The following is a 230,686-nucleotide window of genomic DNA, read 5'->3' as shown; positions in this document are numbered from 1 at the left end:
AAACGTATGGTTAATACTCTTTTTGCCACCACCAAATCCCAGTGCGTGGGGCGCTATGTGTTTGAGGTTCCGGCCTCATTCGAAAACACCTTGACTGACCGGGCACAGATTAATGAGATCCGCATCAGCAGCAAGCGACTCTACCGCCCGGCATTTGAGCAGCGTATCCGGTTGCGGGAACAGAAACTGAAAAACAGCGCTACCGTGGACCCTGTTGATCAGCCATTTCTTAAGCAGATATACAAGCTGAGTGATAATGCGGTCATTTTTGACCGTAATGAAAATGAGAGTGTGGCGGGATTTGGGCGCATTCTGGAAGGTCATCTCTACGTTGACGGAGTAGCGTTTATCCTCATGCAGGGGATTACCGATTATTCTGATCCGCGCTTCGCTAAAGAGCGAGCGTTTTATCTGCGCAAGGAAGCGGGAAGACCTGACTGGATGGCGAATGATAAACCTCAGAAACTGGCGGAATTACAGGACCTCATGTCCCGACTGAGCGGACGGCATAATGAGGATATTCCTTCCGTGCCCGGCACCTGTCTTCCGCAAGGGTTTATCCGCGACGGAAGCGGGAAGCCTAAGGAAGATATTACCTTTGTTTACCCCTATAGTTCGGTGTTTTCTTTTTCAGTCTGGAGCAATAACGCCCTTAAGGAAAGCACAACCATGCTGGAGCGCAGCGGGGAAATTCAGTCTTACATCAACAGCATAGACGGTAGTACGCTGAGAAAAGGAGAAGCACGCATTGCCGGTTTTAATGCCAGTGAATGGCTAATCACCGCCCCGCCAGATAAATCATCCGAAAATCCGTCAAAACAACTAATGTTTACCGCCGTAGCCAATGAAACCAACGCTGATTTTGCACACCCCAGCCTTGATCTGACATTAAGCAATGAAATCTTACCTGAAGGAAGTGATGTCTCATCCCCACCTGATTACAGCGACTCTGAACTAGTGGAAATCTGGGATCGCATCATTCTTTCTTTCCGCGTCAGGGATAATGCGTTCTGAACAGATTGCCCCTGAGTAGTGGCAAAAAAAGTGCGCCCGCGAAGGCGCACCAAACGACTAACAAAATCAGCACTGTGGGGAGACGGTTACCCCTTGCCTTTTACACTGCTGATAAAGGTGGAACGGGCAGTGGTTGAACCTAAACGCTCGGCTTCATCAAGCAGTTTCAGCGCTTTATCGACATCGCCGTTTTTAACTGCCTGCTTGATGGCGTTGTTAAAGTAAGTTTCAGTATCGTTAAGCACCGGCTCGGCTTTTTTCGCCGGGGCCGGGGCTGCGGCTGGTGCTGCGGCTGGCGCGGCATACACAGGCGCGGCAGTATTACCCACCGTTACCGGACCCGGGCCAGATGAGCCAAACAGTGGGCCTACGAGTACGCTGGAGCTGCTGTTGGTTTTCACCTTCAGCTTAAGCAGGCCGTCGGTGGTATGGCGCGCAATCGGATCGGGAATATCGGGAATGGCGTTACCAACCCCTTTGGCATAGGCTTTTGCCGGATCGAGCAGAGTGGTGGTTTGCTGCAAATCTTTTTCAGTGGTGAAGACCAGTACGTAGAGCTTTTGCTGCCCGAGCGCCGGGGTCAGACGCATTACCCCTTCCAGGCGGTCCGCGCTCATTACACCCGGCTCTTGATAGGTAAAATAGCTGCTGGGGAAATAGGCGGAAGGCGTCATGTTCTGATCGAGGATCAGAACGTTCGGCGCAAAAACGCTGGTCTGTTTGTTAACTTCACTGGATAAAGTCAACGTTAGCTCACCGATATTAGCCGGTACGCTATAGGCGGCTACCGGCCCGGTAATGCCAGCCACATTGAGCTGTTGGCCACCCGTCGCAAGCTGTGTGCTCTGCGTTTTGGACTGATCCACCGGCGTCCAGGTTAATTGCTGTAGAGCGGCTGTCGGAATGGCAGGCGCTGCGCTGGTATTCTGCGGTACATAATTGACGTCAGCGAGCGTGACGCCAGGCACACAGGCCAGCAGACCCGCTGACAGGCACAGCGCGACGAGATTTTTCTTCATTTTCATTGTTATCACCTCAGAAAGCGTAAGCACTGCGGTGGCCAGGCAATAGCGCGCAGTACCTCAGGAATTGAGGGGCTCTCGCCCCCCAGATTACATCGTCAAATCAGGATGCGGTTACCACCAGATTTCCATCTGGGCGCCGAAGGAGAACTCATCGTCATCGCCGCGGCTGGTAGAGAATCGACCGTTACCGGTGGAGTCAGAGATCGCGTAACGGGTGGCATCGCCGTTACCGTTCTTCGCGTAGCCCCATTTCTCATCCCACTTCGCGTAGGTTGCGAAGACACGGATGGCCGGACGAGACCAGATGCTGTCGCCAGCCTGCCACTGTTGCGCCAGGGTGATTTTGTACTGGCTGTTGCGATCGCCGGTTTCCTGGGATTTGACGTTGTCGTAGCCCACTTCCAGCAGGGTGCTCATGATTGGCGTCCATTTGTACATCGGACGTACACCCACGGTCCACCAGTCACTCCCCTGGTTATCATCCATGTCGAGTTTCTGGTACATACCGACATACATCAGGTCCCACTTGTCGGCCAGGGTGATTGCACCGTGGTCCAGGATGCGCCAGAGGCTGCCGTTGTTGTTAATCACATCGTTGGCGTAATTGGTCGTCGTGCCATCAGGATTCGTGATGGTAAAGCTGGAAGAACCATAGGAACCCTGGCTCAGACCTTTACCCTGCGTGGTCATTGAGTCCATCGCATACTGCAGCACAAACTTGTTATAGCCTTTCAGCATGCTCTGGGTATGTTCAGCGGTGAACATCCAGCCATCTTTCGACGCGCCGTCGGCAAGATCATAGCCGTCGGTCGTGTTCGCGCGGCCATAATCCACACCCAGTTCCAGCACGCCGTCCGGGTTAGTTTCCAGGCCCGCTAAACGCACGTCAAATACGTCGTTCGCGGTATCTTTGGTACGGTCATAGATGTTCTGGCTGCTGAAGGCATAAGAACCGCCAGCTTCCTGGGAACGCGTCGCTGCCAGAGACAGTTTACCGAAGCCCAGATCGATGTTTTCAATACCGGCACCAGGACCAGAGATATCCCAGTAGTAGAAGTCGATCATGTGTACGTCATGACGCTGATAGAAGCGCTTACCGGCCCAGATGGTAGAGCCAGGCAGCCATTCAATCAGGTTTTTACCCTGCACGTTAGCTTCACGGAACGCCGGATCGGTACCTTCCCAGTCATTCTGCTGTGCCACGGAGTACGCTACGTTGGTGTCGAAATAGAAGCTCTTGTCGCCTTCTTTCCACACTTCCTGGCCCAGTTTCAGTTCGGCGTAGGTTTCACATTCGTTACCGAGACGGTATTTACTTTGTGCGCCTGTTGCCTGGAAACATTGTTGTTCACCGCCACTACCCGTCCAGCCGATACCAGAACGAGCATAACCATGGAAATCCACTGCCAGTGCCTGAGCAGACATTACGCCCGCTGCGACGGCAACTGCCAAAGGAAGTTTGCGCAGAGTAATCATTATTCTATCTCCTGAGATCATTGCTTTTCTTTGTAATTGGAATGCTTAAACGCCTGGCTCTTTGTGCAACCGACGACATGCAGTGCCATCCTCACGGAACAGATGGCAACGCTCTGGCGGCAAACCGATAGCGAATGTGGCACCCTCTTCTACCAACACCACGTCATTCTGGCGGTAGACCAGGTTCTGACGGATGGCGGGGATCTGGATATGAATCTGTGTTTCGTGACCAAGCTGTTCGACGACCTGAACTTCACCTTCAAGCGTCACATCAGCGATGTGGCTCGGCAGTAAATGCTCAGGGCGGATACCGAGGGACATATTGGCCCCCACCTGTACGTTGGCGCTGTCGACCGGCAGCCAGACTTGCTGACGGTTTGGCAGCTCCACCTGTACCTGTTCGATTGCCGTCGCGGTCACTTTTACGGGCAGGAAGTTCATCTTTGGCGAGCCAATAAAGCCCGCAACAAAGCGGTCTGCCGGGTAGTGATACAGCTCCAGCGGTTTGCCCACCTGCGCCACGCGACCGGCGTCCAGTACCACGATTTTGTCGGCCAGCGTCATCGCTTCGACCTGATCGTGGGTGACGTAAATCATCGTGCGTCCAAGACGCTTGTGCAGACGGGAGATTTCGATACGCATCTGGACGCGCAGGGCGGCATCCAGGTTAGAGAGAGGTTCATCGAGCAGGAACACGCGCGGCTCGGCCACCAGCGTACGGCCGATCGCCACACGCTGACGCTGACCACCGGAGAGCGCCTTCGGTTTACGCTCCAGCAGATGTGCCAGCTGGAGCACTTCCGCCACCTGGGTGACGCGCTGGTTAATGGTCTCTTTTTTCGCGCCGGCCAGCTTCAGGCCAAAGGACATGTTCTCGGCAACGGAAAGATGCGGATAAAGCGCATAAGACTGGAACACCATGCCCACGCCGCGTTCAGCTGGCGGGATGTCGTTCATTCGGGTATCACCAATAAATAAATCGCCACTGGTGATGGTTTCAAGACCGGCAATCATACGCAGCAGAGTAGATTTACCACAGCCTGATGGACCAACGAACACCACAAACTCACCTTCGTGGATGTCCAGATTGATGTCTTTTGACACCACAACGTCGCCCCAGGCTTTCGTTACATTACGCAGCTGTACGCTCGCCATGCCCTTCTCCCTTCGTTACAACCTGTCACCGACAGAAACATTCAAGATAAGTTCACTATGCGTGTTCCATTACTTTCGTGAATCCTCCACCCCCCGGCTTTTTTATGGGGGAGGAGGCGGGAGGATGAGAGAGCAGGCTCTGCGACCGCAGCGGAGGGGCTAAGGCGAAAATCGTGAAGCGGCCTGCAAAATTCAGTGGGTTTTTATGTGCGCCAGCACTCATAACTTAAATTTATGTTACAGGGATCACACAAACAGGGGGTGGGGCGTAGGGACTGGGAGGATGGAAAGAGGATGTCAAATAAGGAGACTGAGTCACGTTGAACCACCTTATGTATCCACGAGCACATCACCAATAAAGGATGGCAGATATGAAGATCAAGACTGGCGCACGCGTTTTCGCATTGTCCGCCCTCGCAGCAATGATGATTTCCGCACCGGCTCTCGCCAAAATTGAAGAAGGTAAGCTGGTTATCTGGATTAACGGCGACAAGGGCTATAACGGTCTGGCCGAAGTGGGCAAAAAATTCGAGAAAGACACTGGTATCAAAGTCACCGTAGAACACCCGGACAAACTGGAAGAGAAGTTCCCGCAGGTTGCGGCAACCGGCGATGGTCCGGACATTATCTTCTGGGCGCATGACCGTTTCGGGGGCTACGCGCAGTCTGGCCTGCTGGCAGAAGTTACGCCAGACAAAGCCTTCCAGGACAAACTGTTCCCGTTCACCTGGGACGCCGTTCGCTATAACGGCAAGCTGATCGCTTACCCAATCGCGGTTGAAGCCCTGTCACTGATTTACAACAAAGACCTGGTGCCAAATCCACCGAAAACCTGGGAAGAGATCCCTGCTCTGGATAAAGAGCTGAAGGCGAAAGGTAAATCCGCTCTGATGTTCAACCTGCAAGAGCCGTACTTCACCTGGCCGCTGATTGCTGCCGACGGCGGCTACGCGTTCAAGTTTGAAAACGGCAAATATGACGTGAAAGACGTGGGCGTGGACAACGCGGGCGCGAAAAAAGGCCTGACCTTCCTGGTTGACCTGATTAAGAACAAACACATGAACGCGGATACCGACTACTCCATCGCGGAAGCGGCGTTCAACAAAGGCGAAACCGCGATGACCATCAACGGTCCGTGGGCCTGGACCAACATCGACAAGAGCAAAGTCAACTACGGCGTGACCCTGCTGCCAACCTTCAACGGCAAGCCGTCTAAACCGTTTGTTGGCGTGCTGAGCGCGGGTATCAACGCCGCCAGCCCGAACAAAGAGCTGGCGAAAGAGTTCCTGGAAAACTACCTGCTGACCGATCAGGGTCTGGATGAAGTGAACAAGGACAAACCGCTGGGCGCCGTTGCGCTGAAATCCTTCCAGGATCAGTTAGCGAAAGATCCACGCATTGCGGCCACCATGGATAACGCCCAAAAAGGCGAAATCATGCCGAACATCCCACAGATGGCTGCGTTCTGGTACGCCACCCGTACCGCCGTCATCAACGCTGCAAGCGGTCGCCAGACTGTTGATGCCGCGCTGAAAGATGCTCAGGGTCGTATTACTAAGTAAGTCTGAAAAACGGCGGGTGGCGCGTGCGCTTACCCGCCCTACGACTACGGCACGATCCGTAGGTCAGGTAAGCGCAGCGCCACCTGACGATAAGTTTCCACCGTTGTAGAGGAAGAACCCCATGGATGTCATTAAAAAGAAACGCTGGTGGCAAAGCGACGCACTGAAGTGGTCAGTGATAGGTCTGCTGTGTCTGCTGGTGGGTTACCTTGTTGTTTTAATGTACGTGCAAGGGGAATACCTTTTTGCCATCATGACGCTGATTTTAAGCTCGGTTGGCCTGTATATTTTCGCCAACCGTAAAGCGTATGCCTGGCGCTATGTCTACCCCGGTGTTGCCGGGATGGGGCTGTTTGTCCTCTTTCCGCTGATCTGCACCATCGCGATTGCCTTTACCAACTACAGCAGCACCAACCAGCTCGCGCAGGAGCGTGCCACCCAGGTGCTTCTGGATCGTTCTTATCAGGCGGGTAAAACCTTTAACTTCGGCCTGTATCCTGCGGGAGATGAATGGAAGTTAGCGCTCACTGACGGTGAGAGCGGCAAAAACTATCTTTCCGACGCGTTCAAATTTGGCGGCGAGCAGAAGCTGGTCTTAAAAGAGGCCGCGGCCTTGCCAGAAGGTGAACGTGCCAACCTGCGTATCATCACTCAAAATCGCCAGGCGCTGACCCAGCTCACCGCTGTGCTGCCCGATGACAGCAAAGTAACCATGAGCTCGCTGCGCCAGTTTTCCGGCACGCAGCCGCTTTATACTCTGGCGGATGACGGCACGCTGACCAACAACCAGAGCGGCGTGAAGTACCGTCCGAATAACGACATTGGTTTCTATCAGTCGGTGAATGCCGACGGCAGCTGGGGCGACGACAAGCTCAGCCCGGGCTATACCGTTACCATCGGCTGGGATAACTTTACCCGCGTGTTTACCGACGAAGGCATCCAGAAACCGTTCTTCGCCATCTTCGTCTGGACGGTAGTCTTCTCCATCCTGACCGTGATCCTGACCGTGGCCGTGGGCATGGTGCTGGCCTGTCTGGTCCAGTGGGAATCCCTGAAGGGCAAAGCGATTTACCGCGTGCTGCTGATTCTGCCGTACGCCGTGCCGTCGTTCATCTCGATTCTGATTTTCAAAGGGTTGTTTAACCAGAGCTTCGGTGAAATCAACATGATGCTGAGCGCGCTGTTCGGCATCAAACCGGCCTGGTTCAGCGACCCGACCACCGCTCGCACGATGATTATCATCGTGAACACCTGGCTCGGTTATCCGTACATGATGATCCTGTGCATGGGGCTGCTGAAGGCCATCCCGGATGACCTGTACGAAGCCTCGGCGATGGACGGCGCGGGTCCGTTCCAGAACTTCTTCAAAATTACCCTGCCGCTGCTCATTAAGCCGCTGACGCCGCTGATGATTGCCAGCTTCGCCTTTAACTTTAACAACTTCGTGCTGATTCAGCTGTTGACCAACGGTGGACCGGACCGTCTCGGCACCACCACACCGGCAGGCTATACCGACCTGCTCGTGAGCTACACCTACCGTATCGCCTTCGAAGGCGGCGGCGGTCAGGACTTCGGTCTGGCGGCGGCGATTGCCACCCTGATCTTCCTGCTGGTGGGCGCCCTGGCGATCGTGAACCTGAAAGCTACACGTATGAAATTTGACTAAGGAGGGCACTGAACATGGCAATGGTACAACCCAAATCTCAGAAACTGCGCCTCCTCGCGACGCACTTAGGCCTGCTGATTTTCATCGCGGCGATCATGTTCCCGCTGCTGATGGTTATCGCCATCTCCCTGCGTTCGGGGAACTTCGCCACCGGGAGCCTGATCCCGGATGAAATCTCCTGGGAGCACTGGAAACTCGCGCTGGGCTTCAGTGTGGAACACGCGGATGGCCGCGTCACTCCCCCGCCGTTCCCGGTGCTGCTGTGGCTGTGGAACTCGGTAAAAGTGGCGACCATCACTGCCATCGGCATCGTGACGCTCTCCACCACCTGTGCTTACGCCTTCGCCCGTATGCGTTTCCCTGGCAAAGCGACCCTGCTGAAAGGGATGCTGATTTTCCAGATGTTCCCGGCGGTGCTGTCACTGGTGGCGTTGTATGCCCTGTTTGATCGTCTGGGCCAGTACGTGCCGTTTATCGGCCTGAACACCCACGGCGGCGTGATCTTCGCCTATCTTGGCGGCATCGCCCTGCATGTGTGGACCATCAAGGGCTATTTCGAAACCATCGATGGTTCACTGGAAGAAGCCGCCGCGCTGGATGGCGCCACCCCGTGGCAGGCGTTCCGTCTGGTGCTGCTGCCGCTGTCGGTGCCGATTCTGGCGGTGGTGTTCATCCTGTCGTTTATCGCGGCGATCACCGAAGTACCGGTCGCCTCTCTGTTACTGCGCGATGTGAACAGCTACACCCTGGCCGTCGGTATGCAGCAATACCTCAACCCGCAAAACTACCTGTGGGGCGACTTTGCCGCGGCGGCCGTCCTCTCTGCCATCCCGATTACCGTGGTGTTCCTGCTGGCCCAGCGCTGGCTGGTCAACGGCCTGACGGCGGGCGGTGTGAAAGGTTAAGTTTCATCTGTTATGCCACTGCAACCCTCAACTTTAGACGTATTGTATTGAACCAACTTGTGACTGTTGTTAGGCGCTCTTCGGAGCGCCCTTTTTTTATTCGCGTTTCAGCCGCTTTGAGTTGCACAGCCAGAGGGTGATCACCAGCAGCAGGATCGCCGCCGAGTAGATCAGCACGTCGAGCGGGGATTTATGATCGACGATGATCAGCCGCACAATGGCGGTGATGCCAATATAGACAAAATAGCGCAGCGGGAAGTGAAAGCCGGACTGAAAGTACTTCACAATCAAGGCGATAAATTCAAAGTAGAGAAAGTAGACCACCAGGCCTTCCACCAGCGCGTATTTGCTGGTTTGCTCAGGTGCGAACAGCACATCCGCCAGATGCACCGTCTCTTTACCCAGAAACACGACCAGGATCAGGCCAAGGCTCAGCAGACCGAGGTTCAGCACGGTCTGGAGTATCGTTGAGATAAACTCAACACGCGGACGAGTCAGGGATGTCATACAGCACCTCATTCTCCAGGGCGAGGTTCCTGTATAACGCAAAAATGTGACGGGGATCTATATTTTTTGTTTATGTTTTGTCCACATGAACATTCTTGCCGGGCGGCACTGCGTTTGCCCGGCCTACAAAAATACTCTCGTAGGCCCGGTAAGCGCAGCGCCACCGGGCAAACAAGCATCAGCGGAAGTTAATGTTCTTATCGCTGGTCATATCATACAGCTGGAACTTACGTCCAAGCTGCTGACCGCCGTCGCGCGTCAGCGGCGTCCAGCCCACTGCCGCACGGCTGCGGGTTGGGCCTGACGAGAACAGATCCAGCGGAATCGACACGTACACCCCTTTGGTGAAGTCCCCTTCCCCGTACTCGTCTGGCGAAACGTTGGTGATGGTGGCATAACCGCCTACCACAACGCCGCTGTCGAAGTGTTTGGAGATATCCAGCGTGCCGCCCTTATCGCCCGCCAGGTACTGCCCGACGCTGGCTTTCACCAGCACATCCTGTGCGAACGACGGCGTCCAGTAGGCGGTCAGGTGGCCGGTTTTGACGCTGTAGTCGGTGAACTTCATCATGTCCTGCGCGCTGCGCCAGTCACGCTGTTTCACGTAGTTGGCATCAATCCCAAACGCCCAGTTGCTGTCGACGGGACGATAAAGCACCTCCGCCCCCGCGCCGCCGAACATGGTTTCCAGATAGCCACCGTAAACCTGGCCGTAGAAGCCGTTACCGAAGTACTGGAAGTAGTTGGCCTGCAGGTTATTCACGTAGATATCGTTCTGCACATATTCGCGAACGCGGGTACGCACGCGCGGCAGTTTTGAATCGTTCGGCGGGTTGGTGTAGTTAAATTTGTCGTAGTTGTTGGCAAGGTTGCCGAACAGACTACCGGTGGTCAACAGGTGGTCGGTCACCCACAGATCCGCCGTCGCCATCGCGCCCAGCTGATACATGTAGAAGTTTTCCGGCCCACCCACGGACTGGTTCAGCACCGGATCGATATGGAAATCGAAGCGGGATTTATCGATATACCAGCCCTGCTCGGTGCTCTCTGGCACCACCGGCTCAACGCGTTTTTGCACCAGCTCGGTTTCATGTCCCAGCGGTTCGCCTTCAAGATGACGCTTAAGGCTGGCAACATCGGTTTCAGTGGTGACCTGCGGCAGGTTGAGACGGTTCTCCGTCACGCGGATCGTGCGGATCCCCTCCGGCAGATCGTTCATGACGATCCGGTTGGCGCGCTCGATCCCTTCGCGGGAGTCGCGGTATTTTACCTGCTCGCCGGTGACGTACAGCGTATCGCCTTTGGTCTGGATCTTCGGATCCGCCAGGCCTGCGTTATATTTCAGCAGCGTCAGCTGGTTCGCTACCACGGAGTGCTGAATGATCGCATCCTGCGGCTCCGGCTGGTATTTGGGCCGCGGGTTGTCATTGTAGCGCGGCCGCATGTCGTTAAAGTTGGTGCGCAGCGTAAAGCCAAACATCAGGGTATTACCGCGCTCATAGCTGAGGTTAACGTCGGCCCAGTCGGTGACGCGGTAAATGGCGCCGACGTTAAACTTGCTCTTCTGCTCAATCTTGCCGGCAAAATCTTCGCTGTAGTTATTGCCTTCGTACTCCAGCTTCAGGCGCAGCGGCTGCCATGGTGTTTGATACTCTACGCCTCCAAACAGCGAGGCCGGGCCGTGGAACATCTGGTCGCCGTTGATGGAACCCGCTTTTTTATAGCTGTTATCGCGGTAGCAGTATTTGTCGCTGTAGGTACAGAACGGGTTGGTTACGTTGCCGCTGGTGCCGAGGTAGCCCCAGCCAAGACCCAGCGAGAAATCAAACGGTCCCCAGGCTTTGCTGGCAACGATGTATTCCGCATCAAACAGGCCGGTCCCGCCAATGTCTTTCGCCCCGACGGAGACCTGCGGCATCCAGTAGCTCTCTTCCCACAGGCGCAGCTTCACGTCGAAGGCTTTGTCTTTATAGGTCTGATCGCCGGAGAAGGCGTCCACGCTGCTGTACTGTTTTGTACGCACGTCGGTGTAGCGCAGCGTAGTCTCCAGCCAGGGGAATAGCTGCACGGACGCAGAGTAGTAACGGTACTGATCGTTATCGCGATAGTTAAGGCTGATTTCCCCCTCGCGGGCCATACGCGCGGTCGGGGTTTGCAGTAAGCCCACGCCGCCAAAATCGGACTGCGACGGGCCGATGGGTGCCGGATACGTTTCTGCATGACAGGCGGCACTCACGCACAGTGCAAGCATGCTGTAGAGATAGGTTTTTTTCATTATTCCGGTATCCGCTGTATCAGGGAGCGAAGGATATCGGCATTAAGCCCGTCATACGCTTTCGTCCAGAAATGGTCGGCAAAACCGACAAAAATGATGCTGCCTGGCATAGGTTCGATATGGCGTTTATTCCAGTAAGCCACCGGCGCTTTTTGCGTATGCCCGTCCGGATAGACCACCCAGGCATAGCTGTTATCCGCACCGCTGAGCAAGCTTTGCTCGTCGAGATAGCTCACGACGTCCCGGCCCGGCGTAAACGACTTTTTGCCAGGGCTGCTGATAAGCCCCATCACGGTGACGGTGGAAGGCTGAGCCGGCAGCCACAGGGTATAGTCCCCTTCCAGCGACGGATTGCCGTTTTCGGCGACGCGCACCTCATCCGGATCGAGATTCACCTTCTGGCGACCCGTCACCTTAACCGCCTGAAGCTGCTGACGCAGGCTAGTAATGGCCGCGGCATCGTCAGCATCTTCCTGTTGTGCCAGCCCGCTCAGTCGGGCGAGCAGCGCCTGATGTTTTTGTTCCGCTACAATCGTCGCCTGACGCTCGCTGATAACCGCCCCGGTCCACCAGCTTTTCGCCAGCCTCGGCTGCCCCACCAGATCGAGCAGATGCCCGGCATTGGTTAAGGTTTTTGGTTTTTCGCTGTCCGGGGTGTAGACCTGTACCGTTCCCGCAGACCACGCCAGCGGCGAGGCCAGGCTGGCGAGAAGCGCAACGTGAATGAACATTTTCATGATTTCGCCGCCTTGATCAGGGTGGTCTTCACCGGGAAGAAACCGGCACCGAGATACTGTAAGGACTGGCGGATTTGCCCCTCTTCGTCCACCCAGAAGCGGTTATGCCAGGTGGCCTGATCGGTTGTCACCTCTTCATCCAGCACGCGCACCTGCGTTTCGTCGCTGCCCACTTTGACGCTGTCCGTACCATCCCAGCGGAAGGTGGAGCGGGCCGTGGCGTAGCGCACCTGTTTGTGCTCGGTCCAGCCCATTGTGCGCGTCCAGCTTGCGCCATCGACGATCTGATTCGGCTTGATGAGCGGATCTTCAGCCAGGTTGTTTACCTCAAGCAGGTTGTCGCCGCCGAGCAACGTTTTCACGATTCGGGAATGCTGAGTCACGATGGTGGCCTGATCCTGCGTCACCCATTTCTGCTGCCCGTTTTCATCGAAAGCGAGCACCACAAACAGTTGCGGACCATCGTTTAGCTGCATGTACTGGCTGGCATACGGCATGTTCTGAAGTTCGTCATCGGTCAGATGCACGCCCGGCGTGCCGAACATGCTGTCCCACAGTGAGTGGCCCAGCCCTTTGGTGGTAGCTGAGCACGCCTGCAACAGCAGGCAAATCAGGATGATTGCAGGTCGCTTCACGACTCTTCTCCGAAGGGGCGAAATAACCACACCGAAGTGTGGTTATGATTAAAACACCCGGTATTACTGGGTGCTGGTCGTCGTAGTGGTCGTGGTTCCGGTATTGGAGCCATCACCGCCACCGGTTGCCGCCAGCGCGACACCCACGGCTGAACTTACGGCGCTGGTGCTGGCTGCGGTAGAACTCCCCGCAGACGCAGACGTCGCTGCCGACCCTGCTGCTTCCCCGATCTGGACCGGAGCTGCATAGACAGACGTCGCCGCAAGCGCAGATATGGCAAAAATGCCATACAGTACTTTCTTCATAACAATTTCCCTTCAATGAATGAATGGAGATTTGCCCGAAAAGAAATTCAGGCGGATTCGAGTATACACAACTAAAGCAGTGGGTTTACCGTGGGGGTAAATAGGGATGAGGTTTTCAGACTAATGGTTAAAAATGAAAAGAAAAAATAATTATTGAAATAGATAACCATTCATTATCAAACAGTTATAATATAAACCCATTAAAGTATCACTCCGTATTTTCTTAAAATAACCCTCAGCAATTAACGGGGTAACCGTGTTTTTCGGATTAAACTCAGATTCAGAATTTGAGATAACTAACAGACATCAGGAATTATCCGATAAAAAAATGCCGGCATATCGCCGGCATTGTTCATGACATATTTATTACGCACGCCATGCTTTATAACGGTTAATCAGACCATTGGTGGAGCTGTCGTGGCTGTCGATTGCTTTATCGTCACCCAGCTCTGGCAGAATGCGGTTTGCCAGCTGTTTGCCCAGCTCAACGCCCCACTGGTCAAAGGTGAAGATGTTCAGAATAGCGCCCTGAGTGAAGATCTTGTGCTCGTAGAGGGCAATCAGCGCGCCCAGGCTGAACGGCGTAATTTCACGCAGCAGAATGGAGTTAGTTGGACGGTTGCCTTCGAACACTTTGAACGGCACAACGTGTTCCAGGGTTGCCGGATCTTTACCCTGGTCACGGTACTCCTGCTCAACCACCTCGCGGGATTTACCGAACGCCAGCGCTTCGGTCTGGGCGAAGAAGTTAGACAGCAGCTTCGGATGGTGGTCGGAAAGCGGGTTGTGCGTAATCGCCGGGGCGATGAAATCGCACGGTACCATTTTGGTGCCCTGATGGATCAGCTGGTAGAACGCGTGCTGACCGTTGGTGCCCGGCTCGCCCCAGATGATTGGGCCAGTCTGATAATCCACCGCGTTACCGTTACGGTCAACGTACTTGCCGTTGGATTCCATGTTGCCCTGCTGGAAGTAGGCCGCAAAGCGGTGCATATACTGGTCGTACGGCAGAATCGCTTCGGTTTCAGCGCCGAAGAAGTTGTTGTACCAGATCCCGATCAGCGCCAGCAGCACCGGCAGGTTTTTCTCAGGCGCGGTGGTGGAGAAGTGTTTGTCCATCGCGTGCGCGCCGGAGAGCAGCTCAACGAAGTTGTCGAAGCCGACGGACAGGATGATGGACAGACCGATCGCAGACCACAGTGAGTAGCGGCCACCCACCCAGTCCCAGAATTCAAACATGTTCGCAGTATCAATACCGAACTCACCTACCGCTTTACCGTTGGTGGACAGCGCCGCGAAGTGTTTCGCCACGTGCTTTTCGTCGCCCGCGGTTTTCAGGAACCAGTCGCGCGCGCTGTGGGCGTTGGTCATGGTTTCCTGAGTGGTGAAGGTTTTAGACGCCACCAGGAACAGCGTGGTTTCCGGGTTCACCTTTTTCAGCACTTCAGCGATGTGAGTCCCATCGACGTTGGACACGAAGTGCATGTTGAGATGGTTTTTGTACGGGCGCAGCGCCTCGGTCACCATAAACGGGCCGAGGTCAGAGCCGCCGATACCGATGTTTACGACGTCGGTGATCGCTTTGCCGGTGTAGCCTTTCCACTGACCTGAGATGATCGCTTCAGAGAAGGTTTTCATCTTTTCCAGCACCGCGTTCACTTCCGGCATCACATCTTTGCCGTCAACGATAATTGGAGTATTGCTACGGTTGCGCAGCGCCACGTGCAGCACGGCACGGTCTTCGGTGCGGTTGATCTTCTCACCGGAGAACATGGATTTGATGGCATCTGCCAGCTCAGTCTCTTTCGCCAGATCTTGCAGCTTCGCCAGCGTCTCTTCGGTGATACGGTTCTTAGAGAAATCCACCAGCATCAGGTCATCGAAGGTGGCGGAAAACTTGCTGAAACGATCGGCATCTTTCGCGAACAGATCCGCGATAGTGACGTCTTTCATTTCATCAAAATGTTTCTGTAGTGCCTGCCATGCAGCGGTCTGCGTTGGGTTGATGTTTTTCATAGCAATACTCTTCTGATTTGAGAATTGTGACTGCGGTCGATTGTAGCGCCTGCAAATAAAAATTGTGATGGTTTTTATGCCATTGCCCTGGTCTGCATCAAACGCAGGTGAAAAGACCCGAAAAGTATAGCTGCTGTCGCGCCCTTCCGGCGTGGCGAAATGTTGGTCAAAAAGGGGTAAAAAGGAGCATAAAATATGGGCCTGTTATAAGTCCTGTTTCTGAGGGGTACCCCCCCATGAAAAATCCGCATAATCCCAGCATTGACAGGACCTCCCCCGCATTTTATTTATAGGGCCGTATTTTGCGCCTGCACCTGTTCTCGCTTCATTCTTGTGCCAAGGTCGCTCTATTCATTCCCTGACACGAGGTTGTTATGACGAGTTTTGTGGTCGCCAAGTTTGGCGGCACCAGTGTGGCAGACTACGCTGCCATGAACCGCAGCGCCGATGTGGTGCTGGCCGATCCGAATACCCGCCTGGTGGTGCTCTCCGCCTCAGCCGGCGTGACGAACCTGCTGGTTTCTTTGTCTGAAGGACTGGAAGCGACCGAGCGTTTCGTGAAGCTGGATGCACTGCGCAAAATTCAGTTCGACATCCTTGAGCGTCTGCAAAACCCGAACGTCATTCGTGAGGAAGTGGAACGCCTGCTGGAAAATATCACTACCCTGGCAGAAGCCGCTTCACTGGCAACCTCTACCGCTCTAACCGACGAACTGGTCAGCCACGGCGAACTGATGTCCACCCTGCTGTTCGTTGAGATCATGCGCGAGCGCAATATTCAGGCGCAGTGGTTCGACGTGCGTAAAGTAATGCGCACCAGCGACCGCTTTGGCCGCGCCGAGCCGGACGTTGAAGCTTTGGCAGAGCTCACTAACCAGCAGCTTGCCCCGCGTCTGGATGAAGGCATAGTGATCACCCAGGGCTTTATCGGCAGCGAAGCCAAAGGGCGCACAACCACGCTGGGCCGTGGCGGCAGCGACTATACCGCCGCCCTGCTGGGTGAAGCCCTGCATGCCACCCGCGTGGATATCTGGACGGACGTGCCGGGCATTTACACCACCGACCCGCGCGTGGTCTCTGCGGCAAAACGCATTGACGTGATCGCCTTTGAAGAAGCGGCTGAAATGGCCACCTTCGGCGCGAAAGTGCTGCATCCAGCCACGCTGCTGCCTGCCGTGCGCAGCGACATTCCGGTCTTCGTTGGCTCCAGTAAAGATCCAAAGGCGGGCGGGACGCTGGTCTGCAAGAAAACCGAGAACCCGCCGCTTTTCCGCGCGCTGGCCCTGCGTCGTAAGCAGACGCTGGTTACCCTGCACAGCCATAATATGCTGCACTCCCGCGGATTCCTGGCGGAAGTGTTTGGCATCCTGGCGCGCCACAATATCTCCGTGGACCTGATCACCACGTCAGAAGTCAGCATTGCGCTGACGCTCGACACCACCGGTTCAACCTCAACGGGTGATACCCTGCTGACGCAGTCGCTGCTGATTGAGCTTTCCGAGCTGTGCCGCGTGGAGGTGGAAGAAGATCTGGCGCTGGTTGCCATCATCGGTAATAAGCTGTCGCGCGCGTGCGGCGTGGGCAAAGAGGTGTTCGGCGTGCTCGACCCGTTCAGCATCCGCATGATTTGCTACGGCGCGTCCAGCTACAACCTCTGCTTCCTGGTCCCTGCCGATCAGGCCGAGCAGGTTGTGCAGAAACTTCATCAGAATTTATTTGAATAAAATTCGTTAGCACGATAAACATTATCCATAAGCCGGGCACAGACCCGGCTTTTTTATAACAAAACAACACGACAATACTGCAAGGAATTCACTATGCTCTCCGCTATCACCCGGCTGTTCCCGTTATGGGCGCTGCTGCTCTCCGTACTCGCGTATTACACTCCCACCACGTTCACAGGCATTGGTCCGTGGGTCACCACGCTACTGATGCTGATTATGTTCGGCATGGGCGTGCATCTAAAAATTGACGATTTCAAACGCGTGCTGTCTCGCCCGGCACCGGTTGCCGCAGGGATTTTCCTGCACTACCTGGTGATGCCGCTCGCGGCCTGGCTGCTGGCGATGGCCTTTAAGATGCCGCCCGACCTTTCCGCCGGGATGGTGCTGGTGGGGAGCGTCGCCAGCGGCACGGCATCTAACGTCATGATCTATCTGGCGAAAGGCGACGTGGCGCTCTCCGTCACTATCTCTTCCGTTTCCACGCTGGTGGGCGTGATTGCCACGCCGCTGTTAACCCGCCTGTACGTGGACGCGCATATCCAGGTGGACGTGATGGGCATGCTGCTCAGCATTCTGCAAATCGTGGTGATCCCGATTGCGCTGGGACTGGTGATCCACCATCTCTTCCCGCGGGTGGTGAAAGCGGTTGAGCCGTATCTGCCCGCGTTTTCGATGGTCTGCATACTTGCCATTATCAGCGCCGTGGTAGCCGGTTCCGCATCGCACATTGCTTCGGTGGGCTTTGTAGTGATCGTCGCGGTTGTGCTGCATAACACCATTGGTCTGCTGGGCGGATACTGGGGTGGAAAGCTGTTTGGTTTCGACGAATCCACCTGCCGCACGCTGGCGATCGAAGTGGGGATGCAGAACTCTGGCCTGGCGGCGGCGCTGGGTAAAATTTACTTCTCACCGCTGGCGGCGCTACCGGGAGCGCTGTTCTCCGTCTGGCACAACCTGTCCGGTTCGCTGTTAGCAGGGTACTGGTCCGGTAAGCCGATTGATGACCAACCGAAAAAAGATGCGGTGAAACAGGGTTAATTGAGCCGGCTTGCTTTACACTGAAGCCTCCCCATCAGGAGGCTTCAGCAATGGCTACACCACGTTTGACCCAGAAAGACATGACCGAAGCCGAGCAGCGCGAACTTAAAACGCTTCTCGACCGCGCCCGCATCGCGCATGGCCGCACGCTGACGAACGCCGAAACCAATCAGGTTAAAAAAGAGTACATCGATAAGCTGATGGCGCAACGTGATGCCGCGGCGAAAAAAGCCCGCAAGCTGAAAAAAGAGCAGGCGTATAAACCCGACGCAGAGGCGACTTTTTCCTGGTCCGCCAGCACATCAACCCGTGGAAGGCGCTAATCAGCGCCCTTTCTTTTTGCGCCCCGGCTGGGTAAAGCGTTTTCCGTTGCCCGGCTTGCCTCGCCCTTTCTCTTCCGCCTGCGGTGCCTTCACCACCGGACGCTTAATCGCCTGCGTTTTCGGTTTGGCTTTAGCTTTCGGCTTCGCTTCGGACGAGGAGTTCTCGATAAGTTTGAACAGCTCGATCAGCTCGTCATCCGTTAAGTCACGCCACTCGCCCAGCGGGATGCCAGACAGGCTGACGTTCATGATGCGCGTGCGTTCCAGCTTCGTCACTTCATAACCGAAGTACTCGCACATGCGGCGGATCTGGCGGTTCAGGCCCTGAACCAGCGTGATGCGGAACGCGAACGGTGCTTCTTTTTTGACCTTACACTTCTTCGTCACGGTGCCCAGAATCGGCACGCCAGCGCCCATCCCGCGGATGAACTCGTCCGTGACCGGCTTGTTCACCGTCACGATGTACTCTTTCTCATGGTCATTACCGGCACGCAGAATTTTGTTCACCAGATCGCCGTGATTAGTCAGGAAAATTAACCCCTGAGAGTCTTTATCCAGACGGCCAATCGGGAAAATGCGGCTGCTGTGGTTCACGAAATCAACAATGTTGTCCCGCTCGCCATCTTCCGTGGTGCTGACAATCCCAACCGGTTTGTTCAACGCGATAAACACCAGGTCTTCGGCATCACGCGGTTCGATGACCTGACCATTCACTTTCACCACATCGCCAGGTACCACCTGATCGCCAATGGTGGCGCGTTTGCCGTTAAGAAACACGTTACCCTGTTCAATGTAACGGTCAGCCTCGCGACGTGAGCAGATCCCGCTCTCGCTAATGTATTTGTTTAATCGGGTTGATTGAGTTGGCAGCATAGTTTCTCCTGTGAAGGGCGAAATATACCTTACCTTGCGCCTGACAAAAAAGTCCTAGTAACCGCTGATCAGAAAATCGAGTGCATCCCGCAATGAAGCACTGCTGTTAGTAAGATCGGCAACGCGTTCACCTAACTCTTTTAGCGATATGCCTGCCATCATGTGCATCATCACCACGCAGGGTTTTCCCGCGATCTCAACGGCGGGAGCGACCAGTACATGCTTCATCAGAACGACCTCTGAAAGTCACTAAAGGAGCCGTTTTCATCAACCCACTGGTTAATGGCGTCAATAGAAGCTTTATTTTCTTCAAGCCACTCTGCGCGCCGATGTTCACGAAATTGCTCCTGCAAAGCCGCCGTTAGCACGGCAGAAAGGTTAAGTTTAAGCCTTCGCGCCTCTTCAAGGATGTCCGGCGACAGGGAAACATTCACTGATTTTTTAATGCTATTAGCACCGCGCATGAGAACCCCCATTGGAATGCGCATGAACTGGCGAAGTGTAGCGTAATAAATGAGCACTTCCTATTCCCTTAAAAATGTAAGGGTTGAAGAATAAATTGCTCTTTATGGGGAGTCACGCCTCACAAAACCGTTTTGCGAGGCGCTTTCAGAGATTAATACTCATCCCGCTCATCGTCTTCATCCGGCTGCTCCATCACGCTGTATGCCACCGCACAGAACAACGAGTTAAGACGCTTCATATCTCCCAGCAGCCCCAGGTGGAGCGAGCTGGTTTCGATACTCTGCACGTTCTGCTGGTGCAGACGCTCAACGTGGGCGTGCGAGTAGCGCCGGTTGAGGATGCGGAAACGGTGCTTGTTGCGGCGCAGGCGGCGCGCGCTCGGCACGTCGCTGGAGAAGAAGACCGACATCGCCAGCTTCAGGTTGCTGACCAGCTGTTCGTGCAGCGCTTCCAGCTCCTTCAGCCCTTCGACAGAAAACGCCCGACGTGCGGCCAGGGATTTGTCTGCGATTTCACTGCCCATACGCTCGACAATATCCGAAGCCTGCTCCAGGTTAAGCGACATCTCAATGATTTCCGCCCAGCGGCGCGACTCCTCTTCCGCCAGCTCGTCCTGTGGGATCCGCGCCAGATAGAGCTTGATGGCGGTATACAGCACGTTGATATCGTCCGCCAGCCTGCGCAGCTCTTTTTCTTCGCGCGGCTCGCCGTGCATCACCTTTTGCAACCCTTCCAGCATGGTTTCCATCGCGTCACCCATGCGCAGCGTTTCGCGGGCGGCATTCGCGATGGCCAGCGCGGGCGTGTCCAGCACCGAGGTGTCCAGATGCTTCGGTTTAAGGCGCGCGTCCAGCTCCGGTTCATCACGAATTAGCCGCTCGCAGAAGCGGGCCATCGGCGCGGCAAACGGCACCATCGCCAGACAGCGTACCAGGTTGTAGAAGACGTGGAAGTAGATCACCAGCTCCGCTTTCGGCAGAGAGAGGTTGTCCATCAGGTTCGCCAGCGGGTGCACAAACGGTAGAATGATCAGGCTACCCACCAGCTTGAAGAGCAAACTCCCCAGTGCCACCCGGCGGGCGGCAGCATTGGCTGCGCTGTTGTTGAGCATCGCCAGCAGGCCAGAGCCAAGATTCGCACCGATGACCAGGCATAGCGCCACCGGGAAAGAGATCGCGCCCGCAGCGGTTAGCGTGGCCGTCAGCAACACGGCCGCCAGGCTGGAGTAGCTGACAATGGCAAACACCGCGCCGATCAGCGCATCCAGCATAATATCGCCGGTTAACGAGGCGAAAATGACCTGCACACCGTTGGCCTGGGTAATCGGCGTAACTGCCTGCACAATCAGCTCCAGCGCCAGCAGGATCAGCCCGAGGCCAATACCGACGCGGCCAAGCTGCCCGGCACGGCTTTGCTTACGACCGAGGAAGAAAATGACGCCAATAAAAATCAGCAGCGGCGACAGCCAGGAGAGATCGAAGGTCAGGATACGTGCCATCAGCGCGGTACCGACGTCGGCGCCCAGGACAATCACCAGCGCCGGGGCGAGCGCCACCAGATCCTGCGCCACGAACGAGGTGACGAGCATGGTGGTGGCGTTGCTGCTTTGCACCAGCGCCGTGACGCCAATACCCGCACAGAAGGCGAGCGGCTTCTTCTCAACGCTGCCGCTGAGAACGGTACGTAAACGTGCGCCAAACACGCGCATCACGCCGGTACGAACGATATGGGTGCCCCATACCAGCAGTGCGACTGCGGAGAGCAGGTGTAACAACGTCAACACAGTGGGTTTTCCTCCTTATCGTTATTCATTTTCCTTAGGTTCAGTATAAGGGTTTAAACGTAAGAAAGAGACAAGGCACCATAGCGGTGCCCTGTTTGTTGTAAGGAAAAGTGACGTTAGTCTGCGTCGTAGCCTAAATTCGGCGCCAGCCAGCGTTCCACCTCTGACACGCTCATGCCTTTTCGCAGGGCGTAGTCTTCAATCTGATCCCGCTGAAGCTGTGCCACGGCGAAGTACTTGCTGTCCGGGTGGCTGAAATACCAGCCGGAAACGGACGCGCCCGGCCACATGGCGAACGACTCGGTAAGTTTCATGCCGGTATGCGCTTCCACGTCGAGCAGTTTCCAGATAGTGCCCTTCTCGGTGTGTTCCGGGCAGGCCGGATACCCCGGCGCCGGACGAATGCCCTGGTAGTTTTCGCGGATCAGCTCCTCGTTGCTGAGATTCTCATTCGCCGCGTAGCCCCAGTGCACCTTACGTACGCGCTCGTGCAGATACTCGGCAAAGGCTTCCGCCAGGCGATCGGCGATCGCTTTCACCATGATTTTGTTGTAATCATCGTGCTGCGCGTCGTACGCATCCGCCAGCGCGTCTTCTTCCAGACCGCCGGTTACGGCAAAGGCGCCGATATAGTCGGCTTTACCGGAGAGTTTCGGTGCGACGAAATCCGCCAGGCAGTAGTTGGCAAAGCCCACTTTCTCGGTTTGCTGGCGCAGATGATGGCTCACGGCCAGCACATGGGTGCGGGTTTCATCGCGGTAGATTTCTATGTCGTCGCCCACGCGGTTCGCCGGGAACAGCCCCACCACGCCGCGCGGATTAAGGGCTTTCTCTGCGCTCAGTCTGTCGAGCATGTCGTTAGCATCTTTAAACAGGCGCTTCGCCTCTTCGCCCACCACCTCATCTTCAAGAATGCGCGGATATTTGCCCGCCAGCGACCAGGTCATGAAGAACGGCGTCCAGTCGATGTAGTTACGCAGCGTTTCGATGCTGGCCGTCACGTCCTGCACGCCCAGACGGTGCGCGACCGGCGGCGTATAGCTGGACCAGTCGAACGCCAGATCGTTATCGCGCGCCGCCTGAAGCGAAACCGGCGGCGTGCGCGGTTTCTTACGTCCATGCTGAATGCGGACGGTTTCATACTCTTTGCGGGTGCGGGCGACAAAGTCATCGCGCTGGGTGTCAGACAGCAGCGCGGAGACCACGCCCACGGTGCGCGAGGCGTTTTGGACATACACCGTCGGCCCACTGTAGTTCTGCTCGATTTTCACTGCGGTGTGGGCTTTCGAGGTGGTTGCCCCGCCAATCAGCAGTGGAATGGTGAAGCCCTGGCGCTCCATCTCTTTTGCCACGTTGACCATTTCGTCCAGCGACGGCGTAATCAGCCCGGAAAGACCAATCAGATCCGCATTCACTTCGCGTGCGGTCCTGAGGATTTTGTCCGCTGGGACCATCACGCCAAGGTCGATAATTTCGTAGTTATTACACTGCAACACCACGCCGACGATATTCTTGCCGATGTCGTGCACGTCGCCCTTTACGGTGGCGATAACCATCTTGCCGTTACTGGAGCCCTTCTCTTTGCTGGCCTCGATAAACGGCTCAAGATAAGCCACGGCCTGCTTCATGACGCGGGCGGATTTCACCACCTGCGGCAGGAACATTTTGCCCTCGCCGAACAGATCGCCGACCACGTTCATGCCGTCCATCAGCGGCCCTTCGATCACTTCAATCGGACGGGCTGCCTGCTGACGCGCTTCCTCGGTATCCTGCTCAATGAACTCAGTAATGCCTTTTACCAGCGAGTATTCCAGACGCTTTCTCACATCCCAGGAACGCCATTCGGCCTGCTGAACGTTGGCTGATTCGTCAGCTTTACTGCCGCGGTATTTTTCCGCCAGATCCAGCATGCGTTCGGTGGCGTCGTCGCGACGGTTGAGGATCACATCTTCTACTGCGTCGCGTAGTTCTGCGGGCAGGTCGTCGTAAATCGCCAGCTGTCCGGCGTTAACGATCCCCATGTCCATCCCGTTGCGGATGGCATAGTAGAGGAACACGGCGTGGATGGCCTCACGCACCGGGTCGTTGCCGCGGAACGAGAACGAGACGTTCGACACGCCGCCGGAAATTAGCGCATGCGGTAGCTCGCGTTTGATGTCTTCACACGCGCCGATAAAGTCCTGGGCGTAGTTGTTGTGCTCTTCAATGCCGGTTGCGACAGCAAAGATGTTCGGGTCGAAAATAATGTCTTCCGGCGGGAAGCCCACCTCTTCGGTCAAAATTTTGTACGCCCGGCGGCAAATCTCAATTTTGCGCTCGCGGGTATCGGCCTGGCCCACTTCATCGAAGGCCATCACCACCACGGCGGCCCCGTAGCGACGCACCAGCTTCGCGTGGTGGATAAAGGTATCGACGCCCTCTTTCATTGAGATGGAGTTAACGATGCCTTTGCCCTGAATGCACTTCAGCCCCTTTTCGATGACGTCCCATTTGGAGGAGTCAATCATGATCGGCACGCGGGCGATATCCGGCTCACCGGCAATCAGGTTGAGGAAACGCACCATCGCCGCTTCGGCGTCGAGCATCCCCTCGTCCATGTTGATATCGATGATCTGCGCCCCGCTCTCCACCTGCTGGCGGGCAACGTCCAGCGCTTCGCTGTACTTCTCTTCTTTGATCAGGCGCTTGAACTTCGCAGAACCGGTCACGTTGGTACGTTCACCCACGTTCACAAACAGGCTGTCGTCGCCGATGGTCAACGGCTCAAGGCCGGACAGACGGCAGGCTACCGGAAGCTCGGGTAACTTGCGCGGTGCAAGCCCGGCGACGGCGCGGCTCATGGCGGCGATGTGCTCCGGCGTGGTGCCGCAGCAGCCGCCGACGATGTTGAGGAAGCCAGATTCGGCCCACTCGCGGATTTGCGCCGCCATGGTGTCGGCATCCAGATCGTACTCACCGAACGCGTTCGGCAGACCGGCGTTCGGGTGGGCGGTGACGTAGCACTCTGCGATGCGCGAAAGCTCCTGCACGTACTGGCGCAGCTCGTCCGGCCCCAGCGCGCAGTTCAGGCCGAAGGAGAGCGCTTCGGCATGGCGCAGAGAGTTATAAAACGCTTCGGTTGTCTGGCCGGAAAGCGTGCGCCCCGAGGCATCGGTGATGGTGCCGGAAATCATGATCGGCAGGTCAACGCCCAGCGCCTCAAATTCCTCTTTCACCGCGTAAATTGCAGCTTTGGCGTTGAGAGTGTCGAATACGGTTTCAATCAGGATCAGGTCGGAACCGCCTTCCACCAGCGCTTTAGTGGACTCACGATACGCGGCCACCAGTTGGTCAAAGGTGATATTGCGGAAGGCTGGATCGTTCACGTCCGGAGAAATCGACGCGGTGCGGTTGGTCGGGCCTAGCACCCCGGCAACATAGCGCGGCTTGTCCGGCGTGCGGGCCGTCCACTCGTCGGCGCAGGCGCGGGCGAGTTTCGCCGCTTCAAAGTTGATCTCCGCCGACAGGGATTCCATCTGGTAATCCGCCATGGCGATGGTTGTCGAGTTGAAGGTGTTGGTTTCTACAATATCCGCACCCGCTTCGAAGTAGGCGTTGTGGATATCCCTGATGACAGAGGGTTTGCTCAACACCAGCAGGTCATTGTTTCCTTTCAGGTCACAAGGCCAGTCGGCAAAGCGCTCGCCACGGAAATCGTCTTCACTCAGACGATAGCCCTGGATCATGGTGCCCATGCCGCCGTCCAGCACCAGAATTCGTTCATTTAACTGCGCACGCAGTTGCTCTACTTTGCTGCTCACACTTGCTCCCGACAACGTTCAACATGGCCAAAAGGCTGCGTTCCATACTGGCATAATCTCTAAGGGTCGAAAAGTCACACAGCGGTAACATGAGACATGTTCACTATCACTCCTCCGATCAGTCAGGAAAGCGGTTGCAAAACCACCAAATAAAACGAAAATGATTTCCACGATACAGAAAAAGGAGTTCGTCATGGTTACGACCGTTCCCGCTAAACGCGGCAGAAAACCTGCTGCAACCACCGCTGCACAACCTGGCGGACAGGTTCAATCCCTGACGCGCGGCCTGAAGCTGCTGGAATGGATAGCCGAATCGCATGGTAGCGTGGCCCTGACGGAGCTGGCGCAGCAGGCGGGACTGCCGAACTCCACCACTCACCGCCTGTTAACCACCATGCAGCAGCTGGGCTTCGTACGTCAGGTGGGCGAGCTGGGTCACTGGGCGGTTGGCGCGCATGCCTTTATCGTCGGCAGCAGCTTCCTGCAAAGCCGCAACCTGCTGGCGATTGTCCACCCGATTCTGCGCAAGCTGATGGAGGAGTCCGGCGAGACGGTAAACCTGGCCGTGCTGGATCAGAGCGATCATCAGGCGATTATCATCGACCAGGTGCAGTGTACGCAGCTGATGCGCATGTCCGCACCGATTGGCGGCAAGCTGCCGATGCATGCCTCTGGCGCAGGGAAAGCGTTTCTCTCGCAGCTTAGCGAAGAGCAGGTGACGGGTCTGCTGCACCGTAAAGGTCTGCACGCCTACACCCACGCCACCCTGGTGTCGCCGGTGCATCTGAAAGAAGATCTGGCTCTGACCCGCAAGCGCGGCTATTCGTTTGATGACGAAGAACATGCCCTCGGGCTGCGCTGCCTCGCGTCCTGTATTTTCGACGAACACCGCGAGCCGTTTGCCGCCATCTCCATCTCCGGGCCGATTTCACGTATGACCGACGACCGCGTCACCGAGCTGGGTGCGCTGGTGATTAAGGCCGCAAAAGAGGTGACGCTGGCGTATGGTGGGATTCGCTAGGATTGAGGGCGGTCTGGTGCCCTCACCCCGGCCCTCTCCCACAGGGAGAGGGAGAAAACATGATGCCCTTACCCTGCGGGAGAGGGAGAAAAGCGGATGCAAAACCGCTGCTTGCGGCGGTAAGCGTAGACATCTTCCACGTGCCCGTTTTTGATCCGCGCTTGCAGCCCGCGCCAGTAGCTGGCGCGGAACAGATCGGCATGCATCTCTTCAAATAACGGCCCGATGCGTGGGTCCGCACACAGCCAGTGGCGAAACTCCTCCGGAAACACATCGCCCGGCGAGACGCTGTACCACGGCTCGCTGGACAGTTCATCTTCCGGATAGCGCGGCGGCGGGATATCGCGGAAGTTCACCTCGGTCATGTAGCAAATTTCATCGTAATCGTAGAACACCACCCGCCCGTGACGGGTGACGCCGAAGTTTTTAAACAGCATATCCCCGGGGAAAATATTGGCAGCGGCGAGCTGGCGGATGGCGTTGCCGTACTCTTCGATGGCATCACGTAAAGCCTGGCCCTCTGACTGTTCCAGCCAGATATTTAGCGGCACCATACGGCGCTCAATGTAGAGATGGCTGATCGCAATCTTATCGCCAAGATCGGTAATTTTCGTCGGCGCTTCCTGCATGAGTAGCGTCATTAGCGCCGGATCGATCTGCTGCTTATCCAGCACAAAGTTTTCAAACTCCTGGGTATCGGCCATTCGCCCGACGCGATCGTGCTCTTTTACCAGCTGATAGCAGGCACGGACGTGGGCTGCGGTCATCTCTTTCTGCGGGGCGAATTTATCCTTAATCACCTTAAACACCCGGTCGAATCCCGGCAGTGTGAAAACCAGCATCACCATGCCGCGGATACCCGGCGCTTCGATAAACTGCTCATCAGCCGTGGTGACATAACGCAGGTATTCCCGATAACTCTCCGTTTTGGCATGCTTCTGACAGCCAATCGCCATATACAGCTCGGCGGTGGTTTTGCCCGGCAGGATCTCGCGCAGCCACTCCACCAGGGCGGCAGGCAGCGGGGCGTAGACCATGAAATAGGAGCGGGCGAAGCCAAATACGATACTCGCCTCAGCGCTGGTAGTCAGGCAGGTATCGACAAACAGTTCGCCGTCGTCGGTACGGTGAATGGGCAGCAGAAACGGCACGATGGCTGTCGGCGTAACCAGTTTGCCCACCAGCCAGGCGGCCTTATTGCGGTAGAAAAGCTCGTTGGCAACCTGCAAATGGCTGCGGCTGAGCACCGCCTCACCGAAGGTTTCACTGAGATACGCGTGGATATAGCCGATATCCCGGGGTTTATTCTGCCACGGCAGGCGCAGCGGCAAATCTGTTAAGACGCGGTGCAGGAGCTTTTCCCAGCCGCGATCGGGAAAGAAATCTTTCGCCAGCGGACGCGGAATGGTACGGAAGCGTCGCTCGGGCTGGGAGCTGAAGATAAATAACCGCTCAGGAGATAATGAGCGGTGGTCAAATAACCGGCAATAGACGGAGTTGAAAAAGCTCTCCGCAATCTCGAAGCGCGGGTAGTCGGGTAACAGATGGGTGTAATGCTCTTTCACGCGCAGTAAAAATTCCGCATCCGGGCTTTTACCGTCGGTGATACAGCGCAGTTGTTCTACCACCAGACCTACGTGGTGATCATAGAGATGGATACGCTGCTTCATGGCCTGCTGAACCGCGTGCCAGTCGGCGTGCTCAAAACGCTGTTGCGCGCCGGATGTGACTTCCAGAAAGCGGCCATACTGGGCATCGAAGCCCTGCAAAATAGTTTGGGCTATCAGTAATTCCAGACCACGCGACATATATTCCCCTCACCCCAACCCTCTCCCCGAGGGGGGAGAGGGGGAAAGATCAGAACTGTGCTTCTTCCGTTGAACCCGTTAATGCCGTGACGGAGGAAGTCCCGCCCTGAATAATTGTGGTCACATTATCGAAGTAGCCGGTTCCCACCTCCTGCTGGTGCGAAACGAAGGTATATCCCTCTTTACCCGCCGCAAATTCTGGCTGCTGTACCTTCTCAACATAGTGCTTCATGCCTTCGCCCTGTGCGTAGGCATGCGCCAGGTCGAACATGTTGAACCACATGCTGTGGATACCCGCCAGGGTGATGAACTGGTACTTGTAGCCCATATCCGACAGCTGCTGCTGGAAGCTGGCGATGGTCGTGTCGTCCAGATTTTTTTGCCAGTTGAAGGACGGTGAACAGTTATAGGCCAGCAGCTTGCCCGGATATTTCGCATGAATCGCATCGGCAAAGCGCTTCGCCAGCGCCAGATCCGGCGTGGAGGTTTCACACCAGACCAGGTCGGCGTAAGGGGCATACGCCAGGCCGCGGCTGATCGCCTGTTCAATACCGGCATGCGTGCGATAGAACCCTTCGCTGGTGCGTTCGCCGGTGATGAATTCGCTGTCGTACGGGTCGCAGTCAGAGGTGATCAGGTCCGCTGCGTCCGCATCGGTACGAGCAATGACCAGCGTCGGCACGCCGAGCACGTCAGCAGCCAGACGCGCGGCAACCAGCTTCTGGATCGCTTCCTGGGTTGGCACCAGCACTTTCCCGCCCATATGCCCGCACTTCTTCACCGACGCCAGCTGATCTTCAAAGTGTACGGCCGCTGCACCGGCCTCAATCATCGATTTCATCAGCTCAAAGGCGTTCAGCACGCCGCCGAAACCGGCTTCCGCATCGGCGACGATCGGCAGGAAATAATCAGTAAAGCGCGGATCGTGGGGCTCAATGCCCGCCGCCCACTGGATCTGATCCGCACGGCGGAAGGTATTGTTGATCCGATCTACCACTGACGGCACCGAGTTCGCCGGATAAAGAGATTGATCCGGATACATGCTGGAGGCCAGGTTAGCATCCGCCGCGACCTGCCAGCCGGAAAGATAGATAGCTTCAATGCCGGCCTTCGCCTGCTGCAATGCCTGACCGCCAGTCAGTGCGCCGAGGCTGTTGATATAACCTTTTTTAGACCCCCCGTGCAGCAGATCCCACATTTTCGCCGCGCCGTTCTGCGCCAGCGTACACTCCGGGTTAACCGAGCCGCGTAACTTCACCACTTCCTCTGCGCTGTACGGACGGCGAATGCCTTCCCAGCGCGGTTGGGTCCACTCTTTTTGTAACTCTTCGATCTGTTGGGTACGGGTTTTCATGTGCAGATGCTCCATATTGTTATGTGGTGAATTACGCCAGGAAGCGGTAGCCCGGCAGGGTCAGGAAGTCGATTAAGTCATCAGAGGTGGTGATTTGCTCCATCAGGCGCGCAGCGTCATTAAAACGCCCGCTGCTGAAGCGGTGCTCGCCCAGTTCGTCCTGGATGACCCGCATCTCTTCGGCCAGCATCTGACGGAACAGGGCTTTGGTGACCGGTTTGCCGTTGCTGAGCGTTTTTTGATGATGGATCCACTGCCAGATGGAGGTACGTGAAATTTCCGCCGTGGCGGCATCTTCCATCAGACCGTAGATCGGCACGCAGCCGTTGCCGGAGATCCATGCCTCGATGTACTGCACGGCGACGCGAATATTGGCGCGCATGCCCTCTTCCGTACGCTCGCCCGCACACGGCGCAAGCAACTGTTCTTCTGCGATTGGCGCATCGTCTTCACGGGTGACAAACAGCTGGTTTTTGTTGTCGCCGAGTACGCGGTTGAAGACCTCCATCGCCGTGTCGGCCAGACCGGGGTGGGCAATCCACGTCCCGTCGTGGCCGTTACGGGCTTCCAGCTCTTTATCGGCTTTCACCTTGTTGAGCACCTGGTTGTTACGCTCTGCGTCTTTGCTCGGGATAAACGCCGCCATGCCGCCCATCGCAAAGGCGCCGCGTTTGTGGCAGGTCTTAATCAGCAGGCGCGAGTAGGCGCTGAGGAACGGTTTATCCATGGTCACAACCTGACGATCCGGCAATACCCGGTCGGCATGGTTTTTCAGGGTTTTGATGTAGCTGAAGATGTAATCCCAGCGGCCGCAGTTCAGGCCCACAATATGGTCACGCAGCGCATGGAGGATCTCATGCATCTGGAATACGGCTGGCAGGGTTTCAATCAGCAGCGTGGCCTTAATGGTGCCGCGCGGCAGGCTGAAGCGGTCTTCTGCGTAGCTGAAGACTTCACTCCACCACGCCGCTTCCTGCCAGGACTGGGTTTTCGGCAGATAGAAATAGGGGCCGCTGCCTTTCGCCAGCAGGTTCTTATGGTTGTGGAAGAAGTACAGCGCAAAGTCGAACAGGCTGCCCGGAATGGCTTCTCCGCGCCAGGTGACGTGTTTTTCAGGCAAATGCAGACCGCGTACGCGGCAGATCAGCACCGCCGGATTCGGTTTGAGCTGGTAAATTTTACCGGCTTCGTTGGTATAGCTGATGGTGCCGTTGACGGCGTCGCGCAGGTTGATCTGCCCGTCGATAACTTTCTGCCAGTCCGGCGCGAGGGAATCTTCGAAGTCCGCCATAAATACTTTGACGTTGGCATTCATGGCGTTAATCACCATTTTGCGCTCTACCGGGCCGGTGATCTCTACGCGACGATCCTGTAAATCTTCAGGGATTCCGCGAATTTTCCATTCACCATGACGAATGGAAGCGGTTTCCGAAATAAACCCTGGCAACTTGCCGTTATCGATCTCTTGCTGTTGATGAATGCGTGCCGCCAGCAGTTTATTACGCTGTGGCGTAAAGCGAGTCACCAGTTCAGTCAGAAACTCTACCGCTTCTGCCGTCAAAACTTGCTGTTCTTGCTCACCATTCGGCTGGGTAAAGGTCAGTTCATCGACCGTTGTTGCCTGTTGAGTCATCGTTCTGCTCCTCATCAAAGATCCAAAATCACGCCCCCGATGCGAGCGAAAGATCGTTGTGTAGTTTTCGCTCAGCAGAATTAAGACTATCTATAATTTTTCCAAAATCAAAAACAATTTCCATTTTAATTCATATCCAATCACAACTATATGATTAATATGGGATTAAAGTTTTTCACGATGTTGAGTTGGTTTTCGGAAATAAAAAAGGCACCCGAAGGTGCCTGATGTGAATAGCTGAAACGCTTTAGGATCGTTTAATGCAGACGATTACTCCAGCGTCGGATTCATGTGGCGCAGATCGTACGGCGTAATCTGGTAGACGTAATAGTTGAGCCAGTTAGTGAACAGCAGATTTCCGTGACTACGCCAGGTTGCCCGAGGCGTGTTTTGCGGATCGTTTTTCGGGAAATAGTTGTACGGGACATCCGGATTCAGACCCGCTTCAACGTCACGAAAATACTCTGACGCGAGGGTATGCGGATCGTACTCAGGATGGCCGGTAACGAACGCGATGCGTTTGTCTTTACTGGCGAACAGGTAGGCATCGCCGTCTTCCGTTTCGGCCAGGATTTCCAGGTCGGTATAATCGCGGATCAGCTGTGCCGGAAAATCGGCGTAGCGAGAATGCGGAGCCAGGAAAGTGTCATCGAAACCACGCGTCAGCAGCGCATGCGGGTGAAGAATGTGGTGTTCGTATACGCCAGAAAGTTTGTCGCTGCGGGTTTGCTTGGGAATGCCATAGAGGATATTCAGCGCGGCCTGTACCGCCCAACAGACAAATAAGGTGGACGTGACGTGATCTTTTGCCCACTCCAGCACCTGCCTGATTTGTGGCCAGTAGGCAACGTCATTAAATTCCACCAGACCCAGCGGTGCGCCGGTGACGATCAGTCCATCGAAATTCTCATCGCGAATATCTTCAAAATTACAGTAGAAGTTATTCAGATGCTCAGCAGGCGTGTTGCGTGACTCACGGGCGTCAATGCGCAGCAGCTGGATATCAACCTGAAGCGGAGAGTTGGAGAGCAAACGCAGGAACTGGTTCTCCGTTTCGATCTTTTTTGGCATCAGATTGAGAATAAGCACCTTCAGCGGGCGAATTTCCTGACCTGTCGCACGCGAAGCCGTCATGACGAAGACATTCTCTTCACGCAAGAAATTGACGGCTGGTAGCTCGTCCTGCACCCGAATCGGCATAACCTTAAATCCTCACAGCATACGTATAAACGTTTAGACATCCAGACAGCTAACGATACCCAGAAACGGGCTTAATGTCGAGTCTGCAAGCGAAAGGTGAGAAAGTTTCAAGGAGGGAAAGCATGTAGGGCGGGTAAGGTGGGGCCACCACCCGACTTTTCAGAACGCATAAAGCAAAAAACCCCGCACCTTCCGGTACGGGGTTCTTTCTGATTGATGCCTGGCAGTTCCCTACTCTCACATGGGGAGACCCCACACTACCATCGGCGCTACGGCGTTTCACTTCTGAGTTCGGCATGGGGTCAGGTGGGACCACCGCGCTAAAGCCGCCAGGCAAATTCTGTTAATCTGTATCAGGCTGAAAATCGTGTCTGTCTCTTCGCCGAAACAGCTTCGGCGTTGTAAGGTTAAGCCTCACGGTTCATTAGTATCGGTTAGCTCAACGCATCGCTGCGCTTACACACCCGACCTATCAACGTCGTAGTCTTCAACGTTCCTTCAGGAGACTTAAAGTCTCAGGGAGAACTCATCTCGGGGCAAGTTTCGTGCTTAGATGCTTTCAGCACTTATCTTTTCCGCATTTAGCTACCGGGCAGTGCCATTGGCATGACAACCCGAACACCAGTGATGCGTCCACTCCGGTCCTCTCGTACTAGGAGCAGCCCCCCTCAATTCTCCAGCGCCCACGGCAGATAGGGACCGAACTGTCTCACGACGTTCTAAACCCAGCTCGCGTACCACTTTAAATGGCGAACAGCCATACCCTTGGGACCTACTTCAGCCCCAGGATGTGATGAGCCGACATCGAGGTGCCAAACACCGCCGTCGATATGAACTCTTGGGCGGTATCAGCCTGTTATCCCCGGAGTACCTTTTATCCGTTGAGCGATGGCCCTTCCATTCAGAACCACCGGATCACTATGACCTGCTTTCGCACCTGCTCGCGCCGTCACGCTCGCAGTCAAGCTGGCTTATGCCATTGCACTAACCTCCTGATGTCCGACCAGGATTAGCCAACCTTCGTGCTCCTCCGTTACTCTTTGGGAGGAGACCGCCCCAGTCAAACTACCCACCAGACACTGTCCGCAACCCGGATTACGGGTCTACGTTAGAACACCAGCCATTAAAGGGTGGTATTTCAAGGTTGGCTCCACGCAGACTGGCGTCCACGCTTCAAAGCCTCCCACCTATCCTACACATCAAGGACCAGTGTTCAGTGTCAAGCTATAGTAAAGGTTCACGGGGTCTTTCCGTCTTGCCGCGGGTACACTGCATCTTCACAGCGAGTTCAATTTCACTGAGTCTCGGGTGGAGACAGCCTGGCCATCATTACGCCATTCGTGCAGGTCGGAACTTACCCGACAAGGAATTTCGCTACCTTAGGACCGTTATAGTTACGGCCGCCGTTTACCGGGGCTTCGATCAAGAGCTTCGCGTTGCCGCTAACCCCATCAATTAACCTTCCGGCACCGGGCAGGCGTCACACCGTATACGTCCACTTTCGTGTTTGCACAGTGCTGTGTTTTTAATAAACAGTTGCAGCCAGCTGGTATCTTCGACTGATTTCAGCTCCGCCCGCAGGGGCTTCACCTACATATCAGCGTGCCTTCTCCCGAAGTTACGGCACCATTTTGCCTAGTTCCTTCACCCGAGTTCTCTCAAGCGCCTTGGTATTCTCTACCTGACCACCTGTGTCGGTTTGGGGTACGATTTCGTGTTACCTGATGCTTAGAGGCTTTTCCTGGAAGCAGGGCATTTATCACTTCAGCACCGTAGTGCCTCGTCATCACACCTCAGCGTTAACAAGGTACCGGATTTACCTGGAACCTCCGCCTACATGCTTAAACCGGGACAACCGTCGCCCGGCTGACATAGCCTTCTCCGTCCCCCCTTCGCAGTAACACCAAGTACAGGAATATTAACCTGTTTCCCATCGACTACGCCTTTCGGCCTCGCCTTAGGGGTCGACTCACCCTGCCCCGATTAACGTTGGACAGGAACCCTTGGTCTTCCGGCGAGCGGGCTTTTCACCCGCTTTATCGTTACTTATGTCAGCATTCGCACTTCTGATACCTCCAGCACCCCTCACAGGACACCTTCAACGGCTTACAGAACGCTCCCCTACCCAACAACGCCTAAGCGTCGCTGCCGCAGCTTCGGTGCATGGTTTAGCCCCGTTACATCTTCCGCGCAGGCCGACTCGACCAGTGAGCTATTACGCTTTCTTTAAATGATGGCTGCTTCTAAGCCAACATCCTGGCTGTCTGTGCCTTCCCACATCGTTTCCCACTTAACCATGACTTTGGGACCTTAGCTGGCGGTCTGGGTTGTTTCCCTCTTCACGACGGACGTTAGCACCCGCCGTGTGTCTCCCGTGATAACATTCTTCGGTATTCGTAGTTTGCATCGGGTTGGTAAGCCGGGATGGCCCCCTAGCCGAAACAGTGCTCTACCCCCGAAGATGAGTTCACGAGGCGCTACCTAAATAGCTTTCGGGGAGAACCAGCTATCTCCCGGTTTGATTGGCCTTTCACCCCCAGCCACAGGTCATCCGCTAATTTTTCAACATTAGTCGGTTCGGTCCTCCAGTTAGTGTTACCCAACCTTCAACCTGCCCATGGCTAGATCACCGGGTTTCGGGTCTATACCCTGCAACTTAACGCCCAGTTAAGACTCGGTTTCCCTTCGGCTCCCCTATACGGTTAACCTTGCTACAGAATATAAGTCGCTGACCCATTATACAAAAGGTACGCAGTCACCCCATAAAGAGGCTCCCACTGCTTGTACGTACACGGTTTCAGGTTCTTTTTCACTCCCCTCGCCGGGGTTCTTTTCGCCTTTCCCTCACGGTACTGGTTCACTATCGGTCAGTCAGGAGTATTTAGCCTTGGAGGATGGTCCCCCCATATTCAGACAGGATACCACGTGTCCCGCCCTACTCTTCGAGTTCACAGCAAGTGTGCTTTCGTGTACGGGACTATCACCCTGTACCGTCGGACTTTCCAGACCGTTCCACTAACACACAAGCTGATTCAGACTCCGGGCTGCTCCCCGTTCGCTCGCCGCTACTGGGGGAATCTCGGTTGATTTCTTTTCCTCGGGGTACTTAGATGTTTCAGTTCCCCCGGTTCGCCTCGTTAACCTATGTATTCAGTTAACGATAGTGCAACGGATTGCACTGGGTTTCCCCATTCGGACATCGCCGGGTCAAAGGTTCATATCACCTCGCCGGCGCTTTTCGCAGATTAGCACGTCCTTCATCGCCTCTGACTGCCAGGGCATCCACCGTGTACGCTTAGTCGCTTAACCTCACAACCCGAAGATGTTTCTTTCGATTCACCATCGACTTGCGAAAATTTGAGAGACTCGAACACACATGAGCTGTGTGTCGTTTCAATTTTCAGCTTGATCCAGATTTTTAAAGAGCAAAACTTCTTAATGCACTCAAAAGTACATTCAGAAGTTCATCATTCATCAGACAATCTGTGTGGACACTACAAAGGCAGGTTCTTTAAGGTAAGGAGGTGATCCAACCGCAGGTTCCCCTACGGTTACCTTGTTACGACTTCACCCCAGTCATGAATCACAAAGTGGTAAGCGCCCTCCCGAAGGTTAAGCTACCTACTTCTTTTGCAACCCACTCCCATGGTGTGACGGGCGGTGTGTACAAGGCCCGGGAACGTATTCACCGTGGCATTCTGATCCACGATTACTAGCGATTCCGACTTCATGGAGTCGAGTTGCAGACTCCAATCCGGACTACGACGCACTTTATGAGGTCCGCTTGCTCTCGCGAGGTCGCTTCTCTTTGTATGCGCCATTGTAGCACGTGTGTAGCCCTACTCGTAAGGGCCATGATGACTTGACGTCATCCCCACCTTCCTCCAGTTTATCACTGGCAGTCTCCTTTGAGTTCCCGGCCTAACCGCTGGCAACAAAGGATAAGGGTTGCGCTCGTTGCGGGACTTAACCCAACATTTCACAACACGAGCTGACGACAGCCATGCAGCACCTGTCTCAGAGTTCCCGAAGGCACCAAAGCATCTCTGCTAAGTTCTCTGGATGTCAAGAGTAGGTAAGGTTCTTCGCGTTGCATCGAATTAAACCACATGCTCCACCGCTTGTGCGGGCCCCCGTCAATTCATTTGAGTTTTAACCTTGCGGCCGTACTCCCCAGGCGGTCGACTTAACGCGTTAGCTCCGGAAGCCACGCCTCAAGGGCACAACCTCCAAGTCGACATCGTTTACGGCGTGGACTACCAGGGTATCTAATCCTGTTTGCTCCCCACGCTTTCGCACCTGAGCGTCAGTCTTTGTCCAGGGGGCCGCCTTCGCCACCGGTATTCCTCCAGATCTCTACGCATTTCACCGCTACACCTGGAATTCTACCCCCCTCTACAAGACTCTAGCCTGCCAGTTTCGAATGCAGTTCCCAGGTTGAGCCCGGGGATTTCACATCCGACTTGACAGACCGCCTGCGTGCGCTTTACGCCCAGTAATTCCGATTAACGCTTGCACCCTCCGTATTACCGCGGCTGCTGGCACGGAGTTAGCCGGTGCTTCTTCTGCGGGTAACGTCAATCGACAGGGTTATTAACCCTGTCGCCTTCCTCCCCGCTGAAAGTACTTTACAACCCGAAGGCCTTCTTCATACACGCGGCATGGCTGCATCAGGCTTGCGCCCATTGTGCAATATTCCCCACTGCTGCCTCCCGTAGGAGTCTGGACCGTGTCTCAGTTCCAGTGTGGCTGGTCATCCTCTCAGACCAGCTAGGGATCGTCGCCTAGGTGAGCCGTTACCCCACCTACTAGCTAATCCCATCTGGGCACATCCGATGGCAAGAGGCCCGAAGGTCCCCCTCTTTGGTCTTGCGACGTTATGCGGTATTAGCTACCGTTTCCAGTAGTTATCCCCCTCCATCAGGCAGTTTCCCAGACATTACTCACCCGTCCGCCACTCGTCAGCGAAGCAGCAAGCTGCTTCCTGTTACCGTTCGACTTGCATGTGTTAGGCCTGCCGCCAGCGTTCAATCTGAGCCATGATCAAACTCTTCAATTTAAGTTTGATGCTCGTGAATTAAACTTCGTAATGAATTACGTATGTTCACTCAGAGACTTGGTATTCATTTTTCGTCCGAGGACGTTAAGAATCCATGTCACTTTGAGTGCCCACACAGATTGTCTGATAAATTGTTAAAGAGCAGTTGCGACGCGCTTCAGCGCTCTGTCGCGAGGTGGCGTATATTACGCTTTCCTCTTTCAGAGTCAACCCGTTATTTCAGGGTTTTTTCTCTTCAACCGACCGGGTAGTCTGTGAAGTGATTCACATCCGCCGTGTCGATGGAGGCGCATTATAGGGAGTTCTCCGCAGGCCGCAACCGCTAAATGACAGAAAAATGACTGACTGCTGCATTCCCCAGCAAAACCCCGCCTTATACCCTTTTACGCACAGAGTTATCCACAGCGCTTCGAAAAAGTGAAAATATGCGAGCGTTGCGCAAACGTTTTCGTTAAAATGCTCGCGCTTAACAAGGAGGCCTCGTCAGGTGTGTTAGATGAGTTTTTCGCTGGAAAATTCATCTAACGCTCTCTGTAATCGTGAAATCCAGGGGATTTACCATGCAACAACGTCGTCCAGTCCGCCGCGCTCTGCTCAGTGTTTCTGATAAAGCCGGTATCATCGAATTCGCTCAGGCACTTTCCGCACGCGGTGTGGAGCTGCTTTCTACAGGCGGTACCGCTCGCCTGTTAGCAGAGAAAGGTCTGCCGGTAACCGAAGTGTCCGACTACACCGGTTTCCCGGAAATGATGGATGGACGCGTCAAAACCCTGCACCCGAAAGTGCACGGCGGCATTCTGGGTCGTCGCGGTCAGGACGACGGCATTATGGAGCAGCACAATATTGCCCCCATCGACATGGTTGTCGTAAACCTCTATCCCTTCGCCCAGACCGTCGCCCGCGAAGGCTGTTCTCTGGAAGATGCCGTAGAGAACATTGATATCGGCGGCCCGACCATGGTGCGCTCCGCAGCCAAGAACCATAAAGATGTGGCCATCGTAGTGAAGAGCAGCGACTACAGCGCCATTATTAATGAGATGGACGCCAACGAAGGGTCCCTGACGCTTGATACGCGTTTCGACCTCGCCATCAAAGCCTTCGAACACACCGCCGCGTACGACAGCATGATCGCCAACTACTTCGGTAGCCTGGTTCCTGCCTACCACGGTGAAAGCAAAGATCCATCTGGTCGCTTCCCGCGCACCCTGAACCTGAACTTCATTAAGAAGCAGGATATGCGCTACGGCGAGAACAGCCACCAGCAGGCAGCCTTCTATATAGAAGAAGAGGTGAAAGAAGCCTCTGTTGCGACTGCTCAGCAGGTACAGGGCAAAGCCCTCTCTTATAACAACATTGCTGATACCGACGCCGCGCTGGAATGCGTGAAAGAGTTCAGCGAGCCGGCCTGCGTTATCGTCAAGCACGCCAACCCATGCGGCGTCGCAGTAAGCACCTCCATTATGGATGCCTACGATCGCGCCTACAAAACCGACCCGACCTCCGCGTTCGGCGGCATTATCGCCTTCAACCGCGAGCTGGATGCGGAAACCGCGCAGGCCATCATCTCCCGTCAGTTTGTCGAAGTGATCATCGCGCCATCCGCATCCGAAGAAGCGCTGAAAATCACCGCGGCGAAACAGAACGTGCGCGTGCTGGTTTGCGGTCAGTGGGCGGAACGCGTGCCGGGCCTGGACTTCAAGCGCGTGAACGGCGGTCTGCTGGTTCAGGATCGCGATTTGGGTATGGTGACAGAAGCCGACCTGCGCGTGGTGACCAAACGTCATCCGACCGAACAGGAGCTGCGCGACGCGCTGTTCTGCTGGAAAGTGGCGAAGTTCGTGAAGTCTAACGCCATTGTTTACGCCAAAGAGAACATGACCATCGGGATAGGCGCAGGCCAGATGAGCCGCGTTTACTCTGCGAAAATCGCGGGTATTAAAGCTGGTGACGAAGGTCTGGAAGTCAAAGGTTCCGCCATGGCCTCTGACGCCTTCTTCCCTTTCCGCGATGGTATCGATGCGGCCGCTGCTGTGGGCATCACCTGTGTGATCCAGCCTGGCGGTTCAATCCGTGATGACGAAGTGATTGCCGCTGCCGACGAACATGGCATCGCAATGATCTTTACCGACATGCGCCACTTCCGCCATTAATTTCCGGAGCAGAAAATGAAAGTATTAGTGATTGGTAATGGCGGGCGCGAGCACGCCCTGGCGTGGAAAGCAGCGCAGTCTCCGCAGGTTGAAACCGTCTTTGTGGCACCGGGTAACGCCGGTACCGCACTGGAGCCCGCGCTACAGAACGTCGCCATCGGCGTAACCGATATCCCGGCGCTGCTGAGCTTTGCCCGGAACGAGAATATCGATCTGACGATTGTGGGCCCGGAAGCGCCGCTGGTGATCGGCGTTGTAGATGCCTTCCGCGCCGCGGGCCTGAAAATTTTCGGCCCAACGGAAGGTGCCGCACAGCTGGAAGGTTCAAAAGCCTTCACCAAAGATTTCCTCGCGCGTCATAACATCCCGACGGCGGAATATCAGAACTTCACCGAGGTAGAGCCTGCTCTGGCTTACCTGCGCGAAAAAGGCGCACCGATTGTCATTAAGGCCGACGGCCTGGCCGCCGGGAAAGGCGTGATCGTGGCGATGACCCTTGAAGAAGCCGAAGCCGCCGTTCACGATATGCTGGCCGGCAACGCCTTTGGCGATGCGGGTCATCGCATCGTGATTGAAGAGTTCCTCGACGGCGAAGAGGCGAGCTTTATCGTGATGGTCGACGGCGAGCACGTTTTGCCGATGGCCACCAGCCAGGATCACAAGCGCGTAGGCAATGCCGACACGGGTCCAAACACCGGCGGGATGGGTGCTTACTCCCCTGCTCCGGTGGTCACTGACGAAGTACACCAGCGCACCATGGACCGCATCATCTGGCCAACCGTAAAAGGGATGGCGGCGGAAGGCAATACCTACACCGGTTTCCTCTACGCAGGCCTGATGATCGACAAGCAGGGTAACCCGAAGGTGATTGAATTCAACTGCCGCTTCGGCGATCCGGAAACTCAGCCGATCATGCTGCGCATGAAGTCCGATCTGGTTGATCTGTGTCTGGCGGCGTGCGAAGGCAAGCTGAATGAGAAAACTTCCGAGTGGGACGAGCGTGCCTCTTTAGGTGTGGTGATTGCTGCGGGTGGCTATCCGGGTAGCTACAACACCGGGGATGAGATCCACGGTCTGCCGCTGGAAGAGATTGACGGTGCGAAGGTGTTCCACGCCGGTACAAATCTCTCTGACGATGACCGCGTGCTCACTAATGGTGGACGCGTGCTGTGTGCGACCGCACTGGGTCATACCGTGGCAGAGGCGCAGAAGCGCGCCTATGCGTTGATGGCGGATATTCACTGGAACGGCAGCTTCAGCCGCCAGGATATCGGCTATCGTGCCATTGCGCGGGAGCAGGGGGAGTAATTTCCCCCTCACCCTAACCCTCTCCCTCAAGGGAGAGGGGACTTAAATCAAAAACTCTTTTCTGTCGGCTGCCAGGTGCAGAAATCTTCGTTCGCCACCAGCAACAGCTGAGAGCCTTCCGGCGCTTCCAGCCATGCCACACTCACCTCCACAGATGAATGCCGCTGACGACGCTGAATGTGTTCGGTTGCCCAGGATTCAAGCTCAGGCTTCACTGTCTGCCCTTCGCAGGTGGTCACCGTGCCGTCGGCATGCCAGCGCCCCTGGCGCAGCACCACGCGGCCCTGACGCAGCGCATCGCTGGTCTGGCGAAGTTGTTCAGCACGGTAGCGGTAGAGCGCGACCTGATCGCTGGAAAGCTGCTGTTTCAGTCCACTGACCTCATGCTGCATAAAGCTCAGCTCGCCGTGGTCGTCAAAACGCACCTTCACGTGTTCGGGAGTCTTACTGTAGATATTCAGTTCAATGAGCGACAGCGCATCGCCCTGCCAGCGGTATTCTGCGGTCGAGGTATTGCCGTTATGCCACGGACTGAACGCGGTAAGCATATGCACTTCATCGCTGGAATCTTTGCGCCAGATCCTGACCGCACCCTGGTTGTCAGCGTAGCCGCTGGCGGTAAACGGGGGGAGTGAGGAATCATGACTACAGGCAGACAGCAACAGTACGCCTGCCAGCGCGAGCGGTCCACGCCAGAATGACAAAAGGGGCGTTGCCGCCCCTTCGTTAAAACTGTTCACTGCCACGCGTCTTACTTAACTGCGTCTTTCAGTGCTTTACCAGAAACAAATGCCGGCACGTTAGCTGCGGCGATTTTGATTTCTTTACCGGTCTGCGGGTTGCGGCCAGTACGCTCAGCGCGGTGGTTCACTTTGAAGGTACCGAAACCAACCAGTTGTACAGCATCGCCTTCTTTCAGAGACTCAGTAATAGCAGCCAGGGTAGATTCCAGAGCAGCTTTAGCCTGCACTTTAGACAGATCAGCCTTGTCCGCAATTACATCAATCAGTTGAGTCTTGTTCATAAGTTATCCTTTCAATGTGTTTATCGCTTGCTAAGCATCGAGTGCGACGAAAATGCCAAAAAAGCACTCTCCTGCATACACGCACCGATAGCCACTTTTTTTCGCCCCCCAAATGTAGACCAGACGGGGGGCGAAAGGGAAGAGTCGAGGAGTGACAAAACAGGCGTTAAATCACGTTTTGTTGTCTCATTGGTTAAAAATTATACCAATATTGCTCTCGCCGGCCTCGCGCAGGTCCGCGCGCAGCCCTTTGATCAGCTCAATATCACGTTCTTCACACTCCGCCAGCAGACGGAAAATTTCCCACTGAATATCCCATTCCTGTTCAACCGCCGGGTTAGCACGCAGCTCTTCGTCGGTCATTTCACGGCCTTCCTGGGTCATTTCCAGCATCGCGACGGTGGTGATGGATGCCTTACTGACTTCAATGGCGTGCTCCAGGGTTTCACCGCTCAGACGGGAGTGGATCAGCTCGCTCAACGCCACACAGGCATCGATAGCCGGGTAGACGCCATACAGGTCGTAATCGTCCGCCGCAGGAATTGCCTCTTCCAGCTTTTCAAGCTGAGAGTCGAAGTTTACCTTTGCGTCTTTGACCGTCAGCGTCTCCCAGATCAAATCCAGAATACGTCGATAAATCTGGCCTTCGCCAAACTCCGTTTGCTTACAGAACGCGGCATAGTTGGGGTACATGCGCTCGCACAGGCAAGCCATAAACGTCACGTGCTGCCAGCTTTCCAGCTTCTCAAGGCGCAGATGAATCGGGTTTTGTAACATGATGATGTCTCGAATCGAAAATTAGCCGCAGTTTACCTGAATCACGGCTGAATTTCCTGCCAACGAATGAATGCCGGACGTGAAGAGGCAACGGCGTCAGCCCAGCGGGTAGGCTCAGGTAAGCGGTAGCCCTTCATACAGCGTTGCACCCACGCCAGGGCGCTGTCCATGCTGACCCGATGCCCGGTTGCGATAAACAGCGGATTGCAGCGCGCTTTACTGCGCCAGACCCACGCCAGCTGCTCGCCTTTATGGATAAGCGGCGCCAGCGCGCCCGGTTCGGCAGAGAGCGGCTCAAACGCGCCGCACAGGCGTTTTTTCGCCACGCCGATGGTCGGCACGTCTACCAGCAGACCAAAGTGGCTGGCAACGCCCAGGCGACGCGGATGGGAGATGCCGTGCCCATCCACAAACAGCAGATCGGGTTTTTGCGAGAGTTGCTCCCACGCGGCCAGCAGCGCGGGATATTCGCGGAAGGAGAGAAAGCCGGGGATATAGGGCATGGTGGTGGCGATACGCGCCACCTTGTACTCCACCAGCTCCAGCGACGGGTATTTCAGCACCACCATCGCCGCTCGCGTCACTTCACCGCCTTGCTCAAACCCGACATCCGCCCCGCCAATGTATCGCGGAGGGTCCGTATCCAGACGATCCTCGCGGATCACCGATGAAGCCAGTTCGATTTGCTGAGCGCGTAGCGACGCGAGATCCATAACCACTCCTTACTTGTGATACTGGGCAGAAAGCCGATGCACCGCCTCCACAAATACGCCAGCGTGTTCTGGCGGTACATCCTGATGAATACCGTGACCAAGGTTGAAGACGTGGCCTTCGCCCTGGCCGAAACCAGACAGTATAGTCGACACTTCTTCTTCGATACGGGCAGGCTGTGCATAGAGCATGGACGGGTCCATGTTGCCCTGGAGCGCCACTTTATCCCCCACGCGACGACGCGCATCGGCAATATCAGTGGTCCAGTCGAGGCCCAGCGCATCACAGCCGGTGGCCGCCATCGCTTCCAGCCACTGACCGCCGCCTTTCGTAAACAGCGTTACCGGCACGCGGCGGCCTTCGTTTTCACGCAGCAGACCATCGACAATTTTGTGCATGTAGTACAAGGAGAACTGCTGATAATCACGCCCGGTCAGCACGCCGCCCCAGGTGTCGAAAATCATCACCGACTGCGCGCCCGCTTTAATCTGCGCGTTGAGATAGAGCGAGACGCTCTTCGCCAGCTTGTCGAGCAGGGCATGCAGGGCCTGCGGCTCTGCGTACATCATCTTTTTGATGACGGTAAAGGCTTTGCTGCTGCCACCTTCCACCATGTAGGTTGCCAGCGTCCACGGACTACCGGAGAAGCCAATCAGCGGCACGTCGCCTTTGAGCTCGCGGCGGATGGTGCGCACGGCGTTCATCACATAGCCCAGCTCGCCTTCCGGATCGGGGATCGGCAGCTTATCAACGTCGGCTTTGCTTTTGATCGGTGAGGTAAAACGCGGCCCCTCGCCGGTTTCGAAATAGAGCCCAAGGCCCATCGCGTCCGGAATGGTAAGAATGTCCGAAAAAAGAATGGCGGCATCGAGCGGGAAGCGGCGCAGCGGCTGGAGCGTCACCTCACAGGCCAGTTCGGCGTTTTTGCACAGCGACATAAAATCGCCCGCCTGCGCACGCGTGGCTTTGTACTCAGGCAGATAGCGTCCCGCCTGGCGCATCATCCACACCGGGGTGACATCAACGGGCTGGCGCAGCAGCGCACGCAGATAACGATCGTTCTTCAGTTCGGTCATTTTGCAGTTCCTTATTGCGTCAGTCCGTCAGTGTAACACTACTCATACTCGGCCCGACACATTGCCACGGTATCTTCTATCAGGCGACGCGCCACCGTTCCCGGCGGGGGCAGCAGCGGTAAATCGTCGTAGCGATACCAGTTCGCCTCCAGCAGCTCTTTCTGATCGATAACAATCTCGCCGCTGTCGTATTCCGCCATAAACGCGGTCATCAGGGACATCGGGAACGGCCACGGCTGCGACGTCACATAGCGCAGGTTTTTCACCTTAATGCCGCTCTCCTCCATCACCTCGCGCGCCACCGCCTGTTCCAGCGTTTCGCCGACTTCCACGAACCCGGCGAGGACGGTGTGAATGCCGTTGCGATGGCGGGTATGCTGCGCCAGCAGGATGGAATCATCACGGCGGATGGCGACAATGATGCACGGTGCGATTTGCGGGTAGTAACGTTCACGGCAGTGACCGCAGAGCAGCGCCCATTCGGTTTTGCTCGGGTGCATGGTGTGGCCGCAGTAACCGCAGTATTTGTGCGAGCGGTAAAACTCCGCCAGCTGTACGCCGCGCCCCGCCAGCTGGAACAGGCCGACGTCCAGATCCAGCACCTGACGTACGGATCCCATATCCTGACGGCGCGCCTGTTGGATCAACCACACGGGATCGCCCTGCCACTCGCCGATCTTCAGCGCGGACTGGCCCACCAGATCGAACGTTTCCGCGGCACCGTAGGGCAACTCTCCTGAGGGCAGCCATAATTTTTGTTCGTGGCTGACGATCCACCAACCCAGATCTGATTTTTCAATAATACGATCCATATCTATTGCACTACCTTCGCTTCACTGACATGTTGTTAGCATTGTGGTTACATTTTGGATAAGCAGATCCCATTTTAAACCTTATGGAGTCGACCATGTTAAACCAGCTGGAAAGCCTGACTGAGCGCGTTGGAGGAAGTAACACCCTGGTGGATCGCTGGCTACATGTGCGCAAGCATCTCCTTGTGGCGTATTACAATCTGGTTGGTCTTAAGCCTGGCAAAGAATCCTTTATGCGACTCAATGAAAAAGCGCTGGACGACTTTTGTCAGAGCCTGGTCGACTACCTCTCCGACGGCCATTTCAACCTTTATGAACGCATTATCCGCGAAATGGAAGGGACAACGCCGTATTTAGCGGCCAGTAAACTCTGTCCGTTGCTTGAAGCCAACACCCAGCAGATCATGGACTACTACGATTCCACGCTGGAGAACGCTATCGATCACGATAACTATCTTGAGTTTCAGCAGGCGCTTTCCGACCTTGGCGAAGCACTGGAAGAGCGATTCACGCTGGAAGACAAGCTCATCGCCCTCGTGCTGGACAACAACCTGACTATCAGCTCCAGCGATAACGTTGCGCGCCCTGCTTGAGTTCTTAATCGTTAACGAGTAATTTACAACCATTCGCCCCTCTGCGGAGGGGGATTTTTCTTGTCGGAGTGCCCAGTGTGAAAGCACGGGCTGAGACCGTTAATTCGGGATCCGCGGAACCTGATCAGGTTAATACCTGCGAAGGGAACAAGAGTCACACTGCTGTTGTATCGCCTTCGGGCGATCTTCTCTTGCTTCATCCGTCGTCTGACAAGCCATGTCCTTCACATCTGGAATGAGCTATGTCTACAACAAAACTGACCCGCCGCGAACAGCGCGAACACGCACAACGCTTCATCGACACCCTGGAAGGCACCGCTTTCCCGAACTCAACGCGCATCTACATCACCGGTTCACAGGCCGATATCCGCGTGCCGATGCGCGAAATCCAGCTCAGCCCGACGCTTATCGGCGGCAGCAAAGAGAGCCCGCAGTTTGAAGACAACGAAGCCGTGCCGGTATACGACACCTCCGGCCCGTACGGCGATCCTTCTGTTGCTATCAACGTACAGCAGGGTCTGGCAAAACTGCGCCAGCCGTGGATTGACGCCCGTAACGACTGCGAAGAGCTGAGCGTGCGCAGCTCGGCGTATACCAACGCGCGCCTGGCCGACGACGGTCTGGACGCGCTGCGCTTTACCGGCCTGCTGACGCCGAAACGCGCTAAAGCGGGCAAATGCGTAACCCAGCTGCACTACGCGCGCCAGGGTATCGTCACGCCGGAGATGGAGTTCATCGCCATCCGCGAAAACATGGGCCGCGAGCGCATCCGCAGCGAAGTGCTGCGCCACCAGCATCCGGGTGAAGGGTTTGGCGCTCGCCTGCCGGAGAACATCACGCCGGAATTCGTGCGTGATGAAGTAGCCGCCGGGCGCGCGATTATTCCCGCCAACATCAACCACCCGGAATCCGAGCCGATGATTATCGGCCGCAACTTCCTGGTGAAGGTCAACGCCAACATCGGCAACTCTGCCGTCACCTCTTCCATCGAAGAAGAGGTGGAAAAGCTGGTCTGGTCGACGCGCTGGGGCGCGGACACGGTGATGGACCTCTCCACCGGCCGTTACATTCACGAAACCCGCGAATGGATCCTGCGTAACAGCCCGGTTCCGATTGGCACCGTCCCGATTTATCAGGCGCTGGAGAAAGTAAACGGTATCGCCGAAAACCTCACCTGGGAAGCGTTCCGCGACACGCTGCTGGAGCAGGCAGAACAGGGCGTAGACTACTTCACCATTCACGCGGGCGTGCTGCTGCGCTACGTGCCGATGACCGCGAAGCGTCTGACCGGTATCGTCTCACGCGGCGGTTCGATTATGGCGAAATGGTGCCTTTCCCATCATCAGGAAAACTTCCTCTACGAGCACTTCCGCGAAATCTGCGAGATCTGCGCCGCTTATGACGTTTCTCTGTCGCTGGGCGACGGCCTGCGTCCTGGCTCCATCCGTGACGCGAACGACGAGGCGCAGTTTGCCGAGCTGCACACGCTGGGCGAGCTGACCAAAATCGCCTGGGAGTACGATGTGCAGGTGATGATTGAAGGCCCGGGCCATGTGCCGATGCAGATGATCCGCCGCAACATGACCGAGGAGCTGGAGCACTGCCACGAAGCACCGTTCTACACCCTGGGGCCGTTGACCACCGATATTGCGCCGGGCTATGACCACTTCACTTCCGGGATCGGCGCGGCGATGATCGGCTGGTTCGGCTGCGCCATGCTCTGCTACGTGACGCCGAAAGAGCACCTCGGGCTGCCAAACAAAGAGGACGTGAAGCAGGGGCTGATCACCTACAAAATTGCCGCCCACGCGGCGGATCTGGCGAAAGGCCATCCGGGCGCGCAAATTCGCGACAACGCCATGTCCAAAGCGCGCTTTGAATTCCGCTGGGAAGACCAGTTCAACCTGGCGCTGGATCCGTTCACCGCCCGCGCCTACCACGACGAAACCCTGCCGCAGGAATCGGGCAAAGTCGCGCACTTCTGCTCCATGTGTGGGCCGAAGTTCTGCTCGATGAAAATCAGCCAGGAGGTACGCGATTACGCCGCCGCGCAGACCATTGAAGTCGGCATGGCAGACATGTCCGAAACCTTCCGCGCCAAAGGCGGCGAAATCTACCTCAAAAAGGAGGAGGCGTAATGTACCAGCCCGATTTCCCACCCGTCCCCTTCCGCTTAGGGCTTTACCCGGTGGTGGACAGCGTGGAGTGGATAGAGCGCTTGCTGGAGGCAGGCGTTCGCACCCTCCAGCTGCGCATCAAGGATAAACGCGACGAAGAGGTGGAGGCCGATGTGGCCGCCGCTATCGCGCTGGGACGTCGCTACCACGCCCGCCTGTTTATCAACGACTACTGGCGGCTGGCGGTTAAACACCAGGCGTATGGCGTGCATCTGGGACAGGAAGATCTGGAAACGACCGATCTCAACGCAATCCGTAACGCCGGTCTGCGGCTGGGCGTTTCCACCCACGATGATATGGAGATCGACGTGGCGCTGGCGGCCCGCCCCTCCTACATCGCCCTCGGCCACGTTTTCCCGACGCAAACCAAACAGATGCCGTCTGCCCCACAGGGTTTGGCTCAGCTGGCAGCCCACGTTAAGCGCCTTGCCGATTACCCCACCGTCGCCATCGGCGGGATCAGCCTTGAACGAGCGCCCGCCGTGCTGGAAACCGGCGTCGGCAGTATCGCCGTCGTCAGCGCTATCACCCAGGCCGCAGACTGGCAGGCCGCCACCGCACGGCTTTTACAACTGGCAGGAGCAGGCGATGAAAGATCGTGATTTTATGCGCTACAGCCGCCAGATCCTGCTGGAGGATATCGCCATTGACGGGCAGCAAAAGCTGCTCGCCAGCCGGGTACTGATTGTCGGTTTGGGTGGCTTGGGCGCGCCCGCCGCGCTGTATCTGGCCGGGGCGGGCGTGGGAACGCTGGTACTGGCCGATGACGATGAGGTACACCTCAGCAACCTGCAACGGCAAATCCTCTTCACGACAGAAGATGTTAACCAGCCTAAAGCACAGGTTACGCGCAAGCGGCTGAACCAGCTTAACCCCGATATTGAACTGGTGGCGCTCCAGACGCGGCTGAGCGGAGAAGATCTGCAACGCGAAGTTGCCCTTGCCGACGTGGTGCTGGACTGCACGGACAATATGGCGACGCGTCAGGCCATTAATGCGGCCTGTGTTGCACAGAACACGCCGCTGATCACCGCCAGCGCGGTCGGTTTCGGCGGGCAGATAATGGTGCTTACGCCGCCGTGGGCGCAGGGCTGCTACCGCTGCCTGTGGCCGGACGAGGCTGAACCGGAGCGTAACTGCCGCACGGCTGGCATTCTTGGGCCGGTGGTGGGCGTGATGGGTACCCTTCAGGCGCTGGAAGCCATCAAGTTGCTCAGCGGCATGGAAACAGAGCGCAACACGCTCCGGCTGTTCGACGCCCGTTCCAGCGGCTGGCGCCATCTGGCGTTAAACCGCGCCAATCGCTGCCCGGTATGCGGAGGCCGCGATGCGCATTCTGTTTAACGATGAGCCGATGACGTGCGACGACGATCTCACCGTTGCCGCCCTGCTCGACACGCTGCGCCAGCTGAAGCCGGGAACGGCGCTGGCGCTCAATCAACAGATCCTGCCGCGCGAGCGGTGGGAACATCAGCAGGTCATTGAAGGCGACCAGATCCTGCTGTTTCAGGTTATCGCAGGGGGCTGAGATGTTACGTATTGCCGACAAAGTCTTTGATTCACATCTGTTTACCGGAACCGGAAAATTCGCCTCCCCGCAGCTAATGGTGGATGCTATTCGTGAAAGCGGCAGCCAGCTGGTGACGCTGGCGATGAAGCGCGTGGATCTGCGTCAGCACAACGATGCCATACTTGCGCCGTTACTGGAGGCAGGCGTGACGCTCTTACCCAATACCTCCGGTGCGAAAACGGCCGAGGAAGCAATTTTCGCTGCGCATCTGGCCCGGGAAGCGCTCGGCACCTGCTGGCTGAAGCTGGAAATTCATCCGGACGCCCGCTGGCTGTTGCCCGATCCGATCGAAACCCTGAAAGCGGCAGAGACGCTGGTGCAGCAGGGATTCACCGTTCTGCCCTACTGTGGTGCCGATCCCGTGCTGTGTAAGCGTCTGGAAGAGGCCGGCTGCGCGGCCGTGATGCCGTTAGGGGCGCCCATTGGCTCCAACCAGGGACTGGAGACCCGCGCGATGCTGGAGATCATCATCGAGCAGGCGACCGTGCCCGTGGTGGTGGATGCGGGCATCGGCGTACCCAGTCATGCCGCGCAGGCGCTGGAGATGGGGGCCGATGCGGTGCTGGTCAATACCGCGATTGCGGTGGCCGACGACCCGGTGATGATGGCGCGTGCGTTCCGCCTTGCCGTGGAGTCCGGTCTGCTGGCACGACAGTCCGGCCCCGGCTCGCGCAGCTTTCAGGCGCAGGCCACCAGCCCGCTGACCGGTTTTCTGGAGGCACTCTGATGGCTACCTTTACCGATCGCTGGCGTCAGCTTAACTGGGACGATATTGCCTTACGCATCAACAGTAAAACCTCTGCGGACGTAGAGCGGGCATTAACAGCCCGGCATGTGACCCGCGAGGATTTGATGGCCCTGCTTTCTCCGGCAGCCAGCGCATACCTTGAACCGATGGCGCAGCGCGCGCAACGCCTTACCCGCCAGCGCTTTGGCAACACGGTGAGCTTTTACGTGCCGCTTTATCTCTCTAATCTGTGCGCCAACGACTGCACCTACTGTGGCTTCTCAATGAGCAACCGCATTAAGCGTAAAACGCTGGATGAGCATGAGATCGCCCGCGAGTGTGCGGCTATTCGTGAGATGGGTTTTGAACATCTCTTACTGGTGACGGGTGAACATCAGGGCAAAGTGGGGATGGACTATTTTCGCCAGCATCTTCCGGCCATCCGCCGCGAATTTGCCTCATTGCAAATGGAAGTGCAGCCTCTGTCGCAAGAGGAATATGCGGAACTGAAAACCCTTGGGCTGGACGGCGTCATGGTCTATCAGGAAACCTACCACGAGGCGACCTATGCCCGGCATCACCTGAAAGGGAAGAAGCAGGATTTCATCTTCCGGCTGGAAACGCCGGACAGGCTGGGGCGCGCCGGTATCGATAAAATTGGGCTGGGCGCGCTTATCGGTCTGTCCGACAGCTGGCGGGTTGACTGCTATATGGTGGCAGAGCATCTGCTGTGGCTACAGCAGTACTACTGGCAAAGCCGCTATTCCATCTCATTCCCACGGCTGCGTCCGTGTACGGGAGGCATTGAACCCGCCTCGCTGATGGATGAGCGCCAGCTGGTGCAAACCCTGTGCGCATTTCGCCTGTTCGCGCCGGAAGTGGAATTGTCGCTCTCCACGCGTGAATCCCCCGCGTTTCGCGACCGCGCGATCCCTCTGGCGATCAACAACGTCAGCGCCTTTTCCAAAACGCAGCCGGGCGGTTACGCAGACGATCGCCCGGAACTGGAACAGTTTGCACCGCACGACGGACGACGGCCCGACGCGGTGGCGGAAGCCCTGACTGCACAGGGGCTACAGCCCGTGTGGAAAGACTGGGACAGCTGGCTGGGAAGAGCTTCGCATTTGCGCTGAAACCGCCTGCAACAATGCGGAAAGGTTACGAGACGGCTCGTAAGATCAACGCCGGGCGATTGAGGAGATCTGCCCGGTTTTATTAGGATTAACCACGTCAGCAACGGACGCTGACCAGGGTGAAAATGCTTCTTCCTCGTTTCGCCCTGCCCTCCGCCCCTTAAACAAAATTTCAATTGATAAAATAAATACGTCGTTTCTTATCTACTCTTAAGATAAATCAACCCGTCGGAAATCGCTTTCTGTATAATTTACTACCAGCAATCTGACAGCGACTATGCTGAGGATATCGACAGACGCAACGCGTCTACCATCTGGATTGATGCACAACTCATGGCACTCCACAGTAAAAAGCTCTCTTTTACCCGACCAATTATGGTCAGCTTCGCGGGGATTCTGTTCAGTTTCGCGATAATCGCGATTCTGGTCATCCTTTCACAACGGAAGGATTTTATTGAGGATTATCATAAAATTAATGGTAACTTCACCCATAATCTGGCGGTGAACTATACCGAATCCATTCTGCGAGAAAACGACTATATTCTTGGTCGCGCTGCGATGTACTACGCCCGTGACGACAGAGTGAATCAGACGATAAATATCGATCCAGCACAGGGTTTGCAGATGTTAATGCATTTGCAGAATCTGATGCCGACGGTGTCGTCTATCTCTCTGGCGGACACCGAAGGGCACCATCTGCGCGCGCCGGAAGTACTGCCAACGGAGAAGAGTAGGTCGTTCGACGCACGAACACGCCCATGGTTTATCGGGCAAGCGGAAGCCAGCAACTTTCCTCACTATACCCGCCCCTATCTGGACTATTTCACCCAACATCCTACGGTCACCCTCTATAAACCGGTCATTTCACCGGAAGGCCGTCTGAAGGGCACGCTCGCTTTCCATCTTGATTTACCCTCCATGGGGTATACCCTGCGCCAGATGGTGGCACCGGTTCAGGGTGAGTTTTTTGTCGTGGAACGTGACGGCGCCGTTGTGCTGCATCCGGACACGGGTGCGCTCTTTAAGCAGTACGTAAGCGAAGCGCTGATGGACAAAATGACCAGCGGCGAAGGGCATCTTTTCGACCCCAAAAGTAAAACCTGGTATTACTACTACTCTTTCACCAATCCGGACTGGTTTGTGATTTATCGGGTCTCCGATGCCACGCTTTCCGTCATCACCCGGCATGAAACCACCGTCGTCGGCTGGGGATTTGCGCTGGCGGCAATCATCATCATTCTGTTCGGGCTCTACCTGCGCCATGCCTCGCGTTCTGTGCTGATGAACATTATCAACGCCATCAAAACCGGAGACGTCAATCAGGCGCCACGTCTTGAGGCGATGCTCAGCCATACCATTCGAACCAATAAGGAACGTGAGATGGCCTATGTCCGTCAGGCCACCCATGATGCGCTGACAGGCTGCAAGAACCGCCGTGCTTTCGACAACGATGTGGATGAGCTGCTGACCGCTCATCAACCCTTCGTTCTGGCGCTGGTCGATATCGATAACTTCAAATCTATTAACGACACCTGGGGCCACCTGAGCGGGGATATTGTTCTGCGCAGCGTGGCGCGCGAAGGTATTCAGATCATGCAGCCTCACCACGTTTCCGTTTACCGCTACGGTGGGGAAGAGTTCGGGGTGATTTTCCCGGCCGAGCTGATGAACTCCGCGCACGCGCTACTGGAAGCCTGGCGCACCGCCGTGGAAAAACGGACCTGGCGGGAAGAGAACCTGCGAGTAACCTTCAGCGCGGGGGTGGGAGAGTGGCACTTCGAACCGCTGGAACAATTTATTGGTAGCGTAGATGAAGCGCTGTATACCGCTAAACAACAGGGTAAAAACCGCATCGTAAGCACGGCCAGCCGATAATACCCTTCCTGAGATTCCGCCCGTTAAGACGGGCAGAATGCTTTCATGTATAAAATTGTAACCGGTTTCAGAAAAATGCCGATTTCTTTGTGATGCCTGACACACAATCGCGGTAAAGCGGTTGTTGAAGCGGTCTGCGCGGGATAATTATCAATAAACACATGTAGATCGAGGCTGACTATGAAGAACATCGTTTTATGCTGTGCAGCGGGAATGTCAACCAGCATGCTGGTTCAACGTATGAAAGATGCCGCGCAGAAAAAAGGAGTCGAAGTAACCATTAAAGCCGTTCCGGTCGCGGAGTTCAAAGATAACATCGCGACGGCTGATATCGTATTACTGGGGCCACAGGTTAAATACGAACAGGCAAAACTCCAGGCACAGGCCGATCCGCTCGGAAAAAAGGTCGCGGTTATCGACATGATGGATTACGGCATGATGAAAGGTGATGCCGTACTGGAAAAAGCGCTCAAACTTCTGGAGTCATAATGGAAGACTTAGAAACTACAATCATGGAGCTACTGGTCAATGCAGGTGCGGCGCGCAGTGCGGCCCTGACAGCGTTGCAGATGGCGCGAAAAGGTGACTTTGACGAAGCCGAGAAAGCGATGGAAGAGTCGCGTGAATATGTGAAACATGCGCATACTATCCAGACGCAGCTCATCGGTCTTGATGAAGGGACAGGTAAACTTCCGGTTAACCTGATCACCGTTCACTCTCAGGATCACCTGATGAACGCGATGGTCATTCAGGATCTGGCGGGCGATATGATTGAGCTTTATCGACGCATCCCGTTAGTGAATTGAAGACATACAGACGTAAAAAAACCCGCCGAGGCGGGTTTTTTATTGTCGGGTGACGCTGCGCTTACCCGACCTGTGATTCATATGCCCGGTAATTTTACCTACCGGGCATCAACGATTACTCGTTGTCGGAACCGCCCAGACCTGCGTTCAGCAGTTCTGCAAGGCTCGCGGATGCATCTTCGGCAGTCACCTGCGGTGCAGCTGGCAGTTCACCCGCTGCACGACGACGCATACGATCCTGGTGGTACGCATAACCGGTACCGGCCGGGATCAGACGACCCACGATAACGTTCTCTTTCAGACCGCGCAGTTCATCACGTTTACCTGCAACAGCCGCTTCGGTCAGGACACGAGTGGTTTCCTGGAACGATGCAGCAGAGATGAAGGACTCGGTTGCCAGAGACGCTTTGGTGATACCCAGCAGATCGCGTGCAAAGGTCGCACCGATTTTGCCGTTCGCTTCCAGATCGCGGTTAGCGATCTTAACGCGTGAGTATTCAACCTGCTCGCCTTCCAGGAAGTCGGAGCTGCCCGCGTTTTCGATGGTTGCTTTACGCAGCATCTGACGAACGATAACTTCGATGTGCTTATCGTTAATCTTAACGCCCTGCAGACGGTATACGTCCTGTACTTCGTTAACAATGTAACGAGTAACAGCATGCACACCACGCAGACGCAGGATGTCGTGCGGCGCTTCTGGACCATCGGAGACCACGTCACCACGTTCCACGCGTTCACCTTCGAACACGTTGAGCTGACGCCACTTAGGAATCATCTCTTCGTACGGCTCGCTGCCATCTACTGGCGTGATAACCAGACGGCGCTTACCTTTGGTCTCTTTACCGAAGGAGATGATACCGCTGATTTCAGCCAGGATAGCAGGCTCTTTCGGACGACGTGCTTCGAACAGGTCCGCAACGCGTGGCAGACCACCGGTGATGTCCTTGGTACCGCCGGATTCCTGAGGAATACGCGCCAGGGTGTCACCAGAGCTGATCTGTACGCCATCTTCCAGCTGTACAATCGCTTTACCCGGCAGGAAGTACTGCGCAGGCATATCGGTGCCAGGGATCAGAACGTCGTTACCCTGAGCATCAACGATTTTCAGTGCAGGACGCAGATCTTTACCACCGGTAGTACGTTCAGCAGAATCCAGAACCACCAGAGAAGACAGACCGGTCAGCTCGTCGGTCTGACGAGTAATGGTCTGGCCGTCGATCATGTCAGTGAAGCGGATGAAACCACTTACTTCGGTGATAACCGGCATGGTGTGTGGATCCCAGTTTGCTACGGTTTCGCCGCCGGCAACCTGCTCGCCATCACCTTTCGCCATAACCGCACCGTAAGGCACTTTATAGCTCTCTTTGGTACGACCGAATTCGTCGATCAGCTTCAGCTCGGTGTTACGAGAAGTCACAACCAGCTTGCCTGCGGAGTTAACAACAGACTTCGCGTTGCTGAGCTTGATGCTACCTTTGTTTTTCACCTGGATGCTGGATTCAGCAGCCGCACGAGATGCCGCACCACCGATGTGGAACGTACGCATCGTCAGCTGTGTACCCGGCTCACCGATGGACTGTGCTGCGATAACGCCGATAGCCTCACCTTTGTTGATGATGTGGCCACGCGCCAGGTCACGACCGTAGCAGTGCGCACACACACCAAAGTCGGTGTCACAGGATACAACGGAACGCACTTTCACAGAGTCAACAGAGTTCGCTTCCAGCAGGTCACACCACTGTTCGTGCAGCAGAGTGTTGCGTGGAACCAGAATGTCTGCGGTGCCCGGCTTCAGGATGTCTTCCGCGGTCACACGACCCAGTACGCGATCGCGCAGCGGCTCTTTAACATCACCACCCTCGATAACCGGGGTCATGGTGATACCTTCGAGGGTGCCACAATCGTCTTCGGTGACGACCAGATCCTGCGCAACGTCAACCAGACGACGCGTCAGATAACCGGAGTTCGCCGTTTTCAGTGCGGTATCCGCCAGACCTTTACGCGCACCGTGCGTGGAGATGAAGTACTGGAGTACGTTCAGACCTTCACGGAAGTTCGCGGTGATTGGCGTTTCGATGATGGAGCCATCTGGCTTCGCCATCAGACCACGCATACCTGCCAGCTGACGAATCTGTGCCGCAGAACCACGCGCACCGGAGTCGGCCATCATGTAGATGCTGTTGAAGGAGACCTGCTGCTCTTCTACGCCGTCACGGTTAATCACGGTTTCGGTTTGCAGGTTATCCATCATCGCTTTGGATACACGATCGTTCGCCGCAGCCCAGATATCGATAACTTTGTTGTAACGTTCGCCTGCGGTTACCAGACCAGACTGGAACTGCTCCTGGATCTCAGCAACTTCAGCTTCCGCTTCAGAGATGATCTCGTGTTTCTTCTCTGGGATGACCATGTCATCGATACCAACAGATGCACCTGAACGCGCTGCATAAGCAAAGCCGGTATACATTGTCTGGTCAGCGAAGATAACGGTCGGCTTCAGGCCCAGAATGCGGTAACAGGTGTTCAGCATTTTGGAGATCGCTTTCTTGCCCAGCGCCTGGTTGACGATGGAGAAAGGCAGACCTTTCGGTACGATCATCCACAGAATCGCACGGCCAACGGTCGTGTCTTTCAGGCTGGTAATCGCCACGAATTCGCCGTTTTCATCTTTTTCGTATTCGGTGATACGCACTTTAACGCGCGCATGCAGAGAGGCCAGGCCAGCGCGATAAATACGCTCAGCTTCTTTCGGGCCAGTCAGCACCATGCCTTCGCCTTTGGCGTTAACACAGTCACGGGTCATATAGTACAGACCCAATACAACGTCCTGAGAAGGAACGATGATAGGTTCACCGTTCGCTGGAGACAGGATGTTGTTGGTAGACATCATCAGCGCACGCGCTTCGAGCTGGGCTTCCAGCGTCAGCGGTACGTGAACAGCCATCTGGTCACCATCGAAGTCGGCGTTATAGGCCGCACAAACCAGCGGGTGCAGCTGGATCGCTTTACCTTCGATCAGGACTGGCTCAAATGCCTGGATACCCAAACGGTGCAGAGTTGGTGCACGGTTCAGCAGTACCGGGTGTTCGCGGATCACTTCGTCCAGGATATCCCAAACGACAGCTTCTTCACGCTCAACCATTTTCTTAGCGGCTTTGATGGTGGTGGCCAGGCCACGCAGTTCCAGCTTGCCGTAGATGAACGGTTTGAACAGCTCCAGAGCCATTTTCTTAGGCAGACCGCACTGATGCAGACGCAGGTATGGACCTACGGTGATTACAGAACGACCGGAGTAGTCAACACGCTTACCGAGCAGGTTCTGACGGAAACGACCCTGCTTACCTTTGATCATGTCGGCCAAAGATTTCAGAGGACGTTTGTTAGAACCGGTGATCGCACGACCGCGACGACCGTTATCCAGCAGGGCATCTACCGCTTCCTGCAGCATACGTTTTTCGTTGCGTACGATGATGTCCGGCGCAGCCAGATCCAGCAGACGTTTCAGACGGTTGTTACGGTTGATCACGCGACGGTACAGATCGTTCAGATCCGACGTTGCGAAACGACCACCATCCAGCGGAACCAGCGGACGCAGATCTGGCGGCAGAACCGGCAGAACGGTCAGGATCATCCACTCTGGTTTGTTACCAGACTGTACGAACGCTTCCAGCAGTTTGATACGCTTGGTCAGCTTTTTACGCTTGGTTTCGGAGTTGGTTTCGTTCAGCTCTTCGCGCAGAGTTTCACACTCTTGCTCCAGATCCATGCTCTTCAGCAGGGCCTGGATAGCTTCCGCACCCATCTTCGCGTCGAATTCGTCACCGAACTCTTCCAGCGCGTCCAGATACTGTTCTTCGGTCAGGATCTGGTTACGTTCCAGATTCGTCATCCCGCCTTCGATCACAACATAAGATTCGAAGTACAGAACACGTTCGATATCGCGCAGCGGCATATCCAGCAGCAGGCCGATACGGGACGGCAGAGATTTCAGGAACCAGATGTGAGCAGTTGGAGACGCCAGCTCAATGTGGCCCATACGCTCACGGCGTACTTTGGTCTGGGTCACTTCAACGCCGCACTTCTCACAGATCACACCACGGTGTTTCAGGCGCTTGTACTTACCGCACAGGCACTCGTAGTCTTTTACTGGCCCGAAAATACGCGCACAGAAAAGGCCGTCACGCTCAGGTTTGAACGTACGGTAGTTGATGGTTTCCGGCTTTTTAACTTCACCAAAAGACCATGAACGGATCATGTCTGGCGAAGCCAGAGCAATTTTGATCGCATCAAACTCTTCGGTTTTAGTCTGCGCTTTCAGAAACTTTAATAAATCTTTCACGGATTTGCTCCCGTCGGAGTTAGCACAATCTGGTGTCGGGGGTTAACCCGACACCAGTGACCTGTTTGAGCGAGAATTACTCGTCTTCCAGTTCGATGTTGATACCCAGCGAACGAATCTCTTTCAACAGTACGTTGAAGGATTCTGGCATGCCCGGTTCCATCTGATGGTTGCCGTCTACGATGTTCTTATACATCTTAGTACGACCGTTCACGTCATCAGACTTAACGGTGAGCATTTCCTGCAGGGTGTATGCTGCGCCGTATGCTTCCAGCGCCCACACTTCCATCTCCCCGAAGCGCTGACCACCGAACTGAGCCTTACCACCCAGCGGCTGCTGAGTAACCAGGCTGTAAGAACCGGTAGAACGAGCGTGCATCTTGTCGTCGACCAGGTGGTTCAGTTTCAGCATGTACATGTAACCTACGGTTACCGGACGCTCGAACTGTTCACCGGTACGGCCGTCAAACAGCGTAATCTGACCAGACGTTGGCAGACCACCCAGTTGCAGCAGCTCTTTAATTTCAGCTTCTTTTGCACCGTCGAATACCGGCGTTGCAATTGGCATACCCTTACGCAGGTTTTCCGCCAGACGCAGAACTTCATCATCGCTGAAGGTGTTCAGGTCGACTTTCTGACGCACGTCGGTACCCAGATCGTAGGCACGCTGGATGAACTCGCGCAGTTTCGCGACTTCTTCCTGCTGCTTCAGCATGGCGTTAATCTTGTCGCCGATACCTTTCGCAGCCATACCCAGGTGGGTTTCCAGGATCTGACCGATGTTCATACGAGACGGTACACCCAGTGGGTTCAGTACGATATCTACCGGCGTACCGTTAGCATCGTGCGGCATATCTTCGATCGGGTTGATCTTAGAGATAACACCCTTGTTACCGTGACGACCTGCCATCTTGTCACCAGGCTGGATCTGACGTTTAACAGCCAGATACACCTTAACAATCTTCAGCACGCCTGGTGCCAGATCGTCGCCCTGAGTGATTTTGCGGCGTTTCGCTTCGAGTTTTTTCTCGAACTCGTGTTTCAGTTCGTCATACTGCTCAGCCAGCTGTTCCAGCTGATTCTGTTTCTCTTCGTCGGTCAGGCCCAGCTCCAGCCAGCGATCGCGTGGCAGTTTGTCGAGCTTCTCAGCTTCAACGCCACCGGCAACCAGCACCGCATAGATACGGCTGAACAGACCCGCTTCGAGGATTTGCAGTTCTTCAGACAGGTCTTTCTTAGCCTGTTTGAGCTGCATCTCTTCGATTTCCAGCGCACGCTTATCTTTCTCAACGCCGTCACGAGTGAAGACCTGAACGTCGATAACCGTACCGGAAACACCGTTTGGTACGCGCAGAGAAGAGTCTTTAACGTCAGACGCTTTCTCACCGAAGATAGCACGCAGCAGTTTCTCTTCTGGCGTCAGCTGGGTTTCGCCTTTCGGCGTGACCTTACCAACCAGAATGTCGCCGCCGGTCACTTCCGCACCGATGTAAACAATACCGGATTCATCCAGTTTGGAGAGCGCAGCTTCACCCACGTTAGGGATGTCGGCAGTGATCTCTTCTGGCCCCAGCTTGGTGTCACGGGACACACAGGCCAGTTCCTGAATGTGGATGGTGGTGAAACGATCTTCCTGAACCACACGCTCGGAGACGAGGATGGAGTCTTCGAAGTTGTAACCGTTCCACGGCATGAACGCTACGCGCATGTTCTGACCGAGCGCCAGTTCACCGAGGTCGGTGGACGGACCGTCTGCCAGCACGTCGCCGCGCTCAACTGGCTCACCCAGAGATACGCAAGGCATCTGGTTGATACAGGTGTTCTGGTTAGAACGGGTGTATTTGGTCAGGTTGTAGATGTCGATACCCGCTTCGCCCGGATACATCTCGTCTTCGTTAACTTTGATAACGATACGGGATGCGTCAACGTACTGAACGGTACCGCCACGCTTAGCAACTGCTGTAACACCGGAATCAACGGCAACAGCACGTTCCATACCGGTACCAACCAGCGGCTTATCAGCACGCAGAGTTGGAACGGCCTGACGTTGCATGTTCGCACCCATCAATGCACGGTTGGCGTCATCGTGTTCCAGGAACGGGATCAGGGACGCACCGACGGATACCACCTGTTGGGTGGATACGTCCATGTAGTCAACCTGGTCGCGGCTGAACAGGCTGGATTCGCCTTTGCTACGGCAGGTAACCAGATCTTCTACAAAGTGGCCTTCGTCATCCAGGTTGGAGTTCGCCTGAGCGATAACGTAGTTGCCTTCTTCGATAGCAGACAGGTAATGAATTTCGTCGGTAACCACACCGTCGGTCACTTTACGATACGGGGTCTCAAGGAAACCGTATTCGTTTGTCTGTGCGTACACGGACAGGGAGTTGATCAGACCGATGTTTGGACCTTCAGGCGTTTCGATTGGACATACGCGACCGTAGTGAGTCGGGTGTACGTCTCGAACTTCAAAGCCTGCACGTTCACGGGTCAGACCGCCTGGGCCGAGTGCAGAGATACGACGTTTGTGCGTGATCTCAGACAGCGGGTTGTTCTGGTCCATGAACTGAGACAGCTGGCTGGAACCGAAGAACTCTTTCACTGCCGCAGAAATCGGCTTGGCGTTGATCATATCCTGAGGCATCAGGGTATCCAGATCGCCCAGAGACAGACGCTCTTTCACCGCACGCTCTACACGAACCAGGCCAACGCGGAACTGGTTTTCCGCCATTTCGCCTACGGAACGGATACGACGGTTGCCGAGGTGGTCGATATCGTCCACTTCGCCTTTACCGTTACGGATATCGATGAGCTTCTTCATCACTTCAATGATGTCGTCTTTGCTCAGGATACCGGAACCTTCGATTTCGTCGCGCAGCAGAGAACGGTTGAACTTCATACGACCTACCGCGGACAGATCGTAGCGGTCTTCGGAGAAGAACAGGTTCTCGAACAGGCTTTCCGCCGCTTCGCGAGTTGGTGGCTCACCAGGACGCATCATGCGGTAGATTTCAACCAGCGCACTCAGACGATCGTTGGTTGGGTCGACGCGTACAGTCTCAGAGATGTACGGACCGTGGTCCAGATCGTTGGTGAACAGCGTTTCGATACGTTTGTGGCCAGACTGGCTCAGCTTAGCCAGCAGATCCAGGCTCAGCTCCATGTTCGCCGGGCAGATCAGCTCGCCAGTTGATTCATCAACGTAATCTTTCGCGGCTACTTTTCCTGCAATGTATTCAACCGGAACTTCGATGTGTTTGATATCATCTTTTTCCAGCTGGCGGATGTGGCGCGCGGTGATACGGCGACCTTTTTCCACATACACTTTGCCGTCGGCTTCGATGTCGAACGACGCGGTCTCACCACGCAGACGTTCCGGCACCAACTCCATCTGCAACTTGTTGTCGCGGATTTCAAAGATCACTTTCTCAAAGAACAGGTCCAGGATCTGCTCAGTGGTATAGTTCAGTGCACGCAGAATGATGGTTGCAGGCAGCTTACGACGACGGTCGATACGGACAAACAGGTTGTCTTTTGGATCGAATTCGAAGTCCAGCCATGAACCACGGTAAGGAATGATGCGTGCGTTATACAGTACTTTACCGGAAGAGTGCGTTTTACCTTTATCGCTGTCGAAGAAGACGCCCGGGCTACGGTGCAGCTGGGAAACGATAACACGCTCAGTACCGTTGATAACGAAAGTACCGTTGTCCGTCATGAGTGGAATTTCACCCATGTAGACTTCTTGTTCTTTAATGTCTTTTACGGTGCCTTCCGGCGCTTCGCGCTCGTAGATCACCAGACGCAGTTTTACGCGCAGCGGTGCGGAATAGGTCACGCCACGGATCTGACATTCCTGAACGTCAAACACCGGTTCGCCAAGGCGGTAGCTGACGTACTGCAGCTCGGAATTACCGCTGTAGCTCTGAATCGGGAACACGGAACGGAAGGCTGCTTCCAGGCCGTACTGCCCTTCAGGATCTTGCTCGATAAACTTCTGAAACGAGTCAAGCTGGATAGAAAGGAGATATGGAATGTCCAGAACTTGTGGACGTTTACCAAAATCCTTACGAATACGTTTTTTCTCGGTATAGGAGTAAACCATAGGGTTCCTCAGCTCGCTGACAAGTCGACCCATCTGTCCGACGAAGGGACAGTTTGTGCAACACCATTTTGTGGACCGGAAAATTGAATACTTTCCGCAATACCTGTTGCTATCACGCTTAAACCATTTCATTGCGATTTACACAGAGCGAGCACCCTGTCGCAGTATATTAAGTCGTCGATAGAAACAAGCATTGTCAGGACAACCAGCAGTCAAACAGTGTGAAATGCTGCTGATGCCTTACAGCGCAAAAAGGCTGGTGACTAAAAAGTCACCAGCCATCAGCCTAATTACTTAGGCTGCAACCAGAAAAGTTGGCTTATTTAACTTCAACTTCAGCGCCAGCTTCTTCCAGAGATTTTTTCAGTGCTTCTGCGTCGTCTTTGCTCACGCCTTCTTTCAGCGCAGCTGGAGCAGATTCTACCAGGTCTTTAGCTTCTTTCAGACCCAGGCCAGTTGCGCCACGTACTGCTTTGATTACAGCAACTTTGTTCGCGCCAGCAGCTTTCAGAATTACGTCGAATTCAGTTTTTTCTTCAGCAGCTTCAGCCGGGCCCGCAGCTACAGCTACAGCAGCAGCAGCAGAAACACCGAATTTTTCTTCCATTGCAGAAACCAGCTCTACAACGTCCATTACGGACATAGCTGCTACTGCTTCAATGATTTGATCTTTAGTGATAGACATTTAAATTGTTCCTGAAAATCAGAATAAGTTTATACGTAAGCAAATGCTTTATAAAGATAACTGCGATTAAGCAGCTTCTTTCGCATCGCGTACAGCAGCCAGAGTGCGAACCAGTTTGCCAGCCGCAGCTTCTTTCATGGTTGCCATCAGGCGTGCAATTGCTTCTTCGTAGGTCGGCAGGGTGGCCAGGCGATCGATTTGCGATGCCGGGATCAACTCACCTTCAAAGGCTGCAGCTTTGACCTCAAATTTTGCATTCGCTTTCGCGAACTCTTTGAACAGACGAGCAGCAGCGCCCGGGTGTTCCATAGAGTATGCAATCAGGGTCGGACCAACAAACGTGTCTTTCAGGCACTCGAACTGAGTACCTTCAACTACGCGACGCAGCAGGGTGTTACGAACAACACGCATGTATACGCCAGCTTCACGACCTGCTTTACGCAGTTCAGTCATTTTGTCTACAGTAACGCCACGGGAATCCGCAACTACTGCAGACAGCGCGCCTTTGGCTACTTCGCTGACTTCAGCAACAATCGCTTGTTTGTCTTGAAGATTTAAAGCCATTAGCTTTGCTCCTGGATGTTTGCCGGAACTCATGTTCCGGAACTCACTTCACTCGACCCAACGGGAAGAGCGTCTTAATACGGTGAGCAGAAACAAGCCAGAGTATTTAAAATAATCTTAGCGTTCTGTCACCGTCTACGCAGGGGATTAAGTTTCTTGCGAAACACCTGCGGTCTTCGACGGAGGCCTGGATAGGCCAGGCTCCAACGAACAATTCTTTTAGCCGCTAACTTTTGTTAGCAAACGTGGGGGTAAGATTGTAGACAAAATCACCGCCCACGTAAAGGCATTAGTTTGCAGCAGCGCTCAGGCCAGCCTGGTCAACTGCAACACCTGCACCCATGGTGGTGGAGATGCTAACTTTCTTGATGTACACGCCTTTCGCCTGAGTTGGTTTAGCTTTTTTCAGCGCAACCAGCAGAGCTTCCAGGTTTTCTTTCAGTTTGTCAGCGTCAAAGTCCACTTTACCGATGGTGGTGTGGATGATGCCGTTTTTGTCGTTACGGTAACGAACCTGACCTGCTTTAGCGTTCTTAACCGCTTCAGCAACGTTAGGAGTTACAGTACCCACTTTCGGGTTTGGCATCAGGCCGCGTGGACCCAGAACCTGGCCCAGCTGGCCAACAACGCGCATTGCATCTGGAGAAGCAATAACAACGTCAAAGTTCATTTCGCCTTTCTTGATCTGATCAGCCAGATCTTCCATACCTACCAGTTCAGCGCCGGCAGCTTTAGCCGCTTCAGCGTTTGCACCCTGAGCAAATACAGCTACGCGTACGGAACGGCCAGTACCGTGTGGCAGTACAGTTGCGCCACGAACGTTCTGATCGGATTTACGAGCGTCGATGCCCAGGTTAACGGCAACGTCAACGCTTTCAACGAACTTAGCAGTTGCCAGTTCTTTCAGCAGAGCGATAGCTTCGTTGATGTCGTACTGTTTGGTCGCATCAACTTTGTCACGGATCACGGACATGCGCTTGGTCAGTTTAGCCATTTCTTAGTCCTCCACTACCAGGCCCATGGAACGTGCAGTACCTTCAATGGAGCGAGTCATCGCTTCAATGTCGGAACCAGTCATGTCGGCAGCTTTGGTCTGCGCGATTTCCTGCAGCTGAGCGCGGGAAATTTTACCCACTTTGTCTTTGTTCGGCTTACCGGAACCAGACTTGATGCCCGCTGCTTTCTTCAGCAGAACTGCTGCTGGAGGGGTTTTGGTAACGAAAGTGAAAGAACGGTCAGCGTAAACAGTGATTACAACTGGGATTGGCAGACCTTTTTCCATGGATTCAGTTTTGGCGTTGAACGCTTTACAGAATTCCATGATGTTCACACCCTGCTGACCCAGAGCTGGACCAACTGGTGGACTTGGGTTCGCCATACCTGCTGCAACCTGCAGCTTGACGTAGGCTTGTACTTTCTTAGCCATTCTAAAATCCTCTGATTGGGTAATAACGCCTCGGAGAGGCTCCCCGTGAATAAAATTCGTTTTACGGGTCGGAACCCATAAAAACAAAAGGCGCGAAATTGTATTCCAATCTCGCGCCCTGTGCAACGATTAAATCGTCGCTTTTTTGATCGCTGCTTAGGCTTTTTCTACCTGAGCAAAGTCCAGCTCTACCGGGGTCGCACGACCAAAGATAGAAACGGAAACTTTCAGGCGGGACTTCTCGTAGTCCACTTCTTCGACGACGCCATTAAAGTCAGCAAACGGACCGTCGTTAACACGAACCATCTCACCCGGTTCAAACAGCGTTTTCGGACGCGGTTTATCACCCACCTGCTGGAGGCGGTTCATAATCGCATCAACTTCTTTGTCGCTGATTGGCGCCGGACGGTCAGATGTGCCGCCGATAAAGCCCATCACGCGTGGTACGCTGCGCACCAGGTGCCAGCTCGCGTCGTTCATCACCATCTGAACCAGCACGTAACCCGGGAAGAATTTACGCTCGCTTTTGCGACGTTGGCCGCCACGGATCTCAACCACTTCTTCGGTCGGAACCATAACTTCGCCAAATAACTCTTCCATATTGTGTAATTTGATATGCTCACGCAGCGACGTAGCTACGCGGCCTTCAAAACCGGAAAACGCCTGAACGACGTACCAGCGCTTTTTAGGGGCTTCAGACATCTCAGAACCTCAGGCCAGTGATAAAGGATACCAGGCGAACCAGAATACCATCCAGTCCCCACAGGATCAGTGACATTACAGCGGTTACCGCCGCTACAATCAGCGTGGTGTGCAATGTTTCCTGGCGAGTCGGCCAAATGACCTTGCGGACTTCGGTACGCGCTTCGCGGGCAAACGCAACGGTCGCTTTGCCTTTCGTCGTCAACAGCGCGACACCACCCGCCGCAGCAATCAGAATTACCACTGCAAGCGCGCGTAGCGGCAGCATCATGTCACGATAAAGATAGTTGCCGACAATCGCCACAATCAGCAGCACGGCTACAACTACCCATTTCATCGCTTCCAGGCCGCGCCCGCTCCCTTGAGCTTCGGTATTCGCACTCATAAACCAACCTGTCAGAAGTATTCTACAAACATTTTCACCCCGCGAGTGCGAGGCAAACCAATCGAAATGCTATTCGCTTTTCGTATTATACGCTCTCCGCAGAGCCTGTCTCAGCAATGATTATGACAAAATTAATCACTGATGAGCCAGGTTCTGATGTGAAAGCGTGCAAAAAGGGCATCAAATGATGCCCTTTTATTGCGCATTGCGTCAAATGTTATCAGCGATTAGCCGAGAACTTTAGCAACAACGCCCGCGCCAACGGTACGGCCGCCTTCACGGATTGCGAAACGCAGACCGTCGTCCATCGCGATTGGGTGGATCAGAGTCACAACCATCTTGATGTTGTCGCCTGGCATTACCATCTCTACGCCTTCTGGCAGTTCGATGGTACCGGTCACGTCAGTTGTACGGAAGTAGAACTGTGGACGGTAGCCTTTGAAGAACGGAGTATGACGGCCGCCTTCGTCTTTGGACAGAATGTACACTTCAGATTCGAACTTGGTGTGTGGCTTGATTGAGCCTGGCTTCGCCAGAACCTGACCACGTTCGATTTCTTCACGTTTGATACCACGCAGCAGAACACCAACGTTCTCACCAGCACGGCCTTCGTCCAGCAGTTTGCGGAACATTTCAACGCCAGTACAGGTAGACTTCGCAGTCTCTTTGATACCAACGATTTCAACTTCTTCACCAACTTTGATGATACCGCGCTCTACACGACCGGTAACAACGGTACCACGACCGGAGATGGAGAATACGTCTTCGATTGGCAGCAGGAATGGCTTGTCAATCGCACGCTCTGGTTCTGGGATGTAAGAATCCAGGAAGCCAGCCAGTTCGATGATTTTCGCTTCCCACTCTGCGTCGCCTTCCAGCGCTTTCAGCGCGGAACCACGAACGATTGGAGTGTCGTCGCCTGGGAAATCGTACTGAGACAGCAGTTCACGGACTTCCATCTCTACCAGTTCCAGCAGCTCTTCGTCATCAACCATGTCGCATTTGTTCAGGAACACGATGATGAAAGGAACGCCTACCTGACGACCCAGCAGGATGTGCTCACGAGTCTGAGGCATAGGGCCGTCAGTCGCAGCAACAACCAGGATCGCGCCGTCCATCTGCGCAGCACCGGTGATCATGTTTTTAACATAGTCGGCGTGGCCTGGGCAGTCTACGTGTGCGTAGTGGCGAGTCGGGGTGTCATACTCAACGTGAGAGGTGTTGATGGTGATACCACGAGCTTTTTCTTCTGGTGCGTTATCGATCTGATCGAAAGCACGAGCAGCACCGCCGTAGGTTTTAGCCAGTACGGTAGTGATTGCAGCGGTCAGCGTTGTTTTACCATGGTCAACGTGGCCGATAGTACCGACGTTAACGTGCGGTTTTGTACGTTCAAACTTTTCTTTAGACATCGATTGTCCCTCTAAGACACGGATAAATCGGTGATATCACCACATCAACCAGGCGAAAATGCCTGAACTGTTGAATACATTTACATTGAAACAGAGAGAAAGGGAGGGAGAAGTGAAGTGGTGCTGATACCCAGAGTCGAACTGGGGACCTCACCCTTACCAAGGGTGCGCTCTACCAACTGAGCCATATCAGCACGTATTGGAGCGGGCAGCGGGAATCGAACCCGCATCATCAGCTTGGAAGGCTGAGGTAATAGCCATTATACGATGCCCGCATCCTGAAACTCGGCTACCCAGTTCTTTCTGTAACAAAAAAAGAGATTTCTCTCTTTTCTGTTCGAGCTGGTCAATTTTTCCAACCAGCTCCGGCGGCGTTGACGCTGCCAGAAAGTGGTGGTGGGGGAAGGATTCGAACCTTCGAAGTCTGTGACGGCAGATTTACAGTCTGCTCCCTTTGGCCGCTCGGGAACCCCACCGGACTTGATGGTGCCGACTACCGGAATCGAACTGGTGACCTACTGATTACAAGTCAGTTGCTCTACCTACTGAGCTAAGTCGGCATCAAGTAGCGCGCATTCTATGGAGACCTGCGCAGTCATGCAACTAAAAAATTGCATAAAACGTTCTTTCGCTCACATTTTATTCGAAACCAGGGCTAACCGCTGTAAATTCATCCGCTCGTGATTAAAAATCCAACATGAACGCCTGATTTCGGCACGCTATAGCCCCGGGTGATGCCTGCCCGGTTAAGCATCGCTTTCCCATATTTTTTCTTATTATTCCTCTCATCTGGTGTTAACCTCCTGCCCATTGTCCAAAATTAACTATGTGATGAGCCCGCACCCGCCGTTTCGTGATGGTTCACAGAAGCATGCTTATGAGCAAAAAAGAGCAAACGTTAATGACGCCCTATCTTCAGTTTAACCGTAGCCAGTGGGCAGCCCTGCGTGACTCCGTCCCTATGACACTGACGGAAGGTGAAATCGCACGGCTAAAAGGGATAAACGAAGATCTCTCCCTGGAAGAGGTGGCAGAAATCTATCTCCCCCTCTCTCGCTTGCTTAACTTTTACATCAGCTCCAACTTGCGTCGCCAGGCCGTACTGGAACAGTTCCTCGGTACGAACGGTCAACGTATTCCTTATATCATCAGTATTGCGGGCAGCGTGGCAGTGGGTAAAAGTACCACCGCGCGCGTGCTACAGGCGCTGCTGAGCCGCTGGCCGGAACACCGCAGCGTGGAGCTGATCACCACCGACGGCTTCCTGCATCCCAATGAGGTGTTGAAAGAACGCGGCCTGATGAAGAAGAAGGGCTTCCCGCTCTCTTATGATATGCACCGCCTGGTAAAGTTTGTCTCTGATTTAAAATCGGGCGTGCCGAACGTTACCGCACCGGTCTACTCGCATCTGATCTACGACCGCATCCCGGATGGTGACAAAACGGTGGTGCAGCCCGACATCCTGATTCTGGAGGGCTTAAACGTACTGCAAAGCGGGATGGATTACCCTCACGATCCGCATCACGTGTTTGTCTCTGACTTCGTCGATTTCTCAATTTATGTGGATGCGCCTGAAGATCTGTTGCAACGCTGGTATATCAACCGCTTCCTGAAGTTCCGTGAAGGGGCGTTCACCGACCCGGATTCTTACTTCCACAACTACGCTCAGCTCTCTGAAGAAGAGGCTATCAACGTGGCGACCGGGCTGTGGAATGAGATCAACTACGTCAACCTCAAAGAGAACATCCTGCCGACGCGCGAACGTGCAAGCCTGATCCTCACCAAGAGTGAGAAACACGCCGTTGACCAGATTCGTTTACGGAAGTAGATCTCAGACGTAAAAAAAAACCGGCTAATCGCCGGTTTTTTCCTTTATGCATGCGGCTTTTCGCCGTTTTCATCCTGATCGACCGCGAAGCAGGCCACCAGCTGTCCGCCATAATCTTTCAGTTGTGGCTGCAACTGCGTACACGGACCGAAGCGGCGACGGCAGCGAGCGTTGAACGCACATCCCGGCGGCGGGTTAAGCGGGCTTGGTAACTCGCCGGTCAGCTTAATGCGCTCACGGCGGTCATCCGGGTTCAGTCGCGGCGTCGCAGACAGTAGTGCCTGAGTATATGGATGACGCGGGTTATTAAAGATCTGATCTTTCGTCCCCTTCTCTACGCAGCGTCCCAGATACATCACCATCACCTCATCGGCAATGTGCTCAACCACAGACAGGTCATGGGAGATGAAAACGTACGACAGCCCAAGATCCTGCTGTAAATCCATCATCAGGTTCAGCACCTGCGCACGCACGGATACGTCGAGCGCCGAAACTGGTTCATCGGCAATCACCACGTCCGGGTCGAGCATCAGACCACGGGCGATGGCGATACGCTGACGTTGACCGCCAGAGAACATATGCGGATAGCGATCGTAATGCTCGGTTTTCAGGCCCACCTTCGCCATCATCGCCAGCGCTTTTTCACGACGCTGCTCTTTGCTCAGGTTGCTGTTGATCAGCAGCGGCTCTTCCAGAATCTGCCCCACTTTTTTTCGCGGGTTCAGCGAACCATACGGATTCTGGAACACAATCTGGATTTTCTGACGTCGCAGTTTCTGCGCCTGCGGATCGTGCTTGAGCAGATCCTGGCCCTGATAGTAAAGCTCGCCGCCAGTCGGAACTTCAATCATCGTTAACAGACGGCCCAGCGTGGACTTCCCACAGCCAGATTCCCCTACCACCGCCAGCGTTTTTCCGCGTTCGAGAGTAAAGGAGACACCATCCAGCGCTTTTACCAGGCGCTCAGGAGCAAAGAGGCCCTTCTTCACCGGGTAATGTTTTTTCAGGTCGATGGCCTGCAACAGCATTTGTTGCGTACTCATAGTGTTGGCCTCCCGGCATCATCGAGTGGGTAGTGGCATTTCGACTGACGTCCGTCAGCTAACAGGTTCAGCTCCGGCTCGTCGACGCGGCATTTATCCGTCGCATACGGGCAGCGCGGGTTAAGCAGACAGCCCTGAGGACGGTCATATTTACCCGGTACCACCCCCGGCAGCGAGGCCAGACGCGCTTTATCCTGCGCGAACTCCGGCAGCGCGCGCAGCAGCGCCTGCGTATAGGGATGACGCGGGGCCCGGAAGATATCGTGTGAACTCCCGGTCTCCACCACCTGGCCTGCATACATCACAATGATTTTGTGTGCCGCTTCAGCCACCAGCGCCAGATCGTGCGTAATCAGCACCAGCGCCATATTCTCTTTCTGCTGCAACTCCAGCAGTAGCTCAATAATTTGCGCCTGAATGGTCACGTCCAGCGCGGTTGTCGGTTCATCGGCAATCAGCAGTTTTGGACGACAGGCAATGGCCATCGCGATCATTACACGCTGACTCATCCCACCGGACAACTGGTGCGGATAAACGTCCAGACGCGATGCCGGATCGGGTATACCCACCTGCGTCAGCAGGTCAATAGCGCGCTGGCGACGGGTTTGCTTGTTACCGCCCTGGTGCACCTTAATGGCTTCCATAATCTGGAAACCCACGGTGTAACACGGGTTCAGACTGGTCATCGGGTCCTGGAAGATCATCGCCACTTCCGCTCCCACCAGTTGGCGGCGCTGTTTTTCGGAAATGCGCTGCAGATCCTGGCCATTGAACTCCAGGCTTTCCGCCATTACGCGGCCGGGATAGTCAATCAGCCCCATGATTGCCAGTGAACTCACTGACTTACCGGAACCGGACTCCCCAACGATACCAACCACTTCGCCCTGATTTACGCTATAGCTGATGCGGTCCACAGCACGAAACGGTGTGCCTTCATCGCCGAAGTGCACCGATAATTTATCTACATTTAATAACGCCATCTCGTGCCTCTTACTGCTTCAGTTTGGGATCAAGTGCATCACGCAGACCATCACCCATCAGGTTAAATGCCAGCACCGTCAGCAGAATCGCCAGACCCGGGAAGGTGACGACCCACCAGGCGCTTTGCGCGAACTGCAACACGTCGGAGAGCATGGTGCCCCATTCCGGTGTTGGCGGCTGCGCACCCATGCCAAGGAAGCCAAGAGCGGCCATATCGAGAATGGCGTTAGAAAAACCGAGCGACGCCTGAACAATCAGCGGTGCAAGGCAGTTAGGAAGAATATTGACGAACATCTGGCGCATCGCCCCCGCACCCGCCACTCGAGATGCTGTCACATAATCGCGGTTCACCTCGACCAGCACGGCCGCACGGGTTAATCGGACATAGTGAGGAAGCGCAACGAACGTTAGCGCGAGCGCGGCATTGCCTATCGAAGGACCAAAGACCGCGACCAGCACCAGGGCCAGCAGAAGGCTTGGCAATGCCAGCATGATATCGACGATACGCATGATAACGTTATCAACGATGCCGCCGAAGTAGCCCGCCACCAGACCAAGCACAACGCCCATGATCAGCGACAACACCACAACGAGACAGCCAACCAGCAGAGAGAGGCGCGCGCCGTACATCAGACGAGACAGCACATCGCGGCCAACGTCATCAGTACCGAGCAGGTGCGTCAGGCTACCACCTTCCTGCCAGGCCGGTGGCGCGAGCAGCGCATCACGGAACTGGTCCGCGGGGTTATACGGCGCAAGGAAGTTCGCAAACACCGCAATCAGGATCATGATGGAAACATACACCAGCCCGACGACCGCGCCTTTGTTGCGCTTGAAGTAGTGCCAGAATTCCTGCATCGGCGTCATTGGCACCGGTGCGGTAACCGCTTTATTTTGAGTAACTTGTGACATGATGGCCCCTTACTTCTTATGACGAATACGCGGGTTCACCACGCCGTACAGCAAATCGACCAGCAGGTTGACGAGGATAATCATCGTCGCGACCAGCAATACACCGCCCTGCACAACCGGATAATCACGGCGTTGCAGCGCATCAATCAACCAGCGTCCAAGGCCTGGCCAGGAGAAGATGGTTTCGGTCAGGATCGCCCCGGCCAGCAGCGTACCGACCTGCAAACCGATAACGGTCACCACCGGCAGCATGGCGTTACGCAGGGCATGAATAATGATGACGCGCATACGGGTCAGACCTTTAGCGCGGGCAGTACGAATATAATCTTCGCCCAGCACTTCCAGCATGGAGGAACGAGTCATACGCACGATCACCGCAAGTGGGATGGTGCCCAGCACCATTGCAGGCAGGATCATGTGCGCAACCGCATCAATGAAGTTGCCCTCTTCGCCCCAGATCGCCGTATCAATCAGCATAAAGCCGGTTAACGGGTTGGTGTCGTCAAGGAAAACCATATCGCTGACACGTCCGGAGACCGGCGTCAGGTTCCACTGCACCGAGACCAGCATGATCAGCATCATGCCCCACCAGAAGATAGGCATGGAGTAGCCGGTCAGTGCCAGGCCAACGGCGGTGTGGTCGAAAATAGAGCCACGCTTAACGGCAGCCAGCACGCCGACGGGAATCCCCACCGCGGTCGCGAAGATCATGGCGCAGATGCCGAGTTCCAGCGTCGCCTGGAAACGCGGCACGAACTCGTCCCACACCGGAAGACGGCTTTTCAGTGAAATCCCTAAATCGCCGTGTAATACGCCCCAGATGTAGTGGAGGTACTGCTGCCACATCGGCTTATCAAGGCCGAGTTCAGCCAGCAGTTGCGCATGACGTTCAGGGGAGATACCACGCTCGCCCGCCATAATCATCACCGGATCACCCGGGATCATATGGACGAAGGCAAAAGTGAGAAGGGTGATACCGATAAACGTCGGGATAACCAGTCCCAGACGTCGGAGGATGAACTGCAACATAACCCGGATTCTCTCTGATGACGCACGCTCAGTAGCGTGACGTCTGTATTGCTCACAAATGTAAATTCCCTCTCCCTTCGGGAGAGGGTTAGGGTGAGGGGATGCATGCACGCCCCTCACCCCTGCCCTCTCCCACAGGGAGAGGGAGAACACCCTACTTATTATTCAACAGACACGTTTTCGAAGTGGTGTTTGCCCAGTGGATCGACCACGTAGCCCTTCACTTCTTTACGCACTGGCTCGTACACGGTGGAGTGAGCAACAATCAGCGCCGGAGCCTGATCGTGCATGACAACCTGCGCTTGCTTGTACAGTTCGATACGTTTGTTGTGATCATCGGTCGCACGCGCCGGCTGGATCAGGTCTTCAAACGGCTTGTAGCACCAGCGAGAGTAGTTGGAACCGTCTTTCGCTGCCGCACAGCTGAACAGGGTCGCGAAGAAGTTGTCCGGATCCCCGTTGTCGCCGGTCCAGCCCATCATGACCGCCTGGTGTTCGCCCGCTTTGGCGCGTTTCAGGTACTCGCCCCACTCGTAGGTCACAATTTTGGCCTGTACGCCAATCTTCGCCCAGTCAGCCTGAACCATTTCCGCCATACGACGTGCGTTCGGGTTGTAAGGACGCTGTACCGGCATCGCCCACAGCTCAACGGTGAAACCTTTATCCTGGCCCGCTTCTTTCAGCAGCGCTTTCGCTTTCTCAGGATCGTAGGTGTAGTCCTTAATGTCGTCGTTATAGCCCCACATGGTTGGTGGGATCAGGTTCTTGGCCGCAACGCCAGCGCCCTGGTAAACGGCTTTGATGATCGCTTCTTTGTTCACCGCGTAGGTCAGCGCCTGACGCACTTTCACGTCATCGAACGGTTTCTTCTCGGTGTTGAAGGAGAGATAACCCACGTTCAGGCCCGCCTGCTCCATCAGGTTGATATTTTTATCCTGCTTCATGCGCGCGATGTCAGCCGGGTTTGGATACGGCATCACCTGACATTCGTTTTTCTGCAATTTTGCGTAACGCACGGATGCGTCAGGCGTGATGGAGAAGACCAGACGGTCGATCTGCGGCTTGGTGCCCCAGTAGCCCGGGAAGGCTTTATACAGAATACGGGAATCTTTCTGGTACTGAAGCAGCTGGAACGGGCCGGTACCGATTGGGTTCAGGTCCACTTTTTCCGGCGTGCCGGCTTTCAGCATGTTGTCCGCGTACTCTTTAGAGAGAATAGAGGCGAAGTCCATCGCCAGGTCAGCGAGGAATGGCGCTTCCGGACGCGTCAGCACGAACTGAACGGTTTTATCGTCCACTTTTTTCACTTCAGCAATCAGGTCTGGCAGACCCATCCCTTCGAAGTATTCATAGCTGCCGCCAGACACTTTATGGTACGGGTTCTGGGCATTTTTTTGACGGTCGAAGGAGAACACTACGTCGTCGGCGTTAAAGTCGCGCGTAGGTTTGAATTCTTTGCTGTCCTGCCACTTCACGCCCTGACGCAGGTGGAAGGTATAGGTTTTACCGTCTTCGCTGATATCCCACTTTTCAGCCAGGCCAGGAATCACTTCCGTGGTACCGGTTTTAAATTCAACCAGACGGTTATAGATCGGTACAGAGCTTGCGTCGTAAGTCGTACCAGAGGTAAAGAGCTGTGGGTTAAAGCCTTCCGGAGAGCCTTCAGAACAGTAAACCAGGGTTTTTGCCTGTACGCTTGCTGCGACGGTCATGGCCACCAGGCTCAGACCAAGCTTCAGCATCCCTGACTTCTTCAAGGAAATACTCATTATTGTGCTCCAATGTGATGTTTTGCTTTGTTGTGTTACGCCGCCTGACCTTTATTTATTTTTTACCCGGTCCGGTCGGTGATGCCCGAGGGCGTTAAAAGGGATAGAGAATCCTTTCAGAAGAGCGTTTGAGTTGCAGCGCAGATCCTCCCTGAAATGCCCCTCGTGCCCTACAATCTGTCAACAGAATGTGAAAACGTCAATACAGGTGGCGGGGATTTACGTGGAGTGTGAGAAACCGCAAACAAAGATTAAAAAAACTCTGAATGCCAGTTTTCAGCAGAGAAATTTATGCTACTCGCCATGTTGCAGCATAAACCCCTCCCTATTTCGCAACACCCAGTGATTAAGTTTTATTCAGAATGGGTAAATTTTCTTACAGAATGGTGATTATCTGAGCACTAAATACCGCGAACGTTAAAACGCACAGCGAAAAATGCTGAGGTTATCCATAAGCAACGCGAAAAAAGATCAAACTATATATAAAAAAATACAATGGATTATGTCACAAAACCGCAAGCAGGCAGGGGGAAGCAGGGCTAAGGGGTATTTTGAGGACTCGTGTGGGGTAACGCGTTAATGCAAAAAGGGCTAACCTTGCGGTTAGCCCTTTTTAGAATGTGGTCGGCGAGAGAGGATTCGAACCTCCGACCCACTGGTCCCAAACCAGTTGCGCTACCAAGCTGCGCTACTCGCCGAATGCGGAGCGCATCTTACTGCTGAGGTGCGCCCTCGTCAATCCCTTATTTTCAAAAAGCCATTCAACTGGCGATATTCTCGCCAGACCAGCTACTGCGCGGCTTTTGTGGTGTTATCAGGGAGTTTACACCAGTTGTTGTTTTCGTTAATCCCACCGTTCGGTGAGGTATAGCCGAGACAGCCCATAATAGTGTCGTACAGCTCAACGTGACGGCGCGGTACCTTAATCTCTGCCTGCTGTTTCAGGTGGGCAAACATTTTGGCTTTGTCCGGGTTTTCCAGATACTTGTCCGACATCCACATGATCATCGGCACGCGGAACTGCTCTGGTGGCGCCAGCTTACGCGGCGTACCGTGTAAATGCTCTTTCTCGTTGATGGACTCGCCGTGGTCGGCCGCGTAGATCACAATCGCTTTCTTATCGCGAAGCTGGTCAATCACCCGGCTGAGGAAGGTATCCACATACAGAATCGAGTTATCATAGGCATTGATCAACTCCTGCTTGCTACAGTTCTTGTTAATGCCGACGCACTCAGGCGTCCATTTGGCGAAATCGCGCGTGTAACGCTGATAGTAGCTGTAGTGTGACCCTTTGGTATGCAGAACAATAAGGTGCTTACCCTGCGGATGGTTTTTCAGCGACTGTTCCATCTCAGAGAGCAGCAGCATGTCATCAACGTTCTTTCCGCGGTTACGCGGCTCGGCGCCAATCTGCTCGCGGTAGGCGATGTTATCCGCCATGGTGTTGGTGTAGAACCACATCTCACTTTGCATGGCGAACAGATCGGAGCTAAATCCAAGCTGCTTCAGAACAGCAAATACGTTTTGCTCTTTGAGAGTGCGCTGAGGGTTATCACTCGCACCGCCCTCGCGAACAAACATACAGCGCAACGAGAGCTTCGTGGCGGTATCGCAGGAGTAGCCGCGGTATGCCACCAGATTCTTTTCCTGCGCCAGTTTCGGGGTGGTATCGCGGTCATAACCGAGAATACCCATATGATCCCAGCGCGTCGTTTCGCCGATAACGAAGACCACGTAAGTATCATCCAGCCCGTCAGCCGGAGCCTGGTAGGTGAACTTTTTGGTCGGGTTAATCAGCGATTTCACATCGCTGGATTCGTCCGCCTGAGCCCAGGCATAAAGACCTAACGCCGACAGCCAGTTAGACGGCAGGTACGAGTTAGCCACCACGCCGCCGTAGCTTGGCATATCCACGCCTGTCGCTTTTTCGATCCGTTTTTGCTGCTTTTCCATCAGGCGAATAGGCGCCCATACCAGCAGACCCGCCAGAAGAACGACGGCGACGTTGCGGATGCGCTGTCCCCGGGTACGCAACTGGCGTAACAGGGTGTAGCGACAGGTGTTACTCCAGATAAAGAAGAGCGGGATCAGGCAGGTCAGAATCGTCCACAGGATGAACCCTTGACCCACCACCTCTTTCGAGAGGTCGATGTCCGTGGTCATCACCGAGGCCACAATACCGTAGCCAATGACCACGTTCATGAATGTCATGTAATAGCTTGCGGCGGCGGAGATAATCACCACCAGCGAGGCCAGAATTTGCCATGTACGACGGCCAAAGAGAGAGAGCAGGCGTAACAGGAAGAAGGTCGCCAGAATTGAGCCAAACACTTCAATCGCGGCAAAAATTCCATTTCTTACAGTGAGGTGTTCGAAATAACCTTCCACTCGTCTGAACAGCACCGCGCCATTCAGAAACAAACCGATATAGACAGCCAGCATCAGACACAATCTTTGCTGGGTAAGAGACCTAATATATTTCATGCAAACAACCCTGGGGGAAGGGGTATAAAAACCCGCCGAATCTCAGTGAGAAAGCTGACAGAGTAAGTAGATGCGAGAGAAACCGTTATCAGAAACGTCTACAAGCGCGATAAGTAGACCACAGCAGGGAAGAAAAGTGGCAGCAGAGAATGTGAATCGATGAAGATTTTTACAAAATAGCAAGTCCGGAAGCGATTTAGAAATAAATAAAAGAGGCCCAGCGGCCTCTTTTCATCGCATCATACATGCGCTTCTTTATACAGTTCGCGCTGCGGCTGACGGATCGTGGTGGACAGCGCCAGCGAAATAATCAGCAAAGCGAATATCACGCAGAAGGTCACGTAGAAGCCGCCAAACAGCGAGGCAATCAGTGAACCGCAAATACTGCCGATACCGAAGCCGAGATAAATGACGCCGTAGTTTTTTGCCAGGTTGTTCAGGCCGAAGAACTCGCTCACCAGTGACGGGAAGACGGTAATAGTGCCGCCAAAGTTAAAGGCTACGCAGGCAATTGCTGCAAAGAATGTCGCCTCGTTCAGCGGAGCGAACAGCAGTGCTGCCATACCCACCAGGGAGATGACCTGCCCCAGCGTAATCACACGGATACGGGCGATTTTGTCAGACAGGATACCCAGTACCAGACGACCCGAGAGGTTAGCGATGGAGATGACCGTTACCGCGTTCGCCGCCGTCGCCGCGTCCAGTTTTACCATCCCCTGCGCGATATCTTTCGCCACACCGATGACATACAGACCGCTCATGCAGGCCGTCAGGAACATCACCGCCAGCATCCAGTACTGCGGCTTACGCATGGACTGAGCGAGGGTGAAATCGTTCTCCACCACGCCGTTAACGGTTTTCACTTCCTGCTGCGGCGCATCTTTCATCAGCGTGGCGCCGAAGAGGATCATTACCAGCACAATCACGCCCCAGATCATAAAGGTTTTCTCAAGCCCCACCGAGGCCAGCAGATGGGAGTCAATGAATTTGAACCCCAGGCTGCCCAGGCCATATGAACCAATGGCAAACGCGGAGATAAGCCCTTTACGCTCCGGGAACCACTTCACGCAGTTAGACAGCGTCAGCAGATAACCTGCGCCGTCCGCCAGACCCACCAGCACCCCGGCGCTTAGCCACAGCATCATCAGGTTGTTTGAATGTGCCGTCAGGAAGAAGCCCACGCCCAGCAGGATCCCGGAGGCCATGGTTACGCGCTTCACGCCGAAGCGCTCCTGAAGTTTGCCCGCCACGGAAGAGGAAATCGCTAATCCAAGGCTCAGCAAGCCGAAGGAGAATGCCACCTGGCTTATCGGTGCGCCGAGCTTATCGGACAGGGCGCTGTTAAACAGGCTCCAGGTATAGACCGAGCCCAGTGCGAACTGGGTAACGATGGTGCCGAAAAGCGTCAGCCAACGCGTGCGGTTATAAGTTGATGTGTTCATGGCAGTGTCCTGCAAGAGAAATTAAGGAAGTTCGCTGAGGACACGATAAACAAAACCCCAAAACGCCAGGGGTAAAACGGCATGAAATGCAGGAGATACGGAATGAAATGCCTGGAAGCGGGAATGAATGACCTTGCCGGAAAAGAAAACGCTTAAAGGTGAGTGACCACTATCACCACAGCCCGCGCCGTTATTGTATTAAATATGTTACCGCAGCGTTTAAAAAAGTAACAACCCTAAAATTTGGCGCTTAAGCCCAGGGTGTACAAATATTCTTCCTCCGACTGCTGGTTGTAGCTGATCTTCGCCCAAGGATGTAAATCACCATACTGCGTATCAACGCGCCACCCCAACGAGTTCACGCTGGCATGCCAGAGGGGATCGGTAAGCGGCTGCGTGGTAGTTACCTCACCAAATGCATTCACCGTTGCAGGGGGAGCGCCATCAGTGCGCCACGCCATGACGGGGCCGGTGGTAAAATGTCCCGCCACGGGAAAATTCCAGCCAACGCTCAGAACGGTTTCCGCATCTGAACCGGATGGGTCGTTCAGGGCAAAGCCCGCAGCATTCTGCGAATGGTTGATACGCTCCGCGAGAATATCTTCATAACGAGGTTGGTGATCGGCGTCCCATGTATAGCGTTCCGTCGTATTACTTTGTGCATCTGAAACGATATATTCCTGTTGCCACGCAAAAGCGGTGTTACATATAAGCAGGCAGGCTGAGACACCCACCAGGCCAGAAGCAGCATGGCGACCACTGATTTTTTTTAACATCATCAAAGCGACTCCAGAAAGAGCCGAGTTCGGCGATATATGTCATTGTTCGAAGAGGTATTAGGGCGCATAGCCCTGTATTAACTATTGTCTCTTTAGCAAACACGTCAAGCCGGGCAGATTGAAATTTTTGCGTTTACCGTATCAGGAAGGGAGATGACCTATGCAACGTTGCGGCTGGGTAAGCCAGGATCAGCTTTATATCGATTATCACGACAAGGAATGGGGCGTGCCGGAAACCGACGGTAAAAAACTGTTTGAAATGATTTGCCTTGAAGGCCAGCAGGCCGGGCTGTCGTGGATCACCGTTCTGAAAAAGCGTGAGAACTATCGCAAGGCCTTCCACCATTTCGATCCGGTTGCGGTGGCCGCCATGACCGACGAAGACGTGGAAAGGCTGGTTCTGGATACCGGTATCATCCGCCATCGCGGTAAAATTCAGGCCATTATGGGTAACGCGCGTGCTTATCTGGCGATGGAGCAAAACGGCGAACCCTTCTCAGCTTTTGTCTGGTCGTTTGTGGATAACGAGCCGAAGGTGACGCAGGCCGCCACGCTTGCAGAGATCCCAACGTCTACCCCCGCCTCAGATGCCCTGTCAAAAGCGCTGAAAAAACGCGGCTTTAAGTTTGTGGGCACCACCATCTGCTACTCCTTTATGCAGGCCTGCGGGCTGGTCAATGACCATATTAAGGGCTGCTTCTGCCACCCGGAGGGCCACCATGATCCGCAAATGGCAAAGTGAGGATACCGCTCCGCTTTTGAGTCTGTGGCTGGAGAGCACCACCGAGGCGCATCCGTTTATCGACGCAAGTTACTGGCAAGCGAATGAAGCGGTAGTGCGGGATGATTACCTTCCCGCCGCCGAGACCTGGGTCTGGGAAGAAAACGGTACCCTGTGCGGTTTTATCAGCGTCATGCAGTTCCAGTTCGTGGGGGCGTTGTTTGTCGCCCCGGCGTTCATCGGAAGGGGGATCGGGCGTGCGCTGCTGAACTATGTTCAGCAGCACTACCCATATTTAACCCTGGAGGTGTATCAGAAAAACGTGCGGGCGGTGAATTTCTATCATGCTCAGGGTTTTCGCATCGAAGACAGCGCCTGGCAGGATGATACCCAACACCCGACGTGGATCATGAGCTGGCAGGCGGATCAAATGCCGTAAGGGGAAGCGCCGGCCCCTCATATTTCTCCACCCATGCCAGCGCCGTATTCCCCGCACAGCCGTTCCCCAGCTTCGAGCTGGGGAGATCTTTGGTCAGCACGTTTACGGCGCCGTTCTTACAAATACCGCCCTCGTCCAGCGCCAGATCCGGCCATGCTCCCTGATGAATGCAGAACACGCCTGGGCGGATCCCGTCACTCACCACGGCGCCAGCCAGCACCTGCCCGCGTGCGTTCCAGACGCGAACGAGATCGCCGTCGTTAATCCCCCGCGCCTTTGCATCGTCGCTATTCAGCGCGATCGGCTCACGACCCGCCACCGCATACTGCTCGCGCAGAGCCGAATAGTTGAGCTGGCTGTGCAGACGATGGGCAGGATGGGCAGACAGCAGCTGAAGCTGCCCCGGCTGCGCATTGCCATGCCATTCGTCCGGCTCCAGCCACGCCGGGTGCGGCGGGCAGTCCGCGTAGCCAAAGCTGGCGATGCGCTCGCTGTGGATCACAATCTTCCCGCTTTCGGTTTTTAACGGGTGATTCTCCGGATCGCGACGGAAGTCAGCAAAGCGCACAAACCGCGCGTTCTGCTCGCTTTCCGGCATTTCGAAGAGTTGATTCGCCTCCCAGAATTCAGCAAATGGCGGCAGCGTCACGCCCTGCGCAGCCCCGCGCTGGCTTGCAATCTGGTAAAACGTTTCCAGCCATTGCAGATCCGTTTTGCCCTCGGTGAAACGCTCCCGTCCGCCCGCTTCCCATAATTCACTCAGGTCAGCAAAGACGTCATAATCATCCCGCGCTTCATCCCGGGGAGCCACGACGCGCTTCATCGGCACCATATGCTGGTTGCTGTAATCCCCCGTCATGGTGAGATCGTTACGCTCGAACGAGGTCGTGGCGGGCAAAACGATATCGGCATGTTTCGCTGACGCGGTCCAGAAGCACTCCGAGATCACCACCAGCTCCGGTTTCTGCCAGGCGCGGATCAGGCGGTTGGTATCCTGGTGATGGGTGAAGTTGGCCCCACCCGCCCACCAGACAAACTTAATATCCGGGAAATGGCGATCCTGACCGTTGTGCTGATAAAACCCGCCGGGGTTCTCCAGAGCTTCAACAATGCGTGCCACCGGAATTTTATCCACCGCGTCCACGCCCCCCTGCACCGAGCCCTGCATGGACGCCAGCACCGCCGCTTTACGCGTCGGGTTGCCGCCGTTGGCAAAGTGATAGGAAAGGCCAAAACCGCCGCCGGGTGTGCCAATCTGCCCAAGCATCGCGGCGAGCGTCACCAGCATCCAGTGCTTCTGCTCGCCAAACTGCTGGCGCTGCATCCCCCATCCGGACATGAGCATCGTGACATTGCTATGGAATAACGCTGCCAGTTCGCGGATTTTAGCGGCATCAACGCCGCAAAACGCCGCAGCCCACTCTGCGGTTTTGGCGATACCGTCGGTTTTGCCCGTCAGATAGTCGGCAAATTTATCGAACCCCGTTGTGCAGCGCGTCAGAAATTCCGTGTCGTGCCAGCCGTTCTCCACCAGGGTGTGGGCGATACCCAGCATCATCGCCACGTCGGTGCCCATATGCGGCGCGATCCACTCGGCGCTGTCGCCGAAGAAATCAAGCGTTTCAGAACGCATCGGATCGATACAGATGATGCGCTTGCCGCTTTTGCGCAGCGCATCGAAGTAGGAAACGCCCTGCTCGTCGGACGCATTCCAGGCAATTTTAAGGGTATTGAGCGGGTTGGCGCTCCACAGCACCACCACCTCTGTATGCTCCAGCACCAGCGGCCAGCTGGTCTGCTGCTGATAAACCTCATTCCCGCCCACGACATACGGCATGATCGCCTGCGCCGCGCCGGTCGAATAATCACCCAGATGGCCGGTATATCCTCCAGCCAGGCTCATATAGCGTTGCAGCAGGGTTGCGGCCTTATGCAGCACGCCGTTTGAGCGCCAGCCATAGGAGCCGGCAAAAATGGACGACGGGCCATAGCTGTCGCGGATGCGTTTATGCTGCGTATGGATCAGCGCCAGGGCATCGTCCCAGCTCACGCGCACGAACTCATCCTGCCCGCGAATACCTTGCGGTTTATCCGGTGACGCCAGAAAGCCTTTACGCACCATCGGCCAGCGTACGCGGGTTTTGCTATGTACCTGATCGCGAACGACGGTCTGTAAAGAGTTGAGATGGCGCGAAGGCAAAGCCCCGCGAGACGACAGCACGGTGTCGCCATCGGTTTCGACCAGCATCGGCCCCCAGTGGGCGGCGGTCAGAATGGTTTTTGTTGAGGTGCTCAAAGCGTGCGCTCCTGGTTGCGTGCAGGTATGACGGCCTTTCATTGAGGCAGTTTATCGTTTGTGACAAATTTCAGAGTTATACACTGAATTTTCTCCGTATTCGGACGTCATAATCCACTGCCACGTCCGTCGTGGCAAAGAATAAAAAGGATTAAGGAAATAAGATGAAAAAACGCGTACTCGTTATTGCCGCTCTGGTGAGCGGTGCACTGGCTGTTTCAGGCTGCACAACCAACCCTTACACCGGCGAACGCGAAGCGGGTAAATCCGGCATTGGCGCGGGTATTGGTTCCCTGGTGGGCGCTGGCGTTGGCGCACTCTCCTCCTCCAAGAAAGATCGCGGTAAAGGTGCACTGATTGGCGCAGCGGCAGGCGCAGCCCTGGGCGGCGGCGTGGGTTATTACATGGATGTGCAGGAAGCAAAACTCCGTGACAAAATGAAAGGTACAGGCGTGAGCGTGACGCGCAGCGGTGACAACATCATCCTGAACATGCCAAACAACGTGACCTTTGACAGCAGCAGCGCGACGCTGAAACCCGCAGGCGCGAACACCCTGACCGGCGTGGCCGCGGTGCTGAAAGAGTACAACAAAACTGCCGTGAACGTGATTGGCTACACCGACAGTACCGGCAGCCAGGATCTGAACATGCGTCTGTCGCAGCAGCGTGCCGATTCCGTGGCCAGCTCGCTGATCACCCAGGGCGTAGAAGCGAACCGCATCCGCACCAGCGGCATGGGTCCGGCTAACCCGATCGCCAGCAACAGCACGGCGGAAGGCAAAGCGCAGAACCGCCGCGTTGAGATTACGTTGAGCCCTGTGCAGTAGGTAAAAGCAAAACGGCAACCCCGTTGCCGTTTTTAGTGTTTGCGCCCTCTCCCGTGGGAGAGGGTTGGGGTGAGGGCATCAGGCCGCCACCCGGCAAATTGCTTGATTCGTCAGATTTTCCCGCTAAGGTATTCTCACTAATTTCAGGGAAATCAGCGATGAGCAAACCAACCCGGGCCACCATCAGCGACGTGGCGAAAGCCGCCAAAACCGGTAAAACCAGCATTTCACGCTACCTCAACGGCGAGAAACACCTGCTTTCCGATGCACTGCTGGCGCGAATTGAACAGGCCATTGCCGATCTCAACTACCGTCCCAGCCTGATGGCGCGCGGCCTCAAGCGGGGTCGTACCCGTCTGATTGGCCTCATCATCGCCGATATCACCAACCCTTACTCCGTTAACGTCCTCAGCGGCATTGAGGCGGCGTGCCGTGAGAAAGGCTTTACCCCGCTGGTCTGTAACACCAATAACGAAGTTGATCAGGAGTTGCACTACCTCGATCTGCTGCGCAGCTATCAGGTGGAAGGGATCGTGGTCAATGCCGTCGGGATGCGCGAAGAGGGACTAAATCGCCTGCAACAATCGTCGCTGCCGATGGTGCTTATTGACCGCAAAATCCCGGAATTTGCCTGCGATGTGGTCGGGCTGGATAACACCCAGGCGGCCACCACTGCCACCGAACATCTGATTGAACAGGGTTTCGAAGCCATTTTGTTCCTGAGCGAACCGCTGGGTATGGTTAACACCCGCCGCGACCGCCTGGCTGCATTTCGTGCCACGCTGGCGCGTTATCCCGGTGTGATCGCCGAAAATGCCGAAATCCCCCTCCATGAAGCCGGTCAGCTGGATAATACCCTGCGCCAGTTCCATACCCGCCATCGGGGTATGCGCAAAGCGGTGATCTCCGCGAACGGGGCGCTGACGCTTCAGGTTGCCCGCTCGCTTAAACGCATTGGCCTGCACTGGGGCAGCGACATCGGCTTACTCGGCTTTGATGAACTGGAGTGGGCTGAACTTGCTGGCGTAGGCATTACCACCCTCAAACAACCCACCTGGCAGATCGGCTATGCCGCGGTTGAACAAGTGGTTCGCCGCATTGAAGGCACCCGCGACGCCGTACGCGAGCAGGTTTTTTCTGGCGAGCTGATCGTTCGCGGCTCTACTGCCCGTTAATTTCCCCTTCGTGACAGCGATCATAAATTCAGCATCCCGATCTTTTCTTTGGAACCGGTTCCATCTAGCGTAATACTATCGATTACGCCCTGGAGTCAGGAAATGAGCAGGAAAATTATGGTGGTCACCGCCGCGTATGGCGCGGATCAGGTGCGACAAGCAGGCGGTCAACGGGCGATGCTTCCCGTTATTGCCGGCGCAGGGGCTGATGGCGTTGAAATCCGCCGCGAGCTCTTCAGCAGCGACGAGTTAATGGCCCTGCCTGCGCTCGGCGAGTCCATTGAACTGCTGGGTTTACTGGCGTGCTACTCCGCCCCGGCCCCCCTGTTTATGCCCGATGGAACCCTCAACCCGGATCTTCCGCGCTATCTTAGCGAAGCCAGCACCCTGAACGCCCTGTGGCTTAAAGTCTCGCTGGGCCATTTCAGCGACAAACAACCGCTTGAAGCCCTGCGCGTACTGCTGGATGAAAGCGGCATGACGCTGGTGGTGGAAAACGACCAGACCGACTGCGGTCAGCTCGCTCCGATGCAGCGCTTCAAAGCCGCCTGCCGGGTAATGGCGCTGCCGGTCACGCTGACGTTCGATATGGGCAACTGGCTGTGGGTTGGCGACTCCCCGGAAGAGGCTGCACGTCAGTTGGCTCCCGCCGTGAGCTACATTCATGTGAAGGCCGCGGTCCCGCATAAGGCGCAATTCCGCGCCGTCGCGCCGGATCAGACCGATTCTCGCTGGCGGGATCTGCTTAATCAACTCCCTGCCGATGCGCCACGCGGTATCGAATTTCCGCTGGAAGGGACGGATCTCACCGCCGTCACCCGCCATTACGTCAACCTGCTGCGCGAGGAGTAAACCATGCACAAGACGCTGGATGTCATCACCATCGGCGAGGCCATGGCGATGTTTGTCGCCACCGAAACAGGCGAGCTGAACGCAGTGGAGCACTTTATCAAACGCGTTGCAGGTGCTGAGCTGAATGTTGCTACCGGCCTTGCGCGGCTGGGGCTGAATGTTGGCTGGGTAAGCCGCGTGGGAAATGACAGCTTTGGCCATTTCGTACTCGACTCGCTGAAAAAAGAGGGCATTGATGCCGCAGGCGTGACCCTCGACGGACGCTTCCCGACGGGCTTTCAGCTGAAATCTAAAGTTGAAAATGGAACCGATCCCATCGTGGAGTATTTCCGTAAAGGCTCAGCGGCAAGCCATCTCTCCGTGGATGATTATCACGCCGCTTATTTCTCCTCCGCGCGTCACCTGCACCTGAGCGGCGTGGCGGCGGCGCTCTCGGCCAGTTCGTACGATTTACTCGTTCATGCCGCTTCGGCAATGAAAGCGCAGGGCAAAACGATCTCCTTTGATCCAAACCTGCGTCCGGTGCTGTGGAAAAGCGAAGCGGAGATGGTTGAGAAACTCAACCGACTGGCGTTTCAGGCGGACTGGGTATTGCCGGGGGCAAAAGAGGGAATGATCCTCACTGGCGAGAGCACGCCGGAAGGCATTGCTGATTTTTACCTCAACAAAGGAGTAAAAGCCGTGGTGCTGAAAACCGGTGCCGACGGTGCATGGTTCAAAACTGCCGACGGCGAGCAAGGCGCCGTCGCTGCGGTAAAAGTCGATAACGTGGTCGATACCGTGGGTGCGGGCGATGGGTTTGCCGTCGGGGTCATCAGCGCCCTGCTGGAGGACAAACCGCTGTCGCAGGCCGTGGCGCGAGGCAACAAAATTGGTTCGCTGGCGATTCAGGTGCAGGGCGACAGCGAAGGATTACCAACACGAGCAGAGCTCGGAGTCTGAATTCTCTCTCCCACAGGGAGAGGGCCAGGGTGAGGGCAGCAATCCGCACCAGATAATTAAGCCACCGTGTACCCTACAGACAACGGCGGCAACAACCTCAACAACAGAGGCAAGCCTATGAACAGTTCGACCAATGCAGTAAAACGCTGGTGGTACATCATGCCAATCGTGTTTATCACGTACAGCCTGGCGTACCTGGATCGTGCCAACTTCAGTTTTGCATCCGCCGCCGGGATCAACGAAGACCTCGGGATCACCAAAGGGGTTTCCTCCCTGCTGGGCGCCCTCTTCTTCCTGGGTTATTTCTTCTTCCAGATCCCCGGCGCGATTTACGCTGAACGCCGCAGCGTGCGAAAGCTCATTTTCATCTGCCTGATCTTATGGGGTGCATGTGCATCGCTGACTGGCGTGGTGAATAACATTCCTGCTCTGGCGGCTATTCGCTTTATTCTCGGCGTGGTTGAGGCGGCCGTCATGCCAGCAATGCTGATTTACATCAGCAACTGGTTCACAAAATCTGAGCGTTCACGTGCCAATACGTTCCTGATACTCGGTAACCCGGTCACCGTGCTGTGGATGTCGGTGGTTTCCGGCTATCTGATCCAGTCCTTCGGCTGGCGCGAGATGTTCATCATCGAAGGGGTTCCCGCGATTATCTGGGCCTTCTGCTGGTGGGTGCTGGTGAAAGATAAGCCAGCCCAGGCAAAATGGCTTTCTGAAGACGAAAAAGCCGCACTCCAGGCGCAGCTGGATAAAGAACAGCAGGGGCTGAAAGCGGTACGTAACTACGGCGAAGCCTTCCGCTCCCGGAACGTTATTCTGCTATGCGCACAGTATTTTACCTGGAGTATTGGCGTGTACGGCTTTGTTCTGTGGCTGCCGTCGATTATCCGCAGCGGCGGTGAAAACCTTGGCATGGTGGAAGTGGGCTGGCTGTCATCAGTGCCTTACCTGGCTGCAACCATCGCGATGATTATCGTCTCCTGGGCATCGGACAAGCTGCAAAACCGTAAGCTGTTCGTCTGGCCACTCCTGCTGATCGCTGCTTTTGCCTTCATTGGCTCCTGGGCCGTAGGCGCGAACCACTTCTGGGCCTCGTATACGCTGCTGGTGATTGCGGGTGCGGCCATGTATGCCCCGTATGGTCCGTTCTTTGCCATCATCCCGGAAATGCTGCCGCGTAACGTCGCAGGGGGCGCGATGGCGCTGATCAACAGTATGGGTGCGCTGGGTTCGTTCTTTGGCTCGTGGTTTGTGGGCTATCTGAACGGCGCCACCGGCAGCCCTTCAGCTTCTTACATCTTTATGGGGGTGGCGCTTTTTGCCTCGGTATGGCTTACTCTGATCGTTAAGCCTGCTAATAATCAACAGCTACCCGTCGGCGCACGCCACGCCTGAATCCTTTTAAATCAACGGAGATTAGCATGAAGCCGTCCGTCATTTTGTACAAAGCACTGCCTGAAGATCTGCAAAAACGCCTGGAGGAACACTTTACCGTTACCCGGGTAAAGAACCTCAGCCCGCAAACCGTGGCACAGCACGCCGACGCGTTTGCCTGCGCCGAGGGCCTGCTGGGTTCAAGCGAAAAGGTGGATGCAGCGCTGCTGGAGAAAATGCCGAAGCTTCGTGCAACCTCAACCGTTTCTGTGGGCTACGACAATTTCGACGTGGATGCGCTTAACGCGCGCAACATCCTGCTGATGCACACGCCACATGCTCTGACGGAAACCGTCGCCGACACGCTGATGGCGCTGGTGCTCAGCACTGCTCGTCGCGTGGTGGAAGTTGCTGAGCGCGTGAAAGCGGGCGAATGGACGAAAAGCATTGGCCCGGACTGGTTCGGCGTGGACGTACATGGCAAAACGCTGGGGATTGTTGGGATGGGCCGTATCGGTCTGGCACTGGCACAGCGCGCCCATTTCGGCTTCAGCATGCCCATCCTGTATAACGCACGCCGTCACCACAGTGAAGCTGAAGAACGTTTCAATGCCCGCTATTGCGAGCTTGATACGCTGTTGCGGGAAGCCGACTTTGTCTGCCTGATCCTGCCGCTGACGGATGAAACGCGTCATCTCATCGGCAAAGCGGCCTTTGAAAAGATGAAGAAATCGGCCATTTTCATCAACGCGGGTCGTGGTCCGGTGGTCGATGAGAAGGCGCTGATTGAGGCCCTGCAAAACGGTGAGATCCACGCCGCCGGTCTGGACGTGTTTGAACAGGAGCCGCTGCCGGTGGATTCTCCGCTACTGAACATGCCAAACGTCGTCGCCCTGCCCCACATCGGCTCTGCCACTCATGAAACACGCTACAATATGGCGGCGACCGCCGTGGATAATCTGATTGCCGCGCTCGGCGGTAAAGTGGATAAGAACTGCGTTAACCCGCAGATACAACAGTAGAAACGAAAAAACCCGCCAGAAGGCGGGTTTTTGAATTTTGTGCTACTGGGTTGGAAGCTTAAAGGCTTACAACGTTACCAGCTGCTGGGCCTTTAGCGCCGCTTTCGATGGTGAAGGAAACTTTCTGACCTTCATCCAGAGATTTGTAGCCATCGTTCTGGATAGCAGAGAAGTGTACGAACACGTCTTTAGAGCCATCGTCAGGAGTGATGAAGCCGAAACCTTTATCAGCGTTGAACCATTTTACCAGACCAGTCATTTTAGCAGACATAGAAATTACCTTATTAACAAATATATTGTGCCTTCCGGCTTGATGGATTGCGTTACAGATTTTTAAGCGATGAAGGAAGGGTCACTACGAAGGGTATCTATGGATAACAATCTGGACTGCTTTACTAAACTGCTTTAGGTCTGTGTAACAAACCGACGAAGATAGTTATACCGATATGGTAGAAGAATGACAAGCGTTATTTTCATCATGCATAAAAAAACCCCGCCGAAGCGGGGGTTTTTCTTATTCCGTTGCAGCGACCGCTGCGCTCCAGGCCTGGCTAAAGGCCTGATGCTGGGACGCCAGCGGCCCTATCAGCGTATTGTACTGACTCGCCTGCTGGGAGGTCGGGAACTGGATACCGTTAGAGACGAAGCTCACCTGCGTACCCTGCTCATTAATAAAGTCACCCACCTGAACCAGCTGCTGAGTAAAGACTTGCGCCGCCGGGATCAGTGGTTGCAAGGCGTTTGACGGCTTGGTCACGACTTTCTCATACACCTGGTCATAAACCGGCTTGAGATCCTCGTCCTGCTTCAACGCGGAGCGCGACGCATCAGCCTGCATTTTGGCATTTTGCAACTGCTGGCTCAGCACCCCAAGGGCGCCGTTGGACTGGCGCAGCGGTTCGCGCTGGGTCATATAATCCTGTGGAACGCGAATGGCATTGACGCTATCCACGACCGGGCGAATACCCGAATCCATCGCCTGGCTTACCTGCTGTGAATAGCCATACAGAATGGCGTAATCCGACACGAATGGACCAAACTGTTTTTTCTGATCCGCAGTCAGCGTTGGTAAACGCTCGCCGCTACGCATCACTGTATTCTGTAAAAAATCGATAAACGCTTTGCGCTGATCGCCTTCTTTATCGAAACACCCACTCAGGCTAACAACCATCAACAACGCCGCAATAGGCGCAAACCAGCGAGAGCAGGACTTTCCTGTCGCCATTTTATTACTCCTTTCACCCAAAAAGCGCACACCGGCACACGCGTGCCCAACGCTGACAAGGATAGTCCAGGTCAGCCTTGCAAGATAGAGTTTTCATGCAAAACGGGTATTGCCGTTTTTGTACTGACTATTTACAAAAAAATACCTGTGCATCCCTACATATGATTAATCAGGTAATTAGCATAACTATCCATATAGCTGAAACGGGTAAAGCGATCGTTATCGCACAATTAATCACAACCGTGACGATCCTGTGTTTGGTTTAGGGACTATTCTTAACATGCTCTCTGATGTTCATGATCCCGATGTGTGATTTATGAGGAGTTCTCAATGGAATTAAAAGATCCTGAGTTTGAGCTGCTGAGCAGCCTGGAACAGATTATTTTTAAAGATGTACCGCCGACGGTTACCCTGAATCAAAAGTCCAATCCTTTTAGTGAATTTGAGCGTTTACGCAAAGGGTCGGGCCTGAAAACAGATGAATTCGCAAGAGCGATGGGTGTCAGCGTAGCGATGGTGCTGGAGTGGGAGTCAAAGCGTGAAAAACCTACCCCAGCCGAGCTAAAGCTGATGCGCCTGATCCAGGCAAACCCTGACCTTCGCAAGCAGTTAGCCTGATAAAGTTTGTTTGCCCCCGCCCTTGCGGGGGCTTGTGTTTAGAGGCTTTCACATCGCCATCCCGACTCTTCCCACACCAGCTCATGCGTCAGCTTTAATCCTGCTAAAAACGCTTCATCGTGCGACACCACCAGCAGCGCGCCGGGATAATCGGCCAGGGCCGCTTCAATGGCCTGAACGGAAGCCAGATCGAGGTGGTTGGTCGGCTCATCCAGAAGCAACAGCTGCGTTGCTGCTTCACGCCACAATACGCAGGCCAGCGCGGCCTTCAGGCGCTCGCCGCCGCTTAGATCGGCCAGTGGAAGTGTCACTTTCTCCGCGCCCAGCTGAAGCTGCGCTAAACGGGTACGCAGCGCCCCCTCTTCGAGCGGCGTATTGCCCAGGCTAAGGTGTGTCATCACCGACTGCGACAGATCCAGCCGGGAAAGATGCTGATCGAGATAAGCACATCTGACGGAGACCTTACAGGTTCCCGTAACAGGGGCGGTTTCGCCCAACATCACTTTCAACAGCGTGGATTTCCCACAGCCGTTCGGCCCGCGTAGCGCCACGCGCATCGGGCCATCCATTCGCCAGTTTATCGGGGAGACAGGCACGTGCGGAAGCACCAGTTCTTCCAGCACCAGCACCTGTTTTCCTTCCGGGATTTCACTGCCCGGCAGGGTAAACATCACCGCGTTATCCTCTTCAACCCGCTCGCGTGCCTGGTTAACCGCAGCGTTCAGGGCATGATTTTGATCGCTATGCTGTTTTTTCCAGGAACCAATCCGCTCTTTCGCCGCCCCTTTGTATTTGACCCGTTCAAACGAGGCGATGTTAAGGCTGTCGACCGTGCGAAGCGTTTTGGCCGAACGCCGCTGGCTGTCGTCATGCTCTTTATGCATACGGGCGCGGGTACGCTTGCGTTCGGTGGCAGCATGCTCCAGCGCGGCGCGGGCAGCCAGTTGCTCAGCATTACGCTGGGTTCGATAGTCAGCATAATTCCCGCCGTAGCTGCGCAAGCCCAACGCGCTCAGTTCAAGGATACGCGGTACCTGGGCCAGCAACTCACGGTCGTGAGAGGCCACCAGCACCCCGCCCTGATACCGGGAAAGCTGCTCGTAGAACCACACGCGGCCTTGCCTGTCGAGGTGGTTGGTCGGTTCGTCCAGCAGCAGGTAATCAGCATCCGCGGTGAATGCGCCGCACAGCAAGGCACGAATGCGCTCGCCGCCGCTTAGCTCTGCCGCGCGTTTGTTCGGCTCAAAAGAGGGAAGTTTTGCAGCGATAAAAGCCTGGCTTAGCCGTTCAGCCAGATCCCAGTAACCATCGAGCGTGTCGAGATCGTCGGGTTCATAATGACCGCCGTCGATGCGCGTGCGCGCCGCAAAGATCGCGTCGTAACCAAGCAGTCCGGCAAGAGTCGTATCCGCAGAAATATCCTGCTGCTGCGCCACATAGACGTGTGTACCAAAGCGCTCAATGTGACCGCTGGCGGGTTCATCAACCCCTGCCAGCAGACGCAGAAGGCGTGTTTTACCGCTGCCGTTGCGGCCAACCAGCGCGCACACTGACGCATCCAGAGAAAGATTCAGTGGACCAAAAAGGATATCGCCCGTCGCAAACTGACAGGTGACCTGATGCAAAATAAAAGAGGGGGATTGCGCAAAATGAGCCATAAGCACTCCTGAATGAAATCAAAACATCCCCTGCCGACGCGATGCGTTGAGCAAGGATCGAAATTCATCAGTCGTGTTTGTTCATTTTTGGGGGGCGCTCCTGAGGGCGAAATTTAACGGGAACAAGAATAACGGCAATGCGCCGCCCATTTCAAGGTTAAATTTTCACCAGCGCTATTGCCCGAGCGTAAAAAACCCGCCGAAGCGGGTCTCACAATCAGATAAACGCAAACGCATCGCCAAACAGACGATCTTCCCGCGCGTCACGCTCGTTGCAGAACAGGTCGCGGGCAATTTTCGCCATTTCAAAGCGACCGGCAATGTAGATATCGTGCCCGGCCAGCGTTCCGTGATCCTGCAATACCGCAGTCAGCACCGTGCCGCTGCGCCCGCGCCAGCCCTCTTCCGGCTGCTCGACGACCGGCTCGATGCGCAGGTTTGGATGATTGACGCTCAGCGCTTCCAGCTCAGACAGATCGTAAAGGTGCTTCTCTTCACGGCCGCCCCAGTAGATGGTGATATCGCGATTTGGATTACGCGCCAGCGCCGTCAACAGAATAGAGCGGACATAGGAGAAGCCTGTACCACCGGCAATCAGGATCAGCGGACGGTCTTCGTCTTCACGCAGCCAGGCCTCGCCATGAGGAATATCGACCACGATTTCACGCTCTTTCAGGATGCGATCCATCACGGCCATCGCGTACAGGTTAAGCTCAGACGCACCAATATGCAGCTCAATAAATTCCTTCTCTGCTGGCGTTGAGGCCATAGAGAAAGGACGCTTATCACGCTCGTCCATCACGACCATCAGGTACTGACCGGCACGGAATGAGAATGCCGCTTCAGGAACCAAACGGACGCGATATACGGTGTCGGTAATAGCATCTACCGACGTCACTTTACAGCTTAAGGTTGTCATTCGCTCTCTCTGTCGGGAAGTCTATAGGGCTAAACGGTCTTATTCTGCCTTACCGTTATTCATTATGGCCAGCTCGTCCCAGATCGCGTCAATTCGCGCGGTCACGGCAGGATCTTTTTCGATCGGGCGACCCCATTCACGGTCGGTTTCGCCAGGCCATTTGTTCGTGGCATCCAGTCCCATTTTTGAACCAAGGCCGGAAACCGGCGAGGCAAAGTCCAGATAATCAATCGGCGTGTTTTCCACTAACACCGTATCACGCGCCGGATCCATACGCGTGGTGATGGCCCAGATGACGTCATTCCAGTCGCGGGCATTGACGTCATCATCGCAGACAATCACAAACTTGGTATACATAAACTGGCGCAGGAAAGACCATACGCCCATCATCACGCGCTTAGCGTGACCGGCATACTGCTTCTTCATCGTCACCACCGCCAGGCGATACGAACACCCTTCCGGCGGCAGATAAAAATCAACAATTTCCGGGAACTGCTTTTGCAGGATCGGCACGAACACTTCGTTCAGCGCCACGCCAAGTACCGCCGGTTCATCCGGTGGGCGGCCAGTGTAAGTTGAATGATAAATGGCATCTTCACGCTGGGTAATGTGCGTGACGGTGAATACCGGAAAGTTATCCACTTCGTTGTAATAGCCGGTGTGGTCGCCGTACGGCCCTTCGGGTGCCAGCTCGCCCTGTTCAATGTAACCTTCCAGCACGATCTCTGCGCTGGCTGGCACTTCCAGGTCATTGGAGATGCACTTCACCACTTCGGTTTTGGTGCCGCGCAGCAGCCCTGCAAAGGCATATTCCGACAGCGTATCAGGAACAGGCGTCACCGCGCCCAGAATGGTTGCCGGATCGGCACCCAGCGCGACGGAAACCGGGAAGCGTTCGCCCGGATGGGCCGCGCACCACTCCTGGAAATCCAGCGCGCCACCGCGGTGGGACAACCAGCGCATGATGAGCTTGTTCTTGCCAATCAGCTGCTGGCGATAAATGCCGAGGTTTTGACGCTCTTTATGCGGCCCACGCGTCACGGTGAGGCCCCAGGTAATCAGCGGTGCGGCATCTTCAGGCCAGCACTGCATGATGGGAATTTTGGTCAGATCAACTGCATCGCCTTCCAGCACTATTTGCTGGCATGGCGCGCCGCGCAGGCGTTTGGTGGGCATATTCAACACCTGCTTAAACTGCGGCAGCTTGTCGAACAGGTCGCGGAACCCTTTTGGCGGCTCCGGCTCTTTCAGAAAGGCCAGCAGTTTGCCCACTTCACGTAACGCCGTGACATCTTCCTGCCCCATGCCCATCGCCACGCGGCGAGGTGTGCCAAACAGGTTGCACAGTACCGGCATGGCGTAGCCTTTTGGGTTTTCAAACAGCAACGCCGGGCCGCCCGCGCGCAGGGTGCGGTCAGCGATTTCTGTCATTTCCAGATACGGATCAACAGGAAGCGTAATGCGTTTGAGTTCGCCCTGCTTTTCCAGCAGCGCCAGGAAGTCGCGTAGATCGTGGTATTTCATGCAGTTAATCATGGCCTCTCTGTAAGCGCTTCATTATACGGCGTAAGACCGCGTGATGCTGTAATTTTGTTAAATTAGCGTGAACTTCCACGACTTACTCTCTTTTTCGCCATTATAATCACCTTAGCGATCCCGCCAGGGTTTTGGTATGCTTGCGCCCCGAACAATGGGAAGAGTGATTATGCAGGCCTGGTATTTACTGTATTGCAAACGCGGGCAACTTCAGCGCGCACAGGAACATCTTGAACGTCAGTCTGTTAACTGCCTGACGCCCGTGATCACGCTTGAAAAAATGCAGCGTGGAAAACGCACGACCGTCAGTGAGCCTCTGTTCCCGAACTATCTGTTCGTTGAGTTCGACCCCGAAGTGATCCACACCACGACGATCAGCGCCACGCGCGGCGTCAGCCATTTTGTGCGTTTTGGCGCCCATCCGGCAAGAGTACCGTCATCGGTTATTCATCAGCTCTCTGTCTACCAGCAGCCTGAAGATATTACCGATCCGGAAACCCCTTATGCCGGGGACAGCGTGGTGATCACCGAAGGCGCTTTTGAAGGGTTACAGGCCATCTTCGCTGAACCAGACGGTGAAGCGCGTTCTATGCTGCTGCTCAACCTGCTGAACAAAGAGGTGTTGCAGAGCGTTAAAAACACCGATTTCCGCAAAGTTTAGAACTGCACGCCGAACAGACGACGCACGTTGTCATCGGTTTGGGCTGCCAGCCACTGCGCATCTTCCCCGCGCCAGTACGCCACTCGCTCAGCAATGTGTCCCAGATAAGCCGGTTCGTTACGTCGTGATGCCGGTTTGGGCTGCATATCCCGGGGCAACAGATACGGCGCATCCGTTTCCAGCAACAAACGATCGGCCGGGATTACGGATAACAGCTCGCGCAGCCCCAGCCCACGACGCTCATCGCACACCCAGCCCGTGATACCCAAGTAAAGCCCGCGGTTCAGGCAATCCAGCGCTTCCTGACGGGAGCCCGTAAAGCAGTGCAACACCGCGCCTGGCAGTTTCTCCAGCCAGGGGTCCAGTAGCGCCAGAAAACGTTCATGCGCATCGCGACAGTGCATAAACACCGGCATCCCCAGCTCTGCAGCCAGCGCGAGCTGGGCGGTAAATGCCTTCTCCTGCTCTTCAGGCGTCGAGAAGTTACGGTTGAAATCAAGCCCGCATTCGCCAATGGCAACCACTTCTGGCGTAGCCGCCAGACGATGAAGCGCCTCAGCGCTTTCATGCGTACACTGGCTGCTGTCATGAGGGTGCACGCCTGCGGTGGACCAGCAGTGTTGATAGCGTTGCGCCAGCTGCCGTGCCTGCTCACTCTCATGCAGATTTGTTCCCGTCAGTAACAGCCCGTTCACGCCGGCGGCAAAGGCGCGCGCCACCACCTCATCGCGGTCTTTCGCAAACTGGGCGCTGGTCAGGTTAAGCCCGATATCAAACATACGTATCCCCATATGACAACCGCCCTGACGGGCGGTTGGTTTTATTCTTTAGTGGTCTCTTCAGACGGCTCGTCTTCTTCGTCCCGGGTACGCCCCTTTCCGACGTAGAAACGAGCGAAGAATACGCCGACTTCAAACAGGCAGTACATGGGTATCGCCAGTAAGGTTTGCGAGAAGACGTCCGGTGGCGTTAACAGCATACCTACGACAAATGCCCCCACCAGGATGTACGGGCGCTTCTTACGCAGATCGTCAGGCGTGGTCACCCCCACCCAGCAGAGCAGGACAATCGCGACGGGCACCTCGAAGGCGACACCAAAGGCCATAAACAGCGCCATAACGAAGCTGAGGTAGCTGGCGATGTCCGTCGACACCTGTACCCCTTCCGGCGCGGTATGCGTCAGGAAGCCGAAGGCCAGCGGGAAGACAACGAAGTAGGCGAACGCCATACCGATATAAAACAGCAGCGAACTGGACACCAGCAGCGGAATAACCAGCTTGCGTTCATGCCTGTACAGCGCGGGTGCCACAAATGCCCAGACCTGATACAAAATGACCGGCGCAGAGGCAATCAACGACACCCAGAAGGTCAGCTTGATCGGGGTAAAGAACGGCGAAGCAACGTCCGTTGCAATCATCGTTGCGCCCAGCGGCATCTGCTTAATCAGCGGTGCGGAAACCACCTGATAGATATCGTTGGCAAAATAGACCAGACATAAAAAAATGAGGAAAACCGCAATAATGCAGTTTAACAGACGCTTACGCAGCTCAATGAGGTGCGTAATCAGCGGTTGAGTATCATCTACTGCCATGTTTACGCTTTATCACTCGACGAGGGGGATGATTCGGAAACGGGCGCGGCGGGTTTTACCTCAGCCGTTTTGACCACGGGCTCTTCCGGCGGCACCTGCTTTTTCACTTCGGGCTCCTGCGGCGATTGCTCTGGCGAAGCAGCCTGATGTTCCGCGCTGGAAGGCGTCACACCCTCGCGCTGCTCTTCGCTGCCCTTCACCACCGGATTATGGATGGTGTTTGCTTCATCACTCGCCTTCTCAGGATCGTTAACGCTGTATGAGCGCTTCATGGATTCAGCCGCTTCGCGCAACTCATCCATGGATGCTTTCAGCTCCGGCGTCAGGTTGTCCATGCTCGCCTTTTCAACCTTTTTCAGGCTGTCCTGAAATTCCTGAAGCTTCAGTTCCTGCGCCAGCTCGTTCTGCACGGTCGTTGCCAGCGAACGGAGCGCACGCACCCAGCCCACGACAGTTTTTACCGCAACGGGTAAACGCTGCGGCCCCAGCACAATCAAACCAATCACAAAGACCAGCAGTAACTCACCAAAACCAATGTCGAACACGAATTACACCTGCTCTTTATCGTGACGTTTGGCCTCTTCCTTTTTGGCTTCGTCCTGCTTATCAGCGATAGATTTAGCGGTAAAATCAGCGTCCTGACCGCTTTTTTCCTGCTTATTCTCATCATCGCTCATGGCTTTCTTGAAGCCTTTGATTGACGCGCCCAGGTCGGAACCAATTGATCCGAGTTTTTTCGTGCCGAACAGCAGCACAACGATGACGGCAATGATCACTAACTGCCAGATACTGATACCACCCATGCGTGTTCCCCAGTGATAGATGATTAATTAGTCAGATCGCATTATACGTATGCAATCCCTCGATAGCGACGCTAATTCAGCGTGTTTTTTGCCAGCCAGCAAGCCAGACAACCACACCGGCAGCCATAATCCAGGCTGGCATCATTTCCCAGTCCGGACGATTGATCAACAGCAACGTGCCGCTTATCAGCAGCGTCGCGCCAATTCCGAAGAGATAGCGGGACTGCCCCTGACGCACGCGACTGGATTGAAGCTCGTGCGCGATTTTATCCATGCTGTGCTGAAGGTTCTTGCTCTGACGCAAACTGTCGTAAACCAGTTCAGGAATTTCTGGCATTTTTTCAATCCAGAACGGGCCTTTCTCTTTAAGCGAGCGAACCAGGGCTGGAATACCGACCTGATCCTTAATCCAGGATTCGAGGAACGGTTTCGCGGTTTTCCACAAGTCTAACTGAGGATAGAGCTGGCGGCCTACGCCCTCAACGTAAAGTAATGTTTTCTGAAGTAAAACTAATTGTGGCTGCACTTCCATATTAAAACGGCGTGCCGTATTGAACAGGTTGAGCAGAACATGCCCGAAAGAGATCTCTGAGAGCGGCTTTTCAAAAATTGGCTCACAGACGGTACGGATCGCAAATTCAAACTCTTCCACGTTGGTATCTGGCGGAACCCAGCCTGAATCCACGTGCAGTTCGGCCACCTTACGGTAGTCGCGATTGAAGAAAGCGATAAAGTTCTCGGCGAGATAACGCTTATCCTCTTTATTCAGCGAGCCGACAATACCGCAGTCGATGCCTATGTACTTCGGGTCTTCCGGGTGCTCATAGCTGACGAAAATGTTGCCGGGATGCATATCAGCATGGAAGAAGCTGTCGCGGAAAACCTGAGTAAAGAAGACCTGCACGCCGCGCTCGGCCAGCAGCTTCATGTTTGTGCCCTGTTTTTCCAGCGCTACCACGTCCGAGACCGGGATGCCGTAGATACGTTCCATCACCATCATGTTCTGACTGCAATAGTCAGAATAGACTTCAGGAACATACAGCATCGGGCTGTCTTCAAAGTTTCGACGCAGCTGAATGGCGTTCGCCGATTCACGCAGCAGGTTAAGTTCATCGATGAGCGTTTTTTCGTATTCCCGTACCACTTCCAGCGGACGCAGACGGCGGCCATCCGGCAACAGACGCGGCACCCAGCGAGCCAGGCGATAGATCAGCTTCATGTCCGCTCTGATAACCGGCAGGATATCCGGGCGAATCACCTTAATGACCACCTCTTTGCCATTTTCCTTCAGGCGCGCGGTGTGAACCTGCGCAATAGAGGCAGAGGCCAGAGGCTGAATGTCGAAATCATCAAACCAGGTCTCGATGGGGATATTGCCCATCGCTTCTTCGATTTGTTTCTTCGCTCTCTCTCCGTCAAACGGAGCGACGCGGTCCTGCAATAGCGCGAGCTGATCGGCAATCTGCGGCGGGAAAAGGTCGCGACGCGTTGAGAGCATCTGCCCAAACTTGATCCAGACCGGTCCCAGCTCCTGCAACGCAAGACGCAGGCGTGCGCCCAGCTCCTGATCCTTATGGCGATTCGGCATCCAGAACAGCGTGCGACGCCAAAGCCGAAGCGGCAGGGTAATACGCATTCTGGGGATAAGCTCGTCGAGCCCGTAGCTCAAAAAGGTGCGAACGATAAAATAGAGGCGCCGAATTTCACCAGGCGTCATTTGCCCTCCAGTTTTTCCAGCCGTTTGGTTAACGCATCAACTGCGCGCTCAACTGCCGCGGTCTCTTCTGCAAACCAGGCGACTTCTAAAGGCCCAGGCGCCATACGCCACTCTTCGGTCAGCACCTCGGCAGCATAGCGCTGTTGACGGAGCAGGCCTTTACGCAGGAAAGTGGAACCCGTGCGCAGCGTTTTGCTTATCCCTTCAGCCGCGATGTCGCCGATATAGGGCGCCAGCAGTTCCGCGGGGTCAAATTCAGCCTGATCGCTGAGTGCAACGAAGTTCTGTACTACCTGAATATCGCCCTCGACCTCCAGCTCACCGCTGCGAATAAGCGCCGTCATCTGCTGACGGTCACGCAGTTTTGGCAATACGCTCATGTGCGTAATCACCGAGCAGTCAGCCTCGCCTTCCCACTCCCCCAGAACGTCAAGCTGGCGTTCGCTGAAGACCAGCACAAGCGGCGTCGAGAACTCTTTTAAAACGATACGCAGCACCTTTCCGTTAAGCCGCTGACGTGCGGTTTTCAGCGCCGGGGCGCGATACAGAAAGGCATTCAGTACATTCTCGATGCCTGCGGTGACTAAGGGTTTAATGGGCACGGGAAACCTCCACTCAGAACTTGTAACCACGATGCAGCGCGACGACACCCGCCGTCATATTGAAGTATTCCACGTTTTCAAACTCCGCATCCTGCATCATCGCTTTCAGCGTGTCCTGATCCGGGTGCATTCGGATGGATTCGGCCAGATAACGGTAACTTTCTGCATCGTTTGCCACCAGCTCGCCGATGCGCGGCAGAACGTGGAAGGAATAGGCATCGTAAGCTTTGCTCAGCGGGTCGATAATCGGTTTAGAAAACTCGAGTACCAGCAGTCGGCCGCCCGGCTTCAGCACGCGGTACATAGAGCGCAGCGCTTTATCTTTATCGGTCACGTTACGCAGGCCGAAGGAGATGGTGATGCAGTCGAACGTATTGTCCGGGAACGGCAGCGCTTCGGCGTTGGCCTGAACATATTCAACGTTGCCTACCACGCCGATGTTACGCAGCTTTTCGCGTCCCATTTTCAGCATGGAGTCGTTGATATCTGCCAGCACCACGCGACCGGTTTCGCCAACCAGACGGGAGAATTTAGCGGTCAGATCCCCTGTGCCGCCGGCTAAATCCAGCACCTTTTGTCCACGGCGCACGCCGCTGCAATCAATAGTGAAGCGCTTCCACAAGCGATGAATGCCAAACGACATCAAATCATTCATCACATCGTACTTCGCCGCCACGGAATGAAATACGTGGGCCACCATGTCAGCTTTCTGCGCTTTGGCGACAGTCTGAAAGCCAAAGTGCGTTGTGTCTTGTGAATCGTCAACCATCTCAGAGCCTGCTAATCAGTCAAATGTTCGTGAAGTGTAACAGATTGGGCGCATTTGCCCTACGTTTCAACCACCGTGAAAGAAACGCGCCGACTGCGCTTCGGGGGATAAACTCGCCGCTAACCCATTGTCTTCATTGCGGCTATTTTGCTCACCATCGCCTTCACGCAGACGAAACTCTTCGTCCTGAGCCGTAGCCTGCTCCACCAGTTCCGGATTAATCTCGCGTTTAACTTCCACCCCCAGGCTGCGAAACGCCTCCGCCTGCGCCAGCAAATTGCCGCGCCCGGAGGAGAGTTTTTTCATTGCCTGGCGGTAGTTATCCTGCGCGCGATCCAGGCTTTGCCCCACCGAGGACATATCGTCCACAAACAGCCGCATTTTGTCGTACAGCTTGCTGGCGCGATCGGCAATCTGCTGTGCGTTTCGGCTTTGGTGCTCATAACGCCACAGGTTGGCAATGGTACGTAACGCCACCAGCAGCGTGGTGGGGCTGACCAGCATAATGTTATTTTTCAGCGCTTCGGTGATCAGTTCGGGCTGTCTGTCGAGCGCCAGCAGGAAGGCTGGCTCAACCGGAATGAACATCAGCACATAATCCAGCGATCGCAGCCCCGGCAACTGTTGATAATCTTTTCTGCCCAGCAGACGGATATGGTTACGCACGGAGGCGATATGCTCCTGCAACGCTGTTTCGCGGGTATAGTCATCTTCCGCGTTGAAGTAGCGCTCATAGGCCACCAGCGTCATTTTGGCGTCGATAACCACATCTTTGCCCTGCGGCAGACGAACAATGACATCCGGCTGCATTCGCGAGCGCGCATCGTTTTCAATGCTGACCTGCGTTTCGTATTCGTATCCTTCACGCAGGCCAGAGGCCTCCAGCACGCGCGTCATGACCACTTCGCCCCAGTTTCCCTGCGCTTTGTTATCACCTTTCAGTGCGCGCGTCAGGTTAACCGCCTCCTGAGCCATCTGCGCATTCAGCTGCTGGAGATTACGGATCTCATGCGCCAGCGTGTGGCGCTCGCGAGCCTCCTGACCAAAGCTGTCCTGCACCTGACGGCGAAAGCCGTCCAGCTGTTCACGCAGCGGCGTCAGCAGGCTGTTCAGGCTCTGGCGGTTCTGCTCATCCACGCGGCGATTGCTGTGCTCAAAAATGCGGTTCGCAAGGTTCTCAAACTGCTCGCTAAGACGCTGCTCGCTGTTGATCATCTGACGGATTTTGTCTTCGGCGTGCAGTTGGGTGGATTCAAGGCGGGTGGTCACTTCCCGGAGATCGGCCTCCAGCGAGGTGTTAATGTCGCGCAGATTGCGCAGTTCGTTATTGAGCAGTTCACACTCATCGCGCCAGTGGTCACACAGCGCAAGCTGTTGTTTCGTCGCGCTGAGTTCGGCGACGATCTCTTCGCGCTCTGCCAGCTGATCGGCTTTCTGCTGAGCATGTTGGTAGCCGCAAATGAGCCAGCCAATCCCCACGCTCACCAGCGCAACTACCGCATAAACCAGGATTGAGATATCCACAATGCCCCCTGCATCCACGTGTAACCCGCACAAAATAGAATTGTGCTGTATGAACGTCCAGTTTGAAAGGGTTTTCCTGCGAGGCGTTACGCAAAAAAGAAAGGCCGAGCATGTCGGCCTTTTAGCACTGAAGAGAGAATTAGATCAGACGGCGCGCCGCTTCAACCACGATTTTCACCGCATGGCTTTCAGTCTGCTTCATGGTTTCAGCGTTCGGGATCTCCTGCTGGGTACGGTTGACGATAACGCCCGCCACCATACCGGCACGCAGACCCTGGCTTGCGCACATGGTCAGCAGCGTCGCAGATTCCATTTCGTAGTTCATGACGCCCATCGACTGCCACTCTTCCATTGAGCCTTTGAAACGGCTCACCACGCGACCAGAGAAGGTGTCGTAACGCTCCTGGCCCGGGTAGAAGGTATCGGATGATGCCGTGACGCCCACATGGGTGGTGGCGCCCACGGATTTCGCCGCTTCAACCAGTGCGGTGGTGCATTCGAAATCAGCCACTGCCGGGAATTCCATCGGTGCAAAGTGCAGGCTTGCCCCGTCCAGACGCACGGATGCGGTGGTAACCAGCACGTCGCCCACGTTGATGTGCGGCTGAATGGCGCCTGTGGTGCCAATGCGCAGGAAAGTACGAATGCCCAGCTGTGCCAGCTCTTCAACGGCGATAGAGGTAGACGGGCCACCGATACCGGTAGAGCACACGATCACCGCTTTACCGTCCAGCTCTGCGCGCCAGGTGGTGAATTCGCGATGCGCTGCCAGCTTAACCGGCTTATCCATCAGCGCGGCGATCTTTTCCACACGCTCAGGATCGCCAGGGACGATAGCAAGCGTAGCCCCTTGTAAATCGTTTTTAGTGAGGCCGAGATGAAAAACATCAGACTTAGACATAGGTGACTCCTCTGTGGGTCGGTTTGTCAGAAGAAGTAAAACGGTACTTTACAGAAGCAATGTGCATTATTTCGTGACACACCTCACCATGAATGAAAATGATTGCAGTTAATTTCCATAAAATAGTGATTCACATCACATTAACAAGTTATATCGCCGGGTGCTGCACAAAAGATAGACGCTATAAGGCACTGTGGGTTGTTAACCTGGTGTCTATATTTATCTTTGCGCTAATCCATTCATTGGTACGGAGAATGCCATGACTGAAAAAACCGGTTTTGCACCTGCTGCGGCCCCGCATGCTTCAACCATCGTCTCAACCCCTGAAGAGGCCATTACCGCAGGCGAGACCTCCATTCCCTCCCAGGGAGAGAACATGCCAGCGTACCACGCGCGGCCAAAATCCGCCGATGGCCCGCTGCCCATCGTGATCGTGGTGCAGGAAATATTTGGCGTTCATGAACATATTCGCGACCTCTGCCGCCGTCTGGCGCTGGAAGGTTACCTGGCCGTTGCGCCGGAACTCTATTTCCGTCAGGGCGATCCGAATGATTACAGTGACATCCCGACGCTGTTCAGCAACCTGGTCAGCAAAGTGCCGGACGCGCAGGTGCTGGCCGATCTCGACCACGTTGCCAGCTGGGCAGCGCGCAACGGTGGCGATGCGCATCGTCTGATGGTGACTGGCTTCTGTTGGGGCGGACGCATTAGCTGGTTGTACGCCGCGCATAACCCGCAGCTAAAAGCGGCCGTGGCCTGGTACGGCAAGCTGGTGGGTGAAAAAACGCTGAATTCACCGAAGCAACCTGTTGATATTGCCACGGATTTAAATGCGCCTGTGTTGGGGCTCTATGGCGGTCAGGATACCGGGATCCCGCTTGATACGGTCGAGACCATGCGCCATGCGTTGCGCGCAGCAAACGCGAAGGCGGAAATTGTGGTGTATCCGGAAGCCGGGCACGCCTTTAATGCCGATTATCGTCCGAGCTATCATGCGGAATCGGCGAAAGATGGCTGGCAGCGGATGCTGACATGGTTTAGCCAGTACGGCGGGAAAAAAGCGTAAAAGCAAAAAGCCCGGTGGCGGCTACGCCTGACCGGGCCTACATTTCATCAAGCCTGACGCAAATTCTGCGCCGCCTGCACCATGTTCGCCAGCGCCGCGCGGGTTTCAGGCCAGCCACGGGTTTTCAGGCCGCAGTCCGGGTTTACCCACAGACGTTCCGCCGGGATGCGCTGGGCCGCTTTTTGCAGCAGCGATTCAATCCACTCCACGCTTGGCACATTCGGGGAGTGAATGTCGTACACGCCCGGCCCGATTTCGTTCGGGTAGTCGAACTCTTCGAACGACTCCAGCAGTTCCATGTCTGAACGCGAGGTCTCGATGGTGATCACATCGGCGTCGAGCGCGGCAATGGAGTCCATGATGTCGTTAAATTCGCAGTAACACATGTGGGTGTGGATCTGCGTATCGTCCTTCGCGACGGCCGCGTTGAGGCGGAACGCCTCCACGCCCCACTGTAAGTAAGCATCCCAGTCGCTGCGACGCAGCGGCAAACCTTCACGCAGCGCAGGTTCGTCGATCTGAATGATGCCAATCCCGGCCGCTTCCAGATCCGCAACTTCATCGCGCAGCGCCAGGGCGATCTGTTTGGCGATGGTTTCCCGGGTTACGTCTTCACGCGGGAACGACCAGCAGAGAATGGTCACCGGACCCGTCAGCATGCCTTTTACCGGTTTGTCGGTCAGAGACTGGGCATACTTCGCCCACTCCACGGTAATCGCTTCCGGGCGGCTGACGTCGCCGATTACCACCGGCGGCTTCACGCAGCGGGAGCCGTAGCTCTGCACCCAACCGTTCTGGGTAAAGACAAACCCGTCCAGGTGCTCACCGAAGTATTCCACCATGTCGTTACGCTCGGCTTCACCGTGCACCAGCACGTCCAGACCTAAACGTTCCTGCTCGATAATCGCCTGTTTGATGTGTTCCGCAATACCGGTGCGGTAGTGATTCGCATCCAGATTGCCCTTTTTGAAGTCCAGGCGCAGGCTGCGGATCTCGGTAGTCTGCGGGAAGGAGCCGATTGTCGTGGTCGGCCACGCGGGCAGGTTAAAGCGCGCACGCTGGGCTTCGGCGCGCACTTCATACGGGCTCTGGCGCTGGCTGTCCCGGGCGGTGATGGCCGCCAGACGTTTTTCCACTGCCGGGTTATGCACGCGCGTCGAGTGACGGCGCGCCTGAATCGGAGCGCTCCAGTCGCTAATCGCTGCCGTGTCGCCGCTGTTCAACGCGTCGCGCAGCAGAGCCAGCTCCTCACACTTTTGCAGGGCGAAGGCAAACCAGCTTTTCACCTCAGGGTCGAGTCGGGTCTCCACGCTCAGGTCAATCGGGCTATGCAGCAGGGAACAGGAAGAGGCCACCCACAATTCACGTTTACCGACTATGTCTTTAATTTGTGCATATTTCTCGGTGAGATCGGCACGCCAGACGTTACGACCATTCACCAGACCGGCAGAGAGCAGCCAGTCCACTGGCAGACGCTTGTGCAACTCTGCTACATCGTCTTTGCCGTGAACGAGGTCAACGTGCAGACCCTGAACCGGCAGCGCGGTAATGGTTTTCAGGTTCGGCGTGACGCCTTCGAAGTAGGTGGTCAGCAGCAGCTTCACCTGCCCGGTGAGCGCGTTATACGCCGGTTTGAAGGCGTCCAGCCACGCCTGCGGCAGCTCAAGCACCAGCGCCGGTTCATCGATTTGCACCCACTGAATGCCGCGTTTGCCCAGCTCAATCAGCACCTGCTTATAAACCGGCAGAATGTCGTTCAGCAGGCTGAGGCGGTCGAACTGTTCGCCTTTCACTTTGCCCAGCCACAGGTAGGTTATCGGCCCCAGCAGCACGGGTTTCACCTGGTGACCCAGCGCCAGCGCTTCGTCCACTTCATCCAGAAGCTGGGTCCAGGTCAGTTTGAACTGCTGGCCTTTAACGAACTCCGGCACCATATAGTGATAGTTGGTGTTGAACCACTTGGTCATTTCCGCCGCCGCCGCTGGCTCACCCGTTGGCGCGCGGCCACGGCCGATGCGGAACAGGGTATCGATATCCACCGATCCATCGTTGTTCTGATGACGAGCCGGCACGTTGCCAAGCAGCAGGCTGGTGGTCAGAACATGGTCGTACCAGGCGAAATCGCCCACCGGCAGCAGGTCAATGCCCGCCTGTTTTTGCTGATCCCAGTGACGCGCGCGCAGCTCACGTCCCACCGCCAGCAGTTCTTCACGGGTGGCGTTACCTGCCCAGTAGCTTTCTTGCGCTTTTTTTAGCTCGCGACGCAGGCCAACGCGAGGGAAACCGAGGGTGTGAGTGCGGATTGTCATGGTATGCCCCTTGTGAAATTCGTTATTTAGACGTCCAGATGTTTACACATCTATAATTGGCAGGTACTGTATATTCCTCAAGCGCAAAATGTTCATGGCGAAGTGAAGGACTTTCATGATCGAGATAAAACACCTGAAAACGCTACAAGCGTTGCGGAACTGCGGTTCTCTTGCGGCGGCAGCGGCCACGCTGCACCAGACTCAGTCTGCCCTTTCTCACCAGTTCAGCGATCTGGAACAACGCCTCGGCTTTCGTCTTTTTGTGCGTAAGAGCCAGCCTTTGCGCTTTACGCCGCAGGGCGAAATTTTGCTTCAGCTGGCGAACCAGGTGCTGCCGCAGATTGCCAGCGCGTTGCAGTCCTGTAACGAGCCGCAGCAGACCACCCTGCGCATCGCCATTGAGTGTCACAGCTGTATTCAGTGGCTGACCCCCGCGCTTGAGAATTTCCGCCAGAAGTGGCCGCAGGTGGAGATGGACTTCAAGTCCGGCGTCACGTTTGATCCGCAGCCGTCGCTTCAGCAGGGTGAGCTGGATCTGGTGATGACCTCAGATATTCTGCCGCGCAGCGGTCTGCACTATTCGCCAATGTTTGATTTTGAGGTGCGTCTGGTGCTGGCCCCGGACCATCCGCTGGCCGCCAAAACGCGTATCACGCCGGAAGATCTGGCAACGGAGACGCTGCTGATTTACCCGGTACAGCGCAGTCGTCTGGATATCTGGCGCCATTTCCTGCAACCCGCGGGCATCAGCCCACAGCTGAAAAGCGTGGATAACACGCTGCTGTTAATTCAGATGGTGGCGGCCAGAATGGGAATTGCGGCGCTGCCGCACTGGGTGGTCGAGACGGTTGAACGCCAGGGTCTGGTGGTTACCAAAACCCTGGGTGAAGGACTGTGGAGCCGGCTGTACGCCGCCGTGCGCGACGGCGAGCAGCGTCAGCCGATTACGGAAGCGTTTATTCGCTCAGCGCGGAACCACGCGTGCGACCATCTTCCGTTTGTGCGGAGCGCGGAGCGACCCAGCGGCGATGTACCCACAGCGAAGCCAGGATCACCGTTCCCCCAATAAGGAAACTCGGCCAGTGCGGCTGTTCCTGCCAGATGGCGAGGTTCACCAGTAGCCCCGCCGGCACGTGCACGTTGTTCATGATCCCCAGCGTTCCGGCGTCTACCTGCGTCGCGCCGTAGTTCCACATAAAGTAGCCCAGCCCCGAGGCCACCACGCCCAGCCAGACCAGAACGCTCCACTGCACGGTGGTGGTCGGCAGCTTTTGCGGGTTGCCGAGCATAAACCATGCCGCAATCGCGACAATCGCCGCGCCCATATAGAACCACGCAAACGCGTTATGCTGCGGCATCGGGCGGGTCTCCATGAGGCGTTTGTAGCCCACCATCCCGATGGCGAAGCTGATATTGGCGAGCTGGACGAACATCAGCCCGGTCCAGAAGTGATCGCTCACCTTGTCATAGCGAATTATCGCCGCGCCAATGACTGCCAGCGCCGCGCTCAGCAGATATCCCCAGCGCAGGCGGCGCCTGCTGAGCAGGTCGTAAATCAGCGTGATATAGAGCGGCGTGAGCACGGTAAAGAGCAGAAATTCCGAGACGGAGAGGTAGACGTAAGCCCGGAAGCTGAACAGGTACATGATGCCGAGCTGCATTGCGCCCACCAGCATATACAGCAGAATGGTTTTCAGCGATTGCCCGCGGGTACGCAGGAACGGCAGGAACACCAGCGCCGCCAGCCCCACACGCATCAGCACCGAAAAGTAGCTGTCGACCGATCCGGCAAGGTATTCGCCAATCAGGCTAAAGGAGAAGGCCCACAGGATAGTGGTGATAATGAGTAGCGCCACAATGCTTGTCTCTCAGAAAGAAGGAGAGGCATTGTAGCGAACTCTTTAGTTGACATCTGAACAATAAGCAATCAAATGAAGATTATTCAAGGAACAGTTTGCGCAAATACTTAGGTACCGCGTTGTCTGCGTTGGTGCCAATCACTTCCAGCTCCGGGTGCAGATCTTTCAGGCGCTGGTGCGCGTTCTGCATGATGCAGCCTTTGCCCGCCATGGAGAGCATCTCGGCATCGTTCATGCCATCGCCGAACGCGATGCAGTCTTTCAGATCAAAGCCCAGACGCTTCGCGACCGCTTCCAGCGCGTGACCTTTGGACACCCCGCCCGCCATCACTTCCAGACAAGTCAGCGTGGAGAAGCTCACGTTCACGCGGTCTCCCCAGCGGGCGTTGATCGCCTGCTCCAGCGGAAGCAGCGCTTCGTGACTTTCGCAGGTAAAGAACACCTTGCTGATCCCTTCAGGATCCAGCAAACCCGGTTCATACAGGGAGTAGTTGAAGACGGCTTCCTTGAAGAAACGCATTTCGTCCGGGCGATGACGGTTCATAAACCACTCGTCGTCGCGATAAACGTTAGTGACGATATCCGGGTTGTTATGCACAATGCCGAACAAATCAGTGGCGATGTCGCGATCGAGATTGTGGGTAAAAATCAGGTTGCCGTCCGTGTCGTGTACGCGCGCACCGTTGGAGGTGATCATGTACGACTTGATCTCCAGGTTATCGCGGATCTGCCCCACGTCCACGTGGTGGCGGCCGGTGGCGAACACAAAGTTCACGCCACGGGCAGTCAGGAGTTTTAAGGTCTCTTTCGCATAAGGCGACAGGGTGTGGTCGGGGGAAAGCAGCGTGCCATCTAAATCAGATGCAACAACCTGGTACATAGGGATTTCAACCTCTGGTGGAAAACAATAATCAGTTATGCCTGTTGAAAAATTCAACAATGGCGTTGAGCGCGACTGAGCGCATAGCGTCCTTTTCAAAAAGGATCTCATGGTACGCACCGTTGATGACCAGCGGTTTACCCCCTTCACAGGGATGGCCCGCCGCGGCGCGAAGTTCACAATAGCGGTCATGCATGCGGTTATCCACCACACGCTCTTCTTCCGCCTGGATCAGGAGCGTCGGCGTCTCATCATCGCCTACGCCCGCCAGCACCTGCTCACCGGCATGAATACCTTCCCGCACCCAGTGCCAGGTGGGGCCGCCGACCCGTAGACGCGGTTCATCAGCATAAAAACGCAGGTTGCGGCGATAACGCTGCCGACTGTGGGTTAACACGTTGATGGCAAACGGCAACGCCCGCCAGCGTCCTGTTCCGATGGCATAGCCTTCACGAATGCGCTGATGGCCCTCAGCCCAGTCGAGAAGATGGCGCACCATCCAGTCAGGAAAACGAATCACAATGCCGTACATCGGCGCGGTCAGCGCAATGGCGTCGCACTGGTGCTTATGGCGCTGCAAAAACAACGTCGAGATCGCGCCCCCCATGGAGTGGGCAAGAATATAACGCTTGCGCCACGGTCCGGGCTGCACTTCCTGCTGCCAGAACGCGGCCAGATCGTCGACGTAATCGCTGAAGTTATCCACGTGGCCGCGATGGGTATCCGGCAGCATCCGGCCGGATAGCCCCTGCCCGCGATGGTCGATAATTAACACATCAAAGCCCAGATGGAACAGGTCATACGCCAGCTCGGCATATTTGATATAGCTTTCGATGCGCCCGGGGCAAACCACAATCACCCGGTCATTTTTTTCATCATGGAAACGAACGAAGCGTACCGGGATATCCCCGACGCCCATAAACTCATCTTCCTCACGCTGGCGCCAGAAATCGGTCAGCGGCCCCATGGAGAAAGCAGCAAATGCGTTTTCTCGTGTTTCCCAGTCCTTTTTCTGCTGAAACATTGGGTTTCCACCCCCCGTAATTCAGGGAATATCGTTTTTTTCGTCACCGGTCACAAAATGACTCAACAATAGCGTATTGTGGCATAAAAACAGACGATCCGGGAGTTTCAAATGACCTTCGAGTGGTGGTTCGCTTACCTGCTGACATCCATCATCCTCAGCCTTTCACCTGGCTCGGGCGCAATCAACACCATGACCACCTCCATTAATCACGGCTATCGCGGCGCGGCGGCGTCAATTGCCGGTTTACAGACAGGGCTTGGCATTCACATTGTGCTGGTGGGGATTGGTCTGGGCACGCTGTTCTCCCGTTCGGTACTGGCCTTCGAGGTGCTGAAATGGGCTGGCGCAGCGTATCTTATCTGGCTGGGCATTCAGCAGTGGCGCGCCGCAGGCTCGATTGATCTGCATACGCTCTCCCGGACGCAAACACGCGGCCACCTGTTTAAGCGCGCGGTATTCGTTAACCTGACCAACCCGAAAAGCATTGTGTTCCTCGCCGCCCTGTTCCCGCAGTTTATCGTGCCGCATCAGCCCCAGGTGATGCAGTACGTGGTGCTGGGCGCGACCACCATTATTGTCGATATCATTGTGATGATTGGTTACGCGACGCTGGCGCAGCGAATTGCGGCGTGGATCAAAGGGCCTAAGCAGATGAAGGCCCTGAACAAAGTCTTTGGTTCGCTGTTTATGCTGGTTGGCGCGCTGCTTGCGTCAGCGCGTCATGCTTAGCGAGAAATGATGAGATGAATGCCGAAGCCGGCGAACAGTGCGCCGGCAAAGCCGTCGATCCACTTCGCGATGCGCTGGTAGCCGCGACGCATCGCCGGTAAAGCAAACAGGCTTGCCACAACGGTAAACCAGGCGAACGTCTCAACAACGATTAGCAGGAAGATCCCCCAGCGCGCGCCCGCACCGACGTTATCTCCTACAAACAGCGAGAACACAGAGCCGAAGTAAATAATCGCTTTCGGGTTCGCCAGGTTAGTCAGCAGCCCTTTCACAAAGCTACGGCCGCCCGTTGCCAGCTCAACCTTTGGCTCTTCCGGCTTTTTCTCTTCTTTCTTCAGCGCCCCGCGCAGCATCTGGTAGCCCATCCAGCACAGGTACAGACCGCCGCCAACCATGATGATGTTATGCAGCCACGCCATTTTCGCCAGGATCAGGTTCAGACCAAGCAGCGCAACCGCCGCCCAGACCATAACGCCCATGGTGATACCGAGCACACCCATCATCGCCTCTTTGCGGGAGCGGCTGACGGCCGTTTGTGACACGAAGAAGAAGTCAGGGCCAGGGCTCATCAGCGCAACGATGTGAACTAACGCCACGGTGAGAAATAGCATTAACATAATTAGCTCGCGGGGAAATAATGTAGTGAGTCATCATCCTGGCACTTTTTCGCCCGGCTGACTACTCCTCATCATCACCATCAGCGTGGGAACGGATAAGCGCCATAAACTCTTTACCAAAGCGCTCCAGTTTGCGCGTGCCGACGCCGTTGACGCTGAGCATCTCGCTGGCGCTGAGTGGCATTTGCTCGGCCATCTCGATCAGCGTCGCGTCATTGAACACCACGTATGGCGGGATGTTCTCTTCATCGGCAATGGCTTTACGCAGCTTGCGCAGCTTGGCGAACAGCTTGCGATCGTAGTTGCCGCCGTAGGATTTCTGCATCACGCGCGGCTTCAGGGCGACGACGCGCGGAACGGCGAGCTTCAGTTCAACCTCACCGCGCAGGACCGGTCGCGCCGCTTCGGTAAGCTGAAGCGCAGAGTGCTGAGCAATATTTTGCGTGGCAAAGCCGAGATGGATCAGTTGGCGGATGATGCTTACCCAGTGCTCGTGGCTCTGGTCTTTCCCGATGCCGTAAACCGGCAGCTTGTCGTGCCCCATGTCGCGGATACGCTGGTTGTTAGCCCCACGCAGCACTTCGACGACGTAGCCCATCCCAAAGCGCTGGTTCACGCGTCCGATAGTCGAGAGCGCTTTGCGCGCGTCCATCAGACCGTCGTACTGCTTCGGCGGGTCGAGGCAGATATCGCAGTTGCCGCACGGCGCCTGTCGCCCTTCACCAAAGTAGTTGAGCAGCACCAGACGGCGGCAGGTTTGCGCTTCGGCGAAGGCACCCATCGCGTTAAGCTTGTGGCGTTCGATATCCTGCAACTGCCCCTGCGGTTTCTCCTCGAGACAGCGGCGCAGCCACGCCATATCCGCCGGATCGTAAAACAGCATCGCTTCCGCAGGCAGGCCATCACGCCCGGCGCGGCCGGTTTCCTGATAGTAGGATTCGATATTGCGCGGGATATCAAAGTGCACCACAAAGCGCACGTTAGGCTTGTTGATCCCCATCCCGAACGCCACCGTTGCGACCACGATTTGCAGGTCGTCGCGCTGGAATTTTTCCTGTACGTCGGCGCGGATGTGGTTTTCTAACCCGGCATGGTATGCCGCCGCGCTAAAGCCGCGATTTTGCAGACGCGCAGCGGTGTCTTCCACCTTCGCGCGGCTGTTGCAGTAGATGATGCCGGACTTGCCGCGCTGCTCCTGCACGTAGCGCAGGAGCTGATCCAGCGGCTTGAATTTTTCCATCAGCATATAGCGGATGTTCGGCCGGTCGAAGCTGCTGACCTGAATATAGGGGTCTTTCAGCCCCAGCAGGCGAACGATATCCTGACGCGTGGTGTCATCCGCCGTGGCGGTAAGCGCCATAAACGGCAGCTCAGGGAAGCGCTGACGCAGCTGGCCGAGGGCGGCATATTCCGGGCGGAAATCGTGCCCCCACTGGGAGATACAGTGCGCTTCATCCACCGCCAGCAGCACCGGGTTCCAGTGCGCCAGGTGGTCGAGGAAGTTGTCCAGCATCAGGCGCTCTGGCGCGATATACAGCAGGCGGATCTGCCCGGTGCGGCACCCGGCCATCACCTCTTGCTGCTGCTCGCGGGTTTGCGTCGAGTTAAGACAGGCCGCCGCCACGCCGTTGGCAAGCAGCTGGTCGACCTGGTCTTTCATCAGGGAAATAAGGGGGGAGACCACAACCGTCAGGCCATTAAGTACCAGCGCGGGCACCTGATAGCAGAGCGATTTTCCGCCGCCGGTCGGCATGACCACCAGGCAATCGCGGCCTTCCAGCACGGTTTCAATGATGGTTTCCTGGCCAGGACGGAACTGCTGGTAGCCAAAGGTTTCATGCAAAACCTGTTTAGCCAGCGATTCCTGATTCAATACTTCCGCCTGCGCCACGTTAACCCCATATGCCAGAAATGAAACAGGCGCTATTTTCAGCGCCTGAGAGAGAAACTTCAACGTTTAACGCAAAAACATTCGAGCAGCTTAGAAAATATCGTTCAGCATGACGCCCACACCAACGCGGGTCTGGTTGAAGTTATAGTCGATCAGCGATTCGCCATAACCGCTATACACCTGGGTATAGAGACGAACGTGTTTCGTCACCGGGTAGCTCAGGCCCAACTCTGCGCCGCCGTAGCCGGTATTCCAGTTGTACTGCCCTTTGGCGCTCAGCACCGCGTCACCCAGCTGATAGCCCACTTTAAGCTGATAATAGCCCATGTATTTGGTGATATCAGGATTGTCATCGGTGCTGCCCACCACGTACCACGGCTTCACTTCCACCATGAAATTGCCGTTCTGCGCCATCAGACGCGTATAAACGCGATTCCAGCTGCGTGAGGTTGGGTCGGAACGACCGTTGGAATCGTGGTTATAGCCCACCTCCACGTCGCGCAGCGTCCAGCCTGCAAACTCATAATCAGTGGCGAAACCGAGGAACAGCTGCGGTTCATAGTTGGTTTCGCGGAACGGTGAAGATTCCCCGCTGTTGGAGAGCTGCCACCATGACTTCTGCGTGTAAGATGCACCAAGCACCGAGTTCGGCCCCAGGATGCCGCGCCATAACGGGAAGGCCAGGCTGAGCTGGAACTTCACCTCATCTTTACGCGCATTGTCAGACCAGTTATAGGAACTTATCGCCTCTTTGTTGAGATCGCTGGTCTGGGTATAGATCACGTAGTTTGTGTCATAGGGGTAGAGCGTGAACGGATTGTCATGCTCCTGAAGCATATTGGCGATGATGCTGCCCTGCACGGCAGGTTTATCATGCACTTCTTTGATCGTCGCTTCCTGCGCATATGCTGTGAGGGGCAGCGCAACCGCCGCCAGTAACCAACCCAGATACGTCCGCATCGGTGGTGTTCTCCTGAAATTGTGACATTTAATGAATAGTTTTGTCCGGGCATTCTACAGACTTCTGCGATAACTTCCGCTTCCTCGTTTCTTAAAGTGGCATTCCTTTATCCTGAAGCATAAAATCAACATTTTGTTAACAACAAGGATGCCACGTCAGATGTCAGCCACACTCACCGCCGAAGAAACCTTAAAGCTCGTGGGCGAGATTTTTGTGTACCACATGCCATTCAACCGTGCACTGGGTCTTGAGCTGGAGCGATACGAAAAAGACTTCGCTCAGCTGAGTTTCAATAATCAGCCAATGATGGTCGGTAACTGGGCACAAAGCATTTTGCACGGCGGGGTGATTGCCTCTGCGCTGGACGTGGCGGCCGGTCTGGTGTGCGTGGGCAGCACGCTGACGCGCCATGACACCATCAACGAAGATGAGTTACGCCAGCGCCTCTCGCGCATGGGAACCATCGATTTACGTGTCGACTATCTGCGTCCGGGACGCGGAAACCGCTTCACCTGCACCAGCAGCCTGCTGCGCGCCGGGAATAAAGTTGCCGTCGCCCGCGTTGAGCTGCATAACGAGGAGCAGGTTTATATCGCCAGCGCAACCGCCACTTATATGGTGGGTTGAGACGGCAAATTCGGGTAAAATTACTTCACTTTTTTGTAACGGATTTTCCCGATGGATGCTAAACAGACGCGGCAGGGCGTTTTACTCGCTCTTGCCGCTTATTTTATTTGGGGTATCGCGCCGGCGTACTTCAAGCTTATCGCCTATGTCCCGGCGGACGAGATCCTCACTCACCGCGTCATCTGGTCGTTTTTCTTTATGATTGCGCTGATGAGCATCAGCCGTCAGTGGTCAGGCGTCAAAACGCTACTGAAAACCCCGAAGAAGGTCTTCCTGCTTGCCCTCTCTGCGGTGCTGATTGGCGGAAACTGGCTGCTGTTTATCTGGGCGGTGAATAACCATCACATGCTCGAAGCCAGCCTGGGGTACTTCATTAACCCGCTGGTGAACATCGTGCTGGGGATGATTTTCCTCGGCGAACGTTTCCGCCGGATGCAGTGGGTGGCGGTGATTCTGGCCCTCTGCGGCGTGCTGGTGCAGCTGTGGACCTTCGGTTCACTGCCGGTTATCGCCCTGGGGCTGGCGTTCAGCTTTGCCTTCTACGGCCTGGTGCGTAAAAAAATCGCCGTGGAAGCGCAGACGGGAATGCTGTTTGAAACCCTGTGGCTGCTGCCTGTCGCGGCGATCTACCTGTTCGGTATTGCCGACAGCGCCACCAGCCACATGGGCAGCAACCCATGGTCGCTGAACCTGATGCTGATGGCGGCGGGCGTGGTCACGACGATTCCCCTGCTGTGCTTCACCGGCGCGGCAACGCGTCTGCGTCTCTCGACGCTTGGCTTCTTCCAGTACATCGGCCCGACGCTGATGTTCCTGCTGGCGGTGGTGTTTTACGGCGAGGTGCCGGGTGCGGATAAGATGGTGACGTTTGCCTTTATCTGGGTGGCGCTGGCGATTTTCGTTGCGGATGCAATTTATACCCAGCGCAGGACTCGCAGAGGAATTTAGGTGCTTTGTAGGGCGGGTAAGCGCAGCGCCACCCGCCTGATTTTTACAACCAGTTCTTCCGCTTGAAGTACAGGTACGGCGCCAGCCCGGCGAGGATCATAAAGATAATCGCCCCCGGGTAGCCAAAGCTCCACTTCAGCTCCGGCATAAACTCAAAGTTCATCCCGTAGCTGGATGCCACCAGCGTCGGCGGCAGGAACACCACGGAAACCACCGAGAAGATCTTGATGATGCGGTTCTGCTCGATGTTGATAAAGCCCATTGCCGCCTGCATCAGGAAGTTGACCTTCTGGAACAGGGATTCGTTGTGCGGCAGCAGGGATTCGATATCGCGTAAGATCTCACGCGCCTGCTCCAGCTGACCGCCCGGCAGACGCGCCTTGCGCACCAGGAAGTTCAGCGCGCGCTGGGTATCCATCAGACACAAACGCACCTTCCAGCCGATATCTTCCAGCTCTGCAAGCGTGGACAACGCTTCGTCGTACTCATCGCCCTGATGGCCTTCCATGATCACGCGGCTCAGCTTTTCCAGGTCGCTGTAGATGTTTTCGATTTCATCCGCCAGCTGTTCGATTTTGGTTTCGAACAGATCCAGCAGCAGCTCATAGGCGTTACCGTCCATCATCGCCTGGCTGCGGGCGCGCATGCGGTAGAGACGAAACGCAGGCAGTTCGCGCTCGCGCAGGGTGAACAGGCGGCCATCGCGGATGGTGAACGCCACAGTGGAGTTCCCCGCGTGGTCTTCGGCATCTTCGAAGAAGAAGAAGGAGTGAATGTGCAGGCCGTCTTCGTCTTCAAAAAAACGGGCGGATGCTTCGATGTCTTCCAGTTCCGGGCGTGTCGCCAGGCTTTGCCCCAGTTCAGATTGTACGCGAAGGCGCTCATCGTCGTCCGGCTCGACCAGATCCACCCATACGGCATCAATGAGGGGCTGTGACTCTTCGGCTTCAAGCCGAGTCAGTCGGTTATTTTCGAGTTGAAATGCGCTCAACATGACCGGGACTCCCAATGCAAAAAATATCGGACAGTTCGGTGGGCACACAGAAACAAATTGGGTTTCAGACCATTAAACAGCCTGACTCAGCGCGACGGGAATGATGCAGTCGCTGACAACCACTAAGGCCATCAGCAAGAGGAGATAGCCTTAGGAGTTGTTCCTGGATGACAGGGAATTGAGCCAGTATCTACTGGGTGTGTCCAAGGCGAATGTCCTCTTAGCGTAATCGTGCGCGCATGTTACGCCAGCAATAACTGTGGCGTCAACACGCAACGGAACGCTGAAGGGCATTAATTGACCTTCAACGTATAAGGCTAGCAGATTATTACAAAATAGTGATATTTTTCTGAAAGTTACACACTTTCCAGCTTGGCATAGGCTGCCACCAGCCATTTGATCCCCTGCCCCTGGAACGCGACCTGCAAACGGCTGTGCTCGCCGCTGCCTTCCAGATTGACGATGGTGCCTTCGCCAAACTTCGAGTGGCGCACGCGCTGGCCCAGCTTGTAACCGGTATCGGTTTCCGAGATTGGCGAGCCCATACGCTGATGACTGACCGGACGGCTGATGCTGGCGCGCAGGCGCACCTCTTCCACACACTCTTCCGGCAGTTCGCCGATAAAGCGCGACGGACGGTGATACACCTCTTTCCCGTACAGGCGGCGGGTTTCCGCGTAGGTCAGGGTCAGTTTCTGCATCGCACGGGTCACGCCCACGTAGGCCAGACGACGCTCCTCTTCCAGACGCCCGCCTTCATCCAGCGACATCTGGCTCGGGAACATCCCCTCTTCCATCCCGACGATGAACACCTGCGGGAACTCCAGACCTTTCGCGGAGTGCAGGGTCATCAGCTGAACCGCATCCTGCCAGGTATCGGCCTGCCCTTCACCCGCCTCCAGTGCGGCGTGAGAGAGGAATGCCTGCAACGGCATCAGGTCTTCGTCTTCTTCGTTGTAGCTGAACTGGCGCGTTGCCGTCACCAGTTCCTCTAAGTTCTCAATACGGGTCTGGCCCTTCTCGCCTTTTTCCTGCTCGTACATGGTGCGCAGGCCGGAATCTTTGATCACCCGGTCAGTCTGGACGTGCAGCGGCATGTCGGCCGTTTCCTGCGCCAGCGCGTCGATTAACTCCAGGAAGCGCTGCAATGCGCTGGCGGCGCGCCCGGCGAGTGCTTTTTCCTGTAACAGCTCGCGGCATGCCTGCCATAGCGTGAGCTGACGATCGCGCGAGGCCTGACGCACCACGTCCAGCGTACGATCGCCGATGCCACGCGTCGGTGTGTTCACCACGCGCTCAAATGCCGCATCGTCGTTACGGTTGGCAATCAGACGCAAATACGAGAGCGCATCTTTGATCTCCTGACGTTCGAAGAAGCGCATACCGCCATAAATGCGGTACGGCATGCTCACCTGTAACAGCGCCTCTTCCAGCACGCGCGACTGGGCGTTGCTGCGATAGAGAATGGCACACTGCTCCAGCGCACCGCCGTTCTCCTGCCAGGTTTTAATGCGGTTCACCACGAAGCGGGCTTCGTCGAGCTCGTTGAAGGCGCAGTAAATCGAAATCGGTTCGCCGTCGACGCCATCGGTCCACAGCTTTTTACCCAGGCGCCCGTTGTTGTTCTCAATCAGGGCGTTGGCCGCGCTCAGTATGTTGCTGGTAGAACGGTAGTTCTGCTCCAGACGGATGGTTTGCGCGCCGGGGAAATCGTTGAGAAAGCGCTGGATGTTCTCCACCTGCGCGCCGCGCCAGCCGTAGATAGACTGGTCGTCATCGCCCACGATCATCACCTTGCCGGTATCTCCGGCCAGCAGGCGGATCCACGCGTACTGAATGTTGTTGGTATCCTGGAATTCGTCCACCAAAATGTTGGTGAAGCGTTCACGGTAGTGTTGCAGGATATGTGGTTTGTTGAGCCACAGCTCGTGGGCGCGCAGCAGCAGTTCGGCGAAATCCACCAGACCGGCGCGATCGCACGCTTCCTGATAGGCCTTGTAGACGTTCTGCCAGGTCTGCTCAACCGGGTTACCGAAGCTTTGAATGTGGTGCGGACGCAGCCCTTCGTCTTTCTGACCGTTGATGTACCACATCGCCTGACGCGGCGGCCACTGCTTCTCGTCGAGGTTCATCGCCTTGATCAGACGTTTCAGTAAGCGCAGCTGGTCTTCGCTGTCGAGGATCTGGAAATCCTGCGGCAGGTTAGCGTCCATATGGTGCGCGCGCAGCAGACGATGCGCCAGGCCGTGGAAGGTGCCAACCCACATGCCGCCCTGGCTGGTGCCCATTAGCTGTGCGATACGGTGGCGCATCTCCGCCGCCGCCTTGTTGGTGAACGTCACGGCCATAATCGAGTACGGCGAGCAGTTCTCCACGCTCTGTAGCCAGGCGATACGGTGAACCAGCACGCGCGTCTTACCACTGCCCGCTCCAGCCAGTACCAGCAGGTTTGTACGCGAGGCGGCAACCGCGTCACGCTGTTTGTCATTAAGGCTGTCGAGCAGGTAAGAAACGTCCATTGGCACCGTCACGTCATGTCGGGCGGGCAAATGTTTCCATTCGCCAAAACCCTGTTAATTTATACAGAACAATTGATGATTATATCAGCGTCGTGAGGGATGCCAACCGTGAAATTTCCACGTGCGGCAGAAGACGGCTATCCGGGGTAGTCATCAGATCGGCATTTTCCGGCTTGATCCAGCAGGCCTGCATGCCGCAGCGGATCGCCCCGGCGACGTCCGTGGTCAGGTCGTCGCCCACGTGCAGGATCTCACCGAGCGGCAAATCCAGTTTTTCCGCCGCCAGATGATACATATCGTTGAACGGCTTCGAGCGTCCGTGCGGGCCCGCGCGCAGCACGAACTGAAAATAGTTCCCCAGACCAAACAGTTCAGGCTGAGCGTTGCCGTTAGTGATGGCGACCAGCGGCCACTTTTCGGCGAGCTTCACCAGCGTGTCGTGGGTCTCCTGCGGCACATCGATGCGACTGCGCCATTTGGCGAAGTTTTCCATGGCCGCTTCAGCACCCATGGCCGCGTCCTGCGCGCTCAGGCCGGCATTGAGCATCGCCTGCTCAACCGCACGGCGGCGCCATTCGGTCACGTCATGGTAAATTTCCGGCTCGGTTTCCCGCAGGGACTGACGCAGCTTCTGGAACTCTTTGTTCTGGATCGCTTTCAGCGCAGGATGGTAGTTTTGCACAAACGCCAGCGACTCCTGCTCGGTACGCAGGATCACTGGGCGGTTGTCGTAAAGGGTGTCATCAAGATCAAACGTCAGGGCTGAGATCTGACCGAGTGGGCGGTAAAAACGCATTATTTCCCCCGTTTGGCGCGTGGATGCGCCGCGTCATACACCGAGGCAAGGTGTTGGAAGTCTAAGTGGGTATAGATTTGGGTGGTCGACAGATTCGCGTGACCAAGCAGCTCCTGTACGCCGCGCAGGTCGCCGCTTGATTCCAGCATGTGCGTCGCAAAAGAGTGGCGCAGCTTATGCGGGTGAACGTGGCTGTTCAGCCCCTGCTTAATGCCCCACTCCGCAAAGCGCTTCTGCACGTTACGCGCCGAGATCCGCTTGCCGAGCTTCGACAGGAACAGCGCATCCTCTTCCGCGCCAAACAGACCGCGCAGATCCAGCCAGTGCTCAATCCAGGAAACCGCATTGCGGCCGATCGGCAGGCGGCGCTCTTTGCTGCCTTTGCCCATCACCCACACTTCGCCAGATTCCAGATCGAGGTGCTTTAAGTCAAGGTTCACCAGCTCAGAGAGACGCAGGCCCGCGCCGTACATCACCTCCAGCATCGCGCGGTCGCGCACGGCCAGCGGATCGTTAAGATCGATATCCAGCAGGCGGTTTACGTCGTCGACGTCGATATTTTTCGGCAGATGACGCGGGGCCTTTGGCGTGGCGATCCCTTTTGCCGGATTGGCTTTCAGACCGCCCTGGCTGACCAGCCAGTCGAAGAAACTGCGCAGGGCAGAGAGCCGGAGCGCCAGGCTCGCCGGGCTTAAGTTTTTTTTACGGCTACGCACAACGAAGCCGCGAACCGTGGCGGCGTCACATTGTTGCCAGCTTTTCAGGCCGATTTCATCGGCAATCTGCATGATGGCATCAAGCTGACGCTGATAGTTGAGCAGCGTAATAGGGCTAAGCTGGCGTTCTACGCCAAGATAGCGCAGAAAACGGGTGACGTCAGTGGCGAGCAGTCCGTCCGTCATACGCGCTCAATCCAGCGCTCCAGCAGCTCAGGCAGCATCAGGGCGATCTCCTGCAACAGTTGCGTGCCCTGCCCCTGTTCATAGTGATGCGCGTCGCGGCTGGTAAATAACATCACGCCCAGGTCACCATCGCGCCCCATCAGCGACATCGCCACCGAGCCGATAGCTTTGGCTTCCGGCAGCACCACCAGCAGTTCTGGCCCGTTAAGCGGCCCCAGATAGTGGTGCTCATGGCCCAGACGCTGAATGCGCAGCGGTTCAAACGCCTGACGGCTCAGCGCCAGATGGGTAAACCCGGACGGCGCGCCAATGCGCCAGCGGTCGGGAAAGAGACGGATCGTCGCGCCTGCCAGCCCCAGCTCGCGCGCCCAGCGGTGGAAGCGGTTGAGGAACTCTTCGAGACTGTGCGCGGAAGCCAGACGCGCCTGAAGGTGCAGAAGACGATAGAACAGGCTTTCGTTATTGCTGGCCTGCTCCATCAGCAGCGTCATGTTCTCTTCGAGCTGATTGATGTGGTTGCGCGAGCGCGCCATGTGCCATTCAACCAGCGACACGGTCTCGCGAACCGGATGCGGCACGCGCATCCTTTCGACGACGCGTGCATTGCGGATAAAAAACTCAGGATTGTGCAGCAGGTAATCCACAACAGCGCTGTCATCCAGCTCCGTTACAGGTTCCCGCAGTTCTTCCCCTGGTTGCTTCATAGATGGATAAACCCGTCATAAACATGTGTCGCCGGGCCAGTCATGTACAGTGGATGACCCGCTCCTTTCCAGGCGATATCAAGACGCCCGCCCGGTAATTCCACGCGAACCTCTTCCGCCAGTAACCCCTGTGAGATACCGACGGCCACCGCCGCACAGGCACCGCTTCCGCAGGCCTGGGTTTCGCCCGCGCCGCGCTCGTAAACCCGCAGGCGAATGTGTTCACGATTCACCACCTGCATGAAACCGATGTTCGCCCGCTCCGGGAAGCGCTCGTGGCTTTCCAGCACCGGGCCGAGCGTTTCAACCGCCGCGGTTTGCACATCATCTACCTGAATCACGCAGTGCGGGTTACCCATCGAGACGACGCCGCACAATACTGTCTGCTCGGCGGCACGCATAATATAGGTCTTTTCCGCTTTGTTGGCGCGAAACGGCACGGCAGCGGGTTCGAAGTTCGGCTCGCCCATGTTCACGCGCACCAGTTCGTCGTCGGTGACGCTGAGCACCATCCGGCCGTTGGCGGTGCTGACGCGGATATCGCGCTTGTTGGTCAGCCCTTTCAGCCGAACAAAGCGGGCAAAACAGCGCGCGCCGTTGCCGCACTGGGAAACTTCGCTGCCGTCGGCGTTAAAAATGCGATAGTGGAAGTCCAGGTCAGGATCGTAAGGCGGCTCCACCACCAGCAGCTGGTCAAAACCCACGCCCACGTGCCGATCCGCCAGACGACGGATCAGTTCCGGGGAGAAAAAGACATTCTGCGTTACCGCGTCGACGACCATAAAGTCGTTGCCAAGGCCATGCATTTTAGAGAACTGCATCATTTGCTCCATTGCGCGGGTACAGAACGTAATCGTCAGAGATTGACCTGAGTCGGGCCGCCGTTATTGCCGCGATCGTTGGTATCCGGCGTAGATGACTCGATACCACTTTGCACCGGTTTCGTCGGCGGTGGTGCGTTTTTATCCTCTGGCGGGAAGTACAGTGGTCCCTTCAGTCCACAGCCGGTCAGGCTAAACAGAGTGACAAGAACGACAAGCGTTCGAAAGACGTTTTTCATGTAGAGGTTGCCCGTAAGTTCAAATCTGTTTCTATCATCGCAGGAGAAGACACAAAAGCAAGAGTTTGCCGCTTTCCTGCAACGGGAATTATTTAGCGTTATACTGCCGCCATCACGAAAAACAGGAATAAAACCATGAACGACAGTGAATTTCATCGCCTTGCCGATACCCTGTGGATGACCATCGAAGAGCGTATCGACGAGTGGGACGGCGACAGCGATATCGATTGTGAAATCAACGGCGGGATCCTGACCTTAAGCTTCGAAAACGGCAGCAAGATTATTATTAACCGTCAGGAGCCGCTTCACCAGGTGTGGCTGGCGGCGAAACAGGGCGGCTATCACTTTGATCTAAAAGGTGACGAGTGGATCTGCGACCGCAGCGGCGAAACGTTCTGGGATCTGCTGGAGCAGGCGGCGACGGCGCAGGCGGGTGAGAACGTGAGTTTCAGGTAGTTTTGTTGCCCGGTGGCGGCTACGCCTTACCGGGCCTACAACGGCTCGAACCATAGTCCGGGTAAGCGTGAGCGCCAACCGCAACAGCAGCTCGGACCGTAGGCCGGGTAAGCGTGAGCGCCAACCGCAACAGCGGCTCGGACCGTAGGCCGGGTAAGCGTTAGCGACAACCGCAACAGCGGCTCGAACCATAGGCCGGGTAAGCGTTAGCGCCACCCGGCAACAGCAGCTCGGACCGTAGGCCGGGTAAGCGTTAGCGCCACCCGGCGAAAAGGGTCAGGAGAAATACTGCTGCAACAGCGGCGCAGTTTCCTGGTTAGCGGGCACCGCAGGGGTAATCGCCTGCGTACGGAACGGGATCACCTGCGCTCGTCCATCCACATTCACAATCTGGTAGAACTGCGGCAGGTTGAAGTTGATAAAACTTGAGCCGTAGGTAAAGCGATCGTGCGAGGATGAATAGAACCGGCTGACGTCGCGCACCAGCTCCTCTTTGCTGCCTTCACAGTGGTGATACACCTCGGCACGGTTGGTTTCATCCAGAATGTAGATATTAAACCCGGCGTTATCGCCCGACTCCTCGAAGAAGAACTGAATAATCCCTTCACTCGCAAAGCCATCCACCACCTGCGGCAGCTTAACGTGGTTGGTTTCCACCTGAACCGACAGGCCATGCAGTTTGTTGTGTGAAATCGCGCCGTAGAATTCAATGGCGTTCTCCAGCTTCTGCACCGACACGTTCAGGCGCTCAAAGAACAGCCCCCAGGTCTGGCCGGAGACGCGCAGCGCTTTAAAGCGTCCGGTTTCATTCCGGGTGCTGGAAAGACGCAATTCGATGCACTCAGACACCAGCTGCTGCACGCGGGTACGAATCAGGCCGCGAAGGTGCTGGCTGTAGCAGAACACCTCTACGCTGTCCGGCGGCGCGGCGTCCTGATGCATCTTGCCGAGGATCGTTTTCAGCGCCTCGATCATCGCCTGCTCGCCGTTAAAGTGCAGGGTACGCACTTCGTTCCACGAGTTGCGGTACAGCAGATCCACGCTGCCCACCAGGCAGTTTTGCTGCTCACCGAAGCTAAAGACGTCAAGCTTACGGAAGTCAAAGTGAACCACCTGATTGCGGAAGGCCGCCGTCGGGTCGTATTCCAGGTTGACGATGATCGCCAGATGGCGAATCTCACACGGGCTGTAGAGCGCTTTTGGCGTCGGCGCAGGCAGACGCAGTGGGAAGTGGTGCGAGACATCCGCCACCATCTCCTGCAATTTGGCTAAATCGACCACCTCGTTGCCCTTGATAAACAACCGGGTGCGTGAGGTGAGAAGGCCGTTAAACCAGGCCCAGGCCACCAGCTTGTTAAGGTAGCGGTTATACTCCAGCGGCTGATGGCTGATGATCGAATCCATGCTTGGCGCACGGTTGTACAGATACCACCCGGTGCGGTTTGCGCGGCCCGGCGGCACGTAGATAAAGGTCAGATTCGGTTCAGACAGGTCAGGCGAAATCTGTGGGTTCACCAGCGTTACCTTGCCCGGCAACGCTTCAAACGCGGCGTACAGTTTACGGGTCAGCACCCCGATATCCTGTGGGCTGGCAGAAACGCTAAGGTTGTTACGGCGGGCAAAGCGGATCAGGTTGCGGTAGCTCTGCATCATCGCATCAAGCAGCTCGTTGTGCGCCTCGCGCACCTGATCGATTTTCCAGTTGGCGCGGTTGTCGAGCATGGCGAGACGCGCTTCGTCCCATCCCCACTCTTTGACTAACTGGCTGACCACTTCACGGCGCCAGCCAACGCAGGCGCGCTCGCGGCTCAGTTTTTCACAGACTTTGAGATAGAAACATCGACGCACCAGGTCAAGACGCGTGGCGTCATCAATGGCAGTCAGGTATTCGGTGACGCGTTCCAGCATCATGCAGTAGGCATCAAGCCCGTAGGAGACGATCTCCCCGTCGTGCAGACGCTGCTTAATATCTTTCGCCAGCAGACGCGGCGTGGGGTATTCCCAGGAGTAGGCTTCCAGCAGCAGGGTTTTCAGCACCGCTTTGTACGGTGAATCAATGCTCTTATAGAGCTGCCAGAGGCTTGCACCAAAGTATTCTTCGGCGGACAGGGAGCTCAGACCGCCCAGATCCAGCCACTCGTTTGGCGTCAGTACGCCCTGCGAGTAAAGCGACATGACGTAGTCGTCATAATTCTCTTCTTCATCGCACGGCACCATATTCCACAGAATACGTTTTCCGGCCAGGCGAACCGCAGTACGGTAAAACTCATCCAGCAACAGAATGTGCTGAGTCGAGCCGCAGTCTTCACCACCCAGACTGCCGCTTTCGTTATGGCGGAAACGGTTTTCATCAATCAGGAAGAAGCTCACTTCCACGCCGAGCGACGCCGCCCAGCTCTCCAGCAGACTGCATTTACGCTGCAACAGCTGGCGCTCTTCATTGTCGAGCCAGGACTGATGGCAGACCCAGATATCCAGGTCAGAAGAACAACTTTGCCCAACCGATGACGTGCTGCCCATGGAGTAAACCCCGGTAATCGGCAGCTCGCCTTTCGGCGAAACCTGCGGCGGCATACCACGGTAAAGCTCAAGTTCAGTCAGATAGTGCTGTTGGGTTTCATCAGGCGTGAAGAGGCAAATGCCCTGGGGAACGTTACCATCGAGGTAACCCGGCATTAGCGGATGGTGATAGTGCAACAATGTCGGCAGTAGACTGTATACCTGCTGGAAAGCAGGGCCCATGGCAGCAAGCGCGCGATCCACACGCAATTGATTGATGGCATCCAGTCTCTGTTTCAGAGTCTCAATATAGAGGTACAAGACGTATCGCCTGATGTTTCCGGGTGTCGCACGCCAGTCAAAACAGAACAAGCAGCGGACCCGCAGTATTTCAAAAAATAACCGTTACCCTTTTTCGCCTTGTTGTTTTCTGGTGGTACAGACGAAAAAATGGTCTAAAACGTGATCAATTTAACACCTTGCCGGTTGACCGTAAAGAAAGATGCGCTACATACAAGTGTAGCACCGTTCTGTACGTGTAAATTCCTGAATACGGCGGTGGCTGACGCGAACGCCGCCCTGTCCCTCTCACTCTTCATCAACCGTAAAACTGCCATCCGAGTGTCAACAATGTTAGGATGGTTAGCGATTGATAATGACGGTAACAAGCATGTTAGACAATGTTTTGAGAATTGCCACACGCCAAAGTCCTCTTGCGCTCTGGCAGGCACATTATGTTAAGCAGCGCCTGGAAGCCTGCCACACCGGATTACGCGTTGAGCTGGTGCCAATGGTCACGCGTGGCGATGTCATTCTTGATACGCCGCTGGCCAAAGTGGGCGGAAAGGGTCTGTTTGTCAAAGAGCTGGAACTGGCATTGCTTGAGAACCGCGCCGATATCGCCGTGCATTCGATGAAAGACGTGCCCGTTGAGTTCCCGGAAGGGCTGGGGCTGGTGACCATCTGCGAGCGCGAGGATCCGCGCGATGCGTTTGTCTCTAATCGCTATGACTCGCTTGATGCGTTGCCGGCAGGCAGCGTGGTCGGCACGTCAAGTTTACGCCGCCAGTGTCAGCTGGCTGAACGTCGCCCGGATCTGGTGATTCGCTCGCTGCGTGGGAACGTCGGCACACGCCTTGGCAAGCTGGATAACGGCGACTACGATGCCATTATTCTTGCGGTTGCGGGCCTGAAACGCCTGGGGCTGGAAGAACGTATTCGCGTGGCGTTGCCGCCGGAGCTGTCGCTGCCCGCCGTCGGCCAGGGTGCCGTCGGCATTGAGTGTCGTCTGGATGATGCGCGTACTCAGGCACTGCTCGCGCCGCTGAATCATGACGATACCGCCGTTCGCGTAAAAGCCGAGCGCGCGATGAATACTCGCCTCGAAGGAGGCTGTCAGGTGCCAATTGGCAGCTATGCTGAATTAACTGACGGTGAGCTGTGGCTGCGTGCGCTGGTTGGCGCGCCGGACGGCTCGCAGATGGTTCGCGGTGAACGTCGCGGCAAGCCGCAGGATGCCGAGGCGCTTGGCGTATCGCTGGCGGAAGAGCTGCTGAATAACGGCGCGCGTGAAATTCTGGCTGAGGTCTATAACGGAGAGCCCCCTGCATGAGCATACTTGTCACCCGCCCTTCTCCCGCAGGAGAGCAGTTAGTGAGCCGTCTGCGCGCACTGGGGCAGGTGGCCTGGAGTTTTCCGTTGATTGAATTCTCCCCCGGTCGCGAGCTGCCTACGCTCGCTGACCAGATGCGTGCCTTGCAGGAAGGTGATCTGCTCTTTGCGATATCGCAGCATGCCGTGGAATTTGCCCATGCGCAGCTACAACAGCAGGGCGTTAACTGGCCCCACGCACCCCGCTATTTCGCCATCGGGCGCACCACGGCGCTGGCCTTACATACCGCGAGCGGAATCGATGTTCGTTACCCGTTAGATCGGGAAATCAGCGAAGTCTTGCTACAATTACCTGAATTACAAACTATTGCCGGAAAGCGTGCGCTCATTTTGCGCGGCAACGGTGGCCGCGAACTGCTGGGCGAGACGCTGCGCGAACGCGGCGCAGACGTGACGTTTGTGGAGTGCTATCAGCGCTGTGCGAAACACTATGATGGCGCGGAAGAAGCCATGCGCTGGCACGCGCGCGGCATTAATACGCTGGTGGTTACCAGCGGTGAAATGTTACAACAGCTTTGGTCGCTGATTCCGCTTTGGTATCGCGAAAACTGGTTACTCCGCTGTCGGCTTCTGGTCGTCAGCGAGCGTCTGGCGAACCACGCCCGGGAACTGGGCTGGCAGGATATTCGGATCGCTGATAACGCCGACAACGATGCGCTGCTGCGCGCATTACAATAACTCTCAAATGGGAAGCCATAATGACGGAACACGAAAAATCCTCCGCCGTGGTTGAAGAGACCAGGGAGACTGTGGACACCACGTCACAGCCAGAGACGACAGACAAAACCGTTGAGAAGAAAAACGGCAGCAATAAAACCAGCCTCACGCTGAGCGTGATTGCCATCGCGATTGCGCTGGCCGCAGGCGTGGGTCTCTACGGACTGGTGAAGAAACAAGGCACCAACCAGACGGCCACCAGCGACGCGCTGGTTAACCAAATCACCGCCCTACAGAAAGCGCAGGAGACGCAAAAAGCTGAGCTGGAAGGCGTGATCAAACAGCAGGCTGCCGCCCTCGCCGACGCGAACAGCAAACGTGAAGAGTTGACCAAACAGCTGAGCGAAGTGCAGGAGAAAGTCGCCACGATTTCGGGAACCGATGCCAAAACCTGGCTGCTCTCACAGGCCGATTTTCTGGTGAAGCTGGCCGGGCGCAAGCTCTGGAGCGATCAGGATGTCACCACCGCCGCCGCGCTGCTGAAAAGCGCCGACGCAAGCCTGGCCGATATGAACGATCCGAGCCTCATCAACGCACGCCGCGCTATTACGGAAGATATCGCCAGCCTGTCTGCGGTTTCTCAGGTCGACTATGACGGTATCATCCTTAAGGTAAATCAGCTCTCCAACCAGATTGATAACCTTCAGCTGGCCGATAACAACGACGATGACTCTCCAATGGATTCCGACGGCACCGAGCTGTCCAGCTCCCTGAGCGAATGGCGTATCAACCTGCAAAAGAGCTGGCAGAACTTTATGGACAGCTTTATTACCATTCGCCGCCGCGATGAAACTGCCGTGCCGCTGCTGGCACCGAACCAGGATGTCTATCTGCGCGAAAACATTCGCTCCCGCCTGCTGGTGGCTGCCCAGGCCGTACCACGTCACCAGGAAGAGACCTACAAACAGGCGCTGGATAACGTTTCAACCTGGGTACGTGCTTACTACGATACCAATGACGCAACCACGACCGCGTTCCTGGAGGATATCGACAAGCTGAGCCAGCAAAACATCACCATGAACGTGCCGGACAAGCTGGAAAGCCAGCCGATTCTGGAGAAGATCATGCAGACGCGCGTGCGTAACCTGCTGGCCCAGCCGGGCGTTCCGGCAGAGCGCCCGGCTGAAGCACCTGCCGCCGCGCCAGCGCCTGAAAGCGCGCCGCAAGGAGAGTGATGATGCTAAAAGTCTTCTTACTCTTCATCCTGCTGATCGCCGGAATTGTACTGGGGCCGATGCTCGCGGGTCACCAGGGTTACGTATTGATCCAGACCGATAACTACAACGTCGAAACCAGCGTGACAGGGCTGGTGATCATCCTGATCCTGGGTGTGGTCGTCCTGCTGGCAGTGGAATGGATCCTGCGTCGGATTTTCCGTACCGGCGTTCACACGCGCGGCTGGTTCGTTGGCCGTAAGCGCCGTCGCGCCCGTAAGCAGACCGAGCAAGCGTTGCTGAAGCTGGCCGAAGGCGACTATCAGCAGGTTGAAAAGCTGATGTCGAAAAATGCCGACCATGCAGAACAGCCGGTTGTTAACTATCTGCTGGCCGCTGAGGCGGCGCAACAGCGAGGCGATGAGGCCCGCGCCAATCAGCATCTTGAACGCGCATCTGAGCTCTCAACTAAGGATCCGATTCCGGTTGAGATCACCCGCGTTCGTCTGCAACTGGCGCGCAATGAAAACCATGCCGCACGTCACGGCGTTGACCGTCTGCTGGAAATCACCCCTCGTCATCCGGAAGTGCTGCGTCTTGCGGAGCAGGCATACATTCGGACCGGTGCCTGGGGTTCGCTGCTGGACATTATCCCTTCCATGGCGAAAGCCGACGTGGGCGATGATGAACATCGTGATGAACTTCAGCGTCTGGCCTGGATTGGCCTGATGGATCAGGCGCGCGCCGATCTTGGCAGCGACGGCCTGAAAACCTGGTGGAAAAACCAGAGCCGCAAAACGCGCCAGCAGGTTCCCCTTCAGGTGGCGATGGCAGAACATCTGATTGAGTGTGACGACCATGACACCGCGCAGGAGATCCTTCTCGACGGTCTCAAGCGACAGTATGATGACCGCCTGGTGATGGTCATCCCGCGTCTGAAAACCAACAATCCGGAACAAATAGAAAAAGCATTGCGCCAGCAGATCAAAACCGTGGGCGATCGTCCGCTGCTGTGGAGTACGCTGGGCCAGTCTTTGATGAAACACGGCGAGTGGCAGGAGGCGAGTCTCGCCTTCCGCGCAGCGCTGAAGCAACGCCCGGACGCATTTGATTACGCCTGGCTTGCTGATTCGCTGGACAAGCAGCACAAGCCGGAAGAGGCCGCAGCCATGCGGCGTGATGGGCTTCTGCTTACGCTACACAATAACGGAACGCAGCAGTAATTATCCAGGAGGCCAGATGGCCTCCTTTTTTGTACCCATAAAAAAACGCCTGCTATAAAAGCAGGCGTTAAAACAGGTCTGTAAGACAACATATTTGGTGCTTCACTCAACGTTATGTCCATGGTGTTTGATGAGGCCGAAGCGACATCTGTCAGTGGACGATAAGCACCGTAAACGGCTCTGCGTCATTCCTGAGTTTATGAGGCCGTAGGGCGAACATAAGAGATGGAATGAGCATCTACACGCATATTATTGCATGTAATGTGCCAGGTTTACACGCATAACTTTTACATCGCGCAACATTTTAAGATAAAAGGAAATTATGTTGTTAAGAGCCGCCTTACGCCATACAAACTCGCGCTAAGGGCGGCAATCTGTCGTCACCAGGAGACAGGTTAAGAGAGAAAATAATAAATTCTTTATTATTAAAGGCTTATATGTCGCTGAATCGCGACAAGGATATAGAGTGTTGTCGGGGAATGGCTACAGGATGAAAAAGCGCAGAAAACAAAAAACCCCGCCGAAGCGGGGTTCAAAATTGGTCGGCGAGAGAGGATTCGAACCTCCGACCCACTGGTCCCAAACCAGTTGCGCTACCAAGCTGCGCTACTCGCCGATGTACTGCTTTTTTGAATTTTTAGTTCAACTCATTAAAAGTCGTGGTGCGAGGGGGGGGACTTGAACCCCCACGTCCGTAAGAACACTAACACCTGAAGCTAGCGCGTCTACCAATTCCGCCACCTTCGCAATTCACAACTCTTTCAATAATGGGGTGGCTAATGGGATTCGAACCCACGACAACTGGAATCACAATCCAGGGCTCTACCAACTGAGCTATAGCCACCACTGTATTCTTTCACGCGGTTCTGACTACTTCTCAGACCACCGCAGCTCTAGCGCCGGGACTAAAATGGCGCGCCCGACAGGATTCGAACCTGAGACCTCTGCCTCCGGAGGGCAGCGCTCTATCCAGCTGAGCTACGGGCGCTTAGCGCCGTTGCGGGGCTGGATATTACGTACCTCCGACCCCGCTGTCTAGTGCTTTTTTGAAAAAAATGCGCGTTTGGTTATGGTTTGCACATTTTGCCGCTTATTCCTCCACTTTATGGGCGGAGCCACGGCGACCCAGGCCAAAAAGTTTATATGCAGCTGTGACGGCAGCCAGGAAGATCATCCCGACAAACAGCGACATGCGGGTATCTTCATTAAAGTACATTCCAATTAATACGCAAATCAGGAACGCCATCGTCAAATAGTTCGCATACGGGAACAGAATGGAACGGAATGGATGGCTGGCGATCGCTTCTTTGTGCGCCTGTCGGAAACGCAGCTGGCTAATCAAAATGACAAACCACGGTACCATCCCCGGCAGCACGCTGGCGCTATAAACATAAACAAACACGCGCTGCGGATTCGGGATGATGTAGTTCAGGCAAGAGCCAATCAGCAGAATCACAATCGACACCGCTACGCCCGCCACCGGTACACCCACGCAGGAGACTTTACCCATCACCGCCGGCAGCTGTTTGTTTTGCGAGAGCGCGTAAAGCATACGCCCACAGCTGTACATTCCGCTGTTACAGCCGGAGAGCGCCGCCGTCAGCACCACAAAGTTGATAATGGCGGCTGCCGCCGTGATGCCAATCTTAGCGAAGGTTAAGACAAACGGGCTGCCGGTGGTGCCGATCTCGTTCCATGGGAAAATGGTCACGATAACGAAGATCGCGCCCACATAGAAAATCAGGATACGCCACAGCACCTTGCCTACCGCGCTACGCAGCGTGACCTGTGGGTTTTTCGCCTCACCAGCGGTAATGCCGATCAGCTCAACGCCCTGATAGGAGGCGACAACGATACAGAGTGCCGTCAGAAAGCCCTTCCAGCCGCCCGCAAAGAAGCCGCCGTGCCCGGTCAGGTTACCAAAACCGATAGCGTGCCCGCCGTTACCGAAGCCAAAGAAGATGACCCCAAGGCCAACGACAATCATCACGATGATGGTGGTGACTTTGATCATCGCAAACCAGAACTCGATTTCGCCGTAAAGACGAACGGCGGCAAGGTTCGCCAGCGCCACCAGCCCTACGGCAATAAGCGCGGGTATCCACTGGGCCATCTCCGGGAACCAGAACTGCACGTAGACCCCGATGGCGGTGATCTCCGAAATCCCCACGGCCATCCACATAAACCAGTACGACCAGGCCGTGAGATAACCAAAGAACGGGCTCATATACCGGTGGGCGTAAACGGCGAAAGAGCCCGTCACCGGCTCCAGAAACAGCATTTCGCCCATTGAGCGCATGATGAAGAAGACGAACAGTCCGGCAATAATATACGCCAGCAGGACGGAAGGCCCCGCCCACTTCAGCGTGCTTGCCGAGCCCATAAACAGGCCAACGCCGATAGTCCCGCCCAGCGCGATCAGTTCAATATGTCGAGCTTCCAGCCCACGCTGAAGCTCCGGTTTTTTCTCTGCCATAATTCCTCGGTTGTGTTTGCTGTTTCCCGACTTGTTGCCGGGTATTGTTTTGAGGGGTACTGAAATACGGAGCGAATGGTTTCTTAAATTCTGGCAAATGGCAAACAATGCATTAAAAAAATGAATGCATTGCACATAAACTCAGCAGTTTTGCGGGGGGCGTTGCAGCGCGAACAGCAGATCGCGCTGCATATTGATTACATTTTCCCGGTGTAGTGCCAGGCGAGGTAGCGCAGAAGGCGAATCTGTCGTTTTATACGCGTCGGTTGGGAGAGCAGGCGGTAGAGCCACTCCAGCCCCAGATTTTGCCAGACTTTGGGCGCACGCTTAACGTGGCCGGTAAAGACGTCGTAGGTGCCGCCAACGCCCATATAAAGCGCATCCGGGCTGACCAGACGGCAATCGCGCATCAGTATTTCCTGGCGCGGCGACCCCATAGCGACAGTGACAATTTTCGCCCCGCTGTCGCGCACGCGCTCATATAACGCCTGGCGATCTTCCGGCCTGAAATAGCCATCCTGGCTGCCCACTATGTTAACATTCCACTGGCTACGCAGCTTTTGTTCGGTCTGCGCCAGCACCTCTGGCTTGCCGCCGATCAAAAATACCGGCGTGCCTTCAGCGCCTGCGCGCTCCATAAGCCGCTCCCAAAGGTCAGCACCCGCCACGCGAGACACATTAGCGTCTGGAAACTTTTTACGAATTGAACGCACCACGCTAATACCGTCTGCGTATTTAAACTCCGCGGCTTCAATCAGGCTTTTCACTTCCGCATTATCTTCAACCGCCAGCATTTTTTCTGCGTTGATGGCCACCAGCGTGCCCGACTTCATCTGCCCGTCCGCGAACAGAAAATCCAGCGCGTGCTGCATGTCACGCCAGCCAATCAGCTGTAGCCCGCGCAGCGCATAACGCGGGGCTGAAGTTGTATCCGTCATGATAATCCCTACTCAGACTTGCGACAGCGTTGTGCTGCCCTGTGGCTCACGTCTGTGCACAAGCCCTGCACTGTCAAACAACCAGTACAGCAGTTTTGCCAGCAGCAGACAGAGTCCGAAAACGACCATAAAGAACACCACGCGTGAGACGAATGAATCCAGCCCCTCGCGCGCCAGAACGATCATATTGAAAATGGCACCGAAACAGAAACTGTGCAAAACAGCGGCTTTGTAGCGGTTGGTCTCTTCGTTACCCAGCGTATATAGCCAGTCGAACCATTTTATTATCAGCCCTACCGCGATCGCGCCAGGCAGGATAAACCACGTTCCGCCCATCACTACCAGCGAGCCAATCAGGGTTGGGGAAATCGCCAGACCCGAATGGTTGTTCAGCACTTCCCAGGTGAAGTAGTTCGCCGTGTTCAGGACAATGCCGGGACGATCGGGCCACAGCCACGTCGGTATAAAGACATAGAAATCGCGAACAATCGGCGCCAGCCCCTGGAATTCGATCTTGTCGTAGTTTTGCAGCAGTAATGCCAGGTTTTCCCACGGCGAGAAGGTGTCGCGCGTCAGATACAGGAAGGTGTAAAACGCTTCGTCGCCGGCCACGTTCAGCCCGTAGCGCTTCAGCGCCAGCCAGAACATCCCCACAATGCCAAAGACGCCTGCCGCCGCCAGCATCCACAGCGAGATCCAGCCGCGAATAATGCCGATAAACAGGAAAATCGCGAAGGCGATAATGATGTTGGCGCGGGTGCCGCCGACGATCATGTAGGTCAGAATGCCAAATGCGACGGTGCTGACCAGGAAGAACAGCCAGGCTTTGCTGTCCTGACGCAGGAAAAAGACCACCAGCATCGCCGGGATAAAGAAATAGAAGAAACGCTTGAGCGCGACGCCGGAGACTTCGGCGGAGAAAATCTGGCTATAGGACTGCAACTTAAACAGTAAAAAGCCGTTATGCATGAAGAAAATCGCCACGCTGACGAGGGCGATAGTCATCAGCATAACCCACGTCAGATGGGTTTCTACCCGGTTCATGGTAAACAGCGGACGACGGGGGGTGGTGTCTTTTGCCGCGCGCAGGCGCGTTTTATAAGTGACGTAGTACACCGCGTAGAAGCAGGTCGCAGAGAGCAGCGCCTGCAACAAGATTTCCGGCGGCGCGACGCCAACATCAAAGCGGAACACGAGGATGCTGGTCAGCGGGAAGCCAAAGAAAAAGGTCAGCAAAAACAGCAGCGAGAAGAATACGTTGAAGTTAAAACGTACCCGCCGGAATTCAAACCAGGTGAGCGTGGCGATAAACAGCGTGCTCAGCAGCCAGACCACCAGCAAGCCGCTAAACTGCAACTGGCTCATGCGTTGTCTCCTGAAGCAATACGCAGCGCGCGGTGCCACGGCGTGAGGTAGTTCGGGCTGAAAAAGTCGATGCTATTTTTATCCACCAGCGTGAGCTGACGCTGCGCTTCCCGTACCACCTCGACATTAAGCGTGTCAGAGGTAAACAGCACCGGAATATGCTGCTCGGCCATGTCCTGCCAGAACGGGTTTTCGCGGTTGAGCACGCAGGGTACGCCCGCCTGAATCAGCAGACACAGCGTGCCAATCCCCTGCTGACGGGCAAAGATGAAATAGCCCAGATCGCATTTTCGCAGCAGCGCGAGATAGTCATCAAATTCCAGCTTATCGCTGAGAATGTGCAGGTTTTCCGCGCTAAACAGCGCAAGCCCCTGCTGGCGAACTTCATCGATGTAGGCGTCGTTATTGGCGGGATAGCCCATCGGCACCACCACGTTCACCGTGTCGCCAAACTGCTGATGCACCGCCCTCAGCGCCGCGACATGCTCGTTACTGCGATCGCCGGAATTCCCCACCAGGATGGTCAGCTTGCCCTCTCGAACCGTGTCATTCGCCATGGTGTTCAGCGCCGGATCCATACGGGTCGGGAAATAGAGCAGCTCCCCGCGAACCTTCGGGTGCTGTTTAGCAAAATAGTTGAGATCGCCTCGGGTAGCAAAAACGCAGCCCACGCGCGCCTGCGCCAGACGACGCAGCGGATAGAAAAGTCGGAACTTCCAGCCACGGGAGACTTCGTAGAGATCCGCTCCCCAGATATGCCAGCTGAACTGAGAAGGTTTGATCCCGCCGCTTAACAGCGCCAGCCACAGTCCGGTATTGAACTGTCCATGGAAGAAGAAACGTTGGCTTCGATCCGCTTTGGCTTTAGCAACCACGGCCTTCGTCAGCGCCGCTTTGTCTGGCCAGAAGGTGATATGCAATGCCGGACACGCCGCGCTCAGGCCGCTGTCGCGTCCAACGACCATAAACTCACGCGCATCGGGCGTGCCGGATGCCAGTTCATCGTTGAAGAACCGCAGAACGGTCTGGTTATGATGCGGGATATCCGATCCCAGTATGTGTATCAGTGCAGTCATGCGCGTTTACGCCAAAGTAAAAATACGCCGCAACAGGCAGCGAAATAAACGATATAAGTTGCCATATAGGCCTGCGCCGCCCCCAGCGCACCGTGGGTGGGGATCAGCCAGTGAGAAAATGCCGTCAGCAGCGCAAACTGGCCGATCTCTGCCAGGATATACAACCGCAGCGAAGCCTTCGCAATCACCAGATAGCCGAAAACGTATGCCCCCACTTTCAGCACATCGCCGACCAGTTGCCAGGCAAACAGATCGCGCATGGCGGTAAACTTCGCCGAAAACAGCAGCCAGATGGCGAAATCACGCAGTAACCACACGGTAAAGCTGGCGATCGCAACCGCCGGCAACACGAAACGCAGGGCGCGAAAAATCTCGCGGGTAATATCCTGCCTGGACGTCAGGCGCGATAAGGTTGGCAGCAAATAGACGCTAAAGGAAGCCGTAATAAATTGGAGGTAAGCATCTGAAATGCTGCTCACGCCCTGCCAGATCCCCACTTCATCCCAGCTGTAATGCGCTGCCAGCAGGTTTCGCATCATCACGTAAGCCACGGGAAGCGTTACCGAAGTGATGAGCGCCATCAGGGTAAACTTTCCTAGCTGCCCCGCCAGCATCTTGTCCCACTGCGGTTTCAGGTAACTCAGCGGGACATTGCCTCTGCGCATCAGCATAAACGCTGCCGGAATGACAACGAGCGCAGGCACCAGCGCCAGCCCCAGCAGCGCGCCTTCATAGCCGCCCAGCCGATAGCAGAAGTAGTAGGCGATAACGCCGATAATGCTGCCGAGGATCAGCGCCAGCGCATTCCCGGCGGCATCACGGAAGCCTTTCATCAGCGCCAGCAGCAGGTTCGCCCAGGCGATGCCCATCTGAACGAGCGCCACCAGGCGCACCAGTCCCTGATAGTGCGTGTGTCCGAACAGTCCCTGACTAACAGGTGCAGCCGCCAGCAAAAAGACGATGGCCAGCAACGTAGAGAAGCCCAGCACCATAGCAGAGGAGGTGCCCACCACCGTGCGAAGCTTTTCGGCATCGTCATGATGCTGCGCGACGTATTTGGTGACGCCATTGAATATCCCGGCACCTGCCAGCACGCCAAGCACCGTGACCAGCTGGCGGAAGTTCCCTGCCAGCCCAACGCCTGACGGACCAAATGAGACGGCCAGCAGCTTGACGACCAGTAACCCGGCGCCAATTTTTACTAGCGTGGACGCTGCCGTCCACACCGACGCTTTTGCCAGAGACATATCAGGCGAAATAACTCAGAAGCGAATTGATCACCGTACGCTGGTTCACCGGCGCGAGGTTGTAGAACAGGGGCAGGCGGAGCAGACGTTCGCTCTCTTTGGTGGTGTAGCGGTCTTCACCGGCAAATCTCCCGAAGGCTTCGCCAGCCGGGCTGGAGTGCAGCGGAATATAGTGGAATACCGCCATAATTTCCGCCTCCTTCAGCCAGGCAATCAGCTTGCTGCGATCGTCGTTATCGCGCAGCTTGATATAGAACATGTGGGCGTTGTGGATGCAGTCTGCCGGAATAGTCGGCAGTTCAATACGTCCGGCTTTAGCCAGCGGCTCCAGCGCGTCGTAGTAGGTTTGCCACAGGGAGAGGCGTTGCAGATTGATTCGCTCTGCCGCTTCCAGCTGCGCCCAGAGATACGCGGCCTGCAAGTCCGCCATCAGGTAGCTTGAGCCGATATCGCGCCAGGTGTATTTATCCACCTGACCGCGGAAGAACTGGCTGCGGTTGGTCCCTTTTTCACGGATCACTTCCGCACGCTCGACAAGGGCACGATCGTTAATCAGCGTCGCGCCGCCTTCGCCGCCTGCGGTGTAGTTTTTGGTTTCGTGGAAGCTAAAGCAGCCGATATGACCGATGGTTCCCAGCGCGCGACCTTTGTAGGTGGACATCACGCCCTGCGCGGCGTCTTCCACCACGAACAGGTTGTGCTTTTTGGCGATGGCCATGATGGTGTCCATTTCACAGGCCACGCCCGCGTAATGCACCGGAACAATCGCCCGCGTTTTGTCGGTGATCGCCGCTTCAATCAGCGTTTCGTTGATGTTCATGGTATCCGGACGGATATCCACAAACACGATTTTCGCCCCGCGCAGGACAAACGCGTTCGCCGTGGAGACGAAGGTGTAGCTCGGCATGATCACTTCATCGCCGGGCTGAATATCCAGCAGCAGCGCGGCCATTTCGAGCGATGCGGTGCAGGACGGCGTCAGCAGCACCTTGGCACTGTGAAAACGTTGCTCCATCCACTGCTGGCAGCGACGGGTAAAACCACCGTCGCCACAGAGCTTGCCGCTGCCCATAGCCGACTGCATGTAATCAAGTTCAGTGCCCACAACGGGAGGCGCGTTAAATGGAATCATCTTGTCACCTGTATAACCAGTAGGCGGTGGCGTCGATGCTGGCACCACTCGCAATATAACGTTTAAGCGCAGCGGTGTTGCCCATCTGGGTTGCGACCCGCAGCGTCGATACCTGTTGTTGCTCCGCCCAGTGCAGCGCCGCCTGCATGAGTTTTTCGCCCATGCCGCGCCCGGCTAACAAACCGATGCGCGCCTCGTGCTCGTTGAGCCTGCGAAGCGAAACAAAACCCTGAATCTGCCCACCGGCAGTACGGAACACCAGACAGACGTGGTCAAACGTGCCTTTAACCGCATTCTCTATCCACCGGGCATAAAAGCGGCCGCTGTCATCGGGCGCATACCAGGGCGCCCGGAAACGGCTTTGAGCGAAAGCCAGCGCCGCCATCTTGCGCAGCGCGGGGATATCCTGCTCCGTTGCAATTTCCGCGCCCGGTGAGCCGTGGCGGGCCACGGTAACAGAGAGATCAACCTCGCCCTCGACCAGCCGGAATCCGTGCTGCTGGAGCGCGTCCAGCAGATCGGCGCGGTCCGCCGGGATCTTAGCCTGTACGCGCTGCCAGGCGCTGAAGTCTGCGTCCTGCAACGCAGGAGCGTTATCGCGCAGACGCACTATCGCTGAGGGGAGCGAAAAAAATACGCTTTCCCACTCAAGGGACTCCAACACGCCGTTGAGAGTAATCAACGCCAAACGCCCTTAGTATCAACAATATACTGCTGACGCACGGCATCAGCGGAGACCGCTTTAAACGCATTGTGATCCACCAGCAGCACCAGCACATCCGCCGTCGCCAGCGCGTCATCCAGTGCGGTAAGGGTGCAGTGACCGGCAAGTTTTGCCGGCAACGCATGAATATTCGGCTCAACCACCAGCGTTTCACCGCTGTGCCAGGCTGCGATCGTTTCGGCAATTTCCATTGCCGGGCTTTCGCGAAGATCGTCAATATTCGGTTTGAATGCCAGACCAAAGCAGGCAATTTTCAGCTCACTGGCACGTTTACCGCTGTCGGCGAGGCAATCCGCCACCGTGGCTTTCACCTGGTTGATAACCCAGTGCGGTTTGTGGTCGTTTACTTCGCGCGCGGTGCGAATCAGGCGCGCCTGTTCCGGATTCTGCGCCACGATAAACCACGGATCGACAGCGATACAGTGCCCACCCACACCCGGCCCCGGCTGAAGGATGTTCACGCGTGGGTGACGATTGGCAAGGCGAACAAGTTCCCAGACGTTAATTCCCTGATCGGCGCAAATCAACGACAGTTCATTCGCAAATGCAATGTTAACATCGCGGAAGCTGTTTTCGGTCAGTTTGCACATCTCGGCGGTACGGGAGTTGGTCACCACGCATTCGCCTTCAAGGAAGATCTTATACAGCTCGCTGGCGCGCGCGGAGCAGACTGGGGTCATGCCGCCAATCACGCGGTCATTTTTAATCAGTTCCACCATCACCTGGCCTGGCAGTACGCGCTCAGGGCAGTAGGCGATGTTGATATCGGCCTGGTCGCCCGCCTGCTGGGGGAAGCTGAGATCGGGACGCGCCTCGGCCAGCCACTGTGCCATCTGCTCGGTTGCCCCAACAGGTGAAGTGGACTCAAGAATAACCAGTGCCCCTTTCTTCAGCACAGGCGCAATGGATTTTGCCGCCGCCTCGACGTAAACCATGTCAGGTTCATGATCGCCTTTAAAGGGCGTTGGAACCGCAATCAGGTACGCATCGGCTTCTACCGGCGTGGTGCTGGCGCGCAGGAAGCCATCGTCCACCGCCTTTTTCACCACACGATCGAGATCGGGCTCCACGATATGAATTTCGCCACGGTTGATGGTTTCTACCGCATGCGCGTTGATATCTACGCCAATAACCTGCTTTTGACGAGAGGCAAAGGCCGCCGCAGTAGGCAGCCCGATATAGCCGAGACCAACAACAGAGATGGTAGTAAAACTCATAGCGTTACCCGATTGTGTTTAAGTGCGTGCAAAATACGTCCACAAGCCTGCCCGTCCCCGTACGGGTTATGGGCACGGCTCATCGCCTGATACTCTTCTTCGTCATGCAGTAAGCGCGTGACCTCTTCGACAATACGACGCGGATCCGTTCCCACCAGACGCACGGTACCGGCAGTGACCGCTTCCGGACGTTCAGTGGTTTCGCGCATCACCAGTACCGGCTTACCGAGGGAAGGCGCCTCTTCCTGAATGCCGCCAGAATCGGTCAGGATCAGCCAGGCGTGGTTCATCAGCCAGACAAATGGCAGATAGTCCTGCGGCTCTATCAGGAGCACGTTTTCCACGTGGCCCAGGATACGGTTGACCGGTTCGCTGACGTTAGGGTTAAGGTGCACCGGATAGACAATCTGCACATCCTCATTCTGCGCGGCGATTTCAGCCAGCGCGTGGCAGATTTGCTCAAAGCCACGGCCAAAACTTTCGCGGCGGTGTCCCGTCACCAGAATCGTTTTCTTGCCGTTGTTCAGGAACGGATAGCGCGCAGCGAGTTCTGCCTGAAGCTCGCTGTTAGCCAGCACGCGGTCACGCACCCAAATCAGCGCATCAATGACCGTATTGCCGGTAACGAAGATTTTGCTGTCGCTGATATTTTCGCGCAGCAGGTTCTGACGTGAGTTCTCGGTTGGCGCAAAATGGTACATCGCCAGGTGACCGGTGAGCGTTCGGTTGGCCTCTTCCGGCCACGGGGAATAAAGATTGCCGGTACGCAGTCCCGCTTCGACATGGCCAACAGGGATACGCTGATAGAACGCGGCCAGGCTGGTCGCCACGGTGGTGGTGGTGTCGCCGTGCACCAGCACTACATCCGGCTTGAACGACTCCAGAATAGGCTTTAATTCTTGCAGAATACGGCAGGTGATTTCCGTCAGTCCCTGTCCCGGTTTCATTATATTGAGATCGTAATCCGGGACGATAGAAAAGAGGGTTAAGACCTGATCGAGCATCTCACGGTGCTGGGCAGTCACGCACACTTTCGCTTCAATATCAGGATCTCTGGCCAGCGCATGAACCAGAGGCGCCATCTTGATGGCCTCCGGCCTGGTGCCAAATACGGTTAGTACTTTCACATCGATTCTCTTCGATTAGACGATGAAGGCCGCAGCCTTCATCGTAGACGGCGTTCTTAGTTTGTGCGGCGACGCAATAACGCTACGCCAGCGCCAGTCAGTGCGCCCACAATCCCCCACATGATCATCAGGAATGCGCGACGCGGACTATCGCGTTTTACAGGCTCTTCAGGCGTTCTTAAATAACGATAGGTCTGAAAACGCGGGTCCAGCGTTGGACCGACGTTGAGCGTATTGAGCATGGCGCGGTTTTGGTCGTAATCAAGGTCAAAGTCAGGGCCAACGGCCTGGATATTTTCCAGACGTGCCTGAAGCATTGGGCGACCAAGAAGGAACATTTCTGAATCAGGGAGTTCGTCAGCCGGAACATCCGTTTCGCTACGGGAAATATTGTGCTGTTCCGCAATCTTCAGCGCCTGCTCAATATTATGCACGCGACGGGCGAAGATGGCCTTAGCGACCTCTTCCTGACGTTTGACCTGCGCTTTCATCTGAATAGTACGCGCAGCCCAGGCGCCTTTCAGCTCGTCATTCAGATGACTGGCCGCACGCTGGCTGGCAAAAGCAACGTACTGACGCAACAGGTTATTGGCGTCCGGCGCCGTTTCCGCAATCAGCTTCACGCTGTCGCTAACGTTACGGAGCACATCGCCAGGCATAAACTGAATGTTGTTGATTAAATCATCCAGCAGCGCGGCATCCGCTTTGCTGTTACCGACCATGCGCTGCTTGTAGTAGTCTGTCTGGGACCAGAAATCGCGACGTGTATCCCACGACGCCAGCTGCATCACAAACTCTTTGTAGGACTCATCCATCACCGAGGCCTGATCCGGGGTCGCCAGATTGGCCTTGATATCAAGATTACGCAGGAATTGCTGCTGGGAGTAGTAGCCTCCAAGCATATTCACCGTTGGTCGGTCTGTGATCGCCGTGGCGCTCCACTCTTGTTTCGCAAAGAAGGTGTAGGCAAGCGCTAACAGCGCGAACCCCAGGCCAATCCCCACAATCCACAGTTTGCCCTGCCATAACACTCGAAACAAACCACGAATATCCAGCTCGTTCTCAGTGCCCACTGATTTCGCTCCCGCCAACGGTTGAGTCATCATAGTCCCGGTTTTACTTAGTTAATGTTGTGTTTTTGCCACTGTTCCGACGCATCCTGCGTTTTAAACGTTTAATAAAACGCGCGACTTTCCATGCACGCTTGATGCAGTAACCGTACATGAAAAATGCTAGCAAGAATAATACCAACATTACCCATTCAGGAATGAAATGAGCATATTCCGCGGCAACGCCAATCGCAGCCAGAATAGCAGCCGCTAGCGTAATCAGCACAAACGCCTGACGAGACGTGAAGCCGGCGCGCATAATCAGATGATGAATATGCTGCCGATCGGGAGAAAACGGGCTCATCCCTTTACGTAGACGACGGTACATAATAGCGACCATGTCCATCAGCGGGATGGCGATAATCCAGAGAGCCGTTACCGGGCTGATAGGGTGCGTTTTACCCTGCGTGGTCTCCAGCAGGACCCAGATCACCGTAAAGCCAATCAGGGTACTGCCCGCATCGCCCATAAAGACTTTATAGCGACGCCCTAACACACCCAGGTTCAGGCAGATGTAAGGCAGAATGGCGGCAATCATGGCAAAGCACCACATTGACAAGCTGTACTGGCCGTCAAACCATAAAATGATGCCGATTGCGCCAAACGAAACAGAGGACAGCCCACCGAGCAGACCGTCTATGCCATCAACCATGTTAAAGGCGTTGATAGCCGCCCACACGGCAAACAGCGTGAGGAAGAAGCCGAACGGCCCAAGCACCAGCTCCCAGGGACCAAACACGTAGCCCAGGCTTCTGAGATAGAGGCCGCCCACCACCATCATAATGATGCCAATGGCCGCCTGCACCGTCGCGCGGAACTTCACGCTGATATCAAAACGATCATCAAGGGCGCCGACCAGTACCAGCACACCGGCACATGCCAGGTAGAGTGCGGCATGGGGGATATAGTAATCCGCGATCCCGAATGTGAAACAGATGCCTGCGTATACCGAAATGCCGCCCACCAGCGGAATAAGCCCCTGATGACGTTTACGGAAATTCGGTTTGTCCACTAACCCAATTCTTTTTGCTACCTTGCGCGCAATGAACAAAAAACAGGTTGTGAATAAAAAAATACTGATCAGCTCAGTTACTGCAGTGAGTAGATTCACAATGGATTGCTCTCAACAAATGTTAGTCCCGGAAGTATAACCATGAAGCCTCTGCCTCAGAAGGATTTAAGAAGGCTTATCACAACTCCCTTTGTATGTTTTCAATCAATTATTTCTTTGACTGTGCAAACCTTCTTATTGTCGCACCGACCGGTCAAAATTGGGAGTGTGTGGTAATAGCGTATAGTCCATAAATAAAAAACGCCACGTAAAAACGTGGCGTTTACTGGGATTATTTGCGTTACGAGCGTTTCATCATGTCGAAGAAATCGTCGTTCGTTTTAGTCATCGCCAGTTTGTTAATGAGGAATTCCATTGCGTCGATTTCGCCCATTGGATGGATGATTTTGCGCAGGATCCACATTTTCTGCAGCTCTTCCTGAGTGGTAAGCAGCTCTTCTTTACGGGTACCGGAACGGTTGTAGTCGATCGCCGGGAAGACGCGTTTTTCTGCGATTTTACGAGAAAGGTGCAGTTCCATGTTGCCTGTACCTTTAAACTCTTCGTAGATAACTTCGTCCATTTTGGAGCCGGTATCGATCAGCGCCGTCGCGATAATGGTCAGGCTACCGCCCTCTTCCACGTTACGCGCCGCACCGAAGAAACGCTTCGGACGATGCAGGGCGTTGGCATCCACACCACCGGTCAGTACTTTACCGGAAGCCGGCACCACGGTGTTGTAGGCACGCGCCAGACGGGTAATGGAATCAAGCAGGATGATCACGTCTTTCTTGTGCTCAACCAGGCGTTTCGCCTTCTCGATAACCATTTCCGCAACCTGAACGTGGCGGGAAGCAGGCTCGTCGAAGGTTGACGCAACCACTTCCCCTTTCACCAGACGCTGCATCTCGGTCACTTCTTCCGGACGTTCGTCAATCAGCAGCACCATCAGCACACAGTCTGGATGGTTGTAAGCAATGCTCTGCGCGATGTTTTGCAGCAGCATGGTTTTACCAGCTTTTGGCGGCGCCACAATCAGACCACGCTGGCCACGACCAATTGGCGATGCCAGATCCAGCACACGAGCGGTTAAGTCTTCAGTAGACCCGTTACCACGCTCCATACGCAGACGAGAGTTCGCGTGCAGCGGCGTTAAGTTCTCGAACAGGATCTTATTGCGGGAGTTTTCCGGTTTGTCGTAGTTGACTTCATTAACCTTCAACAGCGCAAAGTAGCGTTCACCCTCTTTTGGAGGACGAATCTTACCTGAAATGGTGTCACCAGTGCGGAGGTTGAAACGGCGGATTTGGCTAGGGGATACGTAGATGTCGTCAGGGCCGGCGAGGTAGGAGCTGTCTGCAGAGCGGAGGAAACCAAATCCGTCTTGCAGTATCTCCAGCACACCGTCGCCAAAGATATCTTCGCCACTCTTAGCGTGTTGCTTCAGGATGGCGAAAATGATGTCCTGCTTGCGCATACGAGCCTGGTTTTCCAGTCCCATATTTTCGCCGAGAGTGATCAGCTCAGAAACCGGCGTATTCTTTAATTCGGTAAGATTCATAATGGTGTGGGTTCTTAAACTCGGGGTGATTCTCGAACTTAATGTTGTGAATGGTATGGCAGGGTCATCCATGCCTGTTTAGCGGCCATCACCTCATGTCTGTTCGCTGTCTGGTCACAGGGAAAGAACGCAGAACTGAAACGACAAGACGGATTGAGTGACAAGCCCGGAATCTAGCAACTTCACGCACTGTTTAAGTTAACAACGGGAAGTATCGGGTAAAACAAGATTCAAACAACAAGATATGTTTAAAACGTAGTCATAGCTAACTTAGCACGACTAAAGCCGGGCGTCCAGAGCTCACCATTAATTAGGCGCTCTGGACGCTCAGCGGAGAAACCTTACGCCAGGTTAGCGTCCAGGAACTCTTTCAGTTGACCTTTGGACAGTGCGCCCACTTTGGTCGCCGCCACGTCACCGTTCTTGAACAGCAGCAGGGTCGGGATGCCACGGATACCGTATTTTGGCGCGGTGCCCGGGTTCTGGTCGATGTTCAGCTTGGCAACGGTCAGTTTGCCCTGATATTCGTCAGCGATTTCATCCAGAATCGGAGCGATCATTTTGCAAGGACCACACCATTCAGCCCAGAAATCAACGAGGATCAGCCCGTCAGCTTTAAGTACGTCCGTGTCAAAACTGTCGTCAGTCAGGTGAATAATTTTATCGCTCATATATAACTCCACAGGAATAAGCCTGGTACGTTGGTTTTGTCTCCACCAACGACGTGTTGATGTCGCATTAACCAACTAAAGGTTGACTTTATTTCACCGGATACGCTTTCGTAAAGCAATAGTAAGCTGATATTCTACCACACTATGAGCAAAACACATTTAACAGAACAGAAGTTTTCCGACTTCGCCCTGCACCCAAAGGTGATCGAAGCCCTTGAAACTAAAGGGTTTCATAACTGCACGCCCATTCAGGCTCTCGCCCTGCCGCTGACGCTGGCCGGTCGTGATGTTGCAGGGCAGGCGCAAACCGGTACTGGCAAAACGATGGCGTTTTTAACGTCAACGTTTCATTATTTACTTTCTCACCCAGCGATTGCAGACCGCAAAGTTAACCAGCCGCGCGCGCTAATTATGGCCCCGACGCGAGAACTGGCGGTACAGATCCACGCAGACGCTGAGCCCCTGGCGCAAGCCACTGGCCTGAAAATTGGCCTGGCCTATGGCGGCGACGGCTACGATAAACAGCTGAAAGTGCTGGAAAGCGGCGTAGATATCCTGATTGGGACCACCGGCCGTCTTATCGACTACGCTAAACAGAACCATATCAACCTCGGCGCAATCCAGGTCGTGGTGCTGGATGAAGCAGACCGCATGTACGATCTGGGCTTCATTAAAGACATCCGCTGGCTGTTCCGCCGTATGCCTGCGGCAAACCAGCGTCTGAACATGCTGTTCTCCGCAACCCTTTCATACCGCGTACGTGAACTCGCATTCGAGCAGATGAACAATGCGGAATATGTGGAAGTAGAACCGGAGCAGAAAACCGGGCACCGCATTAAAGAAGAGCTCTTCTATCCTTCTAATGAAGAGAAAATGCGCCTGCTGCAAACCCTGATCGAAGAAGAGTGGCCGGATCGCGCGATCATCTTTGCGAACACTAAACACCGCTGTGAAGATATTTGGGGCCACCTGGCGGCAGATGGTCACCGTGTGGGCCTGCTGACCGGCGACGTGGCGCAGAAAAAACGCCTGCGCATTCTCGACGAATTTACTCGTGGCGACCTTGATATTCTGGTCGCGACCGACGTGGCGGCCCGTGGCCTGCACATTCCAGCCGTGACGCACGTCTTTAACTATGACCTGCCAGATGACTGTGAAGACTATGTACACCGTATCGGTCGTACCGGTCGTGCCGGCGCAAGCGGTCACTCCATCAGCCTTGCATGTGAAGAGTATGCGCTGAACCTTCCGGCCATTGAGACCTATATCGGTCACTCTATTCCACAGAGTAAATACAATCCGGACGCGCTGATGAGCGAACTGCCACCACCTAAGCGCCTTACCCGTCCACGTACCGGTAATGGCCCGCGTCGTTCCGGCGGTGCGCCGCGTAATCGTCGTCGTTCAGGTTAAATATGATGCTCAGTTCCACCTCGCTCTATGCGGCAATTGATCTCGGTTCGAATAGTTTTCATATGCTGGTTGTACGCGAGGTGGCGGGAAGCATACAGACGCTGACGCGCATCAAGCGTAAGGTCCGCCTGGCGGCGGGCCTGAGCAGCGATAATCACCTCTCTCCCGAAGCCATGGAACGTGGCTGGCAGTGTCTGCGCCTCTTTGCAGAACGTCTGCAGGACATACCGCATGCCCAAATCCGCGTTGTCGCGACCGCGACGCTCCGTCTGGCGGTTAATGCCGTCGATTTTATTGCCAAAGCGCAGGAAATTCTCGGCTGCCCGGTGCAAGTCATCAGCGGTGAAGAAGAAGCGCGTCTGATATATCAGGGCGTGGCGCACACTACCGGGGGCGACGATCGCCGTCTGGTGGTGGATATTGGCGGAGCGAGTACTGAACTGGTGACCGGCACAGGTGCCCAGGCGACCTCGTTGTTCAGTCTGTCGATGGGCTGCGTAACCTGGCTTGAGCGCTACTTTACTGACCGCAATCTCGCGCAAGAAAACTTCGACGAGGCTGAAAATGCCGCGCGTGAAGTGCTGCGCCCGGTCATGGACGAACTGCGCTACCACGGCTGGAAAGTGTGTGTTGGGGCGTCAGGAACTGTACAGGCGTTGCAGGAAATCATGATGGCGCAGGGGATGGATGAGCGGATCACGCTTGCTAAACTCCAGCAGCTTAAACAGCGCGCCATTCAATGTGGTCGTCTGGAAGAGCTGGAAATTGAAGGGCTGACGCTCGAACGTGCGCTGGTCTTCCCCAGCGGGCTAGCCATTCTCATCGCCATTTTCACCGAGCTAAACATCCAGTGCATGACCCTGGCAGGCGGCGCACTGCGCGAAGGTCTGGTCTATGGGATGCTGCATCTTTCGGTGGACCAGGACATTCGAAGCCGTACGCTACGTAACGTCCAGCGCCGCTTTATTGTGGATACCGATCAGGCGCAGCGAGTGGGCCAACTGGCATCGCTCTTTGCGGATCAGGTTAAACCACGTTGGGATATCGAACCGTTAAGCCGCGATTTGCTGCTAAGTGCGTGTGCGTTGCATGAAATTGGGCTTAGCGTTGAGTACAAACAAGCGCCGCTACACGCAGCCTGGCTGGTGCGTAATCTCGATTTGCCGGGCTACACTCCCGCGCAGAAAAAATTGCTCGCGACCCTGCTGCTGAATCAAACCAACGCCGTTGACCTCTCTTCACTTCATCAGCAAAACGCTGTACCGCCGCGCGTGGCCGAACATCTCTGCCGCTTACTTCGTCTGGCGATTCTGTTTGCCAGCCGGCGTCGCGACGATCTCCTCCCGGCCATTACGCTGGTGGCAGACGATGAAAAACTGACGCTGACGCTGCCGGAAAATTGGCTAGAAGATCATCCGCTTGGAGCAGAGTTGATCGAGCAGGAGTGCCAGTGGCAGAGCTATGTGCACTGGGCGCTTGATGTGAAGTGACCCTTTGAAGCGTGCCGGGGGGCGGCTTCGCCTTACCCGGCCTACAAAATTGTTATCCTTTCTCTTTGGCTTTCGCCAGCATGGCGCGTATGTTCGCCACGTTGGCTTGACCCTTGTGCATCCGCTCTTCAGCGGTAATAGCTTTACGCTCCTGCTCCCAGATAAGATCGTCCTGAGGCAACTCCAGCAGGAAACGGCTCGGCTCCGGGCGCACCAGCTCACCATACTGACGGCGCTCTTTGCACAGCGTAAACGTCAGCTCTTTCTGCGCACGGGTGATCCCCACGTAGGCCAGACGGCGCTCTTCGTCGACGTTATCTTCATCAATGCTGCTCTGGTGCGGCAGCAGGCCCTCTTCCATCCCCACCAGATAGACATACGGGAACTCCAACCCTTTCGAGGCATGCAACGTCATCAGCTGGACCTGATCGGCTTCTTCTTCACTCTCGCCGCGCTCCATCATATCGCGCAGCGTGAAGCGGGTGACCACCTGCGTCAGGGTCATCGGCTCGTCAATCTCAGATCCTTCAAGCATTTCGGTCATCCAGCTGAAGAGCTGGTTAACGTTTTTCATGCGCATTTCTGCCGCTTTCGGGCTGGCGGAGGTTTCATACAACCAGGATTCGTAATCAATGCCGTGGATCAGATCGCGTACTGCCGCCACGGGCTCGCGCTCTGCCAGACGCTGCACCTCACCCAGCCAGTGGGTAAAGCGGGTTAAGGCGTCATAGCCGCGCCCGGTCAGGGTCTGGCTCAGCCCCATATCGAAGCTGGCGGTGAACAGACTTTTGTTGCGGGTCATCGCCCATTCACCCAGCTTTTGCAGCGTCGCAGAGCCAATCTCGCGCTTCGGCGTATTTACAATGCGCAGGAAAGCGCTGTCGTCATCCGGGTTGGTCAGCACGCGCAGATAGGCCAGCAGATCCTTGATTTCCGGACGCGAAAAGAACGACGTACCGCCGGAGATTTTGTAGGGGATGCGGTTCTGCATCAGCATCTTTTCAAAGACGCGCGACTGGTGGTTTCCGCGATAGAGAATCGCGTAATCCTTGTATTCAGTTTTGTTGACGAAGTGATGGGCAATCAGCTCGCCGGTTACGCGCTCCGCTTCGTGCTCTTCGTTATTGGCGCTAAGGACTTTCAGCTCGGTCCCGTAACCCAGTTCAGAGAACAGGCGCTTCTCAAAGACGTGCGGGTTGTTGGCAATCAGGATGTTCGCCGCCTTCAGGATACGCCCGGAAGAACGGTAGTTCTGCTCCAGTTTAATCACCTGCAACGCCGGGAAGTCTTTGCTCAGCAGCACCAGGTTTTGCGGACGTGCGCCACGCCATGAGTAAATCGACTGATCGTCATCGCCTACAACGGTAAAACGCGCGCGCTGTCCTACCAGCAGCTTCACCAGCTCGTACTGGCTGGTGTTGGTATCCTGGTATTCATCCACCAGCAGGTAACGAATTTTGTTCTGCCAGCGCTCGCGCACCTCTTCATTCTGCTGAAGCAGCAGCGTCGGCAGCAGGATCAGATCGTCGAAATCCAGTACGTTGCAGGCTTTCATATGCGCGTCGTACAGGCCATAGCAGTGGGCAAAGATGCGGTCACGCTCGCCTTTGGCACTTGCCGCAGCCTGGGCCGGCGTCATCAGATCGTTTTTCCAGTTCGAGATCGTCGAGATCAGCTGTTGCAACAGCACTTTGTCATCTTCGATCAGCCCTTCCGTCAGCTCTTTGAGCAGCGCCACCTGGTCGGTGTCATCAAAGAGCGAAAAGTTGGACTTCATTCCCAGCGCCGCGTATTCGCGCTTGATGATATCCAGACCCAGCGTGTGGAAGGTGGAGATCATCAGCCCGCGCGCCTCTTTACGGCCCAGCGTCTGGCCGACGCGCTCTTTCATCTCACGCGCCGCTTTGTTGGTAAAGGTGACCGCCGCGATATGGCGCGCCTGGTATCCACAACCCCGAATTAAGTGGGCGATTTTGTTGGTGATCACGCGTGTTTTACCGGATCCCGCTCCCGCCAGCACCAGGCAGGGTCCGGTGACGAATTCGACAGCTTGTTGTTGTCCGGGGTTTAAACGCATAAATGATCACTCAATGAAAGTCGGGAGAGGAGGAAAAACGCGTGGTAGTATACCGATCGTAAACTCGTTGACTCAAGGCACGATCATGGCAAAAACAGCAGCAGCACTGCATATCCTTGTTAAAGAAGAAAAACTGGCACAGGATCTGCTCGAACAGATTAAAAACGGCGCCGACTTCGGCAAACTGGCGAAGAAACACTCGATTTGCCCGTCAGGCAAACGCGGTGGTGACTTAGGCGAGTTCCGCCAGGGCCAGATGGTTCCGGCGTTTGATAAAGTGGTCTTCTCCTGCCCGGTGCTGGAGCCAACCGGCCCACTGCATACGCAGTTCGGCTATCACATTATCAAAGTGTTATACCGCAACTAATCAAAAGCCCGGTGCATTAACTCACCGGGCTTTTTTATTTGAGTGTTCCAGCGTTCAGATACCGTCGCCGTATTCGAAGGTGTGGTGAATACCGTTAAAGTGCTGATCCATATCCATCGACGGTTTATCGCTGTCTGGCTTACCGACGATGCGCGCCGGGACGCCAGCGGCGGTGGTGTGCGGCGGTACAGGCTGGAGCACAACCGATCCCGCGCCAATCTTTGCGCCGCGTCCGACTTCAATATTGCCAAGGATTTTAGCACCCGCGCCGATCATCACCCCTTCACGAATTTTCGGATGGCGATCGCCGCTGGTTTTACCGGTACCGCCCAGCGTAACGGATTGCAGAATCGACACGTCATCTTCGATCACCGCCGTTTCACCGACAACAATGCCGGTGGCGTGATCGAGCATGATCCCGCGGCCAATTTTCGCCGCCGGGTGAATATCGACCTGGAAGGTCACGGAAACCTGGTTTTGCAGGAAGATGGCCAACGCGCGGCGTCCCTCATTCCATAACCAGTGGCCGATGCGGTACGCCTGTAAGGCGTGGAAGCCTTTGAGATACAGCAGCGGCGTGGAATATTTATCCACCGCCGGGTCACGCGTGCGCACGGCCTGAATATCGCAGGCGGCAGAAGCAATCATTTCCGGATCGGCAGCGTAGGCCTCTTCCACCACCTCGCGAATAGCGATAGCAGGCATGATAGGGGAAGCCAGTTTATTGGCGAGCATGTAGCTCAGGGCGCTGCCGAGATTTTCGTGCTTGAGTAGCGTCGCGTGATAAAAACTGGCCAGCATGGGCTCACAGTCGGCCAACGCTCGGGCTTCGGCTTTAATATTATTCCAGACGATATCCAGTTCTTCACACGGCATTGCTTGCTCCAGACGATAGTTAATGACCAGCCAGTTCTGCGCTGGCTGGGTCATTCAGGTGACGATACTTCCCGGCTAATTCCTGCTGCGCTCGTCCTTGCGCGCACGACCTAATAAGGTCAATGCTGCCTCGCGCGCATTTTTTCCGCAATACAATACCTGATAAATTTCCTCGGTTATTGGCATTTCGACACCGAAACGATGCGCCAATTCGCGAACTTCTTTGGTATTGCGATAGCCTTCAACCACCTGACCAATCTTCTCCTGCGCGCTTTTGACATCGCTACCCTGTCCGAGCATCATGCCAAAGCGGCGGTTACGCGACTGGTTGTCGGTGCAGGTCAGCACCAGATCGCCCAGCCCAGCCATTCCCATAAAGGTGGCCGGATCGGCGCCCAGCGCTTCTCCCAGGCGTGACATTTCGGTCAGGCCACGGGTGATCAGCGCCGTACGCGCATTCGCGCCGAAGCCGATGCCGTCAGACATCCCGGCCCCGATGGCAATGACGTTCTTCACCGCGCCGCCCAGCTGTACGCCGATAAAATCAGGGTTGCTGTACACGCGGAAGCTTTTGCCGCAGTGCAGCAGTTGCTGAAGATCGTCGGAAAATGCCTGGTCGGTGGACGCCAGCGAGATTGCCGTCGGCAAGCCCGCAGCCAGCTCTTTGGCGAATGTCGGCCCGGAGATCACCGCCAGCGGGATCGCTGTTCCCAGCGCTTCGCGGGCAACGTCCTGCAACAGACGTCCGGTTTCCGCTTCCAGCCCCTTCGTCGCCCACACAATACGCGCATCCGCACGCATCAGCGGCTTAATCTGACGCAGGACTTCGCCAAACACATGGCTTGGCACCACAATCAAAATATTGCGGCTGGCCGCCAGCGCGGTTGCGAGGTCGCTTTCCAGATACAGAGAGTCAGGGAACGGAACGTCCGGGAGAAACGCCACGTTGCAGCGGTCGTGTTGCAACGTCGCGATATGTTTTGGATCGTGGCCCCACAGGACCACGTCGTGACCATTTCTTGCCAGTGTGATGGCAAGAGCGGTGCCGTAAGAGCCGGCACCGATCACAGTCATTGACGCATTAACAGTGCTCATCAGGCATCCTGATGTTGTTCGGCACCTTCGCCAGCCTGCTGCTGTAGATAGTTCATAAACAGCGCATCAAAGTTGACTGGCGCAAGGTTCAGTTGCGGGAATGTACCGCGAGAAACCAGGCTGGTAATGCATTCACGCGCATACGGGAACAGGATGTTCGGGCAGTATGCACCCAGGCAATGCGCCATCTGGTTACCTTCGATGCCGCCGATAGAGAAGATACCGCCCTGCTGGACTTCGCACAGGAATGCAGTTTCTTCGCCCAGGGAGGCGGTCACGGTGACACGCAGTACGACTTCATACACGTCATCCGCCAGCTGGGTGGATGCGGTATCCAGATCAAGTTTAACCTCTGGCTGCCAGTCTTTCTGGAAAACGTGCGGCGCATTTGGCGCTTCGAAAGAGACATCCTTGGTGTAGATGCGCTGGATCTGGAAAGTCATCTCGGTGTTGTTTTGTTCTGACATGGAAAAACCCTTTTTAATTGTCCTAAAGTCTCTAGCTCAGCAGCGGATCGAGTCCACCGCGGGCGTCGAGCGCATACAAGTCATCACAGCCGCCAATGTGCTGCGCATCAATAAAAATCTGTGGAACCGTTGTGCGACCACTGCGTTGGATCATCTCTTCGCGTTTAATCGCGTCACCATCAATCGGCAGTTCCTTAAACGTTACGCCTTTGCTGGACAGCAGCGCTTTCGCTCGGTGGCAGAACGGGCACGTTGCTTTGGTGTAGATCTCAATATTGGCCATCACTTAACTCCTTATTTACCGCGCACTAAAGGAAGATTCTCCCCGCTCCAGCCGGAGATGCCTTCTTTCAGCACCGTTACGTTTTCAAAGCCTGCTTTATGCAGTGCGTTGGCAGATTCCTGCGCCTGCATGCCAGTGCCGTCAACAACAATAATCGGCTGGGCTTTATGCTTCTCCAGCTCACCAATGTTGTTCGCTTTAATTTCCGCTGGCAGCAGGTTGATAGCACCTGCAATATGGCCCTTGCGGAAATCGTCGCGCTGACGCAGATCGACAACCACGGCGTCCTCTTTGTTGATCAGACGTGTCGCTTCACCGCGGGTGATCACCTTAATTTTAGACGTCAGTCCCTTAAATGTGGTGAACAGTACAGCGACCAGCAGGCCAATCCACGCGATGCTCAGAACCGGGTGGCGGCTAACGAATTGCATAATTTCTTGCATGGGGGGTAACAACTCCCGACTAAGTGATTAAAAAAACCAGGACAGGAGTATACCTGTGCGCTGTGGCAAATACAGCCAGCGACATAAAGCTAATCTATTTTCTGCGGCATGCCACGTAAAAAAAGCCTCAAAATGGCCTGAGAACAGCCTTGCCCCCGCGCTTTCTTTGATCTTCTGCGGCTATTTTATCGATTCAGCTGTAGTAAAATTACGCAAATTTTTTGTCTCTTGAGCATGAGGATGTCGCAATGTCGGTTTCTAAAAAACCTATGGTACTGGTGATTCTGGATGGCTATGGCTACCGTGAAGATCAACAGGATAACGCCATTTTCAACGCCAAAACCCCGGTTATGGATGCGCTATGGGCAAAACGTCCCCACACCCTGATTGATGCGTCTGGTCTGGAAGTCGGCCTGCCGGATCGTCAGATGGGCAACTCTGAAGTGGGTCACGTTAACCTGGGCGCAGGCCGTATCGTTTATCAGGACCTGACGCGCCTGGACGTTGAAATCAAAGAACGTACATTCTTTGCCAACCCAACGCTCACCGGAGCGGTAGATAAAGCCGTTGCCGCAGGCAAGGCCGTGCACATTATGGGCCTGCTCTCTGCAGGCGGCGTGCACAGCCACGAAGATCACATCATGGCGATGGTAGAGCTGGCCGCTGAGCGCGGTGCGGAAAAAATCTATCTGCACGCCTTCCTGGATGGTCGCGATACGCCGCCACGCAGCGCAAAAGGTTCTCTGAAAGCCTTTGAAGATAAATTTGCCGCACTGGGCAAAGGCCGCGTGGCATCCATCGTTGGTCGTTACTATGCCATGGACCGCGACAACCGCTGGGACCGCGTTGAGCAAGCCTATGATCTGCTGACCCTGGCAAAAGGCGAGTTCCAGTTCCCGACCGCCGTTGAAGGCCTGGAAGCGGCTTACGCGCGTGATGAAAACGACGAATTTGTGAAGGCAACCGTGATCCGCGCTGAAGGCCAGGCCGATGCCGCTATGGAAGATGGCGATGCGCTGATCTTCATGAACTTCCGTGCTGACCGCGCGCGCGAAATCACCCGCGCCTTCGTCAACAGCGATTTCGACGGTTTCGCCCGTAAGAAAGTGGCGAAGATCGATTTCATCCAGTTGACCGAGTATGCAGCGGATATCAAAGCCCCATGCGCGTATCCACCCGCTTCCCTGGAAAATACCTTCGGCGAGTGGATGGCGAAAAACGATAAAACGCAGCTGCGCATCTCCGAAACTGAGAAGTATGCGCACGTGACCTTCTTCTTTAACGGGGGCGTAGAAGAGCCGTTTAAAGGCGAAGACCGCATCCTGATTAACTCGCCGAAAGTCGCCACTTACGATCTCCAGCCAGAAATGAGCTCTGCGGAGCTGACCGAAAAACTGGTGACCGCGATCGAAAGCGGTAAATACGACACCATCATCTGTAACTATCCGAATGGCGACATGGTGGGCCACACCGGCGTGATGGAAGCTGCCGTTAAAGCGGTTGAAGCGCTGGACCACTGCGTTGAGCAGGTCGCGAAAGCGGTTGAATCCGTGGGCGGCCAGCTGCTGATCACCGCTGACCACGGTAACGCAGAACAGATGCGTGACCCGGCAACCGGTCAGGCGCATACTGCCCATACCAACCTGCCTGTTCCACTGATTTATGTAGGTGATAAGTCAGTGAAAGCAGTGGAAGGCGGCAAGCTTTCCGACATCGCGCCAACCATGTTGTCGCTGATGGGTATGGAAATCCCTGAAGAGATGACTGGCAAGCCGCTGTTCATCGTGGAATAATCGCTCCCCATGAGGGGAAAGGCGATTTTTTCAATCACATGGGTCGTGAAGCCGTTTCGGTTATCAGTCAGACCTCTGCTTTGCGCCAGCGCACTCAGCGCTGGCGTATTGCTGTGCGCCGCATCTGCCCACGCGGATGACCGCGACCAGCTCAAATCCATTCAGGCCGATATCGCCGCCAAAGAGCGTGTGGTACGCCAGCAGCAGCAGCAGCGCTCTGCCCTGCTTGCCCAGCTTAAAAAGCAGGAAGAGGCTATTTCCGCCGCCGCGCGTAAGCTGCGTGAAACACAAAACACCCTTGCCCAGCTTAATAAGCAAATCGATGAAATGAACGCATCGATTGCGAAACTGGAGCGTCAGCGCGATGCCCAGGAGCGGAACCTTGCTGCACAGCTTGATGCCGCTTTCCGCCAGGGTGAGCACACAGGCCTTCAGTTGATCCTCAGCGGTGAAGAGAGCCAGCGCGGTCAGCGTTTACAGGCCTATTTCGGCTATCTCAACCAGGCTCGTCAGGAGACCATTGCGCAGCTGAAACAGACGCGCGAAGAAGTCACCACGCAAAAAGCCGAGCTGGAAGAGAAGCAGAGCCAGCAGCAAACGCTGCTCTACGATCAGCAGGCGCAGCAGGAGAAGCTTGAGCAGGCGCGCAATGAGCGTAAGAAGACGCTCGCCGGGCTGGAGTCCTCTATCCAGGCAGGACAAAGCCAGCTGAGCGAAATGCGCGCCAACGAATCCAGACTGCGTAACAGCATTGCCCGGGCAGAAGCCGCGGCCAAAGCGCGCGCCGAAAAAGAAGCGCGCGAAGCGCAGGCGGTGCGTAATAAGCAGCAGGAAGCCTCCCGGAAAGGCACCACCTACAAACCGACTGAAAATGAACGTTCCCTGATGTCGCGTACCGGCGGCCTCGGCTCCCCGCGTGGTCAGGCTTACTGGCCCGTTCGCGGTACGATCCTGCATCGCTATGGCGAACAGTTGCAGGGTGAGCTACGTTGGAAGGGGATCGTTATCGGTGCGTCTGAAGGTAGCGAAGTGAAAGCCATCGCCGATGGCCGCGTGATCCTGGCCGACTGGCTACAGGGTTACGGGCTCGTGGTGGTGGTCGAGCACGGTAAAGGCGACATGAGTCTTTACGGCTACAACCAGAGCGCGCTGGTCAGCGTTGGCACTCAGGTGCGCGCGGGTCAACCCATTGCCCTTGTGGGCAGCAGTGGCGGTCAGGGCCGCCCGTCACTCTATTTCGAAATTCGTCGTCAGGGTCAGGCGGTCAATCCACAGCCGTGGTTGGGAAGATAAGTTTTGCTTCAATTTCGTCGAATTGTTTTTTCCGTCGTCAGCGCACTGGCGCTGGCTGCACCGGTTTATGCAGGCAAACTCGCGATTGTGATTGATGACTTCGGTTATCGACCACACTATGAAAATCAGGTGCTGGCGATGCCGTCAGCCATCTCTGTCGCCGTCCTGCCGAATGCACCTCACGCGCATGAAATGGCGACCAAAGCGCACAATGGCGGCCATCAGGTCCTCATCCATCTGCCGATGGCCCCTCTCAGCAAGCAGCCGCTGGAAAAAGATACCCTGCGTCCGGACATGAGCAGCGACGAGATCGATCGCATCATCCGCGATGCGTACAATAAAGTGCCGTATGCCGTGGGTCTGAATAACCATATGGGCAGCGCGATGACCTCCAGCCTGTACGGTATGCTGAAAGTGATGCAGGCCCTGGAGCGTTACAATCTCTATTTCCTCGACAGCATGACCATCGGCAATAGCCAGGCGATGCGTGCCGCTCAGGGGACGGGTGTAAAAGTCATCAAGCGCAAAGTCTTCCTGGACGACTCCCAGAACGAAGCGGATATCCGCGTGCAGTTCAACCGCGCGGTACAGCTGGCGCGCCGTAACGGTTCGGCGATTGCCATTGGGCATCCGCATCCGTCTACCGTTCGCGTTTTGCAGCAAATGTTGCCGGGCTTACCCGCCGATATCACGCTGGTGCGTCCGAGCGATCTGCTCAATGAACCTCAGGTGGATACTTCCCGTCCGGGTAGCGCGCAACCACCCACAACGCAGCCGCGTAATCCATTCCGCGGCGTGAAGAACTGCTCGCTGAAACAGCCGCCTGAACCGGTCTATGCAACCCGCTTCTTCACGGTGATTGGCGAAAGCATCAGCAGCAGTACGCTGGTTAAATACGTCCAGCAACAGTGGCAGGGTTGGGGAAAAAAAGCCTGATCGGCTAACGCCTATTCTGCCAGATAAGAGTCCGACTGCTCTTTTGCAACGGACTCTTTCTTTTCTCGATCCTGATACCAGGCCTTGAAATACTTCAAAAAACTGTACGCCGTGGCATAAAACCCTGTCACCACACCCACTTTGCCCTGACGCCACGCACCGCTAAACAGATACCATTTGAAAAATGCGCCGATAGCGCTGATCGCGCCGCGACCAAGAGAGGGACGTATCGTCTGATATTGAACCAGGCGAGTGGTATATCCGTTTAATTTATTGAAAAGTTCATGCAGTGAATAAAACGTATCATGTCTGACATAGCCAGGAATACGTTCAGAACGGAGAAAACCTTCAACCTGATCGTCTACTGGCCGGTTATTAAATCGCGACTGCGTACGGTTAAAAAGACGCACCGGGTAATCCGGAGATGAGACTGGATAAATCGTTCGGACATTTTCTCCCAGAACAAACCAGTGACGACATATCCGCCACGCCATATCCGGTTCGGGTTCATCGCCCATTTTTAATTTTAAAATAGCACCAACGGTTTCTTGATCGAGTATTTCGTCACTGTCCATGCACAGCACCCAGTCGTTGTGCGCATGGGATACGACATGATTCATCTGCTCGCCGTGCCAGCTATATTTTTTGAATATGGGCGACAATCCATAACTCTGGCAAATATATATCGTTGCGTCTGTACTGCCGGAATCAACTACAACGAATTCATCCGCTATTTTTAAAAGAGGAGGAATAACATCGTGCAACGTTCTTTCGGAGTTAAACGTTAATAAGCAAACCGTTATTTTAAACATATTCTCACTCTCTCAAAAACAACATAAAATTTTTGCGCTAATACTATCGAATTGAGAAGAGGCGATTAAAGTCTTAAATCGCACTTTTAAAATAAGCGCGTTTAAAACCTTTCCTTATAAAAAGACAAAGAAATACAAAAAATCTATTTTATTTCAGTAAATTCTTTATAATGCGGTCAGATGAAGGGTAGCATACGGATTCAGACATGCCGCAAAAACGTAAAATCCTCCTCCTGGACACAGGCAAAGAATGGGGGGGAGGTACCAACAGTATGCTTGAGCTTCTGAAGCGAATCAACCGCGACAAATTCGACATTACCTGTTGTTTTTACAGTGATTATAGTCGTGCTGAAGGTCAAACGATAGGCCAGGTGCTCAACAGCATTGGGATCCCATTACTCGTTATCCCTCAACGTAAGCAACCGGCATGGGCAAAACTCCTGAAAGAAGCGGGACGTGGTCTGCTGTTTTTCTCGCGTTCGGCGCGCAAAGCATTTACGCGGCATATTGATACCCTGTGGCGTATCCGGCCCAACGTCAGCAAGATCGAGACCATTTTCAGGGAAGGTGGATTCGATACGCTGTATATGAACAACCAGCCAGGCTCTAATGAAGAAGGGTATCTGGCGGGCGCAAACCTGCGTGCACGGATAATCCAGCACTGCCGGATTGAACCAGTGCTGACCCCGCCGCTGGTGAAGCTGGTGAATGCCCATGCCACAAAAATCATTGCCGTCTCGCACGGCGTTGAACGCGTGCTACTTCAGCATGGCGTCCGGCCAGAGCTGTGTACCACGGTCAACAATGCCATCGACATCCATCAGCCTTTGCCGGACCGATGCGCGATGCGCCAGCGACTGAATATTGAAGACGATACGTTTGTATTCGGCAGCATTGGCTCGTTAATCCCTCGTAAGGCCAACCACCACACGCTGGAGGCGCTGGCACAGTTCAGCCAGAGACACCCGCAGGCAAAATGGAAAATGGTGCTGGTCGGTGAAGGGGCTGAACGCGGCGCGCTGGCTGCACAAGCTGATGCATCAGGTATTGCTGAGCACGTCATTTTTACCGGTTTCCAGAACACGCCTTTTGACTATCTCGCCACTTTTGACGCGTTCATTCTGGCCTCGCAGAGCGAAGGCTTGCCCCGCGTCGTGCTGGAAGCAATGCTGCTCAACATCCCCGTGATTGGTTCAAAAGTGACCGGCACGGCAGAATTGATCGACCATGAGTCGACCGGGCTGCTGTTCCCCTGGAGCGACGTGTCGCAACTTGCTCAACATCTGGATAATATCTGGCAGGATCCTGCTCTGCGCGCCCGGCTCGCCGCAGCCGCGCACCAGAATGTCTGCAACATGTATGCCATTGAAAGCTATGTTAACGGTGTCGAGGCCGTTCTTGGCGCGCAATAACCAAACGAGAAGAACATGTTTAAATTCCTGAATGCTCGCTACCGCCACATTACCGGGCGTCATAACATTCCTTACGCTTCCCTTCCGGTCACGCGCGATCTCGTTGCGGTTGATTCCATTGTGATCCCGTGTACGGGCGCGGATTTCGTCGAAGAGGCGTTATTGTCAGCGACCTTTGCAGAGCGTTATGCCTCTGACGTCAGCGAGATTGTTATCGTCAGCGATCAGCCTGAATCCGCTTTCGGCGAACTGCCGCCAAAAACCCGCGTTGTTACCCTCACGCTTCCAAAACGTGAAGAAGGTTACCGCTATAAGCAGATCTACCTCAGTCGTCTGGTGAAGCTTAACGCTCCGTTGCAGGCGCGCGGTGAAGGTGTGCTGATGATCGACTCCGATCTCAACCTGCTTAAAATGCCAGAGATCAACATGGCGGATATGCACATCTACTCCAGCTTCCGTCAGGGCAAAATGATTGCCAAGCTGGACGGCGCGCCAGCGGAGAAAGTGCCGGCGTATTACAAAGAAACGGTGCGCCCGTATCTGGTCGATCATGTTAACGGCGCGTTTCTTGCCGCCACCAAAAAGACCTGGCGCCGTATCTGCCCGCTGTGGCTGACGCTGTTCCAGGATACCTGGGAGCTGATGGACGATACGCAGCCGCCGACCGATCAGCTGCCGCTCGCTGCGCTGTTGGACATGCTGGATGTCAAAACGGTTAACCTGGGCGACTGGATGAACTGGCCGGTCTCCAAGAAGATCGGCGGACAGGAAGCCGTTGTGCCGAAAGAGGTGATTGGCGCGCACGGCGGTTTCCCGCTTTCCGAATGGCAGAAGTATCTGGAATCACCGGATAATAAGCTGCTGTTCAAAGGTCAGGATTACACCCGCAAGGTGCGTTACCTGACGGACGAAGAGAAAAAGAATCAGTAAAAAAGGGGCCTCAGGCCCCTTTTTGATTACTTATCCCAGCTCAGGATCACTTTCCCTGACTGGCCGGAACGCATTGCGTCGAAGCCCTGCTGGAACTCATCGATGGAGAAACGGTGAGTGATAATCGGGGACAGATCCAGACCGGACTGGATCAGCGCAGCCATCTTGTACCAGGTTTCGAACATCTCGCGGCCATAAATGCCCTTAATGAACAGCCCCTTGAAGATGACTTTGTTCCAGTCGATGGACATATCTGACGGCGGAATACCCAGCATCGCGATTCGGCCACCGTGGTTCATAGTGTCGAGCATGGTGCGGAACGCCGGTGGCGCGCCGGACATCTCCAGACCCACGTCAAAGCCTTCGGTCATGCCCAGCTCTTCCATCACGTCTGTCAGGCTCTCTTTCGAGACATCCACCGCGCGGGTGACGCCCATTTTGCGCGCCAGCGACAGGCGGTATTCGTTCACGTCGGTGATCACCACGTTGCGCGCACCCACATGCTTCGCCACGGCTGCCGCCATAATGCCGATTGGGCCCGCGCCGGAGACCAGCACGTCTTCACCCACCAGGTCGAAGGAGAGCGCCGTGTGTACCGCGTTGCCGAACGGGTCGAAGATGGAGGCCAGGTCGTCAGAGATATTGTCCGGGATTTTGAACGCGTTAAACGCCGGGATCACCAGGTATTCCGCGAAGCATCCCGGACGGTTCACGCCCACGCCGACGGTGTTGCGGCACAGGTGCGTACGTCCGCCGCGACAGTTGCGGCAGTGTCCGCAGGTAATGTGGCCTTCACCGGAGACGCGGTCGCCAATGTTGAAGCCTTTCACTTCCTGGCCAATGCCGACCACTTCGCCGACATATTCGTGGCCGACAACCATTGGCACGGGAATGGTTTTTTGCGACCACTGGTCCCAGTTGTAGATGTGAACGTCAGTACCGCAGATGGCGGTTTTACGAATTTTGATCAGCAGATCGTTATGACCGACTTCCGGCTCCGGCACGTCGGTCATCCAAATCCCTTCTTCCGCTTTCAGTTTGGATAACGCTTTCATCACACGTCCTCAGGCAATTACGCCCAGCTGTTTGCCGATGCGGGTAAAGGCTTCCACCGCACGTTCAATTTGTTCAGGCGAGTGCGCCGCAGACATCTGGGTGCGGATACGCGCCTGACCTTTTGGTACCACCGGGAAGAAGAACCCGGTCACGTAAATCCCTTCTTTCTGAAGCTCACGAGCAAATTTCTGCGCGACAACCGCGTCGCCCAGCATCACCGGAATGATCGCATGGTCAGCGCCGGCCAGGGTGAATCCTGCGGCACTCATTTTTTCACGGAACAGGCGGGCGTTAGCCCACAGGCGGTCGCGCAGCTCAGCACCGGATTCCACCATCTCCAGCACTTTAATAGAGGCGGCCACAATCGCCGGCGCCAGGGAGTTGGAGAACAGGTACGGGCGGGAGCGCTGACGCAGCCACTCAACCACCTCTTTGCGCGCAGCAGTGTAGCCGCCAGACGCGCCACCAAGCGCTTTGCCCAGCGTACCGGTGATGATATCTACGCGGCCCATTACGTCGCAGTATTCGTGGGAGCCGCGGCCATTTTCGCCGACAAAGCCAACCGCGTGAGAGTCATCCACCATCACCAGCGCGTCGTATTTATCCGCCAGATCGCACACGCCTTTCAGGTTGGCGATCACGCCGTCCATGGAGAACACGCCGTCGGTGGCGATCAGCACGTGGCGGGCACCGGCTTCACGGGCCTCTTTCAGGCGGGCTTCCAGCTCAACCATGTCGTTGTTGGCGTAGCGGAAACGCTTCGCTTTGCACAGGCGTACACCGTCGATGATGGAGGCGTGGTTCAGGGCGTCGGAGATAATCGCGTCTTCTGCACCGAGCAGGGTCTCAAACAGACCGCCGTTGGCGTCGAAGCAGGAGGAGTACAGAATCGCGTCTTCCATTCCGAGGAAGTTCGCCAGCTTTTGCTCAAGCTGCTTGTGGCTGTCCTGGGTACCGCAGATAAAGCGAACGGAGGCCATGCCGAAGCCGTGGGTATCCATGCCGTTTTTCGCCGCGGCAATCAGCTCAGGGTGATTCGCAAGACCTAAATAGTTGTTCGCGCAAAAGTTGATCACATGGCTGCCGTCGGCAACGGTGATGTCCGCCTGCTGGGCAGACGTGATAATACGCTCTTCTTTGAACAACCCTTCCGCACGTGCGGTGTCGAGGTCGCTGTTTAACTGTTTATAAAAATCACCACGCATTGCAATTCTCCAGACTCGGCAAATTTTGGCACATATTACCCAAACCAATAGTTCATGACGAGATGACGCCGTATCTCTTCTCGTTTTTGCAGCATAAATCACGTGTACCCCTGCTGCATATCGGTGAATGGCTGAAGACCGGGCATTGTGATGATATGATAAAGAGATTAGCGTTCGGGATGTTCCCCGGACTCCACACTTCAAAGGTTACAGTTATGATCATCGTTACCGGCGGCGCGGGCTTTATCGGCAGCAATATTGTTAAGGCCCTCAATGACAAAGGCATCACCGACATCCTGGTGGTGGACAACCTGAAAGACGGCACCAAGTTCGTAAACCTGGTGGATCTGAACATCGCTGACTACATGGATAAAGAAGACTTTCTTATCCAGATTATGGCGGGTGAAGAGTTCGGCGAGATCGAAGCCATCTTCCACGAAGGGGCCTGTTCCTCCACCACCGAGTGGGACGGCAAGTACATGATGGACAACAACTATCAGTACTCCAAAGAGATCCTGCACTACTGCCTGGAGCGTGAAATTCCGTTCCTGTACGCCTCTTCCGCGGCAACCTACGGTGGACGCACTTCAGATTTCATCGAATCCCGCGAGTATGAGCAGCCGCTGAACGTTTACGGTTACTCCAAATTCCTGTTTGATGAGTACGTGCGTCAGATCCTCCCAGAAGCCAACTCTCAGATTGTCGGCTTCCGCTACTTCAACGTCTACGGACCGCGCGAAGGCCACAAAGGCAGCATGGCGAGCGTGGCGTTCCACCTGAACACCCAGTTAAATAACGGCGAAAGTCCGAAACTGTTCGAAGGCAGCGACGGCTTTAAGCGTGACTTCGTCTACGTAGGCGACGTGGCGGCAGTGAACCTGTGGTTCCTGGAAAACGGCGTGTCCGGCATTTTCAACCTGGGCACAGGCCGCGCGGAATCCTTCCAGGCGGTGGCAGACGCGACGCTGGCTTACCATAAGAAAGGCAGCATCGAGTACATTCCGTTCCCGGATAAGCTGAAAGGCCGCTACCAGGCATTCACCCAGGCGGACCTGACTAACCTGCGCGCCGCAGGCTACGACAAGCCGTTCAAGACCGTTGCCGAAGGCGTAACGGAATATATGGCCTGGCTGAACCGTGACCGCGATATAAATTCACAAAATCATTCGAGCGGTATCAAGGCGGCAACTAAGTGAATCTCCGGGAGCTTACAAAAGTAAGTGACTGGAGTGAACGCAGGCAGCCAACGCAGAGACAGCTTGAAGGATGAAGTGAATGAAAATACTGGTGATCGGCCCGTCCTGGGTGGGCGACATGATGATGTCGCAAAGTCTCTATCGCACGCTCAAGGCGCGTTATCCCCAGGCGATAATCGACGTGATGGCACCCGCATGGTGCCGTCCGCTGTTATCGCGTATGCCGGAAGTGAACGAGGCGATCCCGATGCCGCTCGGCCACGGGGCGCTGGAAATCGGTGAACGCCGCAAACTCGGCCATAGCCTGCGCGAGAAACGCTATGATCGCGCATATGTCCTGCCAAACTCCTTCAAATCCGCTCTTGTGCCCTTCTTTGCGGGCATCCCGCACCGTACCGGGTGGCGCGGTGAAATGCGCTACGGCCTGCTGAACGATGCCCGTGTGCTGGATAAAGAGGCCTGGCCGCTGATGGTAGAACGCTACGTGGCGCTGGCCTACGACAAAGGCGTGATGCGCAGCGCGAAAGATCTGCCGCAGCCGCTACTGTGGCCGCAGCTCCAGGTAAGCGACGGGGAGAAATCCCACACCTGTAACGCGTTTGGCATTTCGTCCGAACGCCCGATGATTGGCTTCTGCCCCGGCGCGGAGTTTGGTCCGGCAAAACGCTGGCCGCACTATCACTACGCAGAGCTGGCGAAACAGCTGATCGACGAAGGCTATCAAATTGTGCTGTTTGGCTCGGCGAAAGATCACGAGGCGGGCAATGAAATTCTCGCCACGCTCAGCACCGAGCAACAGGCCTGGTGCCGAAACCTGGCCGGGGAAACGCAGCTCGAGCAGGCGGTTATTTTGATTGCCGCCTGTAAAGCCGTTGTCAGCAACGACTCTGGCCTGATGCACGTCGCCGCCGCGCTGGATCGTCCGCTGGTGGCGCTGTATGGCCCGAGCAGCCCGGACTTCACGCCGCCGCTGTCGCACAAAGCGCGCGTAATTCGCCTGATCACCGGCTACCACAAGGTACGTAAAGGTGATGCCGCAGAAGGCTACCATCAGAGCCTGATCGACATTACGCCGCAGCGCGTTCTCGAAGAGCTCAACGAACTTCTGTTGAGCGAAGAAGGATAACGAATGCGGGTATTGATCGTTAAAACCTCTTCGATGGGCGATGTGCTGCATACGCTGCCGTCACTGACGGACGCGATGCGGGCCATTCCCGGCATTCGTTTTGACTGGGTGGTGGAAGAAGGCTTCGCGCAGATCCCCACCTGGCACGAAGCGGTTGACCGCGTGATCCCGGTGGCCATTCGCCGCTGGCGCAAAGCATGGTTCTCCGCACCGATTAAAGCCGAACGTAAAGCCTTCCGCGAAGCGGTGCAGGCCCGGCGTTACGACGCGATCGTTGACGCTCAGGGCCTGGTGAAAAGCGCCGCGCTGGTCACGCGTCTGGCGCACGGCGTAAAGCACGGCATGGACTGGCAAACCGCCCGCGAACCGCTGGCGAGCCTGTTCTATAATCGTCGCCACCATATTGCGAAGCAGCAGCACGCCGTGGAACGTACCCGCGAGCTGTTCGCGAAAAGCCTGGGCTATGCAAAACCTGAAGCCCAGGGTGACTACGCTATTGCACAGCATTTTTTGCGCGAGACGGAGGAGCATGCTGAACCGTATCTGGTGTTCCTGCATGCCACAACGCGCGACGATAAGCACTGGCCGGAAACGCACTGGAGAAGGCTGATTGAACTAATGCAACCTTGCGGTATCCATATTAAACTCCCGTGGGGTGCAGAACATGAGCGGCAGCGTGCGGAACGTCTGGCAGCAGGCTTTTCCCACGTTGAGGTGTTACCCAAACTCACGCTGGCGCAGGTTGCCGCACAGCTGGCGGGCGCTAACGCCGTCGTTTCTGTGGATACAGGGTTAAGCCATTTAACCGCCGCACTGGATCGTCCTAATATCACGATTTTCGGCCCGACCGATCCGGGGTTGATCGGGGGTTACGGTAAAAACCAGCATCAGATGGTCAGCCCTACGCAACAAACGAAGGATATTAGCGCAGATGCTATTTTTTCATTTTTACAGGGCAGCCATCGGCTTTCCAACAGGGATATTTAACCCATGAGTTATGTATTTCTGCTGATTTTACTCTTTCCGGTGAAACTCCTCCGGAAGCTGTTTCGAAAAGACACGGGCAAAAACCTTGTCATTCAGACAGCCAAAATCGGTGACTTTATTAATGCGACACCTCTACTGGCATATCTGCAAAAAAGCGATGTGTTGGTCAGTCGCAGCGTTGGTGCGCTGGCGAAGCATGATGAGACTATCGAGCAGATCTATTTTATTGAGCAGCATAAGCGCAACCTGTGGCGTAAACTGTGCTTCGCGTGCAGGATCATGAACCGCTACGACAACGTCTACCTGCTACAACCCAACAGCGTGAACCTCTTTTTTGCCGCCGTCTGCAATGCTAAAAACAAACAATTTTTAACCATTTACACGCGCAGGTGGTATCACGGGATTTTCTATCTTGCGGCTGACGGTACCGTTGAGCATGGCAAAAAAACGCTTTCGGTGACGAACTACCTGAAACTGGCCGACCGCGCACTCACATGGCAAGACTCTCCCAAGCACGCCACAAAGCCGCTCTTTAAACCGACGACCTGGCCGGCCACTCTTGATAAACCTGACGTTATCCGCATCGGCATCAGTATTGCGGCGGGCAATAAAGCCAAAACCGTTCCTCCGGTTATCTGGAAGCGGATTGTTGATCAACTCGCTGATTTACCCTGCGAGTTTTATGTCTTCGGCGCGCCAAATGAACAGTCGTGGATGGACGATATCACCCGCCTTTACGGTGAAATCCCTAATTTTATCAATCTTATTGGCAAAATTTCGCTGGAAGAGCTTCCCTGGGCCATTTCTAAGATGGACTGTTATATCGCGTCTGACTCGGGGAATGTGTATATCGCAGACGCCGTTGGCGTTCCGGTAGTCCTGCTGTTTGGTCCGTGTTGTCACTATGAACAACGTCCGCTTGGCAATGTGTTGCTGATCGGGAATGACGACAACATTTGTTCTTATGTGTTTGAAACGCGCTATTACTTCCCGCAAGAACGGGAAGCACTATTCTCTGTCACTGACTCCGCGTTACACGATCTTCAGCAGTTTATCCGTACATTACCCAAAGCCCGCTCACTGGCTAGCGCTACCGACGCTCAAGGAAACTAATTTTTATGGCTTTTTTAAGCGTCATTATTGCTGCGCATAACGCTGAAGCTACGCTGCATGCCACGCTTTCAAGCCTGCTGGCAGCCACCGTTCAAGACACTGAAATTATTATTTTTAATGACAGTTCTGAGGATACCACGCAGGCAATAATTGAAGAGTGGTCACCTAAATTTCCTCAGATCATAACGCGCACCGTGAACTTTCGTAACGTCGGCCGGGTACGAAACAGTGCTGTCGCACTGGCATCCGGTGAATATATTACGATGCTCGACAGTGACGATTGCTTAAAGCCGGGCAGCCTCAGGGACGCAATTACCTTTCTGAAAGCGCAACGTCCGGATATGTTACTGACACGTTTGCTTGAGATTCGCGATCCCCGGAAAATGACTTCAGACTGGCAGGGATTCAATCCTGTGCCATTGTCACAACATGAAGCAGTCGCTCGTTTCTTACGCCATAAAGACTTTCAGGCGCATCTCATTGGCCAGTTTATTCATCGTAGCCTGTACGAAAGCAACCCTATTCCTCCAATGTTATGTTATGAGGATTTCGCTGTCTTCCCCGGAATGTTGATGCAGTCGAGCAAAATAGTCTATCAACGCCAGGGGCATTATTATTACGTCAAGCGTCGCGACAGTTTGTCGAGCAGTCTGGACGCCAGCAAAATTTCAACGCTTGTCGAATGCACGTTACAGATGGAAAGAACATTTCCGTCAAGCTACAGGCATCTTGTCAATTGCCACTGGTTTGATATTTACAGCAACCATCGGTCCTGTCTTACAGACCAACAATTGCAACTCGTGAAACAACGCGTAAAGGCCATGTACACATTGTCTTTTTTCCTGTCCACCGATGTTCGTTTTAGCTACAAAAAAAGGGTTATTGAGGCGTTATGGAAAAAATAAAACCACGGCTATATCAACTGACGATTGCTTTGAGCCTCATCTCTTTGATGCTGGCATTAGTCAGTTCAGGGAAGCAAAGAGAGTTTTTCTATATTGCTATTTACGTCAGTATTATTGGCCTGGCTTTCGAATATAAAAAAATCACTCTTCGACCTTTTACTATAGCGCTGCCCATTTTGCTGATTGGGTTACTTAACCTCGGCTGGTACTTAATCTATGAGTATCATAACGAGGGACTCAATCTTTACAGCGACTATCTAGGCGCCAGCAAAAAGTTAATTTTAGCGAGTATCCTGATTTTCTATATTGACCGCTTTAAGTTTTACATTGATAAAGACAACTTCAGGAAATTTTTCTTCTACGCAGCGGCCTTAGGGTTTGTGCTCGCCACAGGATATGGCTTGTGGCAGGCCTCGCAAGGTATGACTCGCGTTGAGATGGCAATTAACCGTGCCACCGTTTCAGCCTATGTTTATTCTGTCCTGTCACTGGCTTTCGTATACAGTCTTTACCTTCAGCAGAACGTGAAGCTGTATGTTGTCGCGGGTTTCACTATATTAATCTCTTACTTCGTCATACTGTTGACGGGTACCCGTGCTGCGATGGGTTTATATCTGCTTCTGGCGATAGTGCTCACGCTATATCATTTCAGAAAAATTCATCTCAAATCCACTCTCATCTTTTTATGCATTGTGGCCGGCATTGTCGTCGTAAGCTACAAGCCGTTGATTGCACCGAAAATAACGCAAACCCAAATTGAAGTTGAGAAATATCAGCAAGGCTATGACCGCACGTCACTGGGCGCACGTTTTTCGATGTGGACTGTCGGGATCGAGAATGGTCTTGCACATCCGTTGGGGCAATCACTTGAAGAGCGTGAAACGTGGACACGGCAGTATATAAAAGACGGTCATCCACATCTTGCTACCGCGCTCGTGTACATCAAAGTCCACCTGCATAATGAATTTATAGAGAAATATTCATTGCAGGGGATCCCCGGCGTGGCGGTTATGCTCTTTTTCTTCGTTTCGATGATTGTGTATGCCCTACGAAACAGAAACGCACTGCTGCTAACCTCGATGCTACTTTTGCTTTTGTATGGACTGACGGATGTCATACTGCTCAGTTCAGAAGCCTTAATCTTCTTTATGGTTTTGTTTGCATTAAGTACACCTTTCACCCAAACAAAGCAGCATTAACAAATATGCCCGCCTGGCGGGCATAACTATTTTTTGTACTGGTAAAACTCCGCCAGCGTCATCCCCACGGTCTTATCTGATAACCAGGTAAAGAGCTGCTCCAGATCCTGATAAAGCCCCTCAATCGCGGCCTCGTCTTTAAAAGTAGGGCTCCCGCCAGGCATAAATTCCGACGAATGCAGCATGAACTCTACGTAGTCATTTCCCTGAGACAGGCACTGCTGCGCCACCTTAATCATCTCCTCCGCGTTACCGCCGGCCGGGCGTAACCAGTTAACTGACGGAGAACGGTATTTACCGCGCAGACGATCGTAACCCTGCTTCAGGGAATTCAGCCATGCCGGGTGTTTATACTGGATGCTCATTGGCACTTCGAGGAGAAGGCTGTTTCCCGGCCGGGAAATGTCGTCTACGTCCAAAAAGTAGGCGCGATCGGGAAAATGCTGGTAATTCGTTCCGCCATTACCCTGTGGGGCACCTTTCGCGTTGCGCCAGTTCACGCGCGGCGTAACGGAACAATCTACCTGATACCCCAGCTCAATCAGTAACCGGGCGTAACGGCTGTCGAATGCCCAGCGCCCGGCGCGATGGCTGAGCATTTTTGTCTGGAAGGTCTCTTCCAGTAGGCGGGTCATGAACAGCACTTTCTCACGCATGACCTCGTCTGAAAACTCAATCAGATAAGGCTGCCAGCGCCAGTCATCACCGGTCAGATCGTGCTCCGGAGGGCTGTTCCAGGCATGGAGATGCATTCCTACCTCGCCCTGCCCCCGGGCTATGACCTCTTTCGCGAACTCAATGAACACCGGTTCGACGGCCATCTCGTAGTTGGTGAGCCAGACAGGCTTAAAGCCGAAACGCTCGCAAAGCGTCTGAAACCGCGCCAGGTAGCGCGCGTTTTCCGTTTTGATGACCCGGTGGTTCTGCCAGAGATTATCCCCTTCGGTATCGATCGTGATGATAAACGCTGGTTTTTTCATAATGAGTCCGCAAGACAAAATAGTTAGCGCTATGTTACGCACGCCCGAAAGCAGGAGTAAACCCTTCCAGGGAAATTCCTGACATTATGGAGAAAGAGTGCAAGTCGTTACCAGGTCTATTAGAATTGCCAACAGTACAACGCCGATAAGATGATGATGAATAACTTACCTGACACGCCTGATTTGCGCATTTTACTGATTAAACTTCGCCATCATGGTGACATGTTACTCACCACCCCCGTCATCAATTCATTGCGCCAGAAATGGCCTGAAGCCCAAATCGACGTGCTTCTCTATGAAGAGACGCGAGACATGCTCGCCGCGCATCCGGCAATCGGTACGATCTATGGTATCGATCGTAAATGGAAGCAGCTGGGGACGCTGAAGCACCTGCAAAAAGAGTGGCAGTTGCTTCGTGCTTTACGCGCTCAGCATTATCATCTGGTGATCAATCTTGCCGATCAGTGGCGCAGCGCGATTGTTACCCGCTTCACCGGCGCACCGGTTCGGCTCGGGTTCGCTTTTAACAAGCGCAATAATGCCTTCTGGCGTTTTTGTCACAGTGAACTGGTCTCAGTCGCCAGCCATCAGTCGCTGCACACCGTTGAACAAAACCTGTCCATACTGAAACCATTACCCGTTGCCGCCAGACCCGCCGTCACCATGGCTTACAGCGCGGATGACTGGCACCATGCTCATCACAAGCTGACACAAAAGGGCGTGGGGGAACGCTATATCGTTATTCAACCCACTTCACGCTGGTTCTTTAAGTGCTGGGACGAAGGCAAAATGGCGCAAACTATCGCCGCGTTGCAGCAGGACGGCCACACTATCGTCCTTACGGCGGGACCGGATAAGAAAGAGCTGGCGATGATTGACCGCATTCTTGCCGCCTCCCCGCAGACGGGTGTTGTATCGCTGGCAGGGCAGTTAACCCTGCGCCAGCTGGCCTCGCTTATCGATCACGCAGCCCTGTTCATTGGCGTTGACTCCGTCCCCATGCACATGGCCGCCGCCCTTCAGACGCCCTGCGTGGCGCTGTTTGGCCCGTCAAAATTGACGTTCTGGTCGCCATGGCAGGTTAACGGCGAGGTCATCTGGGCTGGTAACTACGGCCCGCTTCCCAACCCTGATGCCATTGATACAAAAACGACGGAACGTTATCTCGACGCCATCCCCGTTGATGCTGTCGTCTCCGCCGCAAGGAGATACCTGCAATGAAGCTTCATCGTCTGGCCATTGTGCGCCAAAAATATCGGCCGGATGGGGGAGCAGAACGTTTTGTCTCCAGGGCACTCACCGCGCTGAGCAATCAAAATCTTGAGCTCAACGTCATCACCCGCGAGTGGCAGGGCGAAAAGCAGGACGACTGGCATATTCATATTTGCGATCCACGAAAGTGGGGCCGCATCAGCCGTGAACGCGGCTTTGCGCACGCCGCGCGCGCGCTGTGGCAGCAACAGCAGTTTGATATTGTACAGAGCCACGAACGTATTCCGGGCTGCGATATTTACCGCGCCGGAGATGGTGTACATCGACGCTGGCTGCTACAGCGTACGCGTATTCTTCCCGCCTGGCGCGCGAAGCTGCTCATGCACGATCGCTATCACCGCTACGTGATGAACGCCGAACGTGAAATGTACCAGGCTCCCGAGTTGAAAGCCGTTATCTGTAATGCGGAGATGATCAAGCGCGAAATCGTCGAAGACTTTGATATTGACGCAAAAAAGATACATGTGATTTATAATTCAATAGATTCCCGCCGCTTCGTTCCGGCAGAAGAGAGGCAGCGCGCTGTACTGCGTAAGCAATTTGGCTTACCCGCTGATGCCGTCATTTTCTGCTTCGTGGGTTCAGGGTTTGAACGCAAGGGGCTGGCAAGCGCTATTCAGGCTATAGCAGGAACATCGGCGTGGCTGGTTGTGGTCGGTCAGGATAAAGCGGAAAGCCGTTATCGCGACCTCGCCCGTTCATTAGGCTGTGAGGGGCAAATCCGTTTCCTGGGGATGCAAAAAGAGACGCTGCCATTTTATCAGCTTTCTGATGGTTTACTGCTGCCGACGCTGTATGATCCTTTCCCTAACGTCATACTTGAAGCAATGGCCTGTGGATTGCCCGTCATTACGTCAGAGAGTTGCGGTGGTTCAGAATTTATTGAGCAAGGCCAGAACGGGTTTTACTGTGATGCACTTGATATCCACACATTGAAGGAGGCCGTCATGTCCATCCCTTCACTGGAAAAAAATAACAATATGGGGCTTGCGGCGCGTGAACGCGTTAGAGAAGCAACCCCTGAAAAACTATCAAGTCAGCTTATTTCGCTTTATCAAAAATTACTGGATTAATAATGCGCATCCTAATGATTATTGATGGTTTACCCGGTGGAGGAGCCGAAAAAACGGTTCTCACCCTCTCCAGCGGACTGACAGAACTGGGGCATCAGGTCACCCTTTTCTCCTTACGGAAGGTGTGCGACTACGCCATTCCGGAAGGCATCGATTTTCAGGTCGTGCAGGATACCTGTAAAAAACCCTGGCGGAAGCTGACCGAGATCCCGCGTCGCGCCCGTTTGCTGGATCGCGCCATTGAGCAGGCAGAACGCAGCGGTAAATTTGACGTCGTCTTCTCGCATCTGCATAAAACCGACCGTATCGTGGCGCACAGCCGCGTGCTGGATCGCGATAAGGTCTGGTTTTGCGTACACGGGATGTTCTCCTTCTCCTATTTGCGCCATCGCAGCGGGCTTTCTCGCTGGTTTAAGCATTATAAAATTCGTCATACCTATGAAAACCGCAACGTGGTGGCGGTATCCGGCGCCGTGCTGCACGATCTGTCTGAAGTACTCGCGATCCCCCTGCGGCGCAAAGCGGTTATCCATAACCCGTTTGATATCCCTGAAATTCAGCGTCTGGCGGAAGCGCCCTTTGAGATGCAGGGGCAGAATTACATTATCCACGTTGGCCGTTTTCATGAGCACAAACGTCACGACCGGCTGCTGCGGGCGTTTGCGATGAGCAAGATTGACGCATCGCTGGTGTTGATGGGCAAAGGCTCTGACGTGAAAATTAACCAGCTCAAACAGCTTGCCGCTAAGCTGGGAATTGAAAACAAGATCGTCTTCCGCCCGTTTGAAACCAATCCTTATCCGTGGATCAAAGGTGCACGCCTTTTAGTGTTAAGTTCCGACTGCGAAGGTTTTGGTAATGTACTGGTAGAGTCCATTATCTGTCAGACCCCTCCGGTGAGTACAAACTGCCCTGGCGGCCCTGCTGAGATCCTTACTGGCCCTCTGGCGCGTGGTCTGACCGCGTTAACCGACGAATCACTGGCGAAAACACTGGCAGAACTGTATGCCTCTCCGCCGGTTGTTGATCGCGAAACGATCGCATCGTTCGGTATCAACGCCATTTGCCAGCAATACATTGCTTTGGTCGACAACCAAAAATAATCAGGTTTCATATGCAAAATTCAGCGCCTTTATTAAGCGTGGTGGTTGCCGTTTATAACGGTGAAGCTTTTCTCGATCAGTTCTTTACCTGCCTTGTAAATCAACACATCGACAGTATGGAAGTCATCATCGTGAATGACGGCTCCACTGACCGCTCGATGCAGATTGTCGAAAAATGGCGCGAACAGCTGCCACAGATGCAGGTCATTGAACAACCTAATCAGGGCGTGTCCATCGCGCGTAATACCGGCCTGGCCGTTGCGACCGGCCAATATCTCTCTTTCCCGGATATTGATGATGTCTTCAAACCCGGCATGTACCAGCGTCTGCTGGATATGGCCGTCACGCAGAACCTGGATGTCGCCACCTGCAATGGCAACTACGTCTGGGAAAATAACAAAAAACCGTCTCGCCCTATCTTCCCTGAAGATAAGCTCGCCTCAACGAGCGTCATGAATGGCGCGGCATGGTTAAAAAAGGCGCTGGATTCACGTAAGTTCCTGCATGTGACCTGGCTGAATATCTATCGTCACGATTTTATTCGTCAGCACGGCTTTCGTTTCGAGCCTGGCCTGCGCCATCAGGATATCCCGTGGACGACTGAGGTGCTGCTTGCTGCGGAACGCGTTCAGTACACCAGCGAACGCTTTTACGACTACTACATTCACTCCGCCTCGGTATCGCACACCCCGGATAATGACGACACGCTGATTCGCTCAGCGCGCCATTACATGAAGATCCTGAAGATGCTTGATGCCATTAACCAGCGCTACCCGGATAAAGTGAAAAATATCCCGGCCTGTCACTGGCAAATCGCCAAAGAGGGTCTGGGAATTATTCATACCTTCGACAACATGAAGGATGAAGCGAAGAAATCAATGATAATCAAAGAGTTCTTCGAAACCGGGATCTGGAAGCTCATCTGGAAAAGTGCCAAAAGCCCGCGTTTGCGCTGGCGCCTGGGCCGACGCTACTTCCGTTTAAAACGGTATCTGGCATAAGAGATAGCTTTAGCACGCTTAAATGCTTAGAATTTCCCGGCCGAAACTAAAAAAACGGATAATCGCTTGGAATTGTTGTATACCGCCCTGCTCTACATCATTCAGCCACTGGTGTGGCTGCGACTGTTGCTTCGTAGCCGTAAAGCGCCTGCGTACCGTAAACGCTGGGCCGAACGCTATGGCTACTGCCGCAATAAAGTGGCGCCGGACGGTATTCTGCTGCATTCCGTGTCAGTCGGGGAAACGCTGGCCGCCATTCCACTGGTGCGTGCCTTACGCCACCGTTATCCGTCACTGCCCATCACCGTCACCACGATGACGCCAACCGGCTCAGAGCGCGTGATGTCTGCCTTCGGTAAAGACGTGCATCACGTCTACCTGCCGTACGATCTCCCCTGCGCCATGAACCGTTTCCTGAATACCGTTCGCCCTAAACTGGTGATCGTCATGGAAACTGAACTGTGGCCGAATATGATTTCCGCCCTGCATGCCCGTAAAATTCCTTTGGTTATCGCCAACGCGCGTCTGTCGGAACGCTCGGCGAAAGGGTACGGCAAGCTGGGTAAATTTATGCGTCGCCTGCTCAGCAAAATCACGCTGATCGCCGCGCAGAACGAAGAAGATGCCGCGCGCTTTATCGCCCTCGGCCTGAAGCGCAACCAGCTTGCGGTCACGGGTAGCCTGAAGTTCGATATTTCCGTCACCCCTGAACTCGCCGCCCGTGCGGTGACGCTGCGTCGTCAGTGGGCGCCGCGTCGCCAGGTCTGGATTGCCACCAGCACCCATGACGGCGAAGAGGCCATTATTCTTCAGGCTCACCGCCAGCTGCTGGAAAAATTCCCTGATTTACTGCTGATTCTGGTGCCTCGCCATCCTGAGCGTTTTAAAGATGCCCGGGAGATGGTGCAAAAAGGCGGTTTCAGCTTCACCCTGCGCAGCAGCGGCGAAATCCCCTCTGGCAGCACGCAGGTGGTGATTGGCGATACGATGGGCGAACTGATGCTGCTGTACGGGATTGCCGATCTTGCTTTCGTTGGCGGAAGCCTGGTGGAGCGCGGTGGTCATAACCCGCTGGAGCCGGCAGCCCACGCCATTCCCGTGCTGATGGGTCCACACACGTTTAACTTCAAAGATATCTGCGCGAAATTGCAGCAAGCCGATGGCTTAATCACCGTGACCGATGCGGACTCGGTGGTCAAAGAGGTCTCAACCCTTCTGACTGACGAAGATTACCGCCTGTGGTACGGTCGTCACGCCGTTGAAGTCCTGCATCAGAACCAGGGTGCACTGACCCGTCTGCTGCAACTTTTGCAACCTTACCTGCCGCAGCGGAGCCACTAATGTCAACGCGTCTGTCGGTCGTGATGATCGCCAAAAACGCCGCCGACCTGCTTCCGGATTGCCTGGTCTCTGTTGCCTGGGCTGACGAAATCGTCATTCTCGATTCCGGAAGTACGGACAATACGGCGGACGTTGCCCGTGCAGCCGGGGCAAAAGTCTTTACCGACACCGACTGGCAGGGCTACGGTATTCAGCGTCAGCGTGCGCAGAGTTACGCCACGGGCGATTACGTGTTGATGATCGATACCGATGAGCGCGTCACCCCGGAACTCCGACAGGCCATTCAAACGGTGCTTGCTGCGCCACAGCCCGGCGCGGTCTACAGTATCGCGCGTCGTAACTATTTCCTGGGCCGCTTTATGCGCCACAGCGGCTGGTACCCCGACCGCGTGATGCGCCTCTATGCCCGCGAGCGTTATCAGTACAACAACAACCTGGTCCATGAGTCTCTGGCCTGCGATAACGCTCAGGTCATCCCCCTGACGGGCGATCTGCTTCATCTGACCTGCCGCGATTTCGCCAGCTTCCAGCGGAAACAGCTGAACTATGCCACCGCCTGGGCACAGGAGCGGCATGCGCGCGGCAAGAAGGCCACGCTGACCGGCATCTTCACCCACACGCTGGGCGCGTTTCTGAAAACGCTGCTGCTACGTGGCGGCGTGCTGGACGGCAAGCAGGGCTGGTTACTGGCGGTAGTGAATGCCCAGTATACTTTCAATAAATACACCGAGCTGTGGGCGCTGAACCGCGGCTACTCAGAGAAAACGTGAGCCATGAGCACAAAAGCGATTTATCCGGGTACCTTCGATCCGATCACTAACGGTCATCTTGATATCATCACCCGTGCGGCGTGTATGTTCGACAAGGTGATTCTGGCCATTGCCGCCAGCCCGAGCAAAAAGCCGATGTTTGACCTGAACGAACGCGTGCAGCTTGCCACCGATGCGATTTCGCATTTGTCGAATGTTGAGGTCGTCGGATTCAGCGATTTGATGGCAAACTTTGCCCGTGCCCAGCAGGCCAATATCCTGATCCGCGGTCTTCGCGCGGTAGCAGACTTCGAATATGAGATGCAGTTGGCGCACATGAACCGCCATCTGATGCCGGAGCTGGAGAGCGTATTCCTGATGCCCTCCAAAGAGTGGTCCTTCATCTCTTCTTCGCTGGTGAAAGAGGTGGCGCGCCATCGCGGGGACGTTACCCACTTTCTGCCGGTTAACGTCCACCAGGCGTTGATGGAAAAGTTAAAGTAACCCTACTTCTGGCACTGACGGCAGTAAAACGTGGCGCGCTGAGCGTGCTTCGTGGCAATAATCGGCGTCCCGCATGCTCTGCACGGTTCCCCCTTACGACCATAAACCTGCAACTCCTGCGCAAAATAGCCCGGCTTCCCGTCGCTTTGCAGAAAATCCTTCAGCGTCGTCCCGCCCTGCTCAATTGAGCGCAGCAGTACCGCTTTAATCACTCTGACCAGCAGCTCGCACTCCTGCGCAGACAGCGAAGAGGCCAGCCGATCGGGATGGATCCCGGCGGCAAACAACGATTCGCTGGCATAGATATTCCCCACGCCCACGACCAGCTTGTTATCCATCAGCCAGGGTTTGATCGGGGTTTTCTTTTTCGCGCACTTCTCTTTGAGATAATCTGCGTTAAACGCTTCTGAGAGCGGCTCAGGTCCAAGATGCGCCAGCACGTTGTGCCCTTCCAGCTCTTTGGTCCACAGCCATGCACCAAAGCGACGCGGGTCGGTGTAACGCAGCACCTTGCCGTTACTCATCACCAGATCAACGTGGTCGTGCTTTTCCGCAGGCAACTCTTCGGTGAGGATGCGCAGGCTTCCCGACATGCCCAGATGGATAATGATCCAGCCGTCAGGCAGCTCCAGCAGCAGGTATTTCGCGCGGCGCTGTACGCTCAGGACAGGTTTATCGCTTAACGCGTGGATCTCATCGGACACCGGCCAGCGCAGACGCCCGTTGCGAACGACAGCATGAAGAATAGTCGCGCCAACCAGATGGGGCTCAATGCCGCGGCGGCTGGTCTCTACCTCAGGTAATTCAGGCATGGTTCCTCCGTTGAGATGCAGAATGCAAAAAACCCCGCAGTTGCGGGGTTTTTCAATACAAGGAGACTAAAATTATTTGATTTTAGCTTCTTTGTACAGTACGTGCTGGCGTACAACTGGATCGAATTTTTTCAGTTCCAGTTTTTCCGGCTTAGTACGTTTGTTCTTCGTGGTGGTGTAGAAGTGACCTGTACCAGCAGAAGAAACCAGCTTGATTTTCTCGCGAATACCTTTAGCCATGATTTATTTCCTCTTTAAGTACTTAGTACTTTTCGCCACGGGCACGCAGTTCGGACAGAACTGTATCGATGCCTTTCTTATCGATTACACGCATACCTTTAGCAGATACGCGCAGGGTGACAAAACGCTTCTCGCTCTCAACCCAGAAACGGTGAGAGTGCAGGTTCGGCAGGAAACGGCGTTTAGTCGCGTTCAGTGCGTGGGAACGGTTGTTACCGGTCACCGGACGCTTGCCAGTAACTTGGCAGACTCGGGACATGTCTATTCTCCAAAAATCAAATTAGCTCGAGCTTCGTATGGGGTATCGGCGCCTCGTCAGGCTTTACAGCCCGGTCATCGCATAGTTCTATTGAACTCTCGATTGCCAGGCCCAAATGCCAAACCCGAGATTCTCAAAGGTGGCGTAGTATACGCTGACTCGGCGGTGTGCTCAAGTCCCGAACAGACAAAGATCCCGATGGATCGCGAGAAAAGGCCTAAATCCAGCCACGTTCGGCAAAAGAAATGTACTCTCCGCGGCCAATTATCAGATGGTCCAGCACACGAATGTCCATGAATTGACAGCATTTGATAATACGTTCGGTAATTGCTTTGTCAGCTCTGCTTGGTTCTGCACAGCCAGAGGGGTGATTATGCGCGAGGATCACGCCGGCTGCATTCACTTTTATCGCTTCCCGCACAATTTCACGCGGATGCACCTCAACGTGGCTCAATGTTCCCGAAAAAAGGCGGGTATGTTTCAGTACCCGGTTTTTGTTGTCGAGAAAGATCACCATAAAGATCTCCCGCTCCAGATCGGAAAGCTGGCTTTGCAGAAATTCGCGGGTCATATCGGGGGTGAGGATCGGGTCTTCTTCCTCCATACGCACGTTGTAAAATCTCCGGGCCAGCTCCGCAATGCCCCGCAACTGGGCATATTTCGCCACGCCAATACCCTCAACGTGCGTAAACGCCTCCAGCTCGGCGGTCAACAATCCATACAGTGAGCCGAAATGCTCTATCAGCTCTTTCGCCAGCGTAAATACCGTTTTCCCCGGCGTGCCTGTGCGTAAAAAGAGCGCCAGCAGCTCGTCGTCCTTTAACAACGTGACGCCATGGCGCAGCATTTTTTCACGCGGTAGCAGCAGTTCAGTCTCTTCCATGCCCGGCCTCCTTCTGTTTGCCATTATGCTGCCACAGGCAAATTCGGGGCTCGACGCTGGCGTTTCGTTCTTGCGTAGCGCCTCGCAAAGTGAATTGAGGACATCATCACCCCGTTTTAGGGATTGTGATAAAATGCCCGCTCTCTGGTGAAACCCAACAGGAAAGAATCATGATGAGCCTGGCCGGTAAAAAAATCGTTCTTGGCGTCAGCGGCGGTATTGCTGCCTATAAAACGCCAGACCTGGTGCGCCGTTTGCGCGAGCGCGGGGCCGACGTACGGGTCGCGATCACCGAAGGCGGCAAAGCCTTTATCACCCCGCTGAGCCTGCAAGCCGTCTCGGGATACCCGGTATCCGACAGCCTTCTCGACCCGGCAGCCGAAGCCGCAATGGGCCATATTGAGCTGGGGAAATGGGCCGATCTGGTTATCCTTGCCCCCGCCACGGCAGATGTAATTGCCCGCGTGGCGGCCGGGATGGCGAACGATTTGGTAACGACCATTTGCCTCGCCACGCCTGCGCCCGTCGCGGTTGTACCCGCAATGAACCAGCAGATGTATCGCAACGCCGCTACCCAGCATAATCTGGATACGCTGGCCTCGCGCGGCCTGCTAATTTGGGGACCGGAGAGCGGCAGCCAGGCCTGTGGCGACGTGGGGCCAGGGCGTATGCTCGACCCATTGACGATTGTTGATATGGCCGCCGCCCATTTCTCGCCTGTCAACGATCTGCAACATCTCAACATCATGATTACCGCGGGCCCCACGCGCGAGCCGCTGGATCCGGTGCGATACATCACCAACCACAGCTCCGGCAAAATGGGCTTTGCGATTGCTGCCGCGGCAGCCAAACGCGGCGCGAACGTGACGCTGGTGAGCGGCCCGGTGTCGCTTACCACCCCTGCGTTTGTGCGGCGTATTGATGTAACTACCGCGCTGGAAATGGAAGCCGCCGTACAGGCGCATGCTCAACAACAGCATATTTTTATCGGCTGTGCGGCCGTCGCTGATTACCGCGCCGAAACCATTGCCGACGCCAAAATTAAAAAGCAAGGTGATGAATTAACAATAAAAATGGTGAAGAACCCGGATATCGTTGCCGGTGTCGCCGCATTGAAAACTCATCGTCCTTACGTTGTTGGGTTTGCCGCAGAAACGAATAATGTGGAAGAATATGCCCGGCAAAAACGTACCCGCAAAAACCTCGATTTGATTTGCGCGAACGACGTATCGCTGTCCACGCAAGGATTTAACAGCGACAGCAACGCATTGCACCTTTTCTGGCAGGATGGAGATAAAGTCTTACCGCTTGAGCGCAAAGAACTCCTGGGCCAACAATTACTGGACGAGATCGTTACCCGTTATGATGAAAAAAATCGACGTTAAGATTCTGGACCCGCGCGTTGGCGAGCAATTTCCGCTGCCAACGTATGCCACCTCCGGCTCTGCCGGTCTTGACCTGCGCGCCTGTCTCGATGACGCCGTAGAACTGGCGCCGGGTGCAACGACCCTGATCCCGACCGGGCTGGCGATTCACATTGCTGACCCGTCACTGGCAGCGGTGATCCTGCCGCGCTCTGGCCTGGGCCATAAGCATGGCGTCGTACTGGGTAACCTGGTCGGCCTGATCGACTCTGACTATCAGGGTCAGCTGATGGTATCCGTCTGGAACCGTGGCCAGGACAGCTTCACCATTGAACCGGGCGAGCGTATCGCGCAGATGGTGTTTGTACCGGTGGTGCAGGCAGAATTTAACCTGGTGGCAGACTTCGACGCTACCGACCGTGGCGAAGGCGGCTTCGGCCATTCCGGGCGCAAATAACCGCCCGACAAACACGCATCTCACAGCGCCATAATGCAATAACAAACCGCAAACGTCAGTTTGCGGGTCGCTGTGTGGTTGCTAGCCTGACAAGTGCTTATTTTCAGGGGTATTTTGTAACATGGCAGAAAAACAAACCGCGAAAAGGAATCGTCGCGAAGAAATACTTCAATCTCTGGCTCTGATGCTTGAATCCAGCGACGGCAGTCAACGCATCACCACCGCCAAGCTGGCGGCCTCTGTGGGCGTGTCAGAGGCGGCGCTGTATCGTCATTTCCCGAGCAAAACCCGGATGTTCGACAGCCTGATCGAGTTTATCGAAGATAGCCTGATCACGCGCATCAACCTGATTCTTAAGGATGAAAAAGACACCAGCACGCGTCTGCGTCTGATTGTGCTGCTGATTCTGGGCTTTGGTGAACGTAACCCGGGTCTGACCCGTATTCTTACTGGCCACGCGCTGATGTTTGAACAGGATCGTCTGCAAGGCCGTATAAACCAGCTTTTTGAGCGTATCGAAGCCCAGCTTCGTCAGGTTCTGCGCGAGAAGAAAATGCGGGAAGGTGAGGGATATAATACGGATGAGACGCTGCTGGCAAGCCAGATCCTGGCATTTTGCGAAGGGATGCTCTCCCGGTTTGTGCGCAGCGAGTTTAAATATCGACCAACGGACGATTTTGACGCCCGTTGGCCGTTAGTAGCAGCACAATTACAGTAACGCCATCGCCGGATGGCGGCTTCGCCTTATCCGGCCTACGAACAGGTAGGCCCGGTAAGCGTAGCGCCACCGGGCAATTGAATTATACGCCAAACTCTTCGCGGTATTGACGTACCGCCGCCAGGTGATCCGCCATTTCAGGCTTCTCTTCCAGATATGCAATCAGGTCTGTCAGCGTGATGATAGAGATCACTTTGCAGCCATAATCGCGTTCCACTTCCTGAATAGCAGAGATGTCGCCACGCCCACGCTCCTGACGATCGAGCGAAATCAGCACACCCGCAAGCGTTGCACCGTTAGCCTGGATAATTTCCATCGATTCACGGATCGCGGTGCCTGCGGTGATCACGTCATCTACCAGCATCACGCGGCCCTGCAACGCACTGCCTACCAGATTGCCGCCTTCACCGTGGGTTTTGGCCTCTTTACGGTTAAAGCAGTACGGTACGTCGCGGTCATGGTGCTCCGCCAGCGCCACCGCCGTGGTGGTTGCAATTGGAATGCCTTTGTACGCGGGGCCAAACAGCAGATCGAAATCAATCCCGGAATCCACCAGCGCTTCGGCATAGAAGCGGCCTAACAGTGCCAGGTCGCGCCCGGTATTAAACAGCCCGGCGTTGAAGAAATACGGGCTTTTACGCCCGGATTTCAGCGTGAACTCGCCAAACTTAAGTACCTGCTTGTTAAGCGCAAACTCAATAAACTGGCGCTGATACGATTTCATGGATTTGCTCCTTTGTCTTTTCAGTCTTACAGGCAAAAAAAAGGCGACTCATTGGTCGCCTTAAAATCAATTTTCTAACGCCGCTTTCTGCGTCGCTACAATAGATTCAATACCCCCTCGGGCCAATGCCAGCAAGGTGAGCAGTTCTTCGTGAGTGAATGGCTCGCCTTCTGCCGTGCCCTGCACTTCAATGATGCGACCATCTTCGGTCATCACCACGTTCATGTCGGTTTCTGCGGCAGAATCTTCAACGTATTCCAGATCGCAAAGCGCTTCGCCGTTAACAATACCAACGGAGACAGCAGCAACCATCCCTTTCATTGGGTTGGTTTTCAGCTTACCGGCGGCAACCAGCTTGTTCAGCGCATCTGCCAGCGCCACACAGGCACCGGTAATGGAGGCCGTACGCGTGCCGCCATCGGCCTGGATCACGTCGCAGTCCAGCGTGATGGTGAACTCACCCAGCGTTTTTAAGTCAACCGCGGCGCGGAGCGCACGTGCGATCAGGCGCTGGATCTCCATAGTACGGCCGCCCTGCTTACCTTTTGCCGCTTCACGGGCATTACGGGTATGGGTTGCGCGCGGCAACATACCGTATTCCGCGGTGATCCACCCCTGCCCCTGACCTTTCAGGAAGCGAGGCACGCCCTCTTCGATGGACGCGGTGCAAAGCACTTTGGTGTCACCAAACTCAACCAGCACGGAGCCTTCAGCGTGTTTTGTATAGTTACGGGTCAGGGTGACGGGACGCACCTGGTTGGCGCTACGACCTGCTGGACGCATGATGGATTCTCCGGCTTGAAACGAATGTGGCTGCGCATTATACGGATAAAGGACGCTTATTCCTATCCTGAGAAGCCCCTGAAAGCTATAATCCCCCCATCTCTCCTTTAAAAACGGGAATGTCTATGATCCGCAGTATGACCGCCTACGCCCGGCGTGAAATCAAGGGTAGCTGGGGTAGCGCTACCTGGGAAATGCGCTCGGTAAACCAGCGCTATCTGGAAACATATTTCCGTATGCCGGAACAGTTCCGCAGCCTGGAGCCTGTGGTGCGTGAGCGTATCCGTACGCGTCTGACCCGCGGGAAAGTGGAATGTAACCTGCGTTTTGAGCCCGATGCCAGTGCACAGGGCGAACTGATCCTGAACGAAAAGCTGGCAAAACAGCTGGTTAATGCGGCGAACTGGGTCAAAATGCAAAGCGATGAAGGCGAGATCAACCCGGTTGATATTCTGCGCTGGCCTGGCGTGATGGCCGCCGGAGAGCAGGATCTGGACGCGATTACCGCTGAAATCCTGGCTGCACTCGACGGCACGCTGGATGACTTTATCGTTGCCCGCGAAACCGAAGGCCAGGCGCTGAAAGCGATGATTGAGCAACGCCTTGAAGGCGTGAGCGCCGAAGTGGCTAAAGTGCGCGCGCATATGCCAGAAGTGCTGCAATGGCAGCGTGAGCGACTTGTCGCCAAACTGGAAGAGGCGGAAGTTCAGCTGGAAAACAACCGTCTGGAACAAGAGCTGGTGCTGATGGCGCAGCGTGTAGACGTGGCTGAAGAGCTGGATCGTCTGGAAGCGCACGTTAAAGAGACCTACAACATCCTGAAGAAGAAAGAAGCGGTAGGCCGCCGTCTCGACTTTATGATGCAGGAGTTCAACCGCGAGTCGAACACGCTGGCGTCTAAGTCTATCAATGCAGAGGTGACCAATTCAGCGATTGAACTGAAGGTCCTGATTGAGCAGATGCGCGAGCAGATCCAGAATATCGAGTAATACCTTTCAGGGTGGTGTCTGGCACATCACCCATTACTTTTTCTAATCCATATTTATCCTTACTTTCTTTGTCTCCCGCCTTATCACAAGCCCGCCTGGCATGCGTTGATAAATTGCTTTAGGGCAAATCCCCTCGCCTTAGAAAATCTCAATCGTGATCTTGCGCACAAATCGCTAACCTCCTCCACTTCATTCCGGAGGGTTTATGCTGCTTCACATTCTCTATCTTATTGGCATTACCGCTGAAGCCATGACCGGCGCGCTTGCCGCCGGACGTCGCCGAATGGACACCTTCGGCGTGATCATTATTGCCACGGCCACTGCGCTCGGCGGCGGGTCCGTGCGCGATATCCTGCTTGGCCATTATCCGCTCGGCTGGGTTAAAAACCCTGAGTACGTCATTATCGTGGCAACGGCAGCCGTGTTAACCACGATTGTAGCCCCGGTGATGCCTCATCTGCGCCGCTTGTTCCTGGTGCTGGATGCGCTTGGGCTGATTGTTTTTTCCATCATTGGCGCACAAATTGCTCTCGATATGGGTGAAGGCCCGGTTATCGCCACCATTGCGGCGGTGATCACGGGCGTGTTTGGCGGGGTGCTGCGCGATATGTTCTGCAAACGTATCCCGCTGGTTTTCCAGAAGGAACTGTATGCCGGCATCTCCTTTGCCGCGGCAGTGCTTTATGTCGCCTTGCAGCACTATGTCACCAACCACGATGTGGTGGTTATCTCCACGCTGCTGTTTGGTTTCACCGCGCGTATGCTGGCATTGCGCCTGAAGCTGGGCCTGCCCGTTTTTCATTACAAGCACAACGCGCATTAATGTCAGAACCCGTTAATGTGCTGCTCAGCCAGCCACCTTGCCAGCCTATCAACGGGAGGCGCATGCAGCCAGTTAACGACCTGCTGCGCCTTCTCTTCACCTGTTCCCGGCAAAGCCTGCCAGTCAGCGGCGCTCCGCTGATTCAGCGCCTGCCACGACGCCGCCCCAACCGCATTCAGCGTGGCTTTTGTCAGCGGGATCCCCATCGCTGTGACCCAGCGAATAAAAGGTTGTTTGCGCACAATATTAAAACGATGACAGAGCGATAACCCGCGCCCGGCGGAAAAGCCAGGCGTGGACTGTAGCTGCGCCTGCGTCAGTGTTAACCACGAAAAAATATGCTCGAAACGATGCGTCTGATGAAGCGTTCGCCAGCCCGCCTCGCCTAACCCCTCGATCCCTAGCCCTTGTTTTGAGCTAAGCCACGTCAACCGGGCAAAGAACTGTTCCATACACGCTGGTGAGGCATAAAAACAGGTCAGCGAGTGGTACTGCAGGGCCGGAGGTTCTGGTTTTTCCCTGTTCGCTCCCCGCCAGACAACTCGATCGAATCGGGGGATCCCCTGCCCGGCGAGGCTTATCAGAACCTGATCGCCGGGAACAATATCCAGCCGCTGCCAGCGTGTGACCGACCCCAGGCTCACCCGCCGCACCTGTTTATCATCAAGCTTTACTGGATCCAGTTCGGCTACAACGGACACCTTGCCCGTTCGCCCGACGCCAAACTGTATCCCTCGCACTTCAGCAACCTGAGCGACAGGCGTATATTTCCATGCGACAACCCAACGGCCTTCACCGGGTAACCAACCGTCGCCCGCGGGTTCATCCGCTGAACGCACCACAATGCCGTCCGTGGCAAAGGGCAATGCTGTTGTATGCCACGCTGAACGCTGCGCTTCGACCGCATTCACAGACGCGGCGGGCAGCGTATAACGCGCCGTCAGGGTGAACCCGGCTTTTGACAACGCATCCAGAGATACCTGCATCTCTTTAGGTCCATCCGGCCAGGCCCAGATAAACACGCCGAGCTGCCTGAGAAGTGCGCTATCGTTATGACGCATCATGGCGCCCGCCACTTTTGCCCGCATGTTCATCCCCCCCATCTGACGCTGGATGTGGTTTTCATGAATCCAGAACAGTTCACCCTGTAAGACGCTATTTGCCAGGGGGCCGGACAGGTTTTGCGGAACAGAGGGGATTGATCGAACCTGCGCCGTCCAGTCTTCACCTTTCACACCGTTGCCACGGCTAATGGCCCGGACAAGCTTCCCGCCCTGGTACACCAGCGTCACAGCCACGCCATCCACTTTGGGCTGCATCCAGAGATGTTGCCGGGCTCGCATCCACTGGCTGAGCTCAGCTTTACTGGCAACCTTATGCACGCCCGTATGCGCAACCGGGTGTGTCACACTACCTGTCAGAGGTGGCGGTCTCTCTTCGGAAGAGACATGACCAAAGCATCGCTGCCACTGGTTCAACCGCGCGTTAAGCTGATCGTACACCCCGTCATCAACGTCACTGACTCCCTGCTTCCAGTAAGCATCGTCCCAGCGTTTGATCTGCGCGCTCAGCGCTACAATTTCCTTTTCTGCTTTTGCCTGCGACCATACCGGGCATACCGCTAACCCGGTGCTACACCACAACAGCGCAAACCCGCTTATCCATCGCCACATTATTACCCCTCCTTTGCGTTGGAGGAGGTATAACCCGGTATTGAAAACGACGCGAATGGCAACGTTACGCTTTACGAGGCGTTATCCAGCGTTTCTTTTTGTTGCTGCAAACCGCAGACAAAACCTGAAAACGGCACGCAAAATTTAATCATCCACGGGAAAAAGTGTGACAAAGGCTACGTCACACAGCGGCGACGTGTATAATAAGCCCGTATGTAGGACTTCTTCGTTAACACATACAAAAGACTCTCATGGCTCAAGGCACGCTTTATATTGTTTCTGCCCCTAGTGGCGCGGGTAAATCCAGCCTTATTCAGGCACTGTTAAAAACCCAACCGTTGTACGATACGCAGGTTTCTGTTTCTCACACCACGCGAGCACCGCGTCCGGGTGAGGTGCACGGTGAACACTATTTCTTTGTGAATCACGACGAATTCAGAGCGATGATTGGCAGAGACGCGTTTCTTGAACACGCAGAAGTATTCGGTAACTACTACGGTACTTCGCGTGAAACCATTGAGCAGGTTCTTGCGACCGGCGTGAACGTGTTCCTGGATATCGACTGGCAGGGCGCGCAGCAAATTCGTAAGAAAATGCCTGATTCGCGCAGTATCTTTATTTTACCGCCATCGAAAGATGAACTGGATCGCCGCCTGCGGGGTCGCGGCCAGGACAGCGAAGAAGTTATCGCGAAGCGTATGGCACAGGCAGTTGCAGAAATGAGCCATTACGCGGAATATGATTACCTTATTGTGAATGATGATTTTGATGCCGCGCTGAGCGATCTCAAAACTATCCTTCGCGCAGAACGTCTGCGTATGAGCCGCCAGAAGCAGCGACATGACGCATTAATCACCAAACTGTTGGCAGACTGAACCCACTTTCAGTATCATGCCCAGTCATTTCTTCACCTGTGGAGCATTTTAAGTATGGCACGCGTAACTGTTCAGGACGCTGTAGAGAAAATTGGTAACCGTTTTGACCTGGTACTGGTCGCCGCGCGTCGCGCTCGTCAGATGCAGGTAGGCGGTAAAGATCCGCTGGTACCGGAAGAAAACGATAAAACCACCGTTATTGCACTTCGCGAAATCGAAGAAGGTCTGATCAACAACCAGATCCTCGACGTGCGTGAGCGCCAGGAGCAGCAAGAGCAGGAAGCCGCAGAACTGCAGGCCGTAACCGCCATTGCTGAAGGTCGTCGTTAATTAAACCTGCGGGTCGCCCTTGTATCTGTTTGAAAGCCTGAATCAACTGATTCAAACCTACCTGCCTGAAGACCAGATTAAGCGTCTTCAGCAGGCGTATCTCGTTGCACGTGACGCTCACGAGGGCCAGACACGTTCAAGCGGTGAACCCTATATCACGCACCCGGTAGCGGTGGCCTGTATTCTGGCCGAGATGAAACTCGACTACGAAACGCTCATGGCCGCCCTGCTGCATGACGTGATTGAAGATACCCCTGCCACCTACCAGGACATGGAACAGCTGTTTGGCAAAAGCGTTGCCGAGCTGGTGGAAGGGGTCTCTAAGCTTGATAAGCTGAAATTCCGCGATAAGAAAGAGGCGCAGGCCGAAAACTTTCGCAAGATGATCATGGCGATGGTGCAGGATATCCGCGTCATTCTCATCAAACTTGCTGACCGCACCCACAATATGCGCACGCTGGGCTCACTTCGCCCGGATAAACGTCGCCGCATCGCCCGAGAAACCCTCGAAATCTACAGTCCGCTGGCGCACCGTTTAGGTATTCATCACATTAAAACCGAGCTGGAAGAGCTGGGTTTTGAAGCGTTATACCCGAACCGCTATCGCGTGATTAAAGAGGTGGTGAAAGCCGCTCGCGGTAACCGTAAAGAGATGATTCAAAAGATCCTCTCTGAAATCGAAGGGCGCTTGCAGGAAGCCGGTATTCCATGCCGCGTCAGCGGTCGCGAAAAGCATTTGTACTCTATTTACTGCAAAATGGTGCTCAAAGAGCAGCGTTTTCACTCGATCATGGATATCTACGCGTTCCGCGTCATCGTCCACGACTCGGACACCTGCTACCGCGTGCTGGGGCAGATGCATAGCCTGTACAAGCCACGTCCGGGGCGCGTCAAAGATTACATCGCCATTCCAAAAGCGAACGGATACCAGTCTTTGCACACCTCGATGATTGGCCCGCACGGCGTTCCGGTTGAGGTGCAAATTCGTACCGAAGACATGGATCAGATGGCGGAAATGGGTGTCGCGGCGCACTGGGCTTATAAAGAGCACGGCGGCGAAAGCAGCACCACCGCGCAAATCCGCGCCCAGCGCTGGATGCAGAGCCTGCTGGAGCTGCAACAGAGTGCAGGTAGCTCGTTTGAATTTATCGAGAGCGTTAAATCCGATCTCTTCCCGGATGAGATTTACGTTTTCACGCCGGAAGGGCGCATTGTCGAACTGCCTGCGGGCGCGACGCCGGTCGACTTCGCTTACGCCGTGCATACCGATATCGGCCATGCCTGCGTGGGTGCCCGCGTCGACAGGCAGCCTTATCCGCTGTCGCAGCCGCTCTTCAGCGGGCAGACTGTCGAAATTATTACCGCGCCGGGCGCACGTCCTAACGCCGCCTGGCTGAACTTTGTCGTGAGCTCAAAAGCGCGCGCAAAAATCCGCCAGCTGCTGAAAAATCTCAAGCGCGACGACTCCGTTAGCCTGGGGCGTCGTCTGCTCAATCACGCGCTGGGTGGCAGCCGCAAACTGGCAGAGATCCCACCAGAAAACATTCAGCATGAGCTGGAGCGTATGAAGCTCGCCTCGCTGGATGACCTGCTGGCAGAGATTGGCCTCGGAAACGCCATGAGCGTGGTCGTGGCGAAGAACCTGCAACAGGGCGAAACGACAGCCGTTCCTGCTAACGCGCAAAATCATGGTCACCTGCCAATCAAAGGCGCTGACGGGGTGCTCATCACCTTCGCCAAATGCTGCCGCCCTATCCCGGGCGACCCGATTATTGCGCACGTCAGCCCGGGTAAAGGGCTGGTGATCCACCACGAATCCTGCCGTAACATCCGTGGCTATCAGAAAGAGCCTGAGAAGTTCATGGCGGTCGAATGGGATAAAGAGACAGCGCAGGAATTTATCACTGAAATCAAGGTGGATATGTTTAACCACCAGGGTGCACTGGCGAACCTGACGGCAGCGATCAACACGGCCTCGTCAAACATTCAGAGCCTGAATACTGAAGAAAAAGATGGCCGCGTTTACAGCGCCTTTATTCGCCTGACCGCCCGTGACCGCGTACATCTGGCCAATATTATGCGCAAGATCCGCGTGATGCCGGATGTCATTAAAGTCACCCGTAACCGAAACTAGCATTATGAATTCAACACGTTACGAGCGAATCTGCGAAATGCTCGCCAGGCGTCAGCCTGATCTGACGGTCTGCATGGAGCAGGTCCATAAACCTCATAACGTCTCTGCTATCGTCCGCACCGCAGATGCCGTCGGCGTGCATGAAGTCCACGCCGTCTGGCCAGGCGCACGTATGCGTACCATGGCCTCCACCGCCGCAGGCAGCAACAGCTGGGTATCCGTGAAAACTCACCAGACTATTGGTGAAGCGGTCTCGCACCTGAAAGGGCGTGGCATGCAGGTTCTGGCAACCAACCTCTCAGCTAAAGCCGTGGATTTCCGTGAGATCGACTACACCCGTCCGACCTGCATTTTAATGGGCCAGGAGAAAACGGGGATCACGCAGGAAGCACTGGATTTGGCTGACCGGGACATCATCATTCCGATGATCGGCATGGTCCAGTCACTCAACGTGTCGGTCGCCTCAGCGCTGATCCTGTATGAAGCGCAGCGCCAGCGTCAGAATGCCGGAATGTACGAGCGCAGCAACAGCATGCTGCCGGAAGAGGAGCAGCAGCGCCTGCTGTTTGAAGGTGGCTATCCGGTGCTGGCTCGCGTTGCGAAGCAGAAGAAATTGCCTTACCCCCACGTCAACGCGCAGGGCGAAATTGAAGCCGATGCCGAGTGGTGGTCCACCATGCAGTACGCAGGGTAAATCATGAAAGGCCGCCTGCTGGACGCCATACCGCTCAACAGCCTGACGGGCGTGGGCGCGGCACAAAGCAGTAAACTGGCGAAGATTGGCCTGCACACCGTGCAGGATCTCCTGCTCCACCTCCCCCTGCGTTACGAAGACCGTACTCAGCTTTATAAAATTGGCGATCTGCTGCCCGCTATTTACGCCACCGTTGAAGGGGAAGTGCTGAACTGCAACATCACCTTTGGCGGACGCAGGATGATGACCTGCCAGATCAGCGACGGCACCGGCATTCTCACCATGCGCTTTTTCAACTTCAATGCGGCGATGAAAAACAGCCTTGCCACCGGACGACGCGTACTTGCGTACGGTGAAGCCAAACGGGGCAAATACGGCGCGGAGATGATCCACCCGGAATACCGCGTGCAGGGCGATCTCAGCTCACCTGAGCTACAGGAGACGCTCACCCCGGTCTATCCAACCACCGAAGGCATTAAGCAGGCCACGCTGCGCAAGCTCACCGACCAGGCGCTGGAGCTGCTCGATACCTGCGCCATTAACGAGCTGCTGCCGCCGGAGCTGGCGCAGGGGATGATGAGCCTGCCGGAGGCGTTGCGCACCCTGCACCGTCCACCGCCAACGCTTCAGCTTGTTGATTTAGAAAGCGGTAAACATCCCGCCCAACGGCGTCTTATCCTTGAGGAATTACTGGCTCACAACCTGAGCATGCTGGCCCTGCGCGCAGGTGCGCAGCGTTTCCACGCGCAGCCATTAAGCCCGCATGATGAGCTCAAAGATAAGCTGCTGGCCACACTGCCGTTTAAACCCACTGGCGCCCAGGCGCGGGTCACCGCCGAGATCGAACGCGATATGGCGCTGAATGTGCCGATGATGCGCCTGGTGCAGGGCGACGTGGGTTCCGGGAAAACGCTGGTTGCCGCATTGGCCGCTTTACGCGCTATCGCCCACGGCAAGCAGGTGGCGCTGATGGCGCCGACAGAACTGCTGGCCGAGCAGCACGCCAACAATTTCCGTAACTGGTTCGCCCCACTGGGGATCGAAGTGGGCTGGCTGGCCGGGAAGCAGAAGGGCAAAGCACGTCTTGCGCAGCAGGAAGCCATTGCCAGCGGGCAGGTGCAGATGATTGTCGGCACGCACGCCATTTTCCAGGAACAGGTGCAGTTTAACGGCCTGGCGCTGGTCATTATCGACGAACAACACCGCTTTGGTGTTCATCAGCGTCTGGCGCTGTGGGAGAAAGGTCTGCAACAGGGCTTCCACCCGCATCAGCTGATCATGACCGCCACGCCGATTCCGCGCACCCTGGCGATGACGGCCTATGCCGATCTGGATACCTCCACCATCGACGAGTTGCCGCCGGGCCGAACGCCGGTGACCACGGTTGCCATACCGGACACGCGGCGCAGCGACATCATTGACCGCGTGCGCAACGCCTGTACGCAGGAAGGGCGTCAGGCGTACTGGGTCTGCACCCTGATTGAAGAGTCTGAGCTGCTGGAAGCGCAGGCTGCCGAAGCCACATGGGAAGAGTTAAAGCTCGCCCTGCCAGAGCTGAACGTCGGTCTGGTTCACGGGCGCATGAAGCCTGCCGAGAAGCAGGCGGTGATGCAGTCGTTCAAACAGGGCGAGCTGCACTTACTCGTTGCGACTACGGTTATCGAAGTGGGCGTGGATGTGCCGAACTCCAGCCTGATGATTATTGAGAACCCGGAGCGTCTGGGCCTGGCGCAGCTCCACCAGCTACGAGGCCGCGTGGGCCGTGGTGCGATCGCCTCTCACTGCGTGCTGCTCTACAAAGCCCCGCTGTCGAAAACCGCGCAGATGCGTTTGCAGGTATTACGCGACAGCAATGACGGCTTCGTCATTGCGCAAAAAGATCTGGAGATCCGCGGCCCGGGCGAACTGCTGGGCACGCGTCAGACGGGTAACGCCGAATTTAAAGTGGCGGATTTGCTGCGCGATCAGGCCATGATCCCCGAAGTACAACGCCTTGCGCGTCATATTCATGAACGCTACCCCGAACAGGCGGCAGCGTTAATTGAACGCTGGATGCCGGAAACCGAACGGTATTCCAACGCCTGAAGGTCAGCCAAACATCGGCAGCATCAGATAGAGCTTAATGACCAGCGCGTTGACGATATCAATGAAGAATGCGCCCACCATCGGCACCACCAGAAACGCCATGTGCGACGGGCCGAATCGTTCGGTGATCGCCTGCATATTCGCGATGGCCGTTGGTGTCGCTCCCAGACCAAATCCACAGTGACCCGCAGCCAGTACCGCCGCATCATAGTTTTTGCCCATCATGCGCCAGGTAACAAAGATGGCATACAGCGCCATAAACACGGCCTGTACCGCCAGGATCGCCACCATCGGCAGCGCCAGCGAGGCCAGCTCCCACAGCTTGAGGCTCATCAGCGCCATCGCCAGGAACAGCGACAGGCTGACGTTCCCCAGCACGGACACCGCGCGTTCGAAGACGCGGTAGAAGCCCATCTGCGCCAGACCGTTGCTCAGGATCACCCCGATAAACAGCACGCAGACAAAGGTTGGCAGTTCGAAAGCCGTTCCCGCCAGCCATTGCGCAACGATTTTGCCCACGGTGAGGCAGATGGCAATCATGGCGATGGTTTCAATCATCACCAACGAGGTGATGCTGCGACCAACGTCCGGTTTTTCGAACGCGGTCGGCACCATTTCATCGTCTGGTCTGCCTTCCGGCGTAGTGGAATGTTTCACCAGATAGCGCGCCACCGGGCCGCCAATCAGCCCGCCAAGCACCAGGCCAAAGGTCGCGCAGGCCATTGCCACTTCCGTTGCGTTTTCAAAGCCATAGCGTTCGATGAACAGCTTGCTCCACGCCGCGCCCGTTCCGTGGCCACCTGACAGGGTAATCGACCCCGCCAGCAGACCCATCAGCGGATCCAGCCCCAGCAGCGACGCCATACCGATGCCGATGGCGTTTTGCATCAGCAGCAGGCCCACCACGACAATCAAAAACACGCCCAGCACCTTGCCACCCGAACGCAGGCTTGCGAGGTTAGCGTTCAGGCCGATAGTGGCAAAGAAGGCCAGCATCAACGGATCTTTCAGGGACATATCAAAATCAATTTCCCAACCCATGCTTTTTTTCAGTACCAGCAGGGCCAGCGCCACCAGCAATCCACCGGCTACAGGTTCAGGAATTGTGTACTTTTTCAGAAAGGAAACACTGTGTACCAGCTTGCGACCAAGCAGAAGAACCAGCGTTGCGGCAACAAGGGTCGACAACGTATCGAGATGAATCATAAAAGGCTCCTGTTATGCGCGTGTTCCATACACACGCGGCGTTATCCTGGGCCGGGTGATGCTCGTCATGAGCCGCCGGCGCGAAAAGTGTAATTTTTTTTTCCTGTTCGTTGTAGAAAACCTGCTCACACCGGCAGATTTTCTCTCTTTTTTTTGCTGGCAATCGTTTGCTTTTACCAAGTGGTCAGCTAAAATGCCCGCTTTTCCACCGTGGGATTGCCGCCGATGTCTGTTAACACTCTGGAGTCTGCTGATGCGCAACCGATTGCGCAGAAGCAAAACAGTGAACTGATTTACCGCCTTGAAGATCGTCCCCCGCTACCTCAAACCCTGTTTGCCGCCTGCCAGCATCTGCTGGCGATGTTCGTTGCGGTCATCACGCCGGCTCTGCTGATTTGTCAGGCGCTGGGGTTACCGGCGCAGGATACGCAACACATCATCAGTATGTCTCTGTTCGCTTCCGGTGTAGCCTCCATCATTCAAATTAAAGCCTGGGGTCCGGTGGGTTCGGGGTTGCTGTCGATTCAGGGCACCAGCTTTAACTTTGTGGCGCCGCTGATCATGGGCGGTACGGCACTGAAAACCGGCGGCGCAGATGTCCCGACGATGATGGCGGCGCTATTCGGCACCCTGATGCTGGCAAGCTGCACAGAGATGATAATCTCCCGCGTTCTGCACCTTGCGCGCCGGGTGATCACCCCGCTGGTCTCCGGCGTGGTGGTGATGATTATCGGCCTGTCGCTGATTCAGGTGGGTCTGACCTCCATCGGGGGCGGCTACGCGGCAATGAGCGACCATACCTTCGGCGCGCCGAAAAACCTGCTGCTGGCAGGCGTGGTGCTGGCGATCATTATTCTGCTTAACCGCCAGCGTAACCCGTACCTGCGCGTGGCTTCGCTGGTGATCGCCATGGCGGCCGGTTACCTGCTGGCGTGGGCGCTAGGCATGCTGCCGGAAAACACCACCCCAACCAACAGCGCGTTGATTACCGTGCCAACGCCGCTCTACTACGGCCTGGGCATTGACTGGAGTCTGCTCCTGCCACTGATGCTGGTCTTTATGATCACCTCGCTGGAAACCATTGGCGATATCACTGCCACCTCCGACGTGTCCGAGCAGCCGGTCTCCGGCCCGCTGTACATGAAACGTCTGAAAGGCGGCGTGCTGGCGAACGGACTGAACTCGTTTGTCTCGGCGGTGTTCAACACATTCCCGAACTCCTGCTTCGGCCAGAACAATGGCGTGATCCAGTTGACCGGCGTGGCCAGCCGCTACGTGGGCTTCGTGGTGGCGCTGATGCTGGTGGTCCTCGGCCTGTTCCCGGCGGTAAGCGGGTTTGTGCAGCACATCCCTGAGCCGGTCCTGGGCGGCGCGACGCTGGTCATGTTCGGTACCATCGCGGCCTCCGGCGTGCGTATCGTCTCCCGCGAGCCGCTGAACCGCCGCGCAATCATGATTATTGCGCTGTCTCTCGCCGTAGGACTTGGCGTCTCCCAGCAGCCGTTGATTTTGCAGTTTGCCCCGGACTGGGTGAAAAACCTGCTCTCTTCCGGCATCGCCGCGGGCGGTATTACCGCTATCGTGCTGAATCTCATTTTCCCGCCTGAAAAGAACTGATCCCCACACGGCAGGCTGTCAATGCCTGCCGTGACATCTCTTTACACCATTCCCGCCTTGAGCATTGCGCATAAATCGTGCATAACACCCTTATGTGCGTTTCGCGGGAAGGAAGACCATGAAATTTATTGGAAAGCTGCTTATCTATCTTCTGGTAGCCCTGCTCATTGTAGTGCTCGCCTTTTATTTTCTGCTCCAGACCCGCTGGGGCGCATCGCAGGTCAGTAGCTGGATCACGGTGAATACCGATTACGAGCTCAACTTTGACCTGATGGATCACCGCTTTTCATCCCCTTCTCACATTCTTCTGGAAAACGTTACCTTCGGACGAGATGGCAAACCGGCCACGCTGGTCGCTAAAAAAGTGGATATTGGCTTAAGCAGCCGCCAGATCACCGACCTGCTGCATATGGACGCCATCACCCTGTTCGATGGCACGCTGAATTTATCTCCACAGACGGCGCCGCTGCCGTTCCAGGCCGATCGTCTGCAACTGAATAACATGGCCTTTAACAGCCCGAATACGGAGTGGGATCTCAGTGCGCAAAAGGTGACCGGTGGCGTCAGCCCGTGGCAGCCCGAGGCGGGGAACGTACTGGGGAAAAATGCGCAAATCCAGATGAGCGCCGGGTCGCTCACGCTCAACGGCATACCGGCCAACAACGTGCTGATTCAGGGACAACTCAACGGCAAAGAGGTGGTGCTCAATACCATCGGTGCCGATATGGCGCGCGGCTCGCTTACGGGGTCGGCTCAGCGTAATGCCGACGGTGGCTGGGTTATCGACACCCTGCGTCTGAATGAGATACGCCTGCAAAGCGACAAATCGCTGCTGGATTTCTTCGCCCCTCTCTCCACCCTGCCTTCGTTACAGATTGGGCGGCTGGAAGTGACCGATGCCCGTCTACAGGGGCCAGACTGGGCGGTAACCGACCTTGATCTTAGCCTGCGTAACCTCACCCTGAGTAAAGGGGACTGGCAAAGCCAGGAGGGACGGTTATCCATGAACGCCAGCGAATTTATCTACGGCTCGCTGCATCTTTTTGACCCTATCCTGAACGCGGAATTCTCCCCACAGGGCATTGCGCTGCGTCAGTTCACTTCCCGCTGGGAAGGGGGCATGGTGCGCACCTCCGGCAACTGGCTGCGCGACGGGAACGCGCTGGTGCTGGACGACGTTGCCATTGCCGGGCTGGAATATACGCTTCCGGAAAACTGGAAAACGCTGTGGATGGATCCGCTCCCGGCATGGCTGAACAGCGTGACGCTGAAAAAATTCGGCCTGAGCCGCAACCTGGTGATCGACATCGATCCGGCGTTCCCATGGCAGATCACCTCCCTCGACGGTTATGGCGCTAATCTGCGTCTGGCGCAAGACCATAAGTGGGGCGTGTGGGGCGGTAACGCAACCCTGAACGGGGCGGCAGCAACCTTTAACCGCGTCGACGTGCGACGCCCGTCGCTGGCGCTGAATGCCAACGCCGCAACGGTAAACATTACCGACCTGAGCGCCTTTACCGAGAAAGGGATCCTGGAAGCGACCGCCACCGTGTCACAGCTGCCACAGCGACAAACCACCGTGAGCCTGAACGGGCGCGGTGTACCACTCAACGTTTTGCAGCAGTGGGGCTGGCCAGCGCTGCCGATTGCGGGCGACGGCAATATTCAGCTCACCGCCAGCGGCAGCGTGCAGGCGAATGCGCCGCTGAAGCCGACGGTGAACGGGAAGCTTAGCGCGGTGAATATGGATAAACAGCAGGTGCAACAGACCATGACCCGCGGGATGGTGTCGGCGGTGGCTCCGGCACAGTAAAAAGCCGGGTGGCGGCTTCGCCTTACCCGGCCTACGAGGTTTTGGTTCCCTCTCCCCGTGGGTGAGGACATCAGACCGCATAATTACCGTAGGCCCGGTAAGCAAAGCGCCACCGGGCATTTTTCCAGCTCAGAGGTGGATCACCACCTCATCCCCCTCGGCTTTCACCACCACACCCCACTCGCTGCCCGCATGTGAACCGCCTTTCACGCCGCCAACCTTTTGCACGTTGCGCAAGCACACCGACCAGTTTTGCGCATCTCCCGCGCCGGTAAAGGTCACGACGTCGCCCTGACGTGACGCCTTCAGCGTAAACACCACAGAACCGTCCGCCGCAGGCACTTCGCTTACCGCCGTTGCGCCATCGCTCAGGTTGAAGAGCTGGAAGGCTGTCCCCTCGTGCCACGCATAGTCCGGCTTCTGGTTATTATTGCCGAGCGCCAGCAGCGTGTTGTCGCGCACATAGACCGGCAGGCTCTGGAAATCGTGCTGCTGCTTATGCCAGCGGCTGCCCTCGATTACATCGTTGTGCCACAGGTGCGTCCAGCGCCCTTCCGGCAGCCAGAACTGCACGTCGCCCGCCTCGGAGAACACCGGCGCCACCATCATTGAATCCCCCAGCATGTACTGGCGGTCAAGGTAATCGCACGCCGGGTCGTCCGGGAACTCCAGCATCATCGCCCGCAGCATCGGCGTGCCGAACTCGCGGGCCAGCGCAGCCTGACGATACAGGTACGGCATCAGCTGGCATTTCAGCTGGGTGAAGTGGCGCACCACGTCGCAGGACTCATCATCGTACGCCCACGGCACGCGGTAGGATTTGCTGCCGTGCAGGCGGCTGTGGCTGGAGAACAGCCCGAAAGCGCACCAGCGTTTGTAGACGTGTGCCGGAGCGGTGTTTTCGAACCCGCCGATATCGTGGCTCCAGAATCCGAAGCCGGACAGGCCAATCGACAGCCCGCCGCGCAGGCTTTCCGCCATCGATTCATAGTTGGCGTAGCAGTCGCCGCCCCAATGCACCGGGAACTGTTGCGCACCCACGGAGGCAGAACGGGCAAACAGCACCGCCTCTTCTTCTCCCACCGTCTCTTTCAGCACGTTCCACACCAGTTCGTTGTAGATGTAGGCGTAATGGTTGTGCATCTTCTGCGGATCGGAACCGTCAAACCACTGGACGTCCGTCGGGATACGCTCGCCGAAGTCGGTCTTGAAGCAGTCGACGCCGATCTCCACCAGGCCTTTCAGCTTGTCGGCGTACCACAGGCACGCGTCCGGGTTGGTGAAGTCGTAGATCGCCAGCCCCGGCTGCCATTTGTCCCACTGCCACAGGGAGCCGTCCGGGCGCTTGAGCAGGTAGCCCTTCTCTTTCAGCTCACGGAAGATCGGCGATTTCTGGCCGATGTACGGGTTGATCCACACGCAGACCTTCAGCCCTTTCTCTTTCAGGCGGCGGATCATCCCTTCCGGGTCGGGGAAGGTCACCGGGTCCCACTCAAAATCGCACCACTGGAAGGCTTTCATCCAGAAGCAGTCGAAGTGGAACACGTGCAGCGGCAGGTCGCGCTCGGCCATGCCGTCGATAAAGCTGTTGACCGTCGCTTCGTCGTAGTTAGTGGTGAAGGAGGTGGTCAGCCACAGGCCGAACGACCACGCCGGCGGCAGCGCCGGACGCCCGGTGAACTGCGTATAGCGGTTTAATACCTCTTTTGGCGTCGGGCCGTCGATCACGAAGTACTCCAGATACTCCCCTTCCACGCTGAACTGCACTTTGGACACTTTCTCGGAGCCGACTTCAAACGAGACATTTTCCGGGTGATTCACCAGCACGCCATAACCACGGTTGGTCAGGTAGAACGGGATGTTTTTGTAGGACTGCTCGGTGCTGGTGCCGCCGTCGCGGTTCCAGGTTTCGACCGTCTGACCGTTGCGCACCAGGGCGGTAAAGCGCTCGCCCAGGCCGTAGACCGTTTCCCCCACGCCCAGATCCAGACGTTCAAACACATAGTTGCGATCGGTGTTGGTATCCTGCACGTAGCCGTTGTTTTTCAGCTGGCTGCCGGTAATGCGCTGGCCGTTGCGCAGGAAATCCAGCGCCCAGAACTCGCCTTTGGTGACGCGCACGCTGGCGCTGCCGCTTTTCAGCTCGGCAAATTCGGCGTTGTTTTCAATCTCTACCTTCACGTCTTTCAGAACGTTCAGCGGATAGTGCGGGCCGTTGTTCAGCGCGCCCTGGAAGTGCTCAATGCGCACCCCGACAATCCCTTCCTGCGGGGCAAACAGGCGCACCGTGAACATCAACGTGTCGAGCTGCCAGGTGCGTTCGCGCACGTCACGCGGCGCGACGTACACCACCAGGTCATTGCCCTGCTGCTCCACGTCGAACACCTGAACCGGATACGTCACGTTAAGGCCCGGTTGGATAAGCCAGTTTCCATCACTGATTTTCATGCTTACGTCCTCTTAGTTCTGCAATTCTTTACTGACCGGCAGGTTTTCAAACTCCTGCTGATTGCGGCGCGCACCTTGCGCCAGCTCGCGCAGGATTTTGGTCAGGAAGGGGGTTTTCAGCGTGTAGTAGCGTTTGGCGATAATGGCGCTCAGCACGTAGCAGATCGCCGGAGCCAGCGTAAACAGACCGATAATGATGCTGATGGTCGCGCTGTTCTGGGTTTTGGCTGCCGCGTCGTAGCCGCCGCCTGCCAGCATCCATCCGATCATCGCCCCGCCCAGCGCCAGGCCGAGTTTCAGCACAAACAGCGTGCCTGCAAAGCTGATGCCGGTCAGGCGTTTGCCGTTGGTCCATTCGCCGTAGTCGACGGTATCGGACATCATAACCCACTGAATCGGCGTCACCAGTTGATGCAGCACGCCGATAACGAAGATGAAGCCGAACATCAGCACGGTGGCATGCATCGGCACGAAGAACATCGCCACGCTGACCACCGCCAGCGCGGCGTTGGTCCACCAGAAGATGCTGACCTTACACTTCCAGTCGGTGAGCGGTTTCGCCAGCGCGGAGCCAATCAGGTTGCCGACGCAGTAGGTGGTGAGGAACGCGACGAACACTTCCGGCGAGCCCATGATCCAGGTGCAGTAATACATCATCGCGCCGCCGCGCACGCAGACGGCGAGAATGTTGAGGATGGTCAGCACGCCGACGATGCGCCACTGGTCGTTTTGCCAGATATCACGCAGATCTTCACGCATGGAGGTGGTGCTCGGCGGCACCTGGATGCGCTCTTTGGTGGTGAAGAAGCAGAACGCCAGCATCAGGAACGCGACCACCGACAGCACGGCGATCCCGCCCTGGAAGCCGAACGCCTTATCGTCGCCGCCGATCAGGTTCACCAGCGGCATCATCAGCACCGTGGAGAGCATGCCGCCCGCCGTCGCCAGCACAAAGCGCCAGGACTGGAGGGAGATACGCTGCGTCGGGTCGTTGGTAATTACGCCGCCCAGCGCGCAGTAGGGGATGTTGACCACGGTATAGAGCAGGGTCAGCAGCGTGTAGGTGATGGCTGCGTAAACCATTTTGCCGTTAAGGCTGAGGTCCGGCGTGGTATAAGCCAGCACGCAGACGATGCCGAACGGGATCGCGCCGAACAAAATCCACGGACGGAACTTGCCCCAGCGGCTGCGGGTGCGGTCGGCAATCAGCCCCATGCACGGGTCGGAGATCGCATCCAGCGCGCGGGCCAGCAGGAACATGGTGCCGACAAACCCGGCGGGAATACCAAAAATATCGGTGTAGAAAAACATCATGTAAAGCATGACGTTATCAAAAATGATATGGCTGGCGGCGTCTCCCATGCCGTAGCCAATCTTCTCTTTTACTGACAATACTTCGCTCATATTTTTATCCTTCACGCTGTAGGGGGCGCTGAGACCGGTTGCATTGGTTTTAAACCATTGTTTCAGGAGCGGGTATTGCGTTTTCTGGTTAAGAGATTACGTTTCTTGTTTTTTGTGATCGGGATAAAAGTTGATGAGCACGAAATGCTAACCTGAGGATTTTCTTAAGAATTAGCTGAAACAGGGGGATTCAGGTCAAAAGAGAGGTGAAAAAAGTGGTGTGGGGTATGTGGTAAATGCCTGAAAGTAGCTATAATGCGCCCCGCCTCCATGTAGCAATGCAGGCGCGGAAGATCGTCATCTCCGGTGAGGTGGCTGGACTTCAAATCCAGTTGGGGGCGCCAGCGTTCCCGGGCAGGTTCGACTCCTGTGATCTTCCGCCAAAGTTCCTCCTCATCCATCCGAGAAAGTCTTAAAAACCCTTTATTTTCAATCATAATCGTGGGCTAATCATCCGTAGCCGTCCGACAAGATCTCCCTGAATCCGTGAAAAATATGTATAGTGATGTGTATAGAACTTTTATACACATTTTTGACTTATACACATGCCACTCACAGACATTCAAATTAAACGAGCAAAGCCCCAAGACAAGCCCTACACATTGAACGATGGACAAGGCCTGTCATTACTCATCAATCCAGACGGCTCAAAGGGCTGGCGCTTCCGCTTTCGTTTTGCCGGTAAAGCACGGCTAATGTCATTTGGCAGCTACGACCTTGTGAGCCTCGCAGAAGCACGTGAGAAACGCGATACAGCTCGCAAGCAGGTAGCAAATGGCATAGATCCAGTAGAAGAACGTAAAGCCCAAAAGCTAGCACAGCAACTCTCAGCAGAGAATTCATTCGAAGCCATATGTCGAGAATGGCACACAAACAAAGCTGACCGCTGGACAGTGGCCTATCGCGAAGAAATCATTAAGACATTTGAACAAGATGTGTTCCCGTTCATTGGTAAACGCCCTATCAGTGAAATCAAACCATTAGAACTGCTTGAAGTATTGAGACGAATAGAGAAGCGTGGAGCACTAGAGAAGACCAGAAAAGTGCGCCAAAGATGCGGCGAGGTCTATCGCTATGCGATCATCACTGGTCGCGCTGAATACAATCCTGCTCCTGATTTGGCTATTGCTTTGGCCGTTCCGAAGCAAAAACATCATCCATTTTTATCTGTCGAAGAATTGCCTCATTTTATTCGGGATCTCGAAGCCTACACCGGTAGTATCATCACCAAAAATGCTACAAAGATAGTCATGCTAACTGGTGTAAGAACTCAGGAGATGCGCTTTGCTACGTGGGAAGAGGTTGATTTGGATAAGGGGGTTTGGGAGATACCAGCGGAACGTATGAAAATGCGTAGGCCTCACATTGTTCCTTTATCTACTCAGGTAGTTGACCTTTTCAAACAGCTCAAACCTATTACCGGCCATTACCCTTACATCTTTATTGGCAGGAACAACCGCAGTAAACCGATCTCGAAAGAAAGCGTATCGCAAGTGATTGAGTTACTTGGTTACAAAGGACGTGCTACAGGTCACGGTTTTAGACATACAATGTCGACAATTTTGCATGAGCAGGGATTTGATAGTGCATGGATTGAAATGCAATTAGCGCATGTGGATAAGAATAGTATTCGAGGAACTTATAATCATGCGCTGTATTTAGAGAAAAGGCTGCAAATGATGCAATGGTATAATAATTTACTTTACCCATCAAATAATTAATAAACCTTTTAATTAATATTAAGGGATTATATTGTGAATAAAGAAACCGTAATTAGTGTATTGATCCGAATTTTACAGGAACCTCGTGATGGTCTTATATTAATAAATGGAAGGTGGGGTGTTGGTAAAACTCATTTTTTACAGTATGAGTTCAAAAAGTTTTATAATAATGTAAGTCATTTTTATATGTCTGCACTAGGTTTAAATAGCTTGCAAGATTTTAAGGATAGAATGCTCAGTGTGACATATTTAGAAAACTCATCCGAGATAGAAAAACTTGGTGTGTTAACTGCAAGTGCTACATCAGCGCTTTCCCAAGAGGAAAGTATTGGAAAGCTTACCGATCAAGTAATTACAATCTTTTCGGGTGCGATGAGAGATTATGTTCTTAAAGACCTATCTGGTATATTTATTATCGACGACCTTGAAAGAATCCCCAAAGAATTACGAGATGAAATAGCGACCTATTGTTTACAACAATATCAAAAAAATAGACTGCTCAATTACATTTTAGTCGGCAATTTCTCAGAGCAAAGCGAGCAAATATTAAACCACAAAGAAAAAGTAATAAGCGATGAAATTCATTTCTCGGTCAACAATATTTCAGAGATTTTAGCGGAAAAACTAAAACACCAAGATGAAAAGCGCAGAGACACTATAACGAAAGTCATAATAGACTTTAACGAAACTAACTTGAGAATTATCAATAGAGTAGTTGTGAAATTATTACCTCTTATTGATGCATCAGAGATGGACGAGGAGGTTTGGGATGTAGACATTAAGAATCTAGTAAGCTCATTATGTGCACATATAATACTTAAAGAAAAATTTGCATATCAAAAAGATGATTATCGTGAAAATTATCTATCATCATCCCTTAAAACACTCTCAACTACATCTGACGATAAGACCAAACAGATTAGTAAAGAAGAAAGTAATTTATTAAACATCACTGCTTACAAATCTTACAATAATCTGATGGCTCCATATTGTTTCAATGCAATATCAAAAAGTGATATCCTTCCATATCTCTTCCCAAGAAGACAAAAATTACAAAAAAGTGATTATGCTGGCTTAGCACAACCTGAGTTATTCGATATTTCAGAAAAAGATTATTTAGATGAAGTTGAAAAAGTAATTCTCAAAAAAGACAACCCAAAACTCTCCATGTGGTTGATGGCTACTCATAATTACATTAGATTATCACAGTCAAATTACCTCCCAAAAAGAAAAGGTTTAACGAAGAAAGTAATTTTAAGTAAAAAAATAACTTTTAGCGACGAAGAAATAAAAACATATTTTTCTGATTTAAATCCTAACATCGATGATATACCTCTTCACGTTTTAAGACGGGATAATGATGATATGCATAATTTTTTTGTTGATAAATACAAGGATATAAAAAACCTTGAAAAGATAAACCAGCTAAAAGACAAAATGATTAACGAGGGTTGGTCTGCTATAGATGCGGATATTTATCAGTCAAAGTTCAAATTCAAGTTGCTCGAAAAGTTAAATGTAGACTTAATCATGTCTGCAATAAAAACTAAGTGGACCATTCGTGACATCAACACTTTTTCCAATCACTTAGCATCACTCTATAATTTCTCAAATTTATCTGACTTCCTATCAAGTGAGTTACCCCATCTCAGGAAGTTACATTCAGCCTTAAGCTCTTATCATAAAAGAATATCAAAATCTTTCCGAAAAGGCGCTATTATGCAATTAACAGATACGGTGGGAATTGTGAAGAAGGCTTTAGAAGAGAGTATTACTGCTAAATCTATAAATTCTTAACGTCTAACAAACAATCTCTTGGAAATTGATATTGAGTTAATGAAAAGCTCACTCTCGTGAGCTTTTATTTTCCTGCATTATCTTTCGAATTACCAGCATCCTGTTTATTTTGGAAAGTCATAAAGGTATTATACCAACTAGAAACACGAAATATAGCAAGAACGGCAGCTAACGCAGAGAACACGGAGTAAATGAATATAAAGTAGGCAAAAAAACTAAATGTTAACAATGCATACTTATAGAAAGCTCCTAAATAATAATACATAAAAGCATTATTTATAAGAATACTGCTATAGGCCTTGGTAACCAAGGCCGTAATAATAGTTAGCAACTGCAACAATATAAAATGGACAAAGGTTGCATTTACTGACATATAAGGAGAATATTCTACTTCTCCACTTTCATTTTTTTCATCACCAGTTATTATTTTTTTAAAGGCCTCATCACCAATAGCTATCCACATAGCAAAACCGCCTAATGAAAAGCCCAGAAGGTTCGGCATCAATGACAGGATATCATTCCACCACCCCTGATGAGACCAAGATGGATAAAGAATCACTGTCATTAAAAAAGCACACCAAAAATAGCGACTTTTAAACACAGCCCCAGCGCCACCATAGATTTTCCAGTATCTAGCCAATGCACTGGTTGATTCTTTTTCTTCACTCATTACTTTCTCAGAAGCCTCTTAAATTCATCTGCTAATGATTTTGCCCTTAATAACAATAGCTCAGAAACCGATGTTACGTCAGAATCATATGGTTCAACTCTTTGAAGTGGTAAGTCACTTGAGGCATGAACCTCTACTAATCCCGCCTCATTAATCCTGCGTATACTAACTGCACCATTTCTCGAAGCAATAAGAGCATCCTGTTTTAACTCACCATCAGGTTTGATTTCCTGCCCTCGCTCAGACTTATATGTTTTATCCTCTTCAATAACCCCAATACGCTTGAAACGCTTTTGCATAACACTTTCTGCAGAAGCGAGATCATCTGGGTTAGGACGTCGAGTGACCATATTTATACATGTAATACCTTTTAAAGAAAGCATACGTTCTACACTATCTGGCTCAGTCAATATTGTAACATTAACCTTTCCAAATTTCTCTATGACCCTCTCATGGGAAAATATCCCATTCAGAAAACTTTCTATTTGCCTTGATGTAAGATACCGACTCTTGTCCTGCATTTCGTAAACTAAAAGATGACTTGCAGGTAGAAAAACAAAAGAGAATCTAGCCACATTTGGTTTTAAATTATCAGGTATATTTATTCTTTCCTTTTCCTCATCTGAAGCTATATCTTTCTTTACGATATCGAACCAGTCGCCATTAACGTCAATATCTGTATACTTTAGAATCTCCCCCTCAAAAGGTTCACTAATTACCTGACCTTTCTTATAAGGATAAAAATATGATAAAGTTGCGAATGAGTCCCCTCTTAAATTAACATTGCTCGCATTTTTTCTTGCCATCCTGAATAACTCGACATATTTTTCTGGCGAGTGGGGGTGCATAGTTATATTCACAGCCCCGTAAGTTAATTTTTTTGCCCTTGCCATTTTTATCTTTGTTCCCTTATTGAGTGAAATAATCATATATACATGAAAGACTTAGGAAAAACCTTGTCTTAACGCACACCAGCCAATAGCCAAAAGAAATAAAAATACAATTTCATATTCAAGATAGGAATATTATTTCCACGGATAATGCTCATTGGTTCCCACTACCAGATTCGTAAAAATTAAAAAAACAATATCCCAGAACAGCGCGCAATGCTCTCCCCGCCCCGCCTGCCCGCTTAAGGAGGCGCTTTTAATGCAGGTGCATGAACGGCCTCAGAGCGCGCCATTGCTGGCGCTGGCGGGGGATTCAGTGTCGTTAAAACGCATGCAAAACCATGCACCTTATGCATGCATGGCTTTTAAACGTAAAAATGGCGGGATTTTCGGGGATTTTTAAGCGGACTACTGCACGGCCAGTTCTGCACGGCGGCGGGTGTAATTCAGGCTCTGTGCAGGCGTGAATTTTTCTCGATTATCATCGCGCGAAGCCGCGTCAGGCCTGAATCCGATGACCGTTAAAATGTCATTATCCTGCGCCGGATAATTAATTTTTTCACCGGCGGCCAGCCAGAGCTGTAGCGCCTCGCGCAGATAATCGAGCGAGTGCTGCATGGCGCAGCGCTGAATGGCGGGATGTTGCCCGGAATAATTCATCAGCTCAGGAGCAAGGGCGGCGGCCAGCTCCGCGCCGTGCGCCTGCATAAAATCATTCAGACGGTTACGTATGCTGATGCGCTGCACCTCCTCATGCGAGCGGATATAACGCCCGGCAGCCTGATTTATTTCCCACTTTTTCACCTCGATAATCTCGCGCAGCGTTTGCAGGCTCCGGCCGCTGTGGCCGCTGCCGGCAAGCTGTTCGCGGTATGCCTGTTCGGCCTGCGTCAGTTCTTCCCTGCGTTGCAGCCAGGCGGATTTGTTTGCCTGACTGGCCTCAAAGGCTTTCTGTAGCGTCAGTGTGGTCACGTATGTTTCTCCTGATGACTGGCCGTGCTTACGCACCGGCACGGTTAACGGTGGCCGCCGGTGCGGGTAGCGGGATAACCGGCTCTGTCACCGGTGAACGAATAACCCCGTCGATGGATTCAAGCGTGCGGAACGTGGCCGAGCACTCGATGTTCATGCACTGGTGATAGCGCTGTTTGACGTTATCGGACAGATAGCGACTGGTGCGGGAATGCGCGCTGGTTTTGCAGAACGGGCAGTGAAACATGCTTACCCCTCCGCTTCTGTCTCGCCATTTTCAGCCAGCTTTCTGGCAAGCATCATTCTCTTCGCAGGGCTGCGTAACAGCTCCGTATCAACGTCAGTAATCTGCGGCCGGTGCATGCCCGTCACGGACAACACCGGCTCCTGCGTCATATCGAAGTGATACAGGCTGCCCTCACGGCTCAGCGCATCGCGCAGCTCGCCGGTGGCCACGGACTCCGGTGCGCTTTCTCCCTTCATTTCGAGGGCACGAATGCGCAGCAGGAAAGCGCGGATGAGGGTGACAGGAACCGCATTGACAGCCTGAGCCCATTCCGCACCGGCGTAAGCGGTAAAGGCATCTTCATGCGCTGAAAGGTATTTATTGCCGGTGGAGCAGGCATTCAGCATGGCGCGTGTCCGGTCGGTCTCCAGCTCCGCAATCAGACCGGTGAACTCGTCGGCCAGCTCGCGGCTGGCTATACGCCTGCTGTGCTCAGCCTTCATTTCAGGGGTGAGACTGCCGCGCAGGGTGCGAAAGCGGCTGCGCCAGTCCTGCTCCGCCTCAGTGCTCTCATCGAGGGCGGTCTGCCGCTCCTGCTTACAGCGTTCAATGGACGTATCAATCTCTTTCAGAACCTGCATGCTGGCCGCGTGGGTGTCTCTTGCCGCAGTGAATGCGCTAAGCTTGTCGGTGATACGCTGGCTGTTCTCTGCGTACCGCTGAGCGGCAACGTCTTGCAGGGCGGTAATGACTGTTTCGGGTTTCATGTTCAGGCTCTCCGTTTATTCAACCTGAAATGATTCTGCCCTTCATGACACAACATCTCGATTCATTGCAGTTGTGGCAGTTCTGGCACAAACAGCACTTTAAACCCGGCTTGCCAGATAAAGGTCTCAGCAAAACCTTACTCATCGTTTGTTTTTTTACATATAACTGTTCACTACTGTTCACCTTAAATAAAAATATAAGTAATACAGTAAGATAAAGGGTGAACAGTTGAGGGTCTGACTGTTCACCGTCTGTTCACCACTGTTCACCCATCTTCTGAACTCTCCTGGAGGTGTATATATTTTTTATTAATAAAAAATAAGCTATTAACCACTTTTGGTTATGTATGGATGTGCCAGAATGTGCCAAAGGATACCCACGATATACCAGAACATTGTCAGAGATTGTCGCTGTATAAAAAACAGTCTGCTGTGTGGTGAAGTACTGCAAAATGACTTGTTGCCCTGAGGGAAAATATTCACAAAATAGAGAGCTACCCGAGGCCGGACGGACATGACCGGCACTGTATGGACTTTATGAGGTAGCCCGATGCACACCGCTTTTTCTTCCCCGTCTTCTGCCCCTGCCACCCCACTGATGCCGGTTTCTGATGCCGTTCAGGAGCGCTTTCTCCGCCTGCCCGAAGTGATGCATCTGTGCGGCCTGTCCCGGTCAACCATTTACGACCTCATCAGCCGGGAAGCCTTCCCGAAACAAATCTCCCTCGGTGGAAAAAATGTGGCGTGGGCGCAGTCTGAAATCACCGCATGGATGGCAGATCGCATTGACGAACGCAACCGGGGCTATGACGCATGATGATGACCGTTCAGCATTCAGCCCCTTTTTCTGGCTTGCTTCCTGTCGTCGTTTCCAGGTATAGTTTTCCCGCTGTCGCAAAATCGGCAGCCGGAATTGGCGTTCCGAATAACTTCAAGGCGACACGCCATGCGTGTTTTTTTATGTCGTTGCTCAGGCACACCCATTTTCAGGGCTGTGGTGTTTATTCGTGCACCCGAGTCCTTTTCTGATAATGGTAGTCCGGGCGGGGCAGCCTTCGGGCTGGCCGGTTTCCTTGAAGGCCGGTTACGCCAACCCCGTTCGGGCTGCCACCAGTGAAATTGGCGTTTCCGGTGGTAGTTTTTCAAACTACTTCAAGGAGGCTGCCATCATGGCTACTACCCTCACCCCATCGTACCCGCAGTTTGTCTTTGTGTTTGCCGCCGTTCGTCGTGCAGACCGTAAACCCCGTATCTGTATGCTCCGCACCGTTGCCGGTGATGAACACGCCGCACGCCTGTCGCTCGTTCGCGACTACGTTCTGTCGTTCGCTGGCCGCCTGCCGATTGCGGAGGTGCGTGCATGAGACACACCACCATTACCGCCCGTGACCTCGAATGTCTGGAGCATATGCGCAACGTCGGCCAGCTCGTCAATGAGCTGATGCAGGTGCAGGACTGCGCCACCGTTCGTCGTGACCCTGCGCAGCAGTCGCAACTCACCTCCGTGATTTACCTTATGACCGCTCAGCTCGACGGCGTGGTAGAGCGCTGCAATCAGCGCTGGCTGACCGGGGAGGGCAACGTATGAAAAAGCCTTTACCGCCCGTATTACGCGCCGCGCTATATCGGCGCGCCGTGGCCTGTGCATGGCTGACCCTGTGCGAACGCCAGCACCGCTATCCGCACCTCACCCTTGACGCGCTGGAAAGCGCCATTGCCGCCGAGCTGGAGGGCTTCTACCTGCGCCAGCACGGCGAGGAAAAAGGCCGCCAGATTGCCTGTGCACTGCTGGAAGATTTAATGGAAGCCGGACCACTCAAAGCCGCGCCGTCGCTGTCCTTCCTCGGGCTGGCCGTGATGGATGAACTCTGCGCCCGTCACATGCAATCGCCTGTTGTGCACTGAGGGAGAAAATAACGATGAAAATGAACGTAACAGAGACGGTAAAACAGGCGTGCGGCCACTGGCCGCGCATTCTCCCGGCGCTGGGTGTGAAGGTCATTAAAAACCGGCATCAGGCCTGCCCGGTGTGTGGCGGCTCTGACCGTTTCCGCTTTGACGATAAAGAGGGGCGAGGGACGTGGCTCTGTAATCAGTGCGGCGCGGGGGATGGCCTGAAACTGGTCGAAAAGGTGTTCGGTGTAAAACCATCAGAGGCAGCCCAAAAGGTGAACGCCGTGACCGGCAACCTGCCACCGGTTGCCCCGGAAGTGATTGCGGCCGCAGAGGCTGAAACGGAGGCTGACCGCCAGGCGGCGGCCGCGCTGGCCGTCAGGCTCATGGAGAACACCCGACCGGCCAGCGGCAACGCCTACCTGACCCGCAAAGGCTTCCCCGACCGGGAATGTCCGGTACTGACGTCGATGCATAAAACCGGCGGCGTGACGTTCCGCGCCGGTGATGTGGTTGTCCCGCTGTATGACGATACCGGCGCGCTGGTAAACCTTCAGCTTATCAGTTCTGACGGTCTCAAACGCACCCTGAAAGGCGGGGCGGTAAAAGGAGCGAGCCATACCATCGAAGGGAAAAAACAGGCCGGAAAACGCCTGTGGATAGCGGAGGGCTATGCGACCGCGCTCACCGTGCATCACCTGACCGGCGAAACCGTCATGGTGGCGCAGTCGTCCGTGAACCTCCTTTCTCTGGCGAGCCTTGTCCGCCAGAAACACCCGGCCTGTCAGATTGTCCTCGCCGCCGACCGTGACCTTAACGGTGACGGCCAGAACAAAGCCGCTGCGGCCGCAGGAGCCTGTGAGGGCGTTGTTGCCCTGCCGCCGGTGTTCGGTGACTGGAATGATGCGTTTATGCAGCACGGCGAAGAGGCCTCGCGGAAAGCCATTTATGACGCCATCCGGCCACCGGCGCAAAGCCCGTTTGATACCATGAGCGAGGCGGAGTTTACCGCCATGAGCGCCAGCGACAAGGCTCTGCGGGTGCATGAGCATTACGGCGAAGCGCTGGCGGTGGATGCGAACGGACAGCTCCTGTCCCGCTATGAAAACGGCATCTGGAAAAATATCCCGGCAGCCACTTTTTCACGGAATGTGGCTGACTTATTCCAGCGCCTGCGCGCCCCGTTCTCATCCGGGAAAATTGCCTCGGTGGTGGAGACCCTGAAACTGATTATTCCGCAGCAGGCCGCACCGGCACGGCGTCTGATTGGCTTTCGCAACGGGGTGCTCGATACCCAAAGCGGCATATTCAGTCCACATCATAAATCGCACTGGCTGCGCACGCTGTGCGACGTGGATTTTACCCCGCCGGTGGAAGGCGAAATGCTGGAGACTCACGCGCCGAATTTCTGGCGCTGGCTTGACCGGGCGGCCGGTAAAAATCCACAAAAGCGCGACGTGATACTCGCTGCGCTTTTTATGGTGCTGGCGAACCGCTATGACTGGCAGCTCTTTCTCGAAGTCACCGGTCCCGGCGGGAGCGGCAAAAGTATTCTGGCCGAAATCGCGACCCTGCTCGCCGGAGAGGATAACGCCACGTCGGCCGACATCGACACGCTGGAAGACCCGCGCAAGCGTGCCTCCCTGATTGGCTTCTCGCTGATACGTCTGCCTGACCAGGAAAAATGGAGCGGTGACGGCGCAGGACTAAAGGCCATCACCGGCGGCGATGCGGTCTCGGTTGACCCGAAATACCAGAACCCGTACTCAACACATATTCCGGCGGTGATTCTGGCCGTGAACAATAACCCGATGCGCTTCACCGACCGCAGCGGCGGTGTGTCACGTCGCCGGGTGATTATTCATTTCCCGGAGCAGATTGCCCCGGAGGAACGCGACCCGCAGCTCAGGGATAAAATTGCGCGCGAGCTGGCCGTCATCGTGCGCCAGCTTATGCAGAAATTCAGCGACCCAATGGCTGCACGCGCGCTGCTCCAGTCGCAGCAGAACTCCGACGAGGCACTCAGCATCAAGCGCGATGCTGACCCGACGTTTGATTTTTGCGGTTATCTGGAAATGCTGCCGCAGACCAGCGGGATGTTTATGGGTAATGCCAGCATCGTCCCGCGTAATTACCGTAAGTATCTCTATCACGCGTATCTGGCCTATATGGAGGCCAACGGGTACAGAAACGTGCTCAGCCTGAAAATGTTCGGGCTGGGGCTGCCCATGATGCTGAAAGAGTACGGCCTGAATTATGAAAAGCGGCACACAAAGCAGGGGATACAGACCAACCTGTCGCTGAAAGAAGAAAGCTACGGCGACTGGCTGCCGAAATGCGATGAACCCGCAGCGACATAACCCACTCCAGACCGGCTACAGCCGGTCTTTTTCTTTCCGGCAATTGCCATAAGGTGAACAATGCACTGTTTACCCTTCACCAACTCATCACCACTTAACTGCATGATATAAAATGAGAAATAACCGAGGTGAACAGTGTGAACAGTTAAATGCAAAAAAACTTTTTTATCATCATCTACACTCTGCTCGCTGTCATATAATTCTGTACCGTATTCACGATATGCTGTTGAAAGTAATTTTTTAAAATATCAAGGGCGGTCAAATCGTCCGCATTCAATGAGGTTAATAATGGCGCAGGATGCCTGGGTGGTGCAATTGCAGATGCTATTAGCTCATATACCTGTCAAGGATGTAATGGTTAATGCGGTTGGAAGCTTTGTTGGTGGTGTAGCACTCATTTGGCTCGCAATGAGTAAGCATGGAGTTCGTATTTTAAGGTCAAAGTTAGCAAGACCTAATGTACGTATCGAACGTCGTAGAACACCTGAAAATATATTCTCAGGGATAGAGCTTGGTGCTCCATCTCGCTGGGTTGAACAACAACTAGGTGTTCCTAACCGCATAGGGGATAAATGGTGGGGATACAGGTTTTCAGACTCATTGGTTTCTCTGACATTCGATTCAAACGATTCTATTGAAACCATCGCAGTGGCATTGATTGACCATGATACAACTTTCGAATTTCCATCTTGGCACCTTTGCTGTCCACCGCTGGGAAGATTAACCCTAAAAGATCTTATGGAAGAGGAACACTTAACTTTGGAGTATAGGGAGTCCTTACGGCATCAAGAACTCCTAGTTTCAGGAAGAGAGGGGCCACCAGGTGCATGGAATTATGTTGCTTTTGGGGCGCTGTCGCCTCATGCCCCTGGGCAGTTGTTACCGAGTGATTTTGAATGGGATAGGGCTAATGAAACTCTTCTTAGCAGTTCAAAAGATGTAAAAATCAACTGGGCAGCAGTTTCAAGCACCTCATACATCGATGTTTTTCCATGGGATTTAGGTTTAACGCTTCGACCTTGATAGCCACGATTTGGCGTATCTGCTTATATTGGTAAGTAGGGCAGGTATTCGTGAATGGGATTAGTGTTCAGGCCAAAATTTTTGACCTAAAGAGGTTGTATAAAAAACGAATGCATCCGCCAGTGTGTATAGATTTGTGTATAGGTTTATTTTTGATATTCTGTTTTTATAGTTAAATCAATTGCTTAGTTTGTTTTGTTGACTCCTGTGATCTTCCGCCAAAAATGCACTATGTTCCCATAAAATTTTTAAGCAATTTGAGGGCAATGTTATGCGCTATCGTGGCATTCGAAAATGGGTCAATCCAAGCCAATCACAACATTTACTTTATTTCGCGCAAACTTTTGAGGAAATGTTTTTTACCTTCAGCCTAGACACATATAAACCATCCGCAATGAATGCCAGCTTGCTTTGTAATGAGGCATTAATTGTGATTGCCGCCGTTGAGTCTGGTGATATAAAAGAACCAAATATAAAACATGTTTTGAGTGAACTTTGCGAAAATCTTGAGAAAGATGAAATAGCTCAAAGTCTCATTGATGAGGAATTGAAAGATATAAATGCTATATTAAAAAATGACAAAGTAGATATCTCATCCAAGAAAACCACTATTGAGATTTTATCTAATTACCTTTCATTAAGAAAATACAAAGAAAAAAATGAAGAATTACTTTCTGATGCTATAATAAAGAACTCGGATTTTAATAGAATAAGGAAACTTGCTCGTAGTTATGCCACTACGCTGTTAAATTTTGGCTTTAGCGATAAATATATATATTATGCAACACTATCATATTTCTACCATGACTCTGAAAGAATTGAAAACAACTCAAATATAAATAATTTTTTTAAAAAATTTCCAAGTAAAACAGAAAAATACACCGTTATATATAAAGCATCTTTCCTTTTTGAAAAACTAAAAGACGCATGTGCAAATTTCAAAATTGTTATCGATAAAGAATTTCCGATAAAGGAAGGGATTTTTTCAGATAATAACACGCGGAATATATTATCGAAACATGACGGTGTATATTTATTATTAGATGATATACCTGCACGTGATTTCGACTCTGCAAAAGCAAAAGCGGATCATTTATTAAAAATTTTCGGCACTCTCTTTTCGTTATTTCATCACAAGGAGACTTTAGATTTCAAAGACGACTGTTTGATAATAAATAAAGAAAGTGAACAACTTACTAAAAGAGGAAAGCAAGTTAACGCAATGCATAAATGCGTTGATATGAAAGCACAAAAATCATCAAGAATCCTTAATGAATTCATTTCCAATTTCAGACTTGAAGAGGACTCTTTTGATAAATTTACCAATGCTGCACAACTACATTCACTTGCTTTAAATAGCGGCTCCGAACAAAATCAACTAATTAACCTCTGGATTGCACTTGAATCTATAATTCCAACAAATGGTAATGTAAGCAATATTGAAAATATAATTAATTCCACTTTACCATTTTTGAATATGATGTATTACAAAAGACTTGTTAATAAATTAATAGCTGACATCCTTAATTGGAACAGACGAGCAGGGATTAATGCAGTAAAATCCATTTCTGGCGCAAATCTTTATATAAAATACATTAAACTTTTTGCTTTAGAAGAAAACAAACATATACTTACAACTCTGAAGGAAAAAACAAGAGATTTCCATTTACTTAAAGATAGAATTTGTTTTTTTGAAGAGTTATTTAAATCTCCAAAAAATATCTTAAATGGCTTAGACATACATGGTCAAAGAGTTGCACAACAGATAAGACGTATTTACAGAGCCAGGAACCTTATAGTTCATACAGGGAATCTCCCTAGTTACACATCCATACTTATTGAAAATTTACATGACTATTTAGATGTGGTTATAGGTACACTCATTGAGCTGAATATTTCTCAGAGAAGAATATCTACTATTTCACAAGGATTTAAAATGATGGAAATTAGATACTCTTCTTATCGAAGAAAACTCGAGGTTAAAAACCTAAAATTTAAAGAAGATAATATTGATTCTTTGTTCCATTAATCTAACCTTTAGGCTCAATTCCTAATTTCGACAATTCTTTCCGACCTAGGTTTTTGAGCCAGTTTCCTAGACTCATATCAGCATCCTTAGCAGCTTCATCAAACTGTGCCTTCAACTCCGGCGTAATACGAATTTGAAAAGTTGGTGCTTTTCCGGATTTAGATTTGTTAGGGTCGCGTTTAGCTGTTGACATGTACGTACCTAAAAGAGCAAGATATCTTCACTGAGGTACGTACCTTATCATACGAAGACCTCAAATTGAAACGCCCTCGCCAGGTACTCGCAATACCGGACGAGAGCTAACCTCACCAACTATCAAGGAGTTGATTATGGCTGATTCGCATTCTACCCCAGACACCGACCAATCCGGAACCGAGCATTCGTTAATTGTGGGATACCGCCCGAATGTTTACGACAAATCTACGCCGAGAATCATCCTTTCCGGAAAGTGGCTGCGCGCGGCGGGGTTTGATACCGGACAGCAGGTCACAGTAAAGGTCATGAAAGGGTGCATCGTACTGGTGGCGTATAACGAGCAGGAGCAGCGTTTGCAGGACGATTATAAACGGACGAAAGCAAAGCTTATTGAGATAGAGGACGCGCTTGCAGCGATCCAAATTCCACATGCTGGAAAGCGCCTCGCAAAATCAAATACAAACCACCTGGCTTAGCGGCTGTTTCTGGCATACTACGAGCTTACAGACATTATCCTTATGAAGCATTTCTGATAAGGGTGGACGGGTCGAAAATGCAGTTGTTCGGTTTTATCGAACAACTGCCAGCGAGGCAGCCAAGTGAAAACCTTAAATGAAGTGATTGCGTCACGCTCACCGGAAAGCCAACAGCGCATTCAGGAGATGGCAGAGGAAATGTTCCTCGAAACCGGTCTGCAACTTCTGCGTGAAGAGCTCCAGCTTTCGCAAAAACATGTCGCCGATCTTATGGGCGTAAGTCAACCTGCGGTAACACAACTGGAGCAGCGTGGAAACGATCTGAAGATTGCTACGCTTAAGCGTTACATCGAAGCGATGGGCGGAAAACTTAGCATTAACGTGGAACTACCCACTGGCAAGCAGGTTGCGTTTCATCTCTAGCGCGATTGTATCTGTAGTTGATGGCGCAACTATATAAGCCGCATTTTACATCCACCTCAGAAAATTAATTCTGCGACGTGCGCCACACCCCAGGCGTACAACCATACTCCGTCTGAAAATGACGAATAAAGTGCGCGCAGTCGCTGAATCCCATCCGCTGCGCAATATCCGTCACGCTTTGCTGCGAGTTCTTCAGCAGCCAGCAAGCATAGCGCAGTCTGGCGCTGCGGATAAATTCGCGGGCCGTTTTGCCGAATTCTGCGTGGAACAGACGGTTGAGCTGGCGTTCACTCAATGCCACTTCTCGCGCAAGCCCGGCGGTAGTGAGCGGCCGGGTCAGGAACTGTTCAATCAGCATGACGGCGCGGCGCAACCGCGAGTCAGGGATAAGCGCAAGATTCGCCGGACGTGGGGTAGCAATTTCATGCGGAACGAGCGACAAACGCTGACAGGTGGTGCTGGCGATATCATCCCCGGCATGGGCGCGGATAAGCTCAGTTGCCAGCGTCAGGGTGGAAATACCGCCCGGGCAGGTCAGCACATCACCATCGTCGATGAAATCATACCCTTGCTCAGCATAAACCAGCGGGAAAGCCTGCCGAAATGCATCAAGGTGGAAAGGATGGATGGACGCTCGTCGTTCATTCAGCAATCCTTCCTGTGCGAGGACAAAACTGCCGGTGCCAATGCCAATGAGCGGAACCCCGGCATGGTGGGCATGTGCCAGATACGCTTTATCCCCCTGATACCCTAAGTCCAGATACTGCAATTCACCGCCGATAACAGCAAGGTAGTTAAAACTGTCCGGCGGCCCATGGGGAGAATCCGGCCTCATGATAATCCCCGCATTGCTGATAATCGGGATATCAGGAAATTCACTTATCAGGCTGATTTTAAATGCTAATTTATCCTGAGCTTTCGCTGCATAACGCAGCGCTTCCAGCAATCCAGATACCGCCAGAAGTGAATAACGGGGCCATAATATCAACCCAATATGCAGACACTTTTCCGGTACTGATTTCCCCCCATCGGAGGAGTCAAATACACTTTTCATTTACTTGCCAAATTTAAAATTAATTACATTATCGCAACATGTTCTGTCGCACTTTATATTTCTAAGATAATCCTGATATTTTAAATCAAGCATAAATGAGACGGGAGGAAAATATAATGTTTTTCTCGTTTATATCATTCTTTTTTTGAACCACGACACACATATGTCGGTAATGTTCCTAAGGTAAAGATATAGTTACCATTATGTTGTTCATTGATACGCATATAAATACTCTTGCCCGGATAGACAAAAAATTGCGGTTCATATTTTTCCAGCCATCTGTCGTCGACATTATCGTCCGGGAACGTCATATTTTTTTCTGACGTCAGCAAATAGAGATGATCTTGTCTCTCCACCCGAAAGGAAATTTTCCTGTCGATGGTTTTACCCGGATCGCTCTTTGCCCGGCCATTCATGCTCAGGGTGCCGAATTTCCCGTCGAAGGTGTAATTCAGCCAGACCGTCAGCGTCTCATCCGGATGGTGCTGTACCAGATTAGCCTGGCATGAAAAAGGCTGAACGTAAGTTCGGTGCCACAGGTAATAGCCCGTCAGCACGCCTGCCGTGACGAGGCCCGTCACGATGATATACAGCATCTGCCGAAAACGAGTCATGCTAGCTATCCTTCAGGAAATAATCAGATATACAGCGGTTCGGTTCTTTCATTGGCCGGTCGCAGCGAATAACCGACGCACGAGGAAGCAGAGCGTACCAGCTGATGTAAACCCAGGGATATTGCGCGCATTCAGCCTTGAATTGTTCCACATAGGTCAGCGCGGAAGCGCGTTCAGCGTGAGTCTGAATGTCGTTCGCAAGATAAACGCGACAGGCTCCGACGGATGCCGCAAAACGGTAATCCTCAATAAAACGGTTTTCTGTGGCGTTCATATATCCCGTCACGCCTGCCCCGGCCAGGATGACCAATAGCCCCATGACGACAGCCAGCCAGCGCGTGGGCTTCCTGGCAACGGGCGTTGCTGGCGCGGAAGATGTTGATACCTCCTCGATCGCTGGCGCCTCCACACATTGTCCCTCTGCGGGTTGAGGCGCGACAGGCGAAGACTCTCTGACGGTTATTTGCGTGTCGCTTGCCAGCGTCAGCCCAATACGGGGAATGGTAACGATAGGGTCAGTTTCAAAACCAATCTTTTTGAGCCCTTTGCGCAGAATGGAGATGTTCTGGTAATAGGTATTGGAGGAGACAAGCATGCCGCGGCTTTGCCAGACAATATCAAGGAACTCTTGCTGAGTGACAATCGACCCCGCTCTGTCGATTAATAACAACAGGCATCGGCCTGCTGGCGAATTTAACACAACCACACGGTCAGGATTGTTGATATCACGTAACGTGCTGGCCGCAGGATGAAATTCGACGATATTATTTATAATGTAATGCTTATGCATAGGGGCAGTATGAATTCTCCGGTTAACAGATGTTGAACCTGAGTCACCGCATGTATGTGATGACATTCGCGTCGGGATTAATGTGACTGATTAACAGCATGCTGTATATCTTCGCCATTGGCGAAAAATCTTAATTTATATTTCATCCCTTAAGCTTCATTGAACCTGCATAAGAACTCAACCCTTGTAGAATGTGGCTTGCAGAGCCGATTCATCCGCGATCATCCTCATTATGATGTTTTGTGAAGTGAATTTCCGCTCCACAGAAGTATCTGACTATCGACAGCATCTCTTTTATCAGAGCCTCTCCTTTTGGCGCACTCCTCGCCTCTTGACATTGACAAATATCTACATAAAAAAACATTGTACGCCACGGACATGCGTGTCTGAAATATTCAGTACTCTTAAGCCTTAAGTTTTCTCAACCTGACAAATATCAATAAGTTACATGGTTTTTGTATGCTTTTCACCCACCTCTCTATCAGTTTTTATCGATGATAACATTCGTAAATGGTTATTCCCCGTCAGCAACTTCACACCCGCACTGACACCAGACGACAAACTCCTTACAAAACATTTATCAAAGCTAAATTTTCATTAAAAATAGCGGCTATCATAATTTACAGAAAGCGAAGCGGAATAAGACCAATCAGAGGGAAGCGTCGTAACCGGTCTCGATCTCAGTAATTAATACAATTTTAGATTAATTCAGATTACCTCTTTATTGGCCGACGTATAGTAGGCCTACACTATGCAATACGTCATTGCTTCGAGAATACTGGCGATACCCTTATAAATAATTCGCCTGATTACTATTATAATTCGAGGAATAACATGACGAACAATAACCAAATAACACAGCATATTACTGTTGCATTGATGGGCGGCGATCATTATGCAAGAAACGGCATTAAAACGTTATTACGCAGCATCCGCGACGACCTTCACATCATTATCATCGAAGGAGGTTATCAGGAACTGGATAAGGCGCTGTCGTCGATTCGTATCGATATCTTATTTATATCCGGCGCAGAGAAATACCATACAGGGTATGGCTCACTGAAATATTTAAAAAAAATCAAAGCCACGCATCCAGAGGTGATTATCTGCCTGTACTCAACCTCTGCCCATTCCCTGTTATGGGCCAGGGAAGATATTGATGCCTATATCTCGCTACAGAACACGGTTTATCAGTGGCGGATAAAGCTAGCAAAAATGGTCGATAGCCATTATCGGCCCCAAAAGCAGCCAGCGGCGTTATCGCTGACGCCAGGAGAAAGGAGGGTATTAAAGGAACTCAGGAACGGACTGGATATACGTTACATCGCAGAACTGGAGAAACTTTCTTATCGCCGCGTGAGCGCTTTAAAAAGCTCAGCGATAAGGAAACTCGGGCTCAGGAATAAGACAGATTTGCTGGTCTTTTTAACCAGTTAGACCTGCCGCTTTCAGAGCAAATCTCGTAATAAAAAAACCAAGGAACCATGAAATGAAAGCACGCCTTACTTGCCAATCTCTGCTGGCATTAAGCATTGCCGCCCTGCTGCCAGCGGGCTCAGCACTGGCCGCCACCACCAGCGGCGGCACGGTTAACTTCAGCGGTAAAGTGGTGACCTCCGCCTGTGCCATCAGCGCCGGTAGCGCCAATATCGACGTCGACATGGGTGAAGTGCGTACCGCCACGCTGGCTGCCGCAGGCAGTGAAGCCAGTACCGCAAAAGCCTTCTCCATCACGCTGGAGGATTGCGAAATCGCCGATACCTCCGCGTCCACGGAAGATAACCCCATTGCCGCAACGACCGTGGCTATCACCTTCACCGGTACGCCGGACAGTACCGATGTGAATAGCCTGGCCGCGGGAGTAAACGGCGGCGCGGGCTCGGCGCAGCATGTCGCTATCCGTCTTTATGATGAACAGGGCAACGTCGTCAGGCTGGGTGAGCCGGCAGCAGCGATCCCCCTGCGTGCGGGGGCGAACACCCTGAACTTCAGCGCGAAATATTACTCCCCACTGGGCAACGCCACGGCGGGTGATGCCAGCGCGGTCGCAACCTACACCGTGACCTATTCGTAATCTTCAGGCCCGGTCTGCTGGCCGGGTCTGACTCAGCTTTCAGGAGACGCACAATGCGCGTAAACACATGGATTTGTCTGGCTGGCACGTTATGTTCATCCGCCGTGTATGCAGGCGGCGTGGGGTTGGGTGCAACGCGGCTGGTCTACGCAGGCGCGACGACGCAGACGATGATGCAGGTAAGAAATACCCACCCTGATGCCACGTTCCTGATCCAGTCATGGATGGAAGACGAGAAAGGGAGCCGTACCAACGACTTCGTCATCACGCCGCCGCTGTACGTCATGAAGCCCGCCAGCGAAAGCGCGGTGAAAATCATATTCAGCGGCAACGCACTGCCAGCCGATCGCGAAACGCTGTACTGGATGACGGTCAAAGCTATCCCACAGCAGGTTAAAAACGGTTCCGGCAATTCGCTGCAATTCGCCTCTGCCAACCGCATCAAGGTCTTTTATCGCCCTGAGTCGCTTCGGGAAGGCGCAGGAGAGGCATGGAAAAACCTTGCCGGCGCCTACCGCGCGGGCAAGGTCACGCTGACCAACCCAACGCCGTATTACCTCACCACCATTAACCTGAAAATTGATGGCAGGCCGGTGTCGCCCGTCATGGTGCCGCCGAAAGCCAGCGTGACGCTGGCAGACACCTTCAGCCATGCGAGCAGCATGAGCTACCAGACGATTAACGATTATGGGGCCTGGACGCCCGTCACCCGCACGTCATTGTCCCAATAATAAAAACAGTAAGGCGTGACCACATGAAAATTAAAATCCTGTGCGCCACGGCGATCGCCCTGGTGATTCGGCAAGCCGTGGCTGCCGAAAGCGAGCTGCACTTTAATCCTGCGTTTCTCAACGGCGAACAGGCAAACAGTGCCGATCTCGCCTGGGTCAACGCCGGGAGCGCGTTGCCGCCGGGCGAGTACAATCTTAACGTGTATATCAACACCCAGTTCGCGTTCACAGGTAACGTCACGTTTCGCGTCGCTGAAAACACCGCCGGTGAAGCCCTGCCGTGCCTTACACCTGCGCAATTCGCCGCACTTGGCATCGACAGCCGTCAGGCGAAAGGGGGTGAGCTGTCGCCTGCGCAGCGCTGCATTTTTTTAACCCGGTCATTCGCCGATACCCGGTTTGATTTTGACCAGAGGACGCTTACCCTCAACTTCACCGTACCGCAAAACGCGATGCGCGCTCTGCCGCGCGGGTACGTCAGCCCGGAGAGCTGGGAATCCGGCATCCCTGCCGCGTGGCTGAACTATGTGGTCAATGGCGCGAATAATGACTACCGGGGCGAGACGCGCACGCGGGAACAACAGCTGTTTGTGAGCCTGAACAGCGGCGCCAACCTGGGCGCATGGCGGCTGCGTGATTTCACCACGTGGACCAAAGAGAGTAACGAGCTCACCCACGTCCAGACCTGGCTACAGCGGGATATCCGCGCCCTGCGTGCCCAGGTTTATGCCGGTGAAACGTTCACCTCATCGCAGGTGTTTGACGCCGTTGGCCTGCGTGGGATTGCCCTGAAGACCGATGACAATATGTTGCCCGCCAGCCTGAGCGGTTACGCGCCTGAAGTGCGCGGCATCGCGCGCAGCAATGCCACGGTGACGGTTCGCCAGAACGGTAACGTTATCTATCAAACCTCGGTTCCGCCGGGGGCGTTTGTGCTGAAAGATCTCTATCCAACCTCTTCCGGCGGCGATCTCGCGGTCACCATTCAGGAGAGCGACGGCAGCCAGACGCAATACACCCTGCCCTTTGCCAGCGTGCCGAATCTGGTGCGTAACGGTCAGGTCAAATATGCTCTGGGGGCCGGGAAATACCGTCCTGCGGGCAATCAGATCTCGCCCTCCTTCGCGCAGGGCGAGCTGTTCCTGGGCTGGCGATACGGCCTCACGTTTTATGGCGGGGCGCAGTTTTCCGATCGCTACAACGGCCTGGCCTTCGGTATCGGGCAGAATCTCGGCCGCTTTGGCGCCTACTCCCTCGACCTCACCCATGCCCGCAGCCAGCTGGCTGATAATCAGCACTACACCGGGGATTCGGTGCGCCTGCGGTACAGCAAGCTGCTGAACGATATCGGTACGCGGGTCAATTTCTTCTCGCTGCGTTACTCAACGGCAGGGTTTTATACCCTCAGCGATACCACTTACAAAGGCATGGCGGGCGGAGCGCCAGAACAGACCGTAGAAGACGATGGCACCGTCACTACCCGCTACGACACGGTTTACAACCTGCATATGTCGCGTAAGGCAAAAAATCAGCTGCTGTTGTCGCAGCCGATGGGCGAATACGGCGCGCTGTCGCTGTCCTGGGATCAACAAACCTACTGGAATACGTCAAAAACCACGCAAAGTTTGCAGTTCGCGTGGAACGCAACGTTTCGTAATCTGTCGCTTGGCATCAGCGCCCAGCGTAGCTCTAGCCTGTACGACAACAAGAAAGACAATATCCTTGCGTTGTCCCTGTCGGTGCCGCTGGGTAACCCGGCGCTGTCGACCCGTCTCCGTTTTACCGCTACCCATGCGGATCCCGCTGGCACCACCGCCAGTACCGGTGTCAGTGGTTATCTGCCGGGACAGGAGAATCTTTTCTATAGCGTCAACCAGCGCTACAGCGCGCAGCAGCACTACGGCGGCGATGCCGCGCTGCAATACGAGGGCGCGTGGGGAGACTATAACCTGGGCTACAGCTACGCCGGTAACTCCCGCAACCTCAGCTACGGGATGAGCGGCGGTGCGGTGCTGCATGAGGATGGCCTGACGCTGAGCCAGCCACTCGGGAACACCAATATCCTGGTGAAAGCCCCGGGCGCCAGCCATGTCGCCGTGCTCAACCACAAGGGCATCAAAACCGACAGCCGGGGCTATGCGGTGATCCCGTACGCCACGCCGTATCGCGTTAATCAGGTTGCGCTGGATGTCACCACCGTGGGCAATGACGTGGAGCTTGAGAACGCCATCGCCAATAAAATCCCCACCGACGGGGCACTGGTTCGCGCCACCCTCACCACGCGTCAGGGGGCAAAAGCGATGTTTATCGTGCGTAACGCTAAAGACGTGCTCCCCTTCGGCACGCTGGTCTCGTCAGAGGATGACAACGCCAGCGGTATCGTCGGCGATGGCGGCAGCGTGTATCTGACCGGCCTGTCAGCGAAGGGAACATTGCATGCCGTATGGGGACGCGACAGCGCCCAGCGCTGCACGATCCGCTATGCGTTGAACCCGAAAAATTATCAGGCCCGCACCGGGCTGTATTCCCAGGAGGTCATATGTCAGTAACCGTCCGGTTTCTCCCCCTGATCCTGCTGATGTTCATCACCGTCCCCGTACACGGCTATGACGTGCTGGTTTCCGTGACCGGCAACGTGATCGGCAATACCTGTATTGTCTCGGAAGATTCGAAGGAGCAAAACGTGCCGCTGGGCACCCTCGGCGTAAAGCAATTTAGCGAGGCGGGGGCAGTCAGCAATATCAAAACGCCCTTCACGCTCACCCTTGAAGCGTGCGGCCCTACCTTTGCTGGCGTGAAAATCCGCTTCAGCGGTACGCCGGATGACGAGAACCCGCAGCTTCTGAAAGTCGCTGACGGCGGCGCGACCGGCGTGGCGGTGCAGATTCTGGATAAAGACAGCGTACTTATCCCGCTGGACACCCAAACCACTGCTTACGGCGCGGCGGGGGATGACAGCGTAAAAATGACCTTCTATGCGCGACTGGCCGCCACGGGTGCGCCGGTCAATGCCGGAGACGTTTCGGCAGTGGCGACCTGGACGACGGAGTATCAATAATGCGTTTACTGTTTTTAGGCCTGTTTTTCATGACGTCTCAGGCACTTGCCCTCTCCTGGACATCGGATATCACACTTTCACCCACGCCCATGTCCTGGTCCGGCCCGGCAGATTCCATCGTGCCTGGAAAGACGATCGGCTCTGAATGGAGCGCCACTGCGAGCGTCTCGGAAGTGTTCTGGTGCGGCCTGGTATTTACCTGCTCCAAAGGGACGCTGGAGCCGAGCAGCAGCGTAACGGCCACCGGCATCACGGTTATTCTTGATGGCGCCAGTTACATGGTATTTGAAACGGGCGTGCCCGGCATCGGCTTCATTCTTGGGCTTAAAGATTATAACGGCACCACATATGTCCCGATGCAGACGGGCATTACGCAGAGTTATCCGGCCGACGGGACTAACGGTTACGCCTCCACACTGGGCTGGTCGGCAAAAGTGACGTTTATCAAGACCGGCGTTCCGCTGAAATCCGGCGTATACCAGACCCCCACCATTAATGCGGCGATCCTGACGGCCTATAACAACGAAGTGAAAACCGCGCAGGTGATCATCAACCCGACCACCATCACGGTGACGGCAAGCGGCTGCACGGTAGGCACGAAAAGCGCCAACGTCGACCTGGGCACCATTGATGTTCACACGCTACCCAGCGTAGGCAGCACCTCGCCATCGGAGGCGTTTAACGTCAGCCTGACCTGCGATGAGAACGTGGCGGTTAACGCAGTAATGACCGATCAGACCACGCCGTCAAATACCTCGTCGGTCGTGACGCTGACCGGGGACTCCACGGCCTCCGGCATTGGCGTGCAGTTTTTCTATAACGGTACCGGGCCGCTGATGATGGGGCCAGACAGCTCGGCCGCAGGCACGACGGGACAGTTTTTCATCCAGACCACCAGCGCAGCACAAACGCTATCGCTGCCGTTCCAGGCGCAGTACATCCGAACCGGAGAGCTGGTCCCCGGCTCGGCTAACGCCCTGGCGAGCATTACGTTTTCGTATCAGTAGGTCAGTGTTTAACCCACACCAGCTGATCGACCCGGAATCCCAGATCGCGTGCGGTATTCAGGTAGTCCTGTTTTACCGCCTCCGGAATGGTCGGGGTGCGCGATAAAATCCACAGGTAGTCGCGGTTCGGGCCGCTGACCAGCGCGTACTGGTACTTATCGTCCAGCTTGATCACGTTATAGCCGCCGTAGAACGGGCCGAAGAACGATACCTTCAGCGCAGCCGTAGTCGGTTCGCCGGTAAAGTACGCCTTTCCTTCGCTCTCATTCCACTTGTTCTTCACCGGATCATAGCCGCGGTTCAGTACGCTGATACCGCCATCGCTGCGCTTGCCGTACGTCGCGGTCACCTGTTCCAGACCGCGCTCGAAGCGATTTTCCAGTCGGGCGACTTCATACCATTTGCCGAGATAGCGGCTGGCATCAAAGCCGGTAATGGGCTGCACGCCTTTCGGCGGCGTGGGAGATTTACAGGCAACCAGCGTCAGCGCAATGGCGACACCGGTAACGACAGGCCATAGCCTCATGAGAACTCCTTTCAATTACGCGGTTGGACGTTAAGTGTAGCGCACCCGTGCGGCGCTTCATCCCGTCGGGGAATATTCGTAGTATATTGAGACTACTCCTTCTCTTCGGATGCAGACATGGCTTACTCCATCGGCGAATTCGCCAGACTCAGCGGCATCACCGCCACCACGCTGCGGGCGTGGCAGCGACGCTATGGATTACTCAAACCCGAGCGTACGGACGGCGGTCACCGCCTGTACAGCGATGAGGACGTTCAGCAGGCGCTGAAAATCCTCGACTGGGTTAAAAAAGGCGTACCCATCGGCCAGGTAAAATCACTGCTGGAACGCCCTGTGCCGCGCCGCGCCAATAACTGGCAAACCCTGCAACAGGCCATGCTGCAAAAGTTGCAGGAGGGGAAAATTGAATCCCTGCGTCAGATGATTTACGACGCCGGACGCGAATACCCAAGGCCAGAGCTGGTCACTAACGTGCTGCGTCCGTTGCGCAGCCAGATATCGGCCAACGTCGCCGCCGCTATGACGCTGCGTGAGATCCTCGACGGCATCCTCATCGCCTACACCTCGTTTTGCCTTGAGGGCGATAAAAAAGCGCCGGGCGATAACATCCTCATCAGCGGCTGGCATCTGAACGACCCGTGTGAGATCTGGCTTGAAGCCCTGACGCGCACCGGCCAGGGCCACCGCATCGACATACTGCCGGTTCCCCCTGCCGCGCTGGCCCCGGAAATTTTTCCGGATCGCAAATGGCTGCTGGTTACCAGCGGTAAACTTACCGCCGCGCGGAAAAAGCAGGTTGCGCAGTGGCAGCAGCAGGTTTCCCTTGAGGTAATTATCCTCTGATTATTTTCTGCTGTGGCAAACTTCACGAAAAGTTGAATATTTTTTCGCGCAGCGAGTGCTAACGTTTTCCTGTCACCGACAACTCAACAGGAAAACACGATGAAAAAGACACTCCCTCTGATGATGCTGGCTACAATGGCTTTCGCCCCTGCCGCGTTCAGCGCCCCGGCAGGCACCCTGAGCGTCCACGTTCTGGACCAGCAAACCGGTATGCCGCCAGCAGATGTGGCCGTCACGCTGGAAAAGCAGGAGCAGAA

The 230,686-nt window shown here is 54.8% G+C and carries 208 protein-coding genes, 10 tRNA genes, 3 rRNA genes, 1 pseudogene and 1 riboswitch (2 of these 223 running past the window's edge); of the genes and pseudogenes, 95 read left to right on the top strand and 127 right to left on the bottom strand.

The genetic code is table 11. The features are described 5' to 3' along the window. Window positions 1-1,014 carry the 3' portion of a T6SS immunity protein Tli4 family protein gene (locus tag ACQG11_RS11030; protein ID WP_180250795.1) on the top strand. 120 nt of this gene lie to the left of the window's left edge, so 1,014 of the gene's 1,134 nt are visible here — the last part of the coding sequence; its start codon lies beyond the left edge, outside the window; it ends in the stop codon at window positions 1,012-1,014. Between the two features lie 86 nt (window positions 1,015-1,100). Here the strand turns inward: ACQG11_RS11030 and malM are convergent, their stop codons facing one another. From malM to malK, 3 genes are all read right to left on the bottom strand, one after another. After that, window positions 1,101-2,039, bottom strand: a complete 939-nt coding sequence (gene malM / locus ACQG11_RS11025) for a maltose operon protein MalM (RefSeq protein WP_022646735.1) — start codon at window positions 2,037-2,039, stop codon at window positions 1,101-1,103. A 111-nt stretch (window positions 2,040-2,150) separates the two neighbouring features. After that, window positions 2,151-3,518 (bottom strand): maltoporin, encoded by a 1,368-nt coding sequence (locus tag ACQG11_RS11020; RefSeq protein ID WP_032621777.1) that lies wholly within the window; start codon window positions 3,516-3,518, stop codon window positions 2,151-2,153. Window positions 3,519-3,560: 42 nt separating this feature from the next. Next, the gene (gene malK / locus ACQG11_RS11015; protein WP_003860329.1) at window positions 3,561-4,670 is read right to left on the bottom strand and encodes a maltose/maltodextrin ABC transporter ATP-binding protein MalK; all 1,110 of its coding nucleotides are present in this window, start codon (window positions 4,668-4,670) and stop codon (window positions 3,561-3,563) included. A gap of 371 nt (window positions 4,671-5,041) precedes the next feature. On the opposite strand from malK, the gene malE reads away from it, so the two are divergent. From malE to malG, 3 genes are all read left to right on the top strand, one after another. Next, window positions 5,042-6,232 (top strand): maltose/maltodextrin ABC transporter substrate-binding protein MalE, encoded by a 1,191-nt coding sequence (malE, locus tag ACQG11_RS11010; protein WP_022646733.1) that lies wholly within the window; start codon window positions 5,042-5,044, stop codon window positions 6,230-6,232. A 121-nt stretch (window positions 6,233-6,353) separates the two neighbouring features. Next, on the top strand, window positions 6,354-7,898 hold the full coding sequence (gene malF / locus ACQG11_RS11005; RefSeq protein WP_038415066.1) for a maltose ABC transporter permease MalF: 1,545 nt from the start codon (window positions 6,354-6,356) through the stop codon (window positions 7,896-7,898). A gap of 14 nt (window positions 7,899-7,912) precedes the next feature. After that, a complete protein-coding gene (gene malG, locus ACQG11_RS11000) occupies window positions 7,913-8,803 on the top strand; it encodes a maltose ABC transporter permease MalG (protein ID WP_003860332.1) in 891 nt (296 codons plus the stop codon). A 96-nt stretch (window positions 8,804-8,899) separates the two neighbouring features. On the opposite strand, the gene psiE is transcribed toward malG, so the two are convergent. The 6 genes from psiE to pgi all read right to left on the bottom strand — a co-directional run bounded on the left by psiE (window position 8,900) and on the right by pgi (window position 15,279). Then, window positions 8,900-9,310, bottom strand: coding sequence for a phosphate-starvation-inducible protein PsiE (gene psiE, locus ACQG11_RS10995; protein WP_000202963.1), 411 nt, complete (start codon window positions 9,308-9,310; stop codon window positions 8,900-8,902). Window positions 9,311-9,488: 178 nt separating this feature from the next. Next, a complete protein-coding gene (locus tag ACQG11_RS10990) occupies window positions 9,489-11,585 on the bottom strand; it encodes a YjbH domain-containing protein (protein WP_023299084.1) in 2,097 nt (698 codons plus the stop codon). Then, complete coding sequence (locus ACQG11_RS10985; protein WP_023305255.1) at window positions 11,585-12,322, bottom strand: capsule biosynthesis GfcC D2 domain-containing protein; 738 nt, start codon at window positions 12,320-12,322, stop codon at window positions 11,585-11,587. Before ACQG11_RS10985 ends, ACQG11_RS10990 begins: the two co-directional genes overlap by 1 nt. Beyond that, a complete protein-coding gene (locus ACQG11_RS10980; RefSeq protein ID WP_003860339.1) occupies window positions 12,319-12,957 on the bottom strand; it encodes a YjbF family lipoprotein in 639 nt (212 codons plus the stop codon). The genes ACQG11_RS10985 and ACQG11_RS10980 overlap by 4 nt, the downstream gene beginning before the upstream one ends. 63 nt (window positions 12,958-13,020) lie before the next feature. Beyond that, a complete protein-coding gene (gene yjbE, locus ACQG11_RS10975; protein ID WP_063150922.1) occupies window positions 13,021-13,263 on the bottom strand; it encodes an exopolysaccharide production protein YjbE in 243 nt (80 codons plus the stop codon). A gap of 366 nt (window positions 13,264-13,629) precedes the next feature. After that, a complete protein-coding gene (gene pgi / locus ACQG11_RS10970; RefSeq protein WP_022646728.1) occupies window positions 13,630-15,279 on the bottom strand; it encodes a glucose-6-phosphate isomerase in 1,650 nt (549 codons plus the stop codon). A gap of 374 nt (window positions 15,280-15,653) precedes the next feature. On the opposite strand from pgi, the gene lysC reads away from it, so the two are divergent. The 3 genes from lysC to ACQG11_RS10955 all read left to right on the top strand — a co-directional run bounded on the left by lysC (window position 15,654) and on the right by ACQG11_RS10955 (window position 18,364). Continuing rightward, window positions 15,654-17,003, top strand: a complete 1,350-nt coding sequence (lysC, locus tag ACQG11_RS10965; protein WP_022646727.1) for a lysine-sensitive aspartokinase 3 — start codon at window positions 15,654-15,656, stop codon at window positions 17,001-17,003. Between the two features lie 93 nt (window positions 17,004-17,096). Further along, entirely contained in the window at window positions 17,097-18,041 is a 945-nt protein-coding gene (panS, locus tag ACQG11_RS10960) for a ketopantoate/pantoate/pantothenate transporter PanS (protein ID WP_023295757.1), read from the top strand. Between the two features lie 50 nt (window positions 18,042-18,091). Further along, window positions 18,092-18,364 carry a DUF3811 domain-containing protein gene (locus tag ACQG11_RS10955; protein WP_017382612.1) on the top strand — a complete coding sequence of 91 codons (273 nt, stop codon included), beginning with the start codon at window positions 18,092-18,094 and terminating at the stop codon, window positions 18,362-18,364. Here the strand turns inward: ACQG11_RS10955 and rluF are convergent, their stop codons facing one another. The 5 genes from rluF to metH all read right to left on the bottom strand — a co-directional run bounded on the left by rluF (window position 18,365) and on the right by metH (window position 25,285). After that, window positions 18,365-19,237 carry a 23S rRNA pseudouridine(2604) synthase RluF gene (gene rluF, locus ACQG11_RS10950; RefSeq protein WP_022646725.1) on the bottom strand — a complete coding sequence of 291 codons (873 nt, stop codon included), beginning with the start codon at window positions 19,235-19,237 and terminating at the stop codon, window positions 18,365-18,367. Window positions 19,238-19,291: 54 nt separating this feature from the next. Further along, the gene (locus ACQG11_RS10945; protein WP_226869808.1) at window positions 19,292-19,465 is read right to left on the bottom strand and encodes a CcdB family protein; all 174 of its coding nucleotides are present in this window, start codon (window positions 19,463-19,465) and stop codon (window positions 19,292-19,294) included. Then, complete coding sequence (locus ACQG11_RS10940) at window positions 19,465-19,758, bottom strand: type II toxin-antitoxin system CcdA family antitoxin (RefSeq protein ID WP_038415063.1); 294 nt, start codon at window positions 19,756-19,758, stop codon at window positions 19,465-19,467. The genes ACQG11_RS10945 and ACQG11_RS10940 overlap by 1 nt, the downstream gene beginning before the upstream one ends. Window positions 19,759-19,853: 95 nt before the next feature. After that, on the bottom strand, window positions 19,854-21,485 hold the full coding sequence (locus ACQG11_RS10935) for a Na/Pi cotransporter family protein (RefSeq protein WP_022646722.1): 1,632 nt from the start codon (window positions 21,483-21,485) through the stop codon (window positions 19,854-19,856). 116 nt (window positions 21,486-21,601) lie between these two features. Further along, window positions 21,602-25,285: a methionine synthase gene (gene metH / locus ACQG11_RS10930; protein WP_022646721.1), complete on the bottom strand. Its 3,684-nt coding sequence runs from the start codon at window positions 25,283-25,285 to the stop codon at window positions 21,602-21,604. Window positions 25,286-25,478: 193 nt separating this feature from the next. Here metH and iclR point away from each other — a divergent pair, with 193 nt between their 5' ends. After that, a complete protein-coding gene (gene iclR, locus ACQG11_RS10925; RefSeq protein ID WP_022646720.1) occupies window positions 25,479-26,306 on the top strand; it encodes a glyoxylate bypass operon transcriptional repressor IclR in 828 nt (275 codons plus the stop codon). Window positions 26,307-26,374: 68 nt separating this feature from the next. On the opposite strand, the gene aceK is transcribed toward iclR, so the two are convergent. The 7 genes from aceK to ACQG11_RS10890 form a co-directional block, all read right to left on the bottom strand. Continuing rightward, window positions 26,375-28,114 (bottom strand): bifunctional isocitrate dehydrogenase kinase/phosphatase, encoded by a 1,740-nt coding sequence (aceK, locus tag ACQG11_RS10920; RefSeq protein ID WP_022646719.1) that lies wholly within the window; start codon window positions 28,112-28,114, stop codon window positions 26,375-26,377. Between the two features lie 49 nt (window positions 28,115-28,163). Continuing rightward, window positions 28,164-29,468 carry an isocitrate lyase gene (gene aceA / locus ACQG11_RS10915; RefSeq protein WP_023299080.1) on the bottom strand — a complete coding sequence of 435 codons (1,305 nt, stop codon included), beginning with the start codon at window positions 29,466-29,468 and terminating at the stop codon, window positions 28,164-28,166. A gap of 31 nt (window positions 29,469-29,499) precedes the next feature. Further along, entirely contained in the window at window positions 29,500-31,101 is a 1,602-nt protein-coding gene (gene aceB, locus ACQG11_RS10910; RefSeq protein WP_023299079.1) for a malate synthase A, read from the bottom strand. A gap of 270 nt (window positions 31,102-31,371) precedes the next feature. Then, window positions 31,372-32,301, bottom strand: a complete 930-nt coding sequence (metA, locus tag ACQG11_RS10905; RefSeq protein WP_022646716.1) for a homoserine O-acetyltransferase MetA — start codon at window positions 32,299-32,301, stop codon at window positions 31,372-31,374. Window positions 32,302-32,519: 218 nt separating this feature from the next. Then, window positions 32,520-32,635, bottom strand: a 5S ribosomal RNA gene (rrf, locus tag ACQG11_RS10900). Window positions 32,636-32,704: 69 nt separating this feature from the next. Continuing rightward, a 23S ribosomal RNA gene (locus ACQG11_RS10895) occupies window positions 32,705-35,610 on the bottom strand. 208 nt (window positions 35,611-35,818) lie between these two features. After that, a 16S ribosomal RNA gene (locus ACQG11_RS10890) occupies window positions 35,819-37,360 on the bottom strand. Together the 16S, 23S and 5S rRNA genes form the textbook arrangement of a ribosomal RNA operon. Before the next feature lie 560 nt (window positions 37,361-37,920). Between ACQG11_RS10890 and purH the strand changes: the two genes are divergently transcribed. Together purH and purD are read left to right on the top strand one after the other, a co-directional pair. Beyond that, entirely contained in the window at window positions 37,921-39,510 is a 1,590-nt protein-coding gene (gene purH, locus ACQG11_RS10885) for a bifunctional phosphoribosylaminoimidazolecarboxamide formyltransferase/IMP cyclohydrolase (protein WP_426728362.1), read from the top strand. A gap of 15 nt (window positions 39,511-39,525) precedes the next feature. Next, entirely contained in the window at window positions 39,526-40,818 is a 1,293-nt protein-coding gene (gene purD, locus ACQG11_RS10880; protein WP_426728361.1) for a phosphoribosylamine--glycine ligase, read from the top strand. 47 nt (window positions 40,819-40,865) lie between these two features. Here the strand turns inward: purD and ACQG11_RS10875 are convergent, their stop codons facing one another. From ACQG11_RS10875 to nudC, 6 genes are all read right to left on the bottom strand, one after another. Further along, entirely contained in the window at window positions 40,866-41,558 is a 693-nt protein-coding gene (locus ACQG11_RS10875) for a DUF1481 domain-containing protein (protein WP_022646713.1), read from the bottom strand. Between the two features lie 11 nt (window positions 41,559-41,569). Then, on the bottom strand, window positions 41,570-41,842 hold the full coding sequence (gene hupA / locus ACQG11_RS10870; RefSeq protein WP_002445246.1) for a nucleoid-associated protein HU-alpha: 273 nt from the start codon (window positions 41,840-41,842) through the stop codon (window positions 41,570-41,572). Window positions 41,843-42,028: 186 nt separating this feature from the next. Then, entirely contained in the window at window positions 42,029-42,619 is a 591-nt protein-coding gene (locus ACQG11_RS10865) for a YjaG family protein (RefSeq protein ID WP_022646712.1), read from the bottom strand. Between the two features lie 41 nt (window positions 42,620-42,660). After that, window positions 42,661-43,332: a deoxyribonuclease V gene (gene nfi / locus ACQG11_RS10860; RefSeq protein ID WP_003862312.1), complete on the bottom strand. Its 672-nt coding sequence runs from the start codon at window positions 43,330-43,332 to the stop codon at window positions 42,661-42,663. 9 nt (window positions 43,333-43,341) lie between these two features. Continuing rightward, on the bottom strand, window positions 43,342-44,406 hold the full coding sequence (hemE, locus tag ACQG11_RS10855; protein WP_180243906.1) for a uroporphyrinogen decarboxylase: 1,065 nt from the start codon (window positions 44,404-44,406) through the stop codon (window positions 43,342-43,344). A gap of 38 nt (window positions 44,407-44,444) precedes the next feature. Next, complete coding sequence (nudC, locus tag ACQG11_RS10850) at window positions 44,445-45,218, bottom strand: NAD(+) diphosphatase (protein WP_022646710.1); 774 nt, start codon at window positions 45,216-45,218, stop codon at window positions 44,445-44,447. A 95-nt stretch (window positions 45,219-45,313) separates the two neighbouring features. Here nudC and ACQG11_RS10845 point away from each other — a divergent pair, with 95 nt between their 5' ends. The 10 genes from ACQG11_RS10845 to ACQG11_RS10800 all read left to right on the top strand — a co-directional run bounded on the left by ACQG11_RS10845 (window position 45,314) and on the right by ACQG11_RS10800 (window position 54,099). Further along, entirely contained in the window at window positions 45,314-45,811 is a 498-nt protein-coding gene (locus ACQG11_RS10845) for an Rsd/AlgQ family anti-sigma factor (protein ID WP_022646709.1), read from the top strand. Between the two features lie 54 nt (window positions 45,812-45,865). Then, a riboswitch (TPP riboswitch) is annotated at window positions 45,866-45,975 on the top strand. 78 nt (window positions 45,976-46,053) lie between these two features. Further along, complete coding sequence (thiC, locus tag ACQG11_RS10840; RefSeq protein WP_193543906.1) at window positions 46,054-47,949, top strand: phosphomethylpyrimidine synthase ThiC; 1,896 nt, start codon at window positions 46,054-46,056, stop codon at window positions 47,947-47,949. Next, window positions 47,949-48,590, top strand: a complete 642-nt coding sequence (gene thiE / locus ACQG11_RS10835; RefSeq protein ID WP_063854389.1) for a thiamine phosphate synthase — start codon at window positions 47,949-47,951, stop codon at window positions 48,588-48,590. Before thiC ends, thiE begins: the two co-directional genes overlap by 1 nt. Continuing rightward, entirely contained in the window at window positions 48,577-49,332 is a 756-nt protein-coding gene (thiF, locus tag ACQG11_RS10830; protein WP_023299072.1) for a thiazole biosynthesis adenylyltransferase ThiF, read from the top strand. Before thiE ends, thiF begins: the two co-directional genes overlap by 14 nt. Next, complete coding sequence (gene thiS, locus ACQG11_RS10825; protein WP_032626499.1) at window positions 49,316-49,516, top strand: sulfur carrier protein ThiS; 201 nt, start codon at window positions 49,316-49,318, stop codon at window positions 49,514-49,516. The genes thiF and thiS overlap by 17 nt, the downstream gene beginning before the upstream one ends. A 1-nt stretch (window position 49,517) precedes the next feature. Further along, the gene (thiG, locus tag ACQG11_RS10820; protein ID WP_022646705.1) at window positions 49,518-50,285 is read left to right on the top strand and encodes a thiazole synthase; all 768 of its coding nucleotides are present in this window, start codon (window positions 49,518-49,520) and stop codon (window positions 50,283-50,285) included. After that, window positions 50,285-51,418: a 2-iminoacetate synthase ThiH gene (gene thiH, locus ACQG11_RS10815; RefSeq protein ID WP_022646704.1), complete on the top strand. Its 1,134-nt coding sequence runs from the start codon at window positions 50,285-50,287 to the stop codon at window positions 51,416-51,418. The genes thiG and thiH overlap by 1 nt, the downstream gene beginning before the upstream one ends. A gap of 333 nt (window positions 51,419-51,751) precedes the next feature. Continuing rightward, on the top strand, window positions 51,752-53,293 hold the full coding sequence (locus ACQG11_RS10810) for a sensor domain-containing diguanylate cyclase (RefSeq protein ID WP_045309136.1): 1,542 nt from the start codon (window positions 51,752-51,754) through the stop codon (window positions 53,291-53,293). A gap of 180 nt (window positions 53,294-53,473) precedes the next feature. Further along, entirely contained in the window at window positions 53,474-53,782 is a 309-nt protein-coding gene (locus tag ACQG11_RS10805; RefSeq protein WP_010425948.1) for a PTS sugar transporter subunit IIB, read from the top strand. Continuing rightward, on the top strand, window positions 53,782-54,099 hold the full coding sequence (locus ACQG11_RS10800; RefSeq protein WP_003862327.1) for a PTS lactose/cellobiose transporter subunit IIA: 318 nt from the start codon (window positions 53,782-53,784) through the stop codon (window positions 54,097-54,099). The genes ACQG11_RS10805 and ACQG11_RS10800 overlap by 1 nt, the downstream gene beginning before the upstream one ends. Window positions 54,100-54,214: 115 nt before the next feature. Here ACQG11_RS10800 and rpoC read toward each other — a convergent pair whose 3' ends face one another. From rpoC to ACQG11_RS10735, 13 genes are all read right to left on the bottom strand, one after another. After that, complete coding sequence (gene rpoC / locus ACQG11_RS10795) at window positions 54,215-58,438, bottom strand: DNA-directed RNA polymerase subunit beta' (protein WP_023299069.1); 4,224 nt, start codon at window positions 58,436-58,438, stop codon at window positions 54,215-54,217. A 76-nt stretch (window positions 58,439-58,514) separates the two neighbouring features. Continuing rightward, complete coding sequence (gene rpoB, locus ACQG11_RS10790) at window positions 58,515-62,543, bottom strand: DNA-directed RNA polymerase subunit beta (RefSeq protein ID WP_023299068.1); 4,029 nt, start codon at window positions 62,541-62,543, stop codon at window positions 58,515-58,517. Between the two features lie 319 nt (window positions 62,544-62,862). Continuing rightward, window positions 62,863-63,228 (bottom strand): 50S ribosomal protein L7/L12, encoded by a 366-nt coding sequence (gene rplL / locus ACQG11_RS10785; RefSeq protein ID WP_002445276.1) that lies wholly within the window; start codon window positions 63,226-63,228, stop codon window positions 62,863-62,865. A gap of 66 nt (window positions 63,229-63,294) precedes the next feature. Further along, entirely contained in the window at window positions 63,295-63,792 is a 498-nt protein-coding gene (gene rplJ / locus ACQG11_RS10780; RefSeq protein ID WP_003862338.1) for a 50S ribosomal protein L10, read from the bottom strand. A 289-nt stretch (window positions 63,793-64,081) separates the two neighbouring features. After that, complete coding sequence (gene rplA / locus ACQG11_RS10775) at window positions 64,082-64,786, bottom strand: 50S ribosomal protein L1 (protein WP_006810530.1); 705 nt, start codon at window positions 64,784-64,786, stop codon at window positions 64,082-64,084. A gap of 3 nt (window positions 64,787-64,789) precedes the next feature. After that, entirely contained in the window at window positions 64,790-65,218 is a 429-nt protein-coding gene (gene rplK / locus ACQG11_RS10770; protein WP_003862340.1) for a 50S ribosomal protein L11, read from the bottom strand. A 156-nt stretch (window positions 65,219-65,374) separates the two neighbouring features. After that, window positions 65,375-65,920, bottom strand: a complete 546-nt coding sequence (gene nusG, locus ACQG11_RS10765; protein WP_003862341.1) for a transcription termination/antitermination protein NusG — start codon at window positions 65,918-65,920, stop codon at window positions 65,375-65,377. 1 nt (window position 65,921) lies between these two features. Continuing rightward, entirely contained in the window at window positions 65,922-66,305 is a 384-nt protein-coding gene (gene secE, locus ACQG11_RS10760; protein ID WP_003862342.1) for a preprotein translocase subunit SecE, read from the bottom strand. A gap of 227 nt (window positions 66,306-66,532) precedes the next feature. Next, window positions 66,533-67,717, bottom strand: coding sequence for an elongation factor Tu (tuf, locus tag ACQG11_RS10755; RefSeq protein WP_022646700.1), 1,185 nt, complete (start codon window positions 67,715-67,717; stop codon window positions 66,533-66,535). A 118-nt stretch (window positions 67,718-67,835) separates the two neighbouring features. Continuing rightward, window positions 67,836-67,911 (bottom strand) — tRNA-Thr (locus tag ACQG11_RS10750). A gap of 6 nt (window positions 67,912-67,917) precedes the next feature. Further along, window positions 67,918-67,992: transfer RNA gene (locus tag ACQG11_RS10745), tRNA-Gly, on the bottom strand. A 116-nt stretch (window positions 67,993-68,108) separates the two neighbouring features. After that, a tRNA-Tyr gene (locus ACQG11_RS10740) sits at window positions 68,109-68,193 on the bottom strand. Between the two features lie 8 nt (window positions 68,194-68,201). Beyond that, window positions 68,202-68,277 (bottom strand) — tRNA-Thr (locus ACQG11_RS10735). A 317-nt stretch (window positions 68,278-68,594) separates the two neighbouring features. Between ACQG11_RS10735 and coaA the strand changes: the two genes are divergently transcribed. Next, complete coding sequence (gene coaA, locus ACQG11_RS10730; RefSeq protein ID WP_032622068.1) at window positions 68,595-69,545, top strand: type I pantothenate kinase; 951 nt, start codon at window positions 68,595-68,597, stop codon at window positions 69,543-69,545. 44 nt (window positions 69,546-69,589) lie between these two features. Here the strand turns inward: coaA and dppF are convergent, their stop codons facing one another. The 9 genes from dppF to ACQG11_RS10685 all read right to left on the bottom strand — a co-directional run bounded on the left by dppF (window position 69,590) and on the right by ACQG11_RS10685 (window position 79,984). Continuing rightward, a complete protein-coding gene (gene dppF, locus ACQG11_RS10725; RefSeq protein ID WP_022646698.1) occupies window positions 69,590-70,588 on the bottom strand; it encodes a dipeptide ABC transporter ATP-binding subunit DppF in 999 nt (332 codons plus the stop codon). Then, the gene (dppD, locus tag ACQG11_RS10720) at window positions 70,585-71,568 is read right to left on the bottom strand and encodes a dipeptide ABC transporter ATP-binding protein (protein ID WP_010426220.1); all 984 of its coding nucleotides are present in this window, start codon (window positions 71,566-71,568) and stop codon (window positions 70,585-70,587) included. Before dppD ends, dppF begins: the two co-directional genes overlap by 4 nt. 10 nt (window positions 71,569-71,578) lie before the next feature. Next, on the bottom strand, window positions 71,579-72,481 hold the full coding sequence (gene dppC, locus ACQG11_RS10715) for a dipeptide ABC transporter permease DppC (protein WP_022646697.1): 903 nt from the start codon (window positions 72,479-72,481) through the stop codon (window positions 71,579-71,581). A gap of 9 nt (window positions 72,482-72,490) precedes the next feature. Continuing rightward, on the bottom strand, window positions 72,491-73,510 hold the full coding sequence (gene dppB, locus ACQG11_RS10710) for a dipeptide ABC transporter permease DppB (protein ID WP_022646696.1): 1,020 nt from the start codon (window positions 73,508-73,510) through the stop codon (window positions 72,491-72,493). A 161-nt stretch (window positions 73,511-73,671) separates the two neighbouring features. Continuing rightward, window positions 73,672-75,279 (bottom strand): dipeptide ABC transporter periplasmic-binding protein DppA, encoded by a 1,608-nt coding sequence (gene dppA, locus ACQG11_RS10705; RefSeq protein ID WP_022646695.1) that lies wholly within the window; start codon window positions 75,277-75,279, stop codon window positions 73,672-73,674. Between the two features lie 621 nt (window positions 75,280-75,900). After that, window positions 75,901-75,977: transfer RNA gene (locus ACQG11_RS10700), tRNA-Pro, on the bottom strand. 91 nt (window positions 75,978-76,068) lie between these two features. Further along, a complete protein-coding gene (gene eptB / locus ACQG11_RS10695) occupies window positions 76,069-77,763 on the bottom strand; it encodes a kdo(2)-lipid A phosphoethanolamine 7''-transferase (RefSeq protein ID WP_022646694.1) in 1,695 nt (564 codons plus the stop codon). Window positions 77,764-78,002: 239 nt separating this feature from the next. Then, a complete protein-coding gene (locus tag ACQG11_RS10690; RefSeq protein ID WP_023299065.1) occupies window positions 78,003-79,205 on the bottom strand; it encodes an L-lactate MFS transporter in 1,203 nt (400 codons plus the stop codon). Between the two features lie 236 nt (window positions 79,206-79,441). After that, window positions 79,442-79,984 carry a lipase gene (locus ACQG11_RS10685; protein WP_023299064.1) on the bottom strand — a complete coding sequence of 181 codons (543 nt, stop codon included), beginning with the start codon at window positions 79,982-79,984 and terminating at the stop codon, window positions 79,442-79,444. A gap of 160 nt (window positions 79,985-80,144) precedes the next feature. On the opposite strand from ACQG11_RS10685, the gene tag reads away from it, so the two are divergent. Both tag and ACQG11_RS10675 read left to right on the top strand, forming a co-directional pair. After that, window positions 80,145-80,726, top strand: a complete 582-nt coding sequence (gene tag / locus ACQG11_RS10680; protein ID WP_323634088.1) for a DNA-3-methyladenine glycosylase I — start codon at window positions 80,145-80,147, stop codon at window positions 80,724-80,726. Then, the gene (locus ACQG11_RS10675) at window positions 80,704-81,144 is read left to right on the top strand and encodes an N-acetyltransferase (RefSeq protein ID WP_022646690.1); all 441 of its coding nucleotides are present in this window, start codon (window positions 80,704-80,706) and stop codon (window positions 81,142-81,144) included. The genes tag and ACQG11_RS10675 overlap by 23 nt, the downstream gene beginning before the upstream one ends. Here the strand turns inward: ACQG11_RS10675 and ACQG11_RS10670 are convergent. Further along, window positions 81,113-83,482 carry a molybdopterin guanine dinucleotide-containing S/N-oxide reductase gene (locus tag ACQG11_RS10670; RefSeq protein WP_426728360.1) on the bottom strand — a complete coding sequence of 790 codons (2,370 nt, stop codon included), beginning with the start codon at window positions 83,480-83,482 and terminating at the stop codon, window positions 81,113-81,115. The two genes, ACQG11_RS10675 and ACQG11_RS10670, sit on opposite strands and share 32 nt — an antisense overlap. Before the next feature lie 122 nt (window positions 83,483-83,604). Here ACQG11_RS10670 and ACQG11_RS10665 point away from each other — a divergent pair, with 122 nt between their 5' ends. The 6 genes from ACQG11_RS10665 to ghrB all read left to right on the top strand — a co-directional run bounded on the left by ACQG11_RS10665 (window position 83,605) and on the right by ghrB (window position 89,635). After that, the gene (locus ACQG11_RS10665) at window positions 83,605-84,267 is read left to right on the top strand and encodes an OmpA family lipoprotein (RefSeq protein WP_022646688.1); all 663 of its coding nucleotides are present in this window, start codon (window positions 83,605-83,607) and stop codon (window positions 84,265-84,267) included. A gap of 158 nt (window positions 84,268-84,425) precedes the next feature. Then, entirely contained in the window at window positions 84,426-85,442 is a 1,017-nt protein-coding gene (locus ACQG11_RS10660) for a LacI family DNA-binding transcriptional regulator (RefSeq protein WP_165715907.1), read from the top strand. A gap of 102 nt (window positions 85,443-85,544) precedes the next feature. Then, window positions 85,545-86,294, top strand: a complete 750-nt coding sequence (locus ACQG11_RS10655) for a sugar phosphate isomerase/epimerase family protein (RefSeq protein ID WP_023305240.1) — start codon at window positions 85,545-85,547, stop codon at window positions 86,292-86,294. 3 nt (window positions 86,295-86,297) lie between these two features. Beyond that, window positions 86,298-87,236, top strand: coding sequence for a sugar kinase (locus tag ACQG11_RS10650; RefSeq protein WP_426728359.1), 939 nt, complete (start codon window positions 86,298-86,300; stop codon window positions 87,234-87,236). Between the two features lie 117 nt (window positions 87,237-87,353). Further along, window positions 87,354-88,634 (top strand): MFS transporter, encoded by a 1,281-nt coding sequence (locus ACQG11_RS10645; protein ID WP_001089079.1) that lies wholly within the window; start codon window positions 87,354-87,356, stop codon window positions 88,632-88,634. 26 nt (window positions 88,635-88,660) lie between these two features. Beyond that, window positions 88,661-89,635 (top strand): glyoxylate/hydroxypyruvate reductase GhrB, encoded by a 975-nt coding sequence (gene ghrB, locus ACQG11_RS10640; protein ID WP_426728358.1) that lies wholly within the window; start codon window positions 88,661-88,663, stop codon window positions 89,633-89,635. A 58-nt stretch (window positions 89,636-89,693) separates the two neighbouring features. Here the strand turns inward: ghrB and cspE are convergent, their stop codons facing one another. Both cspE and ACQG11_RS10630 read right to left on the bottom strand, forming a co-directional pair. Then, complete coding sequence (gene cspE, locus ACQG11_RS10635; RefSeq protein WP_003860775.1) at window positions 89,694-89,906, bottom strand: transcription antiterminator/RNA stability regulator CspE; 213 nt, start codon at window positions 89,904-89,906, stop codon at window positions 89,694-89,696. Between the two features lie 243 nt (window positions 89,907-90,149). Further along, on the bottom strand, window positions 90,150-90,860 hold the full coding sequence (locus ACQG11_RS10630; protein WP_023299059.1) for a DUF3053 domain-containing protein: 711 nt from the start codon (window positions 90,858-90,860) through the stop codon (window positions 90,150-90,152). 330 nt (window positions 90,861-91,190) lie between these two features. Between ACQG11_RS10630 and ACQG11_RS10625 the strand changes: the two genes are divergently transcribed. Then, window positions 91,191-91,478: an HTH-type transcriptional regulator gene (locus ACQG11_RS10625; protein WP_003860776.1), complete on the top strand. Its 288-nt coding sequence runs from the start codon at window positions 91,191-91,193 to the stop codon at window positions 91,476-91,478. Between the two features lie 38 nt (window positions 91,479-91,516). Here the strand turns inward: ACQG11_RS10625 and ACQG11_RS10620 are convergent, their stop codons facing one another. From ACQG11_RS10620 to ubiD, 3 genes are all read right to left on the bottom strand, one after another. Then, window positions 91,517-93,136: an ABC-F family ATP-binding cassette domain-containing protein gene (locus tag ACQG11_RS10620; protein WP_426728357.1), complete on the bottom strand. Its 1,620-nt coding sequence runs from the start codon at window positions 93,134-93,136 to the stop codon at window positions 91,517-91,519. A 217-nt stretch (window positions 93,137-93,353) separates the two neighbouring features. Beyond that, window positions 93,354-94,055: an NAD(P)H-flavin reductase gene (gene fre / locus ACQG11_RS10615; RefSeq protein WP_003860778.1), complete on the bottom strand. Its 702-nt coding sequence runs from the start codon at window positions 94,053-94,055 to the stop codon at window positions 93,354-93,356. A 39-nt stretch (window positions 94,056-94,094) separates the two neighbouring features. Then, window positions 94,095-95,588 carry a 4-hydroxy-3-polyprenylbenzoate decarboxylase gene (gene ubiD / locus ACQG11_RS10610; protein ID WP_100248966.1) on the bottom strand — a complete coding sequence of 498 codons (1,494 nt, stop codon included), beginning with the start codon at window positions 95,586-95,588 and terminating at the stop codon, window positions 94,095-94,097. Between the two features lie 172 nt (window positions 95,589-95,760). Between ubiD and rfaH the strand changes: the two genes are divergently transcribed. Next, entirely contained in the window at window positions 95,761-96,252 is a 492-nt protein-coding gene (rfaH, locus tag ACQG11_RS10605; RefSeq protein ID WP_032626529.1) for a transcription/translation regulatory transformer protein RfaH, read from the top strand. Here the strand turns inward: rfaH and tatD are convergent. From tatD to udp, 9 genes are all read right to left on the bottom strand, one after another. Then, window positions 96,249-97,031, bottom strand: coding sequence for a 3'-5' ssDNA/RNA exonuclease TatD (tatD, locus tag ACQG11_RS10600; protein WP_426728356.1), 783 nt, complete (start codon window positions 97,029-97,031; stop codon window positions 96,249-96,251). The genes rfaH and tatD overlap by 4 nt on opposite strands. Window positions 97,032-97,072: 41 nt before the next feature. Continuing rightward, entirely contained in the window at window positions 97,073-97,843 is a 771-nt protein-coding gene (gene tatC / locus ACQG11_RS10595; RefSeq protein WP_022646678.1) for a Sec-independent protein translocase subunit TatC, read from the bottom strand. A gap of 2 nt (window positions 97,844-97,845) precedes the next feature. Next, window positions 97,846-98,388, bottom strand: coding sequence for a Sec-independent protein translocase protein TatB (gene tatB, locus ACQG11_RS10590; RefSeq protein WP_022646677.1), 543 nt, complete (start codon window positions 98,386-98,388; stop codon window positions 97,846-97,848). 3 nt (window positions 98,389-98,391) lie between these two features. Next, window positions 98,392-98,646, bottom strand: a complete 255-nt coding sequence (tatA, locus tag ACQG11_RS10585) for a Sec-independent protein translocase subunit TatA (RefSeq protein WP_022646676.1) — start codon at window positions 98,644-98,646, stop codon at window positions 98,392-98,394. Window positions 98,647-98,722: 76 nt separating this feature from the next. Beyond that, entirely contained in the window at window positions 98,723-100,363 is a 1,641-nt protein-coding gene (ubiB, locus tag ACQG11_RS10580) for a ubiquinone biosynthesis regulatory protein kinase UbiB (RefSeq protein WP_022646675.1), read from the bottom strand. Further along, a complete protein-coding gene (ubiJ, locus tag ACQG11_RS10575) occupies window positions 100,360-100,965 on the bottom strand; it encodes a ubiquinone biosynthesis protein UbiJ (protein WP_022646674.1) in 606 nt (201 codons plus the stop codon). Before ubiJ ends, ubiB begins: the two co-directional genes overlap by 4 nt. Window positions 100,966-100,978: 13 nt before the next feature. Beyond that, window positions 100,979-101,734, bottom strand: coding sequence for a bifunctional demethylmenaquinone methyltransferase/2-methoxy-6-polyprenyl-1,4-benzoquinol methylase UbiE (ubiE, locus tag ACQG11_RS10570; protein WP_022646673.1), 756 nt, complete (start codon window positions 101,732-101,734; stop codon window positions 100,979-100,981). Between the two features lie 66 nt (window positions 101,735-101,800). Beyond that, window positions 101,801-103,258, bottom strand: a complete 1,458-nt coding sequence (rmuC, locus tag ACQG11_RS10565) for a DNA recombination protein RmuC (RefSeq protein ID WP_023299053.1) — start codon at window positions 103,256-103,258, stop codon at window positions 101,801-101,803. Between the two features lie 139 nt (window positions 103,259-103,397). Next, window positions 103,398-104,159 carry a uridine phosphorylase gene (gene udp / locus ACQG11_RS10560; RefSeq protein WP_003860792.1) on the bottom strand — a complete coding sequence of 254 codons (762 nt, stop codon included), beginning with the start codon at window positions 104,157-104,159 and terminating at the stop codon, window positions 103,398-103,400. 259 nt (window positions 104,160-104,418) lie between these two features. On the opposite strand from udp, the gene ACQG11_RS10555 reads away from it, so the two are divergent. Then, complete coding sequence (locus ACQG11_RS10555; protein ID WP_023299052.1) at window positions 104,419-105,225, top strand: dienelactone hydrolase family protein; 807 nt, start codon at window positions 104,419-104,421, stop codon at window positions 105,223-105,225. 47 nt (window positions 105,226-105,272) lie between these two features. On the opposite strand, the gene metE is transcribed toward ACQG11_RS10555, so the two are convergent. Further along, window positions 105,273-107,534: a 5-methyltetrahydropteroyltriglutamate--homocysteine S-methyltransferase gene (gene metE, locus ACQG11_RS10550; RefSeq protein WP_023299051.1), complete on the bottom strand. Its 2,262-nt coding sequence runs from the start codon at window positions 107,532-107,534 to the stop codon at window positions 105,273-105,275. 115 nt (window positions 107,535-107,649) lie between these two features. Here metE and metR point away from each other — a divergent pair, with 115 nt between their 5' ends. Next, window positions 107,650-108,603 carry an HTH-type transcriptional regulator MetR gene (metR, locus tag ACQG11_RS10545; RefSeq protein WP_015570000.1) on the top strand — a complete coding sequence of 318 codons (954 nt, stop codon included), beginning with the start codon at window positions 107,650-107,652 and terminating at the stop codon, window positions 108,601-108,603. Here the strand turns inward: metR and ACQG11_RS10540 are convergent. The 3 genes from ACQG11_RS10540 to pldB all read right to left on the bottom strand — a co-directional run bounded on the left by ACQG11_RS10540 (window position 108,491) and on the right by pldB (window position 111,297). Beyond that, a complete protein-coding gene (locus ACQG11_RS10540) occupies window positions 108,491-109,390 on the bottom strand; it encodes a carboxylate/amino acid/amine transporter (protein WP_045309031.1) in 900 nt (299 codons plus the stop codon). The two genes, metR and ACQG11_RS10540, sit on opposite strands and share 113 nt — an antisense overlap. An 82-nt stretch (window positions 109,391-109,472) precedes the next feature. Beyond that, window positions 109,473-110,273 (bottom strand): sugar/pyridoxal phosphate phosphatase YigL, encoded by an 801-nt coding sequence (yigL, locus tag ACQG11_RS10535; RefSeq protein ID WP_023299050.1) that lies wholly within the window; start codon window positions 110,271-110,273, stop codon window positions 109,473-109,475. A 31-nt stretch (window positions 110,274-110,304) separates the two neighbouring features. Further along, window positions 110,305-111,297: a lysophospholipase L2 gene (gene pldB / locus ACQG11_RS10530; protein WP_150312215.1), complete on the bottom strand. Its 993-nt coding sequence runs from the start codon at window positions 111,295-111,297 to the stop codon at window positions 110,305-110,307. A 111-nt stretch (window positions 111,298-111,408) separates the two neighbouring features. On the opposite strand from pldB, the gene rhtB reads away from it, so the two are divergent. Then, on the top strand, window positions 111,409-112,029 hold the full coding sequence (gene rhtB / locus ACQG11_RS10525; RefSeq protein ID WP_006812363.1) for a homoserine/homoserine lactone efflux protein: 621 nt from the start codon (window positions 111,409-111,411) through the stop codon (window positions 112,027-112,029). Here rhtB and rhtC read toward each other — a convergent pair. The 3 genes from rhtC to pldA form a co-directional block, all read right to left on the bottom strand. After that, the gene (rhtC, locus tag ACQG11_RS10520) at window positions 112,026-112,646 is read right to left on the bottom strand and encodes a threonine export protein RhtC (RefSeq protein ID WP_006179256.1); all 621 of its coding nucleotides are present in this window, start codon (window positions 112,644-112,646) and stop codon (window positions 112,026-112,028) included. The genes rhtB and rhtC overlap by 4 nt on opposite strands. Before the next feature lie 61 nt (window positions 112,647-112,707). Next, entirely contained in the window at window positions 112,708-114,537 is a 1,830-nt protein-coding gene (recQ, locus tag ACQG11_RS10515) for an ATP-dependent DNA helicase RecQ (protein WP_032626543.1), read from the bottom strand. A gap of 90 nt (window positions 114,538-114,627) precedes the next feature. Then, on the bottom strand, window positions 114,628-115,497 hold the full coding sequence (gene pldA / locus ACQG11_RS10510; protein ID WP_022646666.1) for a phospholipase A: 870 nt from the start codon (window positions 115,495-115,497) through the stop codon (window positions 114,628-114,630). 160 nt (window positions 115,498-115,657) lie between these two features. Between pldA and yigI the strand changes: the two genes are divergently transcribed. Both yigI and rarD read left to right on the top strand, forming a co-directional pair. After that, window positions 115,658-116,125, top strand: a complete 468-nt coding sequence (gene yigI / locus ACQG11_RS10505; RefSeq protein WP_006812366.1) for an acyl-CoA thioesterase YigI — start codon at window positions 115,658-115,660, stop codon at window positions 116,123-116,125. Window positions 116,126-116,176: 51 nt separating this feature from the next. Further along, window positions 116,177-117,073 carry an EamA family transporter RarD gene (rarD, locus tag ACQG11_RS10500; protein WP_023299047.1) on the top strand — a complete coding sequence of 299 codons (897 nt, stop codon included), beginning with the start codon at window positions 116,177-116,179 and terminating at the stop codon, window positions 117,071-117,073. A gap of 43 nt (window positions 117,074-117,116) precedes the next feature. On the opposite strand, the gene corA is transcribed toward rarD, so the two are convergent. From corA to lptM, 8 genes are all read right to left on the bottom strand, one after another. Continuing rightward, the gene (corA, locus tag ACQG11_RS10495; protein ID WP_003860807.1) at window positions 117,117-118,067 is read right to left on the bottom strand and encodes a magnesium/cobalt transporter CorA; all 951 of its coding nucleotides are present in this window, start codon (window positions 118,065-118,067) and stop codon (window positions 117,117-117,119) included. A gap of 150 nt (window positions 118,068-118,217) precedes the next feature. Then, on the bottom strand, window positions 118,218-118,274 hold the full coding sequence (gene ysgD / locus ACQG11_RS10490; protein ID WP_212743980.1) for a YsgD/CorL family protein: 57 nt from the start codon (window positions 118,272-118,274) through the stop codon (window positions 118,218-118,220). A gap of 149 nt (window positions 118,275-118,423) precedes the next feature. Then, window positions 118,424-120,586, bottom strand: a complete 2,163-nt coding sequence (gene uvrD, locus ACQG11_RS10485; protein WP_017383586.1) for a DNA helicase II — start codon at window positions 120,584-120,586, stop codon at window positions 118,424-118,426. A gap of 79 nt (window positions 120,587-120,665) precedes the next feature. Further along, on the bottom strand, window positions 120,666-121,382 hold the full coding sequence (yigB, locus tag ACQG11_RS10480; RefSeq protein WP_426728355.1) for a 5-amino-6-(5-phospho-D-ribitylamino)uracil phosphatase YigB: 717 nt from the start codon (window positions 121,380-121,382) through the stop codon (window positions 120,666-120,668). Then, window positions 121,382-122,284 carry a tyrosine recombinase XerC gene (xerC, locus tag ACQG11_RS10475; RefSeq protein WP_022646663.1) on the bottom strand — a complete coding sequence of 301 codons (903 nt, stop codon included), beginning with the start codon at window positions 122,282-122,284 and terminating at the stop codon, window positions 121,382-121,384. The genes yigB and xerC overlap by 1 nt, the downstream gene beginning before the upstream one ends. Continuing rightward, window positions 122,281-122,988, bottom strand: a complete 708-nt coding sequence (locus ACQG11_RS10470) for a DUF484 domain-containing protein (RefSeq protein ID WP_023295731.1) — start codon at window positions 122,986-122,988, stop codon at window positions 122,281-122,283. The genes xerC and ACQG11_RS10470 overlap by 4 nt, the downstream gene beginning before the upstream one ends. Further along, window positions 122,985-123,809 (bottom strand): diaminopimelate epimerase, encoded by an 825-nt coding sequence (gene dapF / locus ACQG11_RS10465; protein ID WP_426728888.1) that lies wholly within the window; start codon window positions 123,807-123,809, stop codon window positions 122,985-122,987. The genes ACQG11_RS10470 and dapF overlap by 4 nt, the downstream gene beginning before the upstream one ends. 35 nt (window positions 123,810-123,844) lie before the next feature. Further along, window positions 123,845-124,048, bottom strand: a complete 204-nt coding sequence (gene lptM / locus ACQG11_RS10460) for an LPS translocon maturation chaperone LptM (protein WP_003860815.1) — start codon at window positions 124,046-124,048, stop codon at window positions 123,845-123,847. Window positions 124,049-124,183: 135 nt separating this feature from the next. Between lptM and cyaY the strand changes: the two genes are divergently transcribed. Continuing rightward, complete coding sequence (gene cyaY, locus ACQG11_RS10455) at window positions 124,184-124,504, top strand: iron donor protein CyaY (RefSeq protein ID WP_032626549.1); 321 nt, start codon at window positions 124,184-124,186, stop codon at window positions 124,502-124,504. A gap of 276 nt (window positions 124,505-124,780) precedes the next feature. Here cyaY and cyaA read toward each other — a convergent pair whose 3' ends face one another. Further along, window positions 124,781-127,324, bottom strand: coding sequence for a class I adenylate cyclase (gene cyaA / locus ACQG11_RS10450; RefSeq protein WP_022646660.1), 2,544 nt, complete (start codon window positions 127,322-127,324; stop codon window positions 124,781-124,783). Window positions 127,325-127,673: 349 nt separating this feature from the next. Here cyaA and hemC point away from each other — a divergent pair, with 349 nt between their 5' ends. The 4 genes from hemC to hemY are packed head-to-tail and all read left to right on the top strand — an operon-like array spanning window position 127,674 to window position 131,768. After that, complete coding sequence (hemC, locus tag ACQG11_RS10445; protein ID WP_023305227.1) at window positions 127,674-128,615, top strand: hydroxymethylbilane synthase; 942 nt, start codon at window positions 127,674-127,676, stop codon at window positions 128,613-128,615. Continuing rightward, on the top strand, window positions 128,612-129,352 hold the full coding sequence (gene hemD / locus ACQG11_RS10440) for a uroporphyrinogen-III synthase (RefSeq protein WP_426728354.1): 741 nt from the start codon (window positions 128,612-128,614) through the stop codon (window positions 129,350-129,352). The genes hemC and hemD overlap by 4 nt, the downstream gene beginning before the upstream one ends. A 20-nt stretch (window positions 129,353-129,372) precedes the next feature. Beyond that, on the top strand, window positions 129,373-130,566 hold the full coding sequence (gene hemX, locus ACQG11_RS10435) for a uroporphyrinogen-III C-methyltransferase (protein WP_022646657.1): 1,194 nt from the start codon (window positions 129,373-129,375) through the stop codon (window positions 130,564-130,566). Window positions 130,567-130,568: 2 nt separating this feature from the next. Beyond that, window positions 130,569-131,768, top strand: coding sequence for a protoheme IX biogenesis protein HemY (gene hemY / locus ACQG11_RS10430; protein WP_032622057.1), 1,200 nt, complete (start codon window positions 130,569-130,571; stop codon window positions 131,766-131,768). 539 nt (window positions 131,769-132,307) lie between these two features. On the opposite strand, the gene ACQG11_RS10425 is transcribed toward hemY, so the two are convergent. From ACQG11_RS10425 to trxA, 17 genes are all read right to left on the bottom strand, one after another. After that, window positions 132,308-132,384, bottom strand: a tRNA-Pro gene (locus ACQG11_RS10425). Between the two features lie 44 nt (window positions 132,385-132,428). Then, window positions 132,429-132,515 (bottom strand) — tRNA-Leu (locus tag ACQG11_RS10420). A 21-nt stretch (window positions 132,516-132,536) separates the two neighbouring features. After that, window positions 132,537-132,612: transfer RNA gene (locus ACQG11_RS10415), tRNA-His, on the bottom strand. Between the two features lie 67 nt (window positions 132,613-132,679). Beyond that, window positions 132,680-132,756: transfer RNA gene (locus ACQG11_RS10410), tRNA-Arg, on the bottom strand. Between the two features lie 102 nt (window positions 132,757-132,858). Continuing rightward, complete coding sequence (gene thrP, locus ACQG11_RS10405; RefSeq protein ID WP_417930217.1) at window positions 132,859-134,244, bottom strand: bifunctional threonine/serine APC transporter ThrP; 1,386 nt, start codon at window positions 134,242-134,244, stop codon at window positions 132,859-132,861. 197 nt (window positions 134,245-134,441) lie between these two features. Then, window positions 134,442-135,182, bottom strand: coding sequence for a lipopolysaccharide N-acetylmannosaminouronosyltransferase (gene wecG / locus ACQG11_RS10400; RefSeq protein WP_015570015.1), 741 nt, complete (start codon window positions 135,180-135,182; stop codon window positions 134,442-134,444). Window positions 135,183-135,194: 12 nt separating this feature from the next. Continuing rightward, entirely contained in the window at window positions 135,195-136,547 is a 1,353-nt protein-coding gene (gene wzyE / locus ACQG11_RS10395) for an ECA oligosaccharide polymerase (RefSeq protein ID WP_017693948.1), read from the bottom strand. Next, entirely contained in the window at window positions 136,544-137,623 is a 1,080-nt protein-coding gene (locus ACQG11_RS10390) for a TDP-N-acetylfucosamine:lipid II N-acetylfucosaminyltransferase (protein ID WP_038415039.1), read from the bottom strand. The genes wzyE and ACQG11_RS10390 overlap by 4 nt, the downstream gene beginning before the upstream one ends. After that, window positions 137,620-138,870, bottom strand: a complete 1,251-nt coding sequence (gene wzxE / locus ACQG11_RS10385; protein ID WP_063146897.1) for a lipid III flippase WzxE — start codon at window positions 138,868-138,870, stop codon at window positions 137,620-137,622. The genes ACQG11_RS10390 and wzxE overlap by 4 nt, the downstream gene beginning before the upstream one ends. A 1-nt stretch (window position 138,871) precedes the next feature. Beyond that, window positions 138,872-140,002: a dTDP-4-amino-4,6-dideoxygalactose transaminase gene (gene rffA, locus ACQG11_RS10380; RefSeq protein WP_426728353.1), complete on the bottom strand. Its 1,131-nt coding sequence runs from the start codon at window positions 140,000-140,002 to the stop codon at window positions 138,872-138,874. Between the two features lie 4 nt (window positions 140,003-140,006). After that, complete coding sequence (gene rffC / locus ACQG11_RS10375) at window positions 140,007-140,684, bottom strand: dTDP-4-amino-4,6-dideoxy-D-galactose acyltransferase (RefSeq protein WP_046621722.1); 678 nt, start codon at window positions 140,682-140,684, stop codon at window positions 140,007-140,009. Then, window positions 140,681-141,943, bottom strand: a complete 1,263-nt coding sequence (gene wecC, locus ACQG11_RS10370) for a UDP-N-acetyl-D-mannosamine dehydrogenase (RefSeq protein ID WP_048966557.1) — start codon at window positions 141,941-141,943, stop codon at window positions 140,681-140,683. Before wecC ends, rffC begins: the two co-directional genes overlap by 4 nt. Then, window positions 141,940-143,070 (bottom strand): non-hydrolyzing UDP-N-acetylglucosamine 2-epimerase, encoded by a 1,131-nt coding sequence (wecB, locus tag ACQG11_RS10365; protein WP_032622055.1) that lies wholly within the window; start codon window positions 143,068-143,070, stop codon window positions 141,940-141,942. The genes wecC and wecB overlap by 4 nt, the downstream gene beginning before the upstream one ends. A 56-nt stretch (window positions 143,071-143,126) precedes the next feature. After that, entirely contained in the window at window positions 143,127-144,173 is a 1,047-nt protein-coding gene (gene wzzE, locus ACQG11_RS10360) for an ECA polysaccharide chain length modulation protein (protein ID WP_022646646.1), read from the bottom strand. 13 nt (window positions 144,174-144,186) lie between these two features. After that, window positions 144,187-145,290 (bottom strand): UDP-N-acetylglucosamine--undecaprenyl-phosphate N-acetylglucosaminephosphotransferase, encoded by a 1,104-nt coding sequence (gene wecA / locus ACQG11_RS10355; RefSeq protein ID WP_001050933.1) that lies wholly within the window; start codon window positions 145,288-145,290, stop codon window positions 144,187-144,189. A gap of 241 nt (window positions 145,291-145,531) precedes the next feature. Further along, complete coding sequence (gene rho, locus ACQG11_RS10350; protein WP_001054528.1) at window positions 145,532-146,791, bottom strand: transcription termination factor Rho; 1,260 nt, start codon at window positions 146,789-146,791, stop codon at window positions 145,532-145,534. Between the two features lie 341 nt (window positions 146,792-147,132). After that, a complete protein-coding gene (gene trxA / locus ACQG11_RS10345; protein WP_006812392.1) occupies window positions 147,133-147,462 on the bottom strand; it encodes a thioredoxin TrxA in 330 nt (109 codons plus the stop codon). A 144-nt stretch (window positions 147,463-147,606) separates the two neighbouring features. Here trxA and rhlB point away from each other — a divergent pair, with 144 nt between their 5' ends. Then, window positions 147,607-148,875: an ATP-dependent RNA helicase RhlB gene (gene rhlB, locus ACQG11_RS10340; RefSeq protein WP_426728352.1), complete on the top strand. Its 1,269-nt coding sequence runs from the start codon at window positions 147,607-147,609 to the stop codon at window positions 148,873-148,875. Between the two features lie 5 nt (window positions 148,876-148,880). Further along, entirely contained in the window at window positions 148,881-150,365 is a 1,485-nt protein-coding gene (gene gppA / locus ACQG11_RS10335; protein ID WP_038416966.1) for a guanosine-5'-triphosphate,3'-diphosphate diphosphatase, read from the top strand. 52 nt (window positions 150,366-150,417) lie between these two features. On the opposite strand, the gene rep is transcribed toward gppA, so the two are convergent. Continuing rightward, the gene (gene rep, locus ACQG11_RS10330) at window positions 150,418-152,442 is read right to left on the bottom strand and encodes a DNA helicase Rep (protein ID WP_426728351.1); all 2,025 of its coding nucleotides are present in this window, start codon (window positions 152,440-152,442) and stop codon (window positions 150,418-150,420) included. A gap of 85 nt (window positions 152,443-152,527) precedes the next feature. On the opposite strand from rep, the gene ppiC reads away from it, so the two are divergent. Then, window positions 152,528-152,809, top strand: a complete 282-nt coding sequence (gene ppiC / locus ACQG11_RS10325; RefSeq protein WP_006812396.1) for a peptidylprolyl isomerase PpiC — start codon at window positions 152,528-152,530, stop codon at window positions 152,807-152,809. Between the two features lie 54 nt (window positions 152,810-152,863). On the opposite strand, the gene cysE is transcribed toward ppiC, so the two are convergent. The 5 genes from cysE to ACQG11_RS10300 all read right to left on the bottom strand — a co-directional run bounded on the left by cysE (window position 152,864) and on the right by ACQG11_RS10300 (window position 155,973). Further along, complete coding sequence (cysE, locus tag ACQG11_RS10320) at window positions 152,864-153,685, bottom strand: serine O-acetyltransferase (protein ID WP_022646641.1); 822 nt, start codon at window positions 153,683-153,685, stop codon at window positions 152,864-152,866. Window positions 153,686-153,760: 75 nt separating this feature from the next. Continuing rightward, window positions 153,761-154,780 (bottom strand): NAD(P)H-dependent glycerol-3-phosphate dehydrogenase, encoded by a 1,020-nt coding sequence (gene gpsA, locus ACQG11_RS10315; protein WP_426728350.1) that lies wholly within the window; start codon window positions 154,778-154,780, stop codon window positions 153,761-153,763. Then, entirely contained in the window at window positions 154,780-155,247 is a 468-nt protein-coding gene (gene secB / locus ACQG11_RS10310) for a protein-export chaperone SecB (RefSeq protein WP_003860835.1), read from the bottom strand. The genes gpsA and secB overlap by 1 nt, the downstream gene beginning before the upstream one ends. Window positions 155,248-155,278: 31 nt before the next feature. Beyond that, complete coding sequence (gene grxC, locus ACQG11_RS10305) at window positions 155,279-155,530, bottom strand: glutaredoxin 3 (protein ID WP_003860837.1); 252 nt, start codon at window positions 155,528-155,530, stop codon at window positions 155,279-155,281. 11 nt (window positions 155,531-155,541) lie between these two features. After that, a complete protein-coding gene (locus tag ACQG11_RS10300) occupies window positions 155,542-155,973 on the bottom strand; it encodes a rhodanese-like domain-containing protein (RefSeq protein WP_003860840.1) in 432 nt (143 codons plus the stop codon). 248 nt (window positions 155,974-156,221) lie between these two features. Between ACQG11_RS10300 and gpmM the strand changes: the two genes are divergently transcribed. From gpmM to ACQG11_RS10285, 3 genes are read left to right on the top strand one after another with little or no spacing between them, the layout of a single operon-like run. Then, window positions 156,222-157,766, top strand: a complete 1,545-nt coding sequence (gene gpmM / locus ACQG11_RS10295; RefSeq protein ID WP_048966556.1) for a 2,3-bisphosphoglycerate-independent phosphoglycerate mutase — start codon at window positions 156,222-156,224, stop codon at window positions 157,764-157,766. A 33-nt stretch (window positions 157,767-157,799) separates the two neighbouring features. Then, complete coding sequence (envC, locus tag ACQG11_RS10290; RefSeq protein WP_230259580.1) at window positions 157,800-159,059, top strand: murein hydrolase activator EnvC; 1,260 nt, start codon at window positions 157,800-157,802, stop codon at window positions 159,057-159,059. Window positions 159,060-159,062: 3 nt separating this feature from the next. Beyond that, on the top strand, window positions 159,063-159,995 hold the full coding sequence (locus ACQG11_RS10285; RefSeq protein ID WP_063150581.1) for a divergent polysaccharide deacetylase family protein: 933 nt from the start codon (window positions 159,063-159,065) through the stop codon (window positions 159,993-159,995). Window positions 159,996-160,006: 11 nt separating this feature from the next. Here the strand turns inward: ACQG11_RS10285 and ACQG11_RS10280 are convergent, their stop codons facing one another. After that, window positions 160,007-160,807 (bottom strand): glycosyltransferase family 2 protein, encoded by an 801-nt coding sequence (locus tag ACQG11_RS10280; RefSeq protein WP_063148221.1) that lies wholly within the window; start codon window positions 160,805-160,807, stop codon window positions 160,007-160,009. A 206-nt stretch (window positions 160,808-161,013) separates the two neighbouring features. Here ACQG11_RS10280 and ACQG11_RS10275 point away from each other — a divergent pair, with 206 nt between their 5' ends. After that, the gene (locus ACQG11_RS10275; protein WP_022646636.1) at window positions 161,014-162,219 is read left to right on the top strand and encodes a glycosyltransferase; all 1,206 of its coding nucleotides are present in this window, start codon (window positions 161,014-161,016) and stop codon (window positions 162,217-162,219) included. 15 nt (window positions 162,220-162,234) lie between these two features. Beyond that, a complete protein-coding gene (locus ACQG11_RS10270) occupies window positions 162,235-163,149 on the top strand; it encodes a hypothetical protein (RefSeq protein WP_023305215.1) in 915 nt (304 codons plus the stop codon). 26 nt (window positions 163,150-163,175) lie between these two features. Here the strand turns inward: ACQG11_RS10270 and tdh are convergent, their stop codons facing one another. Together tdh and kbl are read right to left on the bottom strand one after the other, a co-directional pair. After that, window positions 163,176-164,204 (bottom strand): L-threonine 3-dehydrogenase, encoded by a 1,029-nt coding sequence (gene tdh, locus ACQG11_RS10265; protein ID WP_017383610.1) that lies wholly within the window; start codon window positions 164,202-164,204, stop codon window positions 163,176-163,178. A gap of 9 nt (window positions 164,205-164,213) precedes the next feature. Beyond that, complete coding sequence (gene kbl / locus ACQG11_RS10260) at window positions 164,214-165,410, bottom strand: glycine C-acetyltransferase (protein ID WP_015570030.1); 1,197 nt, start codon at window positions 165,408-165,410, stop codon at window positions 164,214-164,216. A 215-nt stretch (window positions 165,411-165,625) separates the two neighbouring features. Here kbl and rfaD point away from each other — a divergent pair, with 215 nt between their 5' ends. The 6 genes from rfaD (at window position 165,626) to ACQG11_RS10230 (ending at window position 171,936) form a co-directional block, all read left to right on the top strand. Then, complete coding sequence (gene rfaD / locus ACQG11_RS10255) at window positions 165,626-166,606, top strand: ADP-glyceromanno-heptose 6-epimerase (protein ID WP_022646634.1); 981 nt, start codon at window positions 165,626-165,628, stop codon at window positions 166,604-166,606. 79 nt (window positions 166,607-166,685) lie between these two features. Next, on the top strand, window positions 166,686-167,732 hold the full coding sequence (rfaF, locus tag ACQG11_RS10250; protein WP_023305214.1) for an ADP-heptose--LPS heptosyltransferase RfaF: 1,047 nt from the start codon (window positions 166,686-166,688) through the stop codon (window positions 167,730-167,732). A gap of 3 nt (window positions 167,733-167,735) precedes the next feature. Beyond that, window positions 167,736-168,719, top strand: a complete 984-nt coding sequence (gene rfaC / locus ACQG11_RS10245) for a lipopolysaccharide heptosyltransferase RfaC (RefSeq protein ID WP_022646632.1) — start codon at window positions 167,736-167,738, stop codon at window positions 168,717-168,719. Window positions 168,720-168,722: 3 nt separating this feature from the next. Further along, complete coding sequence (locus tag ACQG11_RS10240; RefSeq protein ID WP_023299027.1) at window positions 168,723-169,832, top strand: glycosyltransferase family 9 protein; 1,110 nt, start codon at window positions 168,723-168,725, stop codon at window positions 169,830-169,832. 5 nt (window positions 169,833-169,837) lie between these two features. Further along, window positions 169,838-170,737 (top strand): glycosyltransferase family 2 protein, encoded by a 900-nt coding sequence (locus ACQG11_RS10235; protein ID WP_023305212.1) that lies wholly within the window; start codon window positions 169,838-169,840, stop codon window positions 170,735-170,737. Beyond that, window positions 170,725-171,936, top strand: a complete 1,212-nt coding sequence (locus ACQG11_RS10230) for an O-antigen ligase family protein (RefSeq protein ID WP_023299026.1) — start codon at window positions 170,725-170,727, stop codon at window positions 171,934-171,936. Before ACQG11_RS10235 ends, ACQG11_RS10230 begins: the two co-directional genes overlap by 13 nt. Window positions 171,937-171,962: 26 nt before the next feature. On the opposite strand, the gene ACQG11_RS10225 is transcribed toward ACQG11_RS10230, so the two are convergent. Next, complete coding sequence (locus ACQG11_RS10225; protein ID WP_023299025.1) at window positions 171,963-172,916, bottom strand: polysaccharide deacetylase family protein; 954 nt, start codon at window positions 172,914-172,916, stop codon at window positions 171,963-171,965. A gap of 150 nt (window positions 172,917-173,066) precedes the next feature. On the opposite strand from ACQG11_RS10225, the gene rfaQ reads away from it, so the two are divergent. The 7 genes from rfaQ (at window position 173,067) to coaD (ending at window position 179,959) form a co-directional block, all read left to right on the top strand. Further along, on the top strand, window positions 173,067-174,137 hold the full coding sequence (gene rfaQ / locus ACQG11_RS10220; RefSeq protein ID WP_074142833.1) for a putative lipopolysaccharide heptosyltransferase III: 1,071 nt from the start codon (window positions 173,067-173,069) through the stop codon (window positions 174,135-174,137). Next, window positions 174,134-175,261, top strand: coding sequence for a glycosyltransferase family 4 protein (locus ACQG11_RS10215; RefSeq protein ID WP_023299023.1), 1,128 nt, complete (start codon window positions 174,134-174,136; stop codon window positions 175,259-175,261). Before rfaQ ends, ACQG11_RS10215 begins: the two co-directional genes overlap by 4 nt. Window positions 175,262-175,263: 2 nt before the next feature. Next, window positions 175,264-176,364 (top strand): glycosyltransferase, encoded by a 1,101-nt coding sequence (locus tag ACQG11_RS10210; protein ID WP_046621790.1) that lies wholly within the window; start codon window positions 175,264-175,266, stop codon window positions 176,362-176,364. Window positions 176,365-176,375: 11 nt separating this feature from the next. Then, a complete protein-coding gene (locus ACQG11_RS10205) occupies window positions 176,376-177,365 on the top strand; it encodes a glycosyltransferase (RefSeq protein ID WP_426728349.1) in 990 nt (329 codons plus the stop codon). Window positions 177,366-177,431: 66 nt separating this feature from the next. Further along, window positions 177,432-178,706, top strand: coding sequence for a lipid IV(A) 3-deoxy-D-manno-octulosonic acid transferase (gene waaA / locus ACQG11_RS10200; protein WP_003860874.1), 1,275 nt, complete (start codon window positions 177,432-177,434; stop codon window positions 178,704-178,706). Beyond that, a complete protein-coding gene (locus ACQG11_RS10195) occupies window positions 178,706-179,476 on the top strand; it encodes a glycosyltransferase family 2 protein (protein ID WP_426728348.1) in 771 nt (256 codons plus the stop codon). The genes waaA and ACQG11_RS10195 overlap by 1 nt, the downstream gene beginning before the upstream one ends. Before the next feature lie 3 nt (window positions 179,477-179,479). Beyond that, the gene (coaD, locus tag ACQG11_RS10190) at window positions 179,480-179,959 is read left to right on the top strand and encodes a pantetheine-phosphate adenylyltransferase (RefSeq protein WP_022646622.1); all 480 of its coding nucleotides are present in this window, start codon (window positions 179,480-179,482) and stop codon (window positions 179,957-179,959) included. Window positions 179,960-179,961: 2 nt separating this feature from the next. Here coaD and mutM read toward each other — a convergent pair whose 3' ends face one another. The 4 genes from mutM to radC form a co-directional block, all read right to left on the bottom strand. Then, the gene (mutM, locus tag ACQG11_RS10185; RefSeq protein WP_003860879.1) at window positions 179,962-180,771 is read right to left on the bottom strand and encodes a bifunctional DNA-formamidopyrimidine glycosylase/DNA-(apurinic or apyrimidinic site) lyase; all 810 of its coding nucleotides are present in this window, start codon (window positions 180,769-180,771) and stop codon (window positions 179,962-179,964) included. Between the two features lie 72 nt (window positions 180,772-180,843). Then, a complete protein-coding gene (rpmG, locus tag ACQG11_RS10180) occupies window positions 180,844-181,011 on the bottom strand; it encodes a 50S ribosomal protein L33 (RefSeq protein WP_003024094.1) in 168 nt (55 codons plus the stop codon). A 22-nt stretch (window positions 181,012-181,033) separates the two neighbouring features. Beyond that, window positions 181,034-181,270 carry a 50S ribosomal protein L28 gene (gene rpmB, locus ACQG11_RS10175; protein WP_002436699.1) on the bottom strand — a complete coding sequence of 79 codons (237 nt, stop codon included), beginning with the start codon at window positions 181,268-181,270 and terminating at the stop codon, window positions 181,034-181,036. A gap of 217 nt (window positions 181,271-181,487) precedes the next feature. Further along, complete coding sequence (gene radC, locus ACQG11_RS10170) at window positions 181,488-182,153, bottom strand: RadC family protein (RefSeq protein ID WP_022646621.1); 666 nt, start codon at window positions 182,151-182,153, stop codon at window positions 181,488-181,490. Between the two features lie 173 nt (window positions 182,154-182,326). Here radC and coaBC point away from each other — a divergent pair, with 173 nt between their 5' ends. The 3 genes from coaBC to slmA all read left to right on the top strand — a co-directional run bounded on the left by coaBC (window position 182,327) and on the right by slmA (window position 184,692). Beyond that, complete coding sequence (coaBC, locus tag ACQG11_RS10165) at window positions 182,327-183,538, top strand: bifunctional phosphopantothenoylcysteine decarboxylase/phosphopantothenate--cysteine ligase CoaBC (RefSeq protein WP_087878399.1); 1,212 nt, start codon at window positions 182,327-182,329, stop codon at window positions 183,536-183,538. Beyond that, complete coding sequence (dut, locus tag ACQG11_RS10160) at window positions 183,516-183,974, top strand: dUTP diphosphatase (protein ID WP_015570042.1); 459 nt, start codon at window positions 183,516-183,518, stop codon at window positions 183,972-183,974. The genes coaBC and dut overlap by 23 nt, the downstream gene beginning before the upstream one ends. Before the next feature lie 121 nt (window positions 183,975-184,095). Continuing rightward, complete coding sequence (gene slmA, locus ACQG11_RS10155; RefSeq protein WP_003860901.1) at window positions 184,096-184,692, top strand: nucleoid occlusion factor SlmA; 597 nt, start codon at window positions 184,096-184,098, stop codon at window positions 184,690-184,692. A gap of 82 nt (window positions 184,693-184,774) precedes the next feature. On the opposite strand, the gene pyrE is transcribed toward slmA, so the two are convergent. Both pyrE and rph read right to left on the bottom strand, forming a co-directional pair. Then, window positions 184,775-185,416, bottom strand: a complete 642-nt coding sequence (gene pyrE / locus ACQG11_RS10150) for an orotate phosphoribosyltransferase (RefSeq protein ID WP_032622050.1) — start codon at window positions 185,414-185,416, stop codon at window positions 184,775-184,777. A 66-nt stretch (window positions 185,417-185,482) separates the two neighbouring features. Further along, a complete protein-coding gene (gene rph, locus ACQG11_RS10145; protein WP_015570044.1) occupies window positions 185,483-186,199 on the bottom strand; it encodes a ribonuclease PH in 717 nt (238 codons plus the stop codon). A 125-nt stretch (window positions 186,200-186,324) separates the two neighbouring features. On the opposite strand from rph, the gene ACQG11_RS10140 reads away from it, so the two are divergent. Both ACQG11_RS10140 and ACQG11_RS10135 read left to right on the top strand, forming a co-directional pair. Then, the gene (locus ACQG11_RS10140) at window positions 186,325-187,188 is read left to right on the top strand and encodes a YicC/YloC family endoribonuclease (RefSeq protein WP_003860907.1); all 864 of its coding nucleotides are present in this window, start codon (window positions 186,325-186,327) and stop codon (window positions 187,186-187,188) included. A gap of 205 nt (window positions 187,189-187,393) precedes the next feature. Then, the gene (locus tag ACQG11_RS10135) at window positions 187,394-188,011 is read left to right on the top strand and encodes a trimeric intracellular cation channel family protein (protein ID WP_023299016.1); all 618 of its coding nucleotides are present in this window, start codon (window positions 187,394-187,396) and stop codon (window positions 188,009-188,011) included. Window positions 188,012-188,013: 2 nt separating this feature from the next. Here the strand turns inward: ACQG11_RS10135 and ligB are convergent, their stop codons facing one another. Then, window positions 188,014-189,684 (bottom strand): NAD-dependent DNA ligase LigB, encoded by a 1,671-nt coding sequence (gene ligB / locus ACQG11_RS10130; protein WP_046621796.1) that lies wholly within the window; start codon window positions 189,682-189,684, stop codon window positions 188,014-188,016. A gap of 251 nt (window positions 189,685-189,935) precedes the next feature. On the opposite strand from ligB, the gene gmk reads away from it, so the two are divergent. Genes gmk through recG form a run of 5 tightly spaced genes read left to right on the top strand, consistent with a single transcriptional unit; the run spans window position 189,936 to window position 195,802 of the window. Next, window positions 189,936-190,559 (top strand): guanylate kinase, encoded by a 624-nt coding sequence (gene gmk, locus ACQG11_RS10125; RefSeq protein WP_006177710.1) that lies wholly within the window; start codon window positions 189,936-189,938, stop codon window positions 190,557-190,559. Window positions 190,560-190,613: 54 nt separating this feature from the next. Continuing rightward, the gene (gene rpoZ, locus ACQG11_RS10120; RefSeq protein WP_000135058.1) at window positions 190,614-190,889 is read left to right on the top strand and encodes a DNA-directed RNA polymerase subunit omega; all 276 of its coding nucleotides are present in this window, start codon (window positions 190,614-190,616) and stop codon (window positions 190,887-190,889) included. 19 nt (window positions 190,890-190,908) lie between these two features. Continuing rightward, complete coding sequence (spoT, locus tag ACQG11_RS10115) at window positions 190,909-193,023, top strand: bifunctional GTP diphosphokinase/guanosine-3',5'-bis pyrophosphate 3'-pyrophosphohydrolase (protein WP_022646616.1); 2,115 nt, start codon at window positions 190,909-190,911, stop codon at window positions 193,021-193,023. Window positions 193,024-193,027: 4 nt separating this feature from the next. Then, the gene (trmH, locus tag ACQG11_RS10110) at window positions 193,028-193,717 is read left to right on the top strand and encodes a tRNA (guanosine(18)-2'-O)-methyltransferase TrmH (protein WP_032622047.1); all 690 of its coding nucleotides are present in this window, start codon (window positions 193,028-193,030) and stop codon (window positions 193,715-193,717) included. A gap of 3 nt (window positions 193,718-193,720) precedes the next feature. Beyond that, window positions 193,721-195,802: an ATP-dependent DNA helicase RecG gene (recG, locus tag ACQG11_RS10105; RefSeq protein ID WP_023299014.1), complete on the top strand. Its 2,082-nt coding sequence runs from the start codon at window positions 193,721-193,723 to the stop codon at window positions 195,800-195,802. Window positions 195,803-195,805: 3 nt separating this feature from the next. Here recG and gltS read toward each other — a convergent pair whose 3' ends face one another. Further along, on the bottom strand, window positions 195,806-197,008 hold the full coding sequence (gene gltS, locus ACQG11_RS10100; protein ID WP_006812438.1) for a sodium/glutamate symporter: 1,203 nt from the start codon (window positions 197,006-197,008) through the stop codon (window positions 195,806-195,808). A 225-nt stretch (window positions 197,009-197,233) separates the two neighbouring features. Between gltS and xanP the strand changes: the two genes are divergently transcribed. Further along, the gene (xanP, locus tag ACQG11_RS10095) at window positions 197,234-198,625 is read left to right on the top strand and encodes a xanthine/proton symporter XanP (protein WP_032626600.1); all 1,392 of its coding nucleotides are present in this window, start codon (window positions 197,234-197,236) and stop codon (window positions 198,623-198,625) included. 118 nt (window positions 198,626-198,743) lie between these two features. After that, window positions 198,744-200,438 (top strand): AsmA family protein, encoded by a 1,695-nt coding sequence (locus ACQG11_RS10090; RefSeq protein WP_395036727.1) that lies wholly within the window; start codon window positions 198,744-198,746, stop codon window positions 200,436-200,438. Window positions 200,439-200,567: 129 nt separating this feature from the next. Here ACQG11_RS10090 and yicI read toward each other — a convergent pair whose 3' ends face one another. Both yicI and ACQG11_RS10080 read right to left on the bottom strand, forming a co-directional pair. Beyond that, window positions 200,568-202,886: an alpha-xylosidase gene (gene yicI, locus ACQG11_RS10085; protein ID WP_063163330.1), complete on the bottom strand. Its 2,319-nt coding sequence runs from the start codon at window positions 202,884-202,886 to the stop codon at window positions 200,568-200,570. A 12-nt stretch (window positions 202,887-202,898) separates the two neighbouring features. Further along, window positions 202,899-204,290 (bottom strand): glycoside-pentoside-hexuronide family transporter, encoded by a 1,392-nt coding sequence (locus ACQG11_RS10080; protein ID WP_015570055.1) that lies wholly within the window; start codon window positions 204,288-204,290, stop codon window positions 202,899-202,901. Between the two features lie 288 nt (window positions 204,291-204,578). On the opposite strand from ACQG11_RS10080, the gene ACQG11_RS10075 reads away from it, so the two are divergent. From ACQG11_RS10075 to ACQG11_RS10065, 3 genes are all read left to right on the top strand, one after another. Then, a tRNA-Sec gene (locus ACQG11_RS10075) sits at window positions 204,579-204,673 on the top strand. 162 nt (window positions 204,674-204,835) lie between these two features. Continuing rightward, the gene (locus ACQG11_RS10070) at window positions 204,836-206,011 is read left to right on the top strand and encodes a tyrosine-type recombinase/integrase (protein WP_421633254.1); all 1,176 of its coding nucleotides are present in this window, start codon (window positions 204,836-204,838) and stop codon (window positions 206,009-206,011) included. A gap of 33 nt (window positions 206,012-206,044) precedes the next feature. Beyond that, window positions 206,045-207,808: a P-loop NTPase fold protein gene (locus tag ACQG11_RS10065; RefSeq protein WP_421633255.1), complete on the top strand. Its 1,764-nt coding sequence runs from the start codon at window positions 206,045-206,047 to the stop codon at window positions 207,806-207,808. 64 nt (window positions 207,809-207,872) lie between these two features. Here the strand turns inward: ACQG11_RS10065 and ACQG11_RS10060 are convergent, their stop codons facing one another. Continuing rightward, complete coding sequence (locus ACQG11_RS10060) at window positions 207,873-208,478, bottom strand: hypothetical protein (RefSeq protein ID WP_421633256.1); 606 nt, start codon at window positions 208,476-208,478, stop codon at window positions 207,873-207,875. Continuing rightward, on the bottom strand, window positions 208,478-209,407 hold the full coding sequence (locus tag ACQG11_RS10055; protein ID WP_421633257.1) for a DUF4747 family protein: 930 nt from the start codon (window positions 209,405-209,407) through the stop codon (window positions 208,478-208,480). Before ACQG11_RS10055 ends, ACQG11_RS10060 begins: the two co-directional genes overlap by 1 nt. A 220-nt stretch (window positions 209,408-209,627) precedes the next feature. Between ACQG11_RS10055 and ACQG11_RS10050 the strand changes: the two genes are divergently transcribed. Then, complete coding sequence (locus tag ACQG11_RS10050; RefSeq protein ID WP_421633258.1) at window positions 209,628-209,771, top strand: acetyl xylan esterase; 144 nt, start codon at window positions 209,628-209,630, stop codon at window positions 209,769-209,771. A 5-nt stretch (window positions 209,772-209,776) separates the two neighbouring features. On the opposite strand, the gene ACQG11_RS10045 is transcribed toward ACQG11_RS10050, so the two are convergent. The 3 genes from ACQG11_RS10045 to ACQG11_RS10035 are packed head-to-tail and all read right to left on the bottom strand — an operon-like array spanning window position 209,777 to window position 211,333. Further along, complete coding sequence (locus ACQG11_RS10045; protein WP_421633259.1) at window positions 209,777-210,340, bottom strand: phage polarity suppression protein; 564 nt, start codon at window positions 210,338-210,340, stop codon at window positions 209,777-209,779. 28 nt (window positions 210,341-210,368) lie between these two features. Beyond that, a complete protein-coding gene (locus ACQG11_RS10040; protein WP_023323621.1) occupies window positions 210,369-210,587 on the bottom strand; it encodes an ogr/Delta-like zinc finger family protein in 219 nt (72 codons plus the stop codon). A gap of 2 nt (window positions 210,588-210,589) precedes the next feature. After that, on the bottom strand, window positions 210,590-211,333 hold the full coding sequence (locus tag ACQG11_RS10035) for a capsid protein (protein ID WP_421633260.1): 744 nt from the start codon (window positions 211,331-211,333) through the stop codon (window positions 210,590-210,592). Between the two features lie 550 nt (window positions 211,334-211,883). On the opposite strand from ACQG11_RS10035, the gene ACQG11_RS10030 reads away from it, so the two are divergent. The 7 genes and pseudogenes from ACQG11_RS10030 to ACQG11_RS10000 all read left to right on the top strand — a co-directional run bounded on the left by ACQG11_RS10030 (window position 211,884) and on the right by ACQG11_RS10000 (window position 218,638). Further along, a complete protein-coding gene (locus ACQG11_RS10030; protein ID WP_063163337.1) occupies window positions 211,884-212,150 on the top strand; it encodes a helix-turn-helix transcriptional regulator in 267 nt (88 codons plus the stop codon). Further along, window positions 212,147-212,697 (top strand): annotated as a pseudogene (locus ACQG11_RS10025) (host cell division inhibitor Icd-like protein). Before ACQG11_RS10030 ends, ACQG11_RS10025 begins: the two are co-directional and overlap by 4 nt. Further along, window positions 212,694-212,921, top strand: a complete 228-nt coding sequence (locus tag ACQG11_RS10020; protein WP_017692848.1) for a hypothetical protein — start codon at window positions 212,694-212,696, stop codon at window positions 212,919-212,921. The pseudogene ACQG11_RS10025 and the gene ACQG11_RS10020 overlap by 4 nt, the downstream one beginning before the upstream one ends. Beyond that, window positions 212,918-213,238 carry a DUF5375 domain-containing protein gene (locus ACQG11_RS10015; RefSeq protein ID WP_047723413.1) on the top strand — a complete coding sequence of 107 codons (321 nt, stop codon included), beginning with the start codon at window positions 212,918-212,920 and terminating at the stop codon, window positions 213,236-213,238. Before ACQG11_RS10020 ends, ACQG11_RS10015 begins: the two co-directional genes overlap by 4 nt. 14 nt (window positions 213,239-213,252) lie before the next feature. Then, the gene (locus ACQG11_RS10010) at window positions 213,253-215,586 is read left to right on the top strand and encodes a primase-helicase zinc-binding domain-containing protein (protein WP_421633261.1); all 2,334 of its coding nucleotides are present in this window, start codon (window positions 213,253-213,255) and stop codon (window positions 215,584-215,586) included. A gap of 288 nt (window positions 215,587-215,874) precedes the next feature. After that, window positions 215,875-216,609, top strand: coding sequence for a hypothetical protein (locus ACQG11_RS10005; RefSeq protein WP_074141230.1), 735 nt, complete (start codon window positions 215,875-215,877; stop codon window positions 216,607-216,609). Window positions 216,610-216,880: 271 nt separating this feature from the next. After that, window positions 216,881-218,638, top strand: coding sequence for a hypothetical protein (locus ACQG11_RS10000; protein ID WP_426728347.1), 1,758 nt, complete (start codon window positions 216,881-216,883; stop codon window positions 218,636-218,638). Window position 218,639: 1 nt separating this feature from the next. Here the strand turns inward: ACQG11_RS10000 and ACQG11_RS09995 are convergent, their stop codons facing one another. After that, the gene (locus ACQG11_RS09995) at window positions 218,640-218,831 is read right to left on the bottom strand and encodes a toxin-antitoxin system HicB family antitoxin (RefSeq protein WP_072034772.1); all 192 of its coding nucleotides are present in this window, start codon (window positions 218,829-218,831) and stop codon (window positions 218,640-218,642) included. Window positions 218,832-218,967: 136 nt separating this feature from the next. Here ACQG11_RS09995 and ACQG11_RS09990 point away from each other — a divergent pair, with 136 nt between their 5' ends. Beyond that, complete coding sequence (locus tag ACQG11_RS09990) at window positions 218,968-219,309, top strand: SymE family type I addiction module toxin (protein ID WP_063150631.1); 342 nt, start codon at window positions 218,968-218,970, stop codon at window positions 219,307-219,309. Between the two features lie 123 nt (window positions 219,310-219,432). Beyond that, window positions 219,433-219,732: a helix-turn-helix domain-containing protein gene (locus ACQG11_RS09985; RefSeq protein ID WP_023299004.1), complete on the top strand. Its 300-nt coding sequence runs from the start codon at window positions 219,433-219,435 to the stop codon at window positions 219,730-219,732. A 64-nt stretch (window positions 219,733-219,796) separates the two neighbouring features. On the opposite strand, the gene ACQG11_RS09980 is transcribed toward ACQG11_RS09985, so the two are convergent. The 3 genes from ACQG11_RS09980 to ACQG11_RS09970 all read right to left on the bottom strand — a co-directional run bounded on the left by ACQG11_RS09980 (window position 219,797) and on the right by ACQG11_RS09970 (window position 222,190). Beyond that, the gene (locus ACQG11_RS09980; protein ID WP_038415011.1) at window positions 219,797-220,678 is read right to left on the bottom strand and encodes a GlxA family transcriptional regulator; all 882 of its coding nucleotides are present in this window, start codon (window positions 220,676-220,678) and stop codon (window positions 219,797-219,799) included. Window positions 220,679-220,920: 242 nt separating this feature from the next. Then, entirely contained in the window at window positions 220,921-221,400 is a 480-nt protein-coding gene (locus ACQG11_RS09975) for a hypothetical protein (protein ID WP_426728346.1), read from the bottom strand. Between the two features lies 1 nt (window position 221,401). Next, complete coding sequence (locus ACQG11_RS09970) at window positions 221,402-222,190, bottom strand: winged helix-turn-helix domain-containing protein (RefSeq protein ID WP_426728345.1); 789 nt, start codon at window positions 222,188-222,190, stop codon at window positions 221,402-221,404. 834 nt (window positions 222,191-223,024) lie between these two features. Here ACQG11_RS09970 and ACQG11_RS09965 point away from each other — a divergent pair. The 6 genes from ACQG11_RS09965 to ACQG11_RS09940 are packed head-to-tail and all read left to right on the top strand — an operon-like array spanning window position 223,025 to window position 229,060. Then, window positions 223,025-223,627, top strand: coding sequence for a helix-turn-helix domain-containing protein (locus ACQG11_RS09965; protein WP_022646604.1), 603 nt, complete (start codon window positions 223,025-223,027; stop codon window positions 223,625-223,627). A 52-nt stretch (window positions 223,628-223,679) separates the two neighbouring features. After that, window positions 223,680-224,264 (top strand): fimbrial protein, encoded by a 585-nt coding sequence (locus ACQG11_RS09960; protein WP_022646603.1) that lies wholly within the window; start codon window positions 223,680-223,682, stop codon window positions 224,262-224,264. A 53-nt stretch (window positions 224,265-224,317) separates the two neighbouring features. Next, window positions 224,318-224,995: a fimbrial biogenesis chaperone gene (locus ACQG11_RS09955; RefSeq protein ID WP_058676793.1), complete on the top strand. Its 678-nt coding sequence runs from the start codon at window positions 224,318-224,320 to the stop codon at window positions 224,993-224,995. 23 nt (window positions 224,996-225,018) lie between these two features. Beyond that, window positions 225,019-227,544 (top strand): fimbria/pilus outer membrane usher protein, encoded by a 2,526-nt coding sequence (locus tag ACQG11_RS09950; RefSeq protein WP_426728344.1) that lies wholly within the window; start codon window positions 225,019-225,021, stop codon window positions 227,542-227,544. Next, a complete protein-coding gene (locus ACQG11_RS09945) occupies window positions 227,535-228,053 on the top strand; it encodes a fimbrial protein (protein WP_022646600.1) in 519 nt (172 codons plus the stop codon). Before ACQG11_RS09950 ends, ACQG11_RS09945 begins: the two co-directional genes overlap by 10 nt. Further along, window positions 228,053-229,060 (top strand): fimbrial protein, encoded by a 1,008-nt coding sequence (locus ACQG11_RS09940; protein WP_038415005.1) that lies wholly within the window; start codon window positions 228,053-228,055, stop codon window positions 229,058-229,060. Before ACQG11_RS09945 ends, ACQG11_RS09940 begins: the two co-directional genes overlap by 1 nt. 1 nt (window position 229,061) lies before the next feature. Here the strand turns inward: ACQG11_RS09940 and ACQG11_RS09935 are convergent, their stop codons facing one another. After that, on the bottom strand, window positions 229,062-229,586 hold the full coding sequence (locus ACQG11_RS09935) for a lipocalin family protein (protein ID WP_022646598.1): 525 nt from the start codon (window positions 229,584-229,586) through the stop codon (window positions 229,062-229,064). Window positions 229,587-229,703: 117 nt separating this feature from the next. Between ACQG11_RS09935 and ACQG11_RS09930 the strand changes: the two genes are divergently transcribed. Together ACQG11_RS09930 and uraH are read left to right on the top strand one after the other, a co-directional pair. Continuing rightward, complete coding sequence (locus tag ACQG11_RS09930; RefSeq protein WP_022646597.1) at window positions 229,704-230,429, top strand: MerR family transcriptional regulator; 726 nt, start codon at window positions 229,704-229,706, stop codon at window positions 230,427-230,429. 99 nt (window positions 230,430-230,528) lie between these two features. Further along, a protein-coding gene (gene uraH, locus ACQG11_RS09925) for a hydroxyisourate hydrolase (protein ID WP_426728343.1) crosses the window boundary here: on the top strand, window positions 230,529-230,686 show its start. It continues 253 nt past the right edge of the window; 158 of the gene's 411 nt are visible here — the first part of the coding sequence; the start codon lies at window positions 230,529-230,531; its stop codon lies beyond the right edge, outside the window.

It is taken from the genome of Enterobacter cloacae complex sp. 372C4 (assembly GCF_050030615.1).
Taxonomy (GTDB): domain Bacteria; phylum Pseudomonadota; class Gammaproteobacteria; order Enterobacterales; family Enterobacteriaceae; genus Enterobacter; species Enterobacter intestinihominis.
This window is presented reverse-complemented; position numbering and strand designations above follow the sequence as displayed.

What these genes read in the sequence shown, in the direction of transcription:
- malM (WP_022646735.1), bottom strand. Translation starts at nt 2,039, where the DNA reads ATGAAAATGAAGAAAAATCTCGTCGCGCTGTGCCTGTCAGCGGGTCTG.
- malK (WP_003860329.1), bottom strand. Translation starts at nt 4,670, where the DNA reads ATGGCGAGCGTACAGCTGCGTAATGTAACGAAAGCCTGGGGCGACGTT.
- malE (WP_022646733.1), top strand. Translation starts at nt 5,042, where the DNA reads ATGAAGATCAAGACTGGCGCACGCGTTTTCGCATTGTCCGCCCTCGCA.
- malF (WP_038415066.1), top strand. Translation starts at nt 6,354, where the DNA reads ATGGATGTCATTAAAAAGAAACGCTGGTGGCAAAGCGACGCACTGAAG.
- malG (WP_003860332.1), top strand. Translation starts at nt 7,913, where the DNA reads ATGGCAATGGTACAACCCAAATCTCAGAAACTGCGCCTCCTCGCGACG.
- psiE (WP_000202963.1), bottom strand. Translation starts at nt 9,310, where the DNA reads ATGACATCCCTGACTCGTCCGCGTGTTGAGTTTATCTCAACGATACTC.
- ACQG11_RS10990 (WP_023299084.1), bottom strand. Translation starts at nt 11,585, where the DNA reads ATGAAAAAAACCTATCTCTACAGCATGCTTGCACTGTGCGTGAGTGCC.
- ACQG11_RS10985 (WP_023305255.1), bottom strand. Translation starts at nt 12,322, where the DNA reads ATGAAAATGTTCATTCACGTTGCGCTTCTCGCCAGCCTGGCCTCGCCG.
- yjbE (WP_063150922.1), bottom strand. Translation starts at nt 13,263, where the DNA reads ATGAAGAAAGTACTGTATGGCATTTTTGCCATATCTGCGCTTGCGGCG.
- pgi (WP_022646728.1), bottom strand. Translation starts at nt 15,279, where the DNA reads ATGAAAAACATCAACCCAACGCAGACCGCTGCATGGCAGGCACTACAG.
- lysC (WP_022646727.1), top strand. Translation starts at nt 15,654, where the DNA reads ATGACGAGTTTTGTGGTCGCCAAGTTTGGCGGCACCAGTGTGGCAGAC.
- panS (WP_023295757.1), top strand. Translation starts at nt 17,097, where the DNA reads ATGCTCTCCGCTATCACCCGGCTGTTCCCGTTATGGGCGCTGCTGCTC.
- ACQG11_RS10955 (WP_017382612.1), top strand. Translation starts at nt 18,092, where the DNA reads ATGGCTACACCACGTTTGACCCAGAAAGACATGACCGAAGCCGAGCAG.
- rluF (WP_022646725.1), bottom strand. Translation starts at nt 19,237, where the DNA reads ATGCTGCCAACTCAATCAACCCGATTAAACAAATACATTAGCGAGAGC.
- ACQG11_RS10945 (WP_226869808.1), bottom strand. Translation starts at nt 19,465, where the DNA reads ATGAAGCATGTACTGGTCGCTCCCGCCGTTGAGATCGCGGGAAAACCC.
- iclR (WP_022646720.1), top strand. Translation starts at nt 25,479, where the DNA reads ATGGTTACGACCGTTCCCGCTAAACGCGGCAGAAAACCTGCTGCAACC.
- aceK (WP_022646719.1), bottom strand. Translation starts at nt 28,114, where the DNA reads ATGTCGCGTGGTCTGGAATTACTGATAGCCCAAACTATTTTGCAGGGC.
- aceA (WP_023299080.1), bottom strand. Translation starts at nt 29,468, where the DNA reads ATGAAAACCCGTACCCAACAGATCGAAGAGTTACAAAAAGAGTGGACC.
- aceB (WP_023299079.1), bottom strand. Translation starts at nt 31,101, where the DNA reads ATGACTCAACAGGCAACAACGGTCGATGAACTGACCTTTACCCAGCCG.
- metA (WP_022646716.1), bottom strand. Translation starts at nt 32,301, where the DNA reads ATGCCGATTCGGGTGCAGGACGAGCTACCAGCCGTCAATTTCTTGCGT.
- purH (WP_426728362.1), top strand. Translation starts at nt 37,921, where the DNA reads ATGCAACAACGTCGTCCAGTCCGCCGCGCTCTGCTCAGTGTTTCTGAT.
- purD (WP_426728361.1), top strand. Translation starts at nt 39,526, where the DNA reads ATGAAAGTATTAGTGATTGGTAATGGCGGGCGCGAGCACGCCCTGGCG.
- hupA (WP_002445246.1), bottom strand. Translation starts at nt 41,842, where the DNA reads ATGAACAAGACTCAACTGATTGATGTAATTGCGGACAAGGCTGATCTG.
- ACQG11_RS10865 (WP_022646712.1), bottom strand. Translation starts at nt 42,619, where the DNA reads ATGTTACAAAACCCGATTCATCTGCGCCTTGAGAAGCTGGAAAGCTGG.
- nfi (WP_003862312.1), bottom strand. Translation starts at nt 43,332, where the DNA reads ATGGATCTCGCGTCGCTACGCGCTCAGCAAATCGAACTGGCTTCATCG.
- hemE (WP_180243906.1), bottom strand. Translation starts at nt 44,406, where the DNA reads ATGACCGAACTGAAGAACGATCGTTATCTGCGTGCGCTGCTGCGCCAG.
- nudC (WP_022646710.1), bottom strand. Translation starts at nt 45,218, where the DNA reads ATGGATCGTATTATTGAAAAATCAGATCTGGGTTGGTGGATCGTCAGC.
- ACQG11_RS10845 (WP_022646709.1), top strand. Translation starts at nt 45,314, where the DNA reads ATGTTAAACCAGCTGGAAAGCCTGACTGAGCGCGTTGGAGGAAGTAAC.
- thiC (WP_193543906.1), top strand. Translation starts at nt 46,054, where the DNA reads ATGTCTACAACAAAACTGACCCGCCGCGAACAGCGCGAACACGCACAA.
- thiE (WP_063854389.1), top strand. Translation starts at nt 47,949, where the DNA reads ATGTACCAGCCCGATTTCCCACCCGTCCCCTTCCGCTTAGGGCTTTAC.
- thiF (WP_023299072.1), top strand. Translation starts at nt 48,577, where the DNA reads ATGAAAGATCGTGATTTTATGCGCTACAGCCGCCAGATCCTGCTGGAG.
- thiS (WP_032626499.1), top strand. Translation starts at nt 49,316, where the DNA reads ATGCGCATTCTGTTTAACGATGAGCCGATGACGTGCGACGACGATCTC.
- thiG (WP_022646705.1), top strand. Translation starts at nt 49,518, where the DNA reads ATGTTACGTATTGCCGACAAAGTCTTTGATTCACATCTGTTTACCGGA.
- thiH (WP_022646704.1), top strand. Translation starts at nt 50,285, where the DNA reads ATGGCTACCTTTACCGATCGCTGGCGTCAGCTTAACTGGGACGATATT.
- ACQG11_RS10810 (WP_045309136.1), top strand. Translation starts at nt 51,752, where the DNA reads ATGGCACTCCACAGTAAAAAGCTCTCTTTTACCCGACCAATTATGGTC.
- ACQG11_RS10805 (WP_010425948.1), top strand. Translation starts at nt 53,474, where the DNA reads ATGAAGAACATCGTTTTATGCTGTGCAGCGGGAATGTCAACCAGCATG.
- ACQG11_RS10800 (WP_003862327.1), top strand. Translation starts at nt 53,782, where the DNA reads ATGGAAGACTTAGAAACTACAATCATGGAGCTACTGGTCAATGCAGGT.
- rpoB (WP_023299068.1), bottom strand. Translation starts at nt 62,543, where the DNA reads ATGGTTTACTCCTATACCGAGAAAAAACGTATTCGTAAGGATTTTGGT.
- rplL (WP_002445276.1), bottom strand. Translation starts at nt 63,228, where the DNA reads ATGTCTATCACTAAAGATCAAATCATTGAAGCAGTAGCAGCTATGTCC.
- rplJ (WP_003862338.1), bottom strand. Translation starts at nt 63,792, where the DNA reads ATGGCTTTAAATCTTCAAGACAAACAAGCGATTGTTGCTGAAGTCAGC.
- rplA (WP_006810530.1), bottom strand. Translation starts at nt 64,786, where the DNA reads ATGGCTAAACTGACCAAGCGCATGTCCGTGATCCGTGACAAAGTTGAT.
- rplK (WP_003862340.1), bottom strand. Translation starts at nt 65,218, where the DNA reads ATGGCTAAGAAAGTACAAGCCTACGTCAAGCTGCAGGTTGCAGCAGGT.
- nusG (WP_003862341.1), bottom strand. Translation starts at nt 65,920, where the DNA reads ATGTCTGAAGCCCCTAAAAAGCGCTGGTACGTCGTTCAGGCGTTTTCC.
- secE (WP_003862342.1), bottom strand. Translation starts at nt 66,305, where the DNA reads ATGAGTGCGAATACCGAAGCTCAAGGGAGCGGGCGCGGCCTGGAAGCG.
- tuf (WP_022646700.1), bottom strand. Translation starts at nt 67,717, where the DNA reads ATGTCTAAAGAAAAGTTTGAACGTACAAAACCGCACGTTAACGTCGGT.
- coaA (WP_032622068.1), top strand. Translation starts at nt 68,595, where the DNA reads ATGAGCAAAAAAGAGCAAACGTTAATGACGCCCTATCTTCAGTTTAAC.
- dppF (WP_022646698.1), bottom strand. Translation starts at nt 70,588, where the DNA reads ATGAGTACGCAACAAATGCTGTTGCAGGCCATCGACCTGAAAAAACAT.
- dppD (WP_010426220.1), bottom strand. Translation starts at nt 71,568, where the DNA reads ATGGCGTTATTAAATGTAGATAAATTATCGGTGCACTTCGGCGATGAA.
- dppC (WP_022646697.1), bottom strand. Translation starts at nt 72,481, where the DNA reads ATGTCACAAGTTACTCAAAATAAAGCGGTTACCGCACCGGTGCCAATG.
- dppB (WP_022646696.1), bottom strand. Translation starts at nt 73,510, where the DNA reads ATGTTGCAGTTCATCCTCCGACGTCTGGGACTGGTTATCCCGACGTTT.
- dppA (WP_022646695.1), bottom strand. Translation starts at nt 75,279, where the DNA reads ATGAGTATTTCCTTGAAGAAGTCAGGGATGCTGAAGCTTGGTCTGAGC.
- eptB (WP_022646694.1), bottom strand. Translation starts at nt 77,763, where the DNA reads ATGAAATATATTAGGTCTCTTACCCAGCAAAGATTGTGTCTGATGCTG.
- ACQG11_RS10690 (WP_023299065.1), bottom strand. Translation starts at nt 79,205, where the DNA reads ATGAACACATCAACTTATAACCGCACGCGTTGGCTGACGCTTTTCGGC.
- ACQG11_RS10685 (WP_023299064.1), bottom strand. Translation starts at nt 79,984, where the DNA reads ATGATGTTAAAAAAAATCAGTGGTCGCCATGCTGCTTCTGGCCTGGTG.
- tag (WP_323634088.1), top strand. Translation starts at nt 80,145, where the DNA reads ATGCAACGTTGCGGCTGGGTAAGCCAGGATCAGCTTTATATCGATTAT.
- ACQG11_RS10675 (WP_022646690.1), top strand. Translation starts at nt 80,704, where the DNA reads ATGATCCGCAAATGGCAAAGTGAGGATACCGCTCCGCTTTTGAGTCTG.
- ACQG11_RS10670 (WP_426728360.1), bottom strand. Translation starts at nt 83,482, where the DNA reads ATGAAAGGCCGTCATACCTGCACGCAACCAGGAGCGCACGCTTTGAGC.
- ACQG11_RS10665 (WP_022646688.1), top strand. Translation starts at nt 83,605, where the DNA reads ATGAAAAAACGCGTACTCGTTATTGCCGCTCTGGTGAGCGGTGCACTG.
- ACQG11_RS10660 (WP_165715907.1), top strand. Translation starts at nt 84,426, where the DNA reads ATGAGCAAACCAACCCGGGCCACCATCAGCGACGTGGCGAAAGCCGCC.
- ACQG11_RS10655 (WP_023305240.1), top strand. Translation starts at nt 85,545, where the DNA reads ATGAGCAGGAAAATTATGGTGGTCACCGCCGCGTATGGCGCGGATCAG.
- ACQG11_RS10650 (WP_426728359.1), top strand. Translation starts at nt 86,298, where the DNA reads ATGCACAAGACGCTGGATGTCATCACCATCGGCGAGGCCATGGCGATG.
- ACQG11_RS10645 (WP_001089079.1), top strand. Translation starts at nt 87,354, where the DNA reads ATGAACAGTTCGACCAATGCAGTAAAACGCTGGTGGTACATCATGCCA.
- ghrB (WP_426728358.1), top strand. Translation starts at nt 88,661, where the DNA reads ATGAAGCCGTCCGTCATTTTGTACAAAGCACTGCCTGAAGATCTGCAA.
- cspE (WP_003860775.1), bottom strand. Translation starts at nt 89,906, where the DNA reads ATGTCTGCTAAAATGACTGGTCTGGTAAAATGGTTCAACGCTGATAAA.
- ACQG11_RS10630 (WP_023299059.1), bottom strand. Translation starts at nt 90,860, where the DNA reads ATGGCGACAGGAAAGTCCTGCTCTCGCTGGTTTGCGCCTATTGCGGCG.
- ACQG11_RS10625 (WP_003860776.1), top strand. Translation starts at nt 91,191, where the DNA reads ATGGAATTAAAAGATCCTGAGTTTGAGCTGCTGAGCAGCCTGGAACAG.
- ACQG11_RS10620 (WP_426728357.1), bottom strand. Translation starts at nt 93,136, where the DNA reads ATGGCTCATTTTGCGCAATCCCCCTCTTTTATTTTGCATCAGGTCACC.
- fre (WP_003860778.1), bottom strand. Translation starts at nt 94,055, where the DNA reads ATGACAACCTTAAGCTGTAAAGTGACGTCGGTAGATGCTATTACCGAC.
- rfaH (WP_032626529.1), top strand. Translation starts at nt 95,761, where the DNA reads ATGCAGGCCTGGTATTTACTGTATTGCAAACGCGGGCAACTTCAGCGC.
- tatD (WP_426728356.1), bottom strand. Translation starts at nt 97,031, where the DNA reads ATGTTTGATATCGGGCTTAACCTGACCAGCGCCCAGTTTGCGAAAGAC.
- tatC (WP_022646678.1), bottom strand. Translation starts at nt 97,843, where the DNA reads ATGGCAGTAGATGATACTCAACCGCTGATTACGCACCTCATTGAGCTG.
- tatA (WP_022646676.1), bottom strand. Translation starts at nt 98,646, where the DNA reads ATGGGTGGTATCAGTATCTGGCAGTTAGTGATCATTGCCGTCATCGTT.
- ubiB (WP_022646675.1), bottom strand. Translation starts at nt 100,363, where the DNA reads ATGACGCCTGGTGAAATTCGGCGCCTCTATTTTATCGTTCGCACCTTT.
- ubiE (WP_022646673.1), bottom strand. Translation starts at nt 101,734, where the DNA reads ATGGTTGACGATTCACAAGACACAACGCACTTTGGCTTTCAGACTGTC.
- udp (WP_003860792.1), bottom strand. Translation starts at nt 104,159, where the DNA reads ATGTCTAAGTCTGATGTTTTTCATCTCGGCCTCACTAAAAACGATTTA.
- ACQG11_RS10555 (WP_023299052.1), top strand. Translation starts at nt 104,419, where the DNA reads ATGACTGAAAAAACCGGTTTTGCACCTGCTGCGGCCCCGCATGCTTCA.
- metE (WP_023299051.1), bottom strand. Translation starts at nt 107,534, where the DNA reads ATGACAATCCGCACTCACACCCTCGGTTTCCCTCGCGTTGGCCTGCGT.
- metR (WP_015570000.1), top strand. Translation starts at nt 107,650, where the DNA reads ATGATCGAGATAAAACACCTGAAAACGCTACAAGCGTTGCGGAACTGC.
- yigL (WP_023299050.1), bottom strand. Translation starts at nt 110,273, where the DNA reads ATGTACCAGGTTGTTGCATCTGATTTAGATGGCACGCTGCTTTCCCCC.
- pldB (WP_150312215.1), bottom strand. Translation starts at nt 111,297, where the DNA reads ATGTTTCAGCAGAAAAAGGACTGGGAAACACGAGAAAACGCATTTGCT.
- rhtB (WP_006812363.1), top strand. Translation starts at nt 111,409, where the DNA reads ATGACCTTCGAGTGGTGGTTCGCTTACCTGCTGACATCCATCATCCTC.
- rhtC (WP_006179256.1), bottom strand. Translation starts at nt 112,646, where the DNA reads ATGTTAATGCTATTTCTCACCGTGGCGTTAGTTCACATCGTTGCGCTG.
- pldA (WP_022646666.1), bottom strand. Translation starts at nt 115,497, where the DNA reads ATGCGGACGTATCTGGGTTGGTTACTGGCGGCGGTTGCGCTGCCCCTC.
- yigI (WP_006812366.1), top strand. Translation starts at nt 115,658, where the DNA reads ATGTCAGCCACACTCACCGCCGAAGAAACCTTAAAGCTCGTGGGCGAG.
- rarD (WP_023299047.1), top strand. Translation starts at nt 116,177, where the DNA reads ATGGATGCTAAACAGACGCGGCAGGGCGTTTTACTCGCTCTTGCCGCT.
- corA (WP_003860807.1), bottom strand. Translation starts at nt 118,067, where the DNA reads ATGTTGAGCGCATTTCAACTCGAAAATAACCGACTGACTCGGCTTGAA.
- uvrD (WP_017383586.1), bottom strand. Translation starts at nt 120,586, where the DNA reads ATGGACGTTTCTTACCTGCTCGACAGCCTTAATGACAAACAGCGTGAC.
- yigB (WP_426728355.1), bottom strand. Translation starts at nt 121,382, where the DNA reads ATGCGTTTTTACCGCCCACTCGGTCAGATCTCAGCCCTGACGTTTGAT.
- xerC (WP_022646663.1), bottom strand. Translation starts at nt 122,284, where the DNA reads ATGACGGACGGACTGCTCGCCACTGACGTCACCCGTTTTCTGCGCTAT.
- ACQG11_RS10470 (WP_023295731.1), bottom strand. Translation starts at nt 122,988, where the DNA reads ATGAAGCAACCAGGGGAAGAACTGCGGGAACCTGTAACGGAGCTGGAT.
- dapF (WP_426728888.1), bottom strand. Translation starts at nt 123,809, where the DNA reads ATGCAGTTCTCTAAAATGCATGGCCTTGGCAACGACTTTATGGTCGTC.
- lptM (WP_003860815.1), bottom strand. Translation starts at nt 124,048, where the DNA reads ATGAAAAACGTCTTTCGAACGCTTGTCGTTCTTGTCACTCTGTTTAGC.
- cyaY (WP_032626549.1), top strand. Translation starts at nt 124,184, where the DNA reads ATGAACGACAGTGAATTTCATCGCCTTGCCGATACCCTGTGGATGACC.
- hemC (WP_023305227.1), top strand. Translation starts at nt 127,674, where the DNA reads ATGTTAGACAATGTTTTGAGAATTGCCACACGCCAAAGTCCTCTTGCG.
- hemD (WP_426728354.1), top strand. Translation starts at nt 128,612, where the DNA reads ATGAGCATACTTGTCACCCGCCCTTCTCCCGCAGGAGAGCAGTTAGTG.
- hemX (WP_022646657.1), top strand. Translation starts at nt 129,373, where the DNA reads ATGACGGAACACGAAAAATCCTCCGCCGTGGTTGAAGAGACCAGGGAG.
- hemY (WP_032622057.1), top strand. Translation starts at nt 130,569, where the DNA reads ATGCTAAAAGTCTTCTTACTCTTCATCCTGCTGATCGCCGGAATTGTA.
- thrP (WP_417930217.1), bottom strand. Translation starts at nt 134,244, where the DNA reads ATGGCAGAGAAAAAACCGGAGCTTCAGCGTGGGCTGGAAGCTCGACAT.
- wecG (WP_015570015.1), bottom strand. Translation starts at nt 135,182, where the DNA reads ATGACGGATACAACTTCAGCCCCGCGTTATGCGCTGCGCGGGCTACAG.
- wzyE (WP_017693948.1), bottom strand. Translation starts at nt 136,547, where the DNA reads ATGAGCCAGTTGCAGTTTAGCGGCTTGCTGGTGGTCTGGCTGCTGAGC.
- ACQG11_RS10390 (WP_038415039.1), bottom strand. Translation starts at nt 137,623, where the DNA reads ATGACTGCACTGATACACATACTGGGATCGGATATCCCGCATCATAAC.
- wzxE (WP_063146897.1), bottom strand. Translation starts at nt 138,870, where the DNA reads ATGTCTCTGGCAAAAGCGTCGGTGTGGACGGCAGCGTCCACGCTAGTA.
- rffA (WP_426728353.1), bottom strand. Translation starts at nt 140,002, where the DNA reads ATGATTCCATTTAACGCGCCTCCCGTTGTGGGCACTGAACTTGATTAC.
- wecC (WP_048966557.1), bottom strand. Translation starts at nt 141,943, where the DNA reads ATGAGTTTTACTACCATCTCTGTTGTTGGTCTCGGCTATATCGGGCTG.
- wzzE (WP_022646646.1), bottom strand. Translation starts at nt 144,173, where the DNA reads ATGACTCAACCGTTGGCGGGAGCGAAATCAGTGGGCACTGAGAACGAG.
- rho (WP_001054528.1), bottom strand. Translation starts at nt 146,791, where the DNA reads ATGAATCTTACCGAATTAAAGAATACGCCGGTTTCTGAGCTGATCACT.
- trxA (WP_006812392.1), bottom strand. Translation starts at nt 147,462, where the DNA reads ATGAGCGATAAAATTATTCACCTGACTGACGACAGTTTTGACACGGAC.
- rhlB (WP_426728352.1), top strand. Translation starts at nt 147,607, where the DNA reads ATGAGCAAAACACATTTAACAGAACAGAAGTTTTCCGACTTCGCCCTG.
- gppA (WP_038416966.1), top strand. Translation starts at nt 148,881, where the DNA reads ATGCTCAGTTCCACCTCGCTCTATGCGGCAATTGATCTCGGTTCGAAT.
- rep (WP_426728351.1), bottom strand. Translation starts at nt 152,442, where the DNA reads ATGCGTTTAAACCCCGGACAACAACAAGCTGTCGAATTCGTCACCGGA.
- ppiC (WP_006812396.1), top strand. Translation starts at nt 152,528, where the DNA reads ATGGCAAAAACAGCAGCAGCACTGCATATCCTTGTTAAAGAAGAAAAA.
- cysE (WP_022646641.1), bottom strand. Translation starts at nt 153,685, where the DNA reads ATGCCGTGTGAAGAACTGGATATCGTCTGGAATAATATTAAAGCCGAA.
- gpsA (WP_426728350.1), bottom strand. Translation starts at nt 154,780, where the DNA reads ATGAGCACTGTTAATGCGTCAATGACTGTGATCGGTGCCGGCTCTTAC.
- secB (WP_003860835.1), bottom strand. Translation starts at nt 155,247, where the DNA reads ATGTCAGAACAAAACAACACCGAGATGACTTTCCAGATCCAGCGCATC.
- grxC (WP_003860837.1), bottom strand. Translation starts at nt 155,530, where the DNA reads ATGGCCAATATTGAGATCTACACCAAAGCAACGTGCCCGTTCTGCCAC.
- ACQG11_RS10300 (WP_003860840.1), bottom strand. Translation starts at nt 155,973, where the DNA reads ATGCAAGAAATTATGCAATTCGTTAGCCGCCACCCGGTTCTGAGCATC.
- gpmM (WP_048966556.1), top strand. Translation starts at nt 156,222, where the DNA reads ATGTCGGTTTCTAAAAAACCTATGGTACTGGTGATTCTGGATGGCTAT.
- ACQG11_RS10280 (WP_063148221.1), bottom strand. Translation starts at nt 160,807, where the DNA reads ATGTTTAAAATAACGGTTTGCTTATTAACGTTTAACTCCGAAAGAACG.
- ACQG11_RS10275 (WP_022646636.1), top strand. Translation starts at nt 161,014, where the DNA reads ATGCCGCAAAAACGTAAAATCCTCCTCCTGGACACAGGCAAAGAATGG.
- ACQG11_RS10270 (WP_023305215.1), top strand. Translation starts at nt 162,235, where the DNA reads ATGTTTAAATTCCTGAATGCTCGCTACCGCCACATTACCGGGCGTCAT.
- tdh (WP_017383610.1), bottom strand. Translation starts at nt 164,204, where the DNA reads ATGAAAGCGTTATCCAAACTGAAAGCGGAAGAAGGGATTTGGATGACC.
- kbl (WP_015570030.1), bottom strand. Translation starts at nt 165,410, where the DNA reads ATGCGTGGTGATTTTTATAAACAGTTAAACAGCGACCTCGACACCGCA.
- rfaD (WP_022646634.1), top strand. Translation starts at nt 165,626, where the DNA reads ATGATCATCGTTACCGGCGGCGCGGGCTTTATCGGCAGCAATATTGTT.
- rfaF (WP_023305214.1), top strand. Translation starts at nt 166,686, where the DNA reads ATGAAAATACTGGTGATCGGCCCGTCCTGGGTGGGCGACATGATGATG.
- rfaC (WP_022646632.1), top strand. Translation starts at nt 167,736, where the DNA reads ATGCGGGTATTGATCGTTAAAACCTCTTCGATGGGCGATGTGCTGCAT.
- ACQG11_RS10240 (WP_023299027.1), top strand. Translation starts at nt 168,723, where the DNA reads ATGAGTTATGTATTTCTGCTGATTTTACTCTTTCCGGTGAAACTCCTC.
- ACQG11_RS10235 (WP_023305212.1), top strand. Translation starts at nt 169,838, where the DNA reads ATGGCTTTTTTAAGCGTCATTATTGCTGCGCATAACGCTGAAGCTACG.
- ACQG11_RS10230 (WP_023299026.1), top strand. Translation starts at nt 170,725, where the DNA reads ATGGAAAAAATAAAACCACGGCTATATCAACTGACGATTGCTTTGAGC.
- ACQG11_RS10225 (WP_023299025.1), bottom strand. Translation starts at nt 172,916, where the DNA reads ATGAAAAAACCAGCGTTTATCATCACGATCGATACCGAAGGGGATAAT.
- rfaQ (WP_074142833.1), top strand. Translation starts at nt 173,067, where the DNA reads ATGATGATGAATAACTTACCTGACACGCCTGATTTGCGCATTTTACTG.
- ACQG11_RS10215 (WP_023299023.1), top strand. Translation starts at nt 174,134, where the DNA reads ATGAAGCTTCATCGTCTGGCCATTGTGCGCCAAAAATATCGGCCGGAT.
- ACQG11_RS10210 (WP_046621790.1), top strand. Translation starts at nt 175,264, where the DNA reads ATGCGCATCCTAATGATTATTGATGGTTTACCCGGTGGAGGAGCCGAA.
- ACQG11_RS10205 (WP_426728349.1), top strand. Translation starts at nt 176,376, where the DNA reads ATGCAAAATTCAGCGCCTTTATTAAGCGTGGTGGTTGCCGTTTATAAC.
- ACQG11_RS10195 (WP_426728348.1), top strand. Translation starts at nt 178,706, where the DNA reads ATGTCAACGCGTCTGTCGGTCGTGATGATCGCCAAAAACGCCGCCGAC.
- coaD (WP_022646622.1), top strand. Translation starts at nt 179,480, where the DNA reads ATGAGCACAAAAGCGATTTATCCGGGTACCTTCGATCCGATCACTAAC.
- mutM (WP_003860879.1), bottom strand. Translation starts at nt 180,771, where the DNA reads ATGCCTGAATTACCTGAGGTAGAGACCAGCCGCCGCGGCATTGAGCCC.
- rpmG (WP_003024094.1), bottom strand. Translation starts at nt 181,011, where the DNA reads ATGGCTAAAGGTATTCGCGAGAAAATCAAGCTGGTTTCTTCTGCTGGT.
- rpmB (WP_002436699.1), bottom strand. Translation starts at nt 181,270, where the DNA reads ATGTCCCGAGTCTGCCAAGTTACTGGCAAGCGTCCGGTGACCGGTAAC.
- radC (WP_022646621.1), bottom strand. Translation starts at nt 182,153, where the DNA reads ATGGAAGAGACTGAACTGCTGCTACCGCGTGAAAAAATGCTGCGCCAT.
- coaBC (WP_087878399.1), top strand. Translation starts at nt 182,327, where the DNA reads ATGAGCCTGGCCGGTAAAAAAATCGTTCTTGGCGTCAGCGGCGGTATT.
- dut (WP_015570042.1), top strand. Translation starts at nt 183,516, where the DNA reads ATGATGAAAAAAATCGACGTTAAGATTCTGGACCCGCGCGTTGGCGAG.
- slmA (WP_003860901.1), top strand. Translation starts at nt 184,096, where the DNA reads ATGGCAGAAAAACAAACCGCGAAAAGGAATCGTCGCGAAGAAATACTT.
- pyrE (WP_032622050.1), bottom strand. Translation starts at nt 185,416, where the DNA reads ATGAAATCGTATCAGCGCCAGTTTATTGAGTTTGCGCTTAACAAGCAG.
- rph (WP_015570044.1), bottom strand. Translation starts at nt 186,199, where the DNA reads ATGCGTCCAGCAGGTCGTAGCGCCAACCAGGTGCGTCCCGTCACCCTG.
- ACQG11_RS10140 (WP_003860907.1), top strand. Translation starts at nt 186,325, where the DNA reads ATGATCCGCAGTATGACCGCCTACGCCCGGCGTGAAATCAAGGGTAGC.
- ACQG11_RS10135 (WP_023299016.1), top strand. Translation starts at nt 187,394, where the DNA reads ATGCTGCTTCACATTCTCTATCTTATTGGCATTACCGCTGAAGCCATG.
- ligB (WP_046621796.1), bottom strand. Translation starts at nt 189,684, where the DNA reads ATGTGGCGATGGATAAGCGGGTTTGCGCTGTTGTGGTGTAGCACCGGG.
- gmk (WP_006177710.1), top strand. Translation starts at nt 189,936, where the DNA reads ATGGCTCAAGGCACGCTTTATATTGTTTCTGCCCCTAGTGGCGCGGGT.
- rpoZ (WP_000135058.1), top strand. Translation starts at nt 190,614, where the DNA reads ATGGCACGCGTAACTGTTCAGGACGCTGTAGAGAAAATTGGTAACCGT.
- trmH (WP_032622047.1), top strand. Translation starts at nt 193,028, where the DNA reads ATGAATTCAACACGTTACGAGCGAATCTGCGAAATGCTCGCCAGGCGT.
- recG (WP_023299014.1), top strand. Translation starts at nt 193,721, where the DNA reads ATGAAAGGCCGCCTGCTGGACGCCATACCGCTCAACAGCCTGACGGGC.
- gltS (WP_006812438.1), bottom strand. Translation starts at nt 197,008, where the DNA reads ATGATTCATCTCGATACGTTGTCGACCCTTGTTGCCGCAACGCTGGTT.
- xanP (WP_032626600.1), top strand. Translation starts at nt 197,234, where the DNA reads ATGTCTGTTAACACTCTGGAGTCTGCTGATGCGCAACCGATTGCGCAG.
- ACQG11_RS10090 (WP_395036727.1), top strand. Translation starts at nt 198,744, where the DNA reads ATGAAATTTATTGGAAAGCTGCTTATCTATCTTCTGGTAGCCCTGCTC.
- yicI (WP_063163330.1), bottom strand. Translation starts at nt 202,886, where the DNA reads ATGAAAATCAGTGATGGAAACTGGCTTATCCAACCGGGCCTTAACGTG.
- ACQG11_RS10080 (WP_015570055.1), bottom strand. Translation starts at nt 204,290, where the DNA reads ATGAGCGAAGTATTGTCAGTAAAAGAGAAGATTGGCTACGGCATGGGA.
- ACQG11_RS10070 (WP_421633254.1), top strand. Translation starts at nt 204,836, where the DNA reads ATGCCACTCACAGACATTCAAATTAAACGAGCAAAGCCCCAAGACAAG.
- ACQG11_RS10060 (WP_421633256.1), bottom strand. Translation starts at nt 208,478, where the DNA reads ATGAGTGAAGAAAAAGAATCAACCAGTGCATTGGCTAGATACTGGAAA.
- ACQG11_RS10055 (WP_421633257.1), bottom strand. Translation starts at nt 209,407, where the DNA reads ATGATTATTTCACTCAATAAGGGAACAAAGATAAAAATGGCAAGGGCA.
- ACQG11_RS10050 (WP_421633258.1), top strand. Translation starts at nt 209,628, where the DNA reads ATGCAGGTGCATGAACGGCCTCAGAGCGCGCCATTGCTGGCGCTGGCG.
- ACQG11_RS10040 (WP_023323621.1), bottom strand. Translation starts at nt 210,587, where the DNA reads ATGTTTCACTGCCCGTTCTGCAAAACCAGCGCGCATTCCCGCACCAGT.
- ACQG11_RS10035 (WP_421633260.1), bottom strand. Translation starts at nt 211,333, where the DNA reads ATGAAACCCGAAACAGTCATTACCGCCCTGCAAGACGTTGCCGCTCAG.
- ACQG11_RS10030 (WP_063163337.1), top strand. Translation starts at nt 211,884, where the DNA reads ATGCACACCGCTTTTTCTTCCCCGTCTTCTGCCCCTGCCACCCCACTG.
- ACQG11_RS10020 (WP_017692848.1), top strand. Translation starts at nt 212,694, where the DNA reads ATGAGACACACCACCATTACCGCCCGTGACCTCGAATGTCTGGAGCAT.
- ACQG11_RS10015 (WP_047723413.1), top strand. Translation starts at nt 212,918, where the DNA reads ATGAAAAAGCCTTTACCGCCCGTATTACGCGCCGCGCTATATCGGCGC.
- ACQG11_RS10010 (WP_421633261.1), top strand. Translation starts at nt 213,253, where the DNA reads ATGAAAATGAACGTAACAGAGACGGTAAAACAGGCGTGCGGCCACTGG.
- ACQG11_RS10005 (WP_074141230.1), top strand. Translation starts at nt 215,875, where the DNA reads ATGGCGCAGGATGCCTGGGTGGTGCAATTGCAGATGCTATTAGCTCAT.
- ACQG11_RS10000 (WP_426728347.1), top strand. Translation starts at nt 216,881, where the DNA reads ATGCGCTATCGTGGCATTCGAAAATGGGTCAATCCAAGCCAATCACAA.
- ACQG11_RS09995 (WP_072034772.1), bottom strand. Translation starts at nt 218,831, where the DNA reads ATGTCAACAGCTAAACGCGACCCTAACAAATCTAAATCCGGAAAAGCA.
- ACQG11_RS09990 (WP_063150631.1), top strand. Translation starts at nt 218,968, where the DNA reads ATGGCTGATTCGCATTCTACCCCAGACACCGACCAATCCGGAACCGAG.
- ACQG11_RS09975 (WP_426728346.1), bottom strand. Translation starts at nt 221,400, where the DNA reads ATGACTCGTTTTCGGCAGATGCTGTATATCATCGTGACGGGCCTCGTC.
- ACQG11_RS09970 (WP_426728345.1), bottom strand. Translation starts at nt 222,190, where the DNA reads ATGCATAAGCATTACATTATAAATAATATCGTCGAATTTCATCCTGCG.
- ACQG11_RS09965 (WP_022646604.1), top strand. Translation starts at nt 223,025, where the DNA reads ATGACGAACAATAACCAAATAACACAGCATATTACTGTTGCATTGATG.
- ACQG11_RS09960 (WP_022646603.1), top strand. Translation starts at nt 223,680, where the DNA reads ATGAAAGCACGCCTTACTTGCCAATCTCTGCTGGCATTAAGCATTGCC.
- ACQG11_RS09955 (WP_058676793.1), top strand. Translation starts at nt 224,318, where the DNA reads ATGCGCGTAAACACATGGATTTGTCTGGCTGGCACGTTATGTTCATCC.
- ACQG11_RS09950 (WP_426728344.1), top strand. Translation starts at nt 225,019, where the DNA reads ATGAAAATTAAAATCCTGTGCGCCACGGCGATCGCCCTGGTGATTCGG.
- ACQG11_RS09945 (WP_022646600.1), top strand. Translation starts at nt 227,535, where the DNA reads ATGTCAGTAACCGTCCGGTTTCTCCCCCTGATCCTGCTGATGTTCATC.
- ACQG11_RS09940 (WP_038415005.1), top strand. Translation starts at nt 228,053, where the DNA reads ATGCGTTTACTGTTTTTAGGCCTGTTTTTCATGACGTCTCAGGCACTT.
- ACQG11_RS09935 (WP_022646598.1), bottom strand. Translation starts at nt 229,586, where the DNA reads ATGAGGCTATGGCCTGTCGTTACCGGTGTCGCCATTGCGCTGACGCTG.
- ACQG11_RS09930 (WP_022646597.1), top strand. Translation starts at nt 229,704, where the DNA reads ATGGCTTACTCCATCGGCGAATTCGCCAGACTCAGCGGCATCACCGCC.